208 protein-coding genes, 2 tRNA genes and 1 riboswitch (1 of these 211 running past the window's edge) are annotated in these 224,162 nt (G+C 70.2%); of the genes, 101 read left to right on the top strand and 109 right to left on the bottom strand.

The features are described from left to right. Positions 1-152 carry the 3' portion of a YfhL family 4Fe-4S dicluster ferredoxin gene (locus N7L95_RS19705; RefSeq protein ID WP_301256949.1) on the top strand. Its footprint begins 151 nt before the window's first position, so the window shows 152 of its 303 coding nt (coding positions 152-303); its start codon lies off the left edge, out of view; the stop codon is at positions 150-152. A gap of 13 nt (positions 153-165) precedes the next feature. Here the strand turns inward: N7L95_RS19705 and N7L95_RS19700 are convergent, their stop codons facing one another. The 8 genes from N7L95_RS19700 to N7L95_RS19665 form a co-directional block, all read right to left on the bottom strand. After that, positions 166-582 (bottom strand): hypothetical protein, encoded by a 417-nt coding sequence (locus N7L95_RS19700; protein WP_301256948.1) that lies wholly within the window; start codon positions 580-582, stop codon positions 166-168. After that, positions 579-1,217, bottom strand: a complete 639-nt coding sequence (pth, locus tag N7L95_RS19695) for an aminoacyl-tRNA hydrolase (protein ID WP_301256947.1) — start codon at positions 1,215-1,217, stop codon at positions 579-581. Before pth ends, N7L95_RS19700 begins: the two co-directional genes overlap by 4 nt. A 117-nt stretch (positions 1,218-1,334) precedes the next feature. Beyond that, entirely contained in the window at positions 1,335-1,964 is a 630-nt protein-coding gene (locus tag N7L95_RS19690; RefSeq protein ID WP_301256946.1) for a 50S ribosomal protein L25/general stress protein Ctc, read from the bottom strand. A 119-nt stretch (positions 1,965-2,083) separates the two neighbouring features. Then, positions 2,084-3,046, bottom strand: a complete 963-nt coding sequence (locus N7L95_RS19685) for a ribose-phosphate pyrophosphokinase (RefSeq protein WP_301256945.1) — start codon at positions 3,044-3,046, stop codon at positions 2,084-2,086. A 154-nt stretch (positions 3,047-3,200) separates the two neighbouring features. Then, positions 3,201-3,277, bottom strand: a tRNA-Gln gene (locus N7L95_RS19680). 52 nt (positions 3,278-3,329) lie between these two features. Further along, positions 3,330-4,199: a 4-(cytidine 5'-diphospho)-2-C-methyl-D-erythritol kinase gene (ispE, locus tag N7L95_RS19675; protein WP_301256944.1), complete on the bottom strand. Its 870-nt coding sequence runs from the start codon at positions 4,197-4,199 to the stop codon at positions 3,330-3,332. A 20-nt stretch (positions 4,200-4,219) separates the two neighbouring features. Next, the gene (locus tag N7L95_RS19670; RefSeq protein WP_301256943.1) at positions 4,220-4,792 is read right to left on the bottom strand and encodes an outer membrane lipoprotein LolB; all 573 of its coding nucleotides are present in this window, start codon (positions 4,790-4,792) and stop codon (positions 4,220-4,222) included. Then, entirely contained in the window at positions 4,789-6,687 is a 1,899-nt protein-coding gene (locus tag N7L95_RS19665; RefSeq protein ID WP_301256942.1) for a tetratricopeptide repeat protein, read from the bottom strand. Before N7L95_RS19665 ends, N7L95_RS19670 begins: the two co-directional genes overlap by 4 nt. Positions 6,688-6,768: 81 nt before the next feature. Between N7L95_RS19665 and mutM the strand changes: the two genes are divergently transcribed. The 4 genes from mutM to N7L95_RS19645 all read left to right on the top strand — a co-directional run bounded on the left by mutM (position 6,769) and on the right by N7L95_RS19645 (position 11,996). Beyond that, a complete protein-coding gene (mutM, locus tag N7L95_RS19660; protein ID WP_301256941.1) occupies positions 6,769-7,584 on the top strand; it encodes a bifunctional DNA-formamidopyrimidine glycosylase/DNA-(apurinic or apyrimidinic site) lyase in 816 nt (271 codons plus the stop codon). Positions 7,585-7,795: 211 nt separating this feature from the next. Next, the gene (locus N7L95_RS19655) at positions 7,796-9,775 is read left to right on the top strand and encodes a dynamin family protein (protein WP_301256940.1); all 1,980 of its coding nucleotides are present in this window, start codon (positions 7,796-7,798) and stop codon (positions 9,773-9,775) included. Between the two features lie 49 nt (positions 9,776-9,824). Continuing rightward, positions 9,825-10,889 (top strand): A/G-specific adenine glycosylase, encoded by a 1,065-nt coding sequence (gene mutY / locus N7L95_RS19650; protein WP_301256939.1) that lies wholly within the window; start codon positions 9,825-9,827, stop codon positions 10,887-10,889. A gap of 171 nt (positions 10,890-11,060) precedes the next feature. Then, positions 11,061-11,996 (top strand): LysR family transcriptional regulator, encoded by a 936-nt coding sequence (locus N7L95_RS19645; protein ID WP_301256938.1) that lies wholly within the window; start codon positions 11,061-11,063, stop codon positions 11,994-11,996. A 39-nt stretch (positions 11,997-12,035) separates the two neighbouring features. Here N7L95_RS19645 and N7L95_RS19640 read toward each other — a convergent pair whose 3' ends face one another. The 5 genes from N7L95_RS19640 to N7L95_RS19620 all read right to left on the bottom strand — a co-directional run bounded on the left by N7L95_RS19640 (position 12,036) and on the right by N7L95_RS19620 (position 17,484). Continuing rightward, complete coding sequence (locus N7L95_RS19640; protein ID WP_301256937.1) at positions 12,036-13,073, bottom strand: aldo/keto reductase; 1,038 nt, start codon at positions 13,071-13,073, stop codon at positions 12,036-12,038. 269 nt (positions 13,074-13,342) lie between these two features. Beyond that, on the bottom strand, positions 13,343-13,975 hold the full coding sequence (locus N7L95_RS19635) for an LON peptidase substrate-binding domain-containing protein (RefSeq protein ID WP_301256936.1): 633 nt from the start codon (positions 13,973-13,975) through the stop codon (positions 13,343-13,345). Next, positions 13,972-14,913 (bottom strand): RNase adapter RapZ, encoded by a 942-nt coding sequence (rapZ, locus tag N7L95_RS19630; RefSeq protein WP_301256935.1) that lies wholly within the window; start codon positions 14,911-14,913, stop codon positions 13,972-13,974. Before rapZ ends, N7L95_RS19635 begins: the two co-directional genes overlap by 4 nt. Beyond that, positions 14,913-16,604: a DNA repair protein RecN gene (gene recN, locus N7L95_RS19625; protein WP_301260192.1), complete on the bottom strand. Its 1,692-nt coding sequence runs from the start codon at positions 16,602-16,604 to the stop codon at positions 14,913-14,915. The genes rapZ and recN overlap by 1 nt, the downstream gene beginning before the upstream one ends. Before the next feature lies 1 nt (position 16,605). Then, entirely contained in the window at positions 16,606-17,484 is an 879-nt protein-coding gene (locus tag N7L95_RS19620) for an NAD kinase (RefSeq protein WP_301256934.1), read from the bottom strand. Between the two features lie 154 nt (positions 17,485-17,638). On the opposite strand from N7L95_RS19620, the gene hrcA reads away from it, so the two are divergent. Then, positions 17,639-18,655, top strand: coding sequence for a heat-inducible transcriptional repressor HrcA (gene hrcA, locus N7L95_RS19615; RefSeq protein ID WP_301256933.1), 1,017 nt, complete (start codon positions 17,639-17,641; stop codon positions 18,653-18,655). A gap of 333 nt (positions 18,656-18,988) precedes the next feature. Continuing rightward, positions 18,989-19,065, top strand: a tRNA-Ile gene (locus N7L95_RS19610). 204 nt (positions 19,066-19,269) lie between these two features. Here N7L95_RS19610 and N7L95_RS19605 read toward each other — a convergent pair. Next, positions 19,270-20,433: an L-dopachrome tautomerase-related protein gene (locus N7L95_RS19605; protein WP_363324849.1), complete on the bottom strand. Its 1,164-nt coding sequence runs from the start codon at positions 20,431-20,433 to the stop codon at positions 19,270-19,272. A gap of 23 nt (positions 20,434-20,456) precedes the next feature. Continuing rightward, complete coding sequence (locus N7L95_RS19600) at positions 20,457-21,251, bottom strand: SDR family NAD(P)-dependent oxidoreductase (RefSeq protein ID WP_301256932.1); 795 nt, start codon at positions 21,249-21,251, stop codon at positions 20,457-20,459. 163 nt (positions 21,252-21,414) lie between these two features. Between N7L95_RS19600 and N7L95_RS19595 the strand changes: the two genes are divergently transcribed. Beyond that, positions 21,415-22,329: a LysR family transcriptional regulator gene (locus tag N7L95_RS19595; protein WP_301256931.1), complete on the top strand. Its 915-nt coding sequence runs from the start codon at positions 21,415-21,417 to the stop codon at positions 22,327-22,329. A gap of 120 nt (positions 22,330-22,449) precedes the next feature. Here N7L95_RS19595 and N7L95_RS19590 read toward each other — a convergent pair whose 3' ends face one another. Continuing rightward, the gene (locus N7L95_RS19590; protein ID WP_301256930.1) at positions 22,450-22,848 is read right to left on the bottom strand and encodes a response regulator; all 399 of its coding nucleotides are present in this window, start codon (positions 22,846-22,848) and stop codon (positions 22,450-22,452) included. Positions 22,849-23,115: 267 nt separating this feature from the next. Here N7L95_RS19590 and N7L95_RS19585 point away from each other — a divergent pair, with 267 nt between their 5' ends. Then, positions 23,116-27,252, top strand: a complete 4,137-nt coding sequence (locus tag N7L95_RS19585) for a CheR family methyltransferase (protein ID WP_301256929.1) — start codon at positions 23,116-23,118, stop codon at positions 27,250-27,252. Between the two features lie 25 nt (positions 27,253-27,277). Here N7L95_RS19585 and N7L95_RS19580 read toward each other — a convergent pair whose 3' ends face one another. The 3 genes from N7L95_RS19580 to N7L95_RS19570 all read right to left on the bottom strand — a co-directional run bounded on the left by N7L95_RS19580 (position 27,278) and on the right by N7L95_RS19570 (position 30,862). Further along, positions 27,278-28,069, bottom strand: coding sequence for a DeoR/GlpR family DNA-binding transcription regulator (locus tag N7L95_RS19580; RefSeq protein WP_301256928.1), 792 nt, complete (start codon positions 28,067-28,069; stop codon positions 27,278-27,280). A 13-nt stretch (positions 28,070-28,082) separates the two neighbouring features. Continuing rightward, positions 28,083-29,237 carry an MFS transporter gene (locus tag N7L95_RS19575; RefSeq protein ID WP_301256927.1) on the bottom strand — a complete coding sequence of 385 codons (1,155 nt, stop codon included), beginning with the start codon at positions 29,235-29,237 and terminating at the stop codon, positions 28,083-28,085. A 641-nt stretch (positions 29,238-29,878) separates the two neighbouring features. Then, positions 29,879-30,862: a 2-dehydropantoate 2-reductase gene (locus N7L95_RS19570; RefSeq protein ID WP_301260190.1), complete on the bottom strand. Its 984-nt coding sequence runs from the start codon at positions 30,860-30,862 to the stop codon at positions 29,879-29,881. A gap of 150 nt (positions 30,863-31,012) precedes the next feature. On the opposite strand from N7L95_RS19570, the gene N7L95_RS19565 reads away from it, so the two are divergent. After that, positions 31,013-32,905 carry a SulP family inorganic anion transporter gene (locus N7L95_RS19565; protein ID WP_435870031.1) on the top strand — a complete coding sequence of 631 codons (1,893 nt, stop codon included), beginning with the start codon at positions 31,013-31,015 and terminating at the stop codon, positions 32,903-32,905. Here the strand turns inward: N7L95_RS19565 and rocD are convergent. Next, on the bottom strand, positions 32,873-34,117 hold the full coding sequence (gene rocD, locus N7L95_RS19560) for an ornithine--oxo-acid transaminase (RefSeq protein ID WP_301256926.1): 1,245 nt from the start codon (positions 34,115-34,117) through the stop codon (positions 32,873-32,875). The genes N7L95_RS19565 and rocD overlap by 33 nt on opposite strands. A 120-nt stretch (positions 34,118-34,237) precedes the next feature. On the opposite strand from rocD, the gene N7L95_RS19555 reads away from it, so the two are divergent. Continuing rightward, entirely contained in the window at positions 34,238-34,708 is a 471-nt protein-coding gene (locus N7L95_RS19555; protein ID WP_301256925.1) for an Lrp/AsnC family transcriptional regulator, read from the top strand. Here the strand turns inward: N7L95_RS19555 and N7L95_RS19550 are convergent. Then, positions 34,677-35,390, bottom strand: a complete 714-nt coding sequence (locus N7L95_RS19550) for an FMN-dependent NADH-azoreductase (protein ID WP_301256924.1) — start codon at positions 35,388-35,390, stop codon at positions 34,677-34,679. The genes N7L95_RS19555 and N7L95_RS19550 overlap by 32 nt on opposite strands. A gap of 143 nt (positions 35,391-35,533) precedes the next feature. On the opposite strand from N7L95_RS19550, the gene N7L95_RS19545 reads away from it, so the two are divergent. The 4 genes from N7L95_RS19545 to N7L95_RS19530 all read left to right on the top strand — a co-directional run bounded on the left by N7L95_RS19545 (position 35,534) and on the right by N7L95_RS19530 (position 38,916). Next, positions 35,534-36,430: a LysR substrate-binding domain-containing protein gene (locus tag N7L95_RS19545; RefSeq protein WP_301256923.1), complete on the top strand. Its 897-nt coding sequence runs from the start codon at positions 35,534-35,536 to the stop codon at positions 36,428-36,430. Between the two features lie 44 nt (positions 36,431-36,474). Next, positions 36,475-37,638 carry a 2-methylaconitate cis-trans isomerase PrpF gene (gene prpF, locus N7L95_RS19540; RefSeq protein ID WP_301256922.1) on the top strand — a complete coding sequence of 388 codons (1,164 nt, stop codon included), beginning with the start codon at positions 36,475-36,477 and terminating at the stop codon, positions 37,636-37,638. 103 nt (positions 37,639-37,741) lie between these two features. Further along, positions 37,742-37,939 carry a heavy-metal-associated domain-containing protein gene (locus tag N7L95_RS19535; RefSeq protein ID WP_301256921.1) on the top strand — a complete coding sequence of 66 codons (198 nt, stop codon included), beginning with the start codon at positions 37,742-37,744 and terminating at the stop codon, positions 37,937-37,939. Next, positions 37,936-38,916, top strand: coding sequence for a Gfo/Idh/MocA family protein (locus N7L95_RS19530; protein ID WP_301256920.1), 981 nt, complete (start codon positions 37,936-37,938; stop codon positions 38,914-38,916). Before N7L95_RS19535 ends, N7L95_RS19530 begins: the two co-directional genes overlap by 4 nt. 43 nt (positions 38,917-38,959) lie before the next feature. Here the strand turns inward: N7L95_RS19530 and N7L95_RS19525 are convergent, their stop codons facing one another. The 8 genes from N7L95_RS19525 to N7L95_RS19490 all read right to left on the bottom strand — a co-directional run bounded on the left by N7L95_RS19525 (position 38,960) and on the right by N7L95_RS19490 (position 47,673). Further along, on the bottom strand, positions 38,960-40,282 hold the full coding sequence (locus N7L95_RS19525; RefSeq protein ID WP_301256919.1) for a TRAP transporter large permease: 1,323 nt from the start codon (positions 40,280-40,282) through the stop codon (positions 38,960-38,962). Between the two features lie 37 nt (positions 40,283-40,319). After that, entirely contained in the window at positions 40,320-40,811 is a 492-nt protein-coding gene (locus N7L95_RS19520) for a TRAP transporter small permease (RefSeq protein ID WP_301256918.1), read from the bottom strand. Positions 40,812-40,939: 128 nt separating this feature from the next. After that, entirely contained in the window at positions 40,940-41,971 is a 1,032-nt protein-coding gene (locus N7L95_RS19515) for a TRAP transporter substrate-binding protein (protein ID WP_301256917.1), read from the bottom strand. Between the two features lie 112 nt (positions 41,972-42,083). After that, positions 42,084-43,400 (bottom strand): fumarylacetoacetase, encoded by a 1,317-nt coding sequence (gene fahA, locus N7L95_RS19510; RefSeq protein ID WP_301256916.1) that lies wholly within the window; start codon positions 43,398-43,400, stop codon positions 42,084-42,086. A 2-nt stretch (positions 43,401-43,402) separates the two neighbouring features. Next, the gene (gene hmgA / locus N7L95_RS19505; RefSeq protein WP_301256915.1) at positions 43,403-44,704 is read right to left on the bottom strand and encodes a homogentisate 1,2-dioxygenase; all 1,302 of its coding nucleotides are present in this window, start codon (positions 44,702-44,704) and stop codon (positions 43,403-43,405) included. After that, complete coding sequence (locus tag N7L95_RS19500; RefSeq protein WP_301256914.1) at positions 44,701-44,958, bottom strand: DUF2783 domain-containing protein; 258 nt, start codon at positions 44,956-44,958, stop codon at positions 44,701-44,703. Before N7L95_RS19500 ends, hmgA begins: the two co-directional genes overlap by 4 nt. A gap of 16 nt (positions 44,959-44,974) precedes the next feature. Beyond that, positions 44,975-46,693, bottom strand: a complete 1,719-nt coding sequence (locus N7L95_RS19495) for an FAD-dependent oxidoreductase (protein WP_301256913.1) — start codon at positions 46,691-46,693, stop codon at positions 44,975-44,977. An 11-nt stretch (positions 46,694-46,704) separates the two neighbouring features. Continuing rightward, positions 46,705-47,673 carry an MBL fold metallo-hydrolase gene (locus N7L95_RS19490; protein ID WP_301256912.1) on the bottom strand — a complete coding sequence of 323 codons (969 nt, stop codon included), beginning with the start codon at positions 47,671-47,673 and terminating at the stop codon, positions 46,705-46,707. A gap of 184 nt (positions 47,674-47,857) precedes the next feature. Here N7L95_RS19490 and N7L95_RS19485 point away from each other — a divergent pair, with 184 nt between their 5' ends. Then, positions 47,858-48,688: an IclR family transcriptional regulator gene (locus tag N7L95_RS19485; RefSeq protein WP_301256911.1), complete on the top strand. Its 831-nt coding sequence runs from the start codon at positions 47,858-47,860 to the stop codon at positions 48,686-48,688. Between the two features lie 7 nt (positions 48,689-48,695). Here the strand turns inward: N7L95_RS19485 and N7L95_RS19480 are convergent, their stop codons facing one another. Beyond that, entirely contained in the window at positions 48,696-49,520 is an 825-nt protein-coding gene (locus tag N7L95_RS19480) for an IclR family transcriptional regulator domain-containing protein (RefSeq protein ID WP_301256910.1), read from the bottom strand. An 88-nt stretch (positions 49,521-49,608) separates the two neighbouring features. On the opposite strand from N7L95_RS19480, the gene N7L95_RS19475 reads away from it, so the two are divergent. From N7L95_RS19475 to N7L95_RS19460, 4 genes are all read left to right on the top strand, one after another. Then, positions 49,609-50,301, top strand: coding sequence for a 3-oxoacid CoA-transferase subunit A (locus tag N7L95_RS19475; protein WP_301256909.1), 693 nt, complete (start codon positions 49,609-49,611; stop codon positions 50,299-50,301). 20 nt (positions 50,302-50,321) lie between these two features. Next, positions 50,322-50,969 carry a 3-oxoacid CoA-transferase subunit B gene (locus N7L95_RS19470; protein ID WP_301256908.1) on the top strand — a complete coding sequence of 216 codons (648 nt, stop codon included), beginning with the start codon at positions 50,322-50,324 and terminating at the stop codon, positions 50,967-50,969. Between the two features lie 51 nt (positions 50,970-51,020). Beyond that, entirely contained in the window at positions 51,021-52,223 is a 1,203-nt protein-coding gene (gene pcaF, locus N7L95_RS19465) for a 3-oxoadipyl-CoA thiolase (protein WP_301256907.1), read from the top strand. 223 nt (positions 52,224-52,446) lie between these two features. Next, on the top strand, positions 52,447-53,622 hold the full coding sequence (locus N7L95_RS19460; protein ID WP_301256906.1) for an ABC transporter substrate-binding protein: 1,176 nt from the start codon (positions 52,447-52,449) through the stop codon (positions 53,620-53,622). Here the strand turns inward: N7L95_RS19460 and pcaCD are convergent. After that, positions 53,612-54,835, bottom strand: a complete 1,224-nt coding sequence (pcaCD, locus tag N7L95_RS19455; protein ID WP_301256905.1) for a bifunctional 4-carboxymuconolactone decarboxylase/3-oxoadipate enol-lactonase PcaCD — start codon at positions 54,833-54,835, stop codon at positions 53,612-53,614. The two genes, N7L95_RS19460 and pcaCD, sit on opposite strands and share 11 nt — an antisense overlap. A 41-nt stretch (positions 54,836-54,876) precedes the next feature. Further along, positions 54,877-56,262: a 3-carboxy-cis,cis-muconate cycloisomerase gene (pcaB, locus tag N7L95_RS19450; protein WP_301256904.1), complete on the bottom strand. Its 1,386-nt coding sequence runs from the start codon at positions 56,260-56,262 to the stop codon at positions 54,877-54,879. Positions 56,263-56,767: 505 nt separating this feature from the next. On the opposite strand from pcaB, the gene N7L95_RS19445 reads away from it, so the two are divergent. Then, positions 56,768-57,547, top strand: a complete 780-nt coding sequence (locus N7L95_RS19445; RefSeq protein ID WP_301260188.1) for an IclR family transcriptional regulator domain-containing protein — start codon at positions 56,768-56,770, stop codon at positions 57,545-57,547. 115 nt (positions 57,548-57,662) lie between these two features. On the opposite strand, the gene N7L95_RS19440 is transcribed toward N7L95_RS19445, so the two are convergent. Continuing rightward, positions 57,663-58,403: an FkbM family methyltransferase gene (locus N7L95_RS19440; RefSeq protein WP_301256903.1), complete on the bottom strand. Its 741-nt coding sequence runs from the start codon at positions 58,401-58,403 to the stop codon at positions 57,663-57,665. 274 nt (positions 58,404-58,677) lie between these two features. On the opposite strand from N7L95_RS19440, the gene N7L95_RS19435 reads away from it, so the two are divergent. Then, positions 58,678-60,129, top strand: coding sequence for an aldehyde dehydrogenase (locus N7L95_RS19435; protein ID WP_301256902.1), 1,452 nt, complete (start codon positions 58,678-58,680; stop codon positions 60,127-60,129). Positions 60,130-60,322: 193 nt separating this feature from the next. Further along, positions 60,323-61,399 carry a type II asparaginase gene (locus N7L95_RS19430; RefSeq protein WP_301256901.1) on the top strand — a complete coding sequence of 359 codons (1,077 nt, stop codon included), beginning with the start codon at positions 60,323-60,325 and terminating at the stop codon, positions 61,397-61,399. A 196-nt stretch (positions 61,400-61,595) separates the two neighbouring features. Here N7L95_RS19430 and N7L95_RS19425 read toward each other — a convergent pair whose 3' ends face one another. From N7L95_RS19425 to N7L95_RS19390, 8 genes are all read right to left on the bottom strand, one after another. Then, positions 61,596-63,581 carry a putative bifunctional diguanylate cyclase/phosphodiesterase gene (locus tag N7L95_RS19425; protein ID WP_301256900.1) on the bottom strand — a complete coding sequence of 662 codons (1,986 nt, stop codon included), beginning with the start codon at positions 63,579-63,581 and terminating at the stop codon, positions 61,596-61,598. Between the two features lie 220 nt (positions 63,582-63,801). Further along, entirely contained in the window at positions 63,802-64,536 is a 735-nt protein-coding gene (locus N7L95_RS19420) for an amino acid ABC transporter ATP-binding protein (protein ID WP_301260187.1), read from the bottom strand. A gap of 48 nt (positions 64,537-64,584) precedes the next feature. Continuing rightward, positions 64,585-65,238, bottom strand: coding sequence for an amino acid ABC transporter permease (locus tag N7L95_RS19415; protein WP_301256899.1), 654 nt, complete (start codon positions 65,236-65,238; stop codon positions 64,585-64,587). Next, on the bottom strand, positions 65,239-65,943 hold the full coding sequence (locus N7L95_RS19410) for an amino acid ABC transporter permease (RefSeq protein ID WP_435870106.1): 705 nt from the start codon (positions 65,941-65,943) through the stop codon (positions 65,239-65,241). It abuts the gene before it with no gap. A gap of 162 nt (positions 65,944-66,105) precedes the next feature. Further along, positions 66,106-66,999 (bottom strand): amino acid ABC transporter substrate-binding protein, encoded by an 894-nt coding sequence (locus N7L95_RS19405; protein WP_301256897.1) that lies wholly within the window; start codon positions 66,997-66,999, stop codon positions 66,106-66,108. Positions 67,000-67,117: 118 nt separating this feature from the next. Continuing rightward, complete coding sequence (locus N7L95_RS19400) at positions 67,118-68,026, bottom strand: amino acid ABC transporter substrate-binding protein (protein ID WP_301256896.1); 909 nt, start codon at positions 68,024-68,026, stop codon at positions 67,118-67,120. A gap of 500 nt (positions 68,027-68,526) precedes the next feature. Next, positions 68,527-70,758, bottom strand: coding sequence for a hypothetical protein (locus N7L95_RS19395; protein ID WP_301256895.1), 2,232 nt, complete (start codon positions 70,756-70,758; stop codon positions 68,527-68,529). 144 nt (positions 70,759-70,902) lie between these two features. Continuing rightward, positions 70,903-71,826 (bottom strand): LysR substrate-binding domain-containing protein, encoded by a 924-nt coding sequence (locus N7L95_RS19390; RefSeq protein WP_301256894.1) that lies wholly within the window; start codon positions 71,824-71,826, stop codon positions 70,903-70,905. Between the two features lie 108 nt (positions 71,827-71,934). Between N7L95_RS19390 and N7L95_RS19385 the strand changes: the two genes are divergently transcribed. Then, positions 71,935-72,189, top strand: coding sequence for an acyl-CoA-binding protein (locus tag N7L95_RS19385; protein ID WP_301256893.1), 255 nt, complete (start codon positions 71,935-71,937; stop codon positions 72,187-72,189). An 85-nt stretch (positions 72,190-72,274) separates the two neighbouring features. Here the strand turns inward: N7L95_RS19385 and N7L95_RS19380 are convergent, their stop codons facing one another. The 3 genes from N7L95_RS19380 to N7L95_RS19370 are packed head-to-tail and all read right to left on the bottom strand — an operon-like array spanning position 72,275 to position 75,776. After that, complete coding sequence (locus N7L95_RS19380; protein ID WP_301256892.1) at positions 72,275-72,604, bottom strand: polyhydroxyalkanoic acid system family protein; 330 nt, start codon at positions 72,602-72,604, stop codon at positions 72,275-72,277. Continuing rightward, positions 72,601-73,698 carry an aminopeptidase gene (locus N7L95_RS19375; RefSeq protein WP_301256891.1) on the bottom strand — a complete coding sequence of 366 codons (1,098 nt, stop codon included), beginning with the start codon at positions 73,696-73,698 and terminating at the stop codon, positions 72,601-72,603. Before N7L95_RS19375 ends, N7L95_RS19380 begins: the two co-directional genes overlap by 4 nt. After that, the gene (locus tag N7L95_RS19370) at positions 73,698-75,776 is read right to left on the bottom strand and encodes a molybdopterin-containing oxidoreductase family protein (protein WP_301256890.1); all 2,079 of its coding nucleotides are present in this window, start codon (positions 75,774-75,776) and stop codon (positions 73,698-73,700) included. The genes N7L95_RS19375 and N7L95_RS19370 overlap by 1 nt, the downstream gene beginning before the upstream one ends. Before the next feature lie 174 nt (positions 75,777-75,950). Here N7L95_RS19370 and N7L95_RS19365 point away from each other — a divergent pair, with 174 nt between their 5' ends. The 3 genes from N7L95_RS19365 to N7L95_RS19355 are packed head-to-tail and all read left to right on the top strand — an operon-like array spanning position 75,951 to position 79,377. Continuing rightward, positions 75,951-77,144, top strand: coding sequence for a M20 aminoacylase family protein (locus N7L95_RS19365; RefSeq protein WP_301256889.1), 1,194 nt, complete (start codon positions 75,951-75,953; stop codon positions 77,142-77,144). Beyond that, on the top strand, positions 77,141-78,247 hold the full coding sequence (locus N7L95_RS19360; RefSeq protein WP_301256888.1) for a M14 family metallopeptidase: 1,107 nt from the start codon (positions 77,141-77,143) through the stop codon (positions 78,245-78,247). Before N7L95_RS19365 ends, N7L95_RS19360 begins: the two co-directional genes overlap by 4 nt. Continuing rightward, complete coding sequence (locus tag N7L95_RS19355; RefSeq protein WP_301256887.1) at positions 78,244-79,377, top strand: methyltransferase; 1,134 nt, start codon at positions 78,244-78,246, stop codon at positions 79,375-79,377. The genes N7L95_RS19360 and N7L95_RS19355 overlap by 4 nt, the downstream gene beginning before the upstream one ends. A 51-nt stretch (positions 79,378-79,428) precedes the next feature. On the opposite strand, the gene N7L95_RS19350 is transcribed toward N7L95_RS19355, so the two are convergent. The 3 genes from N7L95_RS19350 to tal all read right to left on the bottom strand — a co-directional run bounded on the left by N7L95_RS19350 (position 79,429) and on the right by tal (position 82,696). Further along, positions 79,429-80,064: an HAD family hydrolase gene (locus N7L95_RS19350; RefSeq protein WP_301256886.1), complete on the bottom strand. Its 636-nt coding sequence runs from the start codon at positions 80,062-80,064 to the stop codon at positions 79,429-79,431. After that, positions 80,061-81,659: a glucose-6-phosphate isomerase gene (pgi, locus tag N7L95_RS19345; RefSeq protein WP_301256885.1), complete on the bottom strand. Its 1,599-nt coding sequence runs from the start codon at positions 81,657-81,659 to the stop codon at positions 80,061-80,063. Before pgi ends, N7L95_RS19350 begins: the two co-directional genes overlap by 4 nt. Before the next feature lie 89 nt (positions 81,660-81,748). Beyond that, positions 81,749-82,696 carry a transaldolase gene (gene tal, locus N7L95_RS19340; protein WP_301256884.1) on the bottom strand — a complete coding sequence of 316 codons (948 nt, stop codon included), beginning with the start codon at positions 82,694-82,696 and terminating at the stop codon, positions 81,749-81,751. A gap of 321 nt (positions 82,697-83,017) precedes the next feature. Between tal and zwf the strand changes: the two genes are divergently transcribed. Further along, a complete protein-coding gene (gene zwf / locus N7L95_RS19335; RefSeq protein ID WP_301256883.1) occupies positions 83,018-84,469 on the top strand; it encodes a glucose-6-phosphate dehydrogenase in 1,452 nt (483 codons plus the stop codon). Positions 84,470-84,516: 47 nt separating this feature from the next. Next, entirely contained in the window at positions 84,517-85,374 is an 858-nt protein-coding gene (locus N7L95_RS19330; protein WP_301256882.1) for a MurR/RpiR family transcriptional regulator, read from the top strand. Positions 85,375-85,458: 84 nt separating this feature from the next. On the opposite strand, the gene N7L95_RS19325 is transcribed toward N7L95_RS19330, so the two are convergent. From N7L95_RS19325 to N7L95_RS19240, 18 genes are all read right to left on the bottom strand, one after another. After that, complete coding sequence (locus tag N7L95_RS19325; RefSeq protein ID WP_301256881.1) at positions 85,459-85,737, bottom strand: STAS domain-containing protein; 279 nt, start codon at positions 85,735-85,737, stop codon at positions 85,459-85,461. 12 nt (positions 85,738-85,749) lie between these two features. Next, positions 85,750-86,364, bottom strand: coding sequence for an MlaC/ttg2D family ABC transporter substrate-binding protein (locus N7L95_RS19320; RefSeq protein ID WP_301256880.1), 615 nt, complete (start codon positions 86,362-86,364; stop codon positions 85,750-85,752). 146 nt (positions 86,365-86,510) lie between these two features. Beyond that, positions 86,511-87,332 carry an MlaA family lipoprotein gene (locus N7L95_RS19315; RefSeq protein ID WP_301256879.1) on the bottom strand — a complete coding sequence of 274 codons (822 nt, stop codon included), beginning with the start codon at positions 87,330-87,332 and terminating at the stop codon, positions 86,511-86,513. Beyond that, positions 87,329-87,817, bottom strand: coding sequence for an outer membrane lipid asymmetry maintenance protein MlaD (mlaD, locus tag N7L95_RS19310; protein WP_301256878.1), 489 nt, complete (start codon positions 87,815-87,817; stop codon positions 87,329-87,331). Before mlaD ends, N7L95_RS19315 begins: the two co-directional genes overlap by 4 nt. A gap of 52 nt (positions 87,818-87,869) precedes the next feature. After that, the gene (gene mlaE, locus N7L95_RS19305; protein ID WP_301256877.1) at positions 87,870-88,655 is read right to left on the bottom strand and encodes a lipid asymmetry maintenance ABC transporter permease subunit MlaE; all 786 of its coding nucleotides are present in this window, start codon (positions 88,653-88,655) and stop codon (positions 87,870-87,872) included. A 3-nt stretch (positions 88,656-88,658) separates the two neighbouring features. Further along, positions 88,659-89,486, bottom strand: a complete 828-nt coding sequence (locus N7L95_RS19300) for an ABC transporter ATP-binding protein (protein WP_301256876.1) — start codon at positions 89,484-89,486, stop codon at positions 88,659-88,661. Between the two features lie 221 nt (positions 89,487-89,707). Next, the gene (locus tag N7L95_RS19295; RefSeq protein ID WP_301256875.1) at positions 89,708-91,174 is read right to left on the bottom strand and encodes a glutamate synthase subunit beta; all 1,467 of its coding nucleotides are present in this window, start codon (positions 91,172-91,174) and stop codon (positions 89,708-89,710) included. Between the two features lie 25 nt (positions 91,175-91,199). After that, complete coding sequence (locus N7L95_RS19290; RefSeq protein WP_301256874.1) at positions 91,200-95,948, bottom strand: glutamate synthase-related protein; 4,749 nt, start codon at positions 95,946-95,948, stop codon at positions 91,200-91,202. 93 nt (positions 95,949-96,041) lie between these two features. Continuing rightward, entirely contained in the window at positions 96,042-96,773 is a 732-nt protein-coding gene (locus N7L95_RS19285; RefSeq protein WP_301256873.1) for a transposase, read from the bottom strand. 845 nt (positions 96,774-97,618) lie between these two features. Further along, positions 97,619-98,728: a deoxyguanosinetriphosphate triphosphohydrolase gene (locus N7L95_RS19280; RefSeq protein WP_301256872.1), complete on the bottom strand. Its 1,110-nt coding sequence runs from the start codon at positions 98,726-98,728 to the stop codon at positions 97,619-97,621. A gap of 14 nt (positions 98,729-98,742) precedes the next feature. Next, entirely contained in the window at positions 98,743-99,840 is a 1,098-nt protein-coding gene (aroB, locus tag N7L95_RS19275) for a 3-dehydroquinate synthase (RefSeq protein ID WP_301256871.1), read from the bottom strand. Between the two features lie 34 nt (positions 99,841-99,874). Further along, entirely contained in the window at positions 99,875-100,438 is a 564-nt protein-coding gene (locus N7L95_RS19270) for a shikimate kinase (protein WP_301256870.1), read from the bottom strand. A 25-nt stretch (positions 100,439-100,463) separates the two neighbouring features. After that, complete coding sequence (locus N7L95_RS19265) at positions 100,464-101,228, bottom strand: hypothetical protein (protein ID WP_301256869.1); 765 nt, start codon at positions 101,226-101,228, stop codon at positions 100,464-100,466. A gap of 47 nt (positions 101,229-101,275) precedes the next feature. Beyond that, positions 101,276-103,432 (bottom strand): type IV pilus secretin PilQ, encoded by a 2,157-nt coding sequence (locus tag N7L95_RS19260; RefSeq protein WP_301260186.1) that lies wholly within the window; start codon positions 103,430-103,432, stop codon positions 101,276-101,278. Positions 103,433-103,437: 5 nt separating this feature from the next. Further along, positions 103,438-103,974, bottom strand: a complete 537-nt coding sequence (locus tag N7L95_RS19255) for a pilus assembly protein PilP (protein WP_301256868.1) — start codon at positions 103,972-103,974, stop codon at positions 103,438-103,440. Then, positions 103,971-104,669 (bottom strand): type IV pilus inner membrane component PilO, encoded by a 699-nt coding sequence (locus N7L95_RS19250; RefSeq protein ID WP_301256867.1) that lies wholly within the window; start codon positions 104,667-104,669, stop codon positions 103,971-103,973. Before N7L95_RS19250 ends, N7L95_RS19255 begins: the two co-directional genes overlap by 4 nt. A 14-nt stretch (positions 104,670-104,683) precedes the next feature. Beyond that, positions 104,684-105,310, bottom strand: coding sequence for a PilN domain-containing protein (locus tag N7L95_RS19245; RefSeq protein ID WP_301256866.1), 627 nt, complete (start codon positions 105,308-105,310; stop codon positions 104,684-104,686). Continuing rightward, the gene (locus N7L95_RS19240; RefSeq protein ID WP_301256865.1) at positions 105,307-106,386 is read right to left on the bottom strand and encodes a pilus assembly protein PilM; all 1,080 of its coding nucleotides are present in this window, start codon (positions 106,384-106,386) and stop codon (positions 105,307-105,309) included. Before N7L95_RS19240 ends, N7L95_RS19245 begins: the two co-directional genes overlap by 4 nt. Before the next feature lie 263 nt (positions 106,387-106,649). Between N7L95_RS19240 and N7L95_RS19235 the strand changes: the two genes are divergently transcribed. Next, a complete protein-coding gene (locus N7L95_RS19235) occupies positions 106,650-109,010 on the top strand; it encodes a penicillin-binding protein 1A (RefSeq protein WP_435870030.1) in 2,361 nt (786 codons plus the stop codon). A 205-nt stretch (positions 109,011-109,215) separates the two neighbouring features. Here the strand turns inward: N7L95_RS19235 and cyaY are convergent, their stop codons facing one another. Beyond that, the gene (gene cyaY, locus N7L95_RS19230; protein WP_301256864.1) at positions 109,216-109,572 is read right to left on the bottom strand and encodes an iron donor protein CyaY; all 357 of its coding nucleotides are present in this window, start codon (positions 109,570-109,572) and stop codon (positions 109,216-109,218) included. Positions 109,573-109,590: 18 nt separating this feature from the next. Between cyaY and lptM the strand changes: the two genes are divergently transcribed. Together lptM and lysA are read left to right on the top strand one after the other, a co-directional pair. Continuing rightward, on the top strand, positions 109,591-109,773 hold the full coding sequence (gene lptM / locus N7L95_RS29630; protein WP_363324848.1) for an LPS translocon maturation chaperone LptM: 183 nt from the start codon (positions 109,591-109,593) through the stop codon (positions 109,771-109,773). Next, complete coding sequence (lysA, locus tag N7L95_RS19225) at positions 109,770-111,038, top strand: diaminopimelate decarboxylase (protein WP_301256863.1); 1,269 nt, start codon at positions 109,770-109,772, stop codon at positions 111,036-111,038. The genes lptM and lysA overlap by 4 nt, the downstream gene beginning before the upstream one ends. A gap of 52 nt (positions 111,039-111,090) precedes the next feature. On the opposite strand, the gene N7L95_RS19220 is transcribed toward lysA, so the two are convergent. From N7L95_RS19220 to N7L95_RS19195, 6 genes are all read right to left on the bottom strand, one after another. Continuing rightward, positions 111,091-112,275, bottom strand: coding sequence for a class I SAM-dependent rRNA methyltransferase (locus N7L95_RS19220; protein WP_301256862.1), 1,185 nt, complete (start codon positions 112,273-112,275; stop codon positions 111,091-111,093). A gap of 42 nt (positions 112,276-112,317) precedes the next feature. After that, positions 112,318-113,235 (bottom strand): tyrosine recombinase XerC, encoded by a 918-nt coding sequence (xerC, locus tag N7L95_RS19215; protein WP_301256861.1) that lies wholly within the window; start codon positions 113,233-113,235, stop codon positions 112,318-112,320. A gap of 17 nt (positions 113,236-113,252) precedes the next feature. Continuing rightward, complete coding sequence (locus N7L95_RS19210; RefSeq protein ID WP_301256860.1) at positions 113,253-113,930, bottom strand: DUF484 family protein; 678 nt, start codon at positions 113,928-113,930, stop codon at positions 113,253-113,255. 74 nt (positions 113,931-114,004) lie between these two features. Further along, positions 114,005-114,856 carry a diaminopimelate epimerase gene (gene dapF / locus N7L95_RS19205; RefSeq protein WP_301256859.1) on the bottom strand — a complete coding sequence of 284 codons (852 nt, stop codon included), beginning with the start codon at positions 114,854-114,856 and terminating at the stop codon, positions 114,005-114,007. A 189-nt stretch (positions 114,857-115,045) separates the two neighbouring features. Continuing rightward, complete coding sequence (locus N7L95_RS19200) at positions 115,046-115,921, bottom strand: LpxL/LpxP family acyltransferase (protein WP_301256858.1); 876 nt, start codon at positions 115,919-115,921, stop codon at positions 115,046-115,048. Positions 115,922-115,923: 2 nt separating this feature from the next. Continuing rightward, positions 115,924-116,802 (bottom strand): lysophospholipid acyltransferase family protein, encoded by an 879-nt coding sequence (locus tag N7L95_RS19195; RefSeq protein ID WP_301256857.1) that lies wholly within the window; start codon positions 116,800-116,802, stop codon positions 115,924-115,926. A gap of 175 nt (positions 116,803-116,977) precedes the next feature. Here N7L95_RS19195 and metK point away from each other — a divergent pair, with 175 nt between their 5' ends. Continuing rightward, the gene (gene metK / locus N7L95_RS19190; protein WP_301256856.1) at positions 116,978-118,156 is read left to right on the top strand and encodes a methionine adenosyltransferase; all 1,179 of its coding nucleotides are present in this window, start codon (positions 116,978-116,980) and stop codon (positions 118,154-118,156) included. Between the two features lie 87 nt (positions 118,157-118,243). Here the strand turns inward: metK and N7L95_RS19185 are convergent, their stop codons facing one another. Then, on the bottom strand, positions 118,244-119,023 hold the full coding sequence (locus tag N7L95_RS19185) for an HAD family hydrolase (protein WP_301256855.1): 780 nt from the start codon (positions 119,021-119,023) through the stop codon (positions 118,244-118,246). Between the two features lie 7 nt (positions 119,024-119,030). Then, complete coding sequence (locus N7L95_RS19180) at positions 119,031-120,632, bottom strand: peptide chain release factor 3 (RefSeq protein ID WP_301256854.1); 1,602 nt, start codon at positions 120,630-120,632, stop codon at positions 119,031-119,033. A 180-nt stretch (positions 120,633-120,812) separates the two neighbouring features. Beyond that, positions 120,813-120,920, top strand: a riboswitch (S-adenosyl-L-homocysteine riboswitch). 69 nt (positions 120,921-120,989) lie between these two features. Between N7L95_RS19180 and ahcY the strand changes: the two genes are divergently transcribed. The 8 genes from ahcY to pyk all read left to right on the top strand — a co-directional run bounded on the left by ahcY (position 120,990) and on the right by pyk (position 128,968). After that, the gene (gene ahcY / locus N7L95_RS19175; protein ID WP_301256853.1) at positions 120,990-122,435 is read left to right on the top strand and encodes an adenosylhomocysteinase; all 1,446 of its coding nucleotides are present in this window, start codon (positions 120,990-120,992) and stop codon (positions 122,433-122,435) included. 19 nt (positions 122,436-122,454) lie between these two features. Then, entirely contained in the window at positions 122,455-123,237 is a 783-nt protein-coding gene (locus N7L95_RS19170) for a TlyA family RNA methyltransferase (protein WP_301256852.1), read from the top strand. Further along, the gene (gene metF / locus N7L95_RS19165; RefSeq protein WP_301256851.1) at positions 123,234-124,082 is read left to right on the top strand and encodes a methylenetetrahydrofolate reductase [NAD(P)H]; all 849 of its coding nucleotides are present in this window, start codon (positions 123,234-123,236) and stop codon (positions 124,080-124,082) included. The genes N7L95_RS19170 and metF overlap by 4 nt, the downstream gene beginning before the upstream one ends. Before the next feature lie 162 nt (positions 124,083-124,244). Further along, the gene (locus N7L95_RS19160) at positions 124,245-124,838 is read left to right on the top strand and encodes an OmpW/AlkL family protein (protein ID WP_301256850.1); all 594 of its coding nucleotides are present in this window, start codon (positions 124,245-124,247) and stop codon (positions 124,836-124,838) included. 85 nt (positions 124,839-124,923) lie between these two features. Continuing rightward, on the top strand, positions 124,924-125,676 hold the full coding sequence (locus N7L95_RS19155; RefSeq protein WP_301256849.1) for an AzlC family ABC transporter permease: 753 nt from the start codon (positions 124,924-124,926) through the stop codon (positions 125,674-125,676). Next, positions 125,673-126,002 (top strand): AzlD domain-containing protein, encoded by a 330-nt coding sequence (locus tag N7L95_RS19150; protein ID WP_301256848.1) that lies wholly within the window; start codon positions 125,673-125,675, stop codon positions 126,000-126,002. The genes N7L95_RS19155 and N7L95_RS19150 overlap by 4 nt, the downstream gene beginning before the upstream one ends. Before the next feature lie 137 nt (positions 126,003-126,139). Further along, positions 126,140-127,333, top strand: a complete 1,194-nt coding sequence (locus N7L95_RS19145; RefSeq protein WP_301256847.1) for a phosphoglycerate kinase — start codon at positions 126,140-126,142, stop codon at positions 127,331-127,333. A 201-nt stretch (positions 127,334-127,534) separates the two neighbouring features. Further along, a complete protein-coding gene (gene pyk, locus N7L95_RS19140) occupies positions 127,535-128,968 on the top strand; it encodes a pyruvate kinase (protein WP_301256846.1) in 1,434 nt (477 codons plus the stop codon). Positions 128,969-129,019: 51 nt separating this feature from the next. Here pyk and N7L95_RS19135 read toward each other — a convergent pair whose 3' ends face one another. Then, positions 129,020-129,712: a DUF481 domain-containing protein gene (locus N7L95_RS19135; RefSeq protein WP_301256845.1), complete on the bottom strand. Its 693-nt coding sequence runs from the start codon at positions 129,710-129,712 to the stop codon at positions 129,020-129,022. A 460-nt stretch (positions 129,713-130,172) separates the two neighbouring features. Between N7L95_RS19135 and fba the strand changes: the two genes are divergently transcribed. Both fba and N7L95_RS19125 read left to right on the top strand, forming a co-directional pair. Continuing rightward, entirely contained in the window at positions 130,173-131,252 is a 1,080-nt protein-coding gene (fba, locus tag N7L95_RS19130; RefSeq protein ID WP_301256844.1) for a class II fructose-bisphosphate aldolase, read from the top strand. An 87-nt stretch (positions 131,253-131,339) separates the two neighbouring features. Further along, the gene (locus N7L95_RS19125) at positions 131,340-132,242 is read left to right on the top strand and encodes a phosphoribosylaminoimidazolesuccinocarboxamide synthase (RefSeq protein ID WP_301256843.1); all 903 of its coding nucleotides are present in this window, start codon (positions 131,340-131,342) and stop codon (positions 132,240-132,242) included. A 124-nt stretch (positions 132,243-132,366) separates the two neighbouring features. Here N7L95_RS19125 and N7L95_RS19120 read toward each other — a convergent pair whose 3' ends face one another. Further along, positions 132,367-133,314: a tetratricopeptide repeat protein gene (locus tag N7L95_RS19120; protein WP_301256842.1), complete on the bottom strand. Its 948-nt coding sequence runs from the start codon at positions 133,312-133,314 to the stop codon at positions 132,367-132,369. Positions 133,315-133,439: 125 nt separating this feature from the next. On the opposite strand from N7L95_RS19120, the gene purE reads away from it, so the two are divergent. From purE to N7L95_RS19100, 4 genes are read left to right on the top strand one after another with little or no spacing between them, the layout of a single operon-like run. Then, positions 133,440-133,919: a 5-(carboxyamino)imidazole ribonucleotide mutase gene (purE, locus tag N7L95_RS19115; protein WP_301260184.1), complete on the top strand. Its 480-nt coding sequence runs from the start codon at positions 133,440-133,442 to the stop codon at positions 133,917-133,919. Next, entirely contained in the window at positions 133,916-135,088 is a 1,173-nt protein-coding gene (locus N7L95_RS19110) for a 5-(carboxyamino)imidazole ribonucleotide synthase (RefSeq protein WP_301256841.1), read from the top strand. The genes purE and N7L95_RS19110 overlap by 4 nt, the downstream gene beginning before the upstream one ends. 17 nt (positions 135,089-135,105) lie before the next feature. Continuing rightward, complete coding sequence (locus tag N7L95_RS19105) at positions 135,106-136,086, top strand: L-threonylcarbamoyladenylate synthase (RefSeq protein ID WP_301256840.1); 981 nt, start codon at positions 135,106-135,108, stop codon at positions 136,084-136,086. Positions 136,087-136,137: 51 nt separating this feature from the next. Further along, positions 136,138-137,076, top strand: coding sequence for an SGNH/GDSL hydrolase family protein (locus tag N7L95_RS19100; protein WP_301256839.1), 939 nt, complete (start codon positions 136,138-136,140; stop codon positions 137,074-137,076). A 12-nt stretch (positions 137,077-137,088) separates the two neighbouring features. On the opposite strand, the gene N7L95_RS19095 is transcribed toward N7L95_RS19100, so the two are convergent. After that, positions 137,089-137,385, bottom strand: coding sequence for a SemiSWEET transporter (locus N7L95_RS19095; RefSeq protein ID WP_435870029.1), 297 nt, complete (start codon positions 137,383-137,385; stop codon positions 137,089-137,091). Next, the gene (gene dacB, locus N7L95_RS19090) at positions 137,382-138,887 is read right to left on the bottom strand and encodes a D-alanyl-D-alanine carboxypeptidase/D-alanyl-D-alanine endopeptidase (protein ID WP_301256838.1); all 1,506 of its coding nucleotides are present in this window, start codon (positions 138,885-138,887) and stop codon (positions 137,382-137,384) included. The genes N7L95_RS19095 and dacB overlap by 4 nt, the downstream gene beginning before the upstream one ends. On the opposite strand from dacB, the gene tsaB reads away from it, so the two are divergent. Genes tsaB through N7L95_RS19070 form a run of 4 tightly spaced genes read left to right on the top strand, consistent with a single transcriptional unit; the run spans position 138,886 to position 142,066 of the window. After that, entirely contained in the window at positions 138,886-139,725 is an 840-nt protein-coding gene (gene tsaB / locus N7L95_RS19085) for a tRNA (adenosine(37)-N6)-threonylcarbamoyltransferase complex dimerization subunit type 1 TsaB (RefSeq protein WP_301256837.1), read from the top strand. The two genes, dacB and tsaB, sit on opposite strands and share 2 nt — an antisense overlap. Continuing rightward, complete coding sequence (gene rimI, locus N7L95_RS19080) at positions 139,722-140,195, top strand: ribosomal protein S18-alanine N-acetyltransferase (RefSeq protein ID WP_301256836.1); 474 nt, start codon at positions 139,722-139,724, stop codon at positions 140,193-140,195. The genes tsaB and rimI overlap by 4 nt, the downstream gene beginning before the upstream one ends. Continuing rightward, the gene (locus N7L95_RS19075) at positions 140,192-141,067 is read left to right on the top strand and encodes a uracil-DNA glycosylase (protein ID WP_301256835.1); all 876 of its coding nucleotides are present in this window, start codon (positions 140,192-140,194) and stop codon (positions 141,065-141,067) included. The genes rimI and N7L95_RS19075 overlap by 4 nt, the downstream gene beginning before the upstream one ends. A gap of 21 nt (positions 141,068-141,088) precedes the next feature. Continuing rightward, the gene (locus N7L95_RS19070; protein WP_301256834.1) at positions 141,089-142,066 is read left to right on the top strand and encodes a DUF1853 family protein; all 978 of its coding nucleotides are present in this window, start codon (positions 141,089-141,091) and stop codon (positions 142,064-142,066) included. 11 nt (positions 142,067-142,077) lie between these two features. Here N7L95_RS19070 and N7L95_RS19065 read toward each other — a convergent pair whose 3' ends face one another. Then, positions 142,078-143,196, bottom strand: coding sequence for a magnesium transporter CorA family protein (locus tag N7L95_RS19065; RefSeq protein ID WP_301256833.1), 1,119 nt, complete (start codon positions 143,194-143,196; stop codon positions 142,078-142,080). A gap of 9 nt (positions 143,197-143,205) precedes the next feature. Further along, entirely contained in the window at positions 143,206-144,207 is a 1,002-nt protein-coding gene (hemB, locus tag N7L95_RS19060) for a porphobilinogen synthase (RefSeq protein WP_301256832.1), read from the bottom strand. Positions 144,208-144,490: 283 nt separating this feature from the next. Here hemB and N7L95_RS19055 point away from each other — a divergent pair, with 283 nt between their 5' ends. The 7 genes from N7L95_RS19055 to N7L95_RS19025 all read left to right on the top strand — a co-directional run bounded on the left by N7L95_RS19055 (position 144,491) and on the right by N7L95_RS19025 (position 149,486). Further along, positions 144,491-144,922: a CopD family protein gene (locus tag N7L95_RS19055; protein ID WP_301256831.1), complete on the top strand. Its 432-nt coding sequence runs from the start codon at positions 144,491-144,493 to the stop codon at positions 144,920-144,922. Between the two features lie 13 nt (positions 144,923-144,935). Next, positions 144,936-146,045, top strand: coding sequence for a VanZ family protein (locus N7L95_RS19050; RefSeq protein ID WP_301256830.1), 1,110 nt, complete (start codon positions 144,936-144,938; stop codon positions 146,043-146,045). Between the two features lie 106 nt (positions 146,046-146,151). Then, positions 146,152-146,478: a (2Fe-2S) ferredoxin domain-containing protein gene (locus N7L95_RS19045; RefSeq protein ID WP_301256829.1), complete on the top strand. Its 327-nt coding sequence runs from the start codon at positions 146,152-146,154 to the stop codon at positions 146,476-146,478. A gap of 4 nt (positions 146,479-146,482) precedes the next feature. Further along, positions 146,483-147,091, top strand: a complete 609-nt coding sequence (locus tag N7L95_RS19040; protein WP_301256828.1) for an alpha/beta hydrolase — start codon at positions 146,483-146,485, stop codon at positions 147,089-147,091. Positions 147,092-147,125: 34 nt separating this feature from the next. Further along, positions 147,126-148,286 carry a D-alanyl-D-alanine carboxypeptidase family protein gene (locus tag N7L95_RS19035; RefSeq protein WP_301256827.1) on the top strand — a complete coding sequence of 387 codons (1,161 nt, stop codon included), beginning with the start codon at positions 147,126-147,128 and terminating at the stop codon, positions 148,284-148,286. A gap of 40 nt (positions 148,287-148,326) precedes the next feature. Then, entirely contained in the window at positions 148,327-149,214 is an 888-nt protein-coding gene (locus tag N7L95_RS19030; protein WP_301256826.1) for a D-amino acid aminotransferase, read from the top strand. Next, the gene (locus N7L95_RS19025) at positions 149,211-149,486 is read left to right on the top strand and encodes a DUF493 family protein (RefSeq protein ID WP_301256825.1); all 276 of its coding nucleotides are present in this window, start codon (positions 149,211-149,213) and stop codon (positions 149,484-149,486) included. Before N7L95_RS19030 ends, N7L95_RS19025 begins: the two co-directional genes overlap by 4 nt. 13 nt (positions 149,487-149,499) lie before the next feature. On the opposite strand, the gene N7L95_RS19020 is transcribed toward N7L95_RS19025, so the two are convergent. Continuing rightward, positions 149,500-150,219, bottom strand: a complete 720-nt coding sequence (locus N7L95_RS19020) for a tetratricopeptide repeat protein (RefSeq protein WP_301256824.1) — start codon at positions 150,217-150,219, stop codon at positions 149,500-149,502. A 118-nt stretch (positions 150,220-150,337) separates the two neighbouring features. Here N7L95_RS19020 and lipB point away from each other — a divergent pair, with 118 nt between their 5' ends. From lipB to N7L95_RS18985, 7 genes are all read left to right on the top strand, one after another. Then, positions 150,338-151,000, top strand: coding sequence for a lipoyl(octanoyl) transferase LipB (gene lipB / locus N7L95_RS19015; RefSeq protein ID WP_301256823.1), 663 nt, complete (start codon positions 150,338-150,340; stop codon positions 150,998-151,000). A 44-nt stretch (positions 151,001-151,044) separates the two neighbouring features. Then, positions 151,045-152,043 (top strand): lipoyl synthase, encoded by a 999-nt coding sequence (gene lipA / locus N7L95_RS19010; protein WP_301256822.1) that lies wholly within the window; start codon positions 151,045-151,047, stop codon positions 152,041-152,043. A 763-nt stretch (positions 152,044-152,806) separates the two neighbouring features. After that, the gene (locus N7L95_RS19005) at positions 152,807-155,155 is read left to right on the top strand and encodes an RICIN domain-containing protein (protein WP_301256821.1); all 2,349 of its coding nucleotides are present in this window, start codon (positions 152,807-152,809) and stop codon (positions 155,153-155,155) included. 16 nt (positions 155,156-155,171) lie between these two features. After that, positions 155,172-155,753 (top strand): c-type cytochrome, encoded by a 582-nt coding sequence (locus tag N7L95_RS19000; RefSeq protein ID WP_301256820.1) that lies wholly within the window; start codon positions 155,172-155,174, stop codon positions 155,751-155,753. Beyond that, the gene (locus tag N7L95_RS18995) at positions 155,719-156,312 is read left to right on the top strand and encodes an SCO family protein (protein WP_301256819.1); all 594 of its coding nucleotides are present in this window, start codon (positions 155,719-155,721) and stop codon (positions 156,310-156,312) included. The genes N7L95_RS19000 and N7L95_RS18995 overlap by 35 nt, the downstream gene beginning before the upstream one ends. Before the next feature lie 49 nt (positions 156,313-156,361). Further along, a complete protein-coding gene (locus tag N7L95_RS18990; protein WP_301256818.1) occupies positions 156,362-157,069 on the top strand; it encodes a helix-turn-helix domain-containing protein in 708 nt (235 codons plus the stop codon). A 79-nt stretch (positions 157,070-157,148) separates the two neighbouring features. Then, on the top strand, positions 157,149-157,988 hold the full coding sequence (locus N7L95_RS18985; RefSeq protein WP_301256817.1) for a DMT family transporter: 840 nt from the start codon (positions 157,149-157,151) through the stop codon (positions 157,986-157,988). A gap of 12 nt (positions 157,989-158,000) precedes the next feature. On the opposite strand, the gene N7L95_RS18980 is transcribed toward N7L95_RS18985, so the two are convergent. After that, on the bottom strand, positions 158,001-158,501 hold the full coding sequence (locus tag N7L95_RS18980; RefSeq protein ID WP_301256816.1) for a TlpA family protein disulfide reductase: 501 nt from the start codon (positions 158,499-158,501) through the stop codon (positions 158,001-158,003). Between the two features lie 11 nt (positions 158,502-158,512). Between N7L95_RS18980 and N7L95_RS18975 the strand changes: the two genes are divergently transcribed. After that, entirely contained in the window at positions 158,513-159,211 is a 699-nt protein-coding gene (locus tag N7L95_RS18975; RefSeq protein WP_301256815.1) for a DUF4197 domain-containing protein, read from the top strand. A 13-nt stretch (positions 159,212-159,224) separates the two neighbouring features. On the opposite strand, the gene N7L95_RS18970 is transcribed toward N7L95_RS18975, so the two are convergent. Both N7L95_RS18970 and N7L95_RS18965 read right to left on the bottom strand, forming a co-directional pair. Further along, the gene (locus tag N7L95_RS18970; RefSeq protein WP_301256814.1) at positions 159,225-160,355 is read right to left on the bottom strand and encodes a hypothetical protein; all 1,131 of its coding nucleotides are present in this window, start codon (positions 160,353-160,355) and stop codon (positions 159,225-159,227) included. Between the two features lie 156 nt (positions 160,356-160,511). After that, complete coding sequence (locus N7L95_RS18965; protein ID WP_301256813.1) at positions 160,512-161,210, bottom strand: alpha/beta fold hydrolase; 699 nt, start codon at positions 161,208-161,210, stop codon at positions 160,512-160,514. A gap of 96 nt (positions 161,211-161,306) precedes the next feature. Between N7L95_RS18965 and N7L95_RS18960 the strand changes: the two genes are divergently transcribed. The 3 genes from N7L95_RS18960 (at position 161,307) to N7L95_RS18950 (ending at position 162,623) form a co-directional block, all read left to right on the top strand. Beyond that, a complete protein-coding gene (locus N7L95_RS18960; protein ID WP_301256812.1) occupies positions 161,307-161,825 on the top strand; it encodes a hypothetical protein in 519 nt (172 codons plus the stop codon). 101 nt (positions 161,826-161,926) lie between these two features. Then, positions 161,927-162,385, top strand: a complete 459-nt coding sequence (locus N7L95_RS18955) for a PTS sugar transporter subunit IIA (RefSeq protein WP_301256811.1) — start codon at positions 161,927-161,929, stop codon at positions 162,383-162,385. Then, positions 162,354-162,623 (top strand): HPr family phosphocarrier protein, encoded by a 270-nt coding sequence (locus tag N7L95_RS18950; protein WP_301256810.1) that lies wholly within the window; start codon positions 162,354-162,356, stop codon positions 162,621-162,623. Before N7L95_RS18955 ends, N7L95_RS18950 begins: the two co-directional genes overlap by 32 nt. 39 nt (positions 162,624-162,662) lie before the next feature. On the opposite strand, the gene N7L95_RS18945 is transcribed toward N7L95_RS18950, so the two are convergent. Beyond that, a complete protein-coding gene (locus N7L95_RS18945) occupies positions 162,663-163,517 on the bottom strand; it encodes a GNAT family N-acetyltransferase (RefSeq protein ID WP_301256809.1) in 855 nt (284 codons plus the stop codon). Between the two features lie 202 nt (positions 163,518-163,719). On the opposite strand from N7L95_RS18945, the gene N7L95_RS18940 reads away from it, so the two are divergent. Next, entirely contained in the window at positions 163,720-167,325 is a 3,606-nt protein-coding gene (locus N7L95_RS18940; protein WP_301256808.1) for a hybrid sensor histidine kinase/response regulator, read from the top strand. 552 nt (positions 167,326-167,877) lie between these two features. Here N7L95_RS18940 and pobA read toward each other — a convergent pair. Continuing rightward, the gene (gene pobA, locus N7L95_RS18935) at positions 167,878-169,089 is read right to left on the bottom strand and encodes a 4-hydroxybenzoate 3-monooxygenase (protein ID WP_301256807.1); all 1,212 of its coding nucleotides are present in this window, start codon (positions 169,087-169,089) and stop codon (positions 167,878-167,880) included. A 92-nt stretch (positions 169,090-169,181) separates the two neighbouring features. Here pobA and N7L95_RS18930 point away from each other — a divergent pair, with 92 nt between their 5' ends. Further along, a complete protein-coding gene (locus tag N7L95_RS18930) occupies positions 169,182-170,105 on the top strand; it encodes a helix-turn-helix domain-containing protein (protein ID WP_301256806.1) in 924 nt (307 codons plus the stop codon). Here N7L95_RS18930 and N7L95_RS18925 read toward each other — a convergent pair. Further along, positions 170,083-170,616 (bottom strand): hypothetical protein, encoded by a 534-nt coding sequence (locus N7L95_RS18925; RefSeq protein WP_301256805.1) that lies wholly within the window; start codon positions 170,614-170,616, stop codon positions 170,083-170,085. The two genes, N7L95_RS18930 and N7L95_RS18925, sit on opposite strands and share 23 nt — an antisense overlap. A gap of 1,148 nt (positions 170,617-171,764) precedes the next feature. Between N7L95_RS18925 and N7L95_RS18920 the strand changes: the two genes are divergently transcribed. Further along, complete coding sequence (locus N7L95_RS18920; RefSeq protein ID WP_301256804.1) at positions 171,765-172,970, top strand: calcium-binding protein; 1,206 nt, start codon at positions 171,765-171,767, stop codon at positions 172,968-172,970. Positions 172,971-173,086: 116 nt separating this feature from the next. Here N7L95_RS18920 and pth2 read toward each other — a convergent pair whose 3' ends face one another. Continuing rightward, on the bottom strand, positions 173,087-173,506 hold the full coding sequence (gene pth2 / locus N7L95_RS18915) for an aminoacyl-tRNA hydrolase (RefSeq protein WP_301256803.1): 420 nt from the start codon (positions 173,504-173,506) through the stop codon (positions 173,087-173,089). A 571-nt stretch (positions 173,507-174,077) separates the two neighbouring features. Here pth2 and N7L95_RS18910 point away from each other — a divergent pair. After that, positions 174,078-174,419, top strand: coding sequence for a hypothetical protein (locus N7L95_RS18910; RefSeq protein ID WP_301256802.1), 342 nt, complete (start codon positions 174,078-174,080; stop codon positions 174,417-174,419). Positions 174,420-174,529: 110 nt separating this feature from the next. Here the strand turns inward: N7L95_RS18910 and N7L95_RS18905 are convergent, their stop codons facing one another. Together N7L95_RS18905 and N7L95_RS18900 are read right to left on the bottom strand one after the other, a co-directional pair. Then, positions 174,530-175,423 (bottom strand): general secretion pathway protein GspB, encoded by an 894-nt coding sequence (locus N7L95_RS18905; protein WP_301256801.1) that lies wholly within the window; start codon positions 175,421-175,423, stop codon positions 174,530-174,532. Positions 175,424-175,429: 6 nt separating this feature from the next. After that, positions 175,430-177,127: an ExeA family protein gene (locus N7L95_RS18900; protein ID WP_301256800.1), complete on the bottom strand. Its 1,698-nt coding sequence runs from the start codon at positions 177,125-177,127 to the stop codon at positions 175,430-175,432. 960 nt (positions 177,128-178,087) lie between these two features. Here N7L95_RS18900 and N7L95_RS18895 point away from each other — a divergent pair. After that, on the top strand, positions 178,088-178,372 hold the full coding sequence (locus tag N7L95_RS18895; RefSeq protein ID WP_301256799.1) for a hypothetical protein: 285 nt from the start codon (positions 178,088-178,090) through the stop codon (positions 178,370-178,372). A 20-nt stretch (positions 178,373-178,392) separates the two neighbouring features. On the opposite strand, the gene N7L95_RS18890 is transcribed toward N7L95_RS18895, so the two are convergent. Further along, complete coding sequence (locus N7L95_RS18890; RefSeq protein ID WP_301256798.1) at positions 178,393-179,298, bottom strand: substrate-binding periplasmic protein; 906 nt, start codon at positions 179,296-179,298, stop codon at positions 178,393-178,395. 181 nt (positions 179,299-179,479) lie between these two features. Here N7L95_RS18890 and N7L95_RS18885 point away from each other — a divergent pair, with 181 nt between their 5' ends. Then, positions 179,480-180,328, top strand: a complete 849-nt coding sequence (locus tag N7L95_RS18885; protein WP_301256797.1) for a hypothetical protein — start codon at positions 179,480-179,482, stop codon at positions 180,326-180,328. A 298-nt stretch (positions 180,329-180,626) separates the two neighbouring features. Here the strand turns inward: N7L95_RS18885 and ribA are convergent, their stop codons facing one another. After that, positions 180,627-181,805, bottom strand: a complete 1,179-nt coding sequence (gene ribA / locus N7L95_RS18880) for a GTP cyclohydrolase II (RefSeq protein WP_301256796.1) — start codon at positions 181,803-181,805, stop codon at positions 180,627-180,629. Between the two features lie 112 nt (positions 181,806-181,917). Here ribA and N7L95_RS18875 point away from each other — a divergent pair, with 112 nt between their 5' ends. After that, entirely contained in the window at positions 181,918-182,799 is an 882-nt protein-coding gene (locus N7L95_RS18875; protein ID WP_301256795.1) for a RibD family protein, read from the top strand. A 289-nt stretch (positions 182,800-183,088) separates the two neighbouring features. Here N7L95_RS18875 and N7L95_RS18870 read toward each other — a convergent pair whose 3' ends face one another. Genes N7L95_RS18870 through N7L95_RS18855 form a run of 4 tightly spaced genes read right to left on the bottom strand, consistent with a single transcriptional unit; the run spans position 183,089 to position 186,476 of the window. Then, positions 183,089-183,952, bottom strand: coding sequence for a class I SAM-dependent methyltransferase (locus N7L95_RS18870; RefSeq protein WP_301256794.1), 864 nt, complete (start codon positions 183,950-183,952; stop codon positions 183,089-183,091). Continuing rightward, positions 183,949-185,010, bottom strand: a complete 1,062-nt coding sequence (locus tag N7L95_RS18865; protein WP_301256793.1) for a glycosyltransferase family 4 protein — start codon at positions 185,008-185,010, stop codon at positions 183,949-183,951. Before N7L95_RS18865 ends, N7L95_RS18870 begins: the two co-directional genes overlap by 4 nt. After that, on the bottom strand, positions 185,007-185,423 hold the full coding sequence (locus N7L95_RS18860; protein WP_301256792.1) for a 6-pyruvoyl trahydropterin synthase family protein: 417 nt from the start codon (positions 185,421-185,423) through the stop codon (positions 185,007-185,009). Before N7L95_RS18860 ends, N7L95_RS18865 begins: the two co-directional genes overlap by 4 nt. Positions 185,424-185,459: 36 nt before the next feature. Next, the gene (locus N7L95_RS18855; RefSeq protein WP_301256791.1) at positions 185,460-186,476 is read right to left on the bottom strand and encodes a zinc-dependent alcohol dehydrogenase; all 1,017 of its coding nucleotides are present in this window, start codon (positions 186,474-186,476) and stop codon (positions 185,460-185,462) included. Positions 186,477-186,511: 35 nt separating this feature from the next. On the opposite strand from N7L95_RS18855, the gene N7L95_RS18850 reads away from it, so the two are divergent. Genes N7L95_RS18850 through N7L95_RS18840 form a run of 3 tightly spaced genes read left to right on the top strand, consistent with a single transcriptional unit; the run spans position 186,512 to position 189,623 of the window. Then, positions 186,512-187,315, top strand: a complete 804-nt coding sequence (locus N7L95_RS18850; RefSeq protein WP_301256790.1) for a CDP-alcohol phosphatidyltransferase family protein — start codon at positions 186,512-186,514, stop codon at positions 187,313-187,315. Next, positions 187,312-187,953: a YceI family protein gene (locus tag N7L95_RS18845; protein ID WP_301256789.1), complete on the top strand. Its 642-nt coding sequence runs from the start codon at positions 187,312-187,314 to the stop codon at positions 187,951-187,953. The genes N7L95_RS18850 and N7L95_RS18845 overlap by 4 nt, the downstream gene beginning before the upstream one ends. Further along, positions 187,950-189,623 (top strand): alkaline phosphatase family protein, encoded by a 1,674-nt coding sequence (locus tag N7L95_RS18840; protein ID WP_301256788.1) that lies wholly within the window; start codon positions 187,950-187,952, stop codon positions 189,621-189,623. Before N7L95_RS18845 ends, N7L95_RS18840 begins: the two co-directional genes overlap by 4 nt. A gap of 20 nt (positions 189,624-189,643) precedes the next feature. Here N7L95_RS18840 and N7L95_RS18835 read toward each other — a convergent pair whose 3' ends face one another. The 3 genes from N7L95_RS18835 to N7L95_RS18825 all read right to left on the bottom strand — a co-directional run bounded on the left by N7L95_RS18835 (position 189,644) and on the right by N7L95_RS18825 (position 193,043). After that, complete coding sequence (locus tag N7L95_RS18835; protein WP_301256787.1) at positions 189,644-190,399, bottom strand: FkbM family methyltransferase; 756 nt, start codon at positions 190,397-190,399, stop codon at positions 189,644-189,646. A 178-nt stretch (positions 190,400-190,577) separates the two neighbouring features. Then, positions 190,578-190,850, bottom strand: a complete 273-nt coding sequence (locus N7L95_RS18830; RefSeq protein WP_301256786.1) for a DUF4148 domain-containing protein — start codon at positions 190,848-190,850, stop codon at positions 190,578-190,580. 273 nt (positions 190,851-191,123) lie between these two features. Next, positions 191,124-193,043, bottom strand: a complete 1,920-nt coding sequence (locus N7L95_RS18825; RefSeq protein WP_363324847.1) for a methyl-accepting chemotaxis protein — start codon at positions 193,041-193,043, stop codon at positions 191,124-191,126. Between the two features lie 201 nt (positions 193,044-193,244). Here N7L95_RS18825 and N7L95_RS18820 point away from each other — a divergent pair, with 201 nt between their 5' ends. The 11 genes from N7L95_RS18820 (at position 193,245) to N7L95_RS18770 (ending at position 204,135) form a co-directional block, all read left to right on the top strand. Continuing rightward, the gene (locus tag N7L95_RS18820; RefSeq protein WP_301256785.1) at positions 193,245-194,171 is read left to right on the top strand and encodes an STM4015 family protein; all 927 of its coding nucleotides are present in this window, start codon (positions 193,245-193,247) and stop codon (positions 194,169-194,171) included. A gap of 11 nt (positions 194,172-194,182) precedes the next feature. Next, positions 194,183-195,310, top strand: a complete 1,128-nt coding sequence (locus N7L95_RS18815) for an STM4014 family protein (protein ID WP_301256784.1) — start codon at positions 194,183-194,185, stop codon at positions 195,308-195,310. Then, a complete protein-coding gene (locus tag N7L95_RS18810; protein ID WP_301256783.1) occupies positions 195,307-196,155 on the top strand; it encodes an STM4013/SEN3800 family hydrolase in 849 nt (282 codons plus the stop codon). The genes N7L95_RS18815 and N7L95_RS18810 overlap by 4 nt, the downstream gene beginning before the upstream one ends. Before the next feature lie 2 nt (positions 196,156-196,157). Further along, a complete protein-coding gene (locus N7L95_RS18805) occupies positions 196,158-197,501 on the top strand; it encodes an STM4012 family radical SAM protein (protein WP_301256782.1) in 1,344 nt (447 codons plus the stop codon). Beyond that, positions 197,495-198,358 carry an STM4011 family radical SAM protein gene (locus N7L95_RS18800; protein ID WP_301256781.1) on the top strand — a complete coding sequence of 288 codons (864 nt, stop codon included), beginning with the start codon at positions 197,495-197,497 and terminating at the stop codon, positions 198,356-198,358. Before N7L95_RS18805 ends, N7L95_RS18800 begins: the two co-directional genes overlap by 7 nt. A gap of 444 nt (positions 198,359-198,802) precedes the next feature. Next, positions 198,803-198,964: a hypothetical protein gene (locus tag N7L95_RS18795; protein ID WP_301256780.1), complete on the top strand. Its 162-nt coding sequence runs from the start codon at positions 198,803-198,805 to the stop codon at positions 198,962-198,964. A 30-nt stretch (positions 198,965-198,994) separates the two neighbouring features. After that, positions 198,995-199,936, top strand: a complete 942-nt coding sequence (locus N7L95_RS18790) for a LysR family transcriptional regulator (protein WP_301256779.1) — start codon at positions 198,995-198,997, stop codon at positions 199,934-199,936. A 33-nt stretch (positions 199,937-199,969) separates the two neighbouring features. Beyond that, complete coding sequence (locus tag N7L95_RS18785) at positions 199,970-200,470, top strand: hypothetical protein (RefSeq protein WP_301256778.1); 501 nt, start codon at positions 199,970-199,972, stop codon at positions 200,468-200,470. Between the two features lie 368 nt (positions 200,471-200,838). Beyond that, the gene (locus N7L95_RS18780; protein WP_301256777.1) at positions 200,839-201,642 is read left to right on the top strand and encodes a PEP-CTERM sorting domain-containing protein; all 804 of its coding nucleotides are present in this window, start codon (positions 200,839-200,841) and stop codon (positions 201,640-201,642) included. A gap of 65 nt (positions 201,643-201,707) precedes the next feature. After that, positions 201,708-202,370 (top strand): PEP-CTERM sorting domain-containing protein, encoded by a 663-nt coding sequence (locus N7L95_RS18775; protein WP_301256776.1) that lies wholly within the window; start codon positions 201,708-201,710, stop codon positions 202,368-202,370. Between the two features lie 136 nt (positions 202,371-202,506). Beyond that, complete coding sequence (locus N7L95_RS18770; RefSeq protein WP_301256775.1) at positions 202,507-204,135, top strand: alpha-amylase family protein; 1,629 nt, start codon at positions 202,507-202,509, stop codon at positions 204,133-204,135. A gap of 118 nt (positions 204,136-204,253) precedes the next feature. Here N7L95_RS18770 and N7L95_RS18765 read toward each other — a convergent pair whose 3' ends face one another. Continuing rightward, on the bottom strand, positions 204,254-204,628 hold the full coding sequence (locus N7L95_RS18765) for a DUF7674 family protein (protein ID WP_301256774.1): 375 nt from the start codon (positions 204,626-204,628) through the stop codon (positions 204,254-204,256). 635 nt (positions 204,629-205,263) lie between these two features. Between N7L95_RS18765 and N7L95_RS18760 the strand changes: the two genes are divergently transcribed. Beyond that, positions 205,264-205,506, top strand: coding sequence for a hypothetical protein (locus N7L95_RS18760; RefSeq protein WP_301256773.1), 243 nt, complete (start codon positions 205,264-205,266; stop codon positions 205,504-205,506). Further along, the gene (locus tag N7L95_RS18755) at positions 205,499-207,394 is read left to right on the top strand and encodes an AAA family ATPase (RefSeq protein WP_301256772.1); all 1,896 of its coding nucleotides are present in this window, start codon (positions 205,499-205,501) and stop codon (positions 207,392-207,394) included. Before N7L95_RS18760 ends, N7L95_RS18755 begins: the two co-directional genes overlap by 8 nt. A gap of 350 nt (positions 207,395-207,744) precedes the next feature. Here N7L95_RS18755 and N7L95_RS18750 read toward each other — a convergent pair whose 3' ends face one another. Both N7L95_RS18750 and xth read right to left on the bottom strand, forming a co-directional pair. Next, positions 207,745-208,233 carry a GFA family protein gene (locus N7L95_RS18750; RefSeq protein ID WP_301256771.1) on the bottom strand — a complete coding sequence of 163 codons (489 nt, stop codon included), beginning with the start codon at positions 208,231-208,233 and terminating at the stop codon, positions 207,745-207,747. 48 nt (positions 208,234-208,281) lie between these two features. Further along, entirely contained in the window at positions 208,282-209,079 is a 798-nt protein-coding gene (gene xth, locus N7L95_RS18745; protein ID WP_301256770.1) for an exodeoxyribonuclease III, read from the bottom strand. A gap of 153 nt (positions 209,080-209,232) precedes the next feature. Between xth and ada the strand changes: the two genes are divergently transcribed. Genes ada through alkB form a run of 3 tightly spaced genes read left to right on the top strand, consistent with a single transcriptional unit; the run spans position 209,233 to position 211,675 of the window. Further along, the gene (ada, locus tag N7L95_RS18740) at positions 209,233-210,288 is read left to right on the top strand and encodes a bifunctional DNA-binding transcriptional regulator/O6-methylguanine-DNA methyltransferase Ada (RefSeq protein WP_435870105.1); all 1,056 of its coding nucleotides are present in this window, start codon (positions 209,233-209,235) and stop codon (positions 210,286-210,288) included. Beyond that, positions 210,285-211,019 (top strand): 2OG-Fe(II) oxygenase, encoded by a 735-nt coding sequence (locus N7L95_RS18735; RefSeq protein ID WP_301256768.1) that lies wholly within the window; start codon positions 210,285-210,287, stop codon positions 211,017-211,019. Before ada ends, N7L95_RS18735 begins: the two co-directional genes overlap by 4 nt. A gap of 8 nt (positions 211,020-211,027) precedes the next feature. After that, entirely contained in the window at positions 211,028-211,675 is a 648-nt protein-coding gene (gene alkB / locus N7L95_RS18730) for a DNA oxidative demethylase AlkB (protein ID WP_301256767.1), read from the top strand. A gap of 24 nt (positions 211,676-211,699) precedes the next feature. Here alkB and N7L95_RS18725 read toward each other — a convergent pair whose 3' ends face one another. Together N7L95_RS18725 and N7L95_RS18720 are read right to left on the bottom strand one after the other, a co-directional pair. Further along, a complete protein-coding gene (locus tag N7L95_RS18725) occupies positions 211,700-212,413 on the bottom strand; it encodes an extensin-like domain-containing protein (protein ID WP_301256766.1) in 714 nt (237 codons plus the stop codon). Positions 212,414-212,442: 29 nt separating this feature from the next. After that, entirely contained in the window at positions 212,443-212,982 is a 540-nt protein-coding gene (locus N7L95_RS18720; protein ID WP_301256765.1) for a peroxiredoxin, read from the bottom strand. A gap of 186 nt (positions 212,983-213,168) precedes the next feature. Between N7L95_RS18720 and N7L95_RS18715 the strand changes: the two genes are divergently transcribed. Beyond that, the gene (locus N7L95_RS18715) at positions 213,169-213,402 is read left to right on the top strand and encodes a hypothetical protein (RefSeq protein ID WP_301256764.1); all 234 of its coding nucleotides are present in this window, start codon (positions 213,169-213,171) and stop codon (positions 213,400-213,402) included. A gap of 241 nt (positions 213,403-213,643) precedes the next feature. Then, the gene (locus tag N7L95_RS18710; RefSeq protein ID WP_301256763.1) at positions 213,644-214,246 is read left to right on the top strand and encodes a GNAT family N-acetyltransferase; all 603 of its coding nucleotides are present in this window, start codon (positions 213,644-213,646) and stop codon (positions 214,244-214,246) included. Positions 214,247-214,282: 36 nt separating this feature from the next. Here the strand turns inward: N7L95_RS18710 and ppk2 are convergent, their stop codons facing one another. From ppk2 to N7L95_RS18690, 4 genes are all read right to left on the bottom strand, one after another. Next, complete coding sequence (gene ppk2, locus N7L95_RS18705; protein WP_301256762.1) at positions 214,283-215,191, bottom strand: polyphosphate kinase 2; 909 nt, start codon at positions 215,189-215,191, stop codon at positions 214,283-214,285. 95 nt (positions 215,192-215,286) lie between these two features. Next, positions 215,287-216,315 (bottom strand): transporter, encoded by a 1,029-nt coding sequence (locus N7L95_RS18700; protein ID WP_301256761.1) that lies wholly within the window; start codon positions 216,313-216,315, stop codon positions 215,287-215,289. Positions 216,316-216,434: 119 nt separating this feature from the next. Then, a complete protein-coding gene (locus N7L95_RS18695; RefSeq protein WP_301256760.1) occupies positions 216,435-217,232 on the bottom strand; it encodes a hypothetical protein in 798 nt (265 codons plus the stop codon). 162 nt (positions 217,233-217,394) lie between these two features. Continuing rightward, positions 217,395-218,381 (bottom strand): AraC family transcriptional regulator, encoded by a 987-nt coding sequence (locus tag N7L95_RS18690; RefSeq protein ID WP_301256759.1) that lies wholly within the window; start codon positions 218,379-218,381, stop codon positions 217,395-217,397. Positions 218,382-218,515: 134 nt separating this feature from the next. Here N7L95_RS18690 and N7L95_RS18685 point away from each other — a divergent pair, with 134 nt between their 5' ends. From N7L95_RS18685 to N7L95_RS18670, 4 genes are all read left to right on the top strand, one after another. Further along, the gene (locus tag N7L95_RS18685; RefSeq protein ID WP_301256758.1) at positions 218,516-218,878 is read left to right on the top strand and encodes a translation initiation factor Sui1; all 363 of its coding nucleotides are present in this window, start codon (positions 218,516-218,518) and stop codon (positions 218,876-218,878) included. 221 nt (positions 218,879-219,099) lie between these two features. Continuing rightward, positions 219,100-220,875: a M14 family metallopeptidase gene (locus tag N7L95_RS18680; protein WP_301256757.1), complete on the top strand. Its 1,776-nt coding sequence runs from the start codon at positions 219,100-219,102 to the stop codon at positions 220,873-220,875. Positions 220,876-221,158: 283 nt separating this feature from the next. Further along, entirely contained in the window at positions 221,159-222,484 is a 1,326-nt protein-coding gene (locus N7L95_RS18675; RefSeq protein ID WP_301256756.1) for a calcium-binding protein, read from the top strand. Positions 222,485-222,645: 161 nt separating this feature from the next. Further along, a complete protein-coding gene (locus tag N7L95_RS18670) occupies positions 222,646-223,098 on the top strand; it encodes a ferritin-like domain-containing protein (protein ID WP_301256755.1) in 453 nt (150 codons plus the stop codon). Positions 223,099-223,120: 22 nt separating this feature from the next. On the opposite strand, the gene N7L95_RS18665 is transcribed toward N7L95_RS18670, so the two are convergent. Beyond that, on the bottom strand, positions 223,121-223,525 hold the full coding sequence (locus N7L95_RS18665) for a GFA family protein (RefSeq protein ID WP_301256754.1): 405 nt from the start codon (positions 223,523-223,525) through the stop codon (positions 223,121-223,123). Positions 223,526-224,162 lie beyond the last annotated feature (637 nt).

Below are 224,162 nucleotides of genomic sequence, written 5' to 3'. Positions count from 1 at the left end.
TGCAGGTCTGCCCGGTGAGCTGCATTCCCATCAATCCGGCCCATGTCGAGACACCGGAGCAGTTGCGCACCAAGTACGAACGCCTGCAGCGCGGTGAGGCAAGCGCCGAGGCCGCCGCCTCCGCGAACGCCGGACAGGGCGGCCCGGGCTGACGCAGCCCCCGCCTCAGCGCTTGCCGCGCTGACGCGCTGGCCCGGCCAGCGCCCCCTTCTCTTTTCCGTGGCGCACGATGTGCCGGCGCCCCGAGCGGGGCCGCTGGCGCGCGCCCCGGCTGTCCGCCTCAGGGGCCGCCTGCCTGGCATCTGCAGCGGCATGGCGGATGCCGCCCGCGGCCAGCGGCTGCGCCTCCTGCTGCAGCCGGCGCCGCTGCAGCTCCTCGGCCACCGTCGCCTGGCGCTGCAGGCTCTGCTCGGCGGCCGCCCGCTCATCCTCGCCGGGCGCGGGCGGCACGACGACCTCCCGCGCCTGGGGACACGACTGCTCCGAATAACTGTTGCCACATCGGTAGATGGGAGCCTGGGCGGCCGAAGTGCCGGCGGCAGCCAGGGTGTACAGCACGAGGAGCAGGCGTGTCACTGTCATGGTGCAGTCAAGGGGTCGTCGGGTTTGGGAGGCCGCGGCGGTTTGGGCCGCGGCGGCTTCGCATGGATCTGCCGTGTGGCTTGTTCCATCTCGCCACGCAACAGGGCGTCCAGCGCGGGCAGGGTGCGGTCGATCGCCGCTTCGAGCGCCACCCGGTGATCGGGCGACGGCTTGCGCAGCACATAGTCGGCCACCTCGTGCTTCACACCGGGGTGGCCGATGCCCAGGCGCAGCCGCCAGTAGTCGGGGCTGCCCAGCTGGGCATGGATGTCGCGCAGGCCATTGTGGCCGGCATGGCCGCCACCCTGCTTGATCTTGGTCTCGCCAGGCGGCAGGTCGAGCTCGTCGTGCGCCACCAGGATCTCGTTCGGCGCGATCTTGAAGAAGCGCGCCAGGGCGGCGACCGATTTGCCCGACAGGTTCATGTAGGTCTGCGGCTCCAGCAACCAGACCGGGCCGTCGACGTCGGGCAGCGGCCGGTTCACCCGGGCCACCAGGCCCCAGTAGCTGCGCTCCAGCTGCAGCGAAGCACCGAGCTTGCGGGCAACCGCATCGATCCACCAGAAGCCGGCGTTGTGGCGGGTCGCTTCATATTCCGGCCCGGGATTGCCCAGGCCCACGAAAAGTCGAATCATGGCCGCGATTATGGGTTCGGCCCACAGGGGGCCCAAAGCAAGAAGCCCCGCCAAGGCGGGGCTTCTGGATGCAGGGGCAGCGGCTCGCCGGACAGCGAACCGCGGGCGGCAAGCCGATTACTTCTTGCCCTTGCCCTTGCCCTTGCCAGCATCGGCAGCGGGGGCCGGCGCGGCTTCGACGATGACTTCCTCGACCGGGGCCACGACGGTGGCGACCACCGGGTTCGGGCGGCCGTGCGTCACCACCTTCACGCCCTTCGGCAGGGTGATGTCGTTGACGTGCAGCGATTGGCCCTTGTTCAGGTTGCCGAGGTCCACCTCGATGAACTCGGGCAGCTGCTGCGCCAGGCACTGGATCTCCAGATCGGCGATCACGTGGCTGATCGTGCACTTCTCGGTCTTGACGGCCGGCGAGTTTTCTTCGTTGATGAAGTGCAGCGGGACCTTCTTGACGATCTTGGTCTTCGGGTCGATGCGCTGGAAGTCGACGTGCAGCACTTGCTGCTTGAAGGCATGCATCTGCAGGTCACGCAGCAGCACCTTCTCGACCTTGCCGGCCAGTTCCATCTCCAGGATGGAGGAGTGGAAGGCTTCCTTCTTCAGGGCGTGGTAGAGCGCGTTGTGATCCAGCTCGATCATCTTGGGCTCGCCGGCACCGTAAACGATACCGGGCACCTTGTCGGCGCGACGCAGGCGGCGGCTCGCTCCGGTCCCCTGCAGTTGGCGCTCAAAAGCGACGAATTTCATGCATGTCTCCAATTGACATCAGCGTCCGCGACCAGACGCAAAACGGGCCGCCCGACCTGCCCTTCGGCAGCAGCGGCCCACCGCCAGGCGCCACCATGGCGCCCGGTTCATTCCCGGCATCAGAAGTTGTTGTTCTGCTCCGAGAACAGGGAAGTCACCGACTCGCCGTCGGAAATCCGGCGGATGGTTTCGGCAAACAGGAAAGCCACCGACAGCTGGCGGATCTTGGTGATCGGCTTGGCAGCCTCGGCCAGCGGAATGGTGTTGGTGATGACGACTTCATCCAGCGCCGAGGTGCGGATGCGCTCCAGTGCCGGGCCCGAGAACACCGGGTGGGTGCAATAGGCGTAGACCGACTTCGCGCCCCGCTCCTTCAGCACCTCGGCCGCCTTCACCAGCGTGCCGGCGGTGTCGATCATGTCGTCCATGATCACGCAGTTGCGGCCTTCGATCTCGCCGATGACGTGCATCACCTCGGACACGTTGGCCTTGGGACGGCGCTTGTCGATGATGGCCAGGTCGCAGCCCAGCTGCTTGGCCAGCGCACGCGCCCGCACCACGCCACCGACGTCGGGCGACACGACCACCAGGTCTTCGTAGTTGCGCGACTTCAGATCGGACAGCAGCACCGGCGACGCGTAGATGTTGTCGACCGGGATATCGAAGAAGCCCTGGATCTGGTCAGCGTGCAGGTCCATCGTCAGCACGCGGTTGATGCCGACGACCTCCAGCATGTTGGCCACCACCTTTGCGCTGATGGGCACGCGCGTCGAGCGCGGCCGGCGGTCCTGGCGGGCATAGCCGAAATAGGGGATGACGGCGGTGATGCGTCGGGCCGAGGCGCGCTTGAGCGCGTCGGCCATGATGCACAGCTCCATCAGGTGCTCGTTGGTGGGCGCGCAGGTTGGCTGCACGATGAAGACATCGCGGGCACGCACGTTCTGCTGGATTTCGACGGTGACTTCACCGTCGGAGAAGCGGCCCACCGAGGCCTGGCCCAGGGACAGGCCGAGATGATTGGCGATCTCTTGCGAGAGCGAGGGATTCGCGTTGCCGGTGAACAGCAAGGTGTCGGACAGCATCTTCCTCTCCGTCGAGGGCTACAGTGACAGTGTCGAGACCGTCTTGAAAGTCGTCACCCCGGCACACACGCACCAGCACGGGCATCGCTCAAAACTGCAGAACCTCTGGATCGTCATTCTTGGAAGAATGCGGTCCAGAGGTTCCAGGATGGTTTGGCAGGGGAGGAAGGATTCGAACCCTCGAATGTCGGAATCAAAATCCGATGCCTTAACCGACTTGGCGACTCCCCTACACCGGCCCTCGCTACAGACAAGCTGCAGCGCCAGCCTTCAATCGTCGCGTTCAGTCTGTGAGCCAACCCTTGAGCGGGTGAGACTCCAGACTTCGACATTGTCTCCCGATCCAGCCTTCGGGAAGCTGAATATCTTCCACAAAAGCCGCGTCGTTTTCAACGCCGATTTTCTCTTGCACCCTCGCGAATACCGCGCTACCCGAGCCCGTCATGCGGCTGTTGCCAAAACGGCTCTTGAGCAACACGGCGGCTTCTTCGACTTCTGCGCACAGCGCCTGAGCTGCTGCTTGCATATCGTTCTTGCCGAAACCGCTTTGCTGTGCAAGAAAGTCCATGACTATAGCAGGCGATGAATCACGTGCCAAGAGGGGGCTGCGAAAAATTTCTGCGGTCGGCAAACTCGCCTTCGGCTTCACCACATAGAACCGCTCGCCAGCCAGGCGCAGTGGGGTCAAGCGCTCGCCGATGCCCTCGACCCACGCCGGGCCGTCGCCGAGGAAGAACGGCAGGTCGGCGCCCAGCGTCACGGCGAGCTCCATCAAGCGGCTGCGGCTCCAGTTCAGGCCCCAGAGGCGGTTGAGTGCCAGCAGCGTGCTGGCGGCATCGGAGCTGCCGCCGCCCAGGCCGGCCCCCCACGGCACCTCCTTGCGGATGGAGATGTCCACGCCGTGGCGGCTGCCACTGGCGGCCTGCAGCGCGCGGGCCGCGCGCAGGCAGAGGTCGTCGGCCGGCAGGACGGCACCCAGGTCGTGGCGGGCGATGCGGCCGTCGTCACGGCGCTCGAAATGCAGGGTGTCGCACCAGTCGATCGGCACGAAGACCGACTGCAGGAGGTGGTAGCCATCCGGCCGCCTGCCGACGATGTGAAGGAAAAGGTTCAGCTTGGCAGGAGCCGGCACGTCATAGAGGCACTTCAGCATGGAGAGGGCACCACCCGTGCTCAGGAGGGGTCGAGCTTGGCCCGCACGGTGACCGCCGGCGGGGTCACCCGCACTGCGGTGACCAGGCCCTCGGCCGCCTGGCCCAGGTGGACCTGCCAGCCGAGTTGCACGAAGCCGGGCTGGCCGTCGGGCAGCGGCTCGCTCGGCGCCTCGCCCCAGGGCTGGCCGCGCAGCCAGTCGAACAAGGCAGCGACCGGCACCGCCTCGCCCACCATCTCCCGGGTCAGCTCGTCGAGGTCGGCGAAGCGGCGCGCCTGCCCGTCGGCGCGCAACCACGCTTCGCCGGGTTGCCACGACGCCACTGCCAGCAGGCTGCCGAGCGGAGAAGACAAGCGCAGTTCACCTCGCTCGGGCCGGCCCAGCAGCTCGAAGGCACCGCTGGAGGCACGCACCCGCGAGCCCGGCATGTCGGGCTCGACCCGCACCGCCAGCCGGCCAGACGCCGCCACCGGCAGGGCGTCACCCTGCTCGGCCGCTGGCTGGCTGGCACAACCGGCCAGCACGGCCAGCGCCAGCAGGCCCAGCGCCGGCCAGGCGCGCCACCGCGCGCCGCGCCAGGACAAGCACCTCACAGCCCCACCCTCAGACGCACCAGCGTTTCCTTGAGCACGTCGTTGCCGGCGTCCTTGTCGCGCCCTTCGCGCCAGACCTTGCGCGCCTCGTCATGGCGCCCCAGCGCCCACAGCACCTCGCCCAGGTGGGCGGCAATCTCGGTGTCGGGGCGCGCCTTGTAGGCGCGCTGCAAGTGCTGCAGCGCCTCTTCGCGGCGGCCCATGCGGTATTCGATCCAGCCCAGGCTGTCGATGATGAAAGGCTCGTTCGGCGCCAGCTCCAGCGCCTTGGCGACCAGGTCGCGGGCCTCCGGCAGCCGGGTGTTGCGATCGGCCAGCGTGTAGCCGAGTGCGTTGTAGGCGTGGTAGTGGTCCGGCTTGAGCTCGATCACCCGGCGCAACAGGCGCTCCATTTCGTCGACCCGCTGCAGCTTCTCCGCGATCATGGCCTGTTCGTAGAGCAGGTCCACGTCCTCCGGGAAACGCCCGTTGGCCTGCACCAGCACGCGGTAGGACTCGCCCCAGTCCTTCAGGTCGCGCAGCAGGTGGGCCTCGGCCAGCAGCTTGGCACGGGCGTCCTGTGGCGAGCGCTCGGGGCTGGCTCGCAGCAAGGCGCGGCCGTCGCCCACGCGGCCCTGCTTGGCCAGCAGCGCCGCACGCCGCGCCTGCACGGTCAGTGGGTTCTGGCCCGCATCGATCTTCGCCAGCCAGGACTCGGCCTGGGTGAAGTCACGCTGCTCCTCGGCGGCCTGGGCCAGCAGCAGGTAGGCCTGTGTCAGTGCGTCGGAGGGCGACTCCAGCGCCACGCCGCCGTCGCCATCCGGGTCGTCGTCGGTATCGGTGTTGGTGTCGCTGTCGGCCTGTGCCGCCGGTGTCGCTGCACTGGCCGCCGAAGCGGCAGCCGCCGCTGTGGCTGCCTTGGCGGCCGCGGCCTGGCGCAACTCGACGAAACGACGCAGCGCGCGCTCGGCCTCGCGCGGCTGCTTGAGCTCGAGCTTGAGGGCACCCAGGCTCAGCCAGGCCGGCGCCATCGCGGGGTTGGCCTGGGTGGCCTGCTCCAGCTGCGCCGCCGCTTCGCCATAGCGTTGCAGGCTGACCAGCGAGCGCACATAGGCCAGGCGCAAGGCACCGCTCTGCGGCTTGGCCTGCAGATGGCCCTTGAGTATCGCTTCGGCCTGCGGCTGGGTCGGCAGCAGCTCCAGGGCGAGGACCGCCGGCGCTTCGGCGGCGGGGTCGAGCCGGTGGGCCTGCTCGGCCAGCGCCAAGGCGCGCTGCGGCTCCTCGGACAGCAGCCGCATGCGGCCGTTCGACACCAGCACCGCCACCTGGGTCTGAGGAATCGAGGCGTAAGGCTGCAGGGCCTGCTCCAGCACGCCGGTCAGGGTCTTGATGTCCGCGGCGCGCGCGAACAGGCGCGGCAGCAGCACGATGGTGGCCGCGCGTTCATTGGCCGGCGTGTTGGCCAGCAGTGCGCGCAGCGGGTCGAGCGCCTCGGCCGGCCGGTTCAGGCCCACCAGCAACTGTGCAGCGAAGCGGTGCGCCTCCACCGAGCGAGGCAGCGAGGTGCGCCAGGCCTGGGCGGCAGCCAGGGCCTGGTCGCCGGCACGGCCCTGCACCGCGATCTCGACTGCACGGCGAAACAAGCGCTCGTCACTGGACTTGCGGGCACCGTCCAGCAGGATCTCGTAAGCCGCGCCGGCATTGCCCGAGCGCAGCTCCATCTCGCCGATCAAGAGTTGGTAGAACAGGGCCGCGCCCAGCTCGGAATTCTTGTCCACCGGTGCCGCCGACGCAGGCGCTTCGGCAGGCGCCAGCTCCTTCGGGGCGGCAGCAGCGGCCTGCGGCAGGCCGGCGAAAACGCCGGCAAGACAGGCCGTGACCGAGAGCAGGCGGAACAAGGGGGCGGCACGCGGCATAAACAAGGCTCCTGAAACCGGGGATGCAAATTCCGCGCCCCCACGCCGGTCTGATTCTACGAAGCGCCTGATAATTCCCCGATGCCTGAGTTACCGGAAGTTGAAGTCACGCGATTGAGCTTCGCCGAGCGCATCCGCGGGGCGCGCGTGCAAGCGGTGCGGCTGGGCAAGCCGCTGCGCTGGCCGCTGGGCTGCGACCCGGCAGCATTCGTTGGCCAGGCGGTCGGCGAGGTGAGCCGCCGCGGCAAGTACCTCTGGCTCGCACTGGAGCGCGGCGGGCTGCTGCTGCACCTGGGCATGTCGGGCTCGCTCAGCTTTTCGGCCGAAGCGCCACCGCCCGGCCCGCATGACCACTTCGACCTGCAAACCAGCCATGGCGTGCTGCGCCTGCACGATCCACGCCGCTTTGGCGCGGTGGTGTGGTCGAGTTCGCTGGCAAGCGAGCCGGCCGCCAAGCTGCTGGGCACGCTCGGCATCGAGCCCTTCGACGCGGGTTTCACCGCCGCCTTCCTGCACGGCCGCCTGCGCGGCCGGCGGGTCGCGATCAAGCAGGCGCTGCTGGCCGGCGATGTGGTGGTGGGCGTCGGCAACATCTATGCGTCCGAGGCACTGTTCCGCGCTGGCATCGACCCGCGCGCCATGGCCGGCCGGGTCAGCCTGGCGCGCTGCCAGCGGCTGGTGGATGCGGTGCGGGCCACGCTGACGCGCGCGCTCGAGGCCGGCGGCTCGACGCTGCGAGACTTCCGTGACGCTCAGGGCCACAACGGCGCTTTCCAGCTGGAGGCCCAGGTCTACGACCGCGAAGGCCTGGCCTGCCATGCATGCGCCACGCCGGTGCGTCGTATCGTGCAGGGCCAGCGCTCGACGTTTTTTTGCCCGAGCTGCCAGAAGCGCTGATGCGCCCTGCGACCGGCCGGCGCGCGGAACAATCGAGCAGGCGGCGCGCACCCTCCCTCCACCCGACATCGAGGCAACAACCGGTAACATCCGTGCAAGTCGAGCAGTAGAACGCAGCGCTGCCGCGACAAAGCGCCCGCCCGGCCTTGACCGGCCGGCCTTGGGCTACCATCCTGGGGTCTTCGTGTTGTTCCCTTGCCGGCGTACCTTCATGGCCCCGTCTTTTGCTAACAAGCTCGACGCGCTCAGCGCGTGGCGCACAGGTCTGGAGTCGCGGCTTCGGGAGCTGTCCCGCTTCCTCTTCGAGCACGACCTGCTCGATCAGCCCGGTGCGGAGCTGCTCGACGCACTGGCCCAACGCCTGGGCGGCGAGAAGCTGGTGGTGGCCTTCGTGGCCGAATTCTCGCGCGGCAAGTCGGAGCTGATCAACGCGATCTTCTTCGCCGACACCGGCCGCCGCATCCTGCCGGCGACGCCGGGGCGCACCACGATGTGCCCGGTGGAGCTGAGCTACGACGCCGACGAGCCGCCCTCGCTGCGCCTGCTGGACATCGACACTCGCCTGCACCACCAGTCGCTGGGCGAGTTGCGCGGTCATGCCGGCGCCTGGAAGCAGGTGCCCCTGAACATCAAGCGGCCCGACCTGCTGGCCGACGAGTTGCTGCAGGTGATGCAGACCAAGAAGGTGCCGATGGAAGCGGCCCGCGAACTTGGCTTCTGGGACGATGCCCGCCCGCAGGACAACCCGCCACACGATGCGAACGGCCTGGTGGAGGTGCCGGCCTGGCGGCACGCGATCATCAACTACCCCCATCCCCTGCTCAAGCGCGGCCTGGTGGTGCTGGACACGCCGGGCCTCAATGCGATCGGCGCCGAGCCAGAGCTGACCGTGAGCCTGCTGCCTTCGGCGCATGCGACGGTGTTCATCCTGGCGGCCGACACCGGCGTGACCAAGTCCGACCTGGCGATGTGGCGCGACCACCTCTGCGGCCAGGCGCTGGCCCGCTATGTGGCGCTGAACAAGATCGACACGCTGAGCGACCCGCTCAGCCCGCAGGCCGAAACCGAGATCCACATCGCCCGCCAGCGGGCGCAGACGGCCGAGATCCTCGGCGTGCCGGAGACGCGGGTGTTTCCGATCTCGGCCAAGCTGGCCCTGACGGCCCGTGTCGCCGGCGATGCCGACGACCTGCGGGCCAGCCGCATCCTGGCGCTCGAGGACGCGCTCGGCCAGCAATTGCTGCCGCAACGGCGCGAGGTGCTGCAGCAGGCGGTGCTCGACGGCACGGCCCACATCGACAGCCAGGTCGGCCGCAGCCTCTCGGACCGCCGCCGCCAGATGGCCGAGCAGTTGCTCGAGCTGCGCGGCCTGCGCGGCAAGAACAGCACCATGGTGAGCCTGATGCTCAAGCGGGTGGGCGCCGAAAGCGCCGAATTCGAGCAGTGCATCTCGCGCGTGCAGGCGATGCGCGCGGTGCACACCCGCATGCTGAAGGAGGCGCTGCTGACCATCAGCAACGACGTCGTGCGAGAGCGCACAGAAGTGCTGCAGGAGAAGCTGCGTGGCGCCATCCTGAACCTCGGTGCCAAGCGCGCCTTCTCCGAAATGTGCGGCGTGCTGCGTGGCCGGTTGGCCGAGGCACAGGCCAAGGGCAGCGAGATCCACCAGATGCTGGGCGCCTCCTTCGACAAGCTCAACGCCGAGTTCGGTTTTGGCCTGGCAGCGCCAAAGGCCCCCGACCTCTCGCGCTTCATTCGCGACCTCGACCTCATCGAGCGCAACTACATGCAGTACCTGGGGCTCTCGCATGCGCTGCGGCTGTCGCAGGGCCGCTTCATGGAGCAGTTCCGCCGCATGCTGGTGTCCAAGCTGCGGGTGGTGTTCGAGGGCGCCTCCGGCGAGCTGGAGTTGTGGAACAAGGCGGCGTCCTCGCAGATCGACTCCCAGCTGCGCGACCGGCGCCGCAACTTCAAGCGCCGCCGCGAATCGCTGGAGCGGGTGCAGGCCGCCAGCAGCGAGCTGGAAACCCGCATCCTCGAAGTGGAGGCGCAGGAAGACCGGTTGCGTCAGCTGCAGGCCCGCCTGGCCACGCTGCTGGCCCAGGTGCATGCCGCCGCCACCGGGCCGCTGCCGGCCGCCGACGCCCTCGAAATCGCCCTGCCGATGACCGGCACGGCCGCCAGCCACTGATGCCTGCCCTGGTGCGGCACCGCCTGCGGGCGGTGCCCTGCCCTGCCCGATGACCGGAAGCGAACACCCCTCTCCGCCCGCCCTGCCCGACTTCGAGTCGATCCGCGCTGCCTTCGGCCACCGGGTGGTGGAGTGGCAGCGCCAGCATGGCCGCCACCGCCTGCCCTGGCAGCAGACGCGCGACCCCTATCGCGTCTGGCTGTCAGAGATCATGCTGCAGCAGACCCAGGTGAGCACGGTGCTGGGCTACTACGACCGTTTCCTGCAGCGCTTCCCCGACGTGGTGGCGCTGGCCGATGCGCCGCTGGACGATGTGCTGGCCGCCTGGAGCGGCCTCGGCTACTACAGCCGCGCGCGCAACCTGCACCGCTGCGCGCAGGCGGTGCGCGACCAGTGGCAGGGTCGCTTTCCGCCCACTGCGGCCGACCTGGAGACCCTGCCCGGCATCGGTCGTTCCACCGCGGCCGCCATCGCGGCCTTCTGCTATGGCGAGCGGGCGGCCATCCTGGACGGCAACGTGAAGCGGGTGCTGACCCGGGTGCTGGCCTATGGCGAGGACCTGGCCTCGACACGCCACGAGCGCGAGCTGTGGGCAGCCGCGGTGCAGCTGCTGCCGGAGCAGGGCATCGAGAGCTATACCCAGGGCCTGATGGACCTCGGTGCCACGGTCTGCCTGGCGCGCTCGCCCAGCTGCCTGCTTTGCCCGGCGCAGGCCTTGTGCCGCGGCCGCGCCGAGGGCCGGCCCGACGCCTATCCGGTGAAGAGCCGCAAGCTCAAGCGCTCGCGGCGCGAGAACTGGTGGCTGTGGCTGGAACATGAAGACCGGGTGTGGTTGACCCAGCGGCCCGACACCGGCGTCTGGGCCGGCCTCTACAGCCTGCCCGAATACGCCAGTGCAGAGGCGCTGGCAGAAGCGGCCGCCGCCCTCGGCGGGCAGGCCCTGCCACAGCCGAGCATCGAGCACACGTTGACGCACTTCGACTGGGTGCTGCACCCGGTGCGGCTGGCCGTGCAGAAGCCGCCCGCCTGGACCGGCGGGCAGTGGGTGCCCTATGCCCGGCTTGCCGACGTGGGCCTGCCGGCGCCCTTGCGAAAGCTGCTCGCGCGGCGCTGACGCACCGGACGCCCAGCCGTATCCCGGCGAAGCACCGGCCCGGCTGAGGTGCCTGTGCGCTGCGAGTCAGCCCCAGGCGCTTGCCGGCCCGCAGCCGCACCGCAAGAATCGGCCAGCCTCGCCGCTCTCAGCGACGACACCACTCGCCCCGCATGCCGGGGCCTGCCTGCCATGCGCCACCCTTCGAACCACCTGCCCAGCCTGAAGGCCCTGCAATGTTTCGTCGCCGTCGCCGAGGAGTTGAACTTCAGGCGCGCGGCGGACCGGCTGAACATGACCCAGCCGCCACTGTCGCGGCAGATCCAGGGCCTGGAGGACCAGTTGCGGGTCCGGCTGCTGCGGCGTGACACCCACCAGGTGAGCCTCACCCCGGCCGGGGAGGCCTTCCATCGGGACGTCCACGCCGTCCTCAAGGCGCTGGATGCCGCGGTCGGGTCCGTCCAGCAGTTCGTCGAGGATGAGCCCGCAGCGGGTGGCGCACCGCGCATCGGCCTCACCAGCGTGGTCGACTTCTCGCTGATGCCGCACCTCGACGCGCTGCTCAGCGATCCGCGCTTCGCCAGCGGCCAGGCCCTGGAGCGCGCCTACTCCCGGCAGTTGGTGGAGCGGGTGCGCCGTGGCCGGCTCGACATGGCCATCGTCGGCGACATCGCCGCGCCCACCGAGGACCTGAGCGTGCAGGCCCTCGTGCGGGAGTCGATGCTGGTGGCCCTGCCGGCCAACCACCCGGCCGCCGGGCAGGATCGCCTGCGCTTGCGCGACCTGGGAGACACGCCGCTGTTCTGGTTTCCGCGTGCCGACAACCCGGCCTTCTACGACAAGTGCGAGCGCGTGTTCCGCGTGCAAGGCTACGCGCCGCCGCGGCGGCTGGAGCCGAGCGACTTCACCCGGCTGCTGGCCGGCGTGGCGGCCGGCGAAGGCCTGGCCCTCTGCCCGGCGTCGATGCGGGCGGCCTCGCGCATCGGCGTGGTCTACCGGGCGCTCGACGAGGCGCTGGAGCAGCTGCTGGGCATCCAGCTGCAACTGGTGTGGCGCGCCGCCGAGGCCCGGCCGGCGGTGCTGGAGCGGATCGAGATGATCCGCCAGGCGATGGCGCCCCACCCCTGAGCCGGTGCTGCCGTGCAGCGGCCGTCGGGCCAGGCCGCATCAGGCATGGATGCCCTTCATGCCCTCGGCGGTGTAGCGCATGCCGCGCACCTGCCCGGGCGCCAGGTCGCGGTCGAGCTGCTGCAGGTCATCGGCATGGAGCTGCACCGACAGGGCCGCCAGGTTCTCCTGCAGGTAGGCCAGGCGCCGGGTGCCGGGGATCGGCACGATGTGCCCGCCCTGGGCCAGCAACCAGGCGAGTGCCACTTGGCCCGGCGTGGCGCCGTGGCGAGCGGCGACGGCGCGCACGCTGTCCAGCAGGCGCAGGTTGTGGGCCAGGTTGTCGGCCTCGAAGCGCGGGTTGCTCCGCCGGAAGTCCCCTTCCGCCAGCCCCTGCGTGCTGTTGAGCCGCCCGGTGAGGAAGCCGCGGCCGAGCGGCGAGTAGGCCACCAGGCCGATGCCCAGTGCCCGGGTGGCCGGCAGGATGTCGTGCTCGACCTCGCGGCTCCACAGGGAGTACTCGCTCTGCAAGGCCGCCACCGGATGCAGCCGGTGGGCCCGCTCCAGCGTGCGGGCCGACACCTCGCACAGGCCCACATGCGCGATCTTGCCCTGCTGCACCAGCCGAGCCAGGCAGTCCATGGTCGCTTCAAGGTCGGCGGCGGGGTCCACCCGGTGCAGGTAGAACAGGTCGATGCGCTCCAGCCCGAGCCGCTGCAGCGACGCCTCGCAGCAGCGGCGGAGGTAGGCCGGTTCGTTGTTGATGCGCCGGGCATAGGCGGCATCGGCCGGCCGCTCGATACCGCATTTGGTGGCCACCTTCAGCTGGCCGGCGGCCACCTCGGCATGGCGCGAGCGCAGGAACTCGCCAATCAGCCGCTCGTTGTGGCCGCGACCATAGACGTCCGCCGTGTCGATCAGCGTGACGCCACGATCGACCACCTCATGCAGCAAGGCCATGGAGGCCGCATCGTCCGACGGGCCGTAGAACTCGCTCATGCCCATCGCGCCATAGCCGAGGGCCGACACGCTCAGCTGCTGGCCCAGCCGGCGCTGCGGCAGCGGCGAGGCGGTCGGGGTGACGGGGGTGGTGTGCATCTCGATCTTCTCCTGGTTCCGGGGCGCCGCCGGGATGGCCATGCCCACACGCCAGCGATGGTGCCGATGCAGCCAGCCGCGCGGAATTCCGGATTCGGCAATACCGGCGCGGCATCACCACCCCGCGCAGCGCCGCGCGCCCCGCGGATGGGGGCAACGAAGGCGCCAAGCAGAAGAAGCCGAGCCGATACCTGGGAGGAAGCGGAAGGAAACGCACCGATGCCGCGGCAGGCAGCCGCAGGGCCCACCGGCCACCGGCGGCCGGTGCCTCAGCTGTCGAGGATGCGCTTTTGCCGCAGGAACTGGTGGACCAGCTGCAGTCGCACCAGCGGGTCGTCCAGCTCCATCAGCTTCTGGCGTGCGGCCAGCGGGATGGGCAGGATCTCGCACCAGCGGTTGGCGATCCAGCCGGCGTCGTCGAACCGGTAGGGCTCGAGGAAAGGCAGCGCGCCCTGCTCCTTCTGCTTCATCGTCTGGATCAGCTGGGCCAGCGCGGTCGCGGTGCTCAGCAACTCGCGGGTGGGCAGCGCAGCGGCGTCGTGGTCGATCAGCTCCACCTCGGCCGTCCAGAGGCCGTCCTCGCCCTGCCAGCTGTCGAGCGCCCGGAAGCGTCGCCCGCCGCGGCAGCGCACATGCAGGATGCCGGGCTGGGTGCTGTCCACATCGATCAACTCGGCCAGGCAGCCGACCGGCTCGAACTCGATCGCATCGGCCGGCAGCTTCACTTCCTGCCCGCGCCGCAGGGCCACCACGCCGAAGGAGCGGTTTTCGCGCAGGCAGGTGCCCATCAGGTCGAGGTAGCGGGCCTCGAACACCTTGAGTCCCAGCAGGCCATCAGGAAACAGCACCGATTGCAGCGGGAACAGGGGCAGGCCCTGCAGGTCGACGGTGGCGGGGCTCATGCCGCGGCCTCCCGCGCATCGAGCTCCCGGTGCCGGACCAGGGTGGCACCCCGGGCACGGAAGCGCTGCGCGAGCTGCTCGACGCAGTACACCGACCGATGCTGCCCGCCGGTGCAGCCGATGGCCACGGTGAGGTAGTTGCGCTGGTCCTGCTCGAAGGCGGGCAGCCAGCGGCGGATGAAGGCCTCGATCTGGGCCACCATTTCCGGCACTTCCGGCTGGTTCTCGAGGTAGTCGATCACGTCGGCGTCGCGGCCGGTCTGCGGGCGCAGCTCCCGCACGTAGTAGGGGTTGGGCAGCACGCGCACGTCGAACATGTAGTCGGCGTCCAGCGGCACGCCGTGCTTGAACGCAAAGGATTCGAACACCAGCGTCAGCTTGGCCGCCGGTGCCTGCACCAGGTTCTTGATCCAGCTGCGCAGCTGCGCGGTGCGCAGCTCGCTGGTATCGACCACGCTGGCCGATTGACGCAGGTCGGACAGCAGTTCTCGCTCCAGCTCGATGGCCTCGATCAAGGCGCGATGCGCATCGCCCAGGCTGTGCTGGTCCGACAGCGGATGACGCCGCCGGGTCTCGGAGAAGCGCCGCACGAGCGTGTCGGTGGACGCATCGAGAAACACCGAGCGCACCGTCACGCCGGCCTCGCGCAGCTTGTTCATGGCCGGCAGCAGGTGGGGCAGCGAGCGGGCGCTGCGCACGTCGGCTGCAATGGCCAGCCGTGCCGTGCTGCGCGAGTGCTCCAGGGCCACGAAGCTCTCGATCAGTTCGGGCGGCAGGTTGTCGACACAGAAGTAGCCGGCATCCTCCAGCGCATGCAGCGCGACCGACTTGCCCGAACCGGAGATGCCGGTAATGAGCACGACTTCGCGCAGCGAGGATCCGTTGGAATGGGGGGCGCCGGCCTCGGGGGCGGCACCGGCTTCGATAGGACTGCTCATCAACGTTTCCGTGGGCGGGCCGGCGCAGCGGGCATGGGTGCCTCGGCCGTCGCGGTGGCCAGCATCTCCTGGGCATGGGCAAAGCTGGTGCCCGACAGCTGTTGCCCGCCGAGCATGCGGGCGATCTCGGCCACCCGCTGCTCGCCGGCGACCGGTGCGACGCCACTGGTGGTGACGCCGCCGCTGCTGGCCTTGCTGACCAGCAGGTGCTGGTCGGCGCAGGCCGCCACTTGCGGCAGGTGGGTCACGGCCAGCACCTGGCGGTCGCGGCCCAGCTGCTTCATCAGCCGGCCGACGGTGTCCGCCACCGCGCCGCCGACGCCGGTGTCGATTTCGTCGAAGATCAGGGTGCCGGCTTCGCCCAGCCGGCTGGTGGTGACGGCAATGGCCAGCGAGATGCGCGACAGCTCGCCGCCGGAAGCCACCTTGGCCAGCGGCCGCGGTGTGCTGCCCTCGTGGCCGGCGACCAGGAACTCGACCGTTTCCAGGCCGTACGACTGCGGCGCTTCGAGCGCGGCCAGCGCCACTTCGAAGCGCCCGCCCGCCATGCCCAGCACCTGCATGGCCTGGGTCACTGCCGTGGACAGCCGCGGCGCCGCCTGGCGGCGCGCCTGCGACACCTGCCGCGCCGCCTCGTCGTACCGTTTGCGGGCGGCCGCTGCGGCGCGCTCCAGCCCCTGCAGGTCGGAGGCGGCGTCGAGTTGCCGCAACTCGTCCTTCCACGATTCGAGCAGCGCCGGCAGTTCCTCGGGCGGACGGCGGTAGCGTCGTGCCAGGCTGATCCAGGCGGCCAGCCGCTCGTCGAGCTCCTGCAGGCGCTGCGGGTCCAGCTCCGTGTGGCGCAGGTAGCCGTGCAGGCTGTGCGAGGCATCCTGCAGCTGGGCCTGAACGCTCAGCAGCACGTCAACCACACCTTGCAGCGACTGGTCGTATTCCGCGACGGACTGCAGCTTCTCGACCGCCTTGCCGGCCAGCTCGTCGGCGCTGCCATCGGCTTCACTGACGACTTCCAGGGCGCCCTGCACCGCGTCCAGCAAGGCCTGCGCATGGCTCAGGCGCTTGTGCTCGGCATTCAGCTCGTCCCACTCGTCGCTGGCGGGCGCCAGCTTGTCGACTTCACCGATCTGCCAGCTCAGGCGTTCACGCTCCCGCTCGAGGTCGGCCTGGCGGTTGCGGGCATCGTCCAGGCGCTGCTGCGCTTCGCGCCACGCCCCCCAGGCAGCCGACAGCGGCTGCAGCTCGGTGCCGGCATAGGCATCGAGCAGGGCGCGCACCGAGTCATTGCGCGTCAGGCTCTGCCAGGCATGCTGGCCATGGATGTCCACCAGGTGCTCGCCGGCGGCCTTCAGCTGCGCGACGGTGGCGGCGCTGCCGTTGATCCATGCGCGGCTCTTGCCCTGGGCATCGATGGTGCGGCGCAGCAGCAGCTCGTCGCCGCTGTCGAAGCCGGCCTCTTCGAGCCAGGGCAGCAGGCTGGCGGGCAGGTCGAAGGCGGCGGTGATCTCGGTGCGCTGCGCACCTTCGCGCACCACGCCGGCGTCGCCGCGGCTGCCCAGGGCCAGCTGCAGGGCGTCGATCAGGATGGATTTGCCCGCGCCGGTCTCGCCGGTGAGCACCGAGAAACCGCCAGCCAGCTCGAGGTCGAGTTCACTGACGATGACGAAATCACGCAGGACGATGCGGCGCAGCATCTCAGGACCCCACCCCTTCATTCCAGTGCAGCTTCTTGCGCAAGGTGGCGTAGTAGCTCCAGCCACGGGGATGCAGGAAACGCACCTGGTGGGCGGAGCGCCGCACCCGGATGCGGTCGCCGTGGAGCAGGCTGGCCAGGCTCTGCATGTCGAAATTGGCGCTGGCGTCGCGGCCGGCAACGATCTCCACCGTCACATGGCTGGCATCGGGCAGCACGATGGGCCGGTTCGACAGGGTGTGCGGTGCAATGGGCACCAGCACCCAGCCCTTGATGCCGGGGTGCAGGATGGGCCCGCCGGCCGACAATGCGTAGGCGGTCGAGCCGGTCGGCGAGGCGATGATGAGGCCGTCGGCACGGAAGTTGGCGACGAACTGGTCCTCCACGTCCACCCGCAGCTCGACCATGCTGGCGGTCGCGCCGCGACTCACCACCACGTCGTTCATCGCAATGCCGTCGAAGATGACCTCCCCGTCGCGCAGCACCTGTCCTTCGAGCATGGTGCGGTGTTCTTCCTCGTAGTCGCCGCGCAGCATGGCACCCAGCACGTCGCCCACCTGGTGCACCGGCACATCGGTGATGAAGCCGAGGCGCCCCTGGTTGATGCCGATCAGGGGCACCCCGTAGCGCGACAACTCGCGGGCGATGTGCAGCATGGTGCCGTCGCCGCCGACCACGATGGCCAGGTCGCACTGGGCGCCGATGCCGGCCACATCGAGCGTCGGAAAGTCCGACAGCTCGGTGTTGCGCGCGGTGTCGCTGTCGAGCGTGACATCGGCGCCGAGGCGCGAGACGTACTGCGCAATTTCCTCCAGCACAGGCTCGATGCCTGAAGCCTGGTACTTGCCGATCAAGGCCACATGACGGAAGCGCGACTGCATGGCGGGATTACACCACAGCGCCTTTGCCACACCGCGGTGCCAGGCGCCGTCCCTGCAGGCCTGACAGGCGCCGCTGGCCGGGGCGCAGACGCCCCGATACAACTGTGCACGGCACCCTGGATCAGCCGCCCGGCAGCGCTCTACAATCTTTTGCATGTTGGACGAACGCGCCCGGATGCTGCTGAAGACGCTGGTCGAACGCTATATCGCGGACGGCCAGCCAGTGGGTTCGCGCACGCTCTCCAAGGCGTCGGGCCTGGAGCTCTCGCCGGCGACCATCCGCAACGTGATGTCGGACCTGGAGGAGCTGGGCCTGATCGCCAGCCCGCACACCTCGGCCGGCCGGGTCCCCACCGCACGGGGCTACCGCCTGTTCGTCGACACCATGCTGACGGCCCGCCCGCGCGAGATCGATCCTGCCGCGCTGGAGGGTGCCGAGCCCCTGCAGCCCGACCAGCCGAAGCGAGTCATCGCCAACGCGGCCCACCTGCTGTCCAACCTGTCGCAGTTTGTCGGCGTGGTGACGTCGCCGCGCCAGCCTTCGGTGTTCCGCCACATCGAGTTCCTGCGCTTGTCCGACCGGCGGGTGCTGGTGATCCTGGTCTCGCCGGACGGCGATGTGCAGAACCGCGTCATCTTCACCGAGCGCGACTACAGCCAGTCGCAGCTGGTGGAAGCCACCAACTTCCTGAACGCGCACTATGCGGGCCTGGCCATCGAGGAAGTGCGCCAGCGCCTGAAGATCGAAGTGGACCAGCTGCGCAGCGAGATTGCGGCGCTGATGCAGGCGGCCGTGCAGGCCGGCTCCGACGCGCTGGCCGAACACGACCAGCTGGTGGTGTCGGGCGAGCGCAACCTGCTGCAGGTGCAGGACTTCTCCAGCGACCTGGCTTCGCTGCGCAAGATGTTCGACCTGTTCGAGCAGAAGACGCAGCTGATGCGCCTGCTGGAGGTGTCCAGCCGCGCGGAAGGCGTGCGCATCTACATCGGCGGCGAGAGCCAGGTGGTGCCCTTCGAGGAACTGTCGGTGGTGTCGGCCCCCTATGAGGTGAACGGCACCATCGTCGGCACGCTGGGTGTCATCGGGCCCACCCGCATGGCGTATGACCGCATGATCCAGATCGTGGACATCACTGCCCGGCTGGTGTCCAACGCGCTGAGCCAGAAGTAGGCGGCCCGGTGAGCGGATGGGCGGCCCGGCGCCGGCCTGTCGCTCGGTGCCCCCACGCGGTCATGCGAACCGCCGTCGCCCCGTGGGGCGACCCGGCTTGGGCACAGCGCCGGAACGGCGGCGGTGCCGGCCTGCCCCGGGAGACGTCTCCGTGCCAGTTCGTGGTGTCGGTCACCGATGACCGTCGATGGGTCCGTGGCGCGGACGGCTGCCTCTACAATGGCCGGTTCTGGCGAGCAGGGGCGTCCGCGATGTGCGCCAAGAAGCGCGCCAGGAAGGCAGGCCGCCGCTGCGGGAGAAGGAGCGGCGTGCGGAGGAAGGCATGCGCCCCGGGGGCCGTTAGCTCAGTCGGTTAGAGCAGAGGACTCATAATCCTTTGGTCGCAGGTTCGAGCCCTGCACGGCCTACCACCCCCTCCCCCTGCGCTCGCTTCCACGTACTGGATATCGAGACGCACCGCAGCAGCGCCACCCTGGCGAAGCCCCGGTCGACATCACCATGCCAAAGGTCCACCCCCGCTGCAGCGCAGAGGTCGACCCGGCCACCGCTCACGCCAGCATCGAGATGGCGCACGAGGGGCCCGCGACCGTCCCGCCCGGGCCTCTGCCTGCCGGTCAGCGGGGCAGCTTCAGCCGCCACAGGTCGTAGCGCTCGGCGCCCGGCTTGACCGCCCCGGCAAAGTGCGCATTGAGCCGGCTGGCCGTGAACACCAAGTCACCATCAGGCGTGAGGGTCGCCGTATCGGGCCAGTACACATCCTCATTCGCACCCAGCAACTCCATGCGCCGGGTCTGCGGATCGAAGCGGACAATGCCGTTGTGGCTGACGTCGGTGATGTACAGCCGGCCGTCGGCCGCTGCCACGATGCCATCGGTGTTGCCGCCGACGTCTCCCAGCAGGGTCACCGCGGCAGCGAGCTGCGCGTCGCTGGCGCTCGAGCGCAGCAGCGCTGCCGGCAGGCTGTAGGCCTTCGTGCTGGTCGTCACGGTCCAGTACAGCGTGTCCCCGCTCGGCGACAGCGCGATGCCGTTGATGCCCAGCGTCAGCGGATGGCCCGGCCAGACCGCCTCGCCATGGGCAGTGACCTTGACGCCCGCTTCCGGCATGACCGAAACATGGCGATCGAGCACGCGGCGCGCCCGCCCGCTCTCCAGATCCACCACGATGATGGCGGCCTGGTTCCTGGGCGCGCTGCGCAGACCGCTGTCGGAGATGTAGGCGAGCTTGCGCCGCTCGTCGACGGCAAGGTCGTTCAGGAAGCTGCCCTTGCGGTCCGCCACCGCGTCCAGGCCGATGCGCTTCACCGTGCGTCCGCTTTTCAGGTCGTACACCACGATCTTCTGCGCGCCCACCGGCGCTTCGGGCTCTCCGGCCACGAACCCCATGTCCAGGGCCCAGAGCCAGCCGTTGCGGGCATCAACATGGAAGCCGAGCACGTTCCGCAGGTGCTGCTCGGGCGCCGCGGCGACGGAATTGCCTTCAGCGGAAGGAAAAGCCCGTAGCCGTGCGGGACCGGATTCATGACCGGTGTGCAAGACGCTCAAGGTCGCCGGGGACCGGGCCGAGATGAGGCGCGGCGTGCTGACGAAGGCGCGGCCAGCCCGGTCGAAGTGAAGGCCCGCGATGGGCGCATTCACCGAATCGGCATCCGCCGTGTTGCCCTCGGCCGGCGCCTCCCAGGTCACCCCGGCGTAGCTTCTCCAGCGCTCCATGGCGGCCGGCTCTGTGGCGCCGGCCGGCGCCATCGCGGCGGCAAAGGAGAGGGACAGAAGAGACATCATCCGTTTCATGTCAGCCGTCCTCACAGGATGGAGCGGTAGCTGCCACCCTCGACGCGCACCGCCGCGCCGTTCGATGCGGCCCCCAGCGGGCTGGCCAGCAGCGCCACCATCGCTGCGATCTCGTCGGCCTCGATCATCCGGGCGAGCAGCGAGCTGGGCCGGTGCGTCTTGAAGAAATGGGCCTCGATCTCGGCGTCCGTCATCCCGGGTCGCGGCGCCGTCTGGCGCAGGTACTCGACGATGCCCTCCGAGCGGGTGGCGGCCGGCAGCACGCTGTTGACGGTCACGTCGCTGCCCTTGGTCAGCTCGGCCAGGCCACGCGCCACGGCCAGCTGCGCCGACTTGCTGACGCCGTAATGCACCATGTCAGGCGGAGTGAATGCACCGACCTCGCTGGAGATGAAGATCACGCGGCCCCAGTTGCGTGCCAACATGCGCGGGAAGTAGTGGCGAGACAGCCGGATGCCCGACATCACGTTCAGCTCGATCATGCGGAACCAGTCGTCATCGGTGATCTCGGCGAACGGCTTGGCTTCGTAGAACCCGAGGTTGTTCACCAGGATGTCGGTGTCGTGCAGCTGCTCGGTGAGCTGGGCAGCGCCGCGGGCGGTGCCGAGGTCCGCGCTCACGGCATCGACCATCGCGCCCGGTGCCGCAGCACGGATCTGCCGAACAGCCGCCTCGAGCTTGCCCGCCTGGCGGCCGGTGATGGCCACCGCCGCACCCTCCTGCGCCAGCCTCTTGGCGATGGCCAGCCCGATGCCGGCGGTCGCTCCGGTGACCAAGGCGGTCTTGTCCTTCAGTTTCAAATCCATCTTCAGTCCTTTCAGGGTCGGTACAGTCGCATGGCTGTCCCGAGTCCGCGGAACTTTGTCAGGCATCGACCGAGGCAAAAAGCCGCTGCAGGGAACAGCAATCTGGAACTGCGTTCACAAGCGAGCGGGGCGAACTGTCAGGATGGAAAACCGAAGCGGAGAGATGTCGGTGTTTGTGAGGGTCGTGCAGGACGGCAGCTTTTCCGCCGCTGCGAAATCGCTCGACATGACGCCCTCGGCGGTGAGCAAGCTCATCACCCGCCTGGAGGAGCGCCTGGGGGTCGTGCTGTTCCTGCGCTCGACACGGGAACTCACGCTGACCACGGAGGGCGAGGCCTTCTTCGATGCCTCGGTCCGGATCCTCGACGACCTGGAGGAAGCCGAGCAATCCATCGGGGCCGGCTCGGTGGAGCCGAAGGGGATCCTTCGAGTCAATGCCTCCATCCCCTTCGGGACCCACCAGTTGCTCCCGCTGCTGCCGGAATTCCATCGGCGCTATCCCAAGGTGGCCCTCGACATCTCGCTCACCGACCAGGTGGTCGACCTGGCGCGCGAGCGGGTGGACGTTGCGGTGCGGGTCGGCCGCCTGGCCGATGCGGCGTTCAAGGCCCGGCTTCTGGGCGTGAGCCGCTATGCCGTGGTGGCGAGCCCGGACTATCTGCGCCGGCATGGCAGCCCGGCCCATCCCGGCGAGCTGGCCAAGCACACCTGCCTGGGCTTCAACTTCAAGCGATCGGTCTCGCAATGGCCTTTCAAGATCGCCGGGCAGTCGACCGAACTGTCGGTACAGGGACCGGTGGTCACCAACAACGGGGAGACGCTGCGAGGCCTCACCTTGAGCGGGATGGGCATCAGCCGGCTCGGCCGGTTCCACATCGACAACGACCTGCGGGAGGGTCGCTTGATCCAGCTGCTGGAGGACTTCAACCCGGGCGACGTCGAGGAACTGCATGCGGTCTTCCCGGCGAAACGCCACATGTCGCGCCGGGTTCGGGTGTTCATCGACTTTCTCGCCGAGCGGATCAGCCCGCAGCTGCAGGAGGCGTCCAGGCCGCTGGCTCCGGTTGTGGAAGGCTGAGCCGCACCGGCCTGGCCCTCGCACGTGCCAACAAGGGCCCAGGCGCGCGCCACGCCTCTGCACGCCTGGGGCAACTGTCTCAGTGCCCGAACAGGCGATCCACCATAAGACAGATTCCGATCACCCGCCCCCGGCTCCCGGCGCGTTCGGCTGCAACAAGCTGCACAGCCGCTCGAAGTCCACCGGCTTGGCCAGATGGTGATCGCAGCCGGCCTGCAAGGCCGCCAGGCGGTCTTCCTCGCGGGTCCACCCGCTGAGCGCGATGAGCAGCAGGGGGCGGTCCGTGGCTCGCAGGCGCAGGCGGCGGGCCACTTCCAGCCCACCGAGACGCGGCAGGGCAAGGTCCAGCAGCACACAGTCCGGCCGCCACCGCTCGACCGCCTGCAGGGCTTGCTCGCCATCCGGTGCCACCTGCGTCTCGTGGCCCAGCAGGGTGAGCAACTGGGCCAGCGTGCCGGCCGCTGCCTCACAGTCGTCGACCACCAGGATGCGCAAGGGCGGCGCGTCAGCCGTCGCCATGCGGTCCGGGCGGGGCCAGGACGCGGGCCGCGCCGGGCCAGGATGTTCGCTCGTTGATGACATGCTGCATCTCCCGCTGCCGTCGCCTCTCCAGGCGAGCAATCGCAATACCTCGCACCAGCGGCAGCCGGCGCCTTGCCGAGCGCCAGCGCGTGCAGGGCGCAACGTGGTAAGGGCTACACCCTGCCCTGCAGGTCTACCCGGCGTCGCTGCCGCCTGTGCGTTTTGAGATGTCGTGAACCACCCGGCGCTTCTTAGAATGACCGGATGAGCGCCGACACTTCTGCACTGCCCGACACGGGCGAACTGGCTCGCAGCAGCCTCAACTTTCCTGTCGTCGGCATCGGCGCATCCGCGGGGGGGCTCGGTGCGCTGGTCCGCTTCTTCGAGCAGATGCCGGCGGACAGCGGCATGGCCTTCGTCGTCATCCTGCACCTCTCGCCCGACCACGCGAGCAACGCGGTCGCGATGCTGCAAAGCGCCACCCGCATGCCAGTGCTCCAGGTGACCCAGGCCACCAGCATCGAGGCAAACCGCGTCTACGTGATCCCGCCCGGCAAGCTGCTGTCGATGAACGACAGCTACCTGCGTGTGACCGACGGCGAGCGGCCGGCGGGGCGCCATATCACCATCGACCTGTTCTTCCGCGCACTCGCCCTGGTGCATGGCGAACGGGCCTTCGGCATCGTCTTGTCGGGCACCGGATCGGACGGCGCCGGCGGCATCGCCCGGCTCAAGGAACAAGGCGGCGTCACGCTGGCCCAGTCGCCCGACGACGCTGAGTTCGATGGCATGCCCCGTGCCGCCATTGCCACCGGTGCGGTGGACTGGGTGCTGCCGGTCAGCGACATGGCGCAAAAGCTGATCGACATCTGGCACAACGCCCGCGCCATCGAGCTGCCGAAGGCCGACGAGGATCTGCTCCGTCCGGAGCAGACCACCTCAGCCAGCGCCCAGAAGGATGCGGAGGAGGCGCTGCGCGACATCATGCTGCTGGTCCGCACACGCACCGGCCATGACTTCAAGCACTACAAGCGGGCCACCGTGCTGCGGCGGCTGGAACGCCGGCTGCAGGTGAACGCGCTGCCCAACCTGCCGGCCTACCGGCGCTTCCTGCAGGGCCAGCCGGACGAGGCGCGGGCCCTGCTCAAGGACCTGTTGATCGGCGTCACCAACTTCTTCCGTGACCGCGAGGCTTTCGATGCCCTGGAGCGCGAGGTGGTGCCCCGGCTCTTCGAGGACGACGGCCAGGCGGAATCCATACGCACCTGGGTCGCCGGCTGCGCCACCGGTGAGGAGGCGTATTCCCTGACGATGCTGCTGTGCGAGCGTGCCGCGTCGCACACCCATCCACCCGACATCCAGGTGTTCGCCACCGACATCGACCACCAGGCGATCGCAGTGGCCCGCAGCGGCGCCTACCCCGAAGCCATCGTCACCGACGTGCCGCCAGCCCGGCTGCGCCAGTTCTTCCAGAAGGAAACGAGCCAGTACCGGGTGCGGCAGGAAGTGCGCGAGAAGGTGCTCTTCGCCGCCCACAACATCCTGCGCGACCCGCCGTTCTCGCGGCTCGACCTGATCTGCTGCCGCAACCTGCTCATCTACCTCGACCGCGAGGTGCACCCGCGGATCTTCGAGATGTTCCATTTCGCGCTGCGGCCCGGCGGCTACCTGTTCCTGGGCAGCTCGGAATCGGCTGATGCGGCATCGCAGCTGTTCTCGGTGGTCGACAAGAAGAACCGCATCTACCGGGCCAACATCGTGCCGCACACGGCCCGTTATGCCTCGACCCTGCCCGTCAACGTGCACGAAGCACCGCCGACGGGCGTGCGCGACCTGCCCACCGAGAAGCGCAAGGTCACCTACGCCGACCTGCACAAGCGCCTCACCGAGCAGTACGCCCCGCCGAGCGTGCTGATCGATGCCGAAGCGAACATCGTCCACCTCTCCGAGCAGGCCGGCCGCTTCCTGCGCTACACCGGCGGCACACCCTCGCACCACCTCCTGACCCTGGTGCGGCCCGAGCTGAGGCTGGAGCTGCGGACCGCGCTGTACCAGGCGCTGCAGACGGGCAAGAGCGTCGAGGCGCGCCGGGTGCGGCTCGACGACGAGGAGAAGGTCCGCTACGTGAACATGGTGGCCCGCCCGGTGCAGGAGCCGTCCGCGCTCGGCCAGGCGCCGCTGGTACTGGTGCTGTTTGCGGAGGTGGAAGACACCATGGGCATCACCGCGGTGGGCGGCAATGAGGACGCACGCGATCCGCTGGTGATCCAGCTCGACGAGGAACTGAAACAGATCAAGGACCAGTTGCAGAACGTCATCGAGCAGTCCGAGACGTCCACCGAGGAGCTGAAGGCCTCCAACGAGGAGCTGCAGGCCATCAACGAAGAGCTTCGCTCCACCACCGAGGAGCTCGAGATCAGCAAGGAGGAGCTGCAGTCCATCAACGAGGAGCTGATCACCGTCAACCTCGAACTCAAGACCAAGGTCGAGGAAACCGGCAAGATCAACGATGACCTGCAGAACCTGATCGCCTCCACCGACATCGCCACCGTCTTCATCGACCGCGCGATGTCCATCAAGCGCTACACGCCCCGGGCAACGCAGATCTTCAGCATCATCCCGAGCGACGTCGGCCGCTCGCTGCTGGACATCCGCCACCGGCTGGACTACGACCGCCTGGCCGAGGACGCGGCCGATGCGTTCCAGTCGCTCAAGCAGATCGAACGCGAGGTGAGCAGCATCGACGGCCGCTGGTACCTGGCCCGGCTGCTGCCCTACCGCACCACCGAAGACCGCATCGCCGGCGCGGTGCTCACCTTCATCGACATCACCAGCCGCCGCCACGCGGAAGAGCGCATCCAGCTGGTGGCCGAAAGCATGAAGGACTACGCCATCGTCACGATGGACCTGGACGGCCGCATCACCACCTGGAACCGCGGGGCAGAGCGCATCTTCGGCTACTCGGACGCGGAGGTGGCCGGGCAGATCCCGTCCTTCCTGTTCGCGCCCCATGCGGGCCAGCCCTACCGCCTGGAGGACGCCATGCGGCAGGCCCGCGAAGAAGGCCGGGTGGAAGACGACCGCTGGCACCTGCGCAAGGACGGCAGCCGCATTTTCTGCAGCGGCATCATGACGCCGCTGTACCGCGACGGCGAGCTGCAAGGCTACGCGAAGATCGCGCGCGACCTCACCGGCTCCAAGCACATGGAGGCCGAGCGAGAACGGCTGCTCAAACGCGAAGCGGAGGAACGGGCCACCGCCCAGGCCGCCAGCGACCTGAAGGACGAGTTCCTGGCCATCATGTCGCACGAGCTGAAGAACCCGCTCAACCTGATCCAGATGAACGCCGAGCTGCTCACCCGCCTGCCCGGCGCGCGAGAGCTGCCGGGGGTGGTGCAGGCAGCCGAGACCATCCATCGCACGGTGCTCAGCCAGGCGCAGATCATCGACGACCTGCTCGACCTGTCGCGGCTGAACACCGGCAAGCTCCTGCTGAAGCTGGCGCCGGTGGACTGCGCGGCCATCGTGCATCGCATTGCGAGTGCGGCGGCCGCCGACGCGGCCAGCAAGGGACTGGAGGTGCAGCTCGACCTGCCGCAAGACCCGGTCTTCCTGCTGGCGGATGCGGTGCGCATCGAGCAGGTGGTGTGGAACCTGGTCAGCAACGCGGTCAAGTTCACGCCACGGGGCGGGCGGGTGGCGCTGCAGCTGCAGGTGGAGCAGGACCATGCCTGCCTGAAGGTGTCCGACAACGGCAAGGGCATCGAGCCGGCCTTCCTGCCCAAGGTGTTCGACATGTTCGAGCAGGCAGAGTCGCGCAGCATCCGGCATGAAGGCGGACTGGGCATCGGGCTGGCCCTGGTGAAGCAACTGGTGGAGCTGCATGGCGGCCGGGTGGAAGCGTCTTCCGAAGGCCCGGGCAAGGGCACCACCTTCACGGTCTGGCTGCCGATGCAGACTGACGATCCCGCCGCCAGCCCGCTCGGTGCGGCCGGCATGCAGGGGGGCCTCGAAGGGGTGCGCGTGCTGCTGATCGACGACGAGCGCCAGACCGCCGAAACGCTGCGCCAGTTGCTGCAGCTCGAAGGGGTGGACGTGAGCGTGGCCGGCAGCGCGGCCGATGCACTGCACATTGCCGAACAGGCCAGCTTCGACGTCATCGTCTCGGACATCGCCATGCCCGGCATGGACGGCTACCAGCTCGCGCAGCAGTTGCGAGGCACGCGCCGGCATGCCGACACACGACTGGTCGCGGTCAGCGGTTTCGGGCGGGCGGTGGACGTGCAGCGTGCCATCGGAGCGGGCTTCGACGCCCACCTGAGCAAGCCCGTCACGATGGAGCAGCTGCTCGGCACCCTGCGCCAGGTGCTGAAAGGCCCGGCGGGCAAGCGCAGCAGCTGAGGCCGGCGGCCGGCCGGCCCCCCGGTCAGCCCAGGTCCACGCAGCTCAGCTGCACGCCCAGCTCCGCCAGCAGGGCCAGCTCCGGATGCTCGGCGGGGGCGGTGGTGTACAGCCGGTGCAACTGCCCGGCGCCGGCCACCCGCCAGGCCCCCTGGCCGCCCACCTTGGCGGCCCCCACCATGGCCCACACGCGGCGGGCATTGCGCATCATGGCCTGCTTCACCGCCAGCTCATCGAAATGGTCGCAGTGCAGGCCGGCTGCAGCCGAGACCGTGCACACCCCCACCAGGCACAGGTCCGCCTGCACGGACTCCACCAGCCGCAGCGCCTCCGGCCCGCACAGCGAGGCCGATTCCCGGTGCAGCCGCCCGCCGGCCAGGATGACCTCGCAGCGGGTGTGATCGGCCAGGGCCAACGCCGTCTCGGGGCTGGTGGTGATGACGGTGAACGGCAGCGAGCGCGGCAGCTGTCGCGCCAGCAGTGCGTTGGTGGTGCCGCTGTCGACCAGCAGCCGTTCTCCGCCTTGCAGCTCGCGCAGCACGGCGGCCACCAGCACCGCCTTCTCCTGCTCGTCCGCGCCGACACGCTCGCTCCAGTTGGCGCCTGGCGCGGTCGGCGAGAGTGGCAGGGCGCCGCCGTGCACCCGCCGCAACAGGCCTTGCTCCGCCATGTCGTTGAGGTCGCGCCGGATGGTGTCTTCCGACACCTTGAAGAGCTGGACCAGTTGCTGGGCCTTCACCTTGCCCTGGCGGGCCAGCAGGTCGAGGATGTAGTGCCGCCGTTCGTCGGCGAGCAGGTCGTGGACTGCCTGGGTCATGGGGCGCATCCTCTCATGGGCGGCTGCGCGGCGCGATGCCGGCAGCGAGCACCGCCACCCCGGCACAGGCGGCCACCACCAGCAGCAGCGAGCTGCCAAAGGACCACACGCTGCTCCACAGGCCCACCAGCGGCGGCCCCACCAGGAACCCGACGAAGCCGATGCCCGAGACGAAGGCGATGGCGGCCTCCGGTGCGCGTGCGTCGCCCTGGGGCGCCAGCGCAAACACAATGGGGATCACGTTGGACAGCCCCAGGCCCACCAGCACGAAGCCGAGCAAGGCCGCCTCGCGTGCCCCGCCCCACACGCACAACCCCGCCCCCAGCGCTGCGAGGGCGCAGCCGGGCAGCAGCACCGCCGCGCTGCCGTGGCGGTCGCGCAGCCGGTCGCCGGTGAAGCGGCCGAACGCCATGGCGGCAGAGAAGACGCCGAAGCCGGCCACCGCCACGGCCGGCGAGGCGGCGAAGGCCTGCGCCATGTAGATGGCGGACCAGTCGTACATCGTGCCTTCGCACAGCAGGCACAGCAGCGCCGCCGCCCCCAGCCGCCACACCATGGCGGACCGGCGCGCCGGCGCGGTGGTGGGAGGCGCGCCGGCGGCCGGCCCGCCGCCTTCTCCCGGGGCCAGGGCCAGCAGCGACAGCAGCAGGGCCGCCGGCACCGCCAGCCACAGCGCATGGCCGCCCGCCAGCCACAGGCCGGCCGCCACGGCAGCCGCCAGCGCGCCACCGCTGCTGAACATGGCATGCAACTTCGACATGATGGCGCGCCGGCTGCGGGCTTCCAGCGCGACCGCGCTGCTGTTGATCGCAACGTCGAAGGCGGCGCTGGACCAGCCGAACACGAAGGCGGTCAATGCAAGGGGCACCGAATCGGACACCAGCTGGGTGGCCAGCATGGAGTAGGCGGCGAGCGCCCCTGTCACCCGGGTGAACAGCGTGGCCCCGACCGCCCGCGACACCGCAGCGCAACTCAGGAAGGCGAGCACGGAGCCCGCGGCGAGTGCCAGCAGCACCAGCGCCAATTGCTGCTCGGTGTAGCCGAACCGGGCCTTCAGCCCGGGCAGGCCGGTGGCCCAGCACCCCATCAACAGCCCCAACGCGAGGAACCGCGCGCCGCACAGCAGGATCTCCCGTTGCACCGGCGACGCGGCTGTGACGGAGCTCACTCGCCCTTCCGTGATTTCCATGCAAATCCCCTTGTAATCCAGATCAAAACCGCAGAATACGGATTAGAGCAGGACTGACCGAGCTATGCAACGCAGAGATTTGCGGCTTTATTCGGGTTTTTCAGGCGGCAGGCGGCAGGCGGCAGGCGGCAGGCGGCAGGCGGCAGGCGGCAGGCGGCAGGCGGCAGGCGGCAGGCGGCAGGCGGCAGGCAGCAGGCAGCAGGCAGCAGGCAGCAGGCAGCAGGCAGCAGGCAGCAGGCAGCAGGCAGCAGGCAGCAGGCAGCAGGCAGCAGGCAGCAGGCAGCAGGCAGCAGGCAGCAGGCAGCAGGCAGCAGGCAGCAGGCAGCAGGCGGCTGAAGCTGAGGTTGCGGACGAGCGGCGGGCATCCGCTGCACAGCGGCTCTGCCGGAGCACGCGGCACGACATGCAGTCGCCCCCGCCGGCTGCTCGCCCGGCCCAGCGGCCGGGGCGGCAGGGCACCGGCTGCGCCAGGACACCTGGGGTGAGGCGTGGTCGGACATCGTGCCCCTCGGCGGGTGCGACTTGGGGCCCGGAGGACGGGCGGCCTGCCCCTACCCTCCGACCCGCGACCGTCGATGCAGGCGCCAACCGCTCGCGGTCGGCGCCTGGCGTAGCGCTGCTTATGCCGGGTAGAGCCCGCGCACGCGCGCCTGCAGGCGCGTGAGCCCGAGCAGGGCGTCGATGTGCGGCGTCGGTTCGCCGAGCTGCTGCGCGATCTCCCGCACCGCGCCCAGCAAGGGGTCCAGCTCGATGGGCCGGCCGGCTTCAACGTCTTGCAGCATCGAGGTCTTGAAGGCGCCCAGCTGGCGAGTCACGGCGCAGCGTTCCTCGCCGGTCTGCGCAATCGGGCAGCCGATGCGCTCGCCGATGCGGCGAGCCTCGGACATCACGTCCAGGCAGAAGCGGAGCACCAGCGGGTCGTCGAGGATGCGGTCGCAGGTCGCACCCGTGAGGGCCGACACCGGGTTCATCGTCATGTTGCCCCAGAGCTTGTACCAGATGTCCTGCTGGATGCACGCCGACGCCTCGGCCTGGAAGCCGGCGCCTTCCAGCAGGGCAGCCAGCCGCTGCAGCCGCTCGCTCTTGCCGCCAGCCGGCTCACCGAGGATCAGGCGCCGGCCGAAGCCGTGCCGCACCAGGCCCGGCTCCGGCATCGAGCAGGTGGCATGCACCACGCAGCCGATCACCCGGGCCGCCGGAATCGCGGCGGCCACCGATCCATCCGGATCCACCGAGCGCAGCCTGAGGCCGGATGGCCCGGCGCCAAAGCCGTCGAAGAACCACCAAGGCACCCCGTTCATGGCGGTCAACACCACCGTGTGCGGGCCGAGCAGGGGCGCGATGCCGGCCGCCACCCCGGGCAGCGCCTGGCCCTTGACGGCCACCACCACCAGGTCCTGCGGGCCCAGGCTGCGCGGGTCTTCGGCCACCCGGGCCGGCGCTTGCAGCAGCCTGTCGGCGCTCTGCAGGCGCCAGCCGTGCTCCCGCAGGGCCTGCGCATTGGGGCCGCGAGCCACGGCGGACACCGCGAGGCCCTGCGCCGCCAGGCGGGTGCCGATGAACCCGCCGATCGCGCCGGCGCCATAGATGCAGACTGTCTCGATGCCTTGGGCCACGGGCCGGCCCTCCTTCCGTTGCTGGCGGTGAGTGGATGTGGCCGGCAGCTTAACTGCAGCGGGGCGCGGTGGCTGCCATGACGACGGCCGCAGCCTATGATCCTGGGCTCTCCTTCTGGCTTGCCGCCCCGACCTCTTTTGAACGACCGACCGCTCTTCACCGCCCTGCCGCCGGCGCTGCTGCGCCTGTGCCCCTGGCTCGACCGGCTGACGCCCGCCAGCCTGCGGGCCGACCTGCTCGCCGGCCTGCTCGGTGCGGTGCTCGTGCTGCCGCAAGGCATCGCCTTTGCGACGCTGGCGGGGCTGCCGCCGTCGTATGGCCTCTACACCGCCATCCTGCCGTGCGCAGTGGCGGCCTTGTTCGGCTCCAGCTGGCATGTCGTGTCGGGCCCCACCAATGCCAACTCGCTGGCCTTGTTCGCCATGCTCACGCCGCTGGCCGTGGCAGGCAGCCCGCGCTACATCGAGCTGGCCCTGGCCGTCACGGTGCTGGTCGGGCTGATGCAGGCGGCCATTGCGTTGCTGCGACTCGGCGCACTGGCCAACTTCATCTCGCCGGCAGCGCTGCTTGGCTTCACGGGAGGGGCGGCCGCACTGATCGCGATCCATGCACTGAAAGACCTGGGCGGCTTCGGCCACCCGGCCAGCCACAGCGTGGCCGCGGTGCTGCAGTACCTCGCGGAGCACTGGCGCGAGGCGCGCCCCGGTGCGCTGCTGGTGGGCCTGTCGACCCTGGCCGCCGCCCTCGCCTGCAAGCGCTGGCGACCGCGCTGGCCCGGCCTGCTGCTGGCACTGGCAGGCGCCACCGTGCTGGCCGCACTGCTGGAGCGGCGCGGCGGCAGCTGGGCGCTGCCGGTGGTCGGCACGGTGCCGTCCGCCTGGCCGCCGCTGCATGTGCCGCAGCTGGACGTGAAGCTGCTGCCGGAGCTGCTGGGACTGGCCTTCGCGCTGACCATCGTCGCGCTGGGCCAGGCCATCTCGATCGCCAAGGCGGTGGCGGCGCGCTCCGGCCAGCGGCTGGACACCAACCGTGAATTCCTCGGCCAGGGGTTGTCCAACATCGTCGGCGGCTTCTTCTCGTCGTATGTGTCGTGCGGCTCGCTGAACCGCTCGCTGCCCAACCTGGAGGCCGGCGCCCGCACCCCGCTGGCCGCCGTGTGCTCGGCCCTGCTTCTGCTCGGCCTGGTGGCGCTGGGGGCGCCGCTGCTGGGGCACATCCCGATGGCCGGCATCTCGGGCCTGCTGCTGTTGGTGGCCTGGAACCTGCTGGATCCCGGCCGCTGGCGGCGGCTGGCGCGCAGCGACGCCACCGAGTTCGGCATCGCCGCTGCCACCTTCGTCGCCACCGTGACGATGCGGCTGGAGATGGCCATCCTGCTCGGCACGCTGCTGTCGCTGGTGAGCTATCTGTGGCGCACCTCCAAGCCGGCCATGCGCACCATGGGCTTCGACACGATGGCCGAGGAGCGCCATTTCGTCGTGCTCGAGGATGCCGAGCCCGCGCTGCCCGAATGCCCGCAGCTGAAGTTGCTGCGCATGGAAGGGTCGGTCTACTTCGGCGCGGCCCAGCATGTCTCGGACCGGCTGCACGCCCTCAGGCAACCGCCCGACGCTGCCCGCCACTTGCTGGTGATGGCCAAGAGCATGAACTTCATCGACGTCGCCGGCGCCGAGGTCTGGGAAGCCGAGCTCGCCACGCGCCGGGCGGCCGGCGGCGACCTCTACTTCCACCGGCCGCGACCGCCGGTGCTGCAGATGTGGGAGCGCACCGGCTTCATCGAGGTGCTGGGGCGCGACCATGTCTTTCCCGACAAGCGCACCGCCATCGGCAGCATCTTCAAGCAGCTCGACCCGCGGCTGTGCGCGGCCTGCCGGGCGCGGGTGTTCTGGGAATGCAAGACGGCGCCTTTCCGGCCGACGCCGCCGCCCGGGGAAGCCGGCAAAAAAGAGCCCCCGCCGCCAGAGGCGGGCGGGGGCGGACCTCCCAGTCAGACTTCCTCAGGCAGCGAGCCGGTCGACCGGCTCGAATGACTGCAGCGCGCGCTCCAGCGCGGCCACCGCCAGGTCGATCTCGGCGCGGTTCACCACGAGGGGCGGCGCCAGCCGCACCACCGTGTCATGCGTGTCCTTGCTGAGCACGCCTTCGGCCATCAGGGCTTCGCAAACCGCCCGCGCGGAGGCGAAGCGGGGATCGATCTCCACCCCCACCAGCAAGCCCTTGCCGCGCACCTCGAGCAGGGCCGGATGCTCGACCGCCAGCAGGCGCTCGCGCAGATAGCGGCCCTGGCGGTCGGCCTGCTCCGCCAGGCGATCGCGCTCCAGCAACTGCAGCGCCGCCAGCCCCACCGCGGCCGCCAGCGGGTTGCCGCCGAAGGTGCTGCCGTGGTCACCGGGGCCGAAGACCGACATCACCTCCTCCCGGGCCACGAAGGCCGACACCGGCAGCAGGCCGCCGCCGAGCGCCTTGCCCAGCGTCACGCCGTCGGGCTTCACCCCCTCGTGGTCGCAGGCCAGCATGCGGCCGGTGCGGCCCAGGCCGGTCTGCACCTCGTCGCAGATCAGCAGCACCCGGTGGCGGGTGCACAGCTCGCGCGCCGCGCGCAGGTAGCCTTCCGGCGGAACGACGATGCCGGCCTCGCCCTGGATGGGTTCGACGAAAAACGCCACGGTGTCGGGCGTGATGGCCCGCTCCAGGGCGGCGACGTCGCCGTAGGGCACCTGCACGAATCCGGGTGCGAAGGGACCAAAGCCGTGGCGGTACTGCGGCTCGCTGCTGAAGCCGACGATGGTGGTGGTGCGGCCGGCGAAGTTGCCGGCCGGCACGATGATCTGTGCCCGTCCTTCGGCCACCCCCTTGACGGTGTAGCCCCATTTGCGGGCCGCCTTGATGGCGGTCTCCACCGCCTCGGCGCCGGTGTTCATCGGCAGCGCACGGTCGAGGCCGGTCAAGCGGCACAGCTGCTCCAGGAAGGGGCCGAGCCGGTCGGTGTGGTAGGCGCGGGAGGTGACGGCCAGCGTCTGCGCCTGGCGGGTCAGGGCGGCCACCAGCTCCGGGTGCGAGTGGCCGAAGCTCACCGCCGAGTAGGCCGACATCATGTCCAGATAACGCCGGCCCGACTCGTCCCACAGCCACACGCCCTCGCCCCGGCTCAGCACCACCGGCAGCGGGTGGTAGTTGAGGGCGCCCCAGCGGGCTTCGAGCTCCATCGCAGTCGAGGATACGGCGGTCGGTGCGGCGGTCATGTTCTGTCTCTCCGGTCGGTGCTGACCACTCTAGGCGCGGCGGAGCGAAATTTGCGTGCCACTTGTTGTGCGGATTCCTGCATACAGGAAATAATCGTGCACGCCAGAGAAGGAAGCACCATGCCGGCCGCCGAACTCGATGCCCTGGACCGCCGCCTCCTGCAGGTGCTGCAGGAGGATGGCCGCGCCTCCAATGTCGAGCTGTCCCAGCGGGTGCATCTGTCGCCGCCGCAGTGCCTGCGGCGGGTGCGGGCACTGGAGGAGCGCGGCGTGATCCGCGGCTATGCCGCCCAGGTGGCCGGGGAGGCGCTCGGCTACCCGGTGATGGCCTACGTCAACCTCAACATCGACCGCGAGCACTTCGGGCGGGTGCGGGAGCTGGAGAAGCTGCTGGTCACCTTCCCCGAGATCATCGAGTGCCACTGCGTCTCGGGCGACCACGACTACCTGCTCAAGGTGGTGGCGCGCGACCTGAAGTCGCTCTCGCTGTTCCTGACCGACCGCCTCATGCAGGTGCCAGGGGTGGACGACGTGCGCTCGATGATTTGCATGGAAGAGATCAAACCACCGTCTCCGCTGCCGGTGGATTGACGGCGGCCGCCGTCGCGCCGGCCAGCTGCCCGGCCAGCGCGTCCACCCGGGCTTCGGCGGCCAGGAGGGACTGCTGCAGCCGGTGGTCGCCGAACTCGTCGTATTCCACCGCCGTGCCATGCACCTCGGTGATGCCGATGTAGGCGAAGGCGGTGCGCACGCTGGGCTCCACATGGTTCATCGAAGCCAGACGCTGCCCGGGGCCGTAGCCGTGGTCGCCGCGCGAACCGAGCAGCACCAGCCGCTTGCCGGCGCCGGCCAGCAAGGGCCAGTAGGGGTCGCCCGTGCGCTGCCGGTCGAAGCCGAAGGTGCGGCCGACCCGCACGATGTTGTCGATGTAGGCCTTGAAGCCGGCCGGCGGGCCGAAGTTGTACATCGGCAGGCCGACAACGATCAGGTCGGCGCGCAGCAACTCGTCCACCAGCTGGTCGCTCAGTGCCAGTGCCTGGTGCATCCAGGGCTGGCGGCGCTCAGCCGGGGTGAAGGCGGCATGGATCCAGTCGCCGGTGACCGGCGGCGGCGGCTCGGCGCCCAGGTCGCGATAGATCACCTCGTCCTGCGGCCGCAGGGCGCGCCAGCGGTCGACGAAACGCGCGCTCAGCCGCCGGGTGTGTGAACCATGGGGGCGCTGGTCGGAACGGCCCGGGCGGGCGCTGGCATCCAGGTGCAGCACAGTGCTCATCTTGCTTCTCCTTCGGGGCGGGCCGGCTTGAGGCCATCTCATGCATCGGCTGCCGCATACCGCGACTTTGCTTGGGAGCCGCAGCACTGACAAACGATGAGTTTTCAGGCGGTAGATGAACTCAATTCAGCTATGCTGAACCGATGCCGCGCCAACTGCCCCCGCTCGCCTCGCTACGGGCCTTCGAGGCGGCGGCCCGCCACCTGAGCTTCAAGGCCGCAGCCGAGGAGCTCAACGTGACGGCCACCGCCATCAGCCACCAGGTGCGCCAGCTCGAGTCGCAGCTGGGCCTGCGCCTGTTCGAGCGGCAGACCCGCCAGGTGGCGCTGACCTGGCCCGGCCAGCGCCTCTACCCGGTGCTGCGCGACGGGCTCGATGCCTTTGCCGCTGCCATCGAGGCGCTGGGCCGGCCGGTGCGGCCGGTCGTCACCGTCTCGGCCACCACCGCCTTCACCGCCCGCTGGCTGGTGCCCCGGGTGCCGGACTGGCAGGCGAAATATCCCGGCATCGACCTGCGGCTGCATGCCTCCAACCTGCCGGTGGACCTGCACGGCGGCGTGGCCGACCTCGCCATCCGCTATGGCCGCGGACCCTACCCGGGCTTGCGGGCCACCCCCCTGCTGGGCGAGCGCTTCGTGCCGCTGGCGAGCCCCCGGCTCCAGTTGCGCGAGCCGGCCGACCTGGCGCGCTGCCGCCTCATCCAGATGGACTGGACACGCCGCGATCCGGCCTTGCCCGGCTGGCGGGACTGGCTCCAGGCCGCCGCAGTGCCCGGCGTCGACGCCGAGGCCGGCCCTCGCTTCAGCGACGAGGCCCATGCCGCACAGGCCGCCGTCGCGGGCGCCGGCGTCGCGCTGCTGAGCGAGGTGCTGGTGCAGCATGAGCTGGCCCAGGGCCTGCTGTGCATCCCCTTCGGCCCCGCCTTGCCGGGCCTCGCCTACCATCTGATGGAGCCGGCGCGGCACAGCGCCTCCCCGGCGCTCGAGGCGGCGCGGCGCTGGTTGCTCGAAACCGCGGCTGCATGCGCTGCGGAGGCCTGAGCAGGCATCATCGTGGCGTTCCTCCACTCACTCCGCGTCGTCGAATGAAGCAGATCCGCATCCCCGCCGTCTACATGCGCGGCGGCACCAGCAAGGGCGTGTTCTTCCATGCCGACGACCTGCCCGCCGAGCCGACGCGGCGCGACGCGCTGCTGTTGCGCGTGGTGGGCAGCCCGGACCCCTACGGGCAGCAGATCGACGGCCTGGGTGGCGGCAGCTCGAGCACCAGCAAGGTGGTGATCCTCTCGCCGTCGCGCCGGCCCGACTGCGATGTTGACTACCTGTTCGGCGCGGTCGCCATCGACCGCCCGGTGATCGACTGGTCGGGCAACTGCGGCAACCTCAGCGCCGCGGTGGGCCCCTATGCGCTGGCCCGCGGGCTGCTGCCCATGCCGGCCGGCGAGGGCCTGGCCACCGTCCGGATCTGGCAGGTCAACACCGGCAAGCGCCTGCTGGCCCATGTGCCGGTGGCCGGCGGCGAGGTGGTCGAAGGCGGCGATTTCGAGCTCGACGGCGTGACCTTCCCGGCGGCCGAGATCCGGCTCGAGTTCCTGGATCTGGGGCGCGACGACGGGCCGGCCGCCGCGGTGGGCCTCTTCCCCACCGGCCGCCCGTTGGACCGCATCGACGTGCCGGGGCTTGGCCAGGTGCAGGTGACCTTGATCGATGCCGGCAACCCGGCCGTGTTCGTCGAGGCAGCGGCACTTGGCCTGCAGGGCACCGAGCGGCAGGCCGAGGTCAACGGCGACGCGCAGCTGCTGGAGCGCTGCGAGCGGCTGCGCTGCCACGGCGCGGTCGCCATGGGCCTGGCCCCCGATACGGCGGCCGCGGCGCTGCGGCCCGCCACCCCGAAGCTGGCCTGGGTGGCGCCTGCCCGTGACTACCGCAGCGCCGCCGGCCGGCTGGTGGCGGCCGGCGAGATCGACCTGAACGTGCGCATCCTCTCGATGGGCCGGCTGCACCATGCCATGACGGGCACCGGTGCGGTGGCCATCGCGGCAGCGGCGGCCGTGCCGGGCACCTTGCTGGCTGGTCTGCTCGGCGCACCGCGCACGGCACTGCGCTTCGGCCACCCGTCGGGCACGCTGGCCGTGGGCGCCGAGGCGCGTCTGGTGGCCGGCCACTGGTCGGTGCAGCGCGTGCAGCTCAGCCGCAGCGCCCGCCGGCTGATGGAAGGCCATGTGCTGGTGCCCGCCGGGCTGGCCTGAGCAGGCAGGCGGGCACGGCGCACGCCATACTGGGCGCCGTCGTCACAGGAACGGCACCCGCTACGAACAGCAGCGCCGCCGCGCGGCGCGGAAAGGATGTGAGATGAAGCAGACCTTCCAGGTCGAAGGCATGAGCTGCGGTCACTGCGTGCAGGCCGTCACGCGGGCCGTGCAGGCACTGGACGCCCGGGCCCATGTGCAGGTCGACCTGTCGCAGGGCCGCGTGGAAGTGGACAGCGAGCAGGCGCGCGAGGCGCTGGCCCGCGCGATTGCGGACGAAGGCTACAAGGTGCTGGCATGACGCGCGCCGCTCACCGCAGCCTGCGCTGGGGCGTGCTGGGCGCCGGCCGCATTGCCGAGGGCGCGCTGATCCCGGCGCTGCACTCGCTGGGCAGCCCGGTCGTGGCGGTCGGCTGCCGCGACGCGACGCGCGGCGCCGCCTATGCGCAGCGCAACGGCATCGCCACCGCGCTGGGCTACGAGGCGCTGCTGGCGCGCGAGGACATCGACGCCGTCTACATTGCCCTGCACAACAGCGCCCACCTGCCGTGGACGCTGGCCGCGCTGCGGGCCGGCAAGCATGTGCTGTGCGAAAAGCCACTGGCGCTGAGCGCCGCCGAGGTGCGCGACATGCAAGCGGCGCAGGCAGCGGCCGGGCGCCAGGTGATGGAAGCCTTCATGTACCGCTTCCATCCGCAGGTGAGCCGCGCGGCAGAGATCGTGCGCAGCGGCGAACTGGGCGAACTGCGCCTGCTGCGCGGCGCCTTCGGCTTCGACCTGTCGGGCCTGCCGCAGGACAGCCGCTGGGACCCGGCCCTGGGCGGCGGTGCGCTCTACGACGTGGGCTGCTACCCGCTCAACCTGATGCGCCTGCTCAGCGGCCATGAACCGGAGCTGGTCAGCGCCGACGCCGACTTCAGCGCCAGCGGCGTGGACCAGCTCGCGCATGTGCAGCTGCGCCTGGGTAGCGCCATCGGCCACCTGGACTGCGGCTTCGCGCTGCCGCTGCTGGACCATCATTTCGAGCTGTTCGGCAGCCGCGGCCACCTGCGCCTGCCGCAGCCCTTCATCGCGAAGAACGTGGCGGCCGAGCTGCAGGTGAGCCTGCAAGGCGTGGAGCGCATCGAGCGCTTCGAGCCGGTGGACCACTACGCCCTGATGGTGGCCCACTTCGAGCGCGCCGCGCTCGGTGAGGAAGCGCTGCGCTGGGGCCTGGACGACGCGCTGGCGCAGGCACAGGCGCTCGACGCCATCCTGCAGCGCATCAGGCCGGCCTGAACGGCCGCGGCCCGCCGGCCTGCGGCGGGCCGCTGGCGGCCGCTCAGAACAGCCACCACACCGCGCCGAGGCTGACGGCCGGCACGAACAGCAGCACCAGCACGCGCAGCACGTCGCTGGCGATGAAGGGCAGCACACCGCGGTAGGTCTCGCTCATCGGCACGTCCTTGCAGACGCCGTTGACGACATAGACGTTCAGTCCCACCGGCGGCGCCACCAGGCCGATCTGCACCACCATCAGCACCAGGATGCCGAACCAGATCGCCTTGTCCTGCAACTCCAGGCCCCACAGCGGCAGACCCATCACCGCAGGGAACAGCACCGGGATGGTCAGCAGCACCATCGACAGCTCGTCCATCACGCAGCCAAGCACCACGTAGAACAGCAGCACCAGGCCGACGATCAGCAGCGGCGGCACCGCGAGGCCGGCCACCCACTGCGCCAGCTCGGCCGGCATCTGCGTGAGCGCCAGCGAGGCGTTCATCATGTCGGCGCCGAGGAAGATCATGAACACCATGGCCGAGGTCTCGGCGGTGCCCAGGAAGGCGCGCTGGATGCCCTGCCAGCCCAGCTCGCGCTTGGCCAAGCCCGCCACGAAGGTGCCGATGGCACCGATGGCCGCGCCCTCGGTCGGCGTGAACCAGCCCTGGTAGATGCCGCCGAACACGACCACGAACACGGTGGCAATCGGCCACACACCGAGCAGTGCACGCCAGCGCTGCCGCCATGGCAGCGGCTCGCTGGCCGGCGCCAGCGCCGGGCGCAGGCGGCAATAGACCGCGATCACCGCGATGTAGCCCAAGGCCGCGATCAGCCCCGGCACGAAGGCGGCGGCGAAGAGCTTGGCGATGTTCTGCTCGGTGAGGATGGCGTACACCACCAGCGGCACCGACGGCGGAATCAGGATGCCCAGCGAGCCGCCGGTGGCCAGCACCCCGGTGGACAGCCGCCCGGCATAGCCATGCGCCTTCATCTCCGGGTAGGCCACCTGCGCAATGGTGGCCGAGGTGGCCACCGAGGAGCCGCACACCGCGCCGAAGGCGGTGGCCGCCAGGATGGCCGCCATGCCGAGGCCGCCACGAATGTGGCCGATGAAGGCCGCCGCGGCGCGGAACAGCTCGCGTGACAGCCCGCCCTGGGTGGCGAACTGGCCCATCAGCAGGAACAGCGGGATCACCGACAGGTCGTACACCGTCAGGCGGGCCACGGCCGACCCCTTCAGCATATTGAGCAAGGCCAGGTCGCTGGTCATCGCCCAGTAGCCCAGCGCGCCGGGAATGAACATGGCCGCGGCGATCGGCACGCGCAGCGCCATCATCAGCAGCATGGCGGCGAACATCGCCAGCCCCACGGTGGTGCCGTTCATCGGGCGGCCTCCCCGCAGCCTGCGCGGTGCCGGCCGGTCATGCCGCCAGCTCCTGCAGCGGGCGGCCCGCCAGACGGCAGCCTGCCTGGTACAGCGCCACCAGCAGCGTGAGCGCGAAGCCGGGCGCCAGCACCACGTAGACCATCCACATCGGCAGGCCAAGGATCATCGAAGTCTCCCCACCCGCCTGCACCGACACGGCACCGGCCGCGGTGCGCCAGGCCAGCAGGGCCATCATGGCCGACAGCATCAGCGCACCCAGGCCGTCCAGCCGCCGTTGGGTGCCAGCGGTCACCCGGGCGGTGAAGAAGTCCACGATGATGTTGCCGCCGCGCAGCTGGCACCAGGGCAGGCACAGCGAGATGCACAGCGCCACGCCGAACTGGCTCAGCTCCACATCACCCGGGATGGGCGCCGTCCACAGGGCGCGCCCGGCAATGCTGGCGGTGGTCAGGCAGGCGACGGCGCAGGCTGCCAGCCCGCCCAGCAGGGCGAACAGCAGCGCCGTCTTGCGCAGGAAGACGTACATGCAGGCTCCAGGCAGCGGCCGCCATCGGCGGCGGCCAGATCGTCAAGCCGGCCCGGGCGCGATGCCGGGCGGCAGTGGCGGAGGGCGGGCGGGCGGCGGGCCGACTCGGCCGCGGCCCGCCGCCGGGCTCACTTCTTGTACTTGACCAGCAGGTCCCGGGCGTCCTGCAGCATCTGCTTGCCGGGCAGGCCGGCCTTGTCCATCGCGGCGGTCCACTCGTCGTAGAGCGGGGCGGACGCCTTGATCCACTGGTCGACCTCGGCGGCCGGGATGGTGTAGAAGGTGTTGCCGCGGTCCACGGCCGGCTTGCGGCCCACCGCCTGGCTCTCATCCCAGGTCTTGCCGGCGGCGGCCGAGAAGGCGGCGCCGCTGTTGCGGTCGATGATGGCCTTCAGGTCGGCCGGCAGGCTGTCGTAGCGGGCCTGGTTCATCGCCAGCGTGAACACCGCGCTGTAGAGGGCGGGCCGGCTGGCCTCGGTCTCGGCATGGAACTTCACCATCTCCTGCAGCTTGACCGAGGGAATCACCTCCCAGGGCAGCAGGAAGCCGTCGATCACGCCCTTGTTGACCGCCTCGGCCACCGCCGGCAGCGGCATGGCCACCGGCGCCGCGCCGAGCGAGGCCAGCAGCTTGTTGGTCATGCGGGTCGGGGCGCGCAGCTTCAGGCCCTTCAGGTCGGCCATCGTGCGCACCTGCTTCTTGCTGGTGTGCAGGTAGCCTTCGTCATGCACGCTGAACATCAGCGGCTTCAACCCGGCAAACTCCTTCTGGCCGTACTTGACGTAGAAGTCCCAGGCCGCCTTGGCGCCGGCTTCGGCCGAGTTGGTCATGAAGGGCAGCTCGAACACCTCCATCACCGGGAAGCGGCCGGCGGTGTAGCCGGGCAGCGTGAAGGCGATGTCGACCACGCCGTCGCGGGCCTGGTCGATCAGCTGGGCCGGCGTGCCGCCCAGCTGCATGGCCGGGAAGATCTGGCACTTGAGGCGCTTGTTGGACTCCGCGGCGATCTTGTCGCACCACGGCTGCAGCACCTTGACGGGCGGCATGGCCTGCGGGTTCCAGAAGTGATGCACCTTGAGCGTCACTTCCTGGGCCGAAGCACCCGCGCCAGCGGCCAGTGCACCGACAGCGACGGCGCACAGCTTGAACAACTTCTTCATCACGACATCTCTCCGTGTCGGTGCTCGCGGCCGCGAAGCACCGTTTGTTCTCAGCATGACGATGCCGAGGCCCTCCCGGGGGCTCCGCTGCGGTGGGCGGAGCCCTTGCGCCTCAACGCTTGCCGGCGGGCAGTACCGTGCCGGCACAATCCCCGAAGCCGATGCGGCGGAAGCCATCGCGCTGGCAGTGAGCACGCAAGATCACAGTATCCCCGTCAGCCAGGAAAGTGCGTGTCTCGCCGTTCGCCAATCGCACCGGCTTTTGGCCGCCGTGGGTCAGTTCCAGCAGCGAGCCGCCCTGCCCTTCCTCGGGTCCCGATTGCGTGCCGGAGCCTAGCAGATCACCGGGCTGCAAGTTGCATCCATTGACACTGTGGTGCGCCACCATCTGCGCCAGGCTCCAGTAAGCATCGCGGAAGTTGGATTGCATCAGCCGCTCGGCCGGCTGCCCGGCGGCAGCCATCGCGGGCGTGCGCAGCCAGACCTCCAACGCCATGTCGACCGCGCCCTGGCGCCGGTTGGCCGGGCTGTCGAGGTAGGGCAGCGGCTGGGGGTCGCCCTCGGCGCGCGTCCACGGCGCGCGGAAGGGGGCCAGGGCCTCCATCGTCACGATCCAGGGCGAGATGGTGCTGGCGAAGTTCTTGGCCAGGAAGGGCCCGAGCGGCTGGTACTCCCAGGCCTGCAGGTCGCGCGCCGACCAGTCGTTGAGCAGCACCAGGCCGAACAGGTGGTCCTCGGCCTGCTCCATGCCCACCGGCGTGCCGAGCGGGTTGCCGGTGCCGATGAAGGCGCCGACCTCGAGCTCGTAGTCCAGCCGCTTCGACGGCCCGAACTCCGGCGTGTCGCCGGCGCCCTTGGTCTGGCCCTGCGGCCGCACGAACACCTGGCCGCTGACGCCCAGCGACGAGGAGCGGCCGTGGTAGCCGATGGGCACCCACTTGTAGTTCGGCAGCAGCGGGTTGTCGGGCCGGAACAGCTTGCCCACCGCGGTGGCGTGGTGGATGCCGGTATAGAAGTCGGTGTAGTCACCGACCCGGCAGGGCAAGGCATGTTCGACATCGGCCTGGCGCAGCAGGCAGGGCTGCAGGGCCGCCTGCTGCGGGCTGCCGCTGCGCAGCGCGGCCGACAGCGCATGACGCAACGCCAGCCGTGCCGCACGGCCCTGCGCCATGAAGCGGTTCAGCTCGCCGCTTTCGCAGCCCTGGAGCGCCTCGGCCGCCTCGCCCTTCAGGACCCCGGCGTCGCGGGCGGCCAGCAGGTCCACCACCTGGTCGCCGATGGCCACGCCGGGACGGAAGGTGTCCTGGCTGCCCGCACGGCGGAACACGCCGATGGGCAGGTTCTGGATCGGGAAGTCGGTCTGCGCCTCATTGGCGCTGTCGACCCAGCTGCGCAGGCTGGCGTCGTGGGTTTCGTCGATGCCGTACATGGTCAGTCCTCCTTGAACTGGTTCTTCAGGCCTTGCCAGCAGTCGGCATAGGCAGTGTCGAGGGCGCCGCCGTTCATCGCGAACTCGGTCGGCAGGAAGCGGAAGCGGCTTTCGAACATGAAGGCCAGCGTGTTGTCGAGCTTGTGGGGCTTGAGTTCGGCGGTGCTGGCCTTCTCGAAGGCCTCGGTGTCCGGGCCGTGGGGCACCATGCAGTTGTGCAGCGAGGCGCCGCCGGGCTTGAAGCCTTCGGGCTTGGCATCGTACTGGCCATAGACCAGGCCCATGAACTCGCTCATCAGGTTGCGGTGGTACCACGGCGGACGGAAGGTGTCCTCGGCCACCATCCAGCGCGGCGGGAAGATCACGAAGTCGCAATTGGCGGTGCCCGGGGTGTCCGACGGCGAGGTCAGCACCGTGAAGATGGACGGGTCGGGATGGTCGTGGCTGATCGAGCCGATCGTCATGAAGTGCGCGGTGTTGTACTTGCAGGGCGCCAGGTTGCCGTGCCACGCGACCACGTTGAACGGGGTGTGGGCCATCGGCGCGCGCCACAGCGCGCCGGCGAACTTCTTCACCACCTCGTACTCGCCGGCCTCGGGCTCGTAGGCGGCCACGGGCGCCTGGAAGTCGCGCGCGTTGGCCAGGCCGTTGGAGCCGATCGGGCCCAGCTCGGGCAGCCGGAACATGGCACCGTAGTTCTCGCAGACATAGCCACGCGACGGGCCGTCCGGCAGCGCCACCTTGAAGGCAATGCCGCGCGGCAGCAGCGCGATCTCGCCGGGTGCCACGTCCAGCACGCCGAGCTCGGTGGTGATGCGCAGGCGGCCCTGTTGCGGCACCAGCAGCATCTCGCCGTCGGCGTTGACGAAGGCGCGCCGCTCCATCGAGCGGTTGGCCAGGTAGACATGGGCGCCCATGCCGGTCTGGGCCTCGACATCGCCATTGACGGCCAGCGTGCGCATGCCGTCGATGAAGTCGGCCTCGTCCTGCGGCAGCGGGAACGGGTGCCAGCGCAGCGGCTCGGGCGAGGTGCGCAGCCCCTCGGCGGCACCGGTCTTCCAGAACGGCTGGGCGTAGGCGGCATAGCGGCCCGACACCACCGACGGCTGGCGCCGGTACAGCCAGCTGCGCCGGTTCTCGGCCCGCGGCGCAGTGAAGGCGGTGCCCGAGACCAGCTCCGGGTAGAGGTCGAACGGGGCGCGCTGCGGGCTGTTGCGGCCTTGCGGCAGCGCACCGGCCACGGCCTCGGTGGCGAATTCGTTGCCGAAGCCGCTCTGGTAGGTCAGGGTGGGTGATGAGGTCATCGTTGGGCTCCTTCAGGATGCGTCGCGCCGGCAGCGGTCGTTGCTGCTGCAGCGGCGGCGGTGAGGACATTGGCGCGCGCCAGGGCCAGGGCCTGCAGCAGCACCTGGCTTGCGCCGACATGGTTGGCCAGCAGCAGCACCAGCTTGGCATTGAGCTCGTGGCTCTGCGCGGTGCTCAGGCCTTGGTGAGCCTCGATCAGCGCTTCGTAGAATTCGTCCGGCGCGTCGAGGTGGGGGGTGGTGATGAGTGTCATCGTCAGTTCTTCCGGGCTAGGCGCGGCACAAGGCCCGCTGCAGCGCGGCACGCAGTGCAGCCGGCTCGGGCCGGCGCCAGCGGGCGCAGACATGCCGGTCGGGCCGCAGCAGATAGAGGGTGCCCGGCCGGCCGTCGTAGCGCTCTTGCAGCAGGCCCTCGGCATCCAGCAGCACGCGGGCGCCGGCCAGCGCCGGCCGGCGGGTGGCACCGGCCGGCAGCACCACCACCCACTGCAGTGAGGCCAGGCCGTGGGCGGCCGCCTGCCATGCCTCGAGCGCCGCGGCGTCCATCCCGCCGGGGCCGAACAGCAAGGCGGTGAAGCCGGTCGCCGGCAGCTGGCGCAGCAGCCAGCCGGGGACCGCCTGGCTGCCGTCTGCCGGGCACGCCCGCACCGGTGCATCGGTGGCCGGTGCGCCAGGCGGCAGGCCGCCGTCGAAGCGGTCGGCGTCCGGCGTGTTCAGCGGGGACGCCGGCAACCAGGTGGGCGTCGACAGCCGGCCGCTGTTCACCAGCGTGCGGGCGAAGGCGTGCTCCTTGGCCAGCTCGAGCACCGATTGCCGGAACAGCCGGCTGACTTCGCTCTTGGGGCTGATGAAGTCGGTGGCCCGGCTGGAATGGCGGATGTTCTCGTCGGCCGCCTGCTCGCGCTCGTCGGCGTAGCTGTCGAGCAGCGCGGGCGGCGCCTCGCCCCGCAGCACACAGGCGAGCTTCCAGGCCAGGTTGTCGGCATCCTGCACGCCGGAGTTCGCGCCGCGTGCGCCGAAGGGCGAGACCCGGTGCGCCGCGTCGCCGGCGAACAGCACCCGGCCCTCCCGGAAGCGCTCCATGCGCTGGCAGGCAAAGGTGTAGACGCTGACCCATTCGAGCTCGAAGGGCTGCTCGCCGAGCAGCGCCCGCAGCCGCGGCAGCAGGTGCTCGGGACGCTGGGCCTCCTGCGGATCGGCATCCCAGCCGAGCTGGAAGTCGACCCGCCAGACACCGTCCGGCTGGCTGTGCAGCAGCACGCTCTGGCCGGGATGGAACGGCGGGTCGAACCAGAACCACCGCTCCGCCGGGAAGCCGCCCTGCGGCAGGCGGACGTCGGCAATCAGGAAGCGGTCGCGGAACACCCGCCCGGCGCGTTCGCGCCCCAGCTGCTGCCGGACCACCGAGCGGGCGCCGTCACAGGCCACCAGGTAGTCGGTCTGCAGCCGGTAGCGCCCTCCGCCAGCCTCCACCTCCAGCGACACGCCGTCGTCGCCCGCCTCCACCGCCACCACCTGGTGACCCCAGCGCAGATGGAGCCGCTCCTGCAGCTGTTGCGCGCGCTCGACCAGGTAGCCCTCGCAGTAGTACTGCTGCAGGTTCACGAAGGCCGGCCGCTGGTGGCCCGCCTGCGGCTGCAGGTCGAAGCGGTAGACCTGCTCGTCGCGGAAGAAGACCTTGCCGACCTGCCAGGACACGCCCTTCTGCACGAAGCGCTCGCCACAGCCCAGGCGGTCGAACACCTCCAGCGTGCGCTGGGCGAAGCAGATGGCCCGCGAGCCCGAGGCCAGCCGGTCGTCGCGGTCGAGCAGCAGCACCGGCACGCCCTGCTGCGCCAGGTCGATGGCCAGGCTCAGGCCGACCGGGCCAGCGCCGACCACCACCACCGGGTGGCGCACCGCGCCCTCCCCGCCAGCGGGCAGCGGCGCGTGCACAAAGCGCAGCGAGGGGTAGTCCACGTCATCGGTGGCGGTGGAGGCCATCGGCATGCGGGCTCGCTTCAGCCTTCCAGGGCCTGCCACATCTGCTGGTCGCGCTCGGCCGTCCAGATGCGCGGGTCGGCATGCCCGCTGACCTCGTCATAGCAGCGCGTCACGTCGAAGGGCAGGCAGTGGTCGAAGATCACCCAGTGACCGTAGCGGCCCTTCAGCGCCTCATAGGTGTCGCGGTAGACCGCCTTCAGAGGCTGGCCCGCGCGCACGCCGGCACTCACGCTCGCATGCAGATCGGCGATGAAGGCGCGGGTACCGGCCAGGCCCTGCTGCACCTGCTGCGGCGTGGTCAGTGCCGCGCCGCGGCCTGGCACCAGCTGCTCGGGTTGCAGTGCGGCCAGCCGGTCCAGCGTGTGCGGCCAGTCGCCGAAGTAGGCGTCGCCGGCATAGGGCGTGGCGTCGAACTCGACCAGGTCGCCAGCGAACAGGATCTTCTGCTGCGGCAGCCAGGCCACCGTGTCGCCCTTGGTGTGGCCGCGGCCCAGCTGCAGCAGCTGCACTTCGAGCGAGCCCAGCCACAGGGTGAGCTTGCCGGTGAAGGTCAGGGTCGGCCAGGTCAGGCCGTCCGGCACCGACTCCACCGCGCGGAACAGGCGCGGGAAGCGCCCGATCTCGCTGGCCTTGTCCTGCTCGCCACGCTCCACGATCAGCTCGCGCGTGTCCTCGCTGGCGATGATGTGCTCGGCGCCATAGGCCGAGGCACCGAGCACCCGCACCGCGTGGTAATGAGACAGCAGCACGTAGCGGATCGGCTTGTCGGTGACGGCGCGGATGCGGCGGATGACGTCCTGCGCCATCGCCGGCGTCGCCTGGGTGTCGATCACCATCACCGCGTCGTCGCCGATGATCACGCCGGTGTTGGGGTCGCCTTCAGCGGTATAGGCATAGGCGTTGTCCGAAAGGCGGGTGAAGCTGACCTGCTTGTCCTGGAGATCGGCTTGCGAAGCGAAGTGCTTGCTGCCCGGGCTGCTGCTCATCGGCGACTCCTGTGCTACATCCCTGCCTTGTGGCAGATTAAACTTAGACAAAACGATTTGCCATTACCAAAGCGATGCTTGATGTTAGTAAATCCGTTTGCTAATGTCTAACGCATTTGCGACCGCCAAACCGCATTCGCGGGTAAACCCTGGCGGCCGGCGGTGGCGGGCCCAGAGGACTCCTGTGGAAGAAGACGACAACAAGGCCGAGCGCGACCGGCGCGGCATCCAGAGCGTGGAAGTGGGCGGCCAGTTGCTGCTGGCCCTGGCCCACCAGGGGCGGCCGCTGGCCCTGAAGGACCTGGCGCGCGAAGCCGGCATGGCGCCGGCCAAGGCGCATCCCTACCTGGTGAGCTTCGGCAAGCTCGGGCTGATCGAGCAGGACGAGGCGACCGGCCGCTATGGCCTCGGCCCGCTCGCCCTGCAGCTCGGCCTGATCAGCCTGCAGCAGGCCGACCCGGTGCGCGTCGCCACCCCCTTGATTGCCGAGCTGGCCCTGCGCATCGGCCACACGGTGGCCATCGCCGTGTGGGGCACACGCGGGCCCACCATCGTGCGGTTGGAGGAATCGCCGGCACCGGTGCATGTGAACATGCGGCACGGCACCGTGGTGTCGGTGACGGACACCGCCTCGGGCCGGCTGTTCGCCGCCTACCTGCCGCCCGAGACCGTGAAGGCGGTGCTGGAGGACGAGCGGCGACGCGAGCAGCTGGAGCGCGAACGCCCCCCGGTCCCCGGCATGCCCCGGCCCGAACCGCTGCCCACCTGGGAGGCCTTCGAACAGCAGCTGCCCGAGGTGCGCGCGCACGGCATGAGCCGCAGCGAGGGCGCAGTGATCCAGGGCATCAGCGCAATGTCGGCGCCGGTGTTCGATCACACCGGCACGATGGTGCTCGCCGTCACTGCCATCGGCCCCACGGGGCTGTTCGACACCCGCTGGGAAGGCCCGATCTCGCAGGCCCTGCAGCAGTGCGCACGCGCCATCGGCCGCCGCCTGGGCGAGCGCCTGCCCTGAGGAACGGCTAGCCGCGCCCGCCGATCATGGCGCTGATCTCGTCGGCCGCGGCCCGCAGTTTCGGAAGGAAGCGCTCCAGCATGACCACCGGCGGCGTGCGGTGGTGCTGGCCACTGACGTTGATGGCCGCCACCACCTCCCCGTGACGGCCGCGGATCGGCGCGGCCAGCGACACCAGGCCTTCCTCCAGCTCCTCGGCCACCAGGGCCCAGCCTTGCTGGCGCACCTGGTCCACCAGCTCGACCAGGCGCGGCACCTCGATCACCGTCTTCGGCGTGCGCTGCAGCAGCGGCCCTGACACCAGCCGCGCCGGCACGCTGGCCGGCGGCAAGCCGGCCAGCAGCACCCGGCCCATCGAGGTGCAATAGGCCGGCAGGCGGCTGCCCACCCCCAGGCTGACGGCCATGATCTTGTGGGTCGGCACCCGCAGCACATAGACGATGTCGCTGCCGTCCAGCACAGCCGCCGAGCACGACTCCTTCACCTCCTGCACCAGCCCCTCCATCACCGGCTCGGCCAGATTCCACAGCGGCAGCGAGCTGAGGTAGGCAAAGCCGAGGTCGAGGATCTTGGGCGTCAGGCGAAACAGCCGGCCTTCGGCCTCCACATACCCGAGGTGCTGCAGCGTGTGCAGGATGCGGCGGGCACCGGCCCGCGTCAGGCCGGCTCGCTCGGCCACCTCGGTGATGGTTTGCGCCGGCGCGTCGGCACTGAAGGTGCGCACCACCGACAGGCCCCGCGCAAAGGACTGAACGTAGCTGTCACCGGGCTCCTGCCGTGCCGAAGCGGCGGCGGTCGCCTCAGGGCAGGGCTCGCTTGAGAGGTCATTCATGGCAAACTACACTTTGTTCTTATATTGAACTGATGTTCAGTATGCGAACTTCTTAGATCGAAATCAAGAACCTGTTCTCCATCCGTCCATGATCGACAAGATTGCGCCCTCGCTCGAAGCAGCGCTTGCCGGCATCGCCGACGGATCGACGGTGATGATCGGTGGTTTCGGCAGCGCCGGCCAGCCGTCAGAATTGATCGATGCCCTGCTCGCCCAGGGCGCGCGCGAGCTGACCGTGGTGAGCAACAACGCCGGCAACGGCGACGTCGGCCTGGCCGCCTTGCTGAAGGCGGGTCGCGTGCGCAAGATCATCTGTTCCTTCCCGCGCCAGGTCGACTCCCACGTCTTCGACAGCCTGTATCGCGCCGGCCGGCTCGAACTCGAGCTGGTGCCACAAGGCAACCTGGCCGAGCGCATCCGCGCGGCGGGCGCCGGCATCGGCGCCTTCTTCACGCCGACCGGCTATGGCACCGAGCTGGCCCGGGGCAAGGAAACCCGCGAGATCGGCGGCCGCATGCACGTGCTCGAACAGGCCCTGCCCGGCGACGTGGCGCTGGTCAAGGCCGAGCGCGGCGACCGCTGGGGCAATCTCACCTATCGCAAGACCGCGCGCAATTTCGGGCCGGTGATGGCCGCCGCGGCCCGGCTCACCATCGCCTCGGTGCACGAGGTGGTGCCGCTGGGCGGGCTGGACCCGGAGGCGGTCGTCACGCCCGGCATCTATGTTCAGCGCCTGGTGCAGGTGCCACGCGCGCCGACGCTCGGGCAGCAGGCGGCTTGAGGCGCCAGGAACCCAGACCCATGACACTCCCCAGATGGAACCGCGACCAGATGGCCGCCCGCGTCGCCCGCGACATCGAAGACGGCATGGTGGTCAACCTCGGCATCGGCCTGCCGACGCTGGTGGCCAATCATCTGCCGGCCGACCGCGAGGTGGTGCTGCACAGCGAGAACGGCGTGCTCGGCATGGGCCCCGCACCGCCGCGCGGCGAGGAAGACCCGGACCTGATCAATGCCGGCAAGCAGGCCGTGACGCTGCGCCCCGGTGGCTGCTACTTCCACCATGCCGACAGCTTCGCGATGATGCGCGGCGGCCACCTCGACATCTGCGTGCTCGGCGCCTTCCAGGTGGCCGTCAACGGCGACCTCGCCAACTGGCACACCGGCGCGGCTGACGCCATCCCCGCGGTCGGCGGCGCGATGGACCTCGCCATCGGTGCCAAGCGCACCTTCGTGATGATGGAGCACCTGACCAAGGCCGGCGAGAGCAAGCTGGTGCCATGCTGCAGCTACCCGCTCACCGGCATGGGCTGCGTCAGCCGGATCTACACCGACCTGGCCGTCATCGAGCTTGAGGGCGGCCAGGCCCGGGTGCTCGACATGGTCGAGGGACTCGACTTCCCCACCCTGCAGCAGAACACCGCGGTCGCGCTGACCGATGCCCGCTGAGCCGCTGCAGCTTGCTTGCCTACTCTTCACGTCCTTCACCCCTGCACTGCCATGCCCCACGCCTACATCTGCGACGCCATCCGCACCCCGTTCGGCCGCTACGGCGGCGCGTTGGCCTCGGTGCGCACCGATGACCTCGGCGCGGTGCCCCTTGCCGCCTTGATGGCCCGCCACCCCGGGGTGGACTGGGCCGCGGTGGACGACGTGATCTACGGCTGTGCCAACCAGGCCGGCGAAGACAACCGCAACGTGGCCCGCATGTCGGCCCTGCTTGCGGGGCTGCCGCTGGAAGTGCCGGGCAGCACCATCAACCGGCTGTGCGGGTCGGGGCTGGACGCGGTGGGCAGCGCGGCACGCGCCATTCGCAGCGGCGAAGCCGGCCTGATGATCGCTGGCGGCGTGGAGAGCATGAGCCGCGCGCCCTTCGTGATGGGCAAGGCCGAGACGGCCTTCAGCCGCGCCGCCACACTGCACGACACCACCATCGGCTGGCGCTTCGTCAACCCGCTGATGCAGGCCCGCCATGGGGTCGACTCGATGCCCGAGACCGCCGAGCATGTCGCCGCCGAGCACGGCATTGCGCGCGAGGATCAGGACCGCCTGGCCCTCGCCTCGCAGAACCGGGCCCTGGCGGCCCGGCAGGCCGGCTTCTTCGAGGCCGAGATCACACCGGTGCTCATCCCCCAGAAGCAGGGCGAGCCGCTGCAGGTGCTGCAGGACGAACACCCCCGCGCCACCTCGCTCGAAGCGCTGGCCCGGCTCAAGCCGGTGGTGCGGCCCGGTGGCAGCGTCACGGCCGGCAATGCCTCGGGCGTCAATGACGGCGCCTGTGCCCTGCTGCTGGCCGACGAAACCACGGCCGCCCGCCACGGCCTGCTGCCGCGCGCGCGGGTGGTGGGGATGGCCACCGCCGGTCTGGCACCGCGCATCATGGGCATGGGCCCGGTGCCGGCGACCCGCAAGGTGTTGGCGCAGACCGGCCTCGGCCTGGCGGACATGGACGTGATCGAGCTGAACGAGGCCTTCGCCGCGCAGGCGCTGGCGGTGCTGCGGGCACTCGGCCTGGCCGACGACGATCCGCGCGTCAATCCCAACGGCGGTGCCATCGCGCTGGGCCATCCGCTCGGCGCCTCCGGTGCACGGCTGGCCACCACCGCTGTCAACCAGCTACAGCGCAGCGGCGGCCGCTACGCGCTGTGCACCATGTGCATCGGCGTGGGCCAGGGCATTGCGCTGGTGCTGGAGCGGGTCTGACCGAAGGCGTCCGACAAGGTCTTGAGCCCCGGGGCATGGCGGGCCCATTCGTCCTTGCCCCTTCCGGCTTTGCCAGCTGTAGAGATCTTCAGGATGGGAAACTCCCAGGCGTTTCAATGATCCTGCTGTCGTCGCAATGACAGCCGAGCGCCACCGTGGTCCCTAGCATCAGGCCGCCCATCACCGATGGGCTGCGTCACCCTCAGATGCCAGGAGCTGCACGATGTCTTCCTTTCCGACTCGTCCTGGCGGCCGGCCCGACCGCGCCCGCCGTCGCCTGCTGACCCTGGGCAGCGCCGCGCTGGCGAGCAGCCTCGGCGCCGCACGCATCCAGGCCCAGCCGGGCACCGTGCTGCGGTTGTGCCAGTCGGCCGCGCTGACCGGGCCACTGTCCGACCTGGGCCTGGCGGTGCACCATGGTGCCAAGGCCTGCTTCGACGCGCTCAACGCGCAAGGCGGTGTGCACGGCGCCCGCATCGACCTGGTGGTCCGGGACGACGGCTACGACACGCGGCGCTCGCAGGACAACCTCCAGGCCTTCATGGCCGACCCCGACCTGTTCGCGCTGTTCAGCTGCCTCGGCACGCCGATGGTGGAGGCGGCCCTGCCCCTGTTGCGCAACACGGACCTGCCCTACTTCACCCCTTTCAGCGGCGCCCAGGTGGCTCGGCCCAAGGACTTCGACAACGTGTTCAACGTGCGCGCGAGCTATGCCGAGGAGACCGAGCAGCTGGTGCAGCACATCTCCACCGTCGGCCCGCGGCGCATTGCGCTGGTGTGCCAGCACAACAGCTTCGGCAAGGAAGTGGCGGCCGCCGCCCAGGCCGCCCTGGCCAAGCGCGGCCTCACTGCCTTGACGATCACGCCGGTGCAGAGCGACGGCCAGGGCGCGGAGCAGGCCGCCCAGGCCGTCGCCACGGCCCAGCCCGAAGCGGTGCTGATGGCGCTGGCCGGCAAACCGACGGTCGACTTCGTGAAGAACATGCGAGCGCTGCGCCGCGGCTTGCCGCTGTATGCACTCTCGGTGCTGGGCGCGGCCAGCACACTGGCCGCGCTGGGGCACGACGCGGTGGGCATCACCGTGACGCAGGTGGTACCGCCGCCCACCAACCCGATGCTGCCGGTGGTGCGTGACTTCCTGCAGGCCTGGCGCTGGCTGGGCACGCCGATGGACCCATCCCACATGGCACTCGAAGGCTATGTCAACGCGCGCGTCTTCGTCGAGGCGCTGCGCCGCGCCGGCCGCAACCCGAGCCGGCAGGACTTCATCACCGCGGCCTGGAGCCTGAAGCGGCTCGACCTCGGCGGCTTCCTGGTCCACTTCTCGGGACCGGGCAGCAATGCCAGCCACTTTGTCGACCTGACCATGGTCGGCCGCGGTGGCCGCTTCATCCGCTGACGGACGGTCCGTGGGCCAGCATGAACTCGCGCAGCAGCCGCTCGAAGGCGGCCGGCTGCTCCAGCACGCTGATATGCGAGGCGCCCTCCATCAGTTCCAGGCGTGCCCCCGGGATCGCCGCCGCAATCGCTTCGGACATCGACGGCGGCGCCCCGGCGTCCAGCGCGCCGGCCAGTACCAGCGTGGGGCACTTCAGGCCCGGCAGTTCGGCACGCCAGTCCACCGCGGCCACCGCATGGCAGCAGCCGAGGTAGCCCACCGGGTCGGTGGCCAGCAGGGTGGCACGGGCACGGGCTGCCACCTCCGGCTGGCCGGCCAGGAAGCCGGCATGGAAGTACCGCGCCATCACCGCCTCCGCGACGGCGGCCAGGCCGCCCTGGCGCACCGCATCGATGCGCTGCTGCCAGGCGTCGCGCGCGGCCGGCGGATAGCAGGCGGTCGAGTTCGCGACCACCAATGCCTGCACCAGCTCCGGATGGCGCGCCGCCAGGCCCAGGCCGACCATGCCGCCCATCGACAGGCCGACCCACAGCACCGGCCCGCGGCCCCATTCGCGCACCACCCGGGCCGCATCAGCCACCAGCTGGTCCATGGCATAGGGGCCGGCCGGCACGGCGGAGCGGCCGTGCCCGCGATGGTCGTAGCGCAGCACCTCGCAGTCGCCGGCCAGCGAGCTGGCCAGAGGGTCCCACATGTGGGAATCGAGTCCCAGCGCGTGGCTCAGCACCACTGGCCGTCCCTGGCCCTGCCGCAACAGGTGCAGCTGCGGCGTGCTGAAGGTGCGGTGCACCTCGGCGCGCCACGGGGCCGCCAGCGGCATCGGGGCCAGTGCCACGCCAAGGTCGCGGAGCACGCGCACCGCCCGGCTGAAGGCGGTGTTGGCCGCCGGCACGCCGCAATAGATGGCCGACTGCAACAAGGCCTCCTTGATCTCGTCGAGTGCCAGGCCGTGCTGCACCGCTGCGCGCACATGCAGGTCGAATTCCTCCCAGCGGCCCTGTGCCAGGGTCATCGCCAGCACCAGCAGCCGCCGGGTGCGATGGTCCAGCCCGGGCCGGCCCCAGATGTCCAGCCAGGCGTGGCGGGTGATCAGCTCCTGGAATTCGGCATTGAAGCTGTTGGCGTTCTCCAGCGAACGCTGCACCCAGTCGTCGCCAAGCACTTCGCGGCGGTGGACGAGGCCGCGGTCGAAGTCGTCCTGGTGGTCGTTCATGTCGAGGGTCGGTGGTCGTGATGCCAAGGGAGCCCGTTGCTTCAGCACGAGGGCGTCGTGTTGGCCGCCGGATCGCCGCGCAACGCCTGCAATTGGGCGCGGGCAATCGCGGCGGCCGGCGCAGTGGCGGCCGGCAGCTCGAACAAGGCAGCCACCTGTTCCGCGGTGGTGATGCCCCGCAAGGCGGGCTCGGACTGCACCGCCTCGATCACCACCTCGCGCAGGTGCCGGCGCTGCGCCACGGCCTGCTGCGACAGCCGCTCCAGCCAGCCATGGGCCGCCGCCCGGCCCAGCCCGGGCGCGAGGTGCATCGACACCGCCTCGGTGAACACCAGGCCCTGCAGGGCGTCGATGTTCTTGCGCATGCGGCAGGCATCCACCTGCAGGCCCTGAGCAGCATCAGCCATGGCCTTCAGTGCCCCGTGGGCGGAGATGAAGAGGCCGGCCCACTCGGCCAGCTCGGCCTGCCAGTTGCCGAGGCCGCGCTCGTGCTCCTGCGGCATGGCCGCCAGCAGCGCCGCGACCCGCTGCGGCGCCCGCAGCGCTGCCGCCAGCGCCACCATCGACGCCACCGGATTGCGCTTGTGCGGCATGGCGGTGGAGCCCCCGCGGCCGCTGGCGGCCGGCTCGGCGACCTCGGCGATCTCGGCCTGCGACAGCAGGGACAGGTCACGGGCCAGCTTGCCCAGCGCGCCACACAAGACGCCCACCTCGGCGCCCAGCGCCACCCACTCATCGCGTTGGGTGTGCCACGCCATGGCGGGGCGCGGCAGCTGCAGCAGCGCGGCGACCCGGGTCGCCACCGCATGGGCCGGCGCGCCCATCGCCGACAGGGTGCCTACCGCGCCGCCCAGTTGGAGGCACAGGGCCCGGCCAGCGGCTTCACGCAGTCGGTGGCGGCAGCGCTGCAAGGGAGCGGCCCAGCCCAGCACCTTGTAGCCGAAGGTCACCACTTGCGCCGGCTGCATCAGCGTGCGGCCGAGCACCGGGGTATCGAGATGGGCTTCGGCGAGGGCAAGCAAGGCTTCGGTCAGCCGGGCCAGATCGCGGTCCAGCAGGGCCAGCGCGCGGCGCGTCAGCAGCACCAGGCCGGTGTCGACCACATCCTGGCTGGTACTGCCCCAGTGCACATAGCCGGCCGCCTGTCGATCGAACAGGGCCACCGTCTCGGTGAGCTTGTTCACCAGCGGAATGGCGAGGCTGCCGGCCCGTCCGCTCTCCGCGACGATGGCACCGACGTCGTACAGCTCTGCCTTGCAGACACTGGCGATGGTCTGGGCAGCGCCGGCCGGCAGCAGGCCTTCGGCGGCCTGGGCCCCGGCCAGCGCCGCTTCGAAGTCCATCATGGCCTGCAGCACCGATGCTTCGCCGAAGACCTCCAGCATTTCGGGCGTCGAGAGGAATCCTTCAAAGACGAATGCGGACATCGAGCGGACAGGGGTGAAGATTCGGGCAGAAAGGATGACCGCCGCGCCGGCCCGAAAAACGGCGGGCGGTGCAGCGACCCGGGTTCGCCCACCAGCCGGCGCACGCAGCGCATGGCTGCCGTTCGAAGAGCCGGCCGTGCGGACACGGACACGGGCGCGGCGGCAGCCCCGCACGCTCGGGCACGACATTCACGAACACGCCGCCCCGCTTTCCATTGCAGCCGCCGGAAACGCACGGCTGCATGCCGGGGCGAAGCACGCGACGAACGCATCCAGACAGGTCTTGCAGACTCATTCCGGACAAGCGGGTGTGGCCGCGGAAGCAAATGCAGAGACGCACCGTCTTGTGCGCATGTCGCACGTTTGTGTGTCATACGAACGGATCGCCGAATCTAGGCTATATTGCCCGGCGCAACAAGCGGTTTTCCCAAGCAGTAAGACCGGACTTCACGCTGCGGTGCCAGCACCGCGCGAGTGGCAGAAGGATGGGGTGGGGGTGGCAACGATGGATACCCAGGACACGGCATTCACGGTTCAGAAGCGTGATTTCATTGCCGGACTTGAAAAGGGCCTCGCCGTGATCGAGGCCTTCGATCAGCAGCAGTCGCGTCTGTCGATGACAGAGGTGGCCCAGCGCACCGGCTTGACCCGGGCCGCCGCGCGGCGCTACCTGCTGACCCTGACGCAGCTGGGCTACGTCTGCTACGACGGCCGCATGTTCTCGCTCGCCCCCAAGGTGCTGCGCCTGGGCCAGTCCTACATGCACTCGGCACGGCTGCCCCGCATCGTCCATCCGCAACTGCACAAGCTGGCCCATGCACTGCAGGAAGCGTCCTCGGCCGGCGTGCTGGACGCGAGCGACGTGCTCTGCGTGGCGGCCACCACGGCGGGCCGGGTGGTCTCCGCCACGCTGCAACCTGGCACCCGGGTGCCCGCCTACTGCACCGCCAATGGCCGCGTGCTGCTGGCCGCGCTGCCGCAGGAGAAGGTCGACGCCTGGCTGGAGCAGCAGACCCTGCAAGCCCTCACGCCCTACACCCTGACCAACAAGGACCGGCTGCGCATCGAGATCGCGCGTGCCCGGGCCCTGGGCTACGCCACCGTGGACCAGGAGCTGGAAGCCGGGCTGCGCACGCTCTCCGTGCCGCTGAAGAACCTGCGCGGCGACACGGTGGCCGCACTCAATGTCAGCGTGCATGCCGCCCGCATGTCGATCACCGACCTCCAGGAGCGCTGCCTGCCGGCCCTGCTGCAGGCGCAAGCGCAGATCCGCAACCTGCTGTGAAAACACGCGGCGGCACCCGCGAGCCTGCCGTCGTCAGCAGGCAGCCGCCTCGCTGACCGCTCAGCAGCTGCTCAGTTGCTGCTCAGCTGCTGCTCAGTAGCCGCTCCGTGGCCGCTCAGTGCGTGGCCATTTGCTGCAGGCTGCGATGCACGAAGGTGAAGTTCTGGCCCTCGATCCAGAAGATCGAGTAGCCCGCCCCCTGTAGCCGGCGCACCGCCTGCCGGATGGCGTTGAGCCGCTCCTCGGTGGGGTAGCTGAATTCATCGAACTCCACCAGGAGCACGCCCACCTCGATGCCGTCTTCGAGCAGGGTGTCGAGCACCGCGATCTCGGCACCTTCGATGTCGAGCTTGAGCAGCGTCAGGCGCTGATGGCGGTTCTCCTGCAGCACCTGCTTCAGGCGTTGGGTCGGGACCTCGATGGACTGGCTGGTGCTTTGCAGGTTGGTGAGGCTGTAGGACACGTGCTCGCTGTCCTGCGGCGCGAAGAACTGCAGCACCCCTTCGCTGGTCCAGATGCCGATCGGGTGAAAGGTGTAGGCGTCGATGCCGCGGGTCTTCTCGGTCACGTAGGCGATGGAGCGGGGCGTCGGGTCGAAGCCGTGCACTTCGCAACCGTAGCGCTCGACCAGGGCGAGGTCGAAGGAGATGTCCTCGCCGCAACCGACGCAGTAGCAGACGGCCCCGGGCCGCAGAGCGTCTTCGGGCACCACCCACCCGCCGTATTCGGTGCCCAGCCGCACCTTGCGGGTGCTGTTGGACCAGGTGCGCAGGTAGTCGGGGAAAACCCCCGCCTTGAGCGCATTGCGCGAGCTTTTGAGGTGCGCGATGGAACTCTTCGGCAGAACGAGCTTCACGGCGGATCGAAGTGCGGACATCGGAGCGGCCTTTGCGAAGGAAGTGGCGTTCTTGCCGGGGGTGTCCCGGCGACGTCCCCTCAGGCTAGGCGCACTTTCCCATTTCGACAAAGCCAAATTGGCAGCAAGTGCAACAGGCAGCCCCTGCGGAGTTGCCCACGGAGAGTGGGCACGGCGGGGATCGGGGGGCTGCCGAGCGGCCTCATTGCCAGCAAGCCCACATCGGAATGCCTACCATGCGCCGACCTCCGCTGAACGACGACAAGGACACCCGATGCAAGAGATCGACCTGTTGATTGCCGGCACCGACCGCCCCGCTCGAAGCGGCGCGCGCTTCGAGCGCCGCAACCCCCTGACGGGCGCGCTCGCCACCCGCGCCGCGGCGGCCGATGCGGCCGATGCGCGGGCAGCGGCCGATGCGGCTGCCGCGGCCTTCCCTGCCTGGTCCGAACTGGGGCCGGTGGCCCGGCGCGGCCTGCTGCTGCGCGCCGCCGAGCGACTGGAGGCGCGCAGCGGCGAGTTCACCGCAATGATGGCGGCGGAGACCGGCGCCACCCCCGGATGGGCCGGCTTCAATTGCCGGCTCGCCGCCGACATGCTGCGCGAGGCGGCATCGATGACCACCCAGATCACCGGTGAGCTGATCCCCTCCGAAGTGCCGGGGCTCACCGCCATGGGCCAGCGCCAGCCGGTGGGCGTGGTTCTCGGCATCGCGCCATGGAACGCACCGGTCATCCTCGGCACCCGCGCACTGGCCATGCCGCTGGCTTGCGGCAACACCGTGGTGCTGAAGTCGTCCGAGTTGTGCCCCGGCACCCACCGGCTGATCGGCAGCGTGCTGCTGGACGCCGGCCTGCCCCCCGGCGTGGTGAACGTGGTGAGCCATGCGCCCCAGGATGCGGCCGTGGTGGTCGACGCACTCATCGCCCACCCGGCGGTCCGGCGCATCAATTTCACCGGATCCTCGCGGGTGGGTCGCCTCATCGCGGTGAAGGCCGCCGAGCACCTCAAGCCGGTGCTGCTGGAGCTGGGCGGCAAGGCACCGCTGGTGGTGCTGGACGATGCCGACCTGCCGGCCGCGGTGGATGCGGCCGCCTTCGGCGCCTTCATGAACCAGGGCCAGATCTGCATGTCCACCGAGCGCATCGTGGTGGACCAGGCGGTGGCCGACGACTTCGTGCAGCGGCTGGCGGCCAAGGCCGCCTCGCTCACGGTGGGCGATCCGGCGGACGGGCGCTCGGTCCTGGGCCCGCTGGCCGACCCGGCCGGCGCGGCTCGGCTGCAGGCCCTGGTGGACGACGCGCGGCAGCACGGTGCCCGCCTGGTGGCCGGCGGCAGCATCGATGGCGCACTGGTCAGCGCCCACGTGCTGGACCGCGTGACGCCGGCCATGCGCATCTACCACGAGGAATCGTTCGGCCCCATGGCGGCGGTGGTGCGGGTGGCCGGCGTGGAGGAAGCGGTGCAGGTGGCCAATGACACCGAATACGGCCTGTCGGCGGCGGTGTTCGGTCGCGACATCAACCGCGCGCTGGCAGTCGCACGCCGCATCCAGTCTGGCATCTGCCATGTCAACGGACCCACGGTGCACGATGAAGCGCAAATGCCGTTCGGCGGTATGAAGGCCTCGGGTTATGGACGCTTCGGCGGCAAGGCAGCGATTGCCGAGTTCACCGAGCTGCGCTGGATCACCGTGCAGGCAGGGGAGCGGCACTATCCCTTCTGACCCGCGGGCGGCGGCCCGCTCCGGGGAGCGGCGCCCAGGCCGTGGTCAGCTGCCTCGTTTCGGGGCAGCGTTATGAAATTTTCGAATGCGAACTGCCAAAAGCGGCAAGGATGGGCGGCCTTTGTCTTTCTAGAATTTTTCACACTGTGCCCGCAACGGGTGCAGTGAAAAATCAAAGACAACGGAGACCTCCATGACAAGACGCATTCTGCGCATCCTCGCGCGCGGCGCACTCGCGGCCGCCTGTTTCTCCACCGCGGCCGGCGCCTTGGCCCAGGCCACCAAGCCGCGGGTGGTGATCGTCGCCACCGGCGGCACCATCGCGGGCGCCGGCGCCTCTGCCACCCACAGCGCGACCTACCAGGCGGCCAAGGTACCGGTCGACAAGCTCATCGCCGGCGTGCCCGAGCTGTCGCAGGTGGCCGAGGTGCGCGGCGAGCAGGCCTTCCAGATCGCCTCGGAAAGCTTCACCAATGAACAGCTCGTCACGCTGGCCAAGCGCGTGTCGGCACTGAGCAAGGACCCGCAGGTCGATGGCGTGGTGATCACCCACGGCACCGACACGCTGGAGGAAACCTCGTTCTTCCTGAACCTCGTGCTCAAGACCGACAAGCCGGTGGTGCTGGTGGGCTCCATGCGGCCGGGCACCTCGATGTCGGCCGACGGCATGCTGAACCTCTACAACGCCGTGGTGGTGGCCGGCAGCACCGACGCGCGTGGCAAGGGCACGCTGGTGGTGATGAACGACCAGATCCACTCCGGCCGCGACGTCACCAAGCGCATCAACATCCAGACCAGCGCCTTCTCCAGCCAGTGGGGCCCGCTGGGCATGGTGGTGGAAGGCAGGACCTACTGGTTCCGGGCGCCCGCCAAGCCGCACACCCGGCAGACCGAGTTCGACATCGACCAGCTTGGCAGCCTGCCACCGGTCTACGTGGTCTACGGCACCGGCAGCATGACCCCCGAGCTGTACACCGCCGCAGCCAAGGCCGGGGCCAAGGCCATCGTGCATGCCGGCACCGGCAACGGATCGGTGCCCGGCTATGCGGTGGACACGCTGAAGGCACTGCGGGCGCAAGGCCTGCAGGTGGTGCGCTCGTCCCGCGTGGGCGACGGCTTCGTGCTGCGCAACTCGGAGCAGCCGGACGACAAGTACGACTGGGTCGTGGCCCACGACCTGAACCCGCAGAAGGCCAAGATCCTTGCCGCGCTGGCGCTCACCCGCAGCAACGACAGCAAGGAGCTGCAGCGGATGTTCTGGCAATACTGAGCGGACGCGCAAGTCGGCCGGCGCCGGGGAAGCAGGCGATGCGCCTGCGGTCGCCGCTGCCAGGCCTAGGCGCCGAGCACGGGAGCGGCAGGCTCAAGGGGTCCTCACCCGGGACCGCGGTCATGCGGCCGGTCCCCGCCCCCGCCGCCGGCTTTCCCGGCCCGGGCCCCCAGCTACCACCGTGCCGGTCCGTTCCTCAGGCAGCCGTCGCCGCAGCGGCAGCCTCCTGGCAGGCATCGCCCTGCCCCACCTCGATGCCCAGCGCGCTGGCGCGCTGGCGCAGCGCCGGCGTGTCCAGGCCGCGCACCGCGAGCTGGAAGCCGCGCGCCTCGCCCAGGATGCGCAGCGCGGCCACATAGCCCTTGGCCTGCACGGCCGGGGCGCCGTCCTCCGCCAGCAGCTCGGCATCGAGCACCAGCAGGTCGGGCGCCGCCTCCAGCAGCGGCAGCAGGCCCAGGCGGGCGGCCGGCGGCAGATCCAGACCCAGGCGCACGCCGAGCCGATGCAGCGGCTGCCATTCGCTGGCCGGCATCGCGGCGGAAGCGGCCAGCTCGGCCGGCCCTTGAAGCCGCAGCTGTGCGGCCGGCAGCCCGCTGTCGGCCAGCGCGGCGCGCAAGCGCCCGATGCGCCCGGCCCGCGCGGCGCTGCCCGGGGCCAGGCGCACCGTCAGCGGCAGGGCCGGCCGGCCTTCGAGGCGCCAGGCCGCGGCCTGCCTGCCGGCCTGCAGCACCATGGCGCGTTCCAGGGCTTCGGCCAGGCCCATCTCTTCGGCCACCGCCAGCACCGCTGCAAGGTCCTCCGGCACCGCCTGGCCCGGCCGGCGCAACTGCAATTCCATGCCCACCAGCCGGCCGCTGTCGAGGGCCAGCTGCGGCTGCCAGTGCACCAGGCTGTCCAGGCGCGAGGCATCGGCCGCCCAGTCCTTCAACTCGCGCTCCAGCGCCAGCTGCGCCTGCAGCTGGCGCTGCCGGGCCGGCGCATGGAAGCAGCAGGCGTTCTTGCCGCCCTTCTTGGCCTGGTACATCGCGGTGTCGGCCTGCTTCACCAGCGATGCGCCGTCGACACCATCCTCGGGAAACACCGCCACGCCGATGCTGGCGCTGACGCGGTGCTGCCTTTCGCCGTCGGGCACTGGCTCGGCCGCACACTCGATGAGCTTGCGGGCGACGCGGGTCGCATGGCGGCTGTCGTGCAAGTCTTCGATCAGGACCACGAACTCGTCGCCGCCGACCCGGGCCACCAGGTCGCTCTCGCGCAGGCTGGCCCTGAAGCGCTGCGCCAAGGTGGTCAGCACCCGATCACCGGCATCGTGCCCGCAGCCGTCGTTGACCTGCTTGAAACCGTCGAGATCGATGAACAACACGGCCAGCGGCCGGCCATGGCGCCTGGCGCGCCGCAAGGCCGCATCCAGCGCGCGTTGCAGTGAGGCACGGGTGGGCAGGCCGGTCAGCTCGTCATCGGCGCCAGACGGTGCGCGTTCGGCCTGCCGCTGCCAGTCTCGCTGAGCCTCCACCAGGCCGGCCACCTGCCGGACCAGCTGCCGGCGCGCCGCCGCCAGACGGCGAAACGCCAGCAGGCTGCCGATGGCCAGCACCGCCACCACCCCGCCGGCGCTGGCCCAGGCCAGGCGCACCTGGTGGGCCGACAGGCGTTGCAACTCGAGCCCCAGCGCGAAGTCGGCCTGGATCTCCGGCGGGCTGCTGAAGAGCGTCGCCGTGTCGGCCATCAACCACACCTCACGGCCGTGCACCGGCAGTTCCAGGCGCTGGTCCTGCGCCACGTTCTTCGTGTCGCCGCGGTGCAGGATGAAGAGGAAGGAGCTCGCCCCGGGCTGCAGCGGCACATCGAAGTAGATGCCGTAGGCGTCCAGGCCGGCGGGCTCCATGGGCTGCTGCCAGGTCACTGCACGGCGCAGGGCCAGCGCCTCGCCCCACACATGCAGCCCCCAGCCGGCATAGTCGTGCTGCGGCCGGTGGAAGTGCAGGCGCACCGTGTGCGGCGGCACCCCGGCCGGCGCTGCAGCGGCGGGCAGCAGCGCTGCGAGCAGGCACAGCCCGGCCAGCAGCCCGGCGATCCAGCGCCACGCCCGGGCGGAGCCGGCCAGTAGCTGCGCCAGCACGAGATGGCCGGCGGCCGTGCAGGCAGCGACAAGGCCGGGAATGGAAGGGGGGCGCTGGTTCATGGTTGGCTGCAGTGGGCCCCGCCGTCAGGGGCGGCCCGGCCTTGCGCCGATCCGCCACCGCGCCCGCCCGGAAGCCGAGGGCAGCCGGCGCATTGCCTGAAGGCGACCGGCGCCACCAAAAACTAAAGGGCCCGCAGGCCCTTTTCGTGAAGCAGGGCCGCGGCCCCAGCGCAGCAGGTCCGGCAGGCCCCGCCTCGCGGCAGCCCTGCCGGTCACGCGCTCAGTGCTGCAGGATCTTCGACAGGAATTCCTTGGCACGCGGCGAGCGGGCCTCGGGGTTGCCGAAGAACTCTTCCTTCTTGCAGTCCTCGATGATCTTGCCCTGGTCCATGAAGATCACCCGGTGGCTGACCTTGCGCGCGAAGCCCATTTCGTGGGTGACGCACATCATCGTCATGCCTTCCTGGGCGAGCTGCACCATCACGTCCAGCACTTCACCAACCATCTCGGGGTCGAGCGCCGAGGTGGGTTCGTCGAACAGCATCACGATCGGGTCCATGCTGAGCGCCCGGGCAATCGCCACGCGCTGCTGCTGGCCGCCGGAAAGCTGGCCGGGGAACTTGTCCTTGTGCGCCGACAGGCCCACCCGGTCCAGGTACTTCAGGCCCTTGCTCATCGCCTCGCTCTTGCTGCGGCCCAGCACCTTCATCTGCGCGAGCGTGAGGTTCTCGGTCACGCTCAGGTGCGGGAACAGCTCGAAGTGCTGGAACACCATGCCCACCCGCGAACGCAGCTTGGGCAGGTTGGTCTTCGGGTTGCCGACCGAGACGCCCTCGACCAGGATGTCGCCCTTCTGGAAGGGCTCCAGCGCGTTGACGGTCTTGATGAGCGTGGACTTGCCCGAACCCGACGGCCCGCAGACCACCACCACTTCGCCCTTCTGGACGCTGGTGGTGCAGTCGGTCAGCACCTGGAACGATCCGTACCACTTGCTGACGTTCTTGATTTCGATCATTGCCGACATGTTGTCGTCTCCAGATTCAAAGCCGCTGAGAGCCGATGCTCAGCGGACGATCGCAATTTTCTTCTGCAGGCGTTTCACCAGCTGGGACAGCGCAAAGCAGATCACGAAGTAGACCACCGCGGCGGCCAGGTAGGCCTCGACCGGACGACCCATGGTCTTGCCCGCGGTCTCGAAGCCCTTGAACAGGTCGTAGGCGCCGATCACGTAGACGAGCGAGGTGTCCTGGAACAGGATGATGGTCTGCGTCAGCAGCACCGGCAGCATGTTGCGGAAAGCCTGGGGCAGGATCACGAAGCGCATGTTCTGCCCATAGCTCAAGCCGATGGCCTGGCCGGCATACACCTGCCCACGCGGGATCGACTGGATGCCGGCCCGCATGATCTCCGAGTAGTAGGCCGCCTCGAACAGCGTGAAGGTCACCAGCGCCGAGCGCTCCGCGCCAATGCCCTCGGGCAGCAGCAGGAAGACCCACAGGATGACCATCAGCAGCGGAATCGACCGCAGGCCGTTGACATAGCCGGCCGAGACCCACTGCAGCGCCTTGACGCTGGACAGTCGCATCATCGCCAGCACCGTGCCCAGCAGGATGCCGCCGATCATCGCCACCAGCGTGAGCTGCAGGCTGAACAGGAAGCCCTTCTGGACGAAGTTGGAGATGAGTTCCCAGTTGTAGAACGAAAGATCGAGATTCATTTACTTCGACCCCCCGACATAGCCGGGCACGCGCACCCGCGACTCGACGAAGGCCATCAGTCGGTTCACCGCGAAGGCAGAGATGACGTAGAACACGGTCACGATCAGGTAGGCCGGCACCTCGGCCGACAGCTCCGCCCCGGCTTGCTGGGCATAGAGCACCATCTCGCCGATGCCGACGGCAAAGGCCACCGAGGAGTTCTTGATGATGTTCATCGCCTCGCTGGTCAGCGGCGGCAGCACGATGCGGAAGGCCATCGGCAGGATCACGTAGCGGTAGGTCTGCGCGCGCGTCAGGCCGATGGCCGAGCCGGCCATGAACTGGCCGCGCGGCAAGGACTGGATGCCCGCCCGCACCTGCTCGGCGATACGCGCCGAGGTGAAGAAACCGAGCGCGAAGACCACCAGCACGAAGGTGTCCAGCTTCTGCAGCGACGGGAACACCACCGGCAGCACCTGATACCAGAGGAACACCTGGATCAGGAGCGGAACATTGCGGAACAATTCGACCCAGGTATTGCTCAGCCATTGCAGCGGCTTGCTCGGCACGGTGCGGAGCGTGCCGACCAGCGATCCGATCAGCAGGGCCAGCACCCATGCACACGCTGCGATGCTCAGCGTCCACCCCCAGGCAGACAGCACCCAGTCGACATAGGTGATGCCGTCCCCGCGGTCTTGCATGAAGGTCTGCCATGTGGATTGCAAATCCATCAAACTCCTCCTCCTCGGACACGCGGCAAACGGTCCTCGGACTGCTCAAGTGATTTCGGACGGCCAGCCGGCTGCCGGTTCATGGGCGGAGCCCACCGTCCTTCAAGAAAAAAAGACCCACCCACGCCAGGCGGGCGGGTCTTTCTCCTGCACGCCTTATTTCTTGGCGTAGCTTTCCATCGGGTTGTCGTTGGGGTTGGCGACCGCCGCCTTCAGTGCCGCGCTCATCGGCACGTTCGGGTTGGTGTTGCGCGGCGGGATCGGCGACTCGAACCACTTCTTGTAGAGCTTCTCGAACTCGCCGCTCTTCATCAGGGCGCGGATCTGGTCGTCCACCGCCTTCTTGAAGGCCGGGTCATCCTTGCGGAACATGATCGCGATCGGCTCGACCGAGAGGGCCTCGCCGGCGACCTTGAAGTCCGCCGGGTTCTTGGAGTTGGCGATGTTGCCGGCCAGGATGTAGTCGTCCATCACGAAGGCGTCGGCACGGCCGGCTTCCAGGATCAGGAAGGAATCGGCGTGGTCCTTGCCGAAGATTTCCTTGAAGTCCAGGCCCGCACCGCGCTCATGCTTGCGCAGGTGCTGCACCGAGGTGGTGCCGGTGGTCGTCACGACGGTCTTGCCGTTGAGCTTGGCGATCGTGTCGATGCCCGACTTCGCGTTCACCGCCATGCGCACTTCGGTCACGAAGGTGGTCAGCGCGAAGCCGACCTGCTGCTGGCGTGCCTGGTTGTTGGTGGTGGAGCCGCACTCGATGTCGACCGTGCCGTTCTGCACCAGCGGGATCCGGTTCTGCGACGTCACCGGGATGTACTCCACGGTGAACTTGTCCAGCTTCAGGTCCTTGCGGATGTTGTTGACGATGACCTCGCACAGGTTCACGTGGAAGCCGGCGTACTTGCCATTGCCCAGGGTGTAGGAGAGCACGCCGGAGGAGTCACGCACTCCCATCACGACCTTGCCGGTCTCCTTGATCTTGTTGAGCGTGTCGGCTTGCGCCGCACCTGCGGCCAGCAGGGCTGCGGCCAGGACGAGCAGAGGCTTCTTCATAGAGGCTCCTATTGGTTGAGCATTGACCCGGCGGGTCTTCAAAGGGTGGCATTCTAGAGACCCGCGTCTACGCAGAACTACGTAGTGCCCGCGGGCTCCGGGGCGCGTCAGCTTGGCATCAGAACGGGACCTGGTCTGTCGGGTATTTCCAGAAGTCCTTCAGCAGGTAGCTCATGGGCAGGTTGAGCGACACATTGCGCGGCGGGATGGGACGCTGGAACCACCGTTCATAGATGGGGTGAATCTCGTGGCTCTGAATCAATCGCTTCATCTCTTCATCGATGATCTTCTTGAACTCGGGATCGTCCTTGGACAGCATGATCGCCAGCGGCTCGATGGTCAGGAACTTGCCCACCACCTTCAGCTTGCCGGGGTCGGGCCGCGAGGAGATCACGCCGTACAGCAGCACGTCGTCCATTGCGAAACCGTCGGCCAGGCCCTTCTCCACCATGTCGGTGGCGCTGGCATGGTCGGCGGCCTCGAGCACGGTGATACGCAAGAGCCGTTCCTTGTTGGCGGCGTCAACCGCGCGCATCGGCGTGGTGCCCTTGGTGGACACCAGCTTCTTGCCCTCGAACTGCGGCAGGTCCTCGATCTTGCTGTCCGAGCGCACCATGTAGCGGGCGCCGGTGATGTAGTGCGGCACCGTGAAGGCCACCGTCTTGCGGCGCTCGGCATTATTGCTGGTCGAACCGCATTCCAGGTCGGCCTTGCCCTCGACGATCATCGGCATGCGATCGGCCGCGCTGGCGAGCACGAAATTGGGCTTGATCGCCTTCAGCTGCAGGTGCTTGCGCACCGCCTCGGCCAGCTTCAGGCAGACATCGACCGCATAGCCCAGCGGCTTCTTGTCCGCATCCACATACGAGAACGGTACCGAGGAATCGCGGTGTGCCAGCGTGATGGTGCCGCTGGCGCGGATGCGCTCCAGCACCGGGCCGGCCTGCGCCGGGGTCAGTTGCAAGAAGGCGGCACTGCCGGCCACCAGAGAAACGCCAGCGGCGCGTGCCCAAGCACTGGAAAACATCGATCTACCCTCACCCACTACAAGAAAACCGCATTCACTGCCCCGGGGGTGCCGAAGGCGCGAACGCTGCAGGCGCCGGTCGCGCCTGCCCTGATCAGCGCTGCGTGATGTCGCGCGCGCCGGGAGTGTCTGCGATCGGAACTCGGCTGGCGAGGTCCCATTTGGCAAACCGTGGGGGTTTCTTGCGTGCGGGAAGGGGCTGCCGCCCACCCGGGCCGCGGCCCGGCGCCCCTGTTTGGGGCGTTGTGCGAACGAGCGTGAAGACGCCGAGGGCCGCTGCCGCGATGCCGGCACCGCGGGCGCAAGGCCGGCAGCAGCAGGTGCGAGTCTGGCAGGCGCGCGGTTCATCGAAGGCTCGGCGGGTCTGGGGCGGGGGTGTCGATTGGCGGCGAACTGTACGGCCGAGGCAAACGCGATGCCAATGCTGTTTCCACGAGACCTTATGCAGGCCCTGCATGACGCCTCAGGGTTAATACCAGAACGGGCGGCCGCGCCGGGCCTCACTCGGCGGCCGAAGCCGGCACCCCCTGACCCTCTCGCCAGCGCTGTTGCAGCAACTCGCGCAGCCCGGCCTCCTCGGCCAGGCGGCCCTGCTCGGTGTCGAGCGACACCAGCCGCCAGCCTCGCCCCTCGGGCCGGGGGTGGAGCAGCAGCGGCCGGCCCTCTACTTGGCCGACCTGCAGCCAGGACAGCACCTGCTCGAGCGCCACCTGGCAGGCCGCGGTGGCGGGCGTCGCGCAGGCCTGCTCGACGCGCGGCACCGGCTGCCTGGGGTGCAGTTCGCGCAGCCGGGCGCCGAGCTGGGCCGCCAGGCGCGGCCGGTTGTCCCGCAGCGGCTGCACGTCGGCACTGGGCAGCAGGTTCAGGCCGGTGCCGGCGTCCAGCCCGTCGCGCGCGAGGTAGAGCTCGCGCACCTCGGGCGGCAGGGGCGCGCCGGTGCGCTGGGCCAGGGCTGCCAGCGCCAGTTCGGAGGCACCTTGCCGCTGCGGGCGGGGGTCGAGCGCGGCGGCCAGGGCGCCGATGTCCAGCGCCCGCAGCCGGGCCTCGGCCGAGGCGTCCGGCCGCGACCCACCTGCCAGGCCGGCGCGGGCCTGCATCAACCCATCCAGTGCGGCCGGCGCGAGCGCCAGTACCGGCACCAGCACGCCCAGCTGCAGCACCGCCAGCGGCAGCAGCTGGGCCGGCCGGCCGTCCTTGGCACGCAGTCGCGCAAGCAGGGCCTCGACCATGGGGATGCGCTGGCTCAGCGCGGCGGCCGGGCACATGCGTTCCAGCAACTGGAAGCACAGCCGGGCGATGGCGCGGGCATCGGGCGGCGGCTGCCGGCGCGCTGCCGCCCGGTAGCGCCGTTCGAAGCGGCTTTGCCGCAGCAGCGCTCGCCAGCCAGGCGCGCGCAGCGCGAGCAAGAGCACCGCCAGTGCGGCGGCCGGCTGCCAGCCCAGGTGCCAGCACCATGCGGCGATAGCGAGCGCACACAGCGCCTCGCAGGCCAGCCGCACCGCTGGGCGGCGGCGGACGTCCACCATCGCCAGCCCTTCGGCTCCCGGCAGGGGCGGCAGCGGCAGCAGGGAAATGCCATTGAGCAGCCACAGCCAGCCAGCCAGCAGCCGCAACGCCGGCAGCTCCGGCGCCGCGACCCAGAGCAGGCCGCCCAGCAGCAGGCCAGGCAGCGCGCCTGCCAGCAGCAGGAGCGTGCGCTCCCTCGGCGCGGGGCGGCGCTCGGCGTCGAAGCCGGGGCCGCCGACCAGGGGCCACAGGCCCAGCTGCGGGTTGCGCTCGCCGCACGCCCGCAAGGCGGCCCAGCGCCCCAGGTCGTGCAGGGCCAGCACCGGCAGCGCCAGCAAGGCCGACAGCGGCCCGCCCACCACCGCGCAGGCGAGCAGCAGCGGCAGGCTGCTGGCGAGGTAAAGCGTCCACTGGACAGCCGGCGCCACTCGGGCCCGCGGCCGTGCCTTGGTCGCCACAAACAGGGCCAGGCTGCGTTCCAGCGGGGCCTGCCGCTCGCGCAGGGTGGCCGGCACGCCGGTGTCGCGCAGCAGCGCGGCCAGCTCGCGGTCGTGGCGCCATTGCCGCCAGGCCAGGTCCAGCAAGCGGCTTGGGGCGAAGGCCAGGGTCTCGCCGTCGGCCGTACACCAGCCGCGCTGGAGAGCCGCCTCCAGCAAGCGCTGCTCGAAGGATTCCAGGCGGGCTTCGATGTCAGCCGCGTCGCCCCACGGCAGGAAGTCGGGCAGGCCTTCGGCATGCATGGCGGCCAGTTGCCGCTCGTACTGGGACCGCACGCTGGCGAACCGCTCCCCGCCCGACTTCAGCACCAGCTGGTGTGGCGGCACCTGCCGCCATGGCCGGTTGCTGGTGGCGACCACCAGGCCTTCCTTCACCTCGGCATACAGCTCCAGCAGGGGCAGGTTCGGCCATTGCGCCCCCGGCGGCCCGGCCAGCTGCGCGATCATCGGATAGTGCCGGTGCCGGTACAGCCGCAGCGGCTGCCACGGGGTGAGGCCGCGTGGCGTGGCGCGCAGCTCGGCGGCATGGCTGGGCACGAAGCCAAGCTCCCGCAATTCGGCATCGATCGGCGCGAACAGGTCCTCCACCGTGGCCTGCAGGCGCGGCGGCCCCGGACGGCGCTGCACGCTCGACGGCAAGCGCCATTCGGCCAGCGCGCGCAGCCGCAACAGCAGCGGCGCGAGCGCGCAGGTGATCACGACGGCTGTCACCAGCCCTGCCCAGCCCATGATGTGTATTCCTCCGGAGCACTGCGCGGCCCCTGGCGTCGCTTGCCGGCTCTGCGGCCGGATGGCGGGCCGGCGGTGCGGCCCGTGGCGCCGATTATCGGCAGCGGCGCGAGCGGCGGCGACCGCCGCCCGCGCACCAGGGCGTCAAGCGTGACGTGTTTCGCGCAGGTAGTCCCACAGCGCCTGCACGCCATGGCGCACGTGCTTGGCGGCCTCGGGCCGCTCGCGGTAGATGCGCACGTCCATCACCACCTCGTGCGAGCCGGCCGGCGCGGCCAGCACCAGGCGGCGGGCCCGCAGCTCCTTCTTCACCGAGCTGGCGGGCAGGAAGGCCAGGCCATGGCCTTCGAGGGCCATCGCCTTCAGGCCCTCGGCCATGTCGGTCTCGTAGATGGCGTCCAGGTTCAGCGGCACTGGCGAACGCTTGGTGATCAGGTCGACCAGCCGGCCCAGGTAGGCACCGGAGGCGTAGCTGAGGAAAGGCACCCGCTCGCTGGGCCGGGCCGGAATGCGGAACAGCGGCTGGCCGTCGGGCCCGGCCTTGGCGTAGGGGGCGAGCGTCTCCTGCCCCAGGCTCAGCATCTCGTAGCGGTCAGGGTTGAGCTGCAATGGCTGCGACGCATGGTGATAGGCGATCAGCAGGTCGCAGCTGCCTTCGGCCATGCGCATCACCGCGTCGTGCACGTTCAGCGCGATCAGCCGGCTCTTCACCGCGCCGAAGCTCTTGCGCAGGCTCATCACCCAGTGCGGGAAGAAGCTGAAGGCCAGCGTGTGCGGCACCGCGAACTCGATCATGTCCTGCCCGGCCGAGCGATGGCCGCGCATCATGTTGCGGGTGGCCTGCAAGGTGCCGAGGATCTCGAGCGCCTGCGCGAGGAAGGTCTCGCCGGCTGGCGTCAACCGGGTGGGGTAGGACGACCGGTCCACCAGGTCGATGCCGACCCAGCCTTCCAGTGCCTGGATGCGCCGCGAGAAGGCCGGTTGCGTGACATGGCGCAATTGCGCGGAACGCGAGAAGCTGCGCGTCTCTGCCAGGCTGACGAAATCTTCTAACCACTTGGTTTCCACGAGCCGGCAGTGTAACTACATGAAGGACTGACCGCATCGGGGGTGCGCCCGCATGCCCATGCACTACGATGCGCAGCGCATCCGTTTTCATCCAAGGAGATCGCATCCATGTCCGACCTGAAAGCCCGCTTCGAGCAAGCCGTCGCCGAATCGAAGTCGCTGCCCGAGAAGCCCGACAACATGACGCTGCTGAAGATCTACGCGCTCTACAAGCAGGCCAGCACCGGTGACGTGGAGGGCGACCGCCCCGGCATGACCGATTTCGTCGGCCGCGCGAAGTGGGATGCCTGGAACACGCTCAAGGGCAAGACCAGCGAGCAGGCCATGCAGGACTACATCGACCTGATCGAATCGCTGAAGTGATGGCCGCGGGCGGCATTCCCCGCCCGCCCGGCATGCCGCAACACCCTCCAGTGCCTGGCTCCATCGTCCCTCTGGTGGCCGGGCACTAGCCCTTGCGCTGCGACGGGCGTTGGCATTCCAGGGCCAGCAATTCGTCGAGCTTGCGCGCCACCCGCGCCTCGACGACCTGCCGGAACCCCGCCAGCAGCCCGCCCAGGCGGGCTTGCAGCACCAGGCGGGCCGGCTCCACGGCCAGCGTGCCCTGCACGCCGTCACGGCTGAAGTACAGCAGGTCGCTCGTCTCGCCTTCCTCGATGCGGCAGGCCATGCCGTACTGCTCCTCGGCATCTTCGGCCCATTGGGCCGCCAGCTCGCGGGCGCGTGCCAGGCCCAGGCCGTGTTCGCGCTGCAGGTGGATCTCTTGGTCGTGGCTCACGGTGCGGAAGCTCCGGTTGATGGCGCCGCCACGGCCGGCAGGCCGAGCGCCTGGCGGCGTTGCTCGCGTGGCAGCTCGGCCAGGCGGCGCACTTCGTCGTAGAAGCGCTGGAAGTCGCCGCCCTGCGCGTCGAACAGGCGCTCGAAGGCCGGCACCAGTTCGTTATAGGCCGCCAGGACGCCCAGCGAAGCGTTGTTGGCTCGCGCAAACCAGCCGTCGTAGCCGGCATAGCCGCCCCAGCGCGCCTGCTTCATCGTGTTGTACTCGGCCCGCATCTGGGCGAACAGCTCGGCCTTGCGGGCCCGCATGGCCTCCGGCGGCAGCGGCTCCTGGTAGAGCGCGGCCAGGCGCTCCCGCCAGGCCAGCGTCAGCGCGCGGAAGTCCTGGCGCCTGGCGTCGAACCGTTCGTATTCCTCGCGCGCGGCCGCGTCGGCATGCTCGGCCAGCCAGCGCTGCCCGCCGATGCGCTCCACCGCGGTGGCGAAGGATTCGTTGAAGGTGGTGTCACCCTTGGCATAGGCGATCTGGTGGGCCAGCTCGTGGAAGATCAGCCGGGCCAGCTCGCCTTCCGGGTAGTGGATGAAGGTGTTGAGCAGCGGGTCGTCGAACCAGCCCAGCGTGGAATACGCCGGCACGCCGTAGACCGACACCTCCAGGCCCTCGGCCCGCAGTTCGGCGGCCACCCGGTCGGCCTCGGCCTTGTCGAAATAGCCCCGGTAGCCGACGCAGCCCACCACCGGGAAGCACCAGGTCTTGAGCTTCAGGCTCAGCTCGGGCGCCGCCACCACGTTCCACACCGCGGCCGGGCGCTGCAGGTCGGCGTAGCGGCGGTAGCTGTCGTTGTCCGGCAGCTTCAGCTCGCTGACGGCGAAGTCGCGCATGCGCTGCGACAGCAGCAGCCGGCTGCGCAGCGGCTCGGTGGTGCCCGCTTCGCCCAGCCATTCGGGCACCGGCCGGGCGCTGTGCATCATCGACAGGTGGCCGCGCATCGACTGCGTGTAGTAGCCGAGGCTGCCGCAGCCGGCCAGCCCCAGCCCGGCCACCGCGGCGAGTCCGGCCACCGTGCCGCCGGCCAGCCAGCGCGCCAGCCGCATCAGGCGCCCTCCTCCGGCCGCACCTCCACCAGCACGTCGTAGAAGCAGGGCGCGCGGCCCAGGTCGGTCAGGCGCTGGTGGGTCAGCTGGTTCACATTGGTGCCGTCGACGCCGAACTTGCGCCACCAGATGCCCAGGCCGTTGACCACGCCGGGCCGCGCCCGCAGCGAGACGCGCGCCGCACAGCGGTGTTCGCCGCGGTCGTTGAAGACGCACACGCGCTGGCCGTCGGCGATGCCGCGGGCAGCGGCGTCGTCGGGGTGGATCTCCAGCAGCGGCTCGCCTTCGATGTCACGCAGGCTCTTGACGTTGACGAAGGACGAGTTGAGGAAGTTGCGCGCCGGCGGCGAGATCATGGCCAGCGGGTAGCGCCGCGCCAGCTCGGGCGTGGAGGCGGCCGACTCGTAGTTGGGCACATGGTCGGGCGTGCCACCGGCGGCCGCCGCGTCGATCTCGCAGCGGCCCGACGCGGTCGGGAAGCCGCCCTCGGCGAACGGGGCCTCCGGCAACGGCAGCTTGACCCAGTGCTGGCGGCGCAGCGTCTGCAGGTCGACATCCCGGCTGAAGGCCGAGGCCGCCAGGCTTTCGTCGCTTTCCTGCAGGCAGGGGTCGTCCAGCCCCATGCGGGCGGCCAGGTCGCGGAAGATCTGGGTGTTCGGCCGCGCCTGGCCGAGCGGCGCGATGGCCGGCTCGTTCAGCAGGGCATAGGTGTGGCCGTAGCTGGTGTGCACGTCGAGGTGCTCCAGCTGGGTGGTGGCGGGCAACACGTAGTCGGCCATGTCGGCGGTGTCGGTCAGGAAATGCTCCAGCACCACGGTGAACAGGTCGTCGCGGGCGAAACCCTGCACCACCTTGGCCGACTCCGGGGCCACCGCCACCGGATTGCTGTTGTAGACCACCAGCGCCTCGATCTTCGGGCCGAAGCCGGGCGAGGCTTCGCGCAGCAGGTCGTCGCCGATGGTGCTCATGTTGATGGTGCGTGGCTGCCGGCCGCGCAGCAGGTCGGGCCGCTGCAGGGCGGCACGGTCCACCGGGAACCAGCCGGAGGCCGACAGCAGCAGGCCGCCGGCGCGATGGCGCCAGGCGCCCACCAGGCAGGGCAGCACCGCGACCAGCCGCACGGCGTTGCCGCCGCCGCGCACCCGCTGCATGCCGTAGTTGAGCCGGATGGCGGCCGGGCGGGTGGTGGCGTAGTCGCGCGCCAGCTGCCGCACCTCGTCGGCGCTGATGCCGCAGACCTCCGCCACCCGCTCGGGCGGCCACTGCAGCGCCCGTTCGCGCAGCGCCGGCCAGCCGGCGGTGTGGCGCTCGATGTAGTCGTGGTCCAGCCAGTCGTTGACAACCAGCTCGTGCATCAGGCCCAGGGCGAGCGCGCCGTCGGTGCCGGGCCGCAGCGCGATGTGCTGGTGGCATTTGTCGGCGGTCTCGGTCTTGCGCGGGTCGATGCAGACCAGCTTGGCGCCGGCCCGCTTGGCCTGCTGCGCCAGGGTCCAGAAATGCAGGTTGGAGGCGATCGAGTTGCTGCCCCAGATCAGGATCAGCCGGCTCTCGGCGAAATGCTCCAGGTGCATGCCGACCTTGCCGCCGTAGGTGGCCAGCAGCGCATCGCCGCCGGCGCTGGCGCAGATGGTGCGGTCCAGCCGGGAGGCGCCCAGGGCGTTGAAGAAGCGGGCGGCGATGCTCTCGCCCTGCAGCAGGCCCATGGTGCCGGCATAGCTGTAGGGCACGATGGCCTCCGGCGCGCGGGCCGCGATGGCGCCCAGCCGCGCCGCGATGTCGCCCAGCGCCTGATCCCAGCTGACCGGCTCGAACTGCCCGCTGCCCTTGGGGCCGACGCGGCGCAGCGGCTGCAGCACCCGGTCCGGGTGGTAGGTGCGCTCCGGATAGCGCGACACCTTCTGGCACAGCGCGCCATGGGTGGGCGGGTGGTCGGGGTCGCCCTGTACCTTGACCGCCCGGCCGTCCTCCACCGTGACGCGAATCGCACAAGTGTCGGGGCAGTCGTGCGGGCAGGCCGCGCGCACCGTGCGCGTGCCGCTCGCAACGCCGGCGGCGAGGGGAAGGACAGGGGTGGACATCGTGGGCCTCTTGCGGGTGGGAACCCCGATTCTTCCACGGCCGGGCGATGGCTGCCCGAGCGGCTGGAATGCTTTTGCTGTGAACTTCCCCCGCCTCGTCCCGGCGGGGCTAAACTGGTTCTCCCCTGCCGCCAGGCCCCCGCCCGACGGCGGCCCCGTCTGGAGTTCCCCCCGATGCAGCTGATCGAATCCATCCTGGCCGAAAGCGCCGAGGTCGCGGCCTTGAGGCGCGACATCCATGCCCACCCGGAGCTCTGCTTCGAAGAACAACGCACCGCCGACGTCATCGCCCGCGCGCTGACGGACTGGGGCATCCCCATCCACCGCGGCCTGGCCAAGACCGGCGTGGTGGGCATCGTCAAGAACGGCAGCTCGAACCGCGCGGTGGGCCTGCGTGCCGACATCGACGCCCTGCCGATGACCGAGCACAACCACTTCCCGCATGCCAGCCGCCACCCGGGCAAGATGCACGCCTGCGGCCACGACGGCCACACCGCGATGCTGCTGGGCGCGGCCCGCCACCTGGCCAAGCACCGCAACTTCGATGGCACCGTCTACCTGCTGTTCCAGCCGGCCGAGGAAGGCGGCGGCGGCGCCCGCGAAATGATCCGCGAGGGCCTGTTCGACCAGTTCCCGATGGAAGCGGTGTTCGGCATGCACAACTGGCCGGGCCTCAAGGTGGGCCAATTCGCGATCAAGAACGGGCCCTGCTTTGCATCGAGCAACGAGTTCAGGATCGTCATCCGCGGCAAGGGCGCGCATGCGGCGATGCCGCACAACGGCATCGACCCGGTGCCGGTGGCCTGCCAGTTGGTACAGGCCTTCCAGACCATCATCACGCGCAACAAGCGGCCCATCGACGCCGGGGTGATCTCGGTCACGATGATCCACACCGGCGAGGCCACCAACGTGGTGCCCGACAGCTGCGAGATCCAGGGCACGGTGCGCACCTTCACGCTGGAGGTGCTCGACCTGATCGAGCGGCGCATGGAGGAGATCGCCCGCCACACCGCCGCGGCCTTCGGCTGCGAGTGCGAGTTCCGCTTCGAGCGCAACTACCCGCCGACCATCAACCACCCGGCCGAGACCGAGCTCGCCCGCCGCGTGATGGCCGACGTGGTGGGAGCCGAGAACGTGCTTGACTTCGAGCCCACCATGGGCGCCGAGGACTTCAGCTACTTCCTGCAGGAGAAGCCGGGCGCCTACTTCCTGATCGGCAACGGCGACGGCACGCACCGCGAGGGCGGCCATGGCATGGGCCCGTGCATGCTGCACAACCCCAGCTACGACTTCAACGACGAGTTGCTGCCGCTCGGCGCCACCCTGTGGGTGCGCATGGCCGAGATGTGGCTGAGCACGCCGCGATGAGCCACCATCCGAGCGAGGGTTACTCGCAAAGCTATGCCGAGGCGAGGCAGAAGTTCCTCACCGCCTGCGAGCAGGCGGGGCTGGACGTGGAGCACCATGTGCATCCCCTGCTGGGCCGCGACGGCGAGACGCTGTCGATGGACGTCTGCCGCCACGGCCCGCGCGATGCCGCCCGGGTGCTCATGATCAGCAGCGCCTGCCATGGCGTGGAGGGCTATGCCGGCTCCGGCATCCAGGTCGCCCTGCTGCACGATGCCGCCTGGCTGCAGGCGGTGCGCGACAGCGGTGTGGCGGTGCTCTACATCCATGGCCTCAACCCCTACGGGTTTTCGTGGTGGCGCCGGGTGACGCAGGAGAACGTCGACCTGAACCGCAACTTCCACGACTTCAGCCGCCCGCTGCCCGACAACCCGGCCTATGCCGAGCTGCATGCGCTGCTGCTGCCGCGCGAATGGCCGCCCACGCCGGAGGTGGAGCAGGCCATTGCCGCCTACCTGGCCGAGCGCGGCGTGGCCGCCTTCCAGTCGGCGGTGTCGCAGGGCCAGCACAGCCACGAGGACGGCCTGTACTACGGCGGCCGCAACCCCACCTGGAGCCACCAGACGCTGCGCGCGGTGCTGCAGGACCACCTGCGCCACACGCAGGAGCTGGCCTGGATCGACCTGCACACCGGCCTCGGCCCGCGCGGGCATGGCGAGCGCATCTTCGCCTCGCGCTACGAGCCGGCCGAGCTGGCCCGGGCACGCGCGTGGTGGGGGCCGCAGGTGACCTCGGTCGACGAGGGCAGTTCCAGCTCGGCGCGCCTGACCGGCACGCTGTGGCCGGTGGTGTTCGACGGCCGACCCGAGCTGCGCTACACCGGCATCGCGCTGGAGTTCGGCACGCTGCCGCTGCTTGATGTCTTCCAGGCCCTGCGGGCCGAGCAATGGCTGGAGAACCACCCCGAAGCCCCGCCGGAACAGGCACGGCAGATCAAGCGCCAGCTGCGCGACGCGTTCTACGTCGATGCCGACGACTGGAAGGCCCAGCTGGTGGCGCAAGGCCGCGAAGCGGCGCTGCAAGCCCTGCAGGGACTGCAGGGCCGGCCGGGAACCGCGCCGTGAGCGAGGCAGCGCAACTGCAATGGTCCGAAGCCGGTGAGGCGCGCAGCGCCCGCTGGCGCTCCGAGGCCGGCGTGCCGCCGCCGCGGCGGGTGCAGGTGGCCGACGACCGCCTGAATGCCGACACCGCCTACCGGCTTGCCTGTGAAGGCACCGGCCTGCTGTGGCGCGGCGATTTCCAGAATGCCCGGCAGCTGCTGCAGGCCCTGGCACGGCGCATCGACCGCAAGCCGCGCAAGCCGGCCGGCTCGCCAGCCGAGGCCTTCCACTTCCATCGCCAGGCGCAGGCCCAGCGGGCACGCACGCTGGGCATGGTGCTGATCCCTTTCGACGCCGACCACCACGTGCCGCTGCGCCGTGCGCCCGACGTGGCGGCGGCCTGCCAGGAAGCCTATGGTGGGTCCGACGAGCCATACGTCGCGTCGCTGCGCGAGCTGCTCGGGCTGATCGGCGCGCACGAGTGGCGCAAGAAGGGCGTCGAGATTGCGGCACTGCGTGGCCGCATCCACCCGCACTACGGCGTGTTCTCGCCGGTGCGCGGCGAGTACGTGGACCTGGTGGCGCGCGCCCCGCTGCCGCCCGGCACGACACTGGCCTTCGACATCGGCACCGGCACCGGCGTGCTGTCGGCCGTGCTGGCACAGCGCGGCGTCGAGCGCATCGTGGCCACCGACATGGACGTCCGGGCGCTGGCCTGCGCCGGCGACAACGTCGCCCGCCTGGGGCTTGCCCCGCGTGTGGCGCTGCAGCAGGCCGATCTCTTCCCGGAAGGCCGGGCCCCGCTGGTGGTGTGCAACCCGCCCTGGGTGCCGGCGCGCCCCAGCTCGGCGCTGGAGCATGCGGTCTACGACCCTGACAGCCGCATGCTGCGCGGCTTCCTCGGCGGCCTGGCCGGCCACCTGGCAGCGGGCGGCGAAGGCTGGCTGATCCTGTCGGACCTGGCCGAACATTTGGGCCTGCGCCCGCGTGAGCAGCTGCTGCAGTGGATCGAGGCCGGCGGCCTGCAAGTGGCTGGCCGGCTCGATGCGCGGCCGCAGCATCCGAAGGCCAGCGACCCCGGCGACCCGCTCCACCAGGCGCGTGCCCGCGAGCTCACCTCGCTGTGGCGGCTGAAGGCCCGGGACAGCGCCTGAGCCCCTGCCTGGCTGGCGGCGGCCCGCAACCGGCCCGCCGCCGGGCGGCTCTCAGTCGGCCACCGCCCAGCCGCTGGCGCGCAGGTCCGACTCGACCTGCGCAGCGTCGAGGAACTGCACCGATTGCCAGCCCAGGCTGCGCGCGACCTCGACATTGCCAGCATGGTCGTCGATGAACACGCTGTCGGCCGGCACCAGGCCGAAGCGGCGGGCCGCCTCCTGGAAGATGGCCGGCTCGGGCTTGATCAGCTGCACCCTGGCCGAGAAGATGCCGTCGTCGAACCACTCGAAGAAGGTGTGCTGCCGCTCCAGATGGTCTGCGTAGGGTGCCGGCATGTTCGAGAGGAAGAACAGCCGGTGACCGGCCGCTTTCAGCCGGCGCATCAACGCCACCGTCGGCGCCTGCGGCTCCAGGTGGGCCGGGATGGCGTCCACCACCGCCCTGACCTCTGACGCCGCCAGCCCGGTGCGGGCGGAGATGCGGGCCACCAGCTCGTCCTCGCCCACCGTGCCGCGGTCGAAGCAGGCCCAGTCGCTGCCCACCTCGAAGGACTGGAACAGGCTGGCCGCGATCCCGCGGGCCGCGTCCTCGTGCGGCACCCGCTGCGGCAGCACCTGCTGCAGCAGCTCCAGCGGCCGCCAGCGAAACACCACGCCGGCGAAGTCGAATACCACGCCGCGGCTCATGCGCGGACCTTCTTCAGCAGCCCGGCCGTCGAGCTGTCCAGGCCCGCCGTGTCGCCCGAGGCCAGGCGCGGCAGCAAGTCGTTGCACAAGGCCTTGCCCAGCTCCACGCCCCACTGGTCGAAGCTGTTGATGCCCCACAGCACGCCGCTGGTGAAAACGCGGTGCTCGTAGAGCGCAATCAGCGCGCCCAGGCTGCGCGGCGTCAGCTGCTCCAGCAGCAGCGTGGTGCTGGGGCGGTTGCCGGGGAAGGTGCGGTGGCGTGCCAGCGTCTGGGCATCCAGCGTGGCAGAGGCGGTCGGCGCCTTCTCGCCACGTGCCTGCTCAGTCGTCTTGCCCAGCATCAGGGCCTGGGCCTGGGCCAGGCCGTTGGCCAGCAGCTTGGCCTGCAGGTCGGCATGGCCATGCGTCGGCCGCTTGACCAGGATGAACTCGACCGGGATGACGTCCGTGCCCTGGTGCAGCATCTGGAAGTAGGCATGCTGCCCATTGGTGCCCGGCTCGCCCCACACCACCGGCGAGGTGGCGAAAGGCAGTGCCTCGCCGTCCAGGTCGACGCACTTGCCGTTGCTTTCCATCTCCAGCTGCTGCAGGTAGGCCGGCAGGCGCTTCAGGCCCTGGTGGTAGGGCGCGACGCTGCGGCTGCCGAAACCGTGGAAGTTGCGGTACCAGACGTCCAGCAGGCCCAGCAGGGCCGGCAGGTTCTGCGGCAGCGGGGCTTCGGCGAAGTGGCGGTCCATCGCATGCGCACCGGCCAGCAGTTCGCGGAAGTGCTCCGCACCCACGGCCAGCGCGATCGGCAAGCCGATGGCCGACCACAGCGAATAGCGCCCGCCCACCCAGTCCCAGAAGCCGAAGGTGGTGTCGATGCCGAATTCCGCGGCCGCCTTGACGTTGGTGGTGGTGCCGACGAAGTGGCGCCGCGTGTCGGTGCCGCCGTGCTGCAGGAACCAGGCCTTGGCGACCTGCGCGTTGGCCATCGTCTCCTGGGTCGTGAAGGTCTTGGAGGCGATGATGAACAGCGTCTCCTCCGGCTTGAGCCGGCGTAGCACCGGCGCGATGTCGTGGCCGTCGACATTGGAGACGAAGTGGAAGGTCAGCCCCGGGTGCACGAAGGCGTCGAGCGCCGGCACCACCATCTGCGGGCCCAGGTCGGAGCCGCCGATGCCGATGTTGACGATGTGCCGGATGCCGCTGCGGGCCGTGTCGCGCACGTCCTCGGCGAAGGCCAGCATGCGGTCGAGCACCTCGTGCACCTCGTCGCTGAACGGGCCCTGCCCCTGCGGCGCGCGCAAGGCGGTGTGCAGCACCGCACGGCCTTCGGTGTGGTTGATCGGCTCGCCGGCCAGCATCGCGTCGCGCCGGGCTTCCAGGCCGCATTCACGGGCCAGCTCGCACAGCAGCTTGACGGTGGCGAGGTCGAGGCGGTTCTTGGACAGGTCGGCAAAGACCTCCGGCGCCTGCAGGCTCAGGCTGTCGAAGCGGCCCGGGTCGCGGGCGAAAGCCTCGCGCAGGTCGAAGTCGCGGCCGTGGGCCTGGAAGTGTCCCTGGAGCGCGGCCCAGGCAGTGGTCCGGTCGCAGCGAGGTGCAGTCGGCATGGGGATGGATCTCCGGTGGTTCGGGCGCACCGGCCCGGGCGCGGCCCGCCGGGGGCCGCGTCACCGGGCGGTGCGCCGGTTCGCCCTGCTCAGAGGGCCTGGATCATGGCTTCGAGCTTGACCGCGTCGGCGGCGAAGGCGCGGATGCCTTCGGCCAGCTTCTCGGTCGCCATCGCGTCCTCGTTCAGCGCGAAGCGGAAGCAGGACTCGTTGTAGCTCACGAATTTGACAGGCGCGCTCCGGGCGGCGGCCGCGTCCAGCCGGCGCTCCACCGGCGCGTCGCTCGCCTGCAGCTGGGCCAGCAGCTCGGGGCTGATGGTCAGCAGGTCGCAACCGGCCAGCGCAGTGATCTGGCCGGCATTGCGGAAGCTGGCGCCCATCACCTCGGTCTCGATGCCGAAGTGCTTGTAGTAGTTGTAGATCTGGGTGACCGACTTGACGCCCGGATCGTTCACGCCGGCATTGGCCTGCTCGTCCCAGGAGGCGCCGGCCGACTTCTTGTACCAGTCGTAGATGCGGCCGACGAAGGGCGAGATCAGACGCACGCCGGCTTCGCCGCAGGCCACCGCCTGGCAGAAGGCGAAGAGCAGCGTCAGGTTGCAATGGATGCCCTGGTGCTCCAGTGCCTTGGCCGCCTGGATGCCCTCCCAGGTGGAGGCGATCTTGATCAGCACCCGGTCACGGCCAATGCCGGCTTCCTCGTACCAGCCCATGATGCGCTCGGCCCGCGCGATGGTGGCGGCGGTGTCGAAGCTCAGGCGGGCGTCGACCTCGGTGGAGACCCGGCCCGGCACGACCTTCAGGATCTCCAGGCCGAAGCGCACCAGCAGGCGGTCGACCACCTCGTCCATCGGCTCGCCGGCATGCGCGGCCACGGTGTCCTTCAGCAACGGCAGGTAGTCGGCCTGCTGCACCGCCTTCAGGATCAGGGAGGGGTTGGTGGTCGCGTCGCGCGGGGCGAATTGCGCGAGCTGCCGGAAGTTGCCGGTGTCGGCCACCACGGTGGTGTACTGCTTGAGGGAGTCGAGGGAAGTCATGCTGTATCCAGAATCGGTACGCGAAAGAGCCATTGTCGCGCCCCCGCGCGGCACCCCGGCGACAGCGCGCGACCGGGGCCCTCGGGTGCGGGCCACAGGGCCGGGCTTGCATAGTAACAAGGTTACCCGGTAACCTTTTCGTAACTCGACCGCCGGCCGTCCGCGCCCGCCCGGCCGGTGCCAGCGTCCTCGATTGACGCTGCCGCCGATTGCCGGCATCATCCGCTGAAACTTTATTACACGCCCCTTCCCCTCCGGCCCGCATCAGCGGGGCGGGTCTGCGGCGAGATCCGCGTTCCTCATCGGTTACCGACTTTCACCATGTCCTTCGACCTCGTCTTCTTCGGCGGCACCGGCGACCTCACCTGGCGCAAGCTGATGCCGGCCCTCTTCCAGGCGTTTCGCCATGGCAAGCTGCCGTCCGGCGGCCGCATCCTGGCGGTGGCTCGCGACGACCAGTCCGACGAGCAGTACCGGCAATGGCTGAAGGACCGTTTCCAGGACGTCGACACGCCCAAGCGGCCCACTGACGAAGAGTTCGCCCGCTTCGCGGAGCTGCTGTTCTACCGCCGCATGGACCTGTCGCAGCCCGAGCACTATCAGCGCCTCAAGAGCTGGCTGGACGAGCGCAATGCCGACACCGCGGTGCTCTACCTGGCCACCAGCCCGCACCTTTTCCCGGTGATCTGCGAGCAGCTCGGCGCTGCCGGCCTCAACGGGCCGCAGGTGCGGGTGGTGCTCGAGAAGCCGCTCGGCCACGACCTGCAGAGCGCGCAGGAGATCAACCGGGTGGTGCGCTCGGTGTTCCAGGAGAACCAGGCCTTCCGCATCGACCACTACCTGGGCAAGCCCTCGGTGCAGAACCTGTCGGCGCTGCGCTTCGGCAACGCGCTGTTCGAGCCGCTGTGGCGCCGCGAGAGCATCGCCAACATCCAGATCACCCTGGCCGAGAGCCTGGGGGTGGGCACCCGCGGCGACTTCTACGACCGCACCGGCGCCCTGCGCGACATGATTCAGAACCATGCGCTGCAGCTGCTGACCATGATCGCGATGGAGCCGCCTTCCAGCGCCGACGCCGATGCCATCCGCGACGAGAAGCTGAAGGTGCTGCGCTCGCTCAAGCCCTTCACCGCCGAGAGCGTGCGGCGCGACGTGGTGCGCGGCCAATACCGGGCCGGCACGGTCGACGGCAAGGCGGTGGTGGGCTACCTCGACGAGGCCAAGGTGCCGTCCGGCAGCCACACCGAGACCTTCGTGGCGCTGCGCACCGAGGTGCAGAACTGGCGCTGGGCCGGCGTGCCCTTCTACCTGCGCACCGGCAAGCGCCTGGCGGCGCGCGATGCGGAGATCGTCGTCAACTTCCGCCCGGCGCCGCACAGCATCTTCCCCGGCGGCAGCAGCCAGTCCAACAAGCTGGTCATCAAGCTGCAGCCGGAAGACGGGCTGGAGCTGCACCTGCTGGCCGCCAAGGGCACCGGCCAGAGCGAAGCGCTGTCGCCGGTCTTCCTGGACCTGGACTTCGACAAGGCCTTCCCGAGCGAGCGGGTCGGCGCCTACGAACGGCTGCTGCTGGACGCCATTGCCGGCCGGCTCAACCTGTTCGTGCGCTCCGACGAACAGGAACAGGCCTGGCGCTGGGTCGAGCCCATCCTGGACACCTGGGAAGCCGACGGCAGCAATGGCCTGCGCAGCTATCCGGCGGGCAGCTGGGGCCCGGCCGCGGCCAGCGCACTGGTCGCGCGCGACGGCTACAGCTGGTCGGAAGAGCAATGACGGTGCCCCCCGCCGCGGCGCAGCGCTGAGGAAGAGAAGGCATCATCATGCTCGACCGCATCAAGGCGTCCATTCCTGCCCTGCCGCCGGCCGAACAGCGGGTGGCCAAGCTCGTGCTGGCCGACCCGCGCAGCTTCGCCAGCCTGCCGGTGGCCGAGCTGGCCGAGCGGGCGCATGTCAGCAAGCCCACCGTCGTGCGCTTCTGCCGCAGCGTGGGCTATGACGGCCTGGCCGACTTCAAGCTCAAGCTGGCCGGCAGCGTCAACGAAGGCGTGCCCTTCGTGCACCGCTCGGTGGACGAGGACGACAAGCCGGCCGACATCATCGTCAAGGTGATCGACAACACCGTCTCGGCCCTGCTGAAGTTCCGCAACGATGCCGCCAGCCATGCCTTTGACCGGGCGATGGACGCGCTCGCCCAGGCCGGCCGTGACGGCCGCCGCATCGAGTTCTACGGCGTCGGCAACTCCGGCATCGTGGCGCAGGACGCGCAGCACAAATTCTTCCGCCTGGGCGTCAACGCGGTGGCCTACAGCGACGGCCATGTGCAGGTGATGAGCGCCACCATGCTGCAGCCGGGCGACTGCGCGGTCATCATCAGCAATTCCGGCCGCAGCCGCGACCTGCTCGACGCCGCCGAGATCGCGCGCAAGAAGGGCGCCACCACCATCGTCATCACCGCCAGCGGCTCGCCGCTGACCCAGCATGCGCAGATCCTGCTGGCGGCCGACCATCCGGAAGACTACGACCGCTACAGCCCGATGGTGTCACGCTTGCTGCACCTGATGATCATCGACATCCTGACCACCGGCGTGGCGCTGCGGCTGGGCGAGCACCTGCGACCGCTGCTGCAGGAGATCAAGCGCAACCTGCGCGCCAAGCGCTACGCCCACCCGGCCGAGTGAACGCAGGCGCGGCGCGCAGGCAAAGAAAAACGGCTCCGAGGAGCCGTTTTTTTCGTCAAGCAGCAGCGCACGTGGCGCGGCGAGTCAGGCCGCGGCCACCTCCACCGGCAGCAGCTCCGCGATGCCGTAGAGCCCGGCCAGCTTCTTCAGCTGCAGTGGCATCTGGCGCACCTCGCAGCGCTTGCCTTCGGCACTCGCCTGCCGCTGGCATTCGAGCAGCACGGCCAGCGCCGACGAGTCGAAGTGCTGCAGGCCGGCCGCGTCGATCACCAGGGTGTCACCCGAGGACCGCAGGCCCTGCTCCAGCAGGCGCAAGGTGTCGGCCGCCTCGCGGACGGTGAGCGTGGACGGCAGCAACAGCACCGGCTGCCTTCCTCAGCCGCGCGAGCCGGCCGACTTGTTCCGCTCGGCCAGCTTGCTGATCAGGCCGTCAATGCCGCCCTGGCTGATTTCCTGGGCGAAGCTGTTGCGGTAGTTCTCGACCAGCCAGACGCCCAGCACGTTGACGTCGTAGATCTTCCAGCCGTCCGCGGTCTTCTCCAGGCGGTAGTCCATCTGCACCGGATCACCCTTGCCGCGCACCTCGCTGCGCACGATCACTTCCTTGTCCTCGGGCGACGCACGCATCGGCTTCATCACCACCCGCTGGTCCTTGACCTGTGCCAGCGCGCCGGCATAGGTGCGCACCAGCAGTTGCTTGAACTCGGTCTGCAGGCGCTGCTTCTGCTCCGCCGAGGCCTGGCGCCAGTAACGGCCGACCGCGGAGGCCGTCATGCGTTCGAAATCCACATGCGGCATGATCTTCGAATCGACCAGCGTGATGACGCGCTGCACGTCGCCCTGCTGGATGGCCTTGTCCTCGCGGGCCGCATCCATCACTTCGGTGGAGACTTCCTTCACCAGGGCATCCGGCGCCTGCTGCGCCCATGCCGGTGCGGTCACGGCCATCAGCATGCTGAGGCAGGCGGTGGCGAAACTACGACGGATCATTGCTTTCCTTTCGGGGCGGTCAAGCCGCCATTTTTTCATCGACTCCGCTGTCAGACCCGTGACGCGGAAATTGGTTCTTGTGGTAGGCCGCCGGCCAAGCGCCGCCATCGTTTCGATGTGAAACGTCGGCGCGGGCTGCACCGCCCTTACTGGCTCGCGGCCGAAGCCGGCGGCTCCGCCGCAGCCGGCACGTCCGGCTGCGGGGTCGCGGCGCCCGGCTCCTCGCCATCGGTGCCGTCCTCGCGCGGCTCCTCGGTGGCGGGCGGGTCACCGTCGTACACCAGGCTCTGGCGCCGCTGCAGGTAGGCGTCGCGCACGAACAGGTAGGGGTCGAGCGCGGCATCGTCCAGCATGCCGGTGGCACCCAGCAGGTTGGCGCGGGCATCGACCACGCGCAGCGCGAGCGCGCCGTAGGCCGTGGTCGCGTCATGCCGGAAGGGCCAGCTCTCGGCCCTCGCGTCCAGCGGCAGCGCCGCCGTGTCGCGCACGGTGGACGGCCCGAGCAGGGGCAGCACGAGGTAGGGGCCGGCGCCCACGCCCCAGCGGCCCAGCGTCTGGCCGAAGTCCTCATCCTCGGCCTCGATGCCGGCCTCGGTCGCGATGTCGAGCACGCCGCCCAGGCCGAACAGGGTGTTCAGCCCGAAGCGCATCGTGTTCTTCAGGCCAGTCTCCAGCTTGAACTGCAGGAAGCCGTTGACGGCCGACCAGGCATCGCCCAGGTTGGAGAAGAAGTTGCCCACCCCGGTGCGCACCGGGCTCGGCACCACGTCCCGGTACTTGACGGCCACCGGCTCCAGCACCGCTTCGTCCACCGCCTCGTTGAAGGCGTAGATCTTGCGGTTCATCGGCTCGAGCGGATCGCGCGGGTTGTTGGTGGCGCAACCCAGCAGCAGCGCCGCGGCCGCCAGCGTCACGCCCAGGCGCATGCGCGGGACGCGCGGGACAAGGGGGACGGGCGGCTGCTTCATGGCTTGTTGGCTCCAGACTGGGCGCCGGGACCGTCCGCGGCGCGGTTGTACAGGAATTGGCCGATCAGGTTTTCCAGCACCACCGCCGACTGCGTCTGGGTGATGACGTCGCCCTGAGCCAGCGTGGCCTCCTCGGCGCCGGGCTCCAGGCCCAGGTACTGCTCGCCGAGCAGGCCGGAGGTGAGGATCTTGGCCGAGCTGTCCTTCGGGAAGGCGAAGCGGCGCTCGAGTTCCAGCCGCACGCGCGCCTGGTAGGTCTTGTCATCGAAGGTGATGGATTCGACCCGGCCGACCACCACGCCTGCGCTCTTGACCGGCGCCCGCGGCTTCAGGCCGCCGATGTTGTCGAAGCGCGCGTCGACCACATAGGTGTCCTCGAAGGACACGCTGAGCAGGTTGGCCGCCTGCAGGGCCAGGAACACGATGGCGCCCGCACCCAGCATCACGAACAGGCCGACCCACAGGTCATGGCGAGACTTTTGCATCGTCCACTCCTCGGCCGCCGCGGCTCGCAGCGGCCTTTCCTTTATACATTCGTCAAATCGAGAACATCAGCGCGGTCAGCACGAAGTCGAGTGCCAACACCGACAACGAAGCCATCACGACCGTGCGCGTGGTAGCGCGGGACACGCCTTCGGGCGTCGGCTTGCATTCAAAGCCCTGCAGCAGCGCCACGAAGGTCACCGTGACGCCGAACACCAGGCTCTTGACGATGCCGTTGCCGACATCGGTCCAGACATCGACACCGCTCTGCATCTGGGACCAGAAGGCGCCCGGGTCCACGCCGATCATCAGCACCCCCACCACCCAGCCGCCGATGATGCCGACCGCGCTGAACACCGCGGCAAGCAAGGGCATTGCAATGACACCGGCCCAGAACCGCGGCGCAAGCACCCGCAACACCGGGTCGACCGCCATCATTTCCATCGCCGCCAGCTGCTCGCCGGCCTTCATCAGGCCGATTTCCGCCGTGAGCGAGGTGCCGGCACGGCCGGCGAACAGCAGGGCCGACACCACCGGCCCCAGCTCACGCACCAGCGACAGGGCGACCAGCAGGCCGAGCGCCTGCTCGGCGCCGTAGCGCTGCAGCGTGTAGTAGCCCTGCAGCCCGAGCACGAAGCCGACGAACAGGCCCGACACGCCGATGATCGCCAGCGAGTAGTTGCCGAGGAAATGCAGCTGGTCCACCACCAGCCGGCCACGGGCAAAGACCCGCCCGGCCAGCAGCACCAGCTGGCCCAGCAGCCGGGCCGAATAGCCGACGTCGGCCAGCTTGCCGCGCACGGCCGCGCCGACCCGCCGGGGATGCAGGAAGCCGAGCATCGGTCAGTGCCCCATCCTGAAGTCGTCGGCCACGCCTGCCGCCGGGTAGTGAAAGCGCACCGGGCCGTCCGCCGCGGCATCGACGAACTGGCGCACCAGCGGGTCGCGGGAAGCACGCATCTCGCTGGGCGTGCCCTGGGCGGCGATGCGGCCGTTGGCCAGGAAAATCACGTGGTCGGCGATCAGGAAGGTCTCGTCCACATCATGTGAAACGACGATGCTGGTGACGCCCAGGGCCTGGTTGAGGTCGCGGATCAGGCGGGCGGCGACGCCCATCGAGATCGGGTCCAGGCCGGCGAAGGGCTCGTCATACATGATGAGGTCCGGATCCAGCGCGATGGCACGGGCCAGGGCCACCCGGCGCGCCATGCCGCCGGAAATCTCGCTGGGCATCAGGTCGCGGGCACCGCGCAGGCCGACAGCGTTGAGCTTCATCAGCACCAGGTCGCGGATCATGGTGGCGCTCAGCCGGGTGTGCTCACGCAGCGGGAAGGCCACATTGTCGAAGACCGACAGGTCGGTGAACAAGGCGCCGAACTGGAACAGCATGCCCATGCGGTGGCGCGCAGCGTAAAGCTGGTCGCGGTCCATCGCGCCGAGGTCGGCACCGTCGAACAGCACTTGCCCGGCCTGGGGCGCCACCTGCCGGCCGATGAGCCGCAGCACGGTGGTCTTGCCACCGCCGGAGGTGCCCATCAGGGCCACCACCTTGCCGCGCGGCACCGTCAGGCTCACATCCTGCAGGATCAGCCGGTCACCATAGCCGAAGGTCACCCCACGCAGCTCGACGAGCGGCGTGGCCGGCGGTTGCAGGGTGAAAGGAGGCGACATCGGCGGCAGTCGGAAAAAAAAAGCCGGCGCCTTGGCGCACCGGCGGTCCGATGATAGGGGAAAACACCGGGGCCTTCCCGTGTACCCCCCTGGAGGGGGCATATCGCGCGCGAAGCAAATGTTGCGCCCAGCCCACGTTTGAGCCCCGGGAACAACAGCGCCGCCCGGAGGCGGCGGCGTCCGCGGGGCCACGGCAGGCCCCGCCCTGCAGGCCCGCTTGCTCAGCGGGGCAGATCGCTCGCGCCCATCAGGAACTCGTCGATCGAGCGAGCCGCCTGGCGGCCTTCGCGGATCGCCCACACCACCAGCGACTGGCCACGGCGCATGTCACCCGCCGCGAAGACCTTGGGCACGCTGGTCTGGTAGCCCCCCAGGAAGTCGGTACTCGCCCTCGCATTGCCACGGGCGTCCTTGTCAACGCCAAAGGTGTCGAGCACCGACGCGACCGGGCTGACGAAGCCCATGGCCAGCAGCACCAGGTCGGCCTTCAGCACCTGCTCCGAGCCGGGCACCTCGACCATCTTGCCGTCCTTCCATTCCACGCGGGCGGTGCGGATGCCGGTGACCTTGCCGTTCTCGCCGATGAACTCCTTGGTGGCGATGGCGAACTCGCGCTCGCAGCCTTCCTCGTGGCTGGAGGAGGTGCGCAGCTTGTAGGGCCAGTAGGGCCAGGTCAGCGCCTTGTTCTCTTCCTCGGGCGGCATCGGCATCAGCTCGAACTGCGTCACGCTCTTGGCGCCGTGGCGGTTCGAGGTGCCAACGCAATCGCTGCCGGTGTCGCCACCGCCGATCACGATGACATGCTTGCCTTCGGCGCGGATCTGGTCCTTCAGTTTGTCACCGGCATTGATCTTGTTCTGCTGCGGCAGGAACTCCATCGCGAAGTGCACGCCCGCCAGCTCGCGACCCGGCGCGGGCAGGTCGCGCGGCTGCTCGGCGCCACCGGCCAGCAGCACCGCGTCAAAGTCCTTGGCCAGTTGCTCGGGCGAGATGCTTTCCTTGGCCCAGTTGGTGACCTTCGAACCCTCGGGCATCTTGCCCACCAGCACGCCCGTGCGGAACTGCACGCCCTCGGCCTCCATCTGCTTGATGCGCCGGTCGATGTGCGACTTCTCCATCTTGAAGTCGGGAATGCCGTAGCGCAGCAGGCCGCCGAGCCGGTCGTTCTTCTCGAACACGACCACCTCGTGGCCGGCGCGGGCCAGCTGCTGTGCGGCCGCCAGCCCGGCGGGGCCGGAGCCGACCACCGCCACCTTCTTGCCGCTCTTGAACTTGGGCGGCTGCGGCGCCACCCAGCCCTCGGACCAGGCACGGTCGATGATGGCGCGCTCGATCGACTTGATGCCGACCGGCTCGTCATTGAAGTTCAGCGTGCAGGCCGCCTCGCAGGGCGCGGGGCAGATGCGGCCGGTGAACTCCGGGAAGTTGTTGGTCGAGTGCAGCACCTCGATCGCGCTGCGCCACTCGTTGCGGTACACCAGGTCGTTGAAGTCCGGGATGATGTTGTTGACCGGGCAGCCGTTATTGCAGAACGGAATGCCGCAGTCCATGCAGCGGGCGCCCTGCACCCGTGCGTCCTCTTCCTTCAGGCCGATGACGAATTCTTTGTAGTGCTTCAGGCGGGTCGGGGCGGCCTCGTAGCCTTCCTCGACGCGCTCGTACTCCATGAAGCCGGTGACTTTACCCATTTCTTAACTCCTCGCTCGCTCGTGCTCAGGCCTTGGCCTTGGACTTGGCGGCCTTCTCCGGACCCTTGGCCTTCGCGATGGTCACGTCGGCTTCCTTGCGGGCATTGATCTCGCCCAGCGCGCGCTTGTACTCGTGCGGGAACACCTTGACGAAGCGGGTGCGTGCCTCGCTCCAGCGGTCCAGGATCTCGCGTGCACGCAGCGAGCCGGTCCAGCGGTGATGTTCCTCGACCAGCTTGCGCAACAGCGCCTCGTCGGTCTGGCCCTGATGCCAGGTGGCAGGGTCGACGGACGCCTCCTGCTCCTTGGCCGGCAGCACCTTCTCGAGCGCCACCATCGAGGTATTGCAACGCTCGCCAAAGCGGCCGTCCTCGTCATACACATAGGCCACGCCGCCGGACATGCCGGCCGCGAAGTTGCGACCGGTCTTGCCCAGCACCACGACGGTGCCGCCGGTCATGTACTCGCAGCCGTGGTCGCCGGTGCCTTCCACCACCGCGGTGGCGCCCGACAGGCGCACCGCGAAGCGCTCGCCCGCCACGCCGCGGAAGAAAGCCTCACCGCTGGTGGCGCCGTACAGCACGGTGTTGCCGACGATGATGTTCTGCGTGGCGTCACCGCGGAAGTCGATGCTCGGGCGCACCACCACCCGGCCGCCGGACAGGCCCTTGCCGGTGTAGTCATTGGCGTCGCCGATCAGGTAGAGCGTGACGCCCCTGGCCAGGAAGGCGCCGAAGCTCTGGCCGCCGGTGCCCTCCATCTGGATGCGCAGCGTGTCGTCCGGCAGGCCTTCGGGATGACGCTTGACCACCTCGCCGGACAGCATCGCGCCGACGGTGCGGTTGACGTTGCGCGCGGTCTCGATGAACTGCACTTTCTCGCCCTTCTCCAGCGCGGCGCGCGACTTCTCGATCAGCTTGACGTCGAGCGCATGCTCCAGGCCGTGGTCCTGGCTCTCGGTGTGCAGGCGCGCCACCTCCGGCGGCAGGGCCGGCTGGTGGAAGACGCGGCTGAAGTCCAGGCCCTTGGCCTTCCAGTGCTCGATGCCCTTCTTCATGTCGAGCAGGTCGGCGCGGCCGATCAGCTCGTCGAACTTGCGGATGCCCAGCTGCGCCATGATCTGGCGCGCTTCCTCGGCGATGAAGAAGAAGAAGTTGACGACATGCTCGGGCTTGCCCTGGAACTTCTTGCGCAGCACCGGGTCCTGCGTGGCCACGCCCACCGGGCAGGTGTTGAGGTGGCACTTGCGCATCATGATGCAGCCCTCGACGACCAGCGGCGCGGTGGCGAAGCCGAACTCGTCGGCACCCAGCAGCGCGCCGATGACCACGTCGCGGCCGGTCTTCATCTGGCCGTCGGCCTGCAGGCGGATGCGTGAGCGCAGGCGGTTGAGCAGCAGGGTCTGCTGGGTCTCGGCCAGGCCCAGCTCCCACGGCGTGCCGGCGTGCTTGATGGACGACCACGGCGAGGCGCCGGTGCCACCGTCATGGCCGGCGATCACGATGTGGTCGGCCTTGGCCTTGGCCACGCCGGTGGCGATGGTGCCCACGCCCACCTCGGACACCAGCTTCACCGAGATGTCGGCGCGCGGGTTGACGTTCTTCAGGTCGTGGATCAGCTGGGCCAGGTCCTCGATCGAGTAGATGTCGTGGTGCGGCGGCGGCGAGATCAGGCCGACCCCCGGCACCGAGTAGCGCAGGAAGCCGATGTAGTCGGACACCTTGCCGCCGGGCAGCTGCCCGCCTTCGCCGGGCTTGGCGCCCTGGGCCATCTTGATCTGGATCTGGTCGGCCGAGACCAGGTATTCGGTCGTGACGCCGAAGCGGCCGGACGCCACCTGCTTGATCTTGGAGCGCAGCGAGTCGCCGTCCTTCAGCTCGTAGTCGGCCTCGATGACCTTGGTGCCGACGACGTCGGACACCTTGGTGCCCTGCTTGATGGGGATGCCCTTCAGCTCGTTGCGGTAGCGGGCCGGGTCTTCGCCGCCTTCGCCGGTGTTGGACTTGCCGCCGATGCGGTTCATCGCGATGGCGAGCGTGGAATGCGCCTCGGTCGAGATGGAGCCGAGCGACATCGCGCCGGTGGCGAAGCGCTTGACGATCTCGGCCGCCGGCTCGACCTCCTCGACCGGGATCGCCTTGGCCGGGTCGACCCGGAACTCGAACAACCCGCGCAGCGTCATGTGGCGGCGCGACTGGTCATTGATGATCTGGGCGTATTCCTTGTAGGTGTCGAACTTGTTGGCGCGCGCGCTGTGCTGCAGCTTGGCGATCGCATCAGGCGTCCACATGTGCTCTTCGCCGCGCGTGCGCCAGGCGTATTCGCCACCGGCGTCCAGCATGGTCTGCAGCACCGGGTCGTCGCCGAAGGCGGCACGGTGCATGCGGATGGCTTCCTCCGCCACCTCGAACACGCCGACCCCGCCGACCTGCGACGCCGTGCCGCGGAAGTACTTCTCGATCAGGTTGCGGTCCAGGCCGATGGCTTCAAAGATCTGCGCGCCGCAATAGGACATGTAGGTCGAGATGCCCATCTTGGACATGATCTTCGACAGCCCCTTGCCGATCGCCTTCACGTAGTTGTAGATCGCCTTCTCGGCGCTCAGGTCGCCCGGCAGCTCCTTGTGCAGCGCCGCCAGGGTCTCCATCGCCAGGTAGGGGTGCACGGCTTCGGCGCCGTAGCCGGCCAACACCGCGAAGTGGTGCACCTCGCGGGCCGAGCCGGTTTCCACCACCAGGCCGGCGGTGGTGCGCAGGCCCTCGCGCACCAGGTGCTGGTGGATGGCCGACAGCGCCAGCACCGCGGGGATCGCCACATGCAGGCGGTCCATGCGGCGGTCGGTGATGATCAGGATGTTGTGGCCGCTCTTGATGGCGTCGACCGCCTCGGCGCACAGCGAGGCAAGCTTGGCCTCCACCCCCTCATGACCCCAGGCCAGCGGGTAGGTGATGTTCAGCTCGTAGCTCTTGAACTTGCCGCCGGTGGGCCGCTCGACCTCGCGCAGGCGGGCCATGTCGTCGAAGTCCAGGATGGGCTGCGACACTTCCAGGCGCATCGGCGGGTTGACCGCGTTGATGTCCAGCAGGTTCGGCTTGGGGCCGATGAAGGACACCAGCGACATCACGATCGCCTCGCGTATCGGGTCGATCGGCGGGTTGGTGACTTGCGCGAACAGCTGCTTGAAGTAGTTGTAGAGCGGCTTGTCCTTGGACGACAGCACCGCCAGCGGCGAGTCGTTGCCCATCGAGCCAATGCCCTCCTCGCCGGCCTGGGCCATCGGGCTGAGCAGGAACTTCAGGTCTTCCTGGGTGTAGCCGAAGGCCTGCTGGCGGTCGAGCAGCGATTCGGTGAACGCCGCCGGCGCAGCGTTGACCTCGATGCTGTCCAGCCGGATGCGCACGTTCTCGATCCATTGCCGGTAAGGCTTGGCGGAGGCGTAGAGGTTCTTCAGCTCCTCGTCGTCGACGATGCGGCCCTGCTCGAAGTCGATCAGGAACATCTTGCCGGGCTGCAGGCGCCACTTCTTGACGATCTTGTTCTCGGGGATCGGCAGCACGCCCGATTCGGAGGCCATCACCACCACGTCGTCGTCGGTGACGATGTAGCGGGCCGGGCGCAGGCCGTTGCGGTCGAGCGTGGCGCCGATCTGGCGGCCGTCGGTGAAGACCATCGCGGCCGGGCCGTCCCACGGCTCCAGCATGGCGGCGTGGTATTCATAGAAGGCACGGCGGCGCTGGTCCATCGTGCTGTGCTGCTCCCAGGCTTCCGGGATCATCATCATCGCGGCATGGGCCAGCGGGTAGCCGCTCATCGTGAGCAGCTCCAGCGCGTTGTCGAAGGTGGCGGTGTCGGACTGGCCCTCGAAGCTGATCGGGTAGAGCTTCTGCAGGTCGTCGCCCAGCACCGGCGACTTCATCACGCCCTCGCGGGCGCGCATCCAGTTGAAGTTGCCCTTGACCGTGTTGATTTCCCCGTTGTGCGCGACCATGCGGTAGGGGTGGGCCAGCGGCCACTCGGGGAAGGTGTTGGTCGAGAAGCGCTGGTGCACCAGGGCCAGCGCCGAAGCGACCCGGGCGTCCTTCAGGTCGAGGAAGTACTTGCCGACCTGGTCCGCCAGCAGCAGGCCCTTGTAGATGATGGTGCGGCAGCTCATGCTGGGCACGTAGTACTCGCGGCTGTGCGTCAGCTTGAGCCGCTGGATCGCGCTGGAGGCGGTCTTGCGGATCACGTAGAGCTTACGCTCCAGGGCGTCGGGCACGATGATGTCGGGGCCGCGCCCGATGAAGATCTGCCGCATCACCGGCTCCTTCTCGCGCACGGTGGGCGACATCGGCATCTCGCGGTCGACCGGCACATCACGCCAGCCGAGCAGCACCTGGCCTTCGGCCTTGACGGCCCGCTCCAGTTCCTGCTCGCAGGCCAGGCGCGAGGCATGTTCCTTGGGCAGGAAGATCATGCCGACGCCGTATTCGCCGGGCGGCGGCAACTCCACGCCCTGAGCGGCCATTTCGGCGCGGTAGAACTCGTCGGGGATCTGGATCAGGATGCCGGCGCCATCGCCCATCAGCTTGTCGGCTCCCACCGCGCCGCGATGGTCCAGGTTCTCGAGGATCTTGAGGCCCTGCTCGACGATGCTGTGGGCCTTCTGGCCCTTGATGTGCGCCACGAAACCGACGCCGCAGGCGTCTTTCTCGTTGGCCGGGTCGTACAGGCCGTGCTCGGCCAACGACTGGATTTCTGCAGGGGTCGCAACCCCCAGGGCGGCCTGGTCCATGGCGCACTCCGTCTCATCATCGTTAGGGATAACGCGGGAGGATACCGGGCGCCATTTACAAGTCAAGACAAAACAAATGGGGTCAGACTCGACTTAATCATTCATGACCTCCTTCTGATCTTTAATTGGGGACAGAGTTAAGTCCTTTTTGGGGCGCCCGCGCTTTCTTGGTGCAAGCGGACGATCCGTGGCCTGTGAAAGGGAGGCCGTGAAGCTGGCCGAGCCAAGCGCCCAGCCCTTCCATGTGGCGTCGCCGATCTGCCGGAGTTGCGCGGACGACAGGCCCCGCTCGGCAAGCGCCTGGTACCGCGCCTCACGGTCGAACGGTGTGTTGCCCAAGGCCCAGTACAGCCGGTGCGCGGTCAGGAAGGGCTCGCTGCGTCGTCCCAGGTGGTGGGCATAGCTGCTCCACGGCCATCTGGCAGGGTCGAGGCTCGGGTCGGCCCGCTGTATGGCGGTATCCACGTACAGCATCGTGGCCAGCAAATGCTCTTGAGGATCAAGCACGGTGGCGCGAAAGCGGCCTTCCCACAAGGTGCCCGACCGCCCGCGCACGCGGTTGTGCCAGGCGACATAACGCCGCCCGACCGCCTGCATCATTCGACTCAGCCCGGTGGCGTCGGCCGGGGTGGCCAGCACGTGCACGCCGGTGGGCAGCAGCGCATAGGCATGGATGGCCACCTGGTAGGTCAGCGCCGCATCGCGCAGCGCCTGCAGATAGGCGTGGTAGTCGTCGTCGGTCTCGAAGACGGGTTGGTGGTGGTGTCCCTGCTGGACGAGATGGTGGGGCAGTCCGGGGACCACCAGTCGGGGAAGTCGGGCCAAGATGGTAAGCCGGGTGAAGGCGAAATGGGTCTGACCCCATTTTACAGCCGAAGCCGAAGCCGAAGCCGAAGCCGAAGCCGAAGCCCAAGCCCAAGCCCAAGCCCAAGCCCAAGCCCAAGCCCAAGCCCAAGCCCAAGCCCAAGCCCAAGCCCAAGCCCAAGCCCAAGCCCAAGCCCAAGCCCAAGCCCAAGCCCAAGCCCAAGCCCAAGCCCAAGCCCAAGCCCAAGCCCAAGCCCAAGCCCAAGCCCAAGCCCAAGCCCAAGCCCAAGCCCAAGCCCAAGCCCAAGCCCAAGCCCAAGCCCAAGCCCAAGCCCAAGCCCAAGCCCAAGCCCAAGCCCAAGCCCAAGCCCAAGCCCAAGCCCAAGCCCAAGCCCAAGCCCAAGCCCAAGCCCAAGCCCAAGCCCAAGCCCAAGCCCAAGCCCAAGCCCAAGCCCAAGCCCAAGCCCAAGCCCAAGCCCAAGCCCAAGCCCAAGCCCAAGCCCAAGCCCAAGCCCAAGCCCAAGCCCAAGCCCAAGCCCAAGCCCAAGCCCAAGCCCAAGCCCAAGCCCAAGCCCAAGCCCAAGCCCAAGCCCAAGCCCAAGCCCAAGCCCAAGCCCAAGCCCAAGCCCAAGCCCAAGCCCAAGCCCAAGCCCAAGCCCAAGCCCAAGCCCAAGCCCAAGCCCAAGCCCAAGCCCAAGCCCAAGCCCAAGCCCAAGCCCAAGCCCAAGCCCAAGCCCAAGCCCAAGCCCAAGCCCAAGCCCAAGCCCAAGCCCAAGCCCAAGCCCAAGCCCAAGCCCAAGCCCAAGCCCAAGCCCAAGCCCAAGCCCAAGCCCAAGCCCAAGGGCCAGGCCCAGGCGGACGGCGGGTCAGAACAGCCGCTGGCGGGTCAGGCGCTCGTGCTCGCGAATGGCGAAGCGGTCGGTCATGCCGGCGATGTAGTCAGCCACCGCCCGGTGCAGGCGCGGCGCGCCGGCATAGGCTGGCGGCATCTGGGCCGGGTCGCCAACGTAGGCCTCGAAGAGGTCCTTGACGACCCGCTTGCCGCGGCTGGTGGTGTCGGTGACCTGTGGATGCCGGTAGAGGTTGGCGCGCAGAAAGCGCTTGAGCGCCGCGCCGTCGGCCTGCATCGAGGCGCTGAAGCACAGCAGGGGCGGCAGGCGGCGTGCCTCGTCCGCGCTGGCGGGCTCGTGCTCGGCAAGCCGGGCCCGGGTGCTGGCAATGACGTCGTACACCTGGTCAGACAGCATGCGACGTATGGCCTCGAACAACAGCCGGCGCCCTGTCAGTTGCGGATGTTCGCGGCAGGCCGCAGCTCGGTAGCGGGCGAACAGGTCCACCTCCTCCAGCTGCTCCAGCGTCAGCAGGCCGGAGCGCACGCCGTCGTCGATGTCATGCGCGTTGTAGGCGATCTCGTCCGCCAGGTTGCACAGCTGGGCTTCCAGGCTGGGCTGGGTGCGCTCCAGGAAGCGGGCAGCCACCGGACCGAGCCGCTGCGCGTTTTCACGCGAGCAGTGCTTGAGGATGCCCTCGCGGGTCTCGAAGCTGAGGTTCAGGCCGTCGAAGGCGGGATAGCGCTCTTCCAGCTCATCCACGACCCTCAGGCTCTGGAGGTTGTGCTCGAAGCCGCCATGCTCGCGCATGCAGTCGTTCAGCGCATCCTGGCCCGCATGGCCGAAGGGCGTGTGGCCGAGGTCATGGGCCAACGCGATCGCCTCCACCAGATCCTCGTGCAGCCCCAGGGTTCGAGCCACCGAGCGGCCCAGCTGGGCCACTTCGAGCGAGTGCGTGAGGCGGGTGCGGAACAGGTCGCCCTCGTGGTTGAGGAACACCTGGGTCTTGTAGACCAGCCGCCGGAACGCGGTGCTGTGCACGATGCGGTCACGGTCGCGCTGGTAGTCGTTGCGGGTCGGGGCCGGCGGCTCCGGATGGCGGCGCCCGCGCGACTGTTCGGGACGGCTGGCGTAGGGAGCAAGCATGCGCGGCTGGCGCCTCAGCGTTCGGTGTGGGCCTCGATCACCTGCGCCACCAGCGCATCAGGCGCGCCCCGCATGCCGGCGCGGCCAAGCGCCTCGACGACCACGAAGCGGATCTCCCCGCCCTCGGATTTCTTGTCGACCCGCATCAGCTCGAGATAGCGGCTCGCCGACAAGGCGCGCGGGCCGGCTACCGGCAGCCCGGCGCGCTGGATCAGCCGGCGCATGCGCTCGACGAAGTCGGCGCCCACCAGCCCGAGCCGGGCCGACAGCTCGCTGGCCATGACCATGCCGCAGCCGACCGCTTCGCCGTGCAGCCATTCCCCATAACCGAGGCCGGCCTCGATGGCATGGCCGAAGGTGTGGCCAAAGTTGAGGATCGCGCGCAGCCCGCTTTCCCGTTCGTCCTGCCCCACCACCCAGGCCTTGATCTCGCAGGAACGTTGAACCGCATGCGCCAGCGCCGCCTTGTCGCGCGCCAGCAGCGCGTCGAGGTGCGACTCGATCCAGTCGAGGAAGGACGGGTCCGCAATCGGCCCGTACTTGATGACTTCGGCCAGGCCGGCCGACAGTTCGCGTGGCGGCAGGGTATCGAGCGTGTCCAGGTCGGCCAGCACCCTGAGCGGCTGGTAGAAGGCGCCGATCATGTTCTTGCCGCGCGGGTGGTTGATGGCGGTTTTGCCGCCCACCGAGGAATCGACCTGGGCCAGCAAGGTGGTGGGCAGCTGGACGAAGGGCACGCCGCGCATGTAGCAGGCAGCGGCAAACCCCGTCATGTCGCCGATGACGCCGCCCCCCAGGGCGAACAGCACGGTCTTGCGGTCGCAACCGGCTTCGAGGAGCCGGTCGAAGATGCGGTTCAGGCTGTCCCAGTCCTTGTGCACCTCGCCATCCGGCAGCTGGATCTCCAGCACGCGGGCATAGCGGGCGGAGAGGGCCTGGCGCACCCGCGCGGCATACAGTGGCGCGACGGTCTCGTTGGTGACGATGACGGCACAGGCGGCTGCCGGGAGGCCGGCGTAGCTGGCTTCGTCGCCCAGCAGGCCGGTGCCGATGCGGATGTCGTAGCTGCGGTCGGCCAGGTCGATGGCCACGGAAGCGTGAGGCGTGTGCATGGGCGCCAGTGTAAGCGCGTCCCTGCCGGGCCGGTCAGCGTGCAGGCTGCGCCGGTGGCACCGGCGGCACCGCACCGGAGAGTTCGAGCTGCATCTGGATCAGGTTGACCAGGGCGGTCACCGAGGGGCGACCGGTCTCGACGATGAAGTCGGCGCATTCGCGGTAGAGTGGGTCGCGCTGCCCGTGCAGGCTGCGCAGCTTCGCCAGCGGGTCACTCACCTGCAGCAGGGGGCGCTGTGTGTCGTGCCGCAGGCGGCGGAACAGCTCCTCCGGCGTGGAGTAGAGGTAGACCACCACCGCATGCTCTTTCAGCAGGCGCCGGTTGGCCGGGCGGAGCACGGCGCCACCGCCGGTGGAGAGCACGCCGCCGCGCGAGGCAACCTCGGCCAGCACCTGCTCCTCGACGTCGCGGAAGCGATCTTCGCCTTCACGATCGAAAAAGGAGCGGATGGGCTCGCCCAACCGCTCCTCGATGACCGCGTCGCTGTCCACGAAGGGCAAGCCGCAGCGCCGCGCCAGCTGGCGCCCCACCGTGGACTTGCCGCTGCCGGGCAGGCCCACCAGGGCGATCGAGGCGGCCGAGGCGGAAGCGCTCACTGGTGCACGGATGCTGGCGGAAACCTCAATTGCCGCTGGCGGCTTCCTCGGGTGCCTTCGCTTCCAGGGTCATCACCGCGCGGATCAGGGTCTTGCCCCACTTGCCGTCGCAGGTGTTCGGCATGGAGTCCGGAATCGAGAAGCGCTCCTCGGTGGCAGGCCCTGCAGCACAGGCCACAGTGCCGACACCCGGCAGCTTGCTGCCGGACGTGGTGCCGACCACGATGCGATCCACGCCTTCTTCGTAGATGTGGTTGTTGTCCACATCCATGAAGGGCTGGCCGCTGTCCCAGAACGGCTCATTGGCGTCGTACTTGCCATTGCCGTTGGTATCGACGTAGGCCTCTTCGCCTTCCATCCACGCCATCACCGTCACGCCGGTCGGCAGCGTGGTCGGCAACGGCATCCCGGTCAAGATCCCCACACCGCAGCGGGCAAACTTCGACGTGGCGTCGCCAGCCAGTACCACCTTGCAGGTGGAGTTCGCCAGATAGCCGTACTCGACTGCGAACTGAACCGTGGAACCAACACCAGCCGGCAGGCCCGCGGTATCGCCGATGGTGATGTTGAGGGTCGTCTCTTCCTGCTTGTTGTACCAATTCAGGTCGACGTCCTCGGCCGCGATGGTGAAGTTGCGCTGCGACGGCTGCGCATTGCTCACCGGAATGGCGTCGTTGTCGCCCTTGTTGTTTTCGCCGAAGGGGTTGGAGCCCGCACTGCCTCCGCCACCACCGCAAGCTGCCAGCGCAGCCAGCGCTGCCGCTGCCACGGCCAACTTCATCAACTTCATTTCAAACACCCTCAGATTGTCTTATCGATTGCAGAGCCCACGCCGCCTCAGCGAACCGCCGTGCGGTCCGAGATGACGCGCGGCGTCAGGAAGACCAGCAGCTCGGTCTTGTCCGCGACACGGCCCTTGGTCTTGAACAGGTGGCCCAGCACTGGTACGTCACCGAGCAGCGGCACCTTGCTTTCCTCGTCACGCTCTTCCTGCTCGAAGATGCCACCGATCACCACCGTGCCGCCATTCTCGATCAGGACCTGCGTCTGCACGTGCTTGGTGTTGATCGCCAGGCCGGCCGGGGTGGTCTGGCCCACGCTGTCCTTGTTGATGTCGACGTCCAGGATGATGTTGCCTTCCGGCGTGATCTGGGGCGTGACTTCCAGCTTCAGGTTGGCCTTGCGCCAGGCGATCGAGGTCGCGCCGCTGGAGGTGGCCACCTGGTAGGGCAGCTCGGTGCCCTGCTCGATCAGCGCCTTCACCTGGTCGGCCGTGATCACCCGCGGGCTGGACACCACCTTGCCCTTGCGGTCGGCTTCCAGGGCCGACAGTTCCAGATTCAGGAAACGGTTGGCCGAGGAACTGAACAGGGACAGGGCGAAGCTGGCCGGGTTGGTGCCCGAGACCGCCTGTGCCGGCAAGTTCACGAAGTAGGTGTTCGGCACATAGCTGCCACCCGTTTTCTCGGCCTGCACCGTCTGCTCGCCGACGCCCATGTAGGTGCCGGTCACCGCGACGCGGCTGTCGCCGCTGCCGACACCCCAGCCCGGGGTGCCGCCGCGGATGCCGCGCAGGTCGGCCGAGCCCAGCCGCACGCCGAGCTGGCGGCCGAAGTTGTCATTGGCCTCGACGATGCGCGCCTCGATCATCACCTGGCGCACCGGGATGTCGATCTTGCTGATCAGCTGCTGCACCTCCTCCAGCTTGGAGGGGATGTCGGTCACGAAGATCTGGTTGGTCCGGGCTTCGAAGATCACGCTGCCGCGCGGGGTCAGCATCGGCTTGGCATTGGAGATGCCGCCCGTCTGGCCCAGCAGGCCCTTGGTGACTTCCTCGGCCTTGGTGTAGTTCAGCTGGAAGCTCTGCGTGCGCAGCGGCTCGAGCTGGGTCACCTGTTGCTTGGCCTCGAGGTCGAGCTTCTCCTTGGTGGCGATCTCGTCCTTCGGCGCAATCCACAGCACGTTGCCGGACTTGCGCATGCCCAGGCCCTTGGCCTGCAGGATGATGTCGAGCGCCTGGTCCCAGGGCACGTCCTTCAGGCGCAGCGTCACATTGCCGGCCACGGTGTCGCTGGTCACCACGTTGAAGTTGGTGAAGTCGGCAATCACCTGCAGCAGCGCGCGCACTTCGATGTTCTGGAAGTTCAGCGACAGCTTCTCGCCCTGGAAGCCGGGGCCTTGCACCAGCTTGTTGGGGTCCTGCTTCTGCGGACGCACTTCCAGCACGAACTGCGTGTCGGTCTGGTAGGCGCTGTGCTCCCAGTTGCCGCGCGGCTCCACGACCATGCGCACCCGGTCGCCCGACTGCGAGGTGGTGACGGTCTGCACCGGCGTGCCGAAGTCGGTCACGTCGAGGCGGCGGCGCAGGTTCTCGGGCAGCGTCGAGCGCAGGAACTCGACCACCAGGCTCTGGCCCTGCTGGCGAATGTCCACGCCCACCTGGTTGTTGGGCAGCTCCACCACGACGCGGCCGGCATTGTCCTGGCCGCGACGGAAGTCGACGTCCTTCAGCGCCAGCTGGTTGCGGTTCATGCTCTCGGCGAAGTGCACCGGCTGCTCGGACTTGGCCTGGGTGCCACTCTGGGCGGCAGCGACGCCACCGTTCTCCAGCACCAGCAGCAGCGTCTTGCCTTGCAGCTGGGCGGTGTAGTTCGAGGCCTGCTTCAGGTTCAGCACCAGGCGGGTGCGCTCACCGGCCTGGGCCACGCTGGCCGAGCGCAGATTGCCCTGGTTCAACTCGATCGAAGAGCGGCCCATGGCGTTGGTCACGCCCGGCAGGTCAATCGCGATGCGCGGGGGCGACTGGATGGTGAAGCCCGACGGCACGGCCGCCAGCGGCTGCGACAACTCGATGCGCACCACCTCGGCGCCCGACTGCTGGCTGCTGTTGATCGACTGGATGGCGTTCTGCGCCCAGGCGAGCACAGGGGCCACCAGCAGCGACAGGCCCAGCGCGGCGCGGCGCAGCGGGTGGGTCTTGGCGTTGATAAACATCTTGTTCATTGCGCGGTCTCCTGAAGCTGGAGGCTGCTGGTGCGTTCGATCCACTCGCCTGCAGCGTCCTGAACAATCTCCCGGAGAGCGACCTCCGTCTCGGTGATTTTGGTGATACGGCCGTAGTTCTGCCCCAGGTGGTCGCCGACCTTCACCTGGTACAACAAGGCATCCACTTTCAGCAAGGCCACTTGCTGCCCCTTGCGGGCCACGGTGCCGACCATGGCCATGCTGTCCAGCGGATAGGCCTCCAGCGGCTCCTTGCGCCGGTTCAGCTCGCCAGCCAGCATGGCATTGGTCTGACGCGCTTCCTGCTTCAGTGCCACGGTGAGCTTCTGCTGGCTGAAAGGCTCCACGCCTTCGGCCGCGGCATAGGGCTGTGGATCAAATTTCTTCGGCGGCTCGATCGGCTTGACGTTGGGCTTGACTTCGCGCTTCTGCTGGTCCATCCAGACCTGAAGCTCTTCCTGCCCACCGTCGCAACCGCCCAGCAGCGCGACGGCAATGAGTGCGCCGGACACGGCCCTTAGACGGACGCTCATTTCTTCTTGCCTCCCTTCGCCTTCTTCGCGTTCGCGGCAGCGGCGCGCTGCGCCTCCAGTTCGGCCTGGTCCAGATAGCGGTAGGTCCGCGCCGTCGCTTCCATGCTCAACACCCCGACACCGCTGTCCTTGGGCGGCGTGGTGATGTTCACGCCATGCAGGGTCACGATGCGCGACAGGTTGGCCACGTCCGCCGTGAAGGCGCCGATGTCGTGGTAGCGGCCCGTCACCCGGATCGAGATCGGCAGCTCGGCGTAATAGTCCTTCACCAGCACCTGGCCCGGCTTGAACAGCTCGAACTGCAGGCCCCGACCCAGGCCGGCCTGGTTGATGTCGGACAGCAGGGCGTCCATCTCGGCCTTGCCCGGCAGCTGCTTCTCCAGCTGCGTCACGTATTCCTGCACCTGCAGGCGCTGCTTGCGCAGCTCTTCCAGGTTGACTGCCTGGGTGAGCTTGTCGCGGTACTCGCCCTTGAGTTGTGGCTCCTTGTTGCGCTCGGCTTCCAGGCGAGCGGTTTCGCCCGAAAGCAGCAGGAACCAGCCGAGCACCACCACCAGCACGGCGGCGACGAGCCAGGCCAGTGCCTTCGGCAGCACCGGCCACTGGCCGGGCTGGTTGGGGTCCAGCCCGCGGAACTGCGAGACGACTTCGTCCGACAGTTCGCTGAAGTTGATGTTGTAAGACTGTTTAGCCATGCCTTGTGCCCTGATCAGGAACGCTTGGGGGCCTTCTTGCCCGCGGCACCACCGGCAGCGGCCGGGTCCTCTTCGCTGCCTTGCGGCCGCTTGAGGGCCACACGCATCGAAAACTCGAACAACCGCTTCTGCTCACGATCCGCGCCCATCACGTTGGTGGCACGGATCTCCACCAGTTCCGGCCGCTCCAGCCATTCGGAGTTGTAGGCCGTGTTGCGCAGCAGCTCGGACACCCGCTCGTTGGTCTGTGCGATGCCGCTGACGGTGACGGCCTGGCCGTCCTGGCGGATCTTGGCCAGGTAGACGCCTTCGGGCGTCTGCTTGACCAGTTCATTGAGCAGGTGGACCGGCATGTTGCGATCCGTCTGCAGGTCTTCGACCGCTTTCTGCCGCGCCTTGAGGGCATCGATCTCGGCACGCAGCGTCGCGATGTCCTTGATCTGCTCGTCGAGCTGGGCGATGGCCTGCTTCAGCGTCTGATTGCGGTCTTCCTGCTCGGAAATTTGCAATTGCAGCAGCGTATACCAGCCGCCGACGACCAAGGCCCCGACGCCGGCGAAGAAGCCGAGCGCAGCGAAAAACGCCTGCTTGCGCCGACGGCGCTTTTCCTCCCGGTGGGGGAGCAGGTTGATCAGGATCATTGCAGGAATCTCCGCATCGCGAGACCACAGGCGGTCAGGTACGAAGGCGCCTCGCGGCGCAGTTTGCTTTCACGCACGCTGGAGCCCAGCTTCATGCCTTCGAAGGGGTTGACCACCATCGAAGCGAAGCCGGTCTGCTCGGTCACGCGCTCCTTCAGGCCGGGCAGCGCCGCGCTGCCGCCTGCCAGCATCACGTAGTGCACCTTGTGGTGCGGCGTGCTGGTGAAGAAGTACTGCAACGCCCGGCCGATCTCCTGCGAGAGGCTGTCGACGAAGGGCATCAGGATCGACTGCTCGTAGTCTTCCGGCAGGTCGTTGGACAGCTTCTTCTGCTCGGCCTCCTCGAACGAGAAGCCGTACTGGCGCGAGATCAGCTGGGTCAGCTGCGAGCCGCCGAAGGCCTGGTCGCGGTCGTACAGCAACTCGTCGTCGCGCAGCACCTTCAGGCTGGTGGTCTCGGCACCGATCTCGAACAGCGCCACCAGCGAGTCACGGCCCTCGTTGGGCAGCGTGGTCACCAGCCGACCCACCGCCAGGCGAGAGGCATAGGACTCGATGTCCAGCACCACCGGCTTGAGCCCGGCAGCCTCGGCCAGACCCTGGCGGTCCTGCACGCGGTCCTTGCGCGATGCGGCAATCAGCACTTCCACGTCGCCAGCGGAAGTGGGGCTCGGGCCGACCACACAAAAGTCCAGACTCACTTCATCGAGCGAGAACGGGATGTACTGGTTGGCTTCGGATTCGACCTGCAGCTCGAGCTCTTCCTCGCGCAGGCCGGCCGGCAACATGATCTTCTTGGTGATGACCGCGGACTGCGGCATCGCCATCGCGACATGCTTGGTGCGGGTGCCGCTCTTCACCACCACGCGGCGCACGGCGTCGGCCACTTCGTCGAACTTCTCGATCTGGCCGTCTGCAATCCAGCCCTTCTCGAAACTTTCCGTCGCAAATCGCTCAACCACGTACTCACCCGCGGCGTTCTGGCCCAACTCCACCAGCTTCACGCTGGACGAGCTGATGTCCAAGCCGACAAGCGGCGCATGCTTGCGGCCCAACAAAACGTCAAGAAAGCTCAAAGGTCCCTCCAACGCGCAAGTAAGTGCGCCGGATTGTTAATAAGTTACTTCAATGCTATCAGTAAACCCTTTGAGCAACAAAGATTTTTTCACGGTTTGGGCGTTTCTTTGACCCTCGAAAAAGGGGTCAAAAACGGCCATTTCGGGACAACCCTGAGGACCCGGATTGGAGCCGAAAGCGCGGTCGCCGCGGCACCCCTGATCGAGGTCTGGGGAGCCGCGGGTCCAATTTCTATAATGCGGCCGACCTCGTTAGGAAACACATGACCGATTCCGAGCGCCCTGCACGACCCTCTTCGGCAGGCACCTCCCTTGCTCCCTGGGCCCGCTGGATGTTCAAGACCTTTGCCTGGATGGCGGGCATCGTGCTGGCCGGCGCCTTCGCCGGGTTGATGGTGGGCGGCATCGCCCTGTCCATCGCCTACCAACACCTTCCGGAGCTCAGCGGCCTGATGGACTACCGGCCCAAGCTGCCGATGCGGGTGTACTCGGAAGACAGCGTGCTGATCGGCGAGTTCGGCGAGGAACGCCGCAAGTTCGTGCCGATCAAGGAGATCCCCAAGGTCATGCAGGACGCGGTGCTGGCCATCGAGGACTCGCGGTTCTACCAGCACAGCGGTGTCGACTACGTGGGCGTGTTGCGGGCCGGGCTGGCCAATTTCACCGAGTCGAGCCGGCAGGGCGCCTCCACCATCACGATGCAGGTGGCGCGCAACTTCTATCTCTCCAGCGAGAAGACCTTCACCCGCAAGATCTACGAGATCCTGCTGGCCCTGGAGATCGAGAGCAAGCTCACCAAGGAGCAGATCCTCGAGCTCTACATGAACCAGATCTACCTCGGCCAGCGCGCCTACGGCTTCGCCGCGGCGAGCGAGACCTACTTCGGCAAGCAGCTCAAGGACATCACGGTGGCCGAGGCGGCCATGCTGGCCGGCCTGCCCAAGGCGCCAGCGGCGTACAACCCGATCGTCAATCCGCCCCGGGCGAAAAAACGACAGCAGTACATCATCCAGCGCATGCTGGAGACCGGCGTGATCACGAAGGAACAGCACGACGAGGCTCGCGCCCAGGAGCTGAAGTACCGGCAGCCGCAGGCGGTGCCGGTGCACGCCGAGTACGTGGCCGAGACCGCGCGCATGCTGATCCACAACCAGTACGGCGCCGAGGCCTACACCCGCGGCCTCAACGTCTACACCACCATCAAGGCGAGCGACCAGGCGGTGGCCTACCGGGCCCTGCGCAAGGGCCTGCTCGACTATGAGCGGCGCCAGGTCTACCGTGGACCGGAGGGCTACATCAACCTGCCCGACGACAGCCATGAGCTCGACACGCGCATTGCCGAAGCCCTGGTGGACCACCCCGACAACGACGAGCTGCGTGCGGCAGTGGCCATCGAGGTGAGCCCCAAGAAGGTGGTGGCGGTGTTGCAGAACGGCGACGATGTGACCATCACCGGTGCCGGGCTCAAGCCGGTCGAATCGGGCCTGTCGCCCAAGGCCAATCCCAAGGTACAGATCCGCCGCGGCGCGGTGATCCGCCTGGTGCAGGGCAGCAAGGGCGAGTGGTCCATCACCCAGCTGCCCGAGGTCGAAGGTGCACTGATCGCGCTCGACCCGCGCAGCGGCGCGATCCGCTCGCTGGTGGGCGGCTTCGACTATGCCAAGAACAAGTTCAACCATGTGACGCAGGCCTGGCGCCAGCCCGGCTCCAGCTTCAAGCCCTTCATCTACTCGGCGGCGCTGGAGAAGGGCTTTTCGCCCGCCACCGTCGTCAACGACGGCCCCTTGTTCTTCAACGCCGGCAGCACCGGCAGCCAGCCCTGGGAGCCGAAGAACTACGACGGCACCTTCGACGGCCCGATGTCGCTGCGGCGCGGGCTGGCCAAGTCCAAGAACATGGTGTCGATCCGCGTGCTGCAGTCCATCGGGCCGGCCTACGGCCAGGAGTGGGCGACCCACTTCGGCTTCGATGCCGACAAGCATCCGGCCTACCTGACGATGGCGCTGGGCGCCGGCTCGGTCACGCCGCTGCAGATGGCGTCGGCGTATGCGGTGTTCGCCAATGGCGGCTACCGCGTCAACCCCTACCTGGTCACCCGCGTCACCGACACCAAGGGCCGCGTGCTGGCAGAGACCGCCCCGCCGCCGCTGCAGGAGTCGATGCGCACGATCGATGCCCGCAACGCCTTCGTGATGGGCAGCATGCTGCAGGACGTGGCCCGCTTCGGCACTGCGGCCAAGGCCCAGGCCACGCTCAAGCGACCCGACATCTACGGCAAGACCGGCACCACCAACGATTCGCTGGACGCCTGGTTCGCCGGCTACCAGCCGACGCTGGTCGGCGTGGTGTGGGTGGGCTACGACACGCCGCGCAAGCTGGGCAGCCGGGAGACCGGTGGTGGCCTGTCGCTGCCGATCTGGATCGACTACATGGCACATGCGCTGAAGGGCGTGCCGGTGCAGGAGCCGACCCCGCCGGAAGGCCTGGTGCACCTGGGTGGCGAGTGGTTCTACGAGGAGTTCACGCGGGGCGCCGGCGTCAGCAGCCTGGGCCTGGATGACCCGGCGCCGCCGGCCACCAGCGAAGACGAGCGCCGCAGCATCCTGGACCTGTTCCGCAACTGAGCGCGGCCGCCCCCCCTGCCGGGCGGCTGTGCGCCGGCGGGACGAGGAAGGCAGCGTCTCGCCCAAGCCAGCCAACATGGAGCCGAACCGCGGAGCCCGGCAGTGGCCCGGCCTCACCTCACCTCACCTCACCTCACCTCACCTCACCTCACCTCACCTCACTTCACCTCACCTCACCGGGAGCGGGAAGGCCAGGCTGAAAGGCTCAGGCAGGCGGGTCGAAGCGCAGGCTGCAGCCGGCCTGCTCGCTCGCATTGGCCGACAGTGCATCGAAGAAGTCCTGCGCACTGCGGGTGTCGAGCCAGCGGCCGTTGACGTACTTGTAGTGGTAGCCGCCCGAGCGGGCCGCCAGCCAGATCTCGTGCAGCGGCGGCTGGGTGTTGATGATGAGCTTGCTGCCGTTGGGGAAGCTCAGCTCCAGCAGGCCGCCGGTGCGCTGGCTGTCGATGTCGACCACGTCCTCCTGCAGCAGCTGGTCCACGCGCGCCTCGATGGCGGCCAGCACGGCATGCGCACGGGTGTGGTACTCGGCGTCGGAGAGCGGGGTGGGGTCGAGCGTCATCGCCAGTAGAATCGCCGGATGTCGAAACGGGCCCCGATTCTAGCCGCCGGTCTCTTCACTGCTCTGGCATTGGGCCTATCGGCCTGTGGGCAGAAAGGGCCGCTCTACCTGCCCGGCGCCGCACCCCGGCCCGCCGCGCCTGCTTCCGCCGCCGCCCCTGCGGCGTCGGCCCCCGCCGCCTCCACCCCCGCCTCCCGATGACCCTGCCCGGCTCCCCCTTCCTGTCCTATCGCGGCCAGGAGCTCTTCCTCGAAGACTGTTCGCTCAACGAGCTGGCGGCCCGCCACGGCACGCCGCTCTACGTCTACTCGCAGGCCGCCATGCTGGCTGCGCTGGCGCCGTACCAGCGCGGCTTCGCCGGCCGGCCCCACCTGGTCTGCTATGCAATGAAGGCCAATTCGAACCTGGCCGTGCTGCAGACGTTCGCGCGTGCGGGCTGCGGCTTCGACATCGTCTCCGGCGGTGAGCTGGAGCGGGCGCTGGCTGCCGGCGCGGACCCGCGCAAGGTGGTGTTCTCCGGCGTTGGCAAGACCCGTGCCGAAATGCGCCGCGCCCTCGAAGCCGGCGTGCTGTGCTTCAACGTCGAGAGCGAAGCCGAGCTGGAGGTGCTCTCCGAAGTGGCGGTGGCCTGCGGCCGCGTCGCCCCGGTGAGCCTGCGCGTCAATCCCGATGTGGACGCCAACACCCATCCCTACATCTCCACCGGACTCAAGGGCAACAAGTTCGGCATCGCTCACGAACGCGCGCTGCAGGCCTACCGCCGCGCGGCCGAGCTGCCGGGCCTGTCGGTGGCTGGCATCGACTGCCACATCGGCTCGCAGATCACCGCCCCCGGCCCTTACCTGGACGCCCTGGACCGCGTGCTCGACCTGGTGGAGGCCATCGAGGCGGCCGGCATCGTGCTGCACCACCTCGACCTCGGCGGCGGCCTCGGCATCCAGTACACCGACGAGCAGCCGCCGGCAGCCGATGCGCTGATCGGCCAGCTGCTGGCGCGCATCGACGCACGCGGCCATGGCCATCGCACCGTGATGATGGAGCCGGGCCGCTCGCTGGTCGGCAATGCCGGCGTGCTGCTGACCGAGGCGCTCTACCTCAAGCCCGGCGAGGCGAAGAATTTCTGCGTGGTCGATGCGGCGATGAACGACCTGATGCGCCCGGCCATGTACCAGGCCTACATGCGCATCGAGCCCTGCCTGCGCCGCGACGAGCCCGCCGCCAGCTACGACGTGGTCGGCCCGGTCTGCGAATCGGGCGACTGGCTGGGCCGCGACCGCGAGCTGGCGGTGCGCGCCGGCGACCGGCTGGCGGTGCTGTCGGCCGGGGCGTATTCGATGAGCATGGCCAGCAACTACAACACCCGCGGCCGCGCCGCCGAGGTGATGGTGGTGGGCGCTCAGGCCCATCTGGTGCGCGAACGCGAAGCGGCCACCGAACTGTTCCGCGGCGAGCACCTGCTCGCCTGAGCGCCACCCGCCGTGCCCGGCGGGCCGCCCTGCCGGCGACGGCCGGCCGGCGTCAGGCGCTCTTCAGGATCACCAGGCCCTTCAGGTACTCCCCCTCGGGGAAGTTGATCGTCATCGGATGGTCGGGCGCCGCCCCCAGGTGGGCATAGATCAGGCCGTCGACCTGCGCGTCCATGCCGGCACCGGCCACGATCTTGTGGAACAGCTCGTTGCCGATGCCCCCCGAGCACGAGAAGGTGAACAACGCGCCGCCCGGCTCCAGCAGCTTGAACGCCAGCCGGTTGATGTCCTTGTAGGCCCGCGCCGCCCGCTCGGCATGCGAGGCGGTGGGCGCGAACTTCGGCGGGTCCAGCACGATGGCGTCGAAGCTGCGGCCTTCCTTCAGGAAGCGCCTCAGCGTCTCGTTGACGTCGGCGTCAAGCGCCTGGTGGCGGGCCGCCTCGAAACCGTTGAGCCGCACATGCGCCTCGGCCCGCTCCAGCGCCGGGCCGGAGGAGTCCACGCTGACGACCTCGGCAGCCCCGCCCGCCAGCGCGGCCACGCTGAAGCCACCGGTGTAGCAATAGCAGTTCAGCACCCGCTGGAAGCCGAAGTGCCGCACGGTCTCGGCAAACAGCTTGCGGTTGTCGCGCTGGTCCAGGTAGAAGCCGGTCTTGTGGCCTTGCGCCACGTCCAGCGTCAGCTGCCATTCGTGCTCGCGGATGGTCAGCTCGGTGGCCCCCTCGCCGCGCAGCCAGCCGGTCACGGGCTGCAGGCCTTCCAGGCCACGCACACCGGAGTCGGACCGCTCGTAGAGCCGGCTGAGGCCGGTCGCCTGCAGCAGCAGGTCGGCGATGGTGGCTTTCCAGCGCTCGGTGCCCGCCGACAGGAACTGCGCGCTCAGCGTGTCGCCGTAGCGATCCACGATCAGCCCCGGCAAGCCGTCGGCCTCGCCGTGGATCAGCCGCACCGCGTCGCTGGCCACCGGCAGGCGTTCGCGCACGGCCAGCGCCCGGCGGATGCGGCGCTCGAAGAAGCCGGCGTCGATGCGCTCGGCCTCGTCGAAGCTCCAGGCCCGCACGCGGATCATCGAGGTGGGGCTGTAGGCGCCCCAGGCGAGGAAACGGTCGTCGCTGGAGACGATCTTCACCGTTTCGCCGGCGTCGCCGCCGCCGCGGGCGATGCTGCCCTGGAAGACCCAGGGATGGCGGCGCAGCAGCGAACGCTCCTTGCCTTCGCGCAGTGTGATGACTTTCATGAACTTCTTGCTCGACTTGCTGGGGGCCCGGCGGGCCCGGAATCAGGTGTTGCGCTTGGCGCGTGGATGGGCGGCGTCGTAGACCTTGGCCAGGTGCTGGAAGTCCAGACGGGTATAGACCTGGGTGGTGGCGATGCTGGCATGTCCCAGCAGCTCCTGCACCGCCCGCAGGTCGCCGCTGGACTGCAACAGGTGGGACGCGAAGGAGTGCCGCAGCATGTGGGGATGCACATGGGTCGGCACGCCGGCCTGGATGGCGCGCTGCTTCAGCCGCACGCGCACCTGCTGAGGCGTCATCCGGGTGCCGCGCTCGTTCACGAAGAGCGGCGCCGCATCGCCCCGCAGCAGTGCCGGCCGCCGTGCCAGCCACGACTGCAGCGCAGCCAGCGCGGCCGAGCCGATCGGCACTGCGCGCCGTTTGGCACCCTTGCCGAGCACATGCGCCTCGGCCGCGGCCAGGTCCACATAGCCCTTGGCCTGCGCGCTGGCCTCGGCATCCAGCCCGACCAGCTCGCTGATGCGCAGGCCGCAGCCATAGAGCATCTCGACCAGACAGCGGTCACGCGCCTCCAGCACCGGATCGGCGTCGGGCTGCTGCAGGTCGGCCAGCTGCATCGACTGCTCCACCGACAAGGCCTTGGGCAGCGGCTTGGGCGACTTGGGCGGGCGCACGCCGTCCACCGGGTTGAGCGCCACCTCGCCCTCCCGGCCCAGCCAGCGGAACAGCCCGCGCCAGGCGCTCAGCGTCTTGCCCAGCGTGCGGCCGGAACGCCCCTGCCCATGCAGCGTGGCCATCCAGCGGCGCACATGGTGGGGCTGCACCTCCTGCAGCGACAGCTTCGCCTCGGCGGCCATCGCGGCCAGGACGGCCAGCTCGGCCGCATAGGTGTCGAGCGTGAGCGGCGCCACCCGGCGCTCCACGCGCAGGTGCTCCAGGTATCGCTCGATGCGCGCGTCCATGGCGGCCCGGCCCGGAATCAAACGGGCGGCAGCAGCCGCGACAGGCCGGCGCTGGCCAGCTCACCCACCCGCATCAGGAACTCGGTCCCCATGTCGGCGCTGTAGCGCGTCGGGTCCGGCGAGGCCAGCACCAGCAGGCCGAAGGCCGGCAGGTTCATGCCGTGACGCAGCGGCACCAGGGCCACCGACATCACGCTGGCCGGGTCGTCCAGCCAGGACACCGGCTCGAAGCCGGAATTGACGCCGCAGTAGGGCAAGGTCAGGCTGGTGGCGAAGGAGCGGGTGTCGTCCTTCACGCCTTGCGCAAAATCGTGCCCCGCATACGCCGGCGCCACGCCCCACACCCGGATGCCGGCCTGCGGGATCATGAACTGGTCCTTCAGCTCGCGCACCATCAGGGCCGGGATCTCGGCCGGCTCGGTGGTCAGCATGACAGCACGCGTCCAGCGGTGCAGCCGGTCGGCGATGGCCATGTTCTCCTGGCCGTGGCGGATCATCTCGACCAGCTTCAGCTCCAGGCCCTTGTTCTTCTCGCGCAGCAGCTCCATCTGCCGCTCTTGCAGCGAGACGGCCCGGTTGCCGTGCGGGCTGGTCAGCCGGATGGTCGCCAGCAGCTCGGTCTGCCGCTCGAAGAAGCCGGGGGTGTTCGCCAGGTAGTTGGCGATGTCGTCTTCGGTGATACCTTGGATGCTCATGATTCGGGTCGTGGTGAAGGGCCGAGGACGGCGGCAGGCACGGGGTCGGCAAGCGGCACCACCTGGCCGAGGGGTTAGAGGTCGATCTCGCCTTCGAAGACCGTCACGGCAGGCCCGGTCATCAAGACCGGCGCATCGCCGCCCGGCCATTCGATGCGCAGCCGCCCGCCACGGGTCTCGACCTCGACCTCGCGGTCGAGCCAGCCCAGCCGGATGCCGCAGACCACCGCCGCGCAGGCGCCGGTGCCACAGGCCAGCGTCTCGCCGGCGCCCCGCTCGAAGACACGCAGGCGCACCTGGCGGCGCGACACCACCTGCAGGAAGCCGGCGTTGACGCGCCGCGGAAAGCGCAGGTGCCGCTCGATCTGCGGCCCCCAGTCGGCCACCGGCGCGGTGTCGACATCATCGACGCGCAGCACCGCATGCGGGTTGCCCATGGAGGCCACCGCCACCCAGGCGGTGTCGGCACCGAGCGCCAGCGGCCATTGCTCGGCCTCGCCCAGCGCCCGCGGCTGCAGGCCGCTCGTGTCGAAGGGCACGCGGGCCGGCTCGAACACCGGCGTGCCCATGTCCACCGTGACGCGGCCGTCGGCCTGCAGGCGAGGCTCGATCACGCCGCTGATCGTGCGCACGCGGATGGCGGCCTTCGTGCTCAGGCCCCGGTCGTGCACGAACTTGGCGAAGCAGCGGGCGCCGTTGCCGCATTGCTCGACCTCGCTGCCGTCGGCATTGACGATGCGGTAGCTGAAGTCGATGCCGGGCTCCGGCGCCGGTCCCACGATCAGGATCTGGTCGGCACCGACACCAAAGCGCCGGTCGGCCAGCCGGCGGTAGTCGTCGGGGCCCAGGTCCAGGGGCTGGCGGGTCGCATCGAGCACGACGAAGTCGTTGCCCGCGCCCTGCATCTTGGTAAAGCGCAGCTTCATAAGGGGGCGATTATCCGCCGGCTGGCGAGCAGAGACGACTCAGGGCGGCCGAAGGAGGGCGGAGAGCGCGGAGCAGCCCCGCCCCTGCCCTGCCAGAGGCGTGCCTGCCTGCCCGCATGCCGGGCGCCGCGGCGCCGCGTGCGCGTCGCGGTGGATGCACTGCCCGCTGCCAGACGCCCGGCCGGGCGCTCAATACAGCTTCGGCTCCCCGTCCGGCCGCGTCTTGAAGCGCTTGTGCACCCAGAGGTATTGCGCCGGGTTCTGCCGGATCTCGGACTCGATCCAGCGGTTCATCGCCAAGGCGTCGGCCTCGGGCTGGTCGGTCGGGAAGTGGCTCCAGGGCGGCAGGAAGCGCACGCGATAGCCCTGGCCGCCAGGCAGGATCTCGGCCACCACCGGCTGCACCACCATGTTCAGCGCACGCGCCATGCGCGACGGCGCCAGCAGCGTGGCGGCCGGCACGCCGAAGAAGGGCACGAAGGCGGCGTCCTGGCGGCCGAAGTCCATGTCCGGCAGGTTGAAGAAGGGCGAGCCCTGCTTGATGCAGCGCATCAGCGGCTTGGCCGACTCCTGCCGCGAGAAGATCTGCGAACGGCCGAAGCGCAGCCGCCCCTTGCGGATGGCGGCGTCAAAAACCTTGTTGCTCTGCGCCTGGTAGATGGAAGCCGCGGTCTTCTGGCCATAGAGTTGCACCGCGGCGCCCGCCACGTCCAGCCCCATGAAGTGCGGCACCAGCCACATCACCGGGCGCTCGCTGCGGTCGGCCAGGCCGACGTCGCCTTCCACGTGGATGAGCCGGCGCAGCCGCGCTTCGCTCGCATACCAGAGCAGCGAGCGCTCCAGGATGCTGCGGGCCAGCCACTGGAAGTGGTCACGCGCCAGCGCCTCGCGCTCGGCGGGGCCGAGCGCAGGCAGGCACAGCTCGATGTTGCGCAGCGCGATGCGCCGCCGCGACCCGGCCAGCCGGTACAACAGCCGCCCCAGCCCCCGCCCCAGCGCCGCGAGCCAGGGCAGCGGCAGCCAATGCAACAGCCACAGCAGGCCGATCAGCAGTCGTGCGCCCATGCTCAGCGGGCCCCCGCCTGGAACTGCGGGTCCTGGCGCGGCTCCTTGTAGCGGTGATAGCCCCAGAGGTACTGCTGGGGGCACTGGAGGATGAGTCGTTCCATCGCTTGGTTGATCTGGGCGGCGGCCGATTGTGCTTGATCCTCGCCCGCTTCCGGCAGCGGCTCGTCCAATGCGCTCACATGCACCAGGTAGCCCCGTCCACGCGGCAGTCGCTCGCCCCAGGTCAGCAGCACCCGGGCGCCGGTCTGCTGAGCCAGCCGGGCAGCCAGCGTCATGGTGTAGGCCGGGCGGCCGAAGAACGGCGCCCACACGCCCAGCCCTTCCGGTGGCACCTGGTCCGGCAGCAGGCCCACTGCCTGCCCCTGGCGCAGCGCACGGATCATCTGCCGCACGCCGGCCAGCGTCGCCGGCGCCGTGGCCAGTCCGGGGCGCTGGCGCCCGCCATCGACGATGGGACGGATGGCCGCCTTGCGGGCCGGCCGGTACAACACCGTCAACGGGCCGTGCCGCGGCCCGAACAGCTCGGCATACGACTGCGCCGTCACCTCGAAGCTGCCGAGGTGCGGCGTGAGGAAGATCACGCCGCGGCCGGCGGCGTAGGCCTCATGGATCAATTCGCTGCGGGTCCATGTCACCCGGTCGCCGAACGGCCGGTCGGCCGGACGCATCCACAGCCAGGGCAGCTCCATCACCATCTGCCCCGCCGCCGCGATCGCCGGACGCACCCGGGCCCACGGCAGGCCGGCCTGCGTGACGTTTTCGCGGAAACGGCGACGGTAGGTCGGCGAGCCCCACCAGGTCAGCCAGCCAAGAATGGAGCCAAAGACGTGCAAAACCCTCAGGGGGCACCGAGAAAGCAAGCGAAAGAGAGTGAGCATGTTTCTATAATCGCGCGGTCGCCGGTTTAAAGAACAACTTGCGGGGCGGCGCGGGGTCCAAGGATAGCGAGGCCTCGCTGGACATTGGTCCAACAAGTACCGCTAAAGCGTTCGCCGCACCTCCAAACACCTGTGCCGGCAACGCGTCCCAGGGTCAACTTATTGGAGTCACACCGTGGCGAACGATTTTCTCTTCACTTCTGAATCCGTGTCCGAGGGTCATCCGGACAAGGTGGCCGACCAGATCTCGGACGCCATCCTAGACGCGATCTTCGAGCAGGACCCGCGCTCCCGCGTGGCGGCCGAGACCCTGTGCAACACCGGCCTGGTGGTGCTGGCCGGCGAAATCACCACCAACGCGCATGTCGACTACATCCAGGTCGCACGCGACACCATCAAGCGCATCGGCTACGACAACACCGAGTACGGCATCGACTACAAGGGCTGCGCGGTGCTGGTGGCCTACGACAAGCAGAGCAACGACATCGCCCAGGGCGTGGACCACGCCTCCGACGACCACCTCAACATGGGCGCCGGCGACCAGGGCCTGATGTTCGGCTACGCCTGCGACGAAACGCCCGAGCTGATGCCCGCGCCGATCTACTACGCCCACCGCCTGGTCGAGCGCCAGGCGCAGCTGCGCAAGGACGGCCGCCTGCCCTGGCTGCGCCCGGACGCCAAGAGCCAGGTCACGATGCGCTACGTCGACGGTCGCCCGCACAGCATCGACACGGTGGTGCTGTCCAGCCAGCATTCGCCGGAGATGAGCGACGGCACCAAGATGAAGCCCGAGTTCATCGAAGGCGTCATCGAAGAGATCATCAAGCCGGTGCTGCCGGCCGAGTGGCTGAAGGAAACCCGCTACCTGGTCAACCCGACCGGGCGTTTCGTGATCGGCGGCCCGCAGGGCGACTGCGGCCTGACCGGCCGCAAGATCATCGTCGACACCTACGGCGGCGCCTGCCCGCACGGCGGCGGTGCGTTCTCGGGCAAGGACCCGTCCAAGGTCGACCGCTCGGCCGCCTATGCCGCCCGCTACGTGGCCAAGAACATCGTCGCGGCCGGCCTGGCGCGGCAGTGCCAGATCCAGGTGGCCTATGCCATCGGCGTGGCCCAGCCGATGAACATCACGGTCTACACCGAAGGCACCGGCAAGATCCCCGATGACAAGATCGCGGCCCTGGTGCGTGAGCACTTCGACCTGCGGCCCAAGGGCATCATCCAGATGCTGAACCTGCTGCGCCCGATCTATTCCAAGACGGCCGCCTACGGCCACTTCGGCCGCGAAGAGCCCGAGTTCAGCTGGGAAGCCACCGACAAGGCAGCCGCCCTGCGCGCCGCCGCCGGCCTGTAAGGCGTGCGCAGCCTGCCGCATGGCAGGCCCGGCCCCGCCTTCCAGGCACCAGGACGCCGCCCCGGCCACCCGGCCCGGGCGGCTTTTTCATGCCCGCGCCGCGATCAGCGCCCGCGCCAGCTCGGCAAAACCGCGGCCGCGCTCCGCCCGGGTCACATAGCGTGGCAGGTGTGCCAGCCGGGGCACGAAGCGCGCGATGTTGGCCACGCCCACGCTGTGGCGGAAGCGTTCGAACATCACCTGGTCGTTGGTGGAGTCGCCGACGTAAGCCCAGCGGTCGAGTTCGGCAAAGAGGTCAACGCCGAGCAATTCCCGAGCAATCCAGACCGCGCCGGTCCACTTGCTGTGGCTGCCGATCCAGCCGTTGACATGGATGGAGCTGACCGTCGCGGTGAGCCCCTCGGAGCGCATCAGCGCCACCACCTGCTCGATGCGCTCTGGCGGCAGGCAGGCGAACTCGCCATGGTCGATGGCGATGTCGGTCAGGCGGCCCGCACTGTCCTGCGCCAGCGCGGCGCCCGGCACCTCGGCCAGCACCCGCGCCGCCACGTCGGCCAGGCGCCGGGCGTTGCGGGCGCGGGTCGCCGCGTCCTGCACGAACCACTGCCGCCCGTCGGGCAGCAGGGCCAGCGCGCCGTTCTCGGGCACGATGGCCGCCACCGGCCAGCGGCTGGCAAAGGGCAGCGACCAGCCCATCGGCCGGCCGGTGACCGCGATCACCACCAGGCCGCCCTCGCGCAGGGCATGCAGGGCCTGCAGCGCCTCGGGCTCGATGGCGCCGTCGCAGGTCAGCGTGTCGTCGATGTCGGTGAAGACGCCCCGCAGCGCCCGGCGCTCGCCGGGCGGCCAGTCGGCCAGCGGCCGCATGCGCGCCTCAGGCCGCTTTCTGCAGCACCAGCCCGGCGTGCTCGCGCAGCGGGTGGAAATGGATCTTCGGGAAACGCTCCTGCGTCAGCCGCAGGTCGTAGGGCGAGGTCATCAGGTAGGCCAGCGTGTCGGCCGCATCCAGGGCCAGCTTGCTGCCATTGGCGTCGGTGAACTTCTTCAGTTCCTCCGCGCTGTCCGCGGTGATCCAGCGCGCGCCGACGAAGCGCGACGGCATCAGGCGCACGTCCACGCTGTACTCGGCCTTCAGGCGGTGCTGTACCACCTCGAACTGCAGCTGGCCGACCGCGCCCAGCAGCATCGCGCCGCCTTCCTGCGGGCGGAAGACCTGGATCGCGCCCTCCTCGCCCAGTTGCAGCAAGCCAGCCTGCAGCTGCTTGCTCTTCATCGGATTGGCCAACTCGACCGCCTGGAACAGCTCCGGCGCGAAGAAGGGCAGGCCGGTGTACTGCAGCGACTCGCCTTCGGTGATGGTGTCGCCCAGCTGCACCCCGCCATGGGTGGTGAAGCCGATGATGTCGCCGGCATAGGCCTCGTCCACCGCCTCGCGGCGCTGCGACAGGAAGGTCACCACGCTGGTCGGCCGCAGCTCCTTGCCGGTGCGCTGCACCTTCAGCTTCATGCCCTGGGTGTAGCGACCGGAATAGACCCGCACGAAGGCGATGCGATCGCGGTGCGAGGGGTCCATGTTGGCCTGCACCTTGAAGACCACGCCCGAGAACTGCTCCTCGTCCGGCTCCACCCGGCGGGTGGTGGTCTGCCGCGGCGCCGGCGGCGGCGCCAGGTCGACCAGCGCGTCCAGCACCTCCTGCACGCCGAAGTTGTTGACGGCCGAGCCGAAGAACACCGGCGTCTGCTTGGCGGCGAGGAAGGCCTCCATGTCGAAGGCCGGCGCGGCCGCGCCCAGCAGCTCGATGTTCTGCTCGGCCAACTCGAAGTCGTGCCCGAAGCGCTGGCGCAGGGCTTCGGCCTCGCTCAGCGGCACCGTCTCGTCGTCGGTGAGGCGGTCGGCGCCGGCCTTGAACAGCCGCATGTTCTGCTGGCGCAGGTTGACGATGCCGCCGAAGGCCTTGCCCTGGCCCACCGGCCATGTCATTGGCACGCAAGGCATGCCCAGCTCGGCCTCGATCTCGTCGAGCAGCGAGATCGGGTCGCGCCCTTCCCGGTCCATCTTGTTGACGAAGGTGATGATGGGCGTGTCGCGCTGGCGGCAGACCTCGATCAGGCGCTTGGTCTGCGCCTCCACGCCGTTGGCCGCGTCGATCACCATCAGCGCCGAGTCGACCGCCGTCAGCACGCGGTAGGTGTCTTCCGAGAAGTCCTTGTGCCCCGGGGTGTCGAGCAGGTTGACCACATGGTCGCGGTAGAGCATCTGCATCACCGAGCTGGCCACCGAGATGCCGCGCTGCTTTTCGATCTCCATCCAGTCGGAGGTGGCATGGCGCGAGGCCTTGCGCGCCTTCACCGAGCCGGCGATGTGGATGGCGCCGGAGAACAGCAGCAGCTTCTCGGTGAGCGTGGTCTTGCCGGCGTCCGGGTGGGAGATGATGGCGAAGGTGCGGCGACGCCGCGTTTCAGAAGTGAAAGACACGAACAAGTACTCCAGACGAGCCCGCGAGGGGTGAGCGCTGGCTCACTGGGGCTCTTCAAACGGCGGCAGGCCGACGGCGCCGGGGTGGCGCGAAGCGGAATCCTACCGGTTTTGCGGGCCGAAAAACGCGAATGGCACCGAAACGCCCCACAAGCGGCCGCCGGCTGTCTACAATTGCAGCCTTCCGAGGAGCGTTGCAAGGCCCCGCTGCCGCCCTGGCCCCCGCCAGCGCGCCGCCAGCATCCGGCCCCAGGCTCGGAACTTCATTTGCAACCGCGCTCACCCGCATGTGTCCTGCCGGGTGAGCTCGACCCTCCAGCCCCCAGTGCACAGCGGTTTTTCCTCTTGGAGAAACGAATGAACGCTGTCGTCAAACCCCTGCACACCACCCACGAAGGCGTGGATTGCGTCATCGCCGACCTGTCGCAGGCTGCCTGGGGCCGCAAGGAAATCAAGATCGCCGAGACCGAGATGCCCGGCCTGATGGCCATCCGCGAGGAATTCGCGGCCCAGCAGCCGCTCAAGGGCGCGCGCATCACCGGCTCGCTGCACATGACCATCCAGACCGCCGTGCTGGTGGAAACGCTGCAGGCCCTGGGCGCCCAGGTGCGCTGGGCCTCGTGCAACATCTTCTCGACCCAGGACCATGCGGCCGCCGCCCTGGTGGCCGCCGGCACCCCGGTGTTCGCCTACAAGGGCGAGTCGCTGAAGGACTACTGGGACTACACCCACCGCATCTTCGAGTTCGGCCCCAAGGGCGCCGAGGGCGAAGGCCCCAACATGATCCTCGATGACGGCGGCGACGCGACGCTGCTGATGCACCTGGGCAAGCGCGCCGAGAAGGACCCCTCGGTCATCGCCAACCCCGGCAGCGAGGAAGAGCAGGAGCTGTTCGCTGCCATCAAGGCGAAGCTGGCCGAAGACAGCACCTGGTACAGCCGCAAGAGCGCCCAGATCATCGGCGTGACCGAGGAAACCACCACCGGGGTGCACCGCCTCAACGAGATGTCGAGCAAGGGCACGCTGCTGTTCCGCGCCATCAACGTCAACGACAGCGTCACCAAGAGCAAGTTCGACAACCTCTATGGCTGCCGCGAGTCGCTGGTGGACGGCATCAAGCGCGCCACCGACGTGATGGTGGCCGGCAAGATCGCGGTGGTGGCGGGCTATGGCGACGTGGGCAAGGGCTCGGCCCAGGCGCTGCGCGCCCTGTCGGCCCAGGTCTGGGTGACCGAGATCGACCCGATCTGCGCCCTGCAGGCCGCGATGGAAGGCTACCGCGTCGTGACGATGGAATACGCGGCCGACAAGGCCGACATCTTCGTGACCGCCACCGGCAACAAGGGCGTCATCACCCACGAGCACATGGCCCGCATGAAGGACCAGGCGATCGTCTGCAACATCGGCCACTTCGACAACGAGATCGAGGTCGCCTCGCTCGAGAAGTACCAGTGGGAGGAGATCAAGCCCCAGGTGGACCATGTGATCTTCCCGGACGGCAAGCGCATCATCCTGCTGGCCAAGGGCCGGCTGGTGAACCTGGGCTGCGGCACTGGCCACCCGAGCTATGTGATGTCCTCGAGCTTCGCCAACCAGACGATTGCGCAGATCGAGCTGTTCACCCGGCCCGACTACTACGCCGTCGGCAAGGTCTACGTGCTGCCCAAGCACCTGGACGAGAAGGTCGCCCGCCTGCAACTGAAGAAGCTCAACGCCCAGCTCACCGAGCTGAGCGAGGAGCAGGCCGCCTACATCGGCGTGCCGCAGCACGGCCCCTTCAAGCCCGACACCTACCGCTACTGATCGCCACGGGCCTGCCACGATGCGCGCCGACCAGTTGCTGGTGAGCCAGGGCCTGGCACCGAGCCGCTCGGCGGCCCAGCGCCTGATCGAGCGCGCGGCCGTGCAGTGGCAGGGCCCGCGCGGCTGGGCCGTGGTGCGCAAGGCCGGCGAAGAGCTGCCCGAGGGCAGCGCGCTGCAGTTGCTCGACGACGCCGAGCTGCGCTTCGTCTCGCGCGGCGGCCTCAAGCTGGACGGCGCGCTCGCCCACACCGGCCTGGACGTGCGCGGCCGCGACTGCCTCGACGTCGGCCAGAGCACCGGCGGCTTCACCGACGTGCTGCTGCAGCGCGGCGCCGCCCGCGTGGTGGGCGTGGACGTCGGCCACGGCCAGCTGCATCCGCGGCTGCAGGCCGACGCCCGCGTGTTGGCCTTCGAGGGTGTCAACGCCCGCGACTGGAGCGGCTCGCGCTTCGCCACCGAATGCCACGGCCAGCGCTTCGGCCTGGTGGTGGCTGACCTTTCCTTCATCCCCCTGACCCGCGTGCTGCCCTCGCTGGCCGGCTGGCTGGCGCCCGGCGGCGACGCGCTGCTGCTGGTGAAGCCGCAGTTCGAGGTCGGGCCCGCCCATGTCGGCAAGGGCGGCCTGGTGAAGGACGCGAGCCAGTACCCGCTGCTGGAGGCCCGCGTGCGCGAAGGCTGCGCGGCGCTCGGCTGGCAGGTGCACGACTATTTCGACAGCCCCATCACCGGCGGCGACGGCAACCGCGAATTTTTCGTCTGGGCGGCCCTTGGCGCCGCCCCGGCGCCAGAGGAACCACGATGACTCCATCCCCGCACCGCTTGCCGGTCAGCCTCGAATTCTTCCCGCCCAAGACGCCCGACGGGGTCGACAAGCTGGCCGCCGTGCGCCAGAAGCTCTATGCGCTGCAGCCAGCTTATTGCTCGGTGACCTACGGCGCCGGCGGCTCGACGCAGGACGGCACCTTGCAGGCGGTGCGTGCCATCCTGGCCGAGGGCCATGACGCCGCGCCGCACTTCTCGTGCATCGGCGCGTCCCAGGACAGCATCCGCGAGAAGCTGCAGCAGTTCCGCCAGGACGGAATCCGCCGCCTGGTCGCGCTGCGCGGCGACCTGCCCTCCGGCTACGGCGGATTCGGCGAGTTCCGCCATGCCAGCGACCTGGTCGCCTTCATCCGAGCCGAGACCGGCGACCACTTCCACATCGAGGTGGCCGCCTATCCCGAGACCCATCCGCAGGCCCGCTCGCCGGAAGCCGACCTGCAGGCCTTCGCCACCAAGGTACGGGCCGGGGCCGATGTGGCCATCACGCAGTACTTCTACAACGCGGACGCCTACTTCCGCTTCGTCGACGACGTGCGGCGCATGGGGCTGGACATTCCGGTCATCGCCGGCATCATGCCCATCACCAACTCGACCCAGCTGATGCGCTTCTCCGACACCTGCGGCGCCGAGATCCCGCGCTGGATCCGCAGCCGGCTGCAGGCCTTCGGTGACGACCGGGACTCGATCCAGGCCTTCGGCCTCGACGTGGTGACCCAGCTGTGCGACCGCCTGCGGCGCGAAGGCGCCCCCGGCTTCCACTTCTACACGATGAACCAGGCCACCGCCACCACCGAGATCTGCCGCCGGCTCGGCCTGGCCGCCTGAGGCAGGGGCGCGCCGCCGCTGCCTCAGGCCCTGACCTGTCTCAAGGGCCGGCGAGGCGCCGCAGCCACCGCCGCCGGCCTTTGACCTCGGGCAAGGCCGCCACGGCCGCCGGGCCGTGCAATACGTGTCGGGAATGTTCCCCGCAAGCTCTCTCGACACAACATGAAGATCAAGACCCTCACCGGCGTCGTCGCCCTGGCCCTGGCCACCCTCGCCCCTGCCGTCCAGGCCGAAGACCAGCCCTGGTTGCTGCGTGTGCGCGCGGTGAACCTGGACAGCGCCAACAAAGACAGCACCGGACTGGACCTGAACGTCAACGACAAGGTCATCCCCGAGTTCGACGTCTCCTACTTCTTCACGCCCAACCTGGCGGCCGAGCTGGTCCTGACCTATCCGCAGAAGCACACGGTGCGCTCCGGCGACACCCGCATCGGCAGCCTCAAGCACCTGCCGCCCACGCTGCTGCTGCAGTACCACTTCGACGCGACGGCCGGCTTCAAGCCCTACCTGGGCGCCGGCATCAACTACACCCGCTTCTCCAGCATCGACCTGCCGGCGGGCGTGAGCATCGACAAGAACAGCGTCGGCCTGGCGCTGCAGGCGGGGGTGGACTACGCGCTGAGCAAGAACCTCTACCTCAACCTCGACCTGAAGAAGGTGCAGATCCGCACCGACGTCAGCGCCGCCGGCGACAAGCTGGGCCGCCTGAAGGTCGACCCGCTGCTGCTCGGCATCGGCATCGGCATGCGCTTCTGAGACCCGGCCGACCGCAAGGGCCGGCGCCCGCGCTCAGCGGGCTTTCAACCGGGGCGGCGAGAATGGTGGTTTTACCGCTGCTTGCATGTCCGCCCTCGCCCCCGCCCGCGCCATCGCCCGCCACCCGGAATTCCGCCGTGGCGCGCGCGACATGCTCAACCTCTCACTGGGCGTGGCTGCCTGGGGGCTGGTGACCGGCGTCGCCATGGTCAAGAACGACCTGCCGGTGCCCCTGGCGGTGCTGATGTCGCTGCTGGTGTTCGCCGGCAGCGCCCAGCTCACCGCCATCCCGCTGATCGCCTCCGGCGCGCCCATCTGGGTGGTCTGGGCCACCGCGCTGTGCATCAACCTGCGCTTCGTCATCTTCAGCGCCATGTGGCGGCCCTACTTCGCCCACCTGCCGCGCTGGCAGCGCTGCCTGGTGGGCTATGTCAGCGGTGACCTGAACTACGTGATGTTCATGAAGCGCTTCCCCGATGCCGGGCCGGTGCCCGAGCAGCTGCCCTACTTCTGGGGCGGCGTGACAATGAACTGGGTGGCCTGGCAGGGCTCGTCGATGGCCGGCATTGCGCTGGCCAATGTCATCCCGGTCGAATGGGGCCTGGGCTTCGCCGGCGTGCTGGCCCTGCTGGGCATCACCTGCTCGATGCTGCAGGACAAGGCCACCTGGCTGGCCTGCGGCACGGCCGCGGCTGCGGCGGTCGCGGCCTACGCGCTGCCGCTCAAGCTCAACATCCTGGTTGCGATCGCCGCCGCCGTGGCAGTGGGGCTGGCCATCGAGGCGGCCGAGCAGGCCCACCGCCGCTCGCGCGCGCGTCGCGAGGAGTCGACACGATGAGCACCTGGGAGACCATCCTCACCATCCTCGGGCTGACCTTCATCACGGTGCTCACCCGCGCCTTCTTCCTGATCCCCGAGCAGGACCTGCCGCTGCCCGGCTGGGTGCGCCGCGGCCTGCGCTATGCGCCGCTGGCGGCGCTGGGCGCGGTCATCGCGCCTGAGGTGCTGATGACCCAGGGCCACCTGCTCGCCACCTTGCAGGACGCCCGCCTGCCCGCCACGCTGGCGGCGGCCGGCTACTACTTCTGGCGCCGCGGCATCCTGGGCACCATCCTGGTCGGCATGGCGGTCTTCCTGCCGCTGCGCATCGGCCTCGGCTGGTAAGGCGCGAGGCCGCCGTAACCACTCGGAGCCGGACGTCCCGGCCGGGCGCGGCACAATCCCTCTGTTGTTCGCGGACGAAGGCGGGCCTGCCCTGCCCCGGCCGCGCCGGTCTTCCTTATCGAAAACAGAGAACGAGCATGAACGTACTGCGCTTTTCCGATCTGATCAGCCAGGGCAAGGTCCAGGGCCAACGCGTCTTCATCCGCGCCGACCTGAACGTGCCCCAGGACGACGCCGGCAACATCACCGAGGACACCCGCATCCGCGCCTCCATCCCCGCCATCCGCCAGGCCCTGGACGCCGGCGCCGCGGTGATGGTCACCTCCCACCTGGGCCGCCCGACCGAGGGCGAATTCAAGCCCGAGGACTCGCTCGCCCCGGTGGCCAAGCGCCTGGGCGAGCTGCTCGGCCGCGAGGTGCCGCTGGTGTCCAACTGGGTCGACGGCGTGCAGGTGCAGCCGGGCCAGGTGGTGCTGCTGGAGAACGTGCGCCTGAACAAGGGCGAGAAGAAGAACAGCGAGGAACTGGCCCGCAAGCTGGCCGCGCTGTGCGACATCTTCGTGCACGATGCCTTCGGCACCGCCCACCGCGCCGAAGCGTCCACCTATGGCATCGCGCAATTTGCCAAGGTCGCCTGCGCCGGGCCGCTGCTGGCCGCCGAGATCGATGCCATCACCAAGGCACTCGACAATCCCAAGCGCCCCCTGGTGGCCATCGTCGCCGGCTCCAAGGTCTCGACCAAGCTCACCATCCTGCAGGCCCTCGCCAAGAACGTCGACCAGCTGGTGGTGGGCGGCGGCATCGCCAACACCTTCATGCTGGCCGCAGGCCTGCCGGTGGGCAAGTCGCTGGTGGAAGCCGACCTGGTGGACCAGGCCAAGGCGGTGATCGAGGCCATGAAGGCGCGCGGCGCCGAAGTGCCCATCCCGCAGGACGTGGTGGTGGCCAAGGAGTTCAAGGCCGACGCGCCGGCCACCGTCAAGGCCGCGACCGACGTCGCCGCCGACGAGATGATCCTCGACATCGGCCCGAAGACCGCCCAGCTGCTGGCCGACAAGCTGAAATCGGCCGGCACCATCGTCTGGAACGGCCCGGTCGGCGTGTTCGAGTTCGACGCCTTCGCCCACGGCACCGAGACCATCGCCCGCGCCATCGCCGACTCACCCGCCTTCTCGATCGCCGGCGGCGGCGACACGCTGGCGGCCATCGCCAAGTACGGCATCGAGCCGCAGGTCGGCTACATCTCGACCGGCGGTGGCGCCTTCCTGGAGATCCTGGAAGGCAAGACCCTGCCGGCCTTCGAGATCCTGCAGAAGCGCGCCGCCGGCTGATCCCGCCCGCGCCGCAAGCCGCCCCGCGCCCGAGCCCGGCCGCGGGGCTTTTTGCTTTCGAGGGGCGCGTCGCTCCTCGGCAACATCCCGCGTCTGATACAAAAAAGACCGCCGCAGAGGCCCGGACTTGTAACTCAGGCACCCGGTTTGCAGCGGATAATTGGAACAAAGTTACGAACCCGATACCGGAGACTGCCCCCCATGTCGCGCGCCACCAAGATCGTTGCCACCCTCGGCCCCGCCTCGTCCACGCCTGAAGTCCTGGAGCGCATGATCATCGCCGGCGTCGATGTCGTGCGGCTGAACTTCTCGCACGGCAAGGCGCAGGACCACATCGACCGCGCCAGCATGGTGCGCGAGGCGGCCGCCCGCGCCGGCAAGCAGGTCGCGATCATGGCCGACCTGCAAGGCCCGAAGATCCGGGTCGGCAAGTTCGACGGCGGTCGCACCTGGCTGGAGAACGGCCAGCCCTTCATCCTCGACGCCGGCCTCACCGAACTGGGCAGCAACGAGCGTGTCGGCCTCGACTACAAGGCACTGCCGCGCGACGTGAAGCCCGGCGACGTGCTGCTGCTCAACGACGGCTTGATCGTGCTGACGGTGGACCGGGTGCAGGGCGAGGAGATCCACACCTTCGTGAAGATCGGCGGCGAGCTGTCCAACAACAAGGGCATCAACAAGCAGGGCGGCGGCCTGACCGCGCCGGCCCTGACCGCCAAGGACATGGAAGACATCAAGACCGCGATGAGCTTCCAGTGCGAGTACCTGGCAGTGTCCTTCCCGAAGAACGCCACCGACATGGAAATGGCGCGCCAGCTGGCCAACGTGGCGGGCGAGCCGTGGCGCCACAAGCCGCACCTGATCGCCAAGATCGAGCGCAGCGAAGCCATCCCGGTGCTGGAGCAGATCCTGAAGGCCAGCGACGGCATCATGGTGGCGCGCGGCGACCTGGCGGTGGAAGTGGGCAATGCGGCGGTGCCGGCGCTGCAGAAGCGCATGATCAAGATGGCCCGCGAGATGGACAAGGTGGTGATCACCGCGACCCAGATGATGGAGTCGATGATCGTCAACCCGGTGCCGACCCGCGCCGAGGTGAGCGACGTGGCCAACGCCGTGCTGGACGGCACCGACGCGGTGATGCTGAGCGCGGAGACCGCCGCCGGCAAGTACCCGATCGAGACCATCGAGCACATGGCCGCCATCGCGCTGGAAGCCGAGCGTGCCGAAGAGCTGACGCTGGACGCGGACTTCAAGAACAAGCACTTCGGCCGCATCGACCAGTCGATCGCGATGGGTGCGCTGTTCACCGCCCACCACCTGGGCTGCAAGGCCATCGTGGCGCTGACGGAGTCGGGCTCCACCGCGCTGTGGATGAGCCGCCACAAGATCCACGTGCCGATCTTCGGCCTCACCTCGCAGCCGCTGTCGCAGCGCAAGATGACGCTGTACCGCAATGTGCGCCCCATCCTGATGCCGACCTACACCGACCGCGACACGGCGCTGGCCAAGGCCGAACAGCTGCTGGTGGAAGCCGGCATGCTGAAGCCGGGCGACACCTATGCCATCACTTGCGGCGAGCCGATGGGCTACCCCGGTGGCACCAACATGCTGAAGGTCTGCCGCGTCGGCGGCTGACGCCGGCGCGGACACGGTGCCACGGGCCGTTCACGGCCCGCGGCTGTCCGCTCAATCCATGCGCAGCGACACCCCGGTCAGGAACAGCGCATCGCCGCGCTTCACCCCCTCGCCGGGATCGGTGTTGTAGCGATAGGTCAGGCCTGCCGTCAGGCTCAGCCGCTGCGTCATCGCCACCGCCAGCCCCGAATCGAATTCCGCCCGCCAGACACCCGGCTGGTTCAGCTGCGGCAGCAGGCTCAGCCGCTGCTTGAAGGAGGTGGTCTGGCTCAGGCGGAAATTGGACTCCTCGGTGAGCACTGCCTCGAAGCGGCCGTAGCGGCTGCGCACCCGGCCATCGAGCTCCACCGGATCGACGAAGCGGTCCTGCGTGTAGCCCAGGCCGCCCGAGATGTCCCAGAAGCCGCGCTCGTTGCGCACCAGGTGGTAGCCCACCCCGCTGGATGCCATCCAGCGGTGCGCCAGGTTGGCCGGCCGGTCGCGCTGATACTCGCCGCGGCCGAAGCCGAACCAGCGGTCCGACAGATCGCGGTTGTAGTCGCTGCCCAGGGCGGCGCGGTTCGCGGAGGTCCTGCCCTGGTTGCGTCCATAGAGGGCGCGGCCGACAAGGGTGAGCTTGTCATGGTCGGTGGCACGCACGCTGTCGGCCGCCAGGTTGAAGCTGGACGCCTTGGTATTGCCAGTCGCATAGCTTGCCGAGGCGCCGAAGAGGTGGCGCCACTGTCCGTCGGGCTTCACGGTCACCTGCGCCTGCACGAGGCAGGGCAAGGAAAGCAGACCCCAGGACAGAGCAAGGAAGGATGTTCGCATAGGCATTGACTACTGCACAGGTTAAGGATCGAGGGAGCCCCCCAATCTAGGGGGACACCTCGGGGCCTGTGTTGCGAATCGTTTGCCATGTGAGCAACTCCGCCAGCGACCAGCCAACCGCCGGCGCTGCATGCGCGCTTCGAGCAGGAGCGCCACTGCCAGTGGAACCCCTGGCAGGTACGGCAGGTTTCTTCGAATTTCGAACATTCTCGGCAAGGGCTCACCGGGCTGCAGGGCGCGCCGGCATTGAGAAGCCTTCCGTCACCTTCCCTTCCGACAGCCACATTAGAATCCGCCCGATTACCTTGCGGTTTCACGGCTTTCGCCTATTTCACGAGAACAGGGCGGCAGCCGGAGGGCGCAGCACCGGTTTCTAACTCCCAGGGGCCCCACCATGCCACTCGTCTCGATGCGCCAGCTGCTGGACCACGCCGCCGAAAACGGCTACGGCATTCCAGCCTTCAACGTCAACAACCTGGAACAAGTCCAGGCCATCATGAGTGCCGCCGAGGAAGTCGGCGCGCCGGTGATCATGCAGGCCTCCGCAGGCGCGCGGAAGTACGCCGGCGAAGCCTTCCTGAAGCACCTGATCCAGGCGGCCGTTGAGGCCTACCCGCACATCCCGGTCGTGATGCACCAGGACCACGGCCAGTCGCCCGACGTCTGCCGTGGCGCGATCGACCTGGGCTTCAGCTCGGTGATGATGGACGGCTCGCTGCAGGCCGATGGCAAGACCATCGCCAGCTACGAGTACAACGTCGAAGTGACCAAGAAGGTGGTCGACCTGGCGCACGGCCTGGGCGTCACCGTCGAAGGCGAACTGGGCTGCCTGGGCTCGCTCGAAACGATGAAGGGCGACAAGGAAGACGGCCACGGCACCGACGCCACGATGACGATGGACCAGCTGCTCACCGACCCCGAGCAGGCCGCCGACTTCGTCAAGCAGACCCAGCTGGACGCCCTGGCCATCGCCATCGGCACCAGCCACGGCGCCTACAAGTTCACCCGCAAGCCCACCGGCGACATCCTGGCCATCAGCCGCATCAAGGAAATCCACGCCCGCATTCCGAACACCCACCTGGTGATGCATGGCTCCTCCAGCGTGCCGCAGGACCTGCTGGCCGAGATCCGCAAGTACGGCGGCGACATGAAGGAAACCTACGGCGTGCCGGTCGAGGAGATCCAGGAAGCCATCAAGTACGGCGTGCGCAAGATCAACATCGACACCGACATCCGCCTGGCGATGACGGCGGCCATCCGCAAGTTCTTCGTCGAGCATCCGGAGAAGTTCGACCCGCGCGAATACCTGAAGCCCGCGCGTGAAGCGGCCAAGAAGATCGTCAAGCAGCGCTATGTCGAGTTCGGCTGCGAAGGCCAGGCCGGTAAAATCAAGGCCATCCCGCTGGCCGAGGTGGCCAAGCGCTATGCCTCGGGTGAGCTGGCCCAGGTCGTTCAGTACCGCCAGGTGGCCTGACCCTCGTTGTCAGCGCCCCGGCGCCTGCCGGCACACAGCCCGCTCCTGCAGCGGGCTTTTTCTTTTCTGCTGCTGGAGACTGCGCCCGTGACTGCTGCCCTGCTCAACTCGTCGATCTCGTCGCTGCCGCTGCTGGCACGCGGCAAGGTGCGAGACAACTATGCCGTCGGTGAAGACCGCATCCTGATGATCGCGAGCGACCGGCTCTCGGCCTTCGACGTCGTGATGGGCGAGCCCATTCCCGGCAAGGGCGAGCTGCTGACACGCATGGCGCTGTTCTGGTTCGACAAGCTGCAAGGGATCGTGCCCAACCACCTCACGGGCGAGCTGCCGGAATCGGTGGTCGCCACCGAGGTCGAGGTGGCCCAGGTGCGTGGCCGCTCCATGCTGGTCAAGCGGCTGAAGCCGCTGCCGGTGGAGGCGGTGGTGCGCGGCTACCTGGCGGGCAGCGGGTGGAAGGAGTACCAGGCTTCGGGCGAGGTCTGCGGCGTCAAGCTGCCGGCCGGCCTCAACAATGCGAGCAAGCTGCCGGCGCCCATCTTCACGCCGGCCACCAAGGCCGAGATGGGCGACCACGACGAGAACATCTCCTTCGAGCGCATGGTCGACATCGTCGGTGCGGACCTGGCCGAGCGCATCCGCAGCGTCTCGATCCAGCTGTACCAGACCGCGGCCGATTTTGCGCTGACCAAGGGCATCATCATCGCCGACACGAAGTTCGAGTTCGGGCTCGATGCCGACGGCACGCTGACGCTGATGGACGAGGTGCTGACGCCCGATTCCTCGCGCTTCTGGCCGGTGGAAGGCTGGCGCGAGGGCATCAACCCACCCAGCTACGACAAACAGTTCGTGCGCGACTGGCTGGAGCAGGCCCAGGTCGATGGCCGCCCCTGGAACAAGCAGGCGCCGGCGCCCGCGCTGCCGGCCGAGGTGGTGGAGAAAACCGCTGCGAAATACCAGGAAGCGCTGACCCGGCTGATGGGCGAGTGATTCCGCACGCCCGCTGGCATCCGCGGGGCACCGTGGCTGGCCGGCGGCACAGGGCGGCCACTCCTCGCCAGTCAGCGGGCGGCAGCCCGCCCGGGGGGCGCCCGCCCGGGCGCCCTGCACCGACTCAGAACAGGGCCATGCTGAGCTTGCGGCGGTACTGGTCCACCACCGGGTCGGCCGAGGCCACCACCGCCTTGCCGGCGACCTCCAGCGTGCCCTTCTTGGCCTGCGGGTCGGCGGCGGGCGCCGGGGCCGGCTTGCTCATCAGCTCCAGGATGGCGACATAGGCCTTGCGGGCGGCCTCGTCCTTCCACTTCTTGTCGCGCATGATGATCTCCAGCAGCGCGTCCATCGCGTCGGTCCAGCGCTGGGCCGCGAAGTGCTGGCTGGCCAGCTCGAAGCGGGCATCGAAATCGCGCTTGTTCGCGGCGATGGCCGCCTCCAGCGCATCCAGGGAGCGAGCGTTGGCGCTCTGCTCGCAGGCAGCGATCCACTGGCCGAAAGCGGCCACCCGCGGCTCCACCAGGCTCTTGCTGGCCACCGGCTCGAAGGCCAGGCGCGCGTCGCTGGCACGGCCGGCCTGCAGCAGCAGCTTCACATAGTCGAGCCGCGCGGTGTCGTTGGCCGGGTCGATCGCGATGGCTTCCTGCAAGCGCTCGATGGCGCCTTCAGTGTCGCCTTCCTCGGCCAGGCTGCCGGCTTCCTCGGCGGCGGCATCGGCGGCCAGCTCGGCCTCCGGCGGCACATGCTTGTCGAGGAACTGCTCGATCTGGGCCTGCGGCAGCGCGCCGACGAAGCCGTCGACCGGCTGGCCGTCGCGGAACATCACGCAGAACGGGATGCTGCGCACGCCGAACATCTGCGAGAGCTGGCCCGCGATCTCGGGCTGCTCGTCGGAGTTCAGCTTGGCCAGCACGAAGCGGCCGGCGTACTCGGTCTCCAGCTTTTCGAGCATCGGGCCCAGGCTGCGGCAGGGGCCGCACCAGGGAGCCCAGATGTCGAGCAACACCGGCTGCGCCATGGAGGCCTGCAAGACCTCGGATTCAAAATTCTGAAGAGTGATATCGATCATGAACGAAATCCTTGGGGACAGCAGATGGGGCCACAACGCCCGGGCGCAAGGTCCCGCCTAAAATCACGCCTTATTTCCCGCACCGGAGCGCTCAGTTGAGTCAGTCGCCCCTCGTCGGCGTGGTCATGGGGTCCAACAGCGATTGGGACGTCATGCAGAACGCTGCACAGATTCTCGCCGAGTTCGGCCTGTCGTATGAGGCGCAGGTCGTCTCCGCCCATCGCATGCCGGACGACATGTTCCGTTATGCCGAAAGCGCCGCCTCGCGCGGACTCAAGGCCATCATCGCCGGCGCCGGCGGCGCCGCCCACCTGCCCGGCATGCTGGCCGCCAAGACCACCGTGCCGGTGCTGGGCGTGCCGGTGCCGAGCAAGCACCTGCAGGGCGTCGACTCGCTGCATTCCATCGTGCAGATGCCCAAGGGCATTCCGGTCGCCACCTTTGCCATCGGGGCGGCCGGCGCGGCCAATGCGGCGCTCTTCGCGGTGGCGATGCTGGCCAACGAGCAGCCGCAGCTGCGCGCGCGGCTCGAGGACTTCCGCGCCCGCCAGACCGAGCTGGCCCGCTCGATGACCCTGGGCCCGCTGCCGGGCACCACCCCATGAGCGCCGCGCAGGCTCCCCTGCTGCCAGGCTGCGCCACGCTGGGCGTGCTGGGCGGTGGCCAGCTGGGCCGCATGTTCGCCCATGCGGCCCAGCAGCTCGGCTTCGCTACCGTGGTGCTCGACCCTGATCCGGCCAGCCCGGCCGGCCAGATCGCGCACCACCACCTGTGCGCCGACTATCTCGACGAGGCCGCGCTCGACGAGCTGGCCAGCCGCTGCGATGCCATCACCACCGAGTTCGAGAACGTGCCGGCACCCGCCCTGTCGCGGCTGGCACAGCGCCGGCCGGTGGCGCCGGGCGCCGCGGCGGTGGGCATCTGCCAGGACCGGGCCGAGGAAAAGGCGCATTTCATGCGCCTGGGCGTGCCCTGCGCGCCGCATGCACTGATCGACAGCCAGGCCGCCCTCGACGGGGCCGATGCCGCCTTGCTGCCGGGCATCCTGAAGACCGCCCGCCTTGGCTACGACGGCAAGGGCCAGGTCACGGTGCACAGCCGCCAGGACCTGCAGGCTGCCTGGGACCAGCTCGGCCGCGTGCCCTGCCTGCTGGAGAAGCGCCTGGAGCTGGCCTTCGAGGTCAGCGTGATCGTCGCCCGCAACACGCAGGGCGAGCTGGTGCACTTCCCGCTGCAGCAGAACCTGCATCGCGGCGGCATCCTGGCCGTCACCACCGTGCCGGCGCCCGACCTCACCGCGGAGCTGCAGGCGCGTGCCATCGCGGCGGCCGAGACGGTGGCGGCCGAGATGGGCTATGTGGGCGTGCTGTGCGTCGAGTTCTTCGTGCTGAAGGACGGCAGCCTGGTCGCCAACGAAATGGCGCCCCGCCCCCACAACTCGGGCCACTACACGGTGGACGCCTGCGACGTCTCGCAATTCGAGCTGCAGGTGCGAGCGATGACCGGCCTGCCGCTGGTCGCGCCGCGACTGCATTCGCCCACCGTGATGCTCAACCTGCTGGGCGACCTGTGGTTCCGCAACGGCGAGGCCGAGGCCACCCCGCCCTGGGAGGCGGTGCTGGCCCTGCCGGGCACCCACCTGCACCTCTACGGCAAGCAGTCGGCCCGCCCGGGCCGCAAGATGGGCCACCTCAATGTCACCGCCGGCAGTACCGCGCAGGTGCGCGAGGTGGCGCTGCGCTGCGCCGAACTGCTGGGCCTGCCGGCCTTCTGATCCGGAGCACCGCACCCGTGGCACGCATTCTCGACGGACATGATCCGCAGCACCTGGCCGAGGCCGTGGACGCCCTGGTGGCGGGCCGGCTGGTGGCCTTCCCGACCGAAACGGTCTATGGCCTGGGCGCCAATGCCGCCGATGACGCCGCCGTGGCCCGCATCTTCGCCGCCAAGGGCCGGCCGGCCGACCACCCGCTGATCGTGCATGTGGCCCATATGGAGGCCAGCCAGCCGCTGGCGGCGGCCATTCCGCCGGCCGCCCAGTCGCTGATGACGGCCTTCTGGCCCGGTCCGCTCACCGTCATCGTGCCGCGCCGCCCCGGCGTGGCCGAGGCGGCTGCCGGCGGGCAGGACACCATCGGCCTGCGCTGCCCGGCACACCCGGTGGCCCGCGCGCTGCTGGAGGCCTGTGCGCGGCGCGGCGTGCCGGGCCTGGCCGGGCCCAGCGCGAACCAGTTCGGCCGCGTCAGCCCCACCACCGCCGAACATGTGGCCGGCGAGTTCGACGCCGACGTGCTGGTGCTCGACGGCGGCGCCTGCCAGGTCGGCATCGAATCGACCATTGTCGACTGCTCGCGCGGCCGGCCGGTGCTGCTGCGTCCGGGCATGATCGGCCGGGCCGAGATCGAGGCGGTGCTCAACGAGCCCCTGCTCGACCGCGACGCCCAGGCGCCGCGCGCGCCCGGCACGCTGGAGGCCCACTATGCGCCACGCGCCCAACTGCGACTGATGAGCGCCGACATCCTGCAGACCGCGCTGCAGGTGCTGGGCGACAGCTCGCCGAAGCTGGCGCTATATTCGCGGACCGTGCGCGCGCCGCGCGGCATGCAGTACCGCCGCATGCCCGCAGACGCCGCCGAGGCGGCACAGCAGCTGTTTGCTGTCCTGCGTGAGTTCGACGCCGCGGGCGCCGAACTCATCTGGGTCGAGAGCCCGCCGTCGTCCCCCGAGTGGGACGGTGTGCGCGACCGGCTGGCCCGTGCCGCGGCGTCCTGAGCGGCCTTGCTTGCGCTGCCGACGCCTTTCAACTTTCACACCGGAGATTCCATGTCCCTGCGCCTTTCCCGCTGGCTGCCCCGCCTTCGACTCGCCGCTCTGGCCGGTGCCGCCGTGGCGGCCCTCACCGCCTGCGGCGGCGAGGTGTCCGACCCCTTCAAGCCCCAGCGCATCCTGTCGGTCGGCGACGAGTACAGCTACATCGACGCGACCAGCGGCGCGAAGTACACCATCAACGGCCTGACCAGCGATTCCAAGTTCGACTGCAGCGTCTACCCGCTGTGGAACCAGTGGGTCGCCCGCGAGTACGGCTTCACCTTCCAGGAGTGCAAGGGCGCTGACGGCCGGGCCCGCGCGCTGGCCAAGGAAGGTGCGAAGGTGGCCGATGTCGGCGTGCAGGCGGACGTCGCTGGCGGGGTGCAGGACAAGGACCTGGTCCTGCTGCAGGTGGGCGCCAACGATGTGTGGCAGCTGTACCAGGACCTGATCGCCGGTGGCGACCTGGCGGCGCTCAAGAACGAGGCGACGCGCCGCGGCGATGCCCTGGGCCAGTTGGTCAAGAACTGGAACGACAAGGGCGCCCGGGTGGTGGTGATGGACGTCTTCAACCAGGGCCAGACGCCCGAAGCCGGCGCCGCCGCTGCGACGAACCCGACGGCACGCACCCAGCTGCAGGAACTCAGCACCGCCTTCAACGACGGCCTGCGCGCCGTCCTGAGCGGCAACCAGCGCAAGACGGTGCTCGTGCTCGGCAATAACCGGCTCAGCAAAGCCGTCGAGGACAAGGACCTCAAACATCGTGACACCAACGCCTGCCTGGACAGCGTAGCCACCGCGAAGGCGTGCAGTACGGCCACCCTGAACGCCGGAGTCGATCCAAATCCACGCACTTTGGACTACATCTTCGCCAAGGACCGTTATCTCACCCCCGCCATGAACCAGGCACTGGGCGAACAGGCCGTCAAAGAAACGGACCAGCACCCGTTCTGACCCGCCCCTGCGCTAGCGCCCGGCCGGCCCCTTCGCGGCGCCGGCCGGCACTGCGTAGCGGATCTTCATCCCCAGGATCGCGCTGGCCAGGGCCAGCGTGATGGCATTGGCCGCGATGATCGGCCATTCGCCGATCATCAGCCCGTACACCAGCCACATCGTGATGCCCAGCGTGAAGACGCTGTACATGCCGAGCGAGATGCCGCTGACGTCGCGCGTCCTGAAGGTGTGCCAGGCCTGCGGCACGAAGGAGGCCGTGGTCAACGCAGCAGCCAGGAAGCCGAGTCCGTCGGTCACGTCGATGGTCATGGAGCGCGCTCCGTGCTGAGCGGGGGGGAAGAAGGATCGGGAGAAGACGGCAAGGCGGTACCGGTCGCCTCATCCCGTGCCGCCCAGTCGACCAGCGCCTCGAGCACCGGCCGCGCGGCGGCCGCCTCGGGATGGTTGATGACCGCCACCACCACGTAGCGCCGGCCGCTGGCCGCCAGCACATAGCCGGCCACGCCGACCACATCGCGCAAGGTGCCGGTCTTCAGGTGCGCCCGGCCGGGCGCCGCCGCAAAGCGCTTGAGCGTGCCGTCGACGCCCGCGATCGGCAGCGAAGCCAGCAGCTCCGGCATCACCGGGCTGGCCCAGGCGGACTGCAGCAGGCGGGCCAGGAACTGCGCGCTCAGCCGGCCTTCGCGCGACAGGCCGGCGCCGTTGTCGAGCACCAGCTCCGGCGCCTCGCCCCATTTCGCCACCGCCCACTGGCGCACGGCCACCTCGGCCGTTTCCAGCGAGCCGACGCCCTGCGCCACCAGGCCCAGGGTCAGGTAGAGCTGCCGGGCCATGGTGTTGTTGCTGAACTTGTTGATGTCGCGCACCACCTGGCCGAGCGGCGGCGACACCGCCACATGCAGCGGCTTGGCCGCCGGCGGCGCCACGCCCTCGCGCACCCCGCCGCCCAGCCGCCCGCCCAGGCCGCGCCACATCGCTTCGACGGCGCGGGCATTGAAGCTGGCCGGATCGGCATACGCCAGCGACCAGCTCTTCTCGCCGCAGGCCAGCGGATAGGCGCCGCGGAACAGCAGGCGTTCACGCCCGCCCAGCTCGGCCTTCAGCGCGGCCTGCCAGTCGCTGCAGGGCGCGGTGTGGTCGAGTGGCACCATCGTGTCGATCGACACCCCGGCCAGTGGCGGGTCGGCGGCAATGCGTGCCACGCCGCGGGCCGGGTCCGGCACGAAGTCCAGGCTCAAGGCCTTGAAGTTGATCAGCAGCGCATCGGGCGCCACGTTGTAGGGCCGCAGCGGATCGCCGTCGAAGGCGGCTGGATCGGAGCCGATCGCATCGAAGGCAATGTGGTCCAGCACGATGTCGCCGCGCACCTCCTGGATGCCCAGCTGCTGCACCCGGCGCAGCAGGGCCCAGAGCCGCTCCATCACCAGCGTCGGGTCGCCCAGGCCCTGCAGATGCAGGTCGCCCTGCAGCACGCCGTCCTGCACCACGCCGTCGGCGTACACCGGCGTGCTCCAGGTGTAGGCCGGCCCCAGCAGCTCCAGCGCGGCATAGGTCGTCACCAGCTTCATCAGCGAGGCCGGCTGCACGCCGGCCCGCTCCCGCCAGGCCAGCCGCGGCAGCGCCGCGCCCACCTCGATGACTTCGGCCGCCAGCGCCTCGCGCGGCACCTTGGCGCGCGCCAGCGCAGCATCGACGGCCGCCGGCAGCGGCGCGGGCGGCAAGGTGCCGCCCCAGGCCAGGCTGCAGGACAGGAAGAAGACCGGGACGATTCCCCCGCACAGCCAGGCGGGCCAGCAGCGACACAAGTGCATGGCGCCATTATCCCGATACGCGCTGCGGCCCGGCGGCCCGCCGCTGCGCCACGGCCCCGCTAAACTGCCTGCCTGTGTTGTTGTTCCGGCCTGGCCCGGCTTCCTGTTCGTGCTCACCCCCACCCCCGCCCTGCTGGCCCTGGAAACCGCCACCGACACCGTGCACCTCGGCGTGCTGGTGAACGGCCGCCCGTGGGTGCGCGAAGACGCCGGCGGCGCCCAGGCGTCGGCGCAACTGCTGCCGGCCATCCTGTCCTTGCTGGCCGACGCCGGCCTGACGCTGCAGCAACTCGACGCCATCGCGTTCGGCCGCGGGCCGGGCGCCTTCACCGGCTTGCGCACCGCCTGCGCCGTGGCGCAGGGCCTGGCCTTCGGTGCCGGCAAGCCGGTCGTGCCGGTCGACACGCTGCTGATCGTGGCCGAAGCGGCGCGCCGCGACGGCGGCGGCGACGATGTCTGGGCCGCCCAGGACGCCCGCATGAACGAGATCTACGCCGCCCGCTACCGCTGGGACGGCCACGCCTGGCACACCCTGCAGGCGCCGGCGCTCTACAGTGCCGCCGCACTCGCCCAGGCAGTGGCCGACCACGGCGGCGACTGCCTGGCCGGCAGCGCGGTGGAGCCGCACCGCGAGGCACTGGCGGCCACCGGCCTGCGCCTGCAGCCTGCCGCTCGGCCCGACGCGGCCGCCCTGCTGCAGCTGGCCCAGGCCGCCTGGCAGCGCGGCGAGGCCGTCGATGCTGCCCTGGCGCTGCCGCTGTACATCCGCGACAAGGTGGCGCAAACCACCGCAGAACGCGAAGCGCTGGCCCAGGCTGCCGCGCGGGGGCCGGCATGAGCTCGCTGGCCCGCCCCTGCGATGCGCCGCAGCTGATGCCGATGACGGTGAGCTCGCTCACCGCGGTGCTGGCGGTCGAACACCAGGCTTATGAATTCCCCTGGACGCGCGGCAACTTCGTCGACTCCCTGCATGCCGGCTACCTGGCGCGGCTGCTCTACAGCGCCGACGGCGTGCTGCTGGGCTATTTCGTCGCCATGCCGGGCTTCGAGGAGATGCACCTGCTCAACCTCACCGTGGCGCCGGCGCACCAGCGCCGTGGCCATGCGCTGCACCTGCTCGACACGCTGCAGGGCATGGCCCGCGACAGCGGCGCCCGCCAGCTGTGGCTCGAGGTGCGCGTCTCCAATGCCCGCGCACGAGCCCTCTATGACCGCTACGGCTTTCGCACGGTGGGCCAGCGCAAGGGCTACTACCCCGCCTGCGAAGGGCGCCGCGAGGATGCCATCGTGATGAGTCTGACGCTATGAGCTGGGACCCGAGACAGCTGGCCATGCTGAAGGAAATCGGCGTGCTGCCCTGGGAACCGCGCGACGCCGGCCCGGCCGACGAAGGCCATCCGCAGGCACCGGCTGTCGAAGCCGCGCCGGCCGAGGCGCCGGCGCAGCCGCGGCAGGCCGCCGCCCCCGCCATCCCGGCGGCACCGGCCGCGGCCCGGCAGACGCCGACCCAGGAGCCGCCGCAGGTGCCACCGCGGACCACCGCCGACCCGGCCTCCGTGGCCCCGGTGGCGGTGCACGCGCGCCGCCCCACCGGCGTCGAGCAGATGGACTGGCCGGCCCTGCGCGAGGCCGTGGCCGGCTGCCAGGCCTGCAAGCTGTGCAATGGCCGGCGCAACACGGTGTTCGGCGTCGGCCATGAGCAGGCCGACTGGATGATCGTCGGCGAAGCGCCCGGCGAGCAGGAAGACCTGAAGGGCGAGCCCTTCGTCGGCCAGGCCGGCAAGCTGCTCGACAACATGCTGCGGTCGCTGGCGCTGACCCGCAGCGAGGCGCCGTCGACCCACCAGGTGTTCATCGCCAACGTGCTGAAATGCCGGCCGCCACACAACCGCAACCCGGAGCCGGAGGAAGTCGCCCAGTGCGAGCCTTTCCTGCAGCGCCAGGTGGAGCTGGTGCAGCCCAAGATCATCGTGGCAATGGGCCGCTTCGCGGTGCAGTCGCTGCTGCGCACCGGGGAGCCGATCGGCCGGCTGCGCGGCCGGGTGCATCGCTACCACGGCGTGCCGGTGATCGTCACCTACCACCCGGCGTATCTGCTGCGCAACCTGCCGGACAAGGCCAAGGCCTGGGAAGACCTGTGCCTGGCCGCCGACACCGCGGCCGCAGCCAGCGCGGGCTGAAGCCCGCAAAGACGGCGGCCGATGTCCGGCAGCAGCAGCCCGCCCAGCGGCAGCAGTGGCGACCCGGCCGCACTGGCTGACCTGCACTGGTTGCTGCTGTCACCGCCCCTGCTGACCGACGGCCGCTTCAGCGCCCCGGTGCAAGGCTTCGACGCCCGGCAGCAGGCCGAGATCGCCCACTGGCTGCAGCAGCTGCGGCAACAGCCGCAGGCCCTGCATCGCTTTCTTGCCGAACGCGCCCTGCCCGCCACCCCCGGAGCCGCACCGCGGCGGCTGCCACTCGGCCGCTACGCGGAGCGGCTGCTGGAGTTCTACCTCCTCCACGGCCCGACCCACCGGCTGGTGGCGGCCAACCTGCCGCTGCGCCATCCGCCCGGCAGCCTGCCGGGGCTGGACCACACCACCCTGGGCGAGATCGATTTCCTGCTGCACAGCCGTGACGGCCAGGCCCTGCACTGGGAACTGGCGGTCAAGTTCTTCCTCTGCACCGCCACCGGCGAGGAGGCCGGTGCCGCCGACTTCATCGGCCCCGACCGGGCAGAAACCCTGCCGTCCAAGCTGCACAAGCTGTTCGAGCGCCAGCTGGCCCACCCTGCGCCACCGCCCTGGCAAGACGTGGCCTGGCAGCCGCAGGCCTACACCCGCGGCTGGATGTTCTACCGCCACGACCGCCCGGTGGCACGCTGCGCCCTGCTGGCACCGGACCATCTGCAGGGCCGCTGGCTGCCCTGGCGGGACCTCGACGCGCTGCCGGCCGGCGACTACCTGCTGCTGCCCCGCGCCCGCTGGATGGCGCCGGCCGAGGTGACGGCAGCCGTCCCGACCCTCCCCCGCGAAGCACTGCCCGACATGGTGGCCAGCCTGTGGTCCGGCGCGCCACCGGCAGGTGCGCGCCGCTGGCCCAGCGCGCAGTTGCTGGCCCGCCTGCAGCCCGGCATCGACCTGCGCCGCGAGGCCGACCGCTGGTTCGTGGTGCCCGACGGCTGGCCCGAGGCCTGAGCGCACCGGCTTCAGCCGTGCGTGCCCAGGTAGCGCTTGCGCCAGAAGAAGAGGCCCAGGCCCGCGCCGACCAGCAGCATGATGATGGCGGCGGCCCAGAAGCCGGAGCTGCTGTGGATCAGCGGCAGGAAGTCGAAGTTCATGCCGAAGATGCCGGTGATCAGGTTGAGCGGCAGGAAGATGGCCGTCAGCACCGTCAGCGTGCGCATGATCTCGTTGGTGCGGTTGCTTTGCGCCGAGAAATGGATCTGCACCGCGCCTTCGGCGGAGCTCTCCAGCCGCCGCACATGGCCCAGCACCCGCTCGATGTGCTCGACCACGTCGCGCGAGCGCACCCGCAGCAGGTCGCGCTCGCGGCGGCTGCTGCTGTCGCCGGGGGCCGGTCGCTCCTCGAAGGTGTCGATCCATTCCAGCGCCGCGCTGCGCTGGTCTTCGCAGATGTCCTCCAGCAGGTGCAGCGCATTGCGCCAGTCCAGCAGCACCTGCCAGCTGCGAAAGCGCCCGCGCGGGTCGAGCAGCGCCCGCTGCAGCAAGCCCAGCTGCTTCGTCAGCAGCCGGCGCAGCTCGAGGTAGCTGTCCACCATCTGGTTGACCATGCGCAGCATCTGGTCGTCCGGGCTGGTGGGCAGGCGGGCCGAGGCGCCGCGGCCATCGGCCGGCGCACCGTTGCCGCCGGCCTGGCCCATCTGCGCCAGCCGGCTGATGAAGCTGTCCCACACCTGGCAGGCACCGGGGTGCACGGTGAGCAGCAGGCGGTCGAACACCGCAAAGCCCACCGCGCTCGTGTCGATGGCCTGCAGCACCTGCTGCGCACCGGCCAGCGAGCCGGGCTGCTCATCGGCGGCCGGCAGCGCACTGGAGACGCTGCCGGCCGCCAGCCGGCGGAACACCAGCAGGTCGTACCAGGAGGTGTAGTCGAAGTGCGAGGGCAGCTGCCGGTTCAGCAGGTCGGAGATGTGCAGGTCCACCAGCGCACCGCCCGCCCACTGCTGCAGGAAGGACTGGATGGGCCCGATGTCGAGCTCGAACTCCTCGCGGGAGGTACCGATCCACAGGTAGCCCTGCTCCGGCGGCTGCGCGGGCAGCCCCGGCAGCTCGGTGAAGCGGGCACCGACATGAAAGACGCGCATCGGCGGATCTTAGCGGCGCAGGACGCGGGCCGCCTCGATCGCGAAATAGGTCAGCACCCCGTCGGCGCCAGCGCGCTTGAAGGCCAGCAGCGACTCCATCATCACCGCGTCGTGGTCCAGCCAGCCATTGGCCGCGGCGGCCTTCAGCATGGCGTACTCGCCGCTCACCTGGTAGGCGAAGGTCGGCACGCGGAACTCGTCCTTCACGCGGCGCACGATGTCGAGGTAGGGCATGCCGGGCTTGACCATCACCATGTCCGCGCCTTCGGCGATGTCCATCGCCACCTCGCGCAGCGCCTCGTCGGAGTTGCCCGGGTCCATCTGGTAGACCTTCTTGTCGCTCTTGCCCAGCGCGCCGCGCGTGCCCACCGCATCGCGGAAGGGGCCGTAGAAGGCGCTCGCATACTTGGCGCTGTAGGCCATGATGCGGGTGTGCACCGAGCCGCGCGCCTCCAGCGCCTGGCGGATTGCGCCGATGCGCCCGTCCATCATGTCGCTCGGCGCGACGATGTCCACGCCCGCCTCGTCATGCGCGAGCGCCTGGCGGGTCAGCACCGCCACGGTCTCGTCGTTGAGGATGTAGCCAGTCTCGTCGAGCAGCCCGTCCTGGCCGTGGCTGGTGTAGGGGTCGAGCGCCACGTCGGTCAGGATGCCGAGCGAGGGAAAGCGCCGCTTGAGCTCGCGCACCGCGCGGGGGATCAGGCCCTCGGGGTTGTAGGCCTCGCGGCCGTCCTCGGTCTTCAGCGAGGGCTCGATGGCGGGGAACAAGGCCAGCACCGGGATGCCCAGCGCCACGCACTCTTCGGCCACCGGATACAGCCGGTCGAGGCTCATGCGCTGCACGCCGGGCATGGACACGACTTCCTGCACTTGTGAATGACCGTCGATGACGAACACCGGGTAGATCAGGTCATCGGCCGACAGCCGGTGCTCGCGCACGAGGCGGCGGGTGTGGTCGTCACGACGCAGGCGCCGCGGGCGTGCAGAGGGGAAAGAGACGGGAAAGCTCAAGGACGTTTTTCCTGTTACGGTTGCCGAAACACCAAAAACTAGCGTTTTCCATGCCTCAGGCGCGGGTACGTGTCAGTGAAATGACAGCTGTGTTCTGGTAAAGTTACATGTGAATGATACGTCGCATGACGTTCATTCCCTGCTTTTCCTCCCTGAGCAGGTGCCTTACCGTGATGACAGCGTTAAGGCTTTGCAGCCCCAGTCCCCGGACTGGGGCTCTTTCTTTTGGGCCTGGCATCGGGCTGTGGCCACCGGCCTTCGCGGTGCTGGCTATCATCCGCCGATGCTCTGGATCAAAGCCCTGCACATCGTCTTCGTGGCCAGCTGGTTCGCCGGCCTGTTCTACCTGCCGCGCATCTTCGTGAACCTGGCGATGGTGCCGCCCGACAGCCATGCCGAGCGTGAACGCCTGCTGCTGATGGCCCACAAGCTCTACCGCTTCATGAGCCTGCTGATGGTACCCGCGCTGGGCTTCGGCCTGTGGCTGTGGCTCTACTACGGCATCGGCCGCGGGGGCAGCGGCAATGGCTGGCTGCACGCCAAGCTGGCCATCGTCGTGGCACTGGTCGGCTACCACCACTACTGCCGCCGCCTGCTGCGCGAGTTCGAGCAGCTGAGCAACCGCCGCAGCCACACCTGGTTCCGCTGGTTCAACGAAGCACCGGTGCTGGGCCTGCTGCTCGCGGTGGTGCTGGTGGTGGTCAAGCCCTTCTGAAGCCGCCCCGCGGATGGCGCGCCACCGGAGTTCGCTCGTTCCCCTGGCCTCCGCCTATGCGGCGCTGGTGGCCTACGCGAGCCTCTACCCCTTCACCGACTGGCAGGTGCCGGGCGTCAGTCCGTGGGCCTTCATCACTTTGCCGTGGCCGCGCTGGTGGACCACCTTCGACCTGGTCTCCAACCTGCTCGGCTACATGCCGCTGGGCGGGCTGCTGTGCGGCGCCCTGCTGCGCAGCGGTGCCCACCGGGTCGCCGCGGTGCTGCTGGCGACGGCGCTGGGTGCGCTGCTCTCCGGCACGCTCGAGGTGCTGCAGAACTACCTGCCTTCGCGCGTGCCGTCGAACGTCGACTGGGGCCTGAACACCCTCGGCACGCTGGCCGGCGCACTGTTCGTGCTGCTGCTGGCAGCGCTGGGCTGGATGGGCCGCTGGCAGACGCTGCGCGATCGCTGGTTCATCCCGCAGAGCGCCGGCGGCCTCGCGCTGCTGCTGCTGTGGCCGGCCGCCCTGCTCTTTCCGACACCGGTGCCGCTGGGCCTGGGCCATGTCGCACTGCGCCTGCACGAGCTGCTGCAGCAATGGCTGATCGACACCCCGCTGGAAGCCTGGGCCCTGCAACTGGAGCCGCCGGGCTTCGAGGTGCTCACCCCGGGCTATGAGCTGATCACCGTCGCGATGGGGTTGATGGCGCCCTGCCTGCTTGCCTTCACCGTGTCGCCGCCCACCTGGCGGCGCGGCCTGCTGGTGCTCGGTGCGGTGGTGCTGGGCCTGGCCGCCACGACGCTGTCGACCACCCTCAACTTCGGGCCCTCGCATGCCACCGCATGGGTGACGCAGTCGGCGCCGCTCGGCTGGGTGGTCGGCGCAGGAGCAGCCCTCGTGCTGGTGTTCGTGCCGCCGCGCCTGGGTGCCGCCATCGGTGCCCTGCTGATTGCGGCCATGATGGTGCTGGTCAATGCCGCGCCGGCCGATCCCTACTTCGCGTCCAGCCTGCAGGGCTGGGAGCAGGGCCGCTTCATCCGCTTCCACGGCCTGGCACAGTGGGTCGGCTGGTTGTGGCCGTATGTTGCGCTGGCCTACCTGCTGGCCCGTGTGCTGAGCCGCAGCCCGCGGCCGCAGTGAGCCGCCGCGGCGGCAGCGAGGCACCGCGCCAGGGAGCCCCTGCGCCGCCCGGGGCGCCCTGTGCTGCCGCGCCGTCGGGGCAGCGCCCTCGCCCTAGAATCCGTGCATGAGCTATTACGAGCGCCACATCTTCTTCTGCCTCAACCAGCGCGACAACGGCGCCGACTGCTGCGCAGCCCACCAGGCCCAGCAGGGCTTCGAGCACTGCAAGGCGCGCGTGAAGGCCGAAGGCCTGGCCGGCGCCGGCAAGGTGCGCGTCAACAAGGCGGGCTGCCTTGACCGTTGCGCGGCCGGCCCGGTGGCCGTGGTCTACCCCGAGGCGGTCTGGTACACCTATGTCGACAGCAGCGACATCGACGAGATCGTCGAGTCGCACCTGAAGAACGGCCAGGTCGTCGAACGGCTGCTGGTGCCGCCCGGCGTGGGCCGCTGACCGCATGAATTCCCAGACCGTTCGCCAGAGCATCGACGGCCCGGCCGGCCCGATCGAATGCGCCCTCGACCTGCCCGCGGGTCCAGCGGTGGGCCTGGCCGTCATTGCGCACCCCCACCCGCTGCATGGCGGCACCATGGACAACAAGGTGGTGCAAACCGTCGCGCGGGCCTTCCTGCAGCGTGGCTGGCGCACGGTGCGCTTCAACTTCCGCGGCATTGGCGGCTCGGCCGGCCAGTGGGACGAAGGCCGCGGCGAGATCGACGACATGGCGGCCGTCATCGCCCATCACGTGCAGGACGGCGAGGCGCTGGCGCTGGCCGGCTTCTCCTTTGGTGCTTACGTCGCGTCACAGGCAGCCGCGCGGCTGGGGCACGATCGCGTGCGCCACCTGGTGCTGGTGGGCCCTGCGACACGGAACTTCGCCGTGGCGGCGGTGCCTGAACACACGCTGGTGATCCACGGCGAGCAGGACGACGTGGTGCCGCTGGCCGCGACCCTCGATTGGGCGCGCCCGCAGAACTTGCCGGTGATCGTGGTGCCCGGCGTCGGCCACTTCTTTCACGGGCAACTGCCCCTGCTGAAGAACCTGGTGGCACGCGACCTGGCCTGAAGCGTCGCGTGCCGCCACTGACTGATTCGATTGCATGAAACGACGAGTATTTGCTGTATGCCTGGCTCTGACCCTGAGCCTGACCACCACCGCGGCCGTGCAGGCGCAAGCGCTGCAGCCGCCCGAGGTGGCGGCCAAGTCCTACCTGCTGCTGGACATGACGAGCCGCCAGGTGCTGGCCGCCCGCGAGCCCGACGCTGCGGCCGACCCGGCCTCGCTGACCAAGCTGATGACGGCCTATGTCGTCTTTGGCGCCATCCGCGAGAAGAAGCTCTCGCGTGAACAGCTGCTGCCGGTGTCGGTGCGGGCCTGGGACGAGCGCAAGGGCGGCGCGTCGGTGATGTTCATCGAGCCGCGCATGCAGGTGTCGGTGGACGACCTGCTCAAGGGCATGATCGTGGTGTCGGGCAACGATGCCTCGGTGGCGCTGGCCGAGGGCGTCGCCGGCAGCGTCGAGAACTTCGTGGTGCTGATGAACCGCGAGGCCCAGCGCATGGGCCTGAAGAAGACGGTGTTCAAGAACGTCACCGGCATCACCGAGCCGGGCCATGTGACGACCGCGCGCGACTTGGCGACGCTGGCCTCGCACATCATCACCGACTTTCCCGAGTTCTATCCGCTGTATTCGCTGCGCGAATTCAAGTTCAACAACATCACCCAGCCCAACCGCAACCTGCTGCTGCGCCGTGATCCCAGCGTGGACGGCATGAAGACCGGCCACACCGCGTCGGCCGGCTACTGCCTGGTGGCCTCCGCCCAGCGCGACCTGCCGAACGGCAAGCGCCGGCTGCTCAGCGTGGTGCTCAACACCTCCTCGATGGAGACGCGCGCCAACGAGAGCCAGAAGCTGCTCAACTGGGGCTATGGCGCCTTCGACACGCTGAAGCTGTTCGAGCCGGGCAAGCCGATTGCGACGCCGCAAGTGTGGAAGGGCGAGTCCTCCGAGGTGAAGCTGGGCAGCGCCCAGCCCATCTTCGTGACCGTGCCCAAGGGCGATGCGGACAAGATCAAGACCCAGATCGAGCGGGTCGACCCGCTGGTGGCCCCGCTGACCAAGGGCCAGGCCGTCGGCAAGCTGAAGGTGACCTCGGGCAACACCGTGGTGGCGGAAGCGCCGCTGGTGGTGCTCGAACCCGTGGAGGAGAGCGGCATTTTCGGGCGCGCCTGGGATGCCATCCGGCTCTGGATCAAGTAACCTGCGCGGTGCGGGCGCCGAGCCCGCTGAGGAGGCGACGATGCAAGCCCTGCCCGACAGCCTGTGTTACCTCAACGGCGAGTACCTGCGCCTGTGCGACGCGAAAGTGTCGGTGCTCGACCGCGGATTCATCTTCGGCGACGGCGTCTACGAGGTGATCCCGGTCTACGGCCAGCGCCTGTTCCGGTTCCAGGAGCACCTGTCGCGGCTGGAGCGTTCGCTGGCCAAGGTGCGCATCCCGAACCCGCACACCGAAGTCGAATGGCTGGAGCGCATGCGCCGCCTGGTGACGGAGCAGGCCTCGCACTCCGATGCGCCCGACCACCTGGTCTACCTGCAGGTGACGCGCGGCGTCGCGCTGCGCGAGCATGTGATGCTGGAGGGCCTGACGCCCACCGTGTTCATGATGATCAGCCCGTTGCGGCCGGCCAGCACCGAGCAGCGCCGCCAGGGCGTGGCCTGCATCAGTGCGCGCGACTTCCGCTGGCAGCGCGGCGACGTCAAGTCGACCTCGCTGCTGGGCAATGTGCTGGCGCGGCAGATCTCGGCCGACCAGGGCGCAGCCGAAACCATCTTGTTCCGCGACGGCTTCCTGACCGAGGCCTCGTCGAGCAACGTCTGGATCGTGCACGAAGGCGCGGTGCTCGGCCCGCCGAAAAGCGAGCATGTGCTCGAAGGCATACGCTATGGGCTGATCGCCGAGCTGTGCGACGAGCTGAACATCGGCTTCAACCTGCGGCCCATCTCGGAGACCGAGGTGAACAGCGCCGACGAGATTTTCCTGTCGTCCGCCACCAAGGAAGTGTTGCCGGTCACGCGCCTGGACGGCGAACCGGTCGGCCACGGGGCTGGAAAAGGCAAACCCGGCCCCATCTATGCCCGCCTGTACGAGGCCTACCAGCGGGCCAAAGCGGAGCAGTCCCTATGAATGAAATCCCTCCCGAGCAGTCGCTCATCGAGTACCCCAGCCAGTTCCCGATCAAGGTGATGGGCGCCAACGTCGACGGCTTCGCGCAAGCCATCGCCGAGGTGGCCGCTCGCTTCGACCCGGCCTTCGACCCCTCCGGCATCGAGATGCGCCCCAGCAAGGGGGCCAACTACCTGGGCCTGACCATCACCGTCACCGCCACCAGCCGCGAGCAGCTCGACGAGCTGTACCGGACGCTGTCGTCGCATCCGATGGTGAAGGTGGTGCTCTAGCCGCCTGCCGACCTCACAGCGGCACCTCGCGCAGGCGCTGGTCGAGCTCCCTCACCTTGTGCGGCGCGGCTTCGTCGCCGTTGCGCGCGGCGGCCTCATACCAGTAGCGGGCGATGCGCAGGTCCTGCTCGACCCCGAGGCCGGACTCGTACATCGACGCGAGCAGGTACTGCGCCCCCACATCGCCGGCCTGCGCGGCGGCCCGGTACCACTGCGCCGCCTGTGCCGCGTCCTTGCCGATGCCCCGGCCCAGGTAGTAGGCGGTGCCGAGCGACACCTGCGCGTCGATGTGGCCGTGGCGGGCTGCGCGCTGGTACCAGGCCACCGCCCGCGGCTGGTCGGGCGGACCGGCGACGCCAAGTTCGTAGACCTGGCCCAGCGCGTATTCCGAGCGGATGAAACCCTGCGCGGCGGACTGTTCCAGCAGCCGCACCGCCTCGTCGGCATCGGGCCGCTGCGCTTCGCCGAGCACATGCATCATCGCCAGGTTGTAGCGCCCCACCGGGCTGCCTTTGCGGGCCAGGGCCCGGAACCGGCGCTCCGCTTCCTGCAGGCTGCCGGCTTCGTAGACAGCCAGGGCCACGTCGATTTCCTCACGCTGCGGGCCGCTCGGGGCTGCGGAAAGTGCCGGCGCGTCGGCCGGCGCGACCTGCGGCGCGGCACAGGCGCTGGTGGCCCACGCCAGCACAAGGGCGGCCACGCGGGCCGGGACAGGCAAAACTGCAGCAGGCATGCTGTCTCCTGGAAAAAGCGGATCGGTGCCTCCGATTCTGTCGACCTTGGCACGGCCGCGACAGCCCTTCGCCCCCATGGCTTGCCCTAGACTGCGCGTCTCACCCGAGCTTCCCCTGATGCAGATCCAAGTGCTGGGCCGCGTCGACTATGCGGCCACCCAAGATGCAATGCGCGCCTTCACCGAGGGCCGCCATCCCGACACGCCCGACCAGCTGTGGCTGTGCGAGCACCCGCCGGTCTTCACGCTGGGCCTGGCCGGCAAGGCGGAACATGTGCTGGCGCCCGGCGCCGTGCCGGTGGTGCAGACCAACCGGGGCGGGCAGGTCACCTACCACGGTCCGGGGCAAGTGGTCGCTTACCCGCTGGTGGACTTGCGACGGCTGGGCATCTATGTGAAGGAATATGTGTTCCGGCTGGAACTCGCCGTGATCCAGACGCTGGAGACCTACGGCATCACCGGCCACCGGGTGCCCGGTGCGCCCGGCATCTATGTCAACCTGGCGCAGCCCGGGGCGCACGAGCGGCTGGTCGGGCCGCGGCCCGATCCCTTCGCCGGCCTGGGCAAGGTGGCCGCGCTCGGCATCAAGGTCACCCGCCACTGCACCTACCACGGCGTGGCGCTGAACGTGGCGATGGATCTGAGTCCCTTCAGCGGGATCAACCCTTGCGGATACGCAGGACTGACGAGCGTCGACTTGGCTACACTCGGGGTTTCCACCGACTGGGGCACCGCTGCCGCTCGCCTTGGCGAGCGTTTGGCGACACACTTGAGCCCCTGACGCCCAGCCCGCCGTCCAAGTGCGGGCGAGCCTGGAGAGCCGAGATGTCCACCCCCCATGTCGTCCACGAGGCCCAAGACGCGGCCTCCTACGACGCTACCGCCAAGCAGAAGGCGCAAGCCAAGACGGCCCGCATCCCCATCAAGGTGGTGGCCGCCGAGACCCTGAAGAAGCCGGACTGGATCCGCGTCAAGGCCGGCTCGCCGTCGACCCGCTTCTACGAGATCAAGCAGATCCTGCGCGAGCACAAGCTGCACACGGTCTGCGAGGAAGCGTCCTGCCCCAACATCGGCGAGTGCTTTGGCAAGGGCACCGCCACCTTCATGATCATGGGCGACAAGTGCACCCGTCGTTGCCCCTTCTGCGACGTGGGCCACGGCCGGCCCGACCCACTCGACCCCGACGAGCCGCTCAACCTGGCCAAGACCATCGCCGCGCTGCGCCTGAAGTACGTGGTCATCACCAGCGTCGACCGTGACGACCTGCGTGACGGTGGCGCCGGCCACTTCGTCGAGTGCATCCGCAAGACCCGCGAGCTGTCGCCCGAGACCCGCATCGAGATCCTGACGCCCGACTTCCGCGGCCGCATGGACCGCGCACTGGACATCCTGAAGGCCGCGCCGCCGGACGTGATGAACCACAACCTCGAAACCGCGCCCCGCCTCTACAAGGAAGCGCGCCCCGGCTCCGACTACCAGTTCTCGCTCAACCTGCTGAAGCGCTTCAAGGAGTTCGCGCCGCACGTGCCGACCAAGAGCGGCATCATGGTGGGCCTGGGCGAGACGGACGAGGAGATCCTCGAGGTCATGCGCGACATGCGGGCCCACGACATCGACATGCTGACCATCGGCCAGTACCTGGCCCCCAGCGGCCACCACCTGCCGGTGCGCCGTTATGTGCACCCGGACACCTTCAAGATGTTCGAGGCGAAGGCCTACGAAATGGGTTTCAGCCACGCTGCGGTCGGCGCAATGGTGCGCTCCAGCTACCACGCGGACCAGCAGGCGCACGAGGCCGGGGTGATCAGCAGCGCTGCGGGTTGAAGCGCAGCGCGCTGTGAAGGCGGCTGGCGGGTGCCAGCTGCTTCAGCCTCGCCACTTCGCCAGCGCGACGGCCTGGCGCCAGGCCCTCCCCCCGGGCCTCTGTCGACACCGGTGTGTGCGGCAAGGCACCGTGTCCTTGGCCGCAAAGTCGGCGGCGATGATCCGCGGCCATGCCGCGCTCCCCATCCGGTGGGCGCCAGCCAAAGCGGTCCAGCGAGCCGGGGCCCGCCTGCGGACGAATCGCCTCCGGCGCCACCGGCCTGCCCCGCTGCCCGGGTGCCGCAGTGGCTTGATGAAGCCTTTCCCGCGTCGGATCGCCCCCTCCCCCGTCCTCCACTGCCGGCTCTGCCACGACCTGCAGTGGGTGCATCGATCGACGCCCGTGTCGAAATCCGGTCGTCGATGGTCGCAAGCCTGCGGCCCATCAACCCACCGTGCGGCGCCGGGCTGTATCGCACCGATACAGCTGCCGGGGTACTCCTGAAAGGCGGTCGCCCCGGGCCCCCTGCCAGCTCCCACAGCGGCGGACCTGCCGTCCTCTTCTCTCGGTTACGAGCAGCTGCATGGCGGGCATCGTATGTGCGCCGTCTGCGCGCCGCTTCGAGCGCGGGATTGGCTGCCTCGTCTTCTGGCCAGACAGCCAGTGCGGGCGATGTTGTAAACACATGAACGCGGGTCTATGTTTCCCCTGCCCCCGGCAACCAGCAGGCACTGCCAGGGATCCGCGCGCAGCGACGGCCTCCGCTGCACCAGGGAGAAGACCATGAATAAATCGCTCATGTGGCGGGTGCTGCCGTACGTCGGCGCGGCAATTGCTACCAGCCCCGCCAGTCAGGCTCAGGTCGCCACCCCGTACACCACCGTGACGGCCGCGCACAGCGCCAAATGCCTGCGCATCGCGCAGGACGCCACCGACCCGGACAGCGCCGTGGTCCAGTTCACCTGCGAAGGCAGCCCTCAGGACCGCTGGTCGGTCGAGCCGGTCGGCTCGGCATGGCGGCTGGTGTTGCAGGGCACCGGCCAGTGCATGGGGGTCTGGCAGGCAGCGATGTCCGATGGCGCGGCGGTGGTGCAGATGCCGTGCGAGAACCAGCCGGCCCAGCTGTGGCGCATCCGTACCGAGGGCGCGACCGCCCGCTTGCAGGCGCTGCACAGCGAGTTGTGCCTGACGGTGCCCGGCAGCGCGATGCAGGACGGCGCAGCACTGGTGCAATCGAGCTGCAGCGGCTCCACCGCGCAGGCCTTCCGTTTCACTGCCGGCTGGTTCGGCGATGCCGCACCGGCCAGCATCGTCGTCAAGCACAGCGGCATGTGCCTGCAGGTGCGCGACGCCTCCAGCGCGCAGGAGGCCGACGTCGTCCAGGTACCGTGCAACGGCGCGGCAGCGGCGCACGAGCGCTGGCGGCTGCAGCCGGAGGAGATCGGCTTCCGGGTGGTGGCCGAGCACAGCGGCCAGTGCCTCTCGGTGGCGCGCGCGTCCTACCGCTCCGGCGCTGCGCTGGTGCAGGCCCCTTGCAACGGCCGCCTGCACCAGCGCTGGCGGCTGCTGCCCAGCAGCGGTGGCGGCTACCGGCTGGTGGCGCTGCACAGCGGCATGTGCCTGGACGTGCCCAACTCCTCGCGCGAGGTCGGCAGCCGGCTCATCCAGCACCGCTGCCATGGCGGCGCCAACCAGCGCTGGACGCTGGCTGCGCCGTCGCGGCCGGCCCGCTGGAGCGAGGTCATCCCGCTCAGCATCGTACCGGTGGCCGCGGCGCACCTGCCCGATGGCAAGCTGCTGACCTGGTCGGCCTACGACCGGCTGAACTTCGGGGGTGACCACGGCTACACCTACACGGTGATCTTCGACCCGGCCACCTTGACCGGCAGCGAGCGCGTCGTCAGCGAGACCGGCCACGACATGTTCTGCCCCGGCATCGCCAACCTGGCGGACGGCCGCATCCTCGTCAACGGCGGCAGCAGCACCGCCCGCACCAGCATCTACGACCCGGCCACCGCCACCTGGAGCGCCGACGCGCAGATGAACATCGGCCGCGGCTACGAGGGCACGACGCTGCTGGCCAATGGCTCGGTGCTGACGCTGGGCGGCTCCTGGAGCGGCGGCCAGGGCGGCAAGGACGGCGAGCGCTGGACCGCCGGCAGCGGCTGGCAACGGCTGCCCGGCGTGCCAGTGGGCCCGGTCGTGGGAGACGATCCGGAAGGCATCTACCGCGCCGACAACCACCTCTGGCTGCTGACCCTGGCGGGCGGGCGGGTGCTGCATGCAGGGCCGAGCGCCTCGATGAACTGGATCGACGCCGACGGCGAGGGCAGCATCACGTCGGCCGGCCGGCGCGGCGATGATGCCTACGCCATCAACGGCAATGCGGTGCTGTACGACGTGGGCCGCATCCTCAAAGTCGGCGGGGCGCCCGCCTACCAGCGCGGCATCGCGACCAACACCGCGCATGTGATCGAGCACAACGGCCAGCTCAGCGTGCGGCAGGCGGCGCCCATGGCCTATGCGCGCGGCATGCACAACAGCGTGGTGCTGCCCACCGGCGAGGTGCTGGTGATCGGCGGCGTGGCGCAGCCCGCCTCCTTCACCGACGACCGCTCGGTGCTGGTGCCCGAGCTGTGGAATCCGCAGACCGAGCTGTTCACCCGACTGCCACCGATGCGCACGCCACGCAACTACCACAGCGTGGCGCTGCTGCTGCAGGATGGCCGGGTGTTCGCGGGCGGCGGCGGCCTTTGCGGGCCCTGCGCGGTCAACCACCCGAATGCCGAGGTGCTGACCCCACCCTACTTGCTGAACGCCGACGGCAGCCCGGCGACGCGCCCTGCCATCACCGCCGCGCCGGCCAGCGCGCGCCATGGCGAGGTGATCAGCGCCAGCACCGACATGCCAGTGTCCGGCTTTGCCTTGATCCGCCTGTCGTCGGTGACCCACAGCGTCAACAACGACCAGCGCCGCATCCCGCTGCGCGCCTTCAGCAGCGACGGCCAGAACTACAGCCTGACCCTGCCGGCCGACCCTGGCGTGGCGACGCCCGGCCTGTACATGCTGTTCGCCATCAGCAGCCAGGGCGTGCCCAGCGTCGCGCGGGTGCTGCTCCTGCGGCTGGGCTGACAACGGCAGCGGTGCCATGAAGCTGCTGCGTCCATGCGCCCTCTGGCGGGCGCTGCTGCCGGCCGCGCTGGCGTGGCCGGGGCTGGCGGCCGGCTGCACGCCGCCGGGCACCAGCGCCGCGCCGGCGGGGCCGGCCGGGCCCCCGTCGGCCGCCACACCGGCCGCCTGCGGCCCGGCGCCGCCGCTCGAGGCTGCAGCGGCCGCCGCCCAGGGCCGCGCCCTCTACCAGGGGCAGCGGCCACTGCAGGGCCGCATCGCCGGCCACCCGCAGGCGCTGCCGCCCGCGGCCGCCGCCTGCGCCGGCTGCCATCAGGCAGCACGGTCGGGCCCGGTGCCCTCGCTGGCGCCCCGGTTGACCGCGGCCTACCTGCTGCAGCCGCGGCCGCGCCGCAACGGGCCGCCGTCCGCGTACAACGCCGCGAGCCTGTGCGCAGCGCTGCGCAGCGGCGTCGATCCCGCCTTCGTCACCCTGCTGCGCAGCATGCCGCGCTACGACCTGACCGATGCGCAATGCGACGCGCTGTGGGCCTACCTGACCACGCCCTTGCCGAAAGCCGCCCGCCATGACCTTCCACCCGGCCCTTCCCCGGCCCGCTGAACCGTCCCGTCGTCGTTGCCTCGCCTGGCTGGCCGCCGGATGGCTGGCACCCGACCAGCTGGTCGCCGACGAGGCCATGGGCCCGGTCGAGCCGCCGCTGCGGGCGCCAGACCTGCCGCTGCGCCTGGACGACGGCCGGGCCGCCCGGCTGCCAGCCTTGCTGGCCGGCAAGCGCAGCGCGCTGCAGTTCATGTTCACCGGCTGCACCTCGATCTGCCCGGTGCAGGGCGCCCTGTTCGCCGAGGCGCAGCGCCGGCTGCTGTCCGTCCCGCCAGCCGGCGCGTCGGTGCAGCTGCTGTCGCTGAGCATCGACCCGCTGGGCGACGATCCACCCGCATTGGCCGCCTGGCGCCGCCGGCACGGCGCCGGCCCGGCCTGGCGGGCAGCCGTGCCGCCGGTGCGCGAGGCCGGCCGGGTGCGCGCCTGGTTCGACACGGGCGTGCCGGAGCGTGATGCCCACACCACCCAGGTCTACATCTTCGACCACGAGGCCCGGCTGGTGTGGCGCACCGGCGAGCTGCCCAGCCCGGCCGAGATCGTGGCGCACTTGAGCCGCTGAGCGACCGCAGTGCGTCGATACACTGGCGGCTGCCGCTTCGCCTCCTGCCATGACCAGCCCATCCGCCTCGCTCAGCCTGCGCCGCTACGGTGCCTCGCCCGGCAGCCACAGCCATTCGCACTTCCAGCTGCTGTGGGGCTGGCAAGGCGTGCTGGAGCTGGACATCGAAGGACGGGGCAGCCGCATGACGGCCGGTCGACTGGCGGTCATCGGCCCCGGCGAGCGGCACGACTTCTGGTCGATCGCCGGCAGCCGCTGCTTCGTGATCGACTGCGGCGACGCACTGCCCCAACTCGACCGGCTGGCGAACCGGGTGCTGGACACCGCCCCGGCCACGCAGGACCTGCTGGCCTTCCTGGCCGCCCACGGCGACAGCGAAGCGGCACGCCAGGCTGGCGCCGCCCTGTTGCTCGCCACCTTGCCCGCGGGCAGCCGCCACGACCAGCGGCCGACCACGCCGGGACGCCGCATCGACTGGCCCGCGCTCGACCGCTGGATCGATGCGCGCCTGGCGGAACCGCTGTCGGTGGCACAGCTGGCGCTGCAGGCCTGCCTCAGCCCCTCGCAGTTCGCCGCCCGCTGCGTGGCCGAACGCGGCCTGGCGCCGATCGCCTATGTGCGCGAGCGTCGCCTGCGCCGGGCGCGCCGGCTGCGGGCCGAGGGCTGGCCGGTGCAGCAGGTCGCGCTGCACTGCGGCTACCGCTCGCCCTCGGCGCTGACCGCCGCGCTGCGCCGCACCGCGGGGCCGGCCGCCTGATACGGCGCCGTCGTTGCGCGACGATGCAGCGTCGTTGCGCGACGACAGCAGCGGCCGCCAGGCCCTATGCTGCGGGCCTATGTCCGCTTCCTCCCGCCTCTCGCATCTCTGCGCCCTGGGTGCCATCGGCCTGTGGGCCTCGCTTGCCACGCTGGGCGTTTCGCTCTCGGCCGTGCCGCCCTTCCTGCTCACCGGCCTGTCACTGCTGATCGGCAGCGTGCCCGCCTGGCCGCGCTGGCGCGAGTGGCGGGTGCCGCCCGGCACGCTGGCGCTGGGGCTGTGGGGCCTGTTCGGCTACCACTTCCTGCTGTTCATCGCGCTGCGGCATGCGCCGCCGGTGGAAGCCAACCTGGTCAACTACCTGTGGCCGCTGCTGATCGTGGTGCTGTCGCCGCTGCTGTTGCCCGGCATGCGGCTGCGGCCGCTGCACCTGGTGGCGGCGGGCGCGGGCTTTGCCGGCGCGGCACTGGCCATCGTCGGCGGGCGCTCGCTGTCGGGCGACTGGTCGTGGGGCTACCTGGCGGCGCTGGGGGCCGCCTTCATGTGGGCCAGCTATTCGCTGATGACCAAGCGGGTGGCCGCCTTCCCCACTTCGGTGATCGGCCTGTTCGGCCTGGTGTCGGGCCTGCTGTCGCTGTTGTGCCACCTGCTGCTGGAGCCAGCCGTGACGCTGGCCGCGCGTGACTGGGGCCTGATTGTGGTGATGGGCCTCGGGCCGCTGGGCGCCGCCTTTTTCCTGTGGGACAAGGCGCTGAAGACCGGTGACCCGCGCACCATCGGCATCTTGAGCTACCTGACGCCACTGGCCTCCACCACCCTGCTGTTGCTGGTGACGGGCCGGGCGCTGACGGCATGGACCGGCGCGGCCGCGCTGCTCATCGTCGGCGCCGCGCTGGTGGGCATGCGGGCACGCGGCTGAGGCGAAGCCGGCTCAGGCTTCGGCCAGCAGTTCCTCGAGCAGCTTGTCGAGGGCGGCGAAATCGGGCTCGCCGAGGTAGCGCTTGACCACTTCGCCGCGCTTGTTGAGCAGGTAGGTGGTGGGCGTCAGCTTGACATCGCCGAATCGCTGGGCGATCTCGCCGCTGCGGTCGATGCTGACCTTGAACGGCAGCTGGCGCGATTGTGCAAAGCGCTGCACGAACTCCGGCTGGTCATAGCTCATCGCCACCGCGACGAAGTCCAGCCCGCGGCCGCGGTACTTCTCGTAGGTCTGCACCATCTGCGGCATCTCCTTGACGCAGGTGACGCAGCTGGTGGCCCAGAAATTGACCAGCACCACCTTGCCCTTGAGGTCCGCGATGTTGTGGCGGCTGCCGTCGAGCAGCACATAGTCGACGGCCGGGGCCGCCTCGCGCTTGCCGAGCGTGAGCCAGGCGCCGCCGGCCACGGCCAGGGCCAGCACGGCGGCAGCCAGATAATGTGTTCTTTTCATGGAGGACTCCGGTGGATCGACGCAAGTTTACGGCGCAGGCCGCCTCCCTCGCTGGCGCGCTGCTGTGCGCGGCGCCCGCGGGTGTGGCGGCGTTCTCGCTTTCCGACCTGAGCGAACGCGAGGCCACCGCCGGCCTGCGTGCCGCGCTGGAACGGGGCGCGCTCGCCGCGGTGGGTTTGCTGGGCCGCCCGGATGGATTCCTCGGCAACCCGAAAGTTCGCATCGAATTGCCCGAGCACCTGCAGCAGGCCGCCGAGCTGCTGAACAGCCTGGGCCAGGGGCGCCGGCTGGAAGAGCTCAAGACCGCGATGAACCGGGCCGCCGAGGCGGCGGTGCCGGAGGCCCGCAGCCTGCTCATCGGTGCGGTCAAGCAGATGAACATTGACGATGCCAAGCGCATCCTGCGCGGCTCGGAGACGTCGGTGACCGAGTTCTTCTCGGCCAAGACGCGCGAGCCGCTGGCTGCGCGCTTCCAGCCCATCGTCGCCCGCATGACGGAGAAGGTCGGCCTGGCGCGGCGCTACAACCACCTGGTGGAGCGGGCGGCCACGTTCGGCCTGGTCGACGAGGGCGCCCGCATCGAGCCTTATGTCACCGCGCGGGCGCTGGACGGGCTCTTCCTGATGATCGGCGAGGAGGAAATCAAGATCCGCCGCGACCCGGTGGGCACCGGCAGCGCCATCCTGCGCAAGGTCTTCGGCAGCCTCTGAGCGCCGGGGCCGCTCACAGGCTGCGCGTCAGCTCGAAGGTCAGCGCCGACGGCAGCGCGCTGGCGATCGCCTGCCGCCCGACCCGGCCCACCGAGCCCGGCACCAGGCCCGAGACCTCGAAGGTCCAGCCCTCCTCGGCGATCTCGATGAACGCCATGTCGGGCGACTCGCTTTCCAGCCGGTGGCGCAGCCGATCGAGCCGTTCCCCGCGCAGGAGCGATTCGTACACCAGCGCATGCGGCAGGCCACGGCCGCAAAAGGCAGCCGCCTCCTCGACCGAGCCGACGAAGTCGAGCACCAGGCCCAGCTCGCGCACCGCGTCGCGCACCTGGCTGCGCAGTTCGCGGCGGCCGGACAGCACCAGCACCTGGCAGCCGGCGAGCGGGCGCGACCGGGTGGAGGGATGCGGGTCGTCCAGCTCGAGCACCGCCAGGCCTTGCATCTGCTCATTCACCGTGCGGGGGAATTCCAGCGTCACGCTGTCCAGGCCGGCCTCCTGGCGGCGCTCCAGGGCGACGCCCATGACCGCCGCCGCATGCGCCAGCAACTGCCAGTCGATGTCCTCGGCCTCGTCGGCCGCGGAGTCGCCCGGTGCGGCCGCGCGCGGTCGGAACCGGCAGGCCAGCCGGCCGTGCACCGGCCAGGCCTTGGTGTCCAGCCTCACTTCCACCGCCGAGCCGGCATGGGCGGCCAGCCAGTCCAGCAAGGCGTCCAGCAGGCTGGTGAGCAGGGCCGGGTCGACGATCACGGCCACTTGCCGCAGCACGGTGCGCAGCGGCAGCCCGCGGCCCAGCAGCTGCGGACGGCGGGCCGCCAGCGCGGCCTGCAGCACCGCGGTCAGGTCCACCCGCTCGTGCGACTGCCGCACCCGGCGCGAGGCATAGCGGGCGATCTGCTGGCTCGCCATGCCGACGCGGCGTGCCTGCGCCAGCTCTTCGCCGAGCCGCTGCAGGCTCAGCGCATCGATGCGCCCACTGGTGCTGAGTGCCTGCACCCGCTCGATGGCGGCGCTGAGCGGACCGGCGATCTGCGCGCCCACCTGGGCCAGCAGCGGGCACCATCGGGCGTCGCCGTCATCGCAGGCGCTTGGATCGTGGGGCAGCGGCAGCCGGGCGGTGCCGGGCGAAAAACTGTGGAGTCCCATGGCGGCGTGGCAAGAAGTGGAAGGTGGGTGAACGTGCCGCCAGTGTGGAAGCCCGCCGCACCGCCGCCGGCCGAGGCGGCCGAAGCGACGGCGGCGCATGCGAACCGCCACCCGCCCGGCCTGTCAATCCTGCTGAGGCCCGCCCCCGGCCAGCGCTCAGGCCAGCGCCAGCAAGGCCGCCAAGAGCTCGCGCGGTGCGCTGATCATTGCGTCGTGGCCGGTCGGGATCTCCACCACCTGCCAACCCGGCTCGCTGCGCACCCGCTGGCGTGATGCCGCCACCGTGGGCAGGGCCGGGTCGGTGCAGTCGATGAAAGTCTTGGGCAGGCTGAACACGCGCGCCCCGTCGAACTGCAGCGGGCTGTCGTAGACGCCGCCGGGCTGCGGCGTCTGCCGCCGCTGGACCCAGGCGGCATCCTCGCCGTCGAGGCCGAACGCGGTCGGCGCAGCCGGCGGCAGGCTGCCGTGCTGGGAGATCTGCGCGCGCCGGTCCCGCTGGGTCTCGGGGCTGTGGCGGCTGGACCAGCTCTCGCCGGGGTTCGGCACCACCGCGTCGAGGTACACCAGGTGGCGGATGCGCGCAGCCATGCGGTCGGCGACACCGGTCACCACCATGCCGGCGTAGCTGTGGCCGACCAGCACGGCGGCATCCAGCTCCTCGGCCTCGATGACGCGCGCCACGTCTTCCACATGGGTCTGCAGCGTGATGGGGGTGCCGATCTGGTGGGCACGCTCGCCCACGCCGCTCAGGCTCACCGCGAAGGCGCGGTGCCCGGCCTGCCAGAGGCCCGGCAGGATCCGCTTCCAGCACCAGGCGCCATGCCAGGCACCGTGCACGAGTACGTAGTCGGCCATCCTTGCTCCTTGTCGATCCGTGTCGGTTGCAGCGGCCCGATGCCGCGGGCCGGCAGCGGGTGCACCGATTGTGCGTGGCTGAAGATAATCGGGCGGATGAACCGACTTTCGCCCGCCCTTGCGGCGGCCCTGCTGCTTTCGGCCTGCAGCCCCAGCCTCGACTGGCGCGAAGTGCGCCCCGAGGGGGCCGGCCTGCGCGCCCTCTTCCCCTGCAAGCCGCTGAGCCATGCGCGCAGCGTGGTGCTGGCGGGCCAGCCCGCCCGCATGGAGATGCACAGCTGCAGCACCGGCGGCTGGACCTTTGGACTGACCTTCGCCGACCTCGGCGACCCGGCCCGGGTGGAGCCCGCGCTGCAACAGCTACGGCAGGCCGCCAGCGCCAATGTCGGCGGCCCCGAGGCGGTGATCGGCCCGATGCGCGCATCCGGCATGACGCCCCACCCGCAAGCGCTGCGCGTGCAGGCCCAGGGCCGGCGGCCGGACGGCAGCGTGCTGCTGCAACAGGCCGGCTTCTTCGCCAGGGGCACGGTGGTCTACCAGGCGAGCATCGTCGGCCACGAGGCGGCGCCGCCCGAGGTGCTGGACAGCTTCTTCGGCGGTTTCACGCTGCAATGACGCATGGGCCGGGCCGGGCCGGCACCGTTCCTGCCTTGCCACACTGTGGTCTTAAAGCCGGCGCCTTGCCGGCCAGTGCGCCGATAATCGCCCTTCCTCCTATGCCCGGCATCCTCATCATCGCCCACGCCCCCCTCGCCAGCGCGCTGAAGGCTTGCGCCGCGCACACCTTCCCGGATTGCGGCGCCACCGTGGAGGCGCTGGACGTGGCCCCCAACCTCGCGGTCGAGGACATCGAGGCGCAGGCCCGGGTGCTGCTGGCGCGGGTGCGCTCGCCGGAGGCGCTGATCCTCACCGACGTGTTCGGCGCCACGCCCTGCAACGTGGCGCAGCGGCTGGCCGACGGCGTGAGCGTCAAGGTTGTCGCCGGGGCGAATGTGCCGATGCTGTGGCGCAGTCTGTGTTATCAAGGCGAGCCGCTCGACGCGCTGGTCGCCCGCGCGGTGGCGGGGGCGACGCAGGGTGTCATGCAAGTAGCGATCACGCGGCCCCAGAATCAGGCACAGAACGTGGGCAACCGACCCGGACATGATCAAGCAGAACATCACCATCAGCAATAAGCTCGGCCTGCACGCGCGTGCCTCGGCCAAGCTCACCAAGCTGGCCGCCGCCTACCGCAGCGACATCTTCATGAGCCGCAACGGCCGCCGCGTGAATGCCAAGAGCATCATGGGCGTCATGATGCTGGCCGCCGGCCTGGGCGCGGAGGTCGAGCTGGAAGTGGACGGCCCCGACGAGCAGGAGGCGATGACCGCCCTGGTTGCGCTGATCGACGACAAGTTCGGCGAAGGCGAATAGGCTGCCGGCCCGTGGCGCGGGCCGCGGCCCCGGCCGGGCTCAGCTGCGCTGAAAATGCCGGCGGTAGCGCGCCGGCAGGTCCTGCAGGCGCATCAGCATCGGCAGGTCGGCGGTGTTGAAGTCGGGGTCCCAGGCCGGCGCGCCGAGGATGCGGGCACCGCAACGCAGGTAACCCTTGATCAGTGCCGGCGGCTCCACGTCGAGGTCGCGGCGCAGCTCGTGCACCGGCAACGGCAGGCGCGGCCGCACCTGCCACTCGATCGGTGCCAGGTGGGTCTCGCGCAGGCGCTGCCACAGGCTGGCCGCCACATGGCCACCGTCGCGCATGCTGATGCTGGCGCAGCCGATCATCGTGTCCAGCCCGTTGCGCCACATGAACTCGGCCAGCGCGGCCCACAGCGCCAGGATGGCGCCCCCGGAGCGGAAGTCCGGATGCACGCAGGAGCGGCCCAGCTCCACCATGCGCGGACGCAGCGGCCGCAGGCGGGTCAGGTCGAATTCGGTCTCGCTGTACAGGCCGCCGAGCCGCTTGGCCGCCTCGGGCGTCAGCACCCGATAGGTGCCGATGACCGGCCCCGGGCCGCGGCGACCCGGCTCGCCGGCGGCACGCACCAGCAGGTGCTCGCAATGGGCGTCGAACATGTCGATGTCGTGGCCGGCGGGCGAGCCCGGCGGCGGCGACAGCCGCGCCCCCATCTCCTCGGCGAAGATCTGGTACCTCAGGCGCTGTGCTTCGAGGACCTCGTCCGCATCTCGCGCCCAAGCCACTTCCAGCCGGGCAGGCGGGGCATCCGCCGCAGCCGCAGCAACTGCCGCAGCGCCTGGATGAAGCGACCTCCGGGGTGGCATACGGATGTCCGCCAGGGGCATCGTCGGCATCGGCACGTCTCTCATCTGCTCCTCCCTTGCAAGATGCCAGCAGCGTAGGCAGGCGCGGTGACGCAGGCATGACCCGCAGATGACGCTTGCATGAAGCCGGCCCGCGGCGGGCGTGGCCGAGGCTGCACGTCCAGCCGCGGTGCGGCCGGCGGCATTTCTTCTGCCGACCGGGGGCTCTGCCGTGGTAACTTCCGGCAACAAACCTACACCGGCTGGCATGTGGTCCTCTCCTGATTCCCTGGCATCCCTGCGCTCCTGGCGGGCTGTGCTGCAGTGGCTGCGCTGGAGCAGCACCAGCCCGCGCGGGCGGCTGCTCACGGTGCTGCTCTCGCTGGTGGTGCTGGTGCTCGGTGGCGGCTGGCTCTGGCAAGGCGGCACCGTCTACGCGTTGCAGGCCCTGGTGCTGCTGGTGCCGGTCGTCCTGCTCACGCTGGTGCTCGGCGCGGTCGGCGGGCTGCTGGCCGGCGGCCTGGCGGCGGCCTTGCTGTTCGCGCTGTCGGGGGCCAGTCCGGCAGTCGCCAACGCCGGCCCGCCCTGGTTGCAGGCGGTGCTGTTCACCGGATTCGCCTTGCTGCTGTCCTTGCTGGCGCTGGCGCTGCGGGCGTATGTCCAGCGGGCCCAGCACCTGCTGGCCGAGGACCGCGTGCTGCGCGAGCACGAGCGCGAATTGCGCGAATTGAACAACCGGCTGGAGCTGGCCGCGCAGGCGGCCAGCTTCGGCGTCTGGGAGTACGACGTGGCGCGCCGCCACTTCATGCTCGACGCCCGGGTGCTGGCGCTGCTTGGCGCGGCGGGGCCCGCCCGCGAGATGAGCTACGAGGCGGTGCGTGCCCTGGTGCACCCGGAGGACCGGGAGCGGCTCGAGCGGCGCTTCGAGCAGGTGCTGGCCCAGGAATCGGTGTACGACGTGCAGTTCCGCGTGCGGTTGCCGGAGGGCGGGGTGCGCTGGCTGCGCAGCGTCGGCAAGGTGGAACGCGACGCGCGTGGCGCGGCCTGCCGCGTGGTGGGCCTGGACCACGACATCACCCGTGACGCCGAGGCCCGGCTGTCCGACCTGCGGGCCCAGGAAGCGCTGCGGGAGCTCAATGCGCGCCTGAACGTGGCGCTGTCGGCGGTGCATGCCTCGGTGTGGGTCTACGACGCGGCCAGCGGCCGGCTGGAATGGGACGAGCGCGGCGACGACCTCTACGGCCAGCCGCTCAACGACCGCCCGGGCGCCTGGGAGGCCAGCCTCGCGCCGGACACCGCAGCCGCCACCGTGCAGCGCTGGCGGGCCCACCTGGACGACCCGCAGTGCGACAGCTTCAACCTGGAGTATGGCGTGCGGCATCCGGCGCGCGGCTTGCGCCATGTGCGCTGCGTCGGGCGCATCGAGCGTGACGGCCAGGGCCGGCCGCTGCGCGCGATCGGCCTGGACCTGGACGTCACCGAGCAGCGCGTCACCGCGCAGCGCGCCGAGGAACTGTCGAACCGGCTGCAGCTGGCCATCTCCGCCTCGGGGCTGGGCATCTGGCTGCTCGACCTGGAAGCCGGCCGCACCGAGTGGAACGACGAGCTGTACCGCATCTACGGCGAAGATCCCCGCCACTTCCAGCCCACCCTGAACACCTGGGAGGAGCGGCTGCATCCGGACGACCTCGACCGCGTACGCACGGCCGCGGCCCGGACCCTGAGTGGCGAGCCGGTGGATGTGGACGAGTACCGCATCCTGCGGCCCGACGGCGAGGTGCGGACCGTGCGCACCCGGCTGCGCCACGTCCGCAACCCGGCCGGGCGCACGCTGCGGGTGGTGGGTGCCACCCTCGACATCACCGAGCAGAAGCAGGCCACCCAGGCCATCGAGCGGGCCCGCGCCGCGGCCGAGGAAGCCAACCGGCTCAAGAGCGAATTCCTGGCCAACATGAGCCACGAGATCCGCACGCCGATGAACGCCATCATCGGCATGACCGGCCTGGCCCTGCTCGGCGAGCTGCCGCCGCGCGAGCAGCAGCATGTGGCCAAGGCCAATGGCGCGGCGCGCAACCTGCTGCGGGTGTTGAACGACATCCTCGACTTCTCCAAGATCGAGGCCGGCCGGCTGGAGGTGGAGGCCACTCGCTTCTCGCTGCACGAGGTGCTGGAACAGGTGGTGGACGTGGTCGGCCTGCAGGCGGCCGAGAAGGGCCTGGAGCTGGTGATGGACCTGCCCGCCTCGCTGCCGGCCGAGCACCTGGGCGATCCGACGCGGCTGGCGCAGGTGCTGACCAACCTGCTGGCCAATGCGGTGAAGTTCACCGCGCAGGGCCGGGTGGTGCTGCGCGCCGGCGTGCTGGCGGCGGTGCCCGGGACGGCGCCACGGCGGCTGCGCTTCGAGGTCAGCGACACCGGCATCGGGCTGGATGCGGCGCAGCAGGCGCTGCTGTTCCAGCCCTTCAGCCAGGCCGACAACTCCACCACGCGGCGCTTCGGCGGCACCGGCCTGGGCCTGGTGATCTGCCGCCGCCTGCTGGAGCTGATGGGCGGGCAGATCGGCGTGCAGTCGCGGCCCGGCGCTGGCGCCACCTTCTGGTTCGAGCTGCCGCTGACCGCCTGCGAGCCGGGCACGCCGCTGGGCGGCCCGCTGCCGCCGGCCCGGCCGCAATGGGTGCTGGTGGTGGATGACGATGCCGCCACCCGCGCCGCGCTGGTGCGGCTGCTGCAGGGCATGGGCCACCAGGCGGCCGGTGCCGCCGGCGCGGCCGAGGCGCGCCAGCTCTGGCAGGCGCACCGGCCGCAGGGCCTGCGTCGCACCGTCGTCCTGCTGGACGCCGGGCTGCCCGATGGCGCCGCGCTGTCACTGGCCGCGGAATTCGCCCGCGAGGCGCCAGCGCCCCGCGTGCTGCTGATGTGCCGCCCGCAGGAGCCCGACACCTTGCGGCAGCAGTCGCAACGGGCCGGCGTGCACGGCTGGCTGAGCAAGCCGGTGCTGCCGGCGCCGCTGCGCGTTGCGCTGGGCGAGGCGAGCAGCGACCCCGCCACCCGCCCCGGCCACCTCAGCCTGCCAGCCTTGCGCGGCATGAAGGTGCTGCTGGCCGAAGACAACCCGCTCAACCGGGAACTGGCCATCGAGTTGCTGCAGCGCGCCGGCGTGCAGGTGAGCACGGTGGGCAGCGGCCGCGAAGCGGTGGAGGCAGTTCAGCACGACAGCTTCGACGCCGTGCTGATGGACGTGCAGATGCCTGAGATGGACGGCTTCGAGGCGACCCGCCGCATTCGGGCGCTGGGCGGCCCGCACGCCTGGCTGCCCATCATCGCGATGACGGCACACGCCATGGCGGGCGACCGCGAGCGCTCGCTGGCGGCCGGCATGGACGACCACCTGGCCAAGCCGATCGACACCGCGCTGCTGTTGCGCACGCTGCAACGCTGGGGCGGCCAGCAGCCCGAGGTGGATGCCGCCACCCGCCCGGCCCGCTGGGCCGACACGCCGGCCCGGCCCGGCCCGCCGGACGCACCGCCGCCGGTCGACGGGCCCAGCGTGCTCGACGCGCAGGCCGCCCTGCGCGGCTGCGGCGGCTCGCCGGCCATCCTGCGGCGGGCGCTGCAGCGTTTCGTGGAGCTGTATGCCGAGCCGCCGCTACAGGCCGGCGACCCGCCGGAGACCGCTGCCCGCGCGGCCCATAGCCTCAAGGGCGTGGCCGGCTCGCTGGGCATGCAGGCGCTGCAGGAGCGCGCCCGCCATGCCGAGCTGAGCAGCCGCGGCGGCCAGGCCCTGCCGCCCGCCACCCGCGAGCGGCTCAATGCCGCGGTCGCGGCGGCACGCGCCGCGGCGCTGGCTTGGCTGCAGCAGCCGCCGGAGCGTTGAAGGCGGCAGGTCGGCGGCGTGTCGAGGCGGCACGGCGACCGGCGCCGCACGAGGCGGGCGGCACGGCTTGCAGCCGCGGCGGCACGCGCCGCGCACTGGCTGGGCTGAAGCAGCCGCCGGAGGGAAGGCGTAAGGCCGGCAACCGTGTTCAGGCGACGCGGCGACCGCCGGCGCACCAGGCGGGCGGCCAGGCTTGCGGTCGTGGCGGCACGCCCCGCAGCACGGGCTTGGCTGCAGCAGCCGCCGGAGGGTTGAAGGCGGCAGGCCGGCAACGGTGTTCAGGCAACGCGGCGACCGCCGCCGCACGAGGCGGACGGCCTGGCTCGCACTGCACGACGCCGGCGGCTGGCCAGCCCCGCCGCAGCGGTGCAGCCTCGCAAATCCATCCCTCAGGCCTTCAGCCCCCTCAGCGCCCTGCGCCCTTCAGCGCCCGTAGCCCCCTCAGCGGCCTCGGCCCTTCAGCCCCGCGTGCCCCAGGCTGCCGGCATGCCCCGATGCAGGCAGGCCGTATGCCGGTCAGCCGCTCCACGGGCCGGCGGCGCGCCGCCCCACTCAGTCCTCCAGCGGCAGGCCCACATAGTTTTCGGCCAGCGCCGTGGCCGCGGCACGGGAATGCACCAGGTAGTCAAGCTCCGCCTCCTGCAACTTGTGGCCGAAGTCGTCGGTGTCGGGGAAGCGGTGCAGCAGGCTCGTCATGTGCCAGGAGAAGCGCTCGGCCTTCCAGACGCGCCGCAGGCACCTGGCCGAATAGGCGTCGAGGCCGGCATCGCTGCGTTCGGCGTAATGCTCGATCAGCGCCCGCGAAAGATAGCGCACGTCCGAGGCCGCCAGGTTCAGGCCCTTGGCCCCGGTGGGCGGCACGATGTGGGCCGCGTCGCCGGCCAGGAACAGCCGGCCGAAGCGCATCGGCTCCACCACGAAGCTGCGCAGCGGCGCGATGCCCTTCTCCAGCGACGGCCCGGTCACCAGCGCCTCGGCCGCGGCCGGGTCGAGGCGGCGGCGCAGCTCGTCCCAGAAATCGTCGTCGCTCCAGCGCTCCACCCGGTCGGCCAGGCTGCACTGCAGGTAGTGCCGGCTGCGGGTGGGCGAGCGCATGCTGCACAGCGCAAAACCGCGCGCATGGTTGGAATAGATCAGCTCGTCCGACACGGGTGGCGTGTCCGCCAGCAGGCCCAGCCAGCCGAAGGGATAGAGGCGCTCGAACACGGCCAGCGCACGTGGCGGCACGCTGGCCCGGCTGATGCCGTGGAAGCCGTCGCAGCCGGCGATGAAGTCGCAGGCCAGCTCCCGCAGCTGGCCGCCCTCGCGCCAGCTCACCCGCGGGTGGGGCGCATCGAAGCCGTGCAGCTGCACCTCCGCCGCCTCGTACACCGTGGGCAGGCCCGCCGCCTCGCGTGCGGCCATCAGGTCGCGGGTGATCTCGGTCTGGCCGTAGACACGCACTGCGCGGCCACCGGTGAGGGCATGCAGGTCGAGCCGATGGCGGCGACCGGCAAAGGCCAGGGCAATGCCGTGGTGAACCAGCCCCTCGCGGTGCATCCGCTGGCCCACGCCGGCCTCGTCCAGCAGGTCCTGCGTCACCTGCTCGATGATGCCGGCGCGGATGCGGCCGAGCACATGCTCCTGGCTGCGCTGCTCGAGCACGACCGTCGCCACGCCGGCGCGGTGCAGCAGCTGGGCCAGCAGCAGCCCGGCCGGGCCGGCGCCGACGATGGCCACCTGGGTGCGAGCGCCCGTGCGCGAGGGAAAAGAAGAAGCCTGCATCGTTGGAGCCTACCGAGCGCAAGGTCCCGGCGAAATGGACGGATACGACAATCACTTGGACAATCGGAACATCGCCACTCGCCGTCGCCCGCATGACCCGGGTTCCCACCTACACCCTCTACGGCGAGCTGCAACGGGCCCATGTGCCCGACAGCCTGCATGTGGAGTCCATCGCCGAGCGCAGCCGCCTGCATGGCTGGGAGATCAAGCCGCACCGGCACGACGCGCTGGTGCAGCTGCTGTGCCTGCGCTCAGGCACCGGTGAGGCGGTGTTCGAGGCGCAGCGGCATCCCTTCGTCGCCCCCTGCGTGATTTATGTGCCCGCCCTCACGGTGCACGGCTTTCGCTTCTCCAGTGACATCGACGGCGTGGTGGTGACGGTCGCCGAAGGCCAGCTCGACCGCCTGCCGGCCGACGCACCCGAACTGGCCGCCCGCCTGCAAGCCCCGCACTGCCTGTGCTGGCCACACCGCTCGGCCGTCGGCTTCGCCCAGGTCGACCAGGCAGTGGCCGTGCTGACGGCAGAGGCCCATGGCTTTGCGGTGGGCCGTCGCACCGCCATTGCCTCGGCCTGGGCGTTGGCGCTGGTGCATCTCGCCCGGGCGGTTGCCGACGCCCAGCGGCGGGCGCAAGGGCCGGCGGCGCGCAGCCTGCAGCATGCACAGCGCTTCCGGGCCTTGCTGGAGCAATCCTTCCGCACCGAGCGCAGCCTGGCGTTCTATGCCGGGCAGCTGGGCATCACGCCGACGCAACTCAACCGGGTCTGCCGCCAGGTGTTCGGCACTTCGGCGCTCGGCGCACTGCACCGCCGCCTGGTCCTGGAGGCGCAGCGCGACCTGGCCTACTCGCTGCTGAGCGTGAAGGAGATCGCCCTGTCGCTCGGATTCTCGGAGGCGGCCTATTTCACCCGCTTCTTCGCGCGGCAGACCGGCAGTGCCCCCAGCGACTTCCGTGCTGCCGCGCGCCGCGAGCTGGCGCGCCGGCCCGCGGGGCTCAGTTCGCCCGCACCTCGCTGACCAGTTCCTTGCAAATGGCCTGCACCTGCTGGGCCGTCATGGCGGAGAAGATGCCCTGCCAGGCGGTGGACGAGGTGTTGTACGAGCGCTCCCCGTAGACCGCCCCCGAGCGCGCATCGACGAAGCGCACCCGGGCATTGACATAGGCGTTGCCCGTCATCGCGCCGAGGCCGTAGCGCGCCCCGGTGGAGACGTAGCGGTAGTCCTCCACCTGCACCTGCAGCAGGGTGCCGGCCTCGCGGCCGGGCTTGCTGTTGCCGTCCTGCCAGTTGAAGCGCTTGTCGGCGGCGCTGGCTTCGGCCTGCATGGCATCGCGCCAGACCGCGCGGAAGTCGGCCCAGTCGGACGACTGGCTGGCCTTGGGCGAGCCGGAGACGCTCAGCACGATGCGCTTGGACGCATCGACCGGAATGCGCAAGGGCGCCGCTTCACCCTCGCCCCGGTTCACGGTTGCCGCACAACCCGTCAGCACCACACAAGCCGTCAGCACGGCGCCTGAAAGCAATCTCATCGCACGCCCCCTGTGTTGGGAAGAAGCACCTGTCCGCTGCCCCGCGATACATGACAGCGTCAGGTGCCTGGTTGGGGCGCAGTTTAGAAAAAAGGGCGCATGCGGCACCACCACCAGAAGAGGGAAGCCGGCAGGCCCGCAGGCGCAGTGGCACCGCGCGGCTGGACCCCGGGCTGGAGCGCCGGCGCACGGCCGCGACAGCGGTCAGCGGTCAGCGGTCAGCGGCCAGCGGCCAGCGGCCAGCGGCCAGCGGCCAGCGGCCAGCGGCCAGCGGCCAGCAGTCAGCAGTCAGCAGTCAGCAGTCAGCAGTCAGCGGCCAGCGGCCAGCGGCCAGCGGCCAGCGGCCAGCGGCCAGCGGCCAGCGGCCAGCGGCCAGCGGCCAGCGGCCAGCGGTCAGCGGTCAGCGGTCAGCGGCCAGCGGCCAGCGGCCAGCGGCCAGCGGCCAGCGGCCAGCGGCCGACCGTGAACCGTGAGCGGTGCGCGGCCCACCGCCCTCTGCCGTTGCGACGACGACTGCAAAAGCAAGGCCTGCTTGTGTCCGATGCACGGCGCAGGAAGGAGGCCCCCCAGCTGGCATGCCGGCCGGCGCCCCGGGCCGTTGACTGTCTCTTACACATTGCTTTTTCCCATGCGCGGCGGATGCGCCTAGGCTGAGGACCAGGGTTGGCCTGCGACACCACCTTCCGCGCTCTAGGTGCGCGGGGCGCGCGTGCCCATCCGACGACTGCCGCGCTTCGGCGACACGCCCTGAAGGCGACGGCACTGTGGTGCATCACCAGGCCGGCGGCATCGCGGGCTGGAACATATCGGGGGTCGGACTTGAAGCGAACCATGCTTGCCGGCAGACGCTGCGGCGCTGCCCACCGCGCTCGCATCCGAGGTGCTGTGCAGGTGCCGCCACCTGCGGCGGAACACGCCGCTCCACGCCCCCCCGGTGGCCTGCACAGGGCGGCGCCATTGTCACGACGGGGGCACCGAGGGCTCGACCCACAAGGCATGCCCGCGGGCTGACGGCTCTACCCCGCCACAGCAGCCCGTCCAGCGGCCGCACCGCGATGTAACACCTTGCCGGCAGATCGCCATCCCAACCGGCGCGGCCCAACGGGCTGCGCCGGGTTGGTTCCTTTTCCTCTCACGGAGCACACACCATGGCCATCATCAACGGCACGGTCGGCAGCGACACGCTGCGCGACCCCAGCAATGACGCGAGCAGCATCCTCAACGCCAACTGGTCGTATGGCGACGATCGCATGTCCGGCGGGCTCAACGACGACACCTATCGCGTCAACTCCAATGGCGACCAAGTGCTGGAGGCAGCCGGCGAGGGCCAGGACACCGTGGTGTCGCGGCTCTACCTGTACACGCTGGCCAGCCAGGTCGAGACGCTGGTGCTCGACAACACGCCGACGCAGCTCGTGACGGCGCCCGGCGGCGGGTACCAGCTGGTGGCCGCGGCAGTCAATGGCATCGGCAACGAGCTGGACAACACGCTGCAGGGCAACGACCGCAACAACAGCCTCGCCGGCGAGGCGGGCGAGGACAAGCTCTACGGCGGTGCCGGCCTCGACACGCTGGACGGCGGCGTCGGCAACGACCTGCTGGACGGCGGCGCCGGCGACGACGTGCTGAACGACACGGGCGGTGACGACACCCTCGTCGGCGGAGCCGGCAACGACCTCTACTACATCGACAGCAGGGCCGACCGCATCGTCGAAGACGGGCCGCTGGGCGGCATCGACCAGGTCTACGCCCCCTTCGACTACACGCTGGGCGCCAACGTCGAGAACCTGAGCCTGCTGTCCGTCGCCGGCGCCCGGCTGGCCCGCGGCAACGCCCTGGCGAACGTGCTGCACGGCAATGATTTCGACAACGAGCTCGACGGCCTGGACGGCAACGACCAGCTGGACGGTGGCGCAGGCCAGGACCGTCTGGATGGCGGCCAGGGCAACGACACCTTGCTGGGCGGAGCGGGCAGCGACCTGTTCGACTTCGGCACGGCCGGCCTCTCGAATGCCGATACGCTGAAGGACTTCCGGCACGATGAAGACCGGCTGGCCCTGTGCGATTCGCTGGACAGCGGGCTGGCCGGCGCCGTCGATGCCGGCGTGCTGGGCCTGGATTTCACCGGAGGAGCGACGGAGGGTCACGCGCTGGCCGCGGCGTGCTTCTACAAGGGTGCGGGGATCGACGGCAACCCGGCCGGCGCAGGCAGCGGCATCTATGTGGACAGCCGCGACGGAGAGGTCTGGTACAACCCGACCGCCGCGCTGGGCGGCGATGCCCTCTTGCTCGCCAAGCTGGCACCCGATGCGGCGGCGGCCCTGCAGGCCAACGATTTCATCTACGGCAGCTGATGCGGTGGCGCGCCACAGCATCGGCGCGCCGGCGTGGCAGCGCGAGCCGACGCGGCGGCATGCTTTGAGGGTCGCGGGCGGTGCAAGGGCAGGAAGGTTGCCCTGCCCTGCTGACGCTACAGCAGCTTGAGCCCGCCGGTGAGGGGATCGATGCGTTCGTTCGAGCCGGGGCCGATGGCCAGGGCGGTATAGGTGGGCACGCCACCGAACTCGGTGATACCGCTGTCCTGGATCAAGGCACAGGGCAGTCCCGCATCAAGCGCACGCTGGTGCAAGGACAGCAGCTCTGCTTCGCTGTCGGCCGAAACGCAGATCTTGCGGAAGCGGCCGGTCAGCCAGGCGGCCGCACTGTCGTCGAGCAGCACGCGCATCTCCAGCCCGTGGGGGCCGGCGACGAACCGCGTCCCCGGCCCGCGGGTGAACACCGCCATGGAGGCATGGGCGCCCTGCGCCACCATCTTGCCCTTGCGCATCTGCAGGTCCTTGCGCAGCACGATGACCTGCTTGTAGTCGGTTTCCGGGGAGTTGTTGGGCATGGCTCGGAGAGAGGTGAAGGTAGAAGGAGCGCTGGAGATCACGGTCAAGGCCCGCATTGAGCCGAGGCACGGCCGGGGCGGCAGTTGCAGTTGCAGTTGCAGTTGCAGTTGCAGTTGCAGTTGCAGTCACGGGCTACGGGCTACGGGCTACGGGCTACGGGCTACGGGCTACGGGCTACGGGCTACGGGCTTCGGCTACGGGCTTTGGCTACGAGCTTTGGCTCACGGATCACCGCTCGCGAAACATCTCACGTTGATCCCAAGCCGGAGACTCATTGCCCGGAGCCCGGAGCCCGGAGCCGCTCGTGCGCCTTATGGGTTCGGGCCACTGGCGTAAAGCGTCGTCGCCTCGCAGGCCGTCCGTCCACTTGCGTCGCCCGCGCCACCGGCGGCACGGGGTGCCGACGGACGCTGTGCGGTGACGCGCGGTGCGGCGCGTGCACAGATGCTACAGAACCTGCGCCGGGACCGCTGGCGCCGGGGCGGCCCGAGCGCTCCTGCGACTGTAGACAGAGACAGCCCGTGGCCGCGGGCGCTACCCGGCGGCGAGGCTTGCGAGCAGAATCGAGTCATGTCACCCCTGTTGTCAGCTGCCCTGGACGAAGTCCGACTCCTGGCCGCCAGCCGGCCCTGGAGCCTGCCCAGCGCCACCGCCATCGAAGAGGCGCAACGCCTGCTCGACCTTGTCACGGTGGAGTGGCCGGCGCCCGAAGTGCTGGCTGAGCCCGATGGCAGCATCTCGCTCGAATGGGAGGCCGGCGACCATGGCTGGCTGGCGCTGGCCGTCGACGGCAGCGGCACCGTCACCCACAGCGCCGTGATCGAAGGCGACGAGTACGGCCAGACCGAAACCTTCGAGGCGGACCGGCTGCCGGACTGGGCCGGTGAGCTGCTGCGCCGGCTCCACCCCTGAACAGCCACCGTCGTCCCGGCCGGTGAAGGAATTCCCAGGCGCCCTCTCGCCTTGCCTCCACCCAGGAGGCCCGTGTCGGGCCGGCAGCGCCCGTGTGGCCGCCGCGCCGATCAGTACGCCAGGCTCCAGCGATAGCCCTTGTGCCGGAGCACCGCCCGCTTGAGCTCGATCTTCTCCAGCGTGACATCGGGCGCGACATGGTCGCCCTCGTGGAACAGCTCGCCGTTGATGATCAGGATGCGGTCGGACGAATTGTCGGAATGGATCGAGCCCCCCACCGAGAGCTGAGGCAGCGAACGCCGCACCTGCTCGGGCAGCTCGCCGAGGGCATAGACGCGCCGCTCCGGCGCTGCCGCCGGCTCGGTGGCCGGCTCGCGGCGGGCCTCGGAAGAAGATGGCGCAGGCGAGCGCCGCGCGACACCGGCCGCGCTGCCCTCGGTGCCTGCCGGCCGGGCCGCCGCGCTGGTGCGTGGGCTGTTCCTCGGTGGTGAGGTGGGCGCCAGCGCAGGTGCCGGTGCCGGCGACACCGCCGGTACGGCCGCTGCCGTCGGCGGTGCGGGAGGCGCTGCAGGAGGCAGTGCAGGAGGCGCGGCCGATGGCGCCGCGGCGCCGCCCGGCGACAGCGGGTCGGCCGAAGGAGGCCCTGCCGGCGGCGCGCCGGCCAGGGCGGGATCGACCGCGGCGACCGTCCCTGCCGGGCCGCCCGCCCCCGGCACCGCGCCCCCGGTGGCGGGCCCGGGCGGCGGCGCCATGGGCGCGGGCGCCGGCTCGGTCGCTGCGGCGGCCAGCCGTTGCGGCGGCGCCTCCCGCCCGAACCATTGCCAGGCCAGCGGCACGGCCAGGCCCAGCGTCACGCCCACCACCACCCAGGGCCAGGGTCGCGCCTTGCGCTCGGCCGGGAAATCGTCGGCGGACACCGGTGCCGGCAAGGTGTGGATGCTCGGTACCGAGCCGCGCTCGCGCTCCGACTCGGCCCGCCGCAATGCATCGAGGATGTAGGACATGGCGCTCTACCTTTCCGCCAGCAGGCGCGGTTCGTCAACGCCGGTGGCGCGGTTCAGCTGCATCAGCGTGACCGGGCCGGCCACACCGTCGGGCTTCAGGCCCTGAGCCACCTGGAAGGCATGCACCTGGGCCTTGAGCGCCGAGCCGGGCTGCTGGGTGTGGGCGGGGCGGGCGCCGGCCGGCAGGCGGGCCAGCTGGGCGGCCAGCCAGGCGGCCCCCGGCCCGCCTTCGGCAGCCAGGTCGACCCCGCTGTCGCGATAGCCGGGCGGCGCACGCCAGAAGGTGGCGAACTCGCCGCGCCACAGGCCGGCCAGCGAGGCCAGCGAGACGGTCTGTGAAACGCCCCGCATGCGCAGGGTCGCGGTCTCGGTGGTCAGCCCGGTCAGGAGTGCATACACGGTCTTGTCGTTTTCATCATGCAGGATCAGGATGCCCGGCCGCCCGAGCTGGCGGATCTGCGCCAGTCCGCTGCTGGCGGTCCTGAAGCACTGCAGCTGCTGCAGCTGGGCGGCCTGGCAGGCATCGGCCTCGTTGTCGCCGAGGGTCACCTTCCAGGCCTGGGCGAGCTCGCGCCAGGCCTCGTTCTCGTTGCGGATCGGGGGCTGCAGGCCCGCCGCGGTGGCGGCCGCCGCCGCGGTCGGCGCGGAGGCCGGGACACCGGTGGCCGGCGGCACGGCCGGCCCGACGCGGGCCACCACCGCTTGCATCGTGGCGGACGCCGCCGCCGCTACCGGCGAGGCGGGCGGTGCGGCCAGCGCCGACTCGGCCGTGCCACGGCCCATCCACAGCGTGGCCAGGCCTGAAATCGCCACGCCGGCGGCCAGGCCCAGCCCCAGCACCGCCACGCGACCGTGCTTGGGGCGAGGGGCAGCCGGTGGCGGGGCCTGGTCGAAGACCTCGGCCGCGGCCTTGTCCACGATGTCGCGGTCCACCGCGGCCTTGCCACTGCCATAGGCGCCCAGCAAGGCCCGGCTGCACAGGAGGTTGATGCGCCGCGGCACGCCGCGCGAGAGCTGGTGGATGCGCTGCACCGCCTTGCGGTCGAACGGCAGCGGCATGGTCATGCCGGCCACCGCCAGGCGGTGGCGGATGTACTGCGCGGTTTCGGATTCGGACAGGGCATCCAGGTGGTAGCGGGCAATCACCCGCTGCGCCAGCTGCTCCAGCTCGGGGCGCGCCAGCATCGTGCGCAGCTCCGGCTGGCCGATCAGGATGATCTGCAGCAGCTTGCGCTGGTTGGTCTCCAGGTTGGTCAGCAGGCGCAACTGCTCAAGCACGTCGGGCGACAGGTTCTGCGCCTCGTCGATGATGAGCACATTGTTCTGGCCGACGGCATGGGTCTTGAGCAGGTAGTCGTTCAGCGCGTCGACGCAGTCCTTGACGGTGGCCGGCCCAGTGCTCGCCTCGTCGCGCGGGATGCGAAATTCGTCGCAGACCGAGCGCACCAGCTCGTCCACGGTCAGTTTCGGGTTGAAGATGTAGGCGACGTTGCACCGCTTGGGCACCCGCTCGAGGAAGCAGCGGCACACGGTGGTCTTGCCCGCGCCGATCTCGCCGGTGAGCAGCACGAAGCCGCCACCGCCCCGCAGGCCGTAGCGCAGGTGTGCCAGCGCTTCGCGGTGCCTGTCGCTCATGAACAGGTAGCGCGGGTCCGGCGCGATCGAGAAAGGCTCGCGTTGCAGGCCGAAGTGTTTCGCGTACATGGGTACCAAGGATACTTTGACGGGCGGCCCGGCCCGGCGCCATGGCAGGCGGCCGGCCGCAGGGCCCCGGCCGGCACCGGGGGCGCCGACGCCGGCGGCCATTCTGCAGGAGGTTGGGGTGTCCCGGCGTGTCCGCCCCCGCATTCATGCGGCCGCATGGTGGGCGGGGGTGGCGACGGCCCTGCCTGCCTCGGCACCTCGTTGCCGGGAAATGTCACCCCTCGGCCGCGCGCTTGGGCTTGGGCTTGGGCTTGGGCTTGGGCTTGGGCTTGGGCTTGGGCTTGGCTTGGCTTGGCTTGGCTTGGCTTGGCTTGGCTTGGCTTGGCTTGGCTTGGCTTGGCTTGGCTTGGCTTGACTCGGCTCGGCTCGGCTCGGCTCGGTCAGGGTCAGGGTCAGGGCTGGGATCTGGTCTGGTCTGGTCTGCAACTGCAACTGCAACTGCGGCTGTGTTGAGTCGGGTCGGGCCGGGCCGGGCCGGGCCGGGCCGGGCGGCAGCTAGGGCGTGACTGCGGCGGGTGCGATTGCGGTCGCAGCGGCCAGGGCCGGCTCCCGGCTCATTGCCCGCTCCCCCAACACCCAACACCCAACACCCAACACCACGCCCAATCCCCAATCCCCAATCCCCAATCCCCAAGCCCCAAGCCCCAAGCCCCCAGCCCCAAGCCCCAAGCCCCCAGCCCAACGACATTCCCAGGCAGCCTCGATTCCCGCCTTTGGGGGTTTGACGTCCAGGGGCCGGCATCTCCAATGGTGCGGCCCCTCCTGCCTGGTGCCTGACGCGTCGTCCACCCCCTGCTGCCATGACCACTGCCCGTTCCCGCCGCCTCTGCCTGGCCGCCGTGCTCGCAAGCGGCACGGCGCTGCTGCACCTCTTCGCCGGCACGGCGGAAGTGCAGGAGCCGCTGCTGCAGTCACCGCTGCCGCAACACCTCGCGCTGCTGCTATGCCTGCTGGCACCTGGTGTCCTGCACGCTGTTGTTGTCGGCCGCCGCATTGGCCATGGCCGCCTGGGCGGGGCGCTCGCCACGCCATGTGCCAATGCGGCGGCTGGTGGCGCTGTCGTGGGGCGCTTTCGGCGCCGTCTTCCTGGTGGTCGCAACGGTGTTCGGCGGGCCGGCGATGTTGTGGCAGCTGCCGCAATGGACCCTCCTGCTGCCGGTCGCGCTGCTGGCCTGGCCGCCTCGGCAGCCGCACAGCGGCGACGGGACCGCCTGCGCGTGCATCGAGAGCACCCGCCGCGGCTGAGCGACGGGCCGACAGCTCGCTCAGTAGTTCTTCAGGTCCAGCCACAGCTCCTTGCGGTCGAAGGGCACATTGGCAGGCAGGAAAGGGTTCTCCAGCTCGATCACGGTGCGTTCACTGAGGCGCAGGCTGCTCAGGCTGTCCTTGTAGAAGCGATCGAACAAGGCCGACAGGCTGCCATCGGCCACCATGGCTTCCAGCCCGTCGCGCAGCCGCTCGGCCAGGGCGGGGCTGTTCTTCGACACATAGAAGAAGACCGGCATCGGGTAGGTGATCACCAGCGTCTGCTCCACCTGCAGGCCGGGCAGCTGGCCCCGGCGGGCGGCGTATTCCTGCGGCGCTTCGTTGGCGCCGCGTGGAAAGGCGTCGAAGCGGCCGGCCATCAGCATCGCGAACAGCGGCCCGTAGCGGCTCGCCTCCACCACCTCGATGCCGTTGTGGCGCAGCACCTTGTTGTCGCCCCAGTGGCTGCCCTGCCCCAGGCGCAGCCGGCGCAGGTCGGCCAGGGTGCGGATGCGGGCGAAGCGCGGCTGGTCCTGCTTGCGGATCAGCAGCACGCGGTGCCCCAGCATGCCCTTGTCGAGCGGGATGGGCACGGGGATCATGCCGTGCTCCAGCTCGGGATGGCCGGCATCGCTCCAGTGCAGGTTGACCCGGTCGCCGCGGATCGCCTCCCGGTTCAGCCGCGCCGAGCTCATGTCCTGCCGATAGGGCTTGAGCCGGTGGGGGCCGTGGCTGGCGTCGGTGCGTCGCAGCACCAGCTCGATCAAGGCGTAGTAATAGGCGTAGCGGGTGCTGTCCGACTCGCTGTGCAGATACCTCACTTCCTGCGGCTCGCGCCCGGCCGGCTGTGCGCGCGCCAGCGCTGCAACGACCAGCAGGCAGGCTCCCAGGACATGCATCGCCCGGGTGGCGATCGGTCGCGCCATTGGCGCTCCTTTGCAAAACTGTGCAGCCGCAAAACTTACCATCTGCTCGAAATCCGAAGCAACGCGAGGGCCGGGCCAGCGTGACGCCCGGCCGTGACGCAGTGCACGGCAGCTCGTCCGGCACGCCCGAGCTGGCTACGATGCAGCCTGGGCGGCACCGGTGCCGCGGCAGGGAGTCGGCATGGACCTGAACCATCCACTGATGCAGAGCGTGGCCCTGCCACTGCTGCTGGCGCTGGCCGGCGCCGGTCTGCTGCGGCACGGCGACGCGGCCCGACCGGCCCGCCGGGCGGGCGCCGCCCTGGGGCTGTCGGTGCTGCTGGCCAGCGGCTGGATGCTCGGCTGGCCGCTCCATCCCCAGGGCTTGACCGAGAAACTGCCGTGGCTGGTGGCCGGGGCACTGCTGGCCGGCCTGCTGCTCGATGCCTTCCGCCTCTCGGCGCGCGTGGCCACGCTGCTCGGCGCCGTGCTGTGGGCATTGGCGCTGGCCTGGCTGCGGGGCGCCAGCTGGCCGCTGGCTGCGGCCGCCTGGGCAGCCGGCAGCGCGGTGCTGGCCGCGCTGGCGCACACGCCGGCCGAGCGGGCCAGCGGGCCGGCGTTGCTCGGGCCCGCGTCACTGGGCGTCGCGCTGCTGGCCTTCATGCTGGGCTCGATGCTGTTGTTCCAGCTGGCGCTGCTGCTCGCCTGCGCCTGCGCTGGCCTCCTGCCATGGCTGTGGCCCACGCCCCGCGTCCGCTTCAGTGCGGCGGCCTGGCTGCCGGCCAGCCTGGCCTGGCTCTGCACCGCCTGGGCCTTGCTGGTGCTGACGCCGGCGAAGCCGGGTCTGCTGCTGCCGCTACTTGCAGGCTTCGCGGCGGAACGCGTGCTGCGCCACCGGCGCCTGCCCGGCCGGCGGGCGCTGAGCGAGCCGCTGGCCGTCGCCCTGCTTGCCGCGCTGTGTGCCGGCGGGGCGCTGCTGATGGCCACACTGGGGCCCGCGGGTGCGCCGGCGGCCGGTGAGGACGAGCCCTACTACCAGCCGCGCTGGTGACGCCGGGCGGCGGGCGCGCTGCGGATGGCGACGTCAGGCCGCCCTCGAAGGCGCCCGTGCGGCCCGCCGGGGCATTGCCGCCGCCGCAAGACCGCTGGGCCGCCGCCCGGACGTGGCGGGTGCCGCCGCGGTTCGGCGGCGGACGGAGCGGCAGGCGGGCAGGCCAGCCGTCAAGCAGTCCGGCCGGTTGACCCGATCCGGCGGGCCGGCGCCTGGCCGGTGCACCAGGGGCCAGCGCTACCGCAGCCGTCGCGCCACCCGGCGACAGGGCGGGGGCGCCAGTGAGCGCAGGCCCGCCTCACTCCTGTTCTTCGCCCCGGGTCAGGTGGCCGGCGCGTTCGCGCTTGGTGCGGATGTAGCGCTCGTTGTGCGGGTTGACCGGGGCGATCAGCGGGATGCGGTCCACCACGTCGATGCCACCGCTGCGGATGGCGGCGATCTTGAGCGGGTTGTTGGTCATCAGCCGGATGCGCTGGACGCCGAGCGCCTGCAGCATGGCCACCGCGGCGCCGAAATCGCGCTCGTCCGAGCGGAAACCCAGGTAGCGGTCGGCATCGATGGTGTCCAGCCCGGCGTCCTGCAGCCGGTAGGCCCGCAGCTTGTTGCCGAGGCCGGTGCCGCGGCCTTCCTGGGCCAGGTAGAGCAGCACGCCACCGGTTTCGGCCAGGCGCTCGATGGCGTCCTGCAGCTGGTCGCCGCAGTCGCAGCGCAGGCTGCCGAGCAGGTCGCCGGTGAGGCAGGAAGAATGCAGGCGCACCGGCACCGGTTGCTGCAGGTCGGGCCGGCCGACCACGATGGCGACATGCTCGGCGTCGCCATGCCACTCGCGGAACAGCACCAGGGTGCAGTCCTCGTGCGCTGCGATCGGCACCCGCGCATCGCTGACGCGGCGCAGGCGCAGGTGCGCATGCTGGCGCACCAGCGCCACGTCGGCGGTGGACACCTGCAGCAGGTGGGCCGCCTCCAGCGTGCCGGGCAGCAAGGAGCGCGGCTCGGCCACCAGCAGCGCCGGCGTCAGGCGCGCCCGCTTGGCCAGCGCCAATGCCGCCTCCATGGCCGGCGTGGCGGCCGGCAGGCCGAGGCCGGCCTGGGCCTGCAGCATCTCGCGCAGGCGCTCGGGCACGCCGTGGCCGGGCAGCACCGCGCCCAGCTGCTGCAGCTCCTCGACGCTGGCGCCCGCCGGCAGGCGCAGCGCCACCGCGCCCTCGGCCTGTGGCAGCGCGATGGCCTGGCAGCGTTCGGCGGTCAGCAGCAGCGACAGGCCGGCGTCCAGCGCGGCGAACCATTTCAGGCGGGCCGGCGTCAGCGTCTCGACCGCAGCCACCAGCAGGACGGACGAGGGGTGCTGCGGATCGATCACCGCCAGGCCGCGGCCGTGTTTCAGTTCGGTCTGCGCGCGGTCCACGCGGATGGCGGCCAGTTCGTCGTCGGTATGCAGGGCGGCGGCGTCGGGAAGCTGGAAGGTTCGGTCGTTCATAGGCTGCTAGCATAAGGCTCGCCCGGCGCCGGTGCAGGGCGGGCGCCGGCACCGCCACGGCGGCGCCGGATGTCGCACCGCCTATTGTCCCCTGCCTGGCCCGTCAACGCCCTTGAACGCCTCCGCCCCCCGCCCCGGCATGGACCGCCTGTGGACACTGTGCCTGCAGGCCGCCGGGCAACGGCGCCTGGCGACGCCGTCCGCCCGGGTGCTGGGCGGCACGGCCGACGCCGGCCTGGCCTGGCAGCCCGAGGCCGGCTGGCAGCTGCAGGGCAGCTGGGCGGCCGAGGCGCAGGCGCTGTTCCCCCTCTACAAGCCACTGCTGGACCGGCAGGCCGGGGCGCCCACCTGGGTCATCGGCCAGCTCGGCCAGAGCCTGGACGGCTGCGTCGCCACGCACAGCGGCGACTCCTGCTTCGTCAACGGCCCGGAGAATCTGGTGCACCTGCACCGGCTGCGTGCCTTGAGCGATGCCGTGCTGGTGGGGGCCGGCACGGTGGCCGCCGACAACCCGCGGCTGACCACCCGCCTGGTCACCGGGCCGCAGCCGGTGCGCGTGGTGCTGGACCCGCGGCTGCGCGCCCCCGCCGGGGCCGGCCTGTTCAGCGACGAAGCGGCCCCCACCCTGCTGCTGTGCGATGCCGCGCATGCCGCCGCCGCGGTGGCCCGGCTCGGTGCCGAACGGGTGCTCGCCGTGCCCGGCCTGCTGGGGGCAGACGGTGAACCGCGCCTGGCGCCCGCCATCGCGGCGCTGCAAGGCCGCGGCCTGTCGCTGCTGTTCGTCGAAGGCGGCGGCGTCACCGTCTCGCGCTTTCTCGCGCAGGGCTGCCTGGACCGCCTGCACCTGGCGATCGCCCCGCTGCTGATCGGCCGCGGCCGGCCGGGCGTGCAGGCGCCGCGGGCCACCCGGCTGAGCGAGGCGCTGCGCCCGCCCTGCCGCACGGTGCAGATGGGCTGCGACATCCTGTGGGACCTTGACCTGCGCGGTGGCTGACGGCTGACGGCATCGGCCCAGGCACCCCGCAGGGGTCGCACGGAACACGAAGAAGAAGCAGGAGACGGCGCGCAAGGCAGCCGGAGGGCGCGCCGAAGACGGCGCCTGGTGGCGCCGGGCGGGCGGCAGGTCGCGACGGCGCCTGGGCGAGTGGCGCGCTGCGGCCTTCGAGTGGCGCGGCGCCGGCCTTGGCGGGCGCCGCGCCGCCGCCCCCTCGGGTCCCTATCCGCTGCCCGGCCCCACGGCCACGGCGCTCTGCCGCCCTGCGGCGGCCCGCCACATTCCGGTCTCAGCGCTCTGCCAGCAGGTCGAGATGCCCCACCCGCAGCTCGGCCGGCTGCAGGCGCCTGCGGCGACACCAGTCAGCCACCGCAGCGGCTTCCCCGGGCGCCTGCTCCTGCGCGGCCGCCGCCATGCCGGCCAGCAGGGCGGCCTGCATCTCGCCGGGCGGCAGCTGCCAGTCGCTTTCCGCCTGCTGCACCTTCCAGCCGGCCGCCGCCAGTCGCTGCGCCAGCAGCGGCACCGCGGCCGCTCCCAGCGCCGCGCCGAAGCCCTTGTCGCGCCGCTGGTGCGCCGCGAACAGGCGGCGCACCCGTTCGTCGTCCGCATCGGCCGGTGTCCAGCCGATGCGGCCGTCCACGTTGAGGGCGAACAGCAGGGCGGCGCCGGCGGCTTCGCAATGCGCCGCCAGGCGGCCGAGCCAGGACGCAGAAACCAGATCGAGCAAGGCCGAGGCGGTGACCAGCCGGGCCTTGGCGAACGGTGCCTCGCCGAGGGCCTGCGACAGGTCCAGCGGCAGCAGTTCCAGCTCGGCCGAGAAGCCGGGGCCGGACCACCGCCCGCCCCTGCCCCGGTGCTCGAAGCGATAGCCCGGCCCGGCGGCCGCGTCGGCCAGTGCCGCTGGCAGCGCAGCCAGCAGCGCCGGGTCGTGGTCCACCAGCCACCAGTGCTGGGTGCCGCCCAGCCGCGGCGCCAGGTAGCGCAGGTTGGCGCCGGTGCCGCAGCCGAGGTCCAGCACGGTGAAGGGCTCGGCGGCCGCAGCGCCGCAGCGCCGTGCCAGGGTGTCGAGCCGCAACGCCCCTGCGGCGGCATCGCGGGCGGCCCGGTCGAACGGCTCGCGCAGGCGCAGCCACTCCGCGCTGAAGCCGCTCATCGGGCCAGCTCCTGCAGCAGGCGGTCGAACCGGGCCACGGCCTGCGGCCAGCCCGGCAGCCGCGGGGCAGCCGCCCGGGCGCCCTGCTGTAGGCGGGCGCGCAGGGCGGCATCGTCCAGCCAAGCGGCCAGTGCAGCGCGCAATGCCGGCACGTCGCCGGGGGGCACCAGCCGCCCGGCGCCGGGCGGCACGGTGCCGCCCACCGCGCCGGCCTGCGTGGCAAGCACCGGCAGGCCGTGCGCCAGCGCCTCGGCCAGCACCATGCCGTAGCCTTCATGGAAGCTGGCGAGCACCAGCGCGTCGGCCGCGCGGTAGGCCGCCTGCAGCTGGCGTTCGTCGACCTCGCCGTGCAGGCGCACGCGCGACGCCAGGCCATGGGCCACGACGGCCCGGCGCACTGCGTCCGCACAGGCCGCGTCGCGGCTCGTGCTGCCCACGCAGTCGAGCGTCCAGGCCCGGTCCTGCAGTCCGGCCAGGGCTTCGACCAGCAGCGCGTGGCCCTTGCGCGGCGTGAGCGTCGCAACGCACAGCAGCCGCCCGGCCGAGCCGGGATCGCGCGGCGGGCAGGCCACCGGGTCGGTGCCCGGCGGCACCACCGCCAGCCGCTGCGGCGGCACCGCAAAGTCGGCCAGCGCCAGCGCGGTGGATTCGCTGGTGACCACCACCTGCCTGGCACAGGCCAGCGCACGGACTTCGCTGGCGAACAGCGCCTCGCGCTGCCGCGCCTGCAGCCCGGTCTCGAAAGCCAGCGGGTGGTGCACCAGGGCCAGCCAGCGCAGGCGCCCCGCATGGCGCTCGGCCAGGGCTGGCAGGCAGCCGAAGGCCAGGCCGTCGGCCACCACGGGCAGCCCGTCGGGCAGCGCCGCGAGTGCGGCCTCGGCTCGTGCGCAGGTGGCGTCGTCCGGCCACGGGAAGCCGCCCTCCAGCACCAGCAGCTGCACCTGCCAGCCGGCCGCCCGCAGGCCCTCGATCACACGCCGGTCGTAGCGAAAGCCGCCGGTCGGCGTGTCGAGCGCACCCGGCACCAGGAAGGCGCAGCGCCGCGGGCCGCCACTCATGCCGGCGCCGCCGGCTGCAGCGGGGCGTCGTAGGCGGCCCAGGCCACGTGCGACTCGTGCAGCGTGACGCGCGCGCTGTCCAGGCCGCCGGCATGTGGCCCGAGCCGGCCGGCTGCCACCTGCGCCGCCAGCCGCTGGTGGATCGCCCGGGCCAGGAATTCGGTGGTGGTGTTGCGGCCGGCGAAGGCCGGCTCCTCGTCGAGGTTGCGGAAGTTCAACTCCGCCAGCACGCCCCGCAGCGCCTCGGTGGCCAGGCCGATGTCGACCACCACGCCGTCGGCATCGAGTTCGCGGCGGCGCAGCTCCAGGTCCACCACATAGGTGGCGCCGTGCAGGCGCTGGGCCGGGCCGAAGACGGCTCCGCGGAAGCTGTGGGCGATCATGAAATGGTCGCGGACATTGACGCTGTACATGGCGGGCTCGGGCTCCTGCAAGGTGGGGACGAAGGGTCAGGGATAGTCGATGCGCTGGCACAGCGTGTCGGGTGCGCCCTGCGACAGGCGCTGCAGCACCTGCGGCAGCGCCTCGAAATCGGCGCAGTCGGTCAGCAGGGCATCGAGCACCGGCGCCTGCGCCAGCAGCGACAAGGCCAGTGCCAGCCGGCGGCGGTGGCTCCAGCGGCCGCGCTGGGCGGTCGCCACCTGGCCGACCTGCGAGCTCTGCAGCCGCAGCCGGCGCGCATGGAAGGCCTCGCCCAGCGGCAGCGTGACGGGCCGCCGGCCATACCAGCTCAGCTCCAGCACGGTGGCCTCGAAGCCGGCCAGCCGCAGCGCGGTGGCCAGCCCCTCCGGCTGGCCGCTGGCATGCACCACCAGGTCGGCCTCCGGCGTGGCCGCCCCGGGCGACGCAAAACGGGCGCCCAGCGCCTCGGCGATGCTGTGCCGCGCGGCATGGGTGTCGACCACCTCGACCTCGCAGCCCGGCAGCCGGGCCGCCAGCCAGGCGACCAGCAGGCCGACCACCCCGCCGCCCACCACCGAGATGCGGTCACCGATGCGCGGCGCGGCGTCCCACAGCGCATTGACGGCGGTTTCCAGGTTGGCCGCCAGCACCGCACGGCCGGGTGGCAGCTGCGCCGGCAGCGGCAGCACCGCGCCGGCCGGCACGACATAGCGGGTCTGGTGCGGGTAGAGGCAGAAGACGGGCCGCCCCAGCAGCTCGGCCGGCCCCACCTCGACCACGCCGACATTGCAGTAGCCGTACTTCACCGGCCCAGGGAAATCGCCGGCCTGGAAGGGTGCGCGCATGCGTTCGTACTCGCCCGGTGGCACCTCACCGCGGAACACCAGGGTCTCGGTGCCGCGACTGATGCCGCTGTGCAGCGCGCGCACCTGCACCTCGCCGGCGCCGGGCGGCGGCACGGTCTCGCCGCGGATCTCGGCGCGGCCGGGCGCGGTCACCCAGCAGGCGCGGGCCGGCCCTGGGGAAGCGCCGGGCTTGACGGGGAAGGACGAAGCGGTTGACATGTGCGGGATGCAAAGCGACGCAGGATCTTAAGTCGATGTTCGCCGACACCGTGCCCGGCACGCCGCCCGCCCCGCTGCGGGCGGCGTCGCCCACCCCGTCCGCCGGCGATCCGCTGCGGCAGGAACTGCGTCGCGACCTGCTGGTGACGGCCGCGCTGCTGGCCCCGCTGGCGTTCGGCATCGCCTGGCTGGCGAAGCTCGGCCCCGGCTATGCCGGCAAGGCACTGGCCCTGCTGGCGCTGGCCGGCGTGCTGCTGTGGCGGGGCCTGCCGGCGCACCGGCCGCACCGGCGCCTGGGCGCTGCCAACCGCGTGACGCTGGCGCGCCTGGCGCTGGTGACCTTGCTGGCGGCCGGCCTCGGCGAGCCGATCCACGGCCGCCCGGCGCTCGACTGGGCGCTGGTGGCGCTGGCCGGCGTGGCCGCGTTGCTCGACGGGCTGGACGGCCCATTGGCGCGCGCCAGCGGCCTGAGCAGCGAGTTCGGCGCCCGCTTCGACATGGAGACCGACACCCTGCTGATGCTGGTGCTGGCGCTGCTGGCCGTGCAGTCCGGTCGCGCCGGCGCCTGGCTGCTGGCGGCCGGCCTGCTGCGCCACGCTTTCGTGGCCGCGGCCCGCCTGTGGCCCTGGCTGGCTGCGCCGCTGCCACCCAGCCGGCGCCGCAAGGCGGTCTGCGCGCTGCAGATCGGCTGCCTGGTGGCCTGCCTGGCACCGCTGTTCGACGCCACGGCCGCCGCCGCCATGGCCGGGGCCGGCCTGCTGGCGCTGTGTGCTTCCTTCGCCGCCGACGTGGCCTGGCTGGCCCGGCGGCGCCACCTTCACCGGGAGACCGCTGCATGAGCCTGTTTCGACACCGCCCCCCTCCGGCACTGCTGCTGTGGCGCGCCGCCGGCCTGCTCCTGCTGGCCCTGCTGCTGCCCTGCGTCAGCAGCCAGGCGCAGGCGCCGGCGCAGCCCCAGCGCTATGAGATCGACCCCGACCACCTGTCGGTCGGGTTCCTGGTCAGCCACATCGGCTATGCCAAAGTGCTCGGCCTGTTCCGCGCCGCGCGCGGCAGCTACAGCTTCGACGAAGCGCGCGGCGCACTGAGCGACGTGCGCATCGAGGTCGACACCGCCAGCGTGTTCACCAACCATAAGAAGCGCGACGACCACCTGAAAGGCGCCGACTTCCTCAACGCCGCCGAACACCCGCGCATGATCTTCACCGCCGCCAGCGCCCGCCGCACCGGCGAGCGCAGTTTCGAGATCGCCGGCCAGCTCGAGCTGCTGGGGCGCAGCCAGCCGCTGGTGCTGCAGGCCACCTGGAACAAGAGCGCCGAGTACGAGATTGGCGGCCTGCGCAAGCCGTATGTGATGGGGGTGTCGGCACGCGGCAGCTTCAAGCGCAGCGCCTGGGGCATGAACTACGGCGTGGCCAACGGCTGGGTCGGCGACGAGGTGTCCCTGATCATCGAGTTCGAGGCCCGCCGCCAGTGAGCCCTGTCGCGCCGGACGCCAGCAGCCGCGCGGCGGCGCCTCCCCCGGCCTGGCGCCACTGGTTGCCGCGCGCGCTGCTGGCCTTCCTGGTGCTCAACGGCGTCCTCACCTTCGAGAACCAGTGGCCCACCGCCGGCATCCGCCTGGGGGCCCGGCTGTCCTTCGAGCTGTGCCTCGGCACGCTGGGGCTGATGGCCTGGGTGGCCTGGCGCGGCCGCGCCAGCGCCCGCCTGATCGGCGCGCTGGCCGCCGCCTACACCGTCGGCGTGCTGCTGCGCTACCTCGATGTCACCGTGCCGGCGCTGCTGGGCCGCCCGGTCAACCTGTACTGGGACGGCCGGCATGCCTGGCAGCTGCTGAAGCTGGCCGCCGGCGACTGGCCGGCATGGCAGGCGGCGGGCATCCTCGCCATGGCCGTTGCCGGCCTCGCCACCCTCTACCTGCTGGTGCACCGCGCCACCGCCATGCTGGCCGCCTGCCTCGAATGGCACCGGCCCCGCCCCTGGCTGCTGGCGGCCGGGCTCGCGCTGTCGGCCAGCCATGCGGTGCACCCCTATGTGGAGCGTGACACGCGCTGGTTCTTCTCGCTGCCGGTGCTGCCCGGGCTGCTGCACCAGGTGGCGCTGCTGCCCGACGTCGTGCTGCCGGGGCAGGCCGACCGGCGCCTCTCACCCAGCCCCCGCTTCGACAGCGACCTGGCCCGGCTGCATGGCGCGGACGTGCTGCTGCTGTTCGCCGAATCGTATGGCGTGGTGGCGCTCGACCATGCGCCGCTCGCCGCTGCGCTGGCAGCCTCGCGCGAGCGCCTGCAGCAGGCCATCGACGCCAGCGGCCGGCAGGTGGTGTCGGCGCGGGTGCGCTCGCCCACCTTTGGCGGCGGCTCCTGGCTGGCGCATGCGGCCCTGCTCAGTGGTGTCGACACCCGCCGCCCGGGCGACCACGACCTGCTGCTGACCACCCGCCGGCCCACGCTGGTCAGCCATTTCCGGCAGCATGGCTGGCGCACGGTGGGCTGGATGCCGGGGCTGCAACGGCCCTGGCCCGAGGGGGCCTTCTATGGCTTCGACCGCCGCGCCGGCGCCGACGACATCGGCTACCACGGCCCGGCCTTCGGCTATTGGCGCATTCCCGACCAGGCCGCCCTGGCCCTGCTGCAGCAGCAGGAGCTGCCGGCGGGGCCGCGGGCGCCGCGGTTCGTGGTGTTTCCCACCCTCAACAGCCATGCTCCTTTCCGGCCGCTGCCCCCCTTGCAGGCCGACTGGGCCGCACTGCCGGGGCCGGGCGCCTATTCGGCGGCGCAGCAGGCACAGGCGCTGGCCGAGCCGGTCTCGTGGCTGGACCCGCTGCCAGCCTATGCTGCCTCGCTGCGCTATACCTACGGCTGGCTGGCTGCCTGGCTGGACGGGCCGGCGCCGCCGGGCCTGCTCACGGTGGTGATCGGCGACCACCAGCCGCTGGCCGCGGTCAGCGGCCCGCAGGCCAGCTGGGATGTGCCGGTGCATGTCATCAGCAGCGACGCGGCCTTGCTGGCGCGCTTCACCGCCGCCGGCTTCACGCCCGGGCTGCAGCCACCGGCGCCGGCCCTGTGCGACCTGCATGAACTGACTGCCCGGCTGCTGGCCGCCTTCGACGGCCGCGCACCCGCCACCGGCCGGGCGGCCGCGCGCTGAGCGGGCCGCGCCGGCCGGCCTCAGCGCACGGCCGGCAGCCACCGTGCATGGATGTCGCCGGACGGCGCATCCGGCGGCAGCGCCTGCAGCCAGCGGCACAGTGCGCCCGCCTCCAGCGGCTCGGCCGGCTGCAGGCAGAGGCGCTCGCCGATCGAGTACCAGTAGTGGTGGCGGCCCAGCGACTCCAGCCGATCGACGCAGGCCAGCGCCAGGTCGCGCACCGGCGCAAGGAATTCGAAGGACAGCGCAGGCAGCGGCTGGCTCAAGCCCTGCAGGACCTCGGCCTCATAGCCTTCCACGTCGATCTTGACGAAGTCCGGCCGGCCATGGTGCTCGATCAGTGCGTCAAGGGTCGTCACCGGCACCCACGGGCCGGGCGACCAGCTGACACCGGCGAAGGACGGGCTGGCGCCGGCCCGGGCCGCCCAGTCGGCCGACAGGGTGCTCACCGTCGGCGTGCGCTCGCTGCTCAGCAGGCGCGCCTGGCCGGCGCAGCGGCCGAGCGCCGCGGGCACCAGCGTCACCCCGGCGTCGCGGCCGAAGCCGGCCTGCAGCAGGCGCACGAAGTCGGCCTGCGGTTCCACCGCCACCACCCGGGCGCCGAGGGCCCGCCAGGCCCGCACCCGGTTGCCGGCATGGGCGCCGATGTCGAAGGCCAGGCCGCCGGGCGGCACCCAGCCGGCATAAAAGCGCCGCAGCTGGCGCGCCCGCCACGGCACACCGTGGTAGATGGCCAGCGATCGCAGCAGGCCCCACGCGCGGTTCAGCGCCGGCATGCGGCAGGCGCGGCACGGCCGCGGGCATCAGGGGTGGGCAGCATGCCGGCCACTCTAACCGCTGGCGGCAAGGGGTCGGCCGGCCGCAGCGGGCTCCTGAAAACAACCAACCCGCCATCAGGCGGGTTGGTGGTGTGCGGCTCCCTTCGCGGGAGCCGGAGGCCCGGCAAGGCAGGGCTTACTTGCCGACAGCCGGGGCCTGCTTGGAGGCCGCCTGGCGGCGCGCGTCTTCAGCGGCGCGGCGGGCCAGGGCGCTGTGGTTGCTGTCGGAGAAGACCGAGGCTTCGCCGCTGAACACGGGCAGGTCTTCACCGGCGGCACGGGCGCGGGCCACTTCGGCCTGCACTTCGGCGCGGGTCTTGCCGGCCGGGGCGGCGGCTTGTTGCGCAAAGGCACCGGTGGCAGCAAAAGCGGTCATCACGGCGGCGATCAGGGTGGTCTTGGCGTTCATTTTCAGATCCATTCGTCTCAAGGTAAGGACAGGCTCGGGTCGGGCGGGTCGGCCGTCTGGCCCATCGCTGAGTCGCAAGCGCGATTCGTTTGTGCTCATCGATGGGATGAACTGTAGGTGTTAACCCTGGACGGATAAACGAGACGCCGAAGAATGGCTCGTTGCGAAAAGCGCAACAAAACCCAGCCAAGAGGATGGTTTCTGGCCATGAAAAAACCCGCCACCAGGGCGGGTTCGGGAAGGACAGCGGCCCCTCGGGCCGCTGCGGCGGCCTCAGCCGGCCTGCAGCCGGAAGCCGCTGACGATGCGTTCCAGCCGCGCCGCCTGCTCCTGCATCGACTGGGCCGCGGCGGCGGCTTCCTCGACCAGGGCCGCGTTCTGCTGGGTGATGCCGTCCATCTGCGAGATGGCCTGGCCCACCTGGCCGATGCCCATGCTCTGCTCACGGCTGGCGGTCATGATCTCGCCCATGATCTGGGCCACCCGGTCGGTGCTGGCGACCACTTCCTGCATCGTGGAGCCGGCCTGGTCCACCAGCGTGGTGCCGGCTTCGACCTGCTCGACCGAGGCGGTGATCAGGCTCTTGATCTCCTTGGCCGCTGCTGCCGAGCGTTGCGCCAGCGTGCGCACCTCGCCGGCCACCACCGCAAACCCGCGGCCCTGCTCGCCGGCCCGGGCGGCTTCCACCGCCGCGTTCAGCGCCAGGATGTTGGTCTGGAAGGCGATGCCGTCGATCACACCGATGATGTCGACGATCTTCTTCGACGACTGGTTGATCGAGCTCATGGTGTCCACCACCCGGGCCACCACCGAGCCGCCCTTGACCGCGACCGCCGAAGCCTCGCTGGCCAGGTGGTTGGCCTGCTGGGCATTGTCGGCGTTCTGCTTGACGGTGCCGGTCAGCTGCTCCATGGCCGAGGCGGTTTCCTCCAGCGAGCTGGCCTGGTTCTCGGTGCGCGAGGACAGGTCGTGGTTGCCGCTGGCAATCTCGCGCGAGGCGTCGGCGATCGAGCTGGTGCTGGCCTTGACCTCCAGCATCATCTTCTGCAGCCGCTCGATGAAGGCGTTGAAGCTGGACACCACTGCGTCGAACTCGACCCCGCCGCCGCCCGGCAGGCGGCGCGTCAGGTCGGCATCGCCGGCCGACAGGGCGTCGATGTTGGCCTTCAGCACGCCCAGGCGGCGCATGAACATGCGGATGCCGCCGATCACCAGCGCCAGCACCAGCAGCGCGATCGGCACCTGCACCATGCCCAGCTTGGCCAGGATGCCGTTGCTTTGCTGCGTCAGCAGCCGGGTCGGCAGGCCGGTCGCCAGCACCCACGGGCTGCCCGGGATGGGCTTGAGGAACAGCGTGTGGCCCTCGCCGTTTTCCTGGTATTCCGATTCCAGCGCGGCATTGCCCTGCAGGCCGGGCAGCAGGCGCTGCACTTCGGCGGCCAGCGGCACCTCGCCGGCCAGCGCCGAGACGTTCTTCAGCACGATGTCCGACTTGATCAGGCTGCTGTTGCTCACCACCTTGCCGTCACGCTCGACGAGCAGGATCTGGCCGTGGATGGCGGCTTCCATGTCCGCCACCAGGCGGTTGAAGAAGCCCAGCGTCACGTCGATGGTGGACACGCCCCACAGCTGGTCGCCCTGGTAGATCGCCATCGCGCAATTGGTGCGGGGCTGCGGGCTGGCGTCGTCCTGATAGGCATTGGCCCAGGCGCACTGGCCGCGCGGCGCTTTCTGCCCAGCCAGGTGCCAGGGCTGCTCCCAGTACTTGAGCGACTCCGGCGAGTTCCAGTGGGTGTTGACGTTCAGCTTGCCGGCCTTGTCGCGGGCGAAGAAGGTGCTGAACTTGTCGCGCGACGCGTCGCGCTTCTGCGGCAGCGGCCAGATGCCGCCGCCGAACACGTTGGGGTCGCCGTACTGGTCCACCAGTCCCGGCAGCAGCGTGTCGATGGTGTCGCTGTCCATCAGCGACACCGACTGCGTGATGCTGCGCTGCTGGGCCTCGACCTGGCGCAGCTGCTCGGTGATGCGGATGGCGATGGCATTGACGTCATGCCCGATGACGACGCCTTCGGTGCGCTTGAGCTCCGGCGTGACGAACAACGAGATGACGGCCAGCGTCATCAGCAGGAGCGCCGCGAAGATGGCGGCGAACAACAGGGTGTAGCGCGCCTGGCTGGTTTTGAGGAATTCCACGAATGTCTCTGAGGGATGGTTATCCCTGGGTCATCGGCAGGGGCGCGCCGGACTTGAGCCGCCGCCTCTGCGCCGCGGTGACCTTCGTCACGCCGGGCGGCGCGGGATTCCCCCCGAAGAGGGGGGCGCCCTGCCGGCGAACAGGCGCCGGCGCGGCTATCCTCCCCGCTTTTGCCACCACACCACCTCGAGGGAAGCAGCATGTCCATCTCTGAGCGCACAGAGACTTTTTTCGGCCGCACCGTGCACGACTGGCGTCCCGGCCAGCCGCTGCCCGAGGGCCGCGACCTGGTCTGGCGCCTGAGCCTCGACTATGACGCCGGCACCACCATGGCCGAGCTGCTCGACGGCTTCCTGGCTGCGGTGGACCCCTCGGGCGTGGAGGCGCTGGTCATCGGCGCCTGGGAAGAAGCCTACGAGACCAGCCCCAATGACGCACTGCGCCTGCTGAGCGAGCGCGCCGCCGAGTTGCCGGCGCTGAAGGCCTTGTTCGTCGGCGACATGACGTATGAGGAATGCGAGGTCTCCTGGATCATCCAGGGCGACTACACCGCGCTGCTGGCCGCCTTCCCCCAGCTGCAGGTGCTGCGCATCCGCGGCACCAACTCGCTGACGCTGCCGGCCTTCTCGCACCCCGCGCTGCGGCAACTGGTGATCGAGGGCGGCGGCCTGCCGGCCAGCATCGCCGATGCGCTGAGCCGCTCGAGCCTGCCGGCGCTCGAACACCTGGAGCTGTGGCTGGGCACCTCCGAATACGGCTTCGAGGGCGATGCCGAGCTGTACCGCCGCGTGCTGGCGCAACTGCGCACGCCGCAGCTGCGCTACCTGGGCCTGCGCGACTCCGAGATTGCCGACGAGCTGGCCCAGTGGCTGGCCGGTGAAGCCTGGATCGAGCAGCTGCACACGCTCGACCTCTCGCTCGGCACCATCGGGGATGCCGGGGCCCAGGCCCTGTGCGCCAGCCCGCATGTGCGCCGCCTGGCACGGCTGGACCTGAGCCACCACTACATCTCGGCCGCCTGGCAGGCCAACCTGCAGGCGCTCGGCCCGGAAGTGGTGCTGGACGACGAGCAGACGGCCGACGAATACGACGGCCAGGCCTATCGCTACGTGGCGGTCGGCGAATAAGGCCGGCCGCCATGTCCGCCTTGCTGCCGCCGCCCCAGGCCGGCCTGCCCTGGGTGGTGCTGGGGGTGGCCGGCAGCAAGCGCGTGCGCGGCCTGCAGGCGGCCGGCCTGGGCCTCGGGCTCGCGCCGCCCCGGTTGGTGGAATGGTCGGCCTTCCTGCGCCAGCCGGCGCTGCTCAGGCAGGCGCTGCAGGCGCCCTGCCGGCTGCGCATCGAGCCGCCAGGCGACGACGCCACGGCGCAGCTGCGGCTGATGCAGCTGGGCTGCCGGCGCCTGCGGCGCCCGGCCTGCCGCGCGCCGGAACACGGCGAGCTGCTCGGCACCGACGCCTGGTTTGCCGGCTTTGCCCGCGTGCTGCGCGGCATCGCCCGGCTGCTGGCGCGCCGGCCGCAGGTGCAGGCCTTCCATGCACCGGCCGACATCCTCGCCATGACCGACAAGCTGCACTGCCAGCAGCGGCTGCAGGCCCACGGGGTGCACACCCCGCTGCTGCTGGGCGCCTGCGAAGGCTATGAGCACCTGCAGGCGCTGATGCACCGCCATGGCCTGGACCGCGCCTACCTGAAGGCCCGCTACGGCTCCTCGGCCGCCGGGGTGGTGGCCTATCGCCGCAACCGCCGCGGCCAGGAGCAGGCCATCAGCTCGGCCCGGCTGGTCGACGGCCCGCACGGACCGCAGCTGTTCAACATCAAGCGGGTGCACTGCTACAGCCGGCAGGACGAGATCCGACGCCTGCTCGACCAGGTGGCGGCCCAGCAGGCCTATGCCGAGGCCTGGCTGCCCAAGCCACGCTGCGGCGCCGGCCACTACGACCTGCGCGTGCTGACCTTCGGCGGCCGTGCGGCCCACCGGGTGGCCCGCATCGGCGAGCGCGCCATGACCAACCTGCACCTGGACAACCAGCGCGCCGACCCGGCCGCGCTGCTCGACGCGACACAGCTGCAGGCGGTGCAGGCCACCGCCGAGCGGGCCGCCGGCGCCTTCCCGCACAGCCACATGATCGGCTTCGACCTGGTCGCCTGCGCCCGTGGCGTGCACGTGCTGGAGGCCAATGCATTCGGCGACCTGCTGCCCGGGCTGCTGTGGCAAGGTGAAGACCCGCACCAGCGCGGCCTGCGCTGGCAGCAAGGACCGCAATGACCGCCGCCGCCCGCCAGGTGACCGACATGAACCGCGTCGTGGGCAGCCACGACATCGTCTTCCTGACCCTCGACACGCTGCGCTACGACGTGGCCCAGGCCTTGTTCGAGCGCGGCGAGCTGCCGGTGCTCGGTGCGCACCTGCCGCCCGGCGGCTGGGAGCGCCGGCACACGCCGGGCAGCTTCACCTACGCGGCCCACCAGGCCTTCTTCGGCGGTTTCCTGCCGACGCCGGCGCGCCCGGGGCGGCACCCGCGGCTGTTCGCCACCGCCTTCCGCGGCAGCGAGACCACCACACCGGCCACCTGCGTGTTCGAGGAAGAGAACATCGTCGCCGGCCTGGCCGGCCGCGGCTACCACACGGTGTGCATCGGCGGCGTCGGCTTCTTCAACCGGCAGACGCGGCTGGGCTCGGTCCTGCCGGGCCTGTTCGCCGAAAGCCATTGGCATCCTGGCCTCGGCCCCGGCCAGCGCCACTCGGCCGAGCGCCAGGTGGCCCTGGCGGTGCAGCGCCTGCAGGCGCTGCCGGGCCGCGTGTTCCTCTTCATCAACATCTCCGCGCTGCATGCGCCCAACCGGGCCCACCTGCCCGGCTGCAGCGAAGACAACCTCGACAGCCATGCCGCCGCCCTGCGCCATGTGGACCAGGCGCTGGCGCCGCTGCTGGCCGCCTGCTCGGCCCGCGCGCCCTGCTTCGTGATCGCCTGCTCCGACCACGGCACCGCCTACGGCGAAGACGGCTACCACGGCCACCGCCTGGCCCATCCCAGCGTGTGGGAGGTGCCGTATGCCGAGTTCTTCCTGCCGCCGCCCCCTTCCTCCTGCCGCCCCCACGGGGCCGACTGACCATGCCCGCCCCCGCCTCGCTGGCCGACCTGATCGCCCACGGCCCCTACCAGGCCTATTCCTACTCCTACCCGCACAAGCAGGCCTACCGCCGGCTCGACACGCCGCGGCCGCTGGCGCCGTTGTGGGCGGCCGAAGACCGCCGCGCGCTGTTCGCCTACCTGCACATTCCCTTCTGCACGATGCGTTGCGGCTTCTGCAACCTGTTTGCGATGGCCCGGCCGGACGAGGACCTGGTGCAGCGCTACGTCGACGCGCTGGTGCGGCAGATGCGGGTGATGGACGGGGTGCTTGGCGGGCGGCGCTTCGCCCGCCTGGCGCTCGGCGGCGGCACACCGACCTACCTGTCGCCGGCGCAGCTGGAGACGCTGTTCACCGCCGCCGAGCGCCACCTCGGCATTGCGCTGCAGGCCACGCCGAGCGGCATCGAGGCCTCGCCCGAGACCGTCACCGACGAACGGCTGGCGGTCTGCAAGGCGATGGGCGTGGACCGCGTCAGCCTCGGCATCCAGAGCTTCGCCGCGGACGAAATGCGCGCACTCGCCCGGCCGCAGCAGAACCCGGTGGTGGTGCAGGCGATCGAGCGCATCCGCCGGGCCGGCTTCCCAGTGCTCAACCTCGACCTGATCTACGGCATCGAAGGCCAGACCCGCTCCAGCCTGCTGGCCTCCATCGACAGCGCGCTCGCCTTCGCGCCGGAGGAGCTCTACCTCTACCCGCTCTACGTGCGCGGGCAGACCGGCCTGGGCAAGCTCGCACTGCGCCGCGACAGCGCCCCCGCCGACAGCCGGCTGGACCTCTATGCCGCCGCCCGCGACCACCTGCGCGCCGCCGGCTACACGCAGGTCTCCATGCGCATGTTCCGCGCCCCGCACGCGCCCGGCGACAGCGGCCCGGCCTACTGCTGCCAGGACGACGGCATGGTGGGCCTGGGCGCCGGCGCCCGCTCCTACACCCGTGGCCTGCACTACTCGGGTGCCTATGCGGTGGAGCGCTCGGCCACCCGCGACATCGTGCAGGCCTATGTGGAGCAGGACGAGGCCGGCTTCGCGCAGGCCGCCCACGGCTTCGAGCTGGATGCACAGGAGCAGCGCCGGCGCTATGCCATCCAGTCGCTGCTGACCCGGCCGGGGCTGTCGCATGCGGCCTGGCGCCAGCGCTTCGGCAGCGATTGCCTGGACGACCTGCCGCAGCTGCGCGAGCTGCAGCCGCTGGGCCTCGCGCAGGACGCCAACGGCCTGCTCGCGCTCACCGACCGGGGCCTGGCCTATGCCGACACCATCGGCCCCTGGCTGGTGTCGGCGCGGGTGCGGGCCCTGATGGCAGAGCACGGCCCGGCATGCTGACGCTGCTCTACCGCGGCAGCCTCACGAGCTGCAACTACGACTGCGGCTACTGCCCCTTCGCCAAGCGCCGCGACACCCGTGCCACGCTGGCGCGCGACGCGGCCGAAGTGGCGCGCTTCGTCGCCTGGGTGGCCGCGCACTCGGGCGGCATCCGCGTGCTGTTCACCCCGTGGGGCGAGGCGCTGGTGCGACGCCACTACCGGGACGCGATGCTGCAGCTGGCGGCCCTGCCGCAGGTCTCGCAGGTGGCCATGCAGACCAACCTGGCCGGGCCCCTGTCATGGCTGGCCGAGGCGCCGGCGGGCAAGCTGGCCCTGTGGTGCACCTGGCATCCGGGGCAGACGCCGCTGGCGCGCTTTGCCGAGCGCTGCCAGCGGCTGCAGGCGCTGGGCATCCGCTTCTCGGTGGGCATGGTGGCCCTGCACGAGCACTACGACGACATCCGCGCCCTGCGCGCCGCCCTGCCGCAGGGCACGCCGCTGTGGCTGAACGCCTATGACCGGCGCGGCCCCGGCTACTACCGGCCGGAGGACCTCGCCTGGCTCGACGCCATCGACCCCTGGTTCCCGCACAACCGGGCCCCCGGCGGCTCGCGCGGCGCAGCCTGCCGCACCGGGCTCGACGTGCTGTCGGTGGACGGCGCCGGTGAGGTGCAGCGCTGCCACTTCGTGCCGACCCGGCTGGGCAACCTCTACCAGGACAGGCTGGACGACATGCTGCGCCCGCGCCCCTGCCCCCGGCTGAAATGCGACTGCTACATCGGCTACGCGCACCGCGAGGACCGCCCCTTCTACGCCGAGTTCGGCGATGGCGTGCTCGCCCGCATTCCCCTGACGCGGGGGCAGTCACCCGGCTGAAGGCCGCTGCGTCCGGCGCCACTGGGTGTCAGAAGCGAACAGCTGTCTGCTGGCGCAGGCCGCAGCGCTGCCACGCTGCCACGCTGCCACGCTGCCGGCGCAGACCCTGCCGTGGCAGGCGGTGCGGCCTGCTCAGGCGCGCCGGGCGGCGGCCGCCACCGCACCCGTGGTGGCGGGTTGTCCCTGCCGTTCACCGACCCGGCAGCGAGGGGCACCGACACTGCCCCCCGCCAGGGTCCGGCTCGCCATCAGGCGGGGATCGACGGCCGCGGCTTCGCGCCCAGTGGCTCGACGAAGCCGGCCGCACCACCGCCCGCCCGGACCGCATGCCAGCCACCGTGCGCAGGCCGGCATCACGGTGCACCAGCGCCGCGCCCATACGCCGGCCGCCGACCAGCGGCGGCTGCACCTGGCGCCCGGGCGTCGTCGATCGCGCTGGTCGGCGTGCAGCACTCGCCGCTGGCCTGGTCCACCCCTGGCAGCCCCGGGCGGGTGCGCGACGCCTGGCACCTGCACTGGGCCTCGCTCGAGCGGCGCGGCCTGCAGGAAGCCGACTTCGAGCTGGCCCGCGCCACGCCGCCGTCGGGTGAGGACTTGTGCCGATGACGCCAGCCCCTGCTCTGCTTTAATGCCGGCATGGATCAGCTCAAGGCCATGCGCGTGTTCGTGCGCGTCATCGACGAAGGCAGCTTTGCCGGCGCCGCGCGTGCGCTCGACCTCGCGCCGGCCGTCGTCACCCGGCTGGTGGCCGACCTGGAAGAGCAGATCGGCGCCCGCCTCATCAACCGCACCACCCGCAGCCTGGCGCTCACCGAGGTCGGCGCCAACTACCTGGAGCGGGTGCGGCAGATCGTCGCCGATGTCGACGAGGCCAACGCCTACGCCTTCAGCGCCACCGAGGAACTGCGCGGCGTGCTGCGGGTGGCGGGGCCGGCCCCGCTGCTGATGCCCAGCGTGGTGCGGCACCTGCCGGAGTTCCGGCGCCGTTATCCCAAGGTCGACATCGACGTGGCGGTGGTGCCGCCACTGCAGGCCCCCGACGAGAACGCCGACGTCACGCTGCTGGTGCAGGGCCCGCGCGGGCTGGAGGGCGACTTCGTGGCCCGCCTGCTGGCCCACTCCGAAGTGGTGCTGTGTGCCACCCCGGCCTACCTCGACAGCCGCGGCCGCCCGGCCGAACCGCGCGACCTGGCGCAGCAGGCCGTGCTGGTGCCCGACCTGCCACTGGCGCCACGCGAATGGACCTTCACCCGCCACGACGAACAGGGCCGGGTGGTGGAGGCGGTGAGCCTCGCCCCGCGCCGCGGCGCGCTCTCGTCCGAGAACGCCGGGCTGCTCAGCTCGGCCGCCACCTTCGGCATGGGCATCGCGGCGTCGCTGTCGCTCACCGTGGCCGACGCCCTGCACAACGGCACGCTGGAGCGGGTGCTGCCGCAATGGCATGTGGCCACCTACAAGGCCTATGCGGCGATGCCCAGCCGCAAGCACCTGCCCAAGCGCACCCGCGTGTTCACCGACTTCCTGATCGAGAAGTTCGGCGGCCAGCCGCGCGACCCCTGGCTGAGCGGCTTCGGCTGAAGCGGCCGGCCTCCGGGCGCTAACATGCCCGCCATGACATCTGCGCTACACGACGACACCGACCCCGGCACCGATGACCGCATCCAGGAAGCCCGCCTGTGGCGGGACAACGGCTGGACCGCCAAGGTCATCAAGAACGAGGACGACGACGGCTGGGCGGTCGCCATGATCAAGGACGGCGAGGCCGAGCCTGCCCTGGTCGGCCCCTGGACCATGGGCCGTGACAAGAAGAACCCCAAGCCGCTGGACGTGGCCGCCTTCAACACGCTGGTGAAGACCGCCTCCGAAGTGCTGCGCCGCCATGAGCAGCAGCTGCATGCGATGTACCACAAGAGCTACACCGTGAGCGAAGGCGAGCACCGCATTGTCGTGACACTGGACATCGTGCCCGACGAGGACAATCCACACGCCCTGCTGAGCGCCGAGGACGCGCTCGGCGAGCGGCTGGCCCAGGTCCGCGTGCCGCCCACCTTCAAGCTGACCCGCGCCAGCGCCGCCGCCTGGGTGGCCGACGAGTTCCGCAAGCCGGCCTGAGCCGGTCGCTGCCCCCACGCGCCAGGGCCGCCCCGCCCGACCCGGCCGGCCGCCCATGGCCCGGCTACGGCTACGGCTACGGCTACGGCTACGGCTACGGCTACGGCTAGGGCTAGGGCTACGGCTAGGGCTACGGCTAGGGCTAGGGCTACGGCTAGGGCTAGGGCTAGGGCTAGGGCTAGGGCTAGGGCTACGGCTGCCGGCCACGGCCGCCTGCCTGCCCACAAGCGCCACTCCCTTCCGCCTCCTGCCGGCCCCTCGCTTGCGGGGGGTCGGCATGACGCCTTCGCCCTACTGTTGAAGCAGGCCGCCCGCTCAGCCGCGAGCCGATCCTTCCCCGGCGGCCTTGCTCACTCGGAGGCCACAACATGAAGCCAGCCTTCACCGCCCTCGTCCTCGCCCTCGCCTGCGCCGGTCCGGCGGTGGCCCTGCCCAGCGCCGGACCCCATGCATCGGCCGCCTTGCGGGACATCGCCATCCAGGTGGTCGACCTGCGTCCCGACGACGGCATCGCCGCCAGCTATGCCTGGAACGATGCCGACGGGCCCTACACCGAACTGCTCGCCCGCAGCGCGCCGGGCCTGCTCGACGAGCACAGCTTTGTGCCGGGCTGGCTGGCCACCGCCTCGGCGTCGGTCGCCACGCCGCCGTCGCGGGCCCGCGCCTGGGCCACCGGCCGCTCGCTCGAAGCCGAGGCCAGCTTCGCCAGCATCCACGACGAGCGCCATGTCGCCCTGGCCAGCGCCACCAGTGGCGGTGCGCGCCTGCCGAACTTCGATGCCGACTTCCTGCGGCTCGCGCCGCACACCCGGATCGTCATCACCGGCTTCGCCCAGGCCACGGCGGGCGTGTTCGCGCCGGGCCACGGCGCCGGCCCGATGAGCTTCGCCAGCGTGTCGCTGGGCCTGACAGGCCCGGCCGACAGTCCCTACGACAGCCTGCTCATCTTCGGTCGCCCCGAGACCGGCGAGACGGTGGCCGCCAGCCGGGCACTGCGGGTGAGCTACAGCAACACCTCGGACGAAGCGGTCGCGCTCCGCGTGGGGGCCGGCGTGACGGCGCTGGCGCAGATGCCGCCACCGCCGCCCGTGCCCGAGCCCGCCAGCCTGGCCCTTGCCACCGCAGGGCTGGCTGCACTCGCCCTTGGCCGACGCCGGCACATTGCCGCCTGAGCCGATGCCGCGGCAGCCCCATCGGCCGCCACCTCCGTCCCTCCCCCTGCAGCAAGGACCGCACCATGAACCCCCTCCTCACCCGATGCCTGGCAGGCTTCCTCGCCCTTGTGCCGCTGGCCTGCGAGGCCGGCCTCACCATCTACCGCAACCCGGCCGCCTACTTCGCCGCCGTCGGTGCGCCCCGCGCGGTGCACACCTTCGACGGCAGCCCGCCCGGCGGCACCACCATCGGAGGCGACTTCGGCGACGTGTACTTCGCCTCCTGCGGCAAGCCCGGCGGCGAGTGCGCCGCCCTGGGCAGCGTGCTGTGGGTCGACGATGCCGTCAGCCATGACCCGTTCTACTCCGGCACGATGTTCAACATCCTGTCCGCGGTGATCGACCCGCGGGCGCCCGACCTGCCAAGCTTTCAGTACTCGCTGGCCTTCGAGCTGCGCGGCGACACCGGCCAGTCCGAGGTCTCGCTGTCCACCGCAGCCCTCTTTCCGGGCCTCTACCAGAACTTCCCGCTGAATGGCACGACCGGGTTCTACGGCGTGGTGTCGGACCTGCCCTTCGACACCTTCAGCCTGGTCACCCACGACGACCCGGACGGCCTGCACCGCGTCTACCTCGACACCCTCTGGCTCTCCCAGCCGGTGCCCGAGCCCGGCAGCGCTGGCCTGGTGGGCGCCGGCCTGGCACTGGCCCTCGGCGTGGCCAGGCGCCGGCGGGCGCTCGCCTGAGCGCCGCGGGTGCCGCCGCCCGGGGCGGCGGCGACACTCGCCGATGCGATTCGCATCAGGTGCTTGCGAGCCACACCCGGCACGCTCGCCAGCCCGCCGCTACCATGGCGCTTCGATCCAGCGACCAAGGGAAGCGATGGCTGAGCACTGGTACAAGAACGCGATCATCTACTGCCTCGACGTCAAGACCTTCTGCGACGGCAATGGCGACGGCATCGGCGACTTCACCGGCCTGGCCCAGAAGCTCGACTACCTGGCCGGCCTGAATATCGACTGCATCTGGCTGCAGCCCTTCTACCCGTCGCCCATGCGCGACAACGGCTACGACATCGTCGACTACTACGGCGTCGATCCGCGTCTGGGCACGCTGGGCGACTTCGTCGAATTCTCGCGCCGGGCGCGCAACCGGGGCATGCGGGTGATGATCGACCTGGTGGTCAACCACACCTCCATCGACCATCCCTGGTTCCAGGCCGCCCGCAGCGACCCGGAGTCGCCCTACCGCGACTACTACGTCTGGTCCAGGGAGGAGCCGGCCGACGCACGCGAAGGCACCGTCTTCCCCGGCGAGCAGACCCGCACCTGGACCTGGGACCGCGAGGCCAAGGCCTACTACTTCCATCGCTTCTACGACCACCAGCCGGAGCTCAACATCGCCAACCCGGCGGTGCGCCGCGAGATCGAGAAGATCACCGGCTTCTGGCTCGAGCTGGGCGTCACCGGCTTTCGCATCGACGCCCTGCCCTTCCTGATCGAGCTGAAGAACCTGTCGCAGGATGGCCAGGCCGACCCCCATGCCTACCTGCGCGAGCTGCGCCACCATGTGCAGACGCTGTGCGGCGAGGTCTGTCTGATGGCCGAGGCCAACCTGGCGCCCGAGGCGGTGCCCGACTATTTCGGCGACGGCGACAAGATCCACATGTCGTTCAACTTCTGGGCCAACCAGCACCTCTTCCTGGCGCTGGCGCGCAAGGACGCGAGCCTGATCCGGCGCGCCTTCGAGGACCTGCCGCCGCTGCCCGACAGCTGCCAGTGGAACAACTTCCTGCGCAGCCACGACGAGCTGGACCTGGCCCGCCTGAGCGAGGAAGACCGGCAGGAGGTGTTCCGCGCCTTCGGCCCCGAGGAGCGCATGCAGCTCTACGGCCGCGGCATCCGCCGGCGCCTGGCCCCCATGCTGGGCAATGACCGGCGCCGCCTGGAGCTGGCGCACAGCCTGATGCTGACGCTGCCCGGCACCCCGGTGCTGCGCTACGGCGACGAGCTGGGCATGGGCGACGACCTTGGCCTGCCCGACCGCGAAAGCGTGCGCACGCCGATGCAATGGAGCGCCGACGCCAACGGCGGCTTCTCCTCGGCGGCCCCCGGGAAGCTGGCGCTGCCGCCGGTGGCCGACGGCGAGTACGGCTGGCCCACCGTGAATGTCGAGGCCCAGCGCCGCGACCCCGACTCGCTGCTCAACTGGCTGGAGCGCGTCTTGCGCCGGCGCAAGGAGACGCCCGAGTTCGGCCTGGGCCGCTGCACCTGGCTCGACACCGGCCGGCGCGAACTGCTCGCGCACCGCTTCGACCTGGGCGAATCGACCGTCTTCGCGGTGCACAACCTGGGCGCGCGCCGGGTCAAGTTCGAGCTGCCGGTGGGCGAAGCCGGCCAGTGCCTGCATGACGTGCTGGCGCACCGCCGGCATGAAGTCGAGGAAGACGGTCACTACCGCCTGGAGCTGGAGCCCTACGGCTACCGGTGGCTGCGGCGCGGTGCGCCCTGAGCGGCCGGCGTGCAATGGGAGGCGGCCTCTCGGCCACGCCGCTGCCGGCCCGCCGCGCGGGCCGCGAGGCGCGGACGGCTGTGGGCCTGCATGCCAGGCAACTCGGATCAAGTCGAAGTCACTGCAACGGCGTGCGACCGTGAAAACCTTCGTAGAGCGACTTGAAGCGCGCCGGCAATGACTGCCAATAGGGCGCCGCCTTGGCTCCTGGAACTTGCCAGAACAGGTTCTCGACGAAGGCGACGTCCAGGCATTCAAAGACCTCCGCCGACGAATTCAAGGCACGCTCGAGATGCGAAAGCAGCGCCCGGTGCTGCCTCGGATCGACCCCCCGGCTCATCTCCAGGTTGAGAGCGTTGGCCAGGCTCTCAAACCACGCGTGCGCGTGGCGCGGCGATTCGCCTCCGAATCGCCGCTCATAGTGATCATCGGCCGCCTGCGAGATCTTCGGGAAGCTGCTGCGCACTTCGGCCAGGAGTTGTTCGAGCCACATGCTGGGCCAGCTTACCGGACACCCGTCAGCGCCGCCTGGCGGCTTGCGGCCGAAACCGTCAACTCACCGCGGCACCCAGGTCGCCTTGGGCCCCGGCCGCTCTGGGCCCGGTGCATCTCAGGGGCAGCCATCTGGGAAGCTCCTTCACATCTTTGTCTGTCGAAGCTCTTCAACGCATCATCGATGCTCGATGCGCCGAAAGGTTGGCCAGGGCTCGGCGCCCGGCCCTCGAGCCCGTCAGCAGCCATTGCGGCATGACCGTTCTCGGGCCGACGCGCCGGGCAGGGTATTGAGCAAACTGCGCGCGGCATCGACACCGAGCCGGAGAATGGCTGCCATCTGCTTCGCGAGCAGCCGCATGCGCCCCGTTGGCGCACCACAACACCGAAGGCCGTGCACCGCTTGCGCGCTCGCGCCGATGCCAGCATCATCCGCGCCCTACTGCTCGAGTCGCCCACGACGGCGCCCGCAAAACGGAGATCCCTTCTATGTCCTCGCTGTTCATCTCGACGATCGACTGAACACGGTTCCCGAGCCCCGGCTGAACCGTGTCTGTTCACAGATACGGCCTTCAGACCGCGCGGCAAGTAAAGCCCCGCCGCCTTTGAGCCGGGGCTTTTGCTTTCCGGAACCGAATGAGTGCACAACTCCGTTCCCGCGCCCTCCAGGAGGGGCGGGTCAAGGCCCTGCGCCGCATGAAACAGCCGATGACGCTGGTGGTCGAAACCAGCGCCGGCGCGTGCGACTCCGTGGCGCGCACGCTCGGCCAGCGCGGCTTGAGTGGCGCAGGCCAACACATCCAAAGCCGCGGCGCCCAGCGCCGTGCCGACCGCGTGGCGCTGCAGGCGCTTCTGCGACGAAAGGATTGGGATGAATGATTCCCAGGAACTGCGCGATCAGCTGGCGCAGAGAAACCGGCGCCTGCAAGAGATCGCCACCGAGCTCAAGACGGAGCTGTTCGGCATCGACACCGTCATCGACCGCGTCATCGATTCGGTGCGCGCCTGGTACGTGCTGCCCGAGCTGGTCTCGCGGCCCGTCATCGTCTGCCTCTGGGGCCTGACGGGCACGGGCAAGACCCAGCTGGTGCGCCGCCTGGCGCAGTTACTCGGCTTCTACGACCGTTTCGTCGAAGTGCAGATGGACGGCTTCTCCAACGGCGCGAGCTGGCGTGGCGCGCAGAACATCTCGGGCATGCTGGCGAAGTCCGGCGTGCGCGAGGGCGAGCCGGGCATCCTCGTGCTCGACGAAATGCAGCGCTTCCGCACCATCGACAGCAAGCGCAGCGAGCTGCGCGTCGAGCGCTACCAGGACGTCTGGGCCCTGCTCTCCGACGGGCGCCTGCCGCCCGCGCTCTCGCTCTTGAGCGATATCGAAGCATCCATTGCCGAGGCCGCCTTCGATGCCGAGCGCGCCGAGGACAGCGAGGCCCAGCTGCGCTTCAAGCTGCGCAGCTGGGAGGCTCAGGAGCTGAAGCACAACCTCAAGCTCGAAGAGCCACTGATGGAAATCATGGCCTGGACACCCGAGCAGATCCAGGAGCGCTTGCGCGCCTTCCGCGAGAGCGGCCAGCAGCAATGGGAGACCGACTACAGCCGCCTGCTGATCTTCGTCTGCGGCAACCTCGACGAGATGTACGAGGACCTCGCCATCAGCGTGGATGACTGCGACAGCAACGCCGACACCTTCCATGCCTTGACCAGCAAACTGAGTGTGATCGACGTCAAGCAGGCGCTCAACAAGCGCTTCAAACCCGAGCAGGTGGCGCGCCTGGGCAACGAGCATGTGATCTATCCCTCGCTCTCGCGGCGCGCGTACGAGCGGTTGATCGAACACAGCTGTGCCCGCTATGCCCGCGAGACCGAGGGCCGCTGCGGCCTGCGCTTCGAGCTGGATGCGAGCGTGCACGAGCAGATCTACGCCAACGCCGTCTTCCCGGCACAGGGCACCCGGCCGCTGTTCTCATCGCTGCACGCCATCCTCGGCGCTGGCCTGACGAAAGCGGCGCTGTGGGCGTTCGAACGCGGCGCCGCGGCCGGCGAAAGCGTGCGCCTCACCGCCGATGGGCGCTGCCTGCTGGCCCATTGGAGCGGCCAGTCGCAGCCCATTGCCGTGCCCTTCGAGATCAGCCGTCTGCGCCAGCGCAGCAACGCGGACTTCCGCACCCTGCTGGCCGTGCACGAGGCCGGCCACGGTCTGGTCCACGCCCTGCTCTTCGGCCGTGCGCCACAGGAGATCAAGATCAACGTGGCCAGCTTCGAGGGTGGCTACAACGCCTACACCTCGCGCAAGGTCTGGTCGCGCCACAACCTGCTCGACTCCATCTGCACCAGCCTCGCCGGCCGCGCTGCCGAGCTGCTCGTCTTCGGGCCCGAGCTGAGCTCCGGCGGCGCCGAAAGCGATCTGCGCAAGGCCACCGAAACGGCTGCCCGCATGCTGCGCCATCTCGGTCACGGCGGGCGCATCGGCCGCATCGACGTGTGCACGGACAGCGAGGACAACCTCTGCACCGACGTGGACGCCAGCAACGCGCCGATCGAAGCGCTGCTGCAGGCCGAGCATGCACGGGCGACCCGGCTGCTCGAAGCGCATCGCGGCGCGCTGTTGGCGCTGGTGGACGAGCTGATGGATCAGGGGCAGGTCACGCCGGCACGCTTTGCGGCGGTGACGGATCTGCCGCTGGGGAGGCAAGAGGACGCACTCGACCCGTATGCGGAGCGGTTGGCGGAGTTTCGGGCCAACAGGCGCGAGCGGCTGAGGGCGTAGCCGGCGCGGGCGCTGCACTGTCGAAGGGCCTGCCCGGGGCGACAGTGGCTGGCAGGCAGTCGCACCGTGGGGTCGCCGTTCTGCAGCCGCTGATCCCGGTATCGCTTCGATAGCGGCCACCGGGGCCGGCACGCGGTGCCGCCGACCAAGCGGCAAGATGGCCGATGCCGTGATCGCGAATCGTGGCGACGACGGACGGCAACCGTCCCGCAGCGGTCATTCCCATCGACGGCCGCGCCGCGCCGATGGAAAGGGCGCACCTGAAGTGGGCGATGCACACCGCCTCACCTGAAGCGGTCACTCTCGCCCGCGCTCGACGCCTGCGACCTCGATGGCGCGCAACATCGGCGCTACTCATCGTAGAGCCCATGGCGCCGATGCCAGTCTTCCAGCGACTCCTGCGGCCACTGCTGGCACTGGCGGTGGCGGCGCCCCGCCGGCACCTGCACCCAGGGTGCGGCAAAGGCCAGCCCCGCCTCCACCACCTCCGGCGGCTGTGGCAGCGGCGTGTCGATGGCCGAGGCATGCGGGTGCACCAGCTCGGGCCAGCGCGGATCGGAGAGCCACAGCGCACTGCCGCACTGGGCGCAGAAGTGCCGCCCGGCCGGCGACCGCTTGGCGCGCTGCCCCGGCTCCCGCAGCAGCGCGTGATAGACCGCCACATGCCGTCGCCCGCGCACCTTCAGCGTGGCGGCGTCGGCGCCCAGGTTGATGGCATAGCCACCCCCGCCGGCCGTCTTGCGGCAGATCGAGCAGTGGCAATGCAGGTAGGGCACGGGGCTGTGCGCTTCCACGCTGAAGCGCACCGCGCCGCAATGACAAGATCCTTCGAGGTGCATGTTCGGGGTCCTTTGAAGCTCTGAGCAGCACGGGGGGCCACCGGCGCCTCAGCCGCGCCGCCGGCCGCGGCGCGCCTGGTCGAGGCGGATCCACACCGGCGCGTGGTCGCTCGCTCCCTCGCGCCCCCGCACTGCCTTGTCGACCCCGCCGTCGACCAGCTGCGGCGCCAGCTCCGGGCTCAGCAGCAGGTGGTCGATGCGCAGGCCGGCGTCGCGCTGCCAGCGCTGGCGCAGGTAGTCCCAGAAGGTGTAGACCGCCTCGCCGGGATACAGCGTGCGGATCGCATCGGTCCAGCCCTGCGCCAGCAGGCGGGCGAACGCGGCGCGCGGCTCGGGCTGCAGCAGGGCGTCGTCCTGCCAGGACCGGGTGGCGTAGATGTCGGCATCGGTCGGCACCACGTTGAAGTCGCCCGCCAGCACCACCGGCACGCCGGCTGCGCGCAGCTCGCCCGCATGGGCGATGAGGCGCTCGAACCAGGCCAGCTTGCGCTCGAACTTCGGCCCCGGGCAGGGGTTGCCGTTGGGCAGGTAGAGCGAGGCCACCAGCACGCCGTCCACGGCCGCCTCGACATAGCGGGCCTCGGTGTCGCTGTCGTCGCCGGGCAATGCGCGCCGGGTCAGCACCGGTGGCTCGCCGCGGGCCAGGATGGCCACGCCGTTGTAGCCACGCTGGCCGCGCCACACCGCGTGGTAGCCGGCCTGGCGCAGCGCCTCGGCCGGAAAACCGGCATCGGCCGTCTTCAGCTCCTGCAGGCAGGCCACGTCCGGCGCCGCCTCCTCCAGCCATTCGAGCAGGCGCGCCAGCCGGCCCTTGATGCCGTTGACGTTGAAGCTGGCAATCTTCATGTGTGAGGCATTCAGCAAGCGCTGTGCCGCACGGCCGCACCCGAATTCGAAAGCAAGCGCCGGAGTGCCGCCTTTGCCTGGCGTGGATAGATTGGGGCCATGCTGCACTCCAAGCACGAAAGGACACCCGTGAACATGAGCACCCGAAGCGAGATGCGCGCCGCCGCCACCGTGGCCGACCCGCGCTGGGCGGACGTGCAGGCACGCGATGCGCGCGCCGACGGCCGGTTCGTCTACTCGGTGAAGACGACCGGCGTGTACTGCCGGCCGTCCTGTGCGGCGCGCGCCGCACGGCCGGAAAACGTGGCCTTCCACGCCACCGCCGCCGACGCCGAGGCGGCCGGCTTCCGCGCCTGCAAGCGGTGCCGGCCGAATGCGCCGGCCCGCGCCGACGAGCTGGCCGCTACCGTGGCCCGCCTGTGCCGCTACATCGAAGCGGCCGAACAGCCACCCCGGCTCGACGAACTGGCCCGCCAGGCCGGCCTGAGCCCGCACCACCTGCACCGCCTCTTCAAGCGCCACACCGGGCTGACGCCGCATGCCTGGGCACAGGCGCAGCGGGCGCGCCGGCTGCGCGAGCAGCTGGCCGCCAGCGAGAGCGTGACCGCGGCCATCTACGAGGCCGGCTACAACGCCAGCAGCCGCTTCTACGAGCAGGCCGGCCAGCTGCTCGGCATGACACCCACCGCCTGGCGTGCCGGCGGGGCCGAGGTGGACATCCGCTTCGCGGTGGGCCAGTGCTCGCTGGGCGCGATCCTGGTGGCGCAGAGCGGGCGCGGCGTCTGCGCCATCCTGCTCGGCGACGACCCGGACGCGCTGGTGCGCGACCTGCAGGACCGCTTCCCGCGCGCCCACCTGATCGGCGGCGATGCCGACTTCGAGCAGCTGGTGGCCCGGGTGGTGGGCTTCGTGGAGGCGCCCGCCCAGGGGCTGGACCTGCCCCTGGACATGCGCGGCACCGCCTTCCAGCAACGGGTGTGGCAGGCCTTGCGCGAGATCCCGCCCGGCCGCACCGCCAGCTATGCCGAGGTGGCCGCCCGCATCGGGGCGCCACGCTCGGTGCGCGCGGTGGCCCAGGCCTGCGGCGCCAACGCGCTGGCGGTGGCCATTCCCTGCCACCGGGTGGTGCGGCATGACGGCGCCCTGTCGGGCTACCGCTGGGGCGTGGAGCGCAAGCGCGCGTTGCTCGATCGGGAGGCCGAAGCATGACGGCAGCCCTGCCGCCCACCGCCCTGCCAGCGGCCCGGCGCCTCGACGCGATCGACTGGACCGCCGTGGAGCAGGCCCTTGACGCGCACGGCAATGCGCTGCTGCCCGGCCTGCTGTCGGAAAGCGAATGCACCGGGCTGGCCGCGCTGTATGCGCAGGAGGCGGGTTTTCGCAGCCGGGTGGTGATGCAGCGGCACGGCTACGGCCGCGGCGAATACCGCTACTTCTCCTACCCGCTGCCGCCGCTGGTGGCCGGCTTGCGGGAGGCCCTCTATCCGCCGCTGGCCGGCGTGGCGAACCGCTGGCAGGCCGCCATGGGGTTGCCCGGCCGCTTCCCGGCGCGGCATGGCGACTTCATCGAGCGCTGCCATGCCGCCGGCCAGCAACGCCCCACCCCGCTGCTGCTGCAGTACGGCAGCGGCGACTACAACTGCCTGCACCAGGACCTCTACGGCGAGCTGGCGTTCCCGCTGCAGGTGGCGGTGCTGCTGTCGGCCCCGGGGCGCGATTTCACCGGCGGAGAATTCGTGCTCACCGAGCAGCGCCCGCGCATGCAGTCGCGTCCCGAGGTGGTGCCGCTGCAGCAGGGCGACGCGGTGGTGTTCGCCGTGCACCACCGGCCGGTGCAGGGCAGCCGCGGCACCTACCGGGTGCAACTGCGGCATGGCGTCAGCCGGCTGCGCTCGGGACAGCGCCACACGCTGGGCCTGATCTTCCACGACGCCACCTGACGACCGCCATGACACTGGACTTGTTCGATCCCGCCGAGCTGCCCGAGCGCCAGGCGCTCGCCCCCGGCGCCGTGCTGCTGCGCCGCTGGGCGCTGCCCTCGGAGGCGGCCCTGCTTGAGGGCATCGAGGCGGTGGTGGCGGCCGCACCCTGGCGCCACCTGGTCACGCCGGGCGGCCTGCGCATGTCGGTCGCGATGACGAATTGCGGCCCGCTCGGCTGGGTGTCGGACCGCAGCGGCTACCGCTACCAGGCCACCGACCCCGAGAGCGGCCGGCCGTGGCCTGCCATGCCGGCGGCCTTCCTGGCGCTGGCCCGCGGCGCGGCGGCGCAAGCCGGCTTCCCCGGCTTCGAGCCGGACGCCTGCCTGGTCAACCGCTATGTTCCCGGCGCCCGCCTGTCGCTGCACCAGGACCGGGACGAGCGCGACCATCGCCATCCCATCGTGTCGGTGTCGCTGGGCCTGCCGGCCGTGTTCCTGTTCGGGGGACAGGCCCGCGGCGAGCCCACGCAGCGGGTGCCGCTGCAGCACGGCGACGTGGTGGTCTGGGGCGGGCCGTCGCGGCTGCGCTACCACGGCGTACTGGCGCTGCAGGAAGGCCGCCACCCGCTGCTCGGCGCCCAGCGCGTCAACCTCACGCTGCGCCGGGCCGGTTGAAGCGCCCGCCGGGCCTGCAGCCCCTCAGCGGCAGACCCGCGGGCCGCCACGGTCGAGGTGCAGGTGGTTGCGGTGCGCCGCGTTGTATGCCGGGCCAAGCGCGCCGTCGAAGAAGCGGCAGGCGCCCTCGCCCACCTCCTGCAGGAAGCGGCCGCGCGCGCCGGGCTCCTCCCAGTGCTTCAGCACCTGCACCCGCTGCCCGTCGGCCAGCCTGAAGCCGGCCACGTCCAGGGCATCGGCGGTGGCATGCTGGCTGCGTGGCGCGCCGGGCCGGCCGTAGACATTGCGGCAGACATAGCTGCCCAGGTGGTCGATGCGAACCACCGGCTGGCCGAAGTGCCGCTGCGCCGCCGGCTGCACCACATGCCGCTCCCACAGGGCCAGCGACACGGCCGTGCGACAGGACAGCAGGAAGGCCGGCCCCACCGCGGCGCTGGTCGCCTCCACCCGCACCGCGTTGTGCATCGCGCAGCCCGGCGCGGCCTGCCAGTCCGGCACGGGCCGAAAGCGCATGTCGGCCTGGGCCAGCACGCTGCGGCACAGGGCCGCATCGCCGGACAGCCGGGCCAGCTTGAAGCGCGTCAGCAGGTTGGGCTCGGCCTCGATGCGCAGCGGCGCCCACGGGTTCCAGCGTTCGGGCAGCGCCAGCCGGCCGCCGTGCAGCGCGTGGACCGCCAGGGCCAGTGCAAGCAGCAGCAGAAGGAGCGGCAGGCGCCACCGCGATCGTGCACTCGGCATCTAGCGTCGTGCGCCGGACCGGCCGGCCGTCATCGGGCCGGCTGCTCCCGCTTCCAGGCCTCGACCGCCTTCAGCGTGTTCTGCACATGGCCCTCGGGATTCATGCTCGAGTGAACGAAGAGGATCTTGCCCTCGGGGCTGATCACATAGGAGATGCGGTCGGCGGTGTCGGGCTTCATCCACAGCGCGGCGTCGTACTGCTTCATCACCCGCGCGCCGTCGTCGGCCGCCACCGCGAACTGGTTGCGGCAGGCTTCCACCGAGAACTTCTTCAGCGTGTCGATCGGGTCGTTGGACATGCCCACCGCGGTGGCGCCCAGGGCGTTGAAGGCGGACGTCGCCTCGGCGAAGGCATGCGCCTCGACGGTGCAGCCGCTGGTGAAGGCCTTCGGGTAGAAGTACAGCACCACCGGCCCCTTCTTCAAGGCCTGCGCCAGGCTGAAGCTGAAGGTCTTGCCGCCGAGCGCCGCCTCGGTGGTGAAGTCGGGCGCCTTGGCGCCGATCGGCAGGGCGGCCAGCGCGGGGGCGGCAGTGCACAGCGCAGACAGCGCCAGCGTTGTCAATCTCATCGGGCACTCCTTGAACGGCGACGGCGGCCGGCCCCGCGGATGCGGGGCCCTGCCTTCCCTCGGATGGGGGCCGTCCTGCCGCCGATTTTGACCGGACAATGCGGCCACACGAACACCACGGCCTATCCGGCGCCGGCCCCTGCCGCGTCGCACCGGCCACCAGACCAGAACCGCAAGAGGGAGCCCATGACCACCCGCCCGACCCCGTCCACGCCGTCGACCGCCGCCCCGCCGCCGCAGCCCAAGCCCCTGCCTCCAGGCTACCTCTGGCGCCTCGCGGTGATCCTGGTGCTGCTGATCGGTGGCAGCGTCTGCATGTTCTTCTTCAACAGCGTGCTCGGCGGCCTGCTGACCCTGGCCGGCTTCGCCTTCGGCAAGTACAGCGGGCTCAACAAGATGGTGGACGACGACGCGCGCTGAGCCGCTGCGGCCTGCGGCAAGGAATAATTGCCGCCGCCGTCCCCGAGGGCCAGCGACATCGCGGTGAAGGGCGCCGGTCCAGCGACACCGGGCGGCTTCTCACCATGGCACAGTGAAGGATCGTCGATATGGACCCTGCTTTCATCGCATGGACAGGCGGCAGCCCCCGGGCGGGGCACCCTGAGCCGCGCCCGGCATGCCACGCCGCGGCCCGCGGCCGCTGCTGCAGGACCAGGCAGCCATGAGCCAGGACGCCACGATCCAGCAAGGGTTCGACGACGCCCAGCGCGAGGTGGCCGCCGACCTCTATGACGCCGCCTTCGGCGCCAAGCTGTCCATCGCCATTCCCGACACCCGGTGCCGCCTGGCCGTTCTGAGGCAGGGCTTCGAGCCGTCGTCCTCATTCGTCGCGATGAGCGGCGGCCGGGTGGTCGGCATCGCCGGCTTCAAGACGGCGCAGGGCGCCTTCACCGGCGGGATCACCTTTGGCTTGCTGAAGCGGGTGCTCGGACTGGCGGGCGCGCTCCGCGCCGGCGTGGTGCTGTCGCTCTTCGATCGGGCCTGTGTCCGTGGCCAACTGCTGATGGACGGCATCGCGGTGTCCCCGTCGATGCGGGGCAGCGGGATCGGCACCCGCCTGCTGCACCGGCTGATCGAGCACGCGAGGGAGCAGGGGTACCGATCCATCCGGCTCGATGTGATCGACACCAACCCGGCGGCCCGCCGCTTGTACGAGCGGGTCGGGTTCAAGGCCATCAAGACCGAGCGATTCGCCGAACTGAAGTGGCTGCTCGGCTTCGAGGCTGCGACGCAGATGGAGTACCCGCTGCAACCGAAGGCCTGAAGCCCGTGGCACGCCACCGGGCCGGCGGGGCGCGGCTCAATGCACTTCCGGCACCACCATCTCCGGCGGCACCGGATGCCGCAGGTAGTCGGGATGGCGCACCCGTTCGGGCAGGCTCACCGCCGGCCGCTCGATCTCCGCATACGGGAACTGCCCCAGCAGGTGCTCGATGCAGTTGAGCCGCGCCCGCTTCTTGTCCACCGCCTGCACCACCCACCAGGGCGCTTCGGGGATGTGGGTGCGCTCCAGCATGATTTCCTTGGCCCGGGTGTAGTCCTCCCAGCGGCGGCGCGACTCCAGGTCCATCGGGCTCAGCTTCCACTGCTTCAGCGGATCGTGCAGCCGGCCCAGGAAGCGCAGGTGCTGCTCGTCGTCGGTGATGGAGAACCAGTACTTGATCAGCCGGATGCCGCTGCGCACCAGCATCTGCTCGAACTCCGGCACCGAGCGGAAGAACTCCTCGTATTCCGCGTCGTTGCAAAAGCCCATCACCCGCTCGACGCCGGCGCGGTTGTACCAGCTGCGGTCGAACAGCACCAGCTCGCCGGCCGCGGGCAGGTGCGCCACATAGCGCTGGAAATACCACTGGGTGCGCTCGCGGTCGTTGGGCGCCGGCAGCGCCACCACCCGGCAGACGCGCGGGTTGAGCCGCTGCGTGATGCGCTTGATCACGCCGCCCTTGCCGGCGGCGTCACGTCCCTCGAAGAGGATGACCGCCTTCTGCCGGGTGGTGGCGATCCAGTCCTGCAGCTTCACCAGTTCGCCCTGCAGTCGGAACAGCACCTTGAAGTAGCGCACCCGCTCGGCCCGGGCGCTGTCGCCGGGCGCGGCACCGGGCCGCGCGTCCTCGGCCTCCATCTCGAGTTCCTCGTCGAGTGCGTCGATCCAGTCGCGCTCCAGGCGGTGGTAGAAATCGGCGGCGAGCGGCGGGGTGCGATCGTTCATGGCAGGTGGCAATGCAAGGCCTCAGGGACGACGGCGGCGCCCCCTGGGCGCGCACCGGCTGCCCGATGTTCCCCGCCTTGTGTGGCGCCGGCGTGTCAGCGCCGCGGCGGCAGCCGGCCGAAGGCGAACCAGGCCACCACGCCGGTGAACACCGCCACCAGCCCCAGCACCCACCAGAAGCCGTGCGGGTGGCTGGCCAGCGGCACCCCGCCCACGTTCATGCCCAGCAGGCCGGCGATCAGGTTGATGGGCAGGGCCAGCACGGTGACCATGGTCAGCATGAAGAGGCTGCGGTTGTTCTCGTCGGCCACCCGGGCGGCCGACTCCTCCTGCAGCAGCTTGACCCGCTCCTGCAGCGCGCCGATGTCGCGCAGCACCACCGCGAATTCCTCGCTGGCGTGGCGCAGCTGCTGCACGTCCTCGGCCGACACCCAGGCCGGCGGGTTGCCGAGCAGGCGCAGCAGGGCGCCCGGTTCCGGCGCCAGCAGCCGCTGCAGGCGCACCATCAGGCGGCGCAGCCGCGACAGCTCGCCGCCGTGGCGGCCGGCATGGCCGGCCAGCAGCGCATCCTCGATGTCGTCCACCCGCTCGGTGGCGCTGCGCCCGATGCGCTGCAGCTCGTCGGCCTGGTCGCGCAGCAGGTGGTCGAGCAGCGCCACCGGGCTGGCCAGCGGCTCGCCACGCTTGACGGCCGCGCGCAAGCGGTCCACCGCCCGCAGCGGATGCAGCCGGGCCGTCACGACGAAGTGGCCGCCCAGGCTCATCCACAGCGTGGCAACGTCGCTCGCCTCGAAGGAAAAGTCGAAGGTCACGTCGTTCAGCACCGCAAACAGCTGGGCGCCGTCGCGCTCGATGCGGGTCGAGCGCGAGCCGGCCTGCACCGCCTCGAAGAACCCGTCCTGCAGGCCCGCCTGCGAGCGCAGCCAGGCCAGCGCACCGGCATGCGCCAGGTTGACATGCAGCCACACGAAATGCCCCGGCGGCATGCCGGCTGGCGCCTCGCGCTCCAGCCAGGGCGGCGCCTCGGCAGAGCCGATCGGGCGGCCCGGCTGGCCGGGCTCGAACAGGTAGCCGCAGACGAGGCCGTGCTCGTCGCAGCCATAGGAGGCATTCGGTGTGTGCATGGCAGGAGGCGCGGCACGCCGCCGCGTGGACGGCGGCAGCACAGTGGTGGCGTGCCGCATGGTAGTGCGCCGGCGCGACCGCCGCAGCCGGCAGCCGCCGGCCTGCGCGCAGCAGCCGCTCAGCGGCTGGCGTCCCCTTCGGGCGCGCACAGCTCCGCGCCGCAGACATTGCCGCCCATGTTCACGCCGCCGTCGACATCCCCGTTCTGGTTGGAGCGGAAGGAGTTCTGCGCATAGCCACCGTCGCCCACGATGCGCAGCCCCACGTCGACGTTGGTCGTGATGACGTTGCCGATCACCGTGCCGCCATTGGCTGCGGTGACGCCGGTGTGGTTCATGTAGACGGTCGAATGCACCATGGACGAGCGGTTCAGGCCCACCCCCATCAGGTTGGAGCTGGCGATGCTGTCCTTCACGATGCCGCTGGTGACGACGAAGCCGGCCCGGTTGTGCCGCGCCCTGACGCTCTCCACCGTGCAGCCCTTGCAGTTGATGCCGTCGCCGCCCATGCCGTGGATGGCGCCGTTGCGCACCGCCAGCCCGCGCACCAGGCCGGTGGTGATGCCGGTGCCGGAACGGTGGGTGCAGCTGAAGCCCTCGGCGCCGCTGTCGCAGGCATTCGGGCCGGTGATGGAGAAGCCGCTGAGGTCGATGGTGACATCGTCGGCCAGCACCTCGATCGCGTCGGTGTCGGCCGGCACCTCGATGTTCTCGATCAGGCGGTAGCTGCCCGGCTGGCAGATCGTGATGGGGAAGCCGGGCGTGTCACGGCAGCCGTTGTCCCCAGGGGGCAGGCCGCCGGCGGCGGCCAGCCGCTGGTCGAGCGGAACCCCGCCCATGCCGGGCTGCACCACCGCGCAACCGCCCGCCAGGCAGGCGGCGGCCAGAATGCCGAGTCGCCAGGTCCGCACGCTCATGAGCCGATCTCCCAGAAGAAGGCTGCACGAACGGGCAAACGCCGTTCCAAGCCGGGCCGGCGCGGCCGCCGCCGCCGGTGCCGGGGGCGGGCGGCCGGGTGCGGCCGGCCGGCCAGCAGTTTTTGCCGCCCGGCGCCGGCAGCTTTGGGCGCTGCGGGGCGGCTACAGGGGCCGCACTGGCACGCACAGCATGCAGTTGAAGGCACCGGTGTCGGGGTCCACCACGAAGTCGGTCCCATAGATCTCGAAGCAGGGCCGGTCGTCGCACTGGTAGCCGCTGCCGGGCAGCCATTCGCCGAGCACCCGGTTCCAGGCCTCGTGGATGGTCTCGGCGGTGCCGACGAAGGGCGCGCAGGCATAGCGCCCGCCGGCCAGCACCTGCACGCCGACCTCCCCGCTCGGCCGGAAGCCCGCATCCACTTCCACGCAGGCGTCGTAGCGGCACTTCTCCGGCGCGGTGACGCGCGGGTTGTCGTGGCCGATGCCGTACATGGTGCGGCGCGGCTGCATCAGGCCCTGGCTGTCGCACCAGGCGGCGAAGCGCTGCCAGGTTTGCGGAATGCCGCTGCTGCCATAGGGCCCCACATACCGCATGTAGGCCACCCGGGTGTCGGGCAGCTGCTTGAGTTCGACCTTCATCTTCTGTTCTCCTGGATCAGTTAGCTGGCCGGTAGGCCAGAGGACAGGATGCTCGCGGAAAGCGTCGGCGATGACTTGATGCAGCTTGCGTTCGGCTTGATGAATCTTGCTCAGCTCCAGCTGCCGCTCGGCCGCCCAGTCGCGCCAGCCACCGCGCCGCCAGGCGCTGGGTGTCATGCCGAAATGGGCCCGGAAGGCCCGCGTGAACACCTCCGGCGACGCGAAGCCCACATCCAGCGCCACCGCCACCGCGGTGGCCGGCGGCTGCTTCAGCAGCCGGCTGGCCGCCACCTCCAGCCGGCGGCGGCGCACCCGCTCGGCCACCGTCTCGCCGGTCAGCGCACGGAAGACGCGGTGGAAATGCCAGGGCGAGAAGTTGGCCACGCCGGCCAGCGCATCGAGGTCCAGCACCTCGGCCAGGTGGGCGTCGATGTGGTCGAAGACGCGGTTGATGCGGTTCATGTAGGCGCTGCGTGAGGCCGTCTCGCGCTGGGCAGAATGTTCACTCATGAGAGAAGTATCGCCAAGCCGCGCGCCCCCGGGCCGGGCACGGCGGCACGGCTCCCGCACTTCAGGGGCGGCCGCCAGCCCGGCGGCAGCCGCCCGTGGCATCAGCAGCCCGGCCGGGGCGAGGAACAGGAGCGATGAGCCCGAGCAAAGGAAACGGTGGCCTGGTGTATTCCACCGAAGGCGGCCGCATGTGCCCGCAATGCCGCCGACCGGTGGCCGACTGCCGCTGTGGCCAACCGGCCGCCGTGCCCCGCACCGACGGCATCGTGCGCATCTCGCGCGAGACCAAGGGCCGTGGTGGCAAGTGCGTGACGGTGGTCAAGGGCGTGCCGCTCGCCGCCGCCGAACTGCAGGAGCTGGGCAAGCAGCTGAAGGCCGCCTGCGGATCGGGCGGCACCGTCAAGGACGGCGTGATCGAGATCCAGGGCGACCATGCCGACCGCGCGATGGAGGCGCTGAAGGCGCGTGGCTACACCGTCAAGCGCGCTGGCGGCTGAGAGCGCCCCGCGGCGGCCGGAAGCCCGCGTGCGATCTTCGCGCAAGCCAGGAACACCAAGACACCAGTGCCGACGGGGCTTTGTGCTAGCGTGGGTCGGTGGTGCGCACCGGGCCTGCGGCCGATCGGCCGCAGGCAGGCGTCGCGCCATTCCCCCCTCCAAAGAGGTCGGCCACAAGCCGTCATCCTCACGTCACAAAGCCAATTGATGGGAGCTTCCACATGCCATTCCGTGCGACGTCTGCCGTTGCCTTGCTGACCCTCGCCTTCGCCACCGCTGCAGGCGCCGCCACCCACCCGCTGAGCACCATCGCCGAGCGCTCCGGCTTCCAGAAGACCGGCCGCTACGACGAGGTGCTCACCCTGTGTGGTGGCTTCCAGAAGCTGTATCCCCGGTATGTGCGCTGCATCGAGTTCGGCCGCACGCCGGAAGGCCGGCCGATGGTGGCACTGGTCGTCACCCGCACCGGCGCCTTCACGCCGGAGGCCGCGCGGCGCCAGAACCTGCCGGTGCTGCTGGTGCAGGGCGGCATCCATGCCGGCGAGATCGACGGCAAGGACGCCGGCTTCCTGGTGCTGCGTGAAGCGCTGGAGGGCCAGGCCGCCCCGGGCGCGCTCGACAAGCAGGTGCTGGTCTTCGTGCCGGTCTTCAACATCGACGGCCACGAGCGCTTCGGCAAGTGGAACCGCCCCAACCAGCGCGGCCCGGAGGAAATGGGCTGGCGCACGACGGCGCAGAACTACAACCTGAACCGCGACTACGCCAAGGCCGACTCGCCCGAGATGCAGGCCATGCTGCGGCTGGTCAACGAGTGGGACCCGCTGGCCTACATCGACCTGCACGTCACCGACGGCGCCAAGTTCGAGCATGACATCGCCATCCAGGTCGAGCCGGTGTTCGCCGGCGACGATGCGCTGCGCCGCGTCGGCCGCAGCTTCCGTGACGGCGTCATCAAGGACCTGGCGGCCCAGGGTTCGCTGCCGCTGTCCTTCTACCCGACCTTCAATGTCGAGGACGACCCCACCTCCGGTGTCACCGACGTCCCGTCGACGCCGCGTTACTCGACCGGCTACTTCCTGCTGCGCAACCGCTTCGGCATGCTGGTGGAAACCCACTCCTGGAAGGACTACCCGACCCGCGTGCGGATCACCCGCAACACCGTGGTCTCGGTGTTGCAGCACATTGCCACCCACGGCAAGGAATGGGCGCGCATCGCCAACGATGCCGATGCCCGCGCCGCCCGCCTGGCCGGCCGCACCGTGCCGCTGGACTACGAGGCCTCGGAGAAGACCCGTGACGTCGACTTCCGCGGCTATGCCTACACCCGCACCCTGTCCGAGGTGTCCGGCACGCTGATGACCCGCTACGACGAGAGCCGCCCGCAGATCTGGAAGATCAAGCTGGCCGACGACGTGCGACCCAAGGTCAGCGTGGCCGCACCCGCGGCGGGCTACCTGGTACCTGCCGCCCATGCCGCCTGGGTGGCGCAGAAGCTGCAGCAGCACGGCATCGACTTCCGCGAAGTGCGCCAGCCGCTCAACCAGGCGCAGGTCGAGACCTTCCGCGCCACCAAGACCGCCTTCAGCGAGGCCTCCAACGAAGGCCACCACCGCCTGGCACTGGAAGGCGACTGGAAGCCCGAGGCGCGTGACATCGGCGCCGGTGCGCTGTTCGTGCCCATCGCCCAGCCCAAGGCCCGGCTGTTGATGGCGCTGCTCGAGCCCAAGGCGCCCGACGCGCTGGTGGCCTGGGGCGAGTTCAACACCGCGTTCGAGCCGAAGGAATACATGGAGCCCTACGTGGCCGAGGAAGTCGCCCGCGAGCAGCTGGCGGCCGACCCGGCGCTGGCCGCGGAGTTCAAGAAGAAGCTGGCCGAGGACCCGGCCTTCGCCAAGGACCCGGCCGCCCGGCTCGAGTTCTTCTACCGCCGCCATTCGTCCTGGGATGAGCGCCTGAACCTCTACCCGGTGATGCGCACCTCGGTGGTTCCGCGCTGAGCCCCGCGGGCGGCACGGCCGCCCGCCTCTCGACGGCCCGCACCCCGGCCACGGCGTGCGGGCCGTGCCATCTGCAGGGCGGCCGGGCGCGCACGCGGCAGCGCTGCGAAGCAAGCAGGAAGCCCCGCCGGCGTCAACCTATCCGGTGTTGTGCCAGCCCCCTTGTTGAGAGGGGTGCAAGCGAGTGCTTCCTCCCCCATGCTTCCGTGCGCCGCCTGGCCCGGCCAGCGACCGGCACCCCCCATCCCGGCATCCACATTCATGGAGGAAAGCAATGGCGATCATGGACGGAACCGACGCGGACGACGACCTGCTGGACAGCAGCAACGACGCCTCGTCCTCGCTCAACGGCAACTGGTCGCGCGGCGAGGACCGCATGGCAGGCGGCACCGGCGACGACACGTACTTCGTCAACTCGGCCGGCGACCAGGTCATCGAGAAGGCCGGCGAAGGCAATGACACGGTGGTGTCCCGCCTGGCCGGCATCACGCTCGCCGAGCATGTCGAGGCCCTCAGGCTGGACGGCCAGCCCACCGAACGCATCGAGTTCCCGGACGGCTCGGTCGACTACCGGCCGGCCGCCCTCGACGGCATCGGCAACCGGCTCGACAACACGATGTACGGCAACACCAACGACAACACCCTGTGGGGCATGGACGGTAACGACACCCTGTTCGGCGGCGACGGCAACGACGTGCTCCTCGGCGGCAACGGTGACGACTTCCTGATGGGCGGCTTCGACGGCGACATGTACGGCGAGAACGACACGCTGGTCGGCGGCAATGGCCATGACCGCCTGTTCGGCCGCAACGGCGACGACGTGCTGCTGGGCGGCGACGGCAACGACCGCCTGGACGGCGGCGGCGGCAACGATCGCCTCGAAGGCGGCCGCGGCAACGACCTCTACCTGGTCGACGGCATGAACGACACGGTGGTCGAGAGCGGCTGGCTGGGCGGCAACGACACGGTGGTCTCGATCCACAGCTACACCCTCGGCCGCAACGTCGAGAACCTCAAGCTGTCGGAAGAGCACCTGGTGGCGGCCGACGCTACCGGCAACGAGCTGGACAACATCATCACCGGCAACCAGCGCATCAACAAGCTCTCGGGCCTGGGCGGCAACGACACGCTGCTCGCCAATGGCGGCAGCGACACGCTGGACGGTGGCGACGGCGACGACACCTTGATCGGCCAGTACGGCCGCTCGACGCTGATCGGCGGCCAGGGCCAGGACCGCTTCGTGTTCACCTCCGCCGGCGCCCCCGACGCCGACACCATCGTCGACTTCTCGCATGCCGACGACGCCTTCGTGCTGCTCGATGCGCTGGACGCCCGGCTGCCGGGTGGCGTCATCAAGGGCATCCAGGGGCTCACCTTCGAGGACGGCACCGCGGAAGGCCATGCCCTGCTCGACCGCTGGTTCTTCAAGGGTGACGGGCAGACCGGTGCCGCAGCCGGGCAGCTGAGCGGCATCTATGTGAACACGGTGGACGGGCAGGTCTGGTACAACCCGACCAGCGCCGAAGGCGGCGACGCCTTGCTGCTGGGCCAGGTCTCGCTCGCCGCCGCAGCGACCCTGGACGCCAGCGACTTCCTCTACGGCGCCTGATGACAGCCCGGGCGGCGCCAGCCGCCCGATGGCGCCGCTGCGACAGCGCCGCACACCGGCATGTCGTTTGCCAACCGCTCATGGCACCTACCTCGCCGCCCCATTCGTGCGGCGGGGACCTCCTTTGTCCACCGGCCTCGTGCAGGCCAGGAGCCCACACCATGAGCAACGACGACGTCATCGACCTGTTGAACGACCTGATCGAAAACTGCAAGGACGGCGAATATGGCTTCAATGCCTGCGCCGAGCATGCCAAGTCACCGCAGCTGCAGACCTTCTTCTCCACCCGCGCACAAGACTGCCGCCGCGGCGCGGAGGAACTGCAGGCCCAGGTGACGGCCCTGGGCGGCAAGCCCGAGACGCACGGCACGGCGGCCGGCGCCGTCCACCGCGGCTGGGTCGCCACCCGCAGCGCCCTGACCGGCTACGACGACCACGCCATGCTCGAGGAATGCGAGCGTGGCGAGGATGTGGCGCTCAAGAAGTACCGCGCTGCACTGGCCCGCGACCTGCCGCTGAACATTCGCAGCCTGGTCGAGCGGCAGATGCAGGGCACCCAGCGCAATCACGACGAAGTGAAGGTGCTGCGCGACCGGCTGCCGAAGAACGCCTGACGCCCGCCGCACCGGCGGCGTCTCAGAGATAGCTGCCGTGCGGCGCTTCCTGCCACCAGTTGTCGTGGCGGCCGTCCATGGTCTTCACCGGCACGGCCGCCAGGTCGGCCGGCGACACCTCATCCAGGCAGGCGACGTTGACCGAGACATAGGGCCCGCCGATCTCGGCGATGTCGCCCCGGCCGAAAGGCCGCACGCCGCACTGGCGGCAGAACAGATGGTGCGCGCTGTGCGAGCCAAAGTGGTAGTCGCCCAGCTCGGCCTCGCCGGCGAGCAGCCGGAAATCGTCCGGCCGGGTGATCGCCCCCCACCAGCGCGCCTTGCTGCAGAAGGAACAATTGCAGCGGCCGGTGCCGGCAGACAGGTCGAGATCGACTTCGAAACGGACAGCGCCGCAGTGGCAGCTGCCTTGGTAGGTCTTCTTCATGGCGGTCCTCCTTGGGGGTGGAGTCCTCAATGTAGAAGCGGCTGCTGACAGGAGATGTCAGGAGAGAGGACCGCACCCGCGGCGACGTCACGGCCTCACCGCCACACGCGCATGCCCTCCCTGCACGCGCCCAGTCGCCCATCCACCCCTGCCATCCTGCACGGCATCGCGCCTGCACCTGCACTTGCCCTGCCCTGCCCCCCGCCTCCTGCCCCCGCCTCTTGCCCCCCGCCTCCTGCACCTTGCACCTTGCACCTTGCACCTTGCACCTTGCACCTTGCACCTTGCACCTTGCACCTTGCACCTTGCACCTTGCACCTTGCACCTTGCACCTTGCACCTTGCACCTTGCACCTTGCACCCTGCACCCTGCACCCTGCACCCTGCACCCTGCACCCTGCACTCTGTACCCTGCACCTCTGCACTCTGTACCCTGCACCTCTGCACCGGACGCCCCCAGCTCGTGCCGCCATGCGGTGCTCCGGCGCCCTCGCTGCCGCACCGCGCGCGACGGCGGCTCACCGGCCACCGAGCCGCGCCAGCAACACCCGCCACGCTTAGGCAGCCGGGCCGCCATGGCGAGATCGGCCCGAGACCGCGCCGGCAGCACTGGCGTACCGCTGGTAACCTGCGGGGCA

It is taken from the genome of Eleftheria terrae (assembly GCF_030419005.1).
Classification (GTDB): domain Bacteria; phylum Pseudomonadota; class Gammaproteobacteria; order Burkholderiales; family Burkholderiaceae_C; genus Caldimonas; species Caldimonas terrae.
This window is presented reverse-complemented; position numbering and strand designations above follow the sequence as displayed.

Coding starts and splice junctions, on each gene's coding strand:
- N7L95_RS19400 (WP_301256896.1), bottom strand. CDS start 68,026: ATGTTTTCCAGTGCTTGGGCACGCGCCGCTGGCGTTTCTCTGGTGGCC.
- N7L95_RS18980 (WP_301256816.1), bottom strand. CDS start 158,501: ATGAAAAGAACACATTATCTGGCTGCCGCCGTGCTGGCCCTGGCCGTG.
- N7L95_RS18680 (WP_301256757.1), top strand. CDS start 219,100: ATGCCATTCCGTGCGACGTCTGCCGTTGCCTTGCTGACCCTCGCCTTC.
- N7L95_RS19160 (WP_301256850.1), top strand. CDS start 124,245: ATGAAGATCAAGACCCTCACCGGCGTCGTCGCCCTGGCCCTGGCCACC.
- N7L95_RS19620 (WP_301256934.1), bottom strand. CDS start 17,484: ATGCAGTCGCGCTTCCGTCATGTGGCCTTGATCGGCAAGTACCAGGCT.
- N7L95_RS19700 (WP_301256948.1), bottom strand. CDS start 582: ATGACAGTGACACGCCTGCTCCTCGTGCTGTACACCCTGGCTGCCGCC.
- N7L95_RS19425 (WP_301256900.1), bottom strand. CDS start 63,581: ATGAACCAGCGCCCCCCTTCCATTCCCGGCCTTGTCGCTGCCTGCACG.
- N7L95_RS18960 (WP_301256812.1), top strand. CDS start 161,307: ATGAACCGACTTTCGCCCGCCCTTGCGGCGGCCCTGCTGCTTTCGGCC.
- N7L95_RS19280 (WP_301256872.1), bottom strand. CDS start 98,728: ATGCTTGCTCCCTACGCCAGCCGTCCCGAACAGTCGCGCGGGCGCCGC.
- N7L95_RS19170 (WP_301256852.1), top strand. CDS start 122,455: ATGCGCGCCGACCAGTTGCTGGTGAGCCAGGGCCTGGCACCGAGCCGC.
- ada (WP_435870105.1), top strand. CDS start 209,233: ATGCGCGCCGCCGCCACCGTGGCCGACCCGCGCTGGGCGGACGTGCAG.
- N7L95_RS19110 (WP_301256841.1), top strand. CDS start 133,916: ATGAGCGCCGCGCAGGCTCCCCTGCTGCCAGGCTGCGCCACGCTGGGC.
- N7L95_RS19690 (WP_301256946.1), bottom strand. CDS start 1,964: ATGAAATTCGTCGCTTTTGAGCGCCAACTGCAGGGGACCGGAGCGAGC.
- mlaE (WP_301256877.1), bottom strand. CDS start 88,655: ATGCTCGGCTTCCTGCATCCCCGGCGGGTCGGCGCGGCCGTGCGCGGC.
- metF (WP_301256851.1), top strand. CDS start 123,234: ATGACTCCATCCCCGCACCGCTTGCCGGTCAGCCTCGAATTCTTCCCG.
- N7L95_RS18860 (WP_301256792.1), bottom strand. CDS start 185,423: ATGTACAGCGTCAATGTCCGCGACCATTTCATGATCGCCCACAGCTTC.
- N7L95_RS18955 (WP_301256811.1), top strand. CDS start 161,927: ATGCCCGGCATCCTCATCATCGCCCACGCCCCCCTCGCCAGCGCGCTG.
- N7L95_RS18715 (WP_301256764.1), top strand. CDS start 213,169: ATGACCACCCGCCCGACCCCGTCCACGCCGTCGACCGCCGCCCCGCCG.
- N7L95_RS19635 (WP_301256936.1), bottom strand. CDS start 13,975: ATGAGCCCCGCCACCGTCGACCTGCAGGGCCTGCCCCTGTTCCCGCTG.
- N7L95_RS19370 (WP_301256890.1), bottom strand. CDS start 75,776: ATGTCCACCCCTGTCCTTCCCCTCGCCGCCGGCGTTGCGAGCGGCACG.
- N7L95_RS19250 (WP_301256867.1), bottom strand. CDS start 104,669: ATGGCTAAACAGTCTTACAACATCAACTTCAGCGAACTGTCGGACGAA.
- N7L95_RS19600 (WP_301256932.1), bottom strand. CDS start 21,251: ATGGATTTGAAACTGAAGGACAAGACCGCCTTGGTCACCGGAGCGACC.
- N7L95_RS18965 (WP_301256813.1), bottom strand. CDS start 161,210: ATGGCCGACTACGTACTCGTGCACGGTGCCTGGCATGGCGCCTGGTGC.
- N7L95_RS19420 (WP_301260187.1), bottom strand. CDS start 64,536: ATGATCGAAATCAAGAACGTCAGCAAGTGGTACGGATCGTTCCAGGTG.
- N7L95_RS19480 (WP_301256910.1), bottom strand. CDS start 49,520: ATGAATGACCTCTCAAGCGAGCCCTGCCCTGAGGCGACCGCCGCCGCT.
- N7L95_RS19665 (WP_301256942.1), bottom strand. CDS start 6,687: ATGCCGCGTGCCGCCCCCTTGTTCCGCCTGCTCTCGGTCACGGCCTGT.
- ispE (WP_301256944.1), bottom strand. CDS start 4,199: ATGCTGAAGTGCCTCTATGACGTGCCGGCTCCTGCCAAGCTGAACCTT.
- N7L95_RS18985 (WP_301256817.1), top strand. CDS start 157,149: ATGTCCGCTTCCTCCCGCCTCTCGCATCTCTGCGCCCTGGGTGCCATC.
- N7L95_RS19580 (WP_301256928.1), bottom strand. CDS start 28,069: ATGACCCAGGCAGTCCACGACCTGCTCGCCGACGAACGGCGGCACTAC.
- purE (WP_301260184.1), top strand. CDS start 133,440: ATGGGGTCCAACAGCGATTGGGACGTCATGCAGAACGCTGCACAGATT.
- N7L95_RS19000 (WP_301256820.1), top strand. CDS start 155,172: ATGAAGCTGCTGCGTCCATGCGCCCTCTGGCGGGCGCTGCTGCCGGCC.
- N7L95_RS18755 (WP_301256772.1), top strand. CDS start 205,499: ATGAATGATTCCCAGGAACTGCGCGATCAGCTGGCGCAGAGAAACCGG.
- pth (WP_301256947.1), bottom strand. CDS start 1,217: ATGATTCGACTTTTCGTGGGCCTGGGCAATCCCGGGCCGGAATATGAA.
- recN (WP_301260192.1), bottom strand. CDS start 16,604: ATGCTGCGCCGCATCGTCCTGCGTGATTTCGTCATCGTCAGTGAACTC.
- tsaB (WP_301256837.1), top strand. CDS start 138,886: ATGGCGCCATTATCCCGATACGCGCTGCGGCCCGGCGGCCCGCCGCTG.
- mutM (WP_301256941.1), top strand. CDS start 6,769: ATGCCTGAGTTACCGGAAGTTGAAGTCACGCGATTGAGCTTCGCCGAG.
- N7L95_RS19555 (WP_301256925.1), top strand. CDS start 34,238: ATGCCGGCCGCCGAACTCGATGCCCTGGACCGCCGCCTCCTGCAGGTG.
- N7L95_RS18820 (WP_301256785.1), top strand. CDS start 193,245: ATGTCCATCTCTGAGCGCACAGAGACTTTTTTCGGCCGCACCGTGCAC.
- N7L95_RS19055 (WP_301256831.1), top strand. CDS start 144,491: ATGCTCTGGATCAAAGCCCTGCACATCGTCTTCGTGGCCAGCTGGTTC.
- xth (WP_301256770.1), bottom strand. CDS start 209,079: ATGAAGATTGCCAGCTTCAACGTCAACGGCATCAAGGGCCGGCTGGCG.
- N7L95_RS19320 (WP_301256880.1), bottom strand. CDS start 86,364: ATGATCCGTCGTAGTTTCGCCACCGCCTGCCTCAGCATGCTGATGGCC.
- N7L95_RS18735 (WP_301256768.1), top strand. CDS start 210,285: ATGACGGCAGCCCTGCCGCCCACCGCCCTGCCAGCGGCCCGGCGCCTC.
- N7L95_RS18855 (WP_301256791.1), bottom strand. CDS start 186,476: ATGTCAACCGCTTCGTCCTTCCCCGTCAAGCCCGGCGCTTCCCCAGGG.
- N7L95_RS19435 (WP_301256902.1), top strand. CDS start 58,678: ATGCAAGAGATCGACCTGTTGATTGCCGGCACCGACCGCCCCGCTCGA.
- N7L95_RS19395 (WP_301256895.1), bottom strand. CDS start 70,758: ATGGGCTGGGCAGGGCTGGTGACAGCCGTCGTGATCACCTGCGCGCTC.
- N7L95_RS18685 (WP_301256758.1), top strand. CDS start 218,516: ATGAGCCCGAGCAAAGGAAACGGTGGCCTGGTGTATTCCACCGAAGGC.
- N7L95_RS19075 (WP_301256835.1), top strand. CDS start 140,192: ATGAGCTGGGACCCGAGACAGCTGGCCATGCTGAAGGAAATCGGCGTG.
- N7L95_RS18970 (WP_301256814.1), bottom strand. CDS start 160,355: ATGGGACTCCACAGTTTTTCGCCCGGCACCGCCCGGCTGCCGCTGCCC.
- N7L95_RS18790 (WP_301256779.1), top strand. CDS start 198,995: ATGGATCAGCTCAAGGCCATGCGCGTGTTCGTGCGCGTCATCGACGAA.
- pcaB (WP_301256904.1), bottom strand. CDS start 56,262: ATGTCCGCATTCGTCTTTGAAGGATTCCTCTCGACGCCCGAAATGCTG.
- pyk (WP_301256846.1), top strand. CDS start 127,535: ATGTCGCGCGCCACCAAGATCGTTGCCACCCTCGGCCCCGCCTCGTCC.
- N7L95_RS18780 (WP_301256777.1), top strand. CDS start 200,839: ATGAAGCCAGCCTTCACCGCCCTCGTCCTCGCCCTCGCCTGCGCCGGT.
- hmgA (WP_301256915.1), bottom strand. CDS start 44,704: ATGACCTCATCACCCACCCTGACCTACCAGAGCGGCTTCGGCAACGAA.
- N7L95_RS18845 (WP_301256789.1), top strand. CDS start 187,312: ATGAGCCTGTTTCGACACCGCCCCCCTCCGGCACTGCTGCTGTGGCGC.
- N7L95_RS18920 (WP_301256804.1), top strand. CDS start 171,765: ATGGCCATCATCAACGGCACGGTCGGCAGCGACACGCTGCGCGACCCC.
- N7L95_RS19525 (WP_301256919.1), bottom strand. CDS start 40,282: ATGAACGGCACCACCGTGGGGCTGGCGATGTTCGCCGCCATGCTGCTG.
- fba (WP_301256844.1), top strand. CDS start 130,173: ATGCCACTCGTCTCGATGCGCCAGCTGCTGGACCACGCCGCCGAAAAC.
- N7L95_RS19640 (WP_301256937.1), bottom strand. CDS start 13,073: ATGCACACCACCCCCGTCACCCCGACCGCCTCGCCGCTGCCGCAGCGC.
- N7L95_RS19300 (WP_301256876.1), bottom strand. CDS start 89,486: ATGTCGCCTCCTTTCACCCTGCAACCGCCGGCCACGCCGCTCGTCGAG.
- N7L95_RS18760 (WP_301256773.1), top strand. CDS start 205,264: ATGAGTGCACAACTCCGTTCCCGCGCCCTCCAGGAGGGGCGGGTCAAG.
- N7L95_RS18865 (WP_301256793.1), bottom strand. CDS start 185,010: ATGAGTGGCGGCCCGCGGCGCTGCGCCTTCCTGGTGCCGGGTGCGCTC.
- N7L95_RS19210 (WP_301256860.1), bottom strand. CDS start 113,930: ATGAGCATCCAAGGTATCACCGAAGACGACATCGCCAACTACCTGGCG.
- N7L95_RS18810 (WP_301256783.1), top strand. CDS start 195,307: ATGACCGCCGCCGCCCGCCAGGTGACCGACATGAACCGCGTCGTGGGC.
- N7L95_RS19030 (WP_301256826.1), top strand. CDS start 148,327: ATGCAAGCCCTGCCCGACAGCCTGTGTTACCTCAACGGCGAGTACCTG.
- N7L95_RS19520 (WP_301256918.1), bottom strand. CDS start 40,811: ATGTACGTCTTCCTGCGCAAGACGGCGCTGCTGTTCGCCCTGCTGGGC.
- N7L95_RS19220 (WP_301256862.1), bottom strand. CDS start 112,275: ATGAAAGTCATCACACTGCGCGAAGGCAAGGAGCGTTCGCTGCTGCGC.
- aroB (WP_301256871.1), bottom strand. CDS start 99,840: ATGCACACGCCTCACGCTTCCGTGGCCATCGACCTGGCCGACCGCAGC.
- N7L95_RS18940 (WP_301256808.1), top strand. CDS start 163,720: ATGTGGTCCTCTCCTGATTCCCTGGCATCCCTGCGCTCCTGGCGGGCT.
- rimI (WP_301256836.1), top strand. CDS start 139,722: ATGAGCTCGCTGGCCCGCCCCTGCGATGCGCCGCAGCTGATGCCGATG.
- N7L95_RS18910 (WP_301256802.1), top strand. CDS start 174,078: ATGTCACCCCTGTTGTCAGCTGCCCTGGACGAAGTCCGACTCCTGGCC.
- N7L95_RS19065 (WP_301256833.1), bottom strand. CDS start 143,196: ATGCGCGTCTTTCATGTCGGTGCCCGCTTCACCGAGCTGCCGGGGCTG.
- lipB (WP_301256823.1), top strand. CDS start 150,338: ATGCAGATCCAAGTGCTGGGCCGCGTCGACTATGCGGCCACCCAAGAT.
- N7L95_RS19295 (WP_301256875.1), bottom strand. CDS start 91,174: ATGGGTAAAGTCACCGGCTTCATGGAGTACGAGCGCGTCGAGGAAGGC.
- N7L95_RS19290 (WP_301256874.1), bottom strand. CDS start 95,948: ATGGACCAGGCCGCCCTGGGGGTTGCGACCCCTGCAGAAATCCAGTCG.
- N7L95_RS19645 (WP_301256938.1), top strand. CDS start 11,061: ATGCGCCACCCTTCGAACCACCTGCCCAGCCTGAAGGCCCTGCAATGT.
- prpF (WP_301256922.1), top strand. CDS start 36,475: ATGAAGCAGATCCGCATCCCCGCCGTCTACATGCGCGGCGGCACCAGC.
- N7L95_RS19415 (WP_301256899.1), bottom strand. CDS start 65,238: ATGAATCTCGATCTTTCGTTCTACAACTGGGAACTCATCTCCAACTTC.
- cyaY (WP_301256864.1), bottom strand. CDS start 109,572: ATGACGCTCGACCCCACCCCGCTCTCCGACGCCGAGTACCACACCCGT.
- tal (WP_301256884.1), bottom strand. CDS start 82,696: ATGACTTCCCTCGACTCCCTCAAGCAGTACACCACCGTGGTGGCCGAC.
- N7L95_RS18815 (WP_301256784.1), top strand. CDS start 194,183: ATGTCCGCCTTGCTGCCGCCGCCCCAGGCCGGCCTGCCCTGGGTGGTG.
- N7L95_RS19245 (WP_301256866.1), bottom strand. CDS start 105,310: ATGATCCTGATCAACCTGCTCCCCCACCGGGAGGAAAAGCGCCGTCGG.
- alkB (WP_301256767.1), top strand. CDS start 211,028: ATGACACTGGACTTGTTCGATCCCGCCGAGCTGCCCGAGCGCCAGGCG.
- N7L95_RS18995 (WP_301256819.1), top strand. CDS start 155,719: ATGACCTTCCACCCGGCCCTTCCCCGGCCCGCTGAACCGTCCCGTCGT.
- lysA (WP_301256863.1), top strand. CDS start 109,770: ATGACCCTGCCCGGCTCCCCCTTCCTGTCCTATCGCGGCCAGGAGCTC.
- N7L95_RS19185 (WP_301256855.1), bottom strand. CDS start 119,023: ATGCGGCCGCTGGCCGACTGGCCGCCCGGCGAGCGCCGGGCGCTGCGG.
- N7L95_RS19150 (WP_301256848.1), top strand. CDS start 125,673: ATGAGCACCTGGGAGACCATCCTCACCATCCTCGGGCTGACCTTCATC.
- N7L95_RS18725 (WP_301256766.1), bottom strand. CDS start 212,413: ATGCCGAGTGCACGATCGCGGTGGCGCCTGCCGCTCCTTCTGCTGCTG.
- mutY (WP_301256939.1), top strand. CDS start 9,825: ATGACCGGAAGCGAACACCCCTCTCCGCCCGCCCTGCCCGACTTCGAG.
- pobA (WP_301256807.1), bottom strand. CDS start 169,089: ATGCAGGCTTCTTCTTTTCCCTCGCGCACGGGCGCTCGCACCCAGGTG.
- N7L95_RS19475 (WP_301256909.1), top strand. CDS start 49,609: ATGATCGACAAGATTGCGCCCTCGCTCGAAGCAGCGCTTGCCGGCATC.
- N7L95_RS18710 (WP_301256763.1), top strand. CDS start 213,644: ATGAGCCAGGACGCCACGATCCAGCAAGGGTTCGACGACGCCCAGCGC.
- N7L95_RS19235 (WP_435870030.1), top strand. CDS start 106,650: ATGACCGATTCCGAGCGCCCTGCACGACCCTCTTCGGCAGGCACCTCC.
- N7L95_RS19460 (WP_301256906.1), top strand. CDS start 52,447: ATGTCTTCCTTTCCGACTCGTCCTGGCGGCCGGCCCGACCGCGCCCGC.
- N7L95_RS19495 (WP_301256913.1), bottom strand. CDS start 46,693: ATGCCGATGGCCTCCACCGCCACCGATGACGTGGACTACCCCTCGCTG.
- N7L95_RS19040 (WP_301256828.1), top strand. CDS start 146,483: ATGAATTCCCAGACCGTTCGCCAGAGCATCGACGGCCCGGCCGGCCCG.
- N7L95_RS19100 (WP_301256839.1), top strand. CDS start 136,138: ATGTCCCTGCGCCTTTCCCGCTGGCTGCCCCGCCTTCGACTCGCCGCT.
- N7L95_RS19545 (WP_301256923.1), top strand. CDS start 35,534: ATGCCGCGCCAACTGCCCCCGCTCGCCTCGCTACGGGCCTTCGAGGCG.
- N7L95_RS19655 (WP_301256940.1), top strand. CDS start 7,796: ATGGCCCCGTCTTTTGCTAACAAGCTCGACGCGCTCAGCGCGTGGCGC.
- N7L95_RS19315 (WP_301256879.1), bottom strand. CDS start 87,332: ATGAAGCAGCCGCCCGTCCCCCTTGTCCCGCGCGTCCCGCGCATGCGC.
- xerC (WP_301256861.1), bottom strand. CDS start 113,235: ATGGACGCGCGCATCGAGCGATACCTGGAGCACCTGCGCGTGGAGCGC.
- N7L95_RS18990 (WP_301256818.1), top strand. CDS start 156,362: ATGACCAGCCCATCCGCCTCGCTCAGCCTGCGCCGCTACGGTGCCTCG.
- N7L95_RS18720 (WP_301256765.1), bottom strand. CDS start 212,982: ATGAGATTGACAACGCTGGCGCTGTCTGCGCTGTGCACTGCCGCCCCC.
- N7L95_RS19145 (WP_301256847.1), top strand. CDS start 126,140: ATGAACGTACTGCGCTTTTCCGATCTGATCAGCCAGGGCAAGGTCCAG.
- N7L95_RS18765 (WP_301256774.1), bottom strand. CDS start 204,628: ATGTGGCTCGAACAACTCCTGGCCGAAGTGCGCAGCAGCTTCCCGAAG.
- N7L95_RS19265 (WP_301256869.1), bottom strand. CDS start 101,228: ATGAAGTTGATGAAGTTGGCCGTGGCAGCGGCAGCGCTGGCTGCGCTG.
- N7L95_RS18945 (WP_301256809.1), bottom strand. CDS start 163,517: ATGAGAGACGTGCCGATGCCGACGATGCCCCTGGCGGACATCCGTATG.
- N7L95_RS19195 (WP_301256857.1), bottom strand. CDS start 116,802: ATGCTCACTCTCTTTCGCTTGCTTTCTCGGTGCCCCCTGAGGGTTTTG.
- N7L95_RS19405 (WP_301256897.1), bottom strand. CDS start 66,999: ATGAAGAAGCCTCTGCTCGTCCTGGCCGCAGCCCTGCTGGCCGCAGGT.
- N7L95_RS19020 (WP_301256824.1), bottom strand. CDS start 150,219: ATGCCTGCTGCAGTTTTGCCTGTCCCGGCCCGCGTGGCCGCCCTTGTG.
- N7L95_RS18805 (WP_301256782.1), top strand. CDS start 196,158: ATGCCCGCCCCCGCCTCGCTGGCCGACCTGATCGCCCACGGCCCCTAC.
- N7L95_RS19490 (WP_301256912.1), bottom strand. CDS start 47,673: ATGAGCAGCAGCCCGGGCAGCAAGCACTTCGCTTCGCAAGCCGATCTC.
- N7L95_RS18870 (WP_301256794.1), bottom strand. CDS start 183,952: ATGAGCGGCTTCAGCGCGGAGTGGCTGCGCCTGCGCGAGCCGTTCGAC.
- N7L95_RS18675 (WP_301256756.1), top strand. CDS start 221,159: ATGGACGGAACCGACGCGGACGACGACCTGCTGGACAGCAGCAACGAC.
- N7L95_RS18930 (WP_301256806.1), top strand. CDS start 169,182: ATGACCCGGGTTCCCACCTACACCCTCTACGGCGAGCTGCAACGGGCC.
- N7L95_RS18925 (WP_301256805.1), bottom strand. CDS start 170,616: ATGAGATTGCTTTCAGGCGCCGTGCTGACGGCTTGTGTGGTGCTGACG.
- N7L95_RS19385 (WP_301256893.1), top strand. CDS start 71,935: ATGTCCGACCTGAAAGCCCGCTTCGAGCAAGCCGTCGCCGAATCGAAG.
- N7L95_RS18665 (WP_301256754.1), bottom strand. CDS start 223,525: ATGAAGAAGACCTACCAAGGCAGCTGCCACTGCGGCGCTGTCCGTTTC.
- N7L95_RS19365 (WP_301256889.1), top strand. CDS start 75,951: ATGCAGCTGATCGAATCCATCCTGGCCGAAAGCGCCGAGGTCGCGGCC.
- pth2 (WP_301256803.1), bottom strand. CDS start 173,506: ATGCCCAACAACTCCCCGGAAACCGACTACAAGCAGGTCATCGTGCTG.
- N7L95_RS19035 (WP_301256827.1), top strand. CDS start 147,126: ATGAAACGACGAGTATTTGCTGTATGCCTGGCTCTGACCCTGAGCCTG.
- N7L95_RS19045 (WP_301256829.1), top strand. CDS start 146,152: ATGAGCTATTACGAGCGCCACATCTTCTTCTGCCTCAACCAGCGCGAC.
- N7L95_RS19685 (WP_301256945.1), bottom strand. CDS start 3,046: ATGCTGTCCGACACCTTGCTGTTCACCGGCAACGCGAATCCCTCGCTC.
- rapZ (WP_301256935.1), bottom strand. CDS start 14,913: ATGAGCAGTCCTATCGAAGCCGGTGCCGCCCCCGAGGCCGGCGCCCCC.
- N7L95_RS19255 (WP_301256868.1), bottom strand. CDS start 103,974: ATGAGCGTCCGTCTAAGGGCCGTGTCCGGCGCACTCATTGCCGTCGCG.
- N7L95_RS19350 (WP_301256886.1), bottom strand. CDS start 80,064: ATGAGCCGCGGCGTGGTATTCGACTTCGCCGGCGTGGTGTTTCGCTGG.
- hrcA (WP_301256933.1), top strand. CDS start 17,639: ATGTTGGACGAACGCGCCCGGATGCTGCTGAAGACGCTGGTCGAACGC.
- pgi (WP_301256885.1), bottom strand. CDS start 81,659: ATGCCGACTGCACCTCGCTGCGACCGGACCACTGCCTGGGCCGCGCTC.
- N7L95_RS19050 (WP_301256830.1), top strand. CDS start 144,936: ATGGCGCGCCACCGGAGTTCGCTCGTTCCCCTGGCCTCCGCCTATGCG.
- N7L95_RS19470 (WP_301256908.1), top strand. CDS start 50,322: ATGACACTCCCCAGATGGAACCGCGACCAGATGGCCGCCCGCGTCGCC.
- N7L95_RS18900 (WP_301256800.1), bottom strand. CDS start 177,127: ATGTACGCGAAACACTTCGGCCTGCAACGCGAGCCTTTCTCGATCGCG.
- N7L95_RS18670 (WP_301256755.1), top strand. CDS start 222,646: ATGAGCAACGACGACGTCATCGACCTGTTGAACGACCTGATCGAAAAC.
- N7L95_RS18695 (WP_301256760.1), bottom strand. CDS start 217,232: ATGAGCGTGCGGACCTGGCGACTCGGCATTCTGGCCGCCGCCTGCCTG.
- N7L95_RS18890 (WP_301256798.1), bottom strand. CDS start 179,298: ATGGCGCGACCGATCGCCACCCGGGCGATGCATGTCCTGGGAGCCTGC.
- N7L95_RS19595 (WP_301256931.1), top strand. CDS start 21,415: ATGTCGGTGTTTGTGAGGGTCGTGCAGGACGGCAGCTTTTCCGCCGCT.
- N7L95_RS18830 (WP_301256786.1), bottom strand. CDS start 190,850: ATGAACGCCAAGACCACCCTGATCGCCGCCGTGATGACCGCTTTTGCT.
- N7L95_RS19260 (WP_301260186.1), bottom strand. CDS start 103,432: ATGTTTATCAACGCCAAGACCCACCCGCTGCGCCGCGCCGCGCTGGGC.
- fahA (WP_301256916.1), bottom strand. CDS start 43,400: ATGTACGGCATCGACGAAACCCACGACGCCAGCCTGCGCAGCTGGGTC.
- mlaD (WP_301256878.1), bottom strand. CDS start 87,817: ATGCAAAAGTCTCGCCATGACCTGTGGGTCGGCCTGTTCGTGATGCTG.
- N7L95_RS19155 (WP_301256849.1), top strand. CDS start 124,924: ATGTCCGCCCTCGCCCCCGCCCGCGCCATCGCCCGCCACCCGGAATTC.
- N7L95_RS18750 (WP_301256771.1), bottom strand. CDS start 208,233: ATGCACCTCGAAGGATCTTGTCATTGCGGCGCGGTGCGCTTCAGCGTG.
- N7L95_RS18800 (WP_301256781.1), top strand. CDS start 197,495: ATGCTGACGCTGCTCTACCGCGGCAGCCTCACGAGCTGCAACTACGAC.
- N7L95_RS19200 (WP_301256858.1), bottom strand. CDS start 115,921: ATGGGCGCACGACTGCTGATCGGCCTGCTGTGGCTGTTGCATTGGCTG.
- N7L95_RS18785 (WP_301256778.1), top strand. CDS start 199,970: ATGACATCTGCGCTACACGACGACACCGACCCCGGCACCGATGACCGC.
- N7L95_RS19330 (WP_301256882.1), top strand. CDS start 84,517: ATGCTCGACCGCATCAAGGCGTCCATTCCTGCCCTGCCGCCGGCCGAA.
- zwf (WP_301256883.1), top strand. CDS start 83,018: ATGTCCTTCGACCTCGTCTTCTTCGGCGGCACCGGCGACCTCACCTGG.
- N7L95_RS19360 (WP_301256888.1), top strand. CDS start 77,141: ATGAGCCACCATCCGAGCGAGGGTTACTCGCAAAGCTATGCCGAGGCG.
- N7L95_RS18885 (WP_301256797.1), top strand. CDS start 179,480: ATGGACCTGAACCATCCACTGATGCAGAGCGTGGCCCTGCCACTGCTG.
- N7L95_RS19590 (WP_301256930.1), bottom strand. CDS start 22,848: ATGGCGACGGCTGACGCGCCGCCCTTGCGCATCCTGGTGGTCGACGAC.
- dapF (WP_301256859.1), bottom strand. CDS start 114,856: ATGAAGCTGCGCTTTACCAAGATGCAGGGCGCGGGCAACGACTTCGTC.
- N7L95_RS19550 (WP_301256924.1), bottom strand. CDS start 35,390: ATGAGCACTGTGCTGCACCTGGATGCCAGCGCCCGCCCGGGCCGTTCC.
- N7L95_RS19025 (WP_301256825.1), top strand. CDS start 149,211: ATGAATGAAATCCCTCCCGAGCAGTCGCTCATCGAGTACCCCAGCCAG.
- N7L95_RS19430 (WP_301256901.1), top strand. CDS start 60,323: ATGACAAGACGCATTCTGCGCATCCTCGCGCGCGGCGCACTCGCGGCC.
- N7L95_RS19095 (WP_435870029.1), bottom strand. CDS start 137,385: ATGACCATCGACGTGACCGACGGACTCGGCTTCCTGGCTGCTGCGTTG.
- N7L95_RS18835 (WP_301256787.1), bottom strand. CDS start 190,399: ATGCCGGCGCTGAACCGCGCGTGGGGCCTGCTGCGATCGCTGGCCATC.
- ahcY (WP_301256853.1), top strand. CDS start 120,990: ATGAACGCTGTCGTCAAACCCCTGCACACCACCCACGAAGGCGTGGAT.
- pcaCD (WP_301256905.1), bottom strand. CDS start 54,835: ATGAACGACCACCAGGACGACTTCGACCGCGGCCTCGTCCACCGCCGC.
- N7L95_RS19005 (WP_301256821.1), top strand. CDS start 152,807: ATGAATAAATCGCTCATGTGGCGGGTGCTGCCGTACGTCGGCGCGGCA.
- N7L95_RS18950 (WP_301256810.1), top strand. CDS start 162,354: ATGATCAAGCAGAACATCACCATCAGCAATAAGCTCGGCCTGCACGCG.
- N7L95_RS18905 (WP_301256801.1), bottom strand. CDS start 175,423: ATGTCCTACATCCTCGATGCATTGCGGCGGGCCGAGTCGGAGCGCGAG.
- N7L95_RS18850 (WP_301256790.1), top strand. CDS start 186,512: ATGTTCGCCGACACCGTGCCCGGCACGCCGCCCGCCCCGCTGCGGGCG.
- N7L95_RS19585 (WP_301256929.1), top strand. CDS start 23,116: ATGAGCGCCGACACTTCTGCACTGCCCGACACGGGCGAACTGGCTCGC.
- dacB (WP_301256838.1), bottom strand. CDS start 138,887: ATGCACTTGTGTCGCTGCTGGCCCGCCTGGCTGTGCGGGGGAATCGTC.
- N7L95_RS18770 (WP_301256775.1), top strand. CDS start 202,507: ATGGCTGAGCACTGGTACAAGAACGCGATCATCTACTGCCTCGACGTC.
- pcaF (WP_301256907.1), top strand. CDS start 51,021: ATGCCCCACGCCTACATCTGCGACGCCATCCGCACCCCGTTCGGCCGC.
- N7L95_RS18690 (WP_301256759.1), bottom strand. CDS start 218,381: ATGAGTGAACATTCTGCCCAGCGCGAGACGGCCTCACGCAGCGCCTAC.
- N7L95_RS19445 (WP_301260188.1), top strand. CDS start 56,768: ATGGATACCCAGGACACGGCATTCACGGTTCAGAAGCGTGATTTCATT.
- N7L95_RS19120 (WP_301256842.1), bottom strand. CDS start 133,314: ATGATCGATATCACTCTTCAGAATTTTGAATCCGAGGTCTTGCAGGCC.
- lipA (WP_301256822.1), top strand. CDS start 151,045: ATGTCCACCCCCCATGTCGTCCACGAGGCCCAAGACGCGGCCTCCTAC.
- ppk2 (WP_301256762.1), bottom strand. CDS start 215,191: ATGAACGATCGCACCCCGCCGCTCGCCGCCGATTTCTACCACCGCCTG.
- N7L95_RS19515 (WP_301256917.1), bottom strand. CDS start 41,971: ATGAAGAAGTTGTTCAAGCTGTGCGCCGTCGCTGTCGGTGCACTGGCC.
- N7L95_RS18700 (WP_301256761.1), bottom strand. CDS start 216,315: ATGCACACACCGAATGCCTCCTATGGCTGCGACGAGCACGGCCTCGTC.
- N7L95_RS19530 (WP_301256920.1), top strand. CDS start 37,936: ATGACGCGCGCCGCTCACCGCAGCCTGCGCTGGGGCGTGCTGGGCGCC.
- N7L95_RS18775 (WP_301256776.1), top strand. CDS start 201,708: ATGAACCCCCTCCTCACCCGATGCCTGGCAGGCTTCCTCGCCCTTGTG.
- N7L95_RS19500 (WP_301256914.1), bottom strand. CDS start 44,958: ATGACACTCATCACCACCCCCCACCTCGACGCGCCGGACGAATTCTAC.
- lptM (WP_363324848.1), top strand. CDS start 109,591: ATGTCGAAACGGGCCCCGATTCTAGCCGCCGGTCTCTTCACTGCTCTG.
- rocD (WP_301256926.1), bottom strand. CDS start 34,117: ATGACCGCCGCACCGACCGCCGTATCCTCGACTGCGATGGAGCTCGAA.
- N7L95_RS19535 (WP_301256921.1), top strand. CDS start 37,742: ATGAAGCAGACCTTCCAGGTCGAAGGCATGAGCTGCGGTCACTGCGTG.
- N7L95_RS19070 (WP_301256834.1), top strand. CDS start 141,089: ATGTCCGGCAGCAGCAGCCCGCCCAGCGGCAGCAGTGGCGACCCGGCC.
- N7L95_RS19375 (WP_301256891.1), bottom strand. CDS start 73,698: ATGCGGCTGGCGCGCTGGCTGGCCGGCGGCACGGTGGCCGGACTCGCC.
- ribA (WP_301256796.1), bottom strand. CDS start 181,805: ATGAACGACCGAACCTTCCAGCTTCCCGACGCCGCCGCCCTGCATACC.
- N7L95_RS19605 (WP_363324849.1), bottom strand. CDS start 20,433: ATGTCTCTTCTGTCCCTCTCCTTTGCCGCCGCGATGGCGCCGGCCGGC.